The 230,686-nt window shown below is 52.4% G+C and carries 208 protein-coding genes, 1 tRNA gene, 1 other RNA gene and 5 pseudogenes (1 of these 215 cut by a window edge); 113 read left to right on the top strand and 102 right to left on the bottom strand.

Translation table 11 applies throughout. The annotated features are described in order from the left end of the window. From HC248_RS03370 to HC248_RS03380, 4 genes are all read right to left on the bottom strand, one after another. Positions 1-1,562, bottom strand: the 5' portion of a protein-coding gene (locus HC248_RS03370; protein WP_168921271.1) for a SpoIIE family protein phosphatase. It extends 781 nt beyond the left edge of the window; 1,562 of the gene's 2,343 nt are visible here — the first part of the coding sequence; its start codon is at positions 1,560-1,562; its stop codon lies beyond the left edge, outside the window. A 7-nt stretch (positions 1,563-1,569) separates the two neighbouring features. Beyond that, on the bottom strand, positions 1,570-1,971 hold the full coding sequence (locus tag HC248_RS03375) for a PAS domain-containing protein (protein ID WP_168921272.1): 402 nt from the start codon (positions 1,969-1,971) through the stop codon (positions 1,570-1,572). A 232-nt stretch (positions 1,972-2,203) separates the two neighbouring features. After that, entirely contained in the window at positions 2,204-2,335 is a 132-nt protein-coding gene (locus tag HC248_RS17785) for a hypothetical protein (RefSeq protein WP_272953634.1), read from the bottom strand. Positions 2,336-2,610: 275 nt separating this feature from the next. Further along, positions 2,611-3,516, bottom strand: coding sequence for a LysR family transcriptional regulator (locus HC248_RS03380; protein ID WP_168921273.1), 906 nt, complete (start codon positions 3,514-3,516; stop codon positions 2,611-2,613). Between the two features lie 104 nt (positions 3,517-3,620). On the opposite strand from HC248_RS03380, the gene HC248_RS03385 reads away from it, so the two are divergent. From HC248_RS03385 to HC248_RS03440, 12 genes are all read left to right on the top strand, one after another. Next, entirely contained in the window at positions 3,621-4,748 is a 1,128-nt protein-coding gene (locus HC248_RS03385) for a 4-oxalomesaconate tautomerase (RefSeq protein ID WP_168921274.1), read from the top strand. A gap of 76 nt (positions 4,749-4,824) precedes the next feature. Beyond that, entirely contained in the window at positions 4,825-5,880 is a 1,056-nt protein-coding gene (locus tag HC248_RS03390) for an amidohydrolase family protein (RefSeq protein ID WP_168921275.1), read from the top strand. A gap of 16 nt (positions 5,881-5,896) precedes the next feature. Then, on the top strand, positions 5,897-6,586 hold the full coding sequence (gene ligK, locus HC248_RS03395) for a 4-carboxy-4-hydroxy-2-oxoadipate aldolase/oxaloacetate decarboxylase (RefSeq protein WP_272953635.1): 690 nt from the start codon (positions 5,897-5,899) through the stop codon (positions 6,584-6,586). Positions 6,587-6,753: 167 nt separating this feature from the next. Then, entirely contained in the window at positions 6,754-7,662 is a 909-nt protein-coding gene (locus HC248_RS03400) for an amidohydrolase family protein (protein ID WP_168921276.1), read from the top strand. 1 nt (position 7,663) lies between these two features. Further along, positions 7,664-8,107 carry a protocatechuate 4,5-dioxygenase subunit alpha gene (ligA, locus tag HC248_RS03405; protein ID WP_168923644.1) on the top strand — a complete coding sequence of 148 codons (444 nt, stop codon included), beginning with the start codon at positions 7,664-7,666 and terminating at the stop codon, positions 8,105-8,107. A 1-nt stretch (position 8,108) separates the two neighbouring features. Next, the gene (locus HC248_RS03410; RefSeq protein WP_168921277.1) at positions 8,109-8,990 is read left to right on the top strand and encodes a class III extradiol dioxygenase subunit beta; all 882 of its coding nucleotides are present in this window, start codon (positions 8,109-8,111) and stop codon (positions 8,988-8,990) included. After that, positions 8,991-9,947 (top strand): Gfo/Idh/MocA family oxidoreductase, encoded by a 957-nt coding sequence (locus HC248_RS03415; RefSeq protein WP_168921278.1) that lies wholly within the window; start codon positions 8,991-8,993, stop codon positions 9,945-9,947. Positions 9,948-10,179: 232 nt separating this feature from the next. After that, positions 10,180-11,352 (top strand): ABC transporter substrate-binding protein, encoded by a 1,173-nt coding sequence (locus tag HC248_RS03420; RefSeq protein WP_168921279.1) that lies wholly within the window; start codon positions 10,180-10,182, stop codon positions 11,350-11,352. 104 nt (positions 11,353-11,456) lie between these two features. Continuing rightward, positions 11,457-12,329 carry a branched-chain amino acid ABC transporter permease gene (locus HC248_RS03425; RefSeq protein WP_168921280.1) on the top strand — a complete coding sequence of 291 codons (873 nt, stop codon included), beginning with the start codon at positions 11,457-11,459 and terminating at the stop codon, positions 12,327-12,329. Then, positions 12,329-13,306, top strand: coding sequence for a branched-chain amino acid ABC transporter permease (locus HC248_RS03430; RefSeq protein ID WP_168921281.1), 978 nt, complete (start codon positions 12,329-12,331; stop codon positions 13,304-13,306). Before HC248_RS03425 ends, HC248_RS03430 begins: the two co-directional genes overlap by 1 nt. After that, positions 13,303-14,154: an ABC transporter ATP-binding protein gene (locus tag HC248_RS03435; protein WP_168921282.1), complete on the top strand. Its 852-nt coding sequence runs from the start codon at positions 13,303-13,305 to the stop codon at positions 14,152-14,154. The genes HC248_RS03430 and HC248_RS03435 overlap by 4 nt, the downstream gene beginning before the upstream one ends. Beyond that, the gene (locus tag HC248_RS03440; protein WP_168921283.1) at positions 14,151-14,876 is read left to right on the top strand and encodes an ABC transporter ATP-binding protein; all 726 of its coding nucleotides are present in this window, start codon (positions 14,151-14,153) and stop codon (positions 14,874-14,876) included. The genes HC248_RS03435 and HC248_RS03440 overlap by 4 nt, the downstream gene beginning before the upstream one ends. A 156-nt stretch (positions 14,877-15,032) precedes the next feature. Here HC248_RS03440 and HC248_RS03445 read toward each other — a convergent pair whose 3' ends face one another. After that, complete coding sequence (locus HC248_RS03445; RefSeq protein ID WP_168921284.1) at positions 15,033-15,818, bottom strand: IclR family transcriptional regulator domain-containing protein; 786 nt, start codon at positions 15,816-15,818, stop codon at positions 15,033-15,035. Between the two features lie 147 nt (positions 15,819-15,965). Here HC248_RS03445 and pobA point away from each other — a divergent pair, with 147 nt between their 5' ends. The 3 genes and pseudogenes from pobA to HC248_RS17595 all read left to right on the top strand — a co-directional run. Further along, the gene (gene pobA / locus HC248_RS03450) at positions 15,966-17,153 is read left to right on the top strand and encodes a 4-hydroxybenzoate 3-monooxygenase (protein WP_168921285.1); all 1,188 of its coding nucleotides are present in this window, start codon (positions 15,966-15,968) and stop codon (positions 17,151-17,153) included. Positions 17,154-17,209: 56 nt separating this feature from the next. Further along, positions 17,210-17,362: a hypothetical protein gene (locus HC248_RS03455; protein WP_168920678.1), complete on the top strand. Its 153-nt coding sequence runs from the start codon at positions 17,210-17,212 to the stop codon at positions 17,360-17,362. 7 nt (positions 17,363-17,369) lie between these two features. Beyond that, a pseudogene (locus HC248_RS17595) lies at positions 17,370-17,480 on the top strand (aromatic ring-hydroxylating dioxygenase subunit alpha); the annotation flags it as partial. A gap of 66 nt (positions 17,481-17,546) precedes the next feature. On the opposite strand, the gene HC248_RS03465 reads toward HC248_RS17595, so the two are convergent. The 3 genes from HC248_RS03465 to HC248_RS03475 form a co-directional block, all read right to left on the bottom strand. After that, complete coding sequence (locus HC248_RS03465; RefSeq protein ID WP_168921286.1) at positions 17,547-18,047, bottom strand: DUF1499 domain-containing protein; 501 nt, start codon at positions 18,045-18,047, stop codon at positions 17,547-17,549. 136 nt (positions 18,048-18,183) lie between these two features. Then, positions 18,184-19,560, bottom strand: coding sequence for a DUF1501 domain-containing protein (locus tag HC248_RS03470; protein WP_168921287.1), 1,377 nt, complete (start codon positions 19,558-19,560; stop codon positions 18,184-18,186). Positions 19,561-19,633: 73 nt separating this feature from the next. After that, positions 19,634-21,229 (bottom strand): DUF1800 domain-containing protein, encoded by a 1,596-nt coding sequence (locus HC248_RS03475; RefSeq protein ID WP_168921288.1) that lies wholly within the window; start codon positions 21,227-21,229, stop codon positions 19,634-19,636. A 1,613-nt stretch (positions 21,230-22,842) separates the two neighbouring features. Between HC248_RS03475 and HC248_RS03480 the strand changes: the two genes are divergently transcribed. Beyond that, positions 22,843-23,604: a cyclic nucleotide-binding domain-containing protein gene (locus HC248_RS03480; protein WP_168921289.1), complete on the top strand. Its 762-nt coding sequence runs from the start codon at positions 22,843-22,845 to the stop codon at positions 23,602-23,604. A 1,200-nt stretch (positions 23,605-24,804) separates the two neighbouring features. Here the strand turns inward: HC248_RS03480 and HC248_RS03485 are convergent. From HC248_RS03485 to HC248_RS03520, 8 genes are all read right to left on the bottom strand, one after another. Continuing rightward, positions 24,805-24,894, bottom strand: a tRNA-Ser gene (locus tag HC248_RS03485). An 81-nt stretch (positions 24,895-24,975) separates the two neighbouring features. Further along, positions 24,976-26,175, bottom strand: a complete 1,200-nt coding sequence (locus HC248_RS03490) for a multidrug effflux MFS transporter (RefSeq protein WP_168921290.1) — start codon at positions 26,173-26,175, stop codon at positions 24,976-24,978. Between the two features lie 226 nt (positions 26,176-26,401). Beyond that, positions 26,402-27,055, bottom strand: a complete 654-nt coding sequence (gene ureG, locus HC248_RS03495; RefSeq protein ID WP_202882413.1) for an urease accessory protein UreG — start codon at positions 27,053-27,055, stop codon at positions 26,402-26,404. Further along, entirely contained in the window at positions 27,052-27,711 is a 660-nt protein-coding gene (locus tag HC248_RS03500; RefSeq protein ID WP_168923646.1) for an urease accessory protein UreF, read from the bottom strand. The genes ureG and HC248_RS03500 overlap by 4 nt, the downstream gene beginning before the upstream one ends. A 48-nt stretch (positions 27,712-27,759) precedes the next feature. Then, positions 27,760-28,458: an urease accessory protein UreE gene (ureE, locus tag HC248_RS03505; protein ID WP_168921291.1), complete on the bottom strand. Its 699-nt coding sequence runs from the start codon at positions 28,456-28,458 to the stop codon at positions 27,760-27,762. Between the two features lie 36 nt (positions 28,459-28,494). Then, positions 28,495-30,213: an urease subunit alpha gene (gene ureC / locus HC248_RS03510; RefSeq protein WP_168921292.1), complete on the bottom strand. Its 1,719-nt coding sequence runs from the start codon at positions 30,211-30,213 to the stop codon at positions 28,495-28,497. Beyond that, on the bottom strand, positions 30,213-30,551 hold the full coding sequence (locus HC248_RS03515) for an urease subunit beta (RefSeq protein WP_168921293.1): 339 nt from the start codon (positions 30,549-30,551) through the stop codon (positions 30,213-30,215). The genes ureC and HC248_RS03515 overlap by 1 nt, the downstream gene beginning before the upstream one ends. Positions 30,552-30,657: 106 nt before the next feature. Then, a complete protein-coding gene (locus HC248_RS03520) occupies positions 30,658-30,960 on the bottom strand; it encodes an urease subunit gamma (protein WP_168921294.1) in 303 nt (100 codons plus the stop codon). A gap of 708 nt (positions 30,961-31,668) precedes the next feature. On the opposite strand from HC248_RS03520, the gene HC248_RS03525 reads away from it, so the two are divergent. Both HC248_RS03525 and infA read left to right on the top strand, forming a co-directional pair. Further along, positions 31,669-31,914 carry a hypothetical protein gene (locus HC248_RS03525; RefSeq protein ID WP_168921295.1) on the top strand — a complete coding sequence of 82 codons (246 nt, stop codon included), beginning with the start codon at positions 31,669-31,671 and terminating at the stop codon, positions 31,912-31,914. 66 nt (positions 31,915-31,980) lie between these two features. Further along, on the top strand, positions 31,981-32,238 hold the full coding sequence (infA, locus tag HC248_RS03530; RefSeq protein WP_168921296.1) for a translation initiation factor IF-1: 258 nt from the start codon (positions 31,981-31,983) through the stop codon (positions 32,236-32,238). Between the two features lie 77 nt (positions 32,239-32,315). Here the strand turns inward: infA and HC248_RS03535 are convergent, their stop codons facing one another. Further along, positions 32,316-33,338: a hypothetical protein gene (locus HC248_RS03535; RefSeq protein WP_168921297.1), complete on the bottom strand. Its 1,023-nt coding sequence runs from the start codon at positions 33,336-33,338 to the stop codon at positions 32,316-32,318. A gap of 387 nt (positions 33,339-33,725) precedes the next feature. Between HC248_RS03535 and HC248_RS03540 the strand changes: the two genes are divergently transcribed. The 4 genes from HC248_RS03540 to HC248_RS03555 are packed head-to-tail and all read left to right on the top strand — an operon-like array spanning position 33,726 to position 42,978. Then, the gene (locus HC248_RS03540) at positions 33,726-35,105 is read left to right on the top strand and encodes an efflux RND transporter periplasmic adaptor subunit (RefSeq protein ID WP_168921298.1); all 1,380 of its coding nucleotides are present in this window, start codon (positions 33,726-33,728) and stop codon (positions 35,103-35,105) included. Positions 35,106-35,136: 31 nt separating this feature from the next. Further along, positions 35,137-38,211: an efflux RND transporter permease subunit gene (locus HC248_RS03545; RefSeq protein ID WP_168921299.1), complete on the top strand. Its 3,075-nt coding sequence runs from the start codon at positions 35,137-35,139 to the stop codon at positions 38,209-38,211. Further along, positions 38,208-41,480 (top strand): efflux RND transporter permease subunit, encoded by a 3,273-nt coding sequence (locus HC248_RS03550; protein WP_168921300.1) that lies wholly within the window; start codon positions 38,208-38,210, stop codon positions 41,478-41,480. Before HC248_RS03545 ends, HC248_RS03550 begins: the two co-directional genes overlap by 4 nt. A gap of 16 nt (positions 41,481-41,496) precedes the next feature. After that, positions 41,497-42,978 (top strand): efflux transporter outer membrane subunit, encoded by a 1,482-nt coding sequence (locus tag HC248_RS03555; protein WP_168923647.1) that lies wholly within the window; start codon positions 41,497-41,499, stop codon positions 42,976-42,978. A gap of 47 nt (positions 42,979-43,025) precedes the next feature. Here HC248_RS03555 and HC248_RS03560 read toward each other — a convergent pair whose 3' ends face one another. After that, positions 43,026-43,484, bottom strand: a complete 459-nt coding sequence (locus HC248_RS03560; protein ID WP_168921301.1) for an FKBP-type peptidyl-prolyl cis-trans isomerase — start codon at positions 43,482-43,484, stop codon at positions 43,026-43,028. A 176-nt stretch (positions 43,485-43,660) separates the two neighbouring features. On the opposite strand from HC248_RS03560, the gene HC248_RS03565 reads away from it, so the two are divergent. Next, the gene (locus HC248_RS03565; protein WP_168921302.1) at positions 43,661-44,047 is read left to right on the top strand and encodes a response regulator; all 387 of its coding nucleotides are present in this window, start codon (positions 43,661-43,663) and stop codon (positions 44,045-44,047) included. Positions 44,048-44,075: 28 nt separating this feature from the next. Here HC248_RS03565 and HC248_RS03570 read toward each other — a convergent pair whose 3' ends face one another. After that, a complete protein-coding gene (locus HC248_RS03570) occupies positions 44,076-44,597 on the bottom strand; it encodes a hypothetical protein (RefSeq protein ID WP_168921303.1) in 522 nt (173 codons plus the stop codon). 29 nt (positions 44,598-44,626) lie between these two features. Continuing rightward, complete coding sequence (locus HC248_RS03575; protein ID WP_168921304.1) at positions 44,627-46,960, bottom strand: ATP-dependent DNA helicase; 2,334 nt, start codon at positions 46,958-46,960, stop codon at positions 44,627-44,629. A gap of 152 nt (positions 46,961-47,112) precedes the next feature. On the opposite strand from HC248_RS03575, the gene HC248_RS03580 reads away from it, so the two are divergent. Continuing rightward, a complete protein-coding gene (locus HC248_RS03580; RefSeq protein ID WP_168921305.1) occupies positions 47,113-47,688 on the top strand; it encodes a cytochrome b in 576 nt (191 codons plus the stop codon). A 65-nt stretch (positions 47,689-47,753) separates the two neighbouring features. On the opposite strand, the gene HC248_RS03585 is transcribed toward HC248_RS03580, so the two are convergent. Next, a complete protein-coding gene (locus HC248_RS03585; RefSeq protein ID WP_238342705.1) occupies positions 47,754-48,143 on the bottom strand; it encodes an EF-hand domain-containing protein in 390 nt (129 codons plus the stop codon). 68 nt (positions 48,144-48,211) lie between these two features. Further along, the gene (locus tag HC248_RS03590; protein WP_168921306.1) at positions 48,212-49,267 is read right to left on the bottom strand and encodes an NAD(P)-dependent alcohol dehydrogenase; all 1,056 of its coding nucleotides are present in this window, start codon (positions 49,265-49,267) and stop codon (positions 48,212-48,214) included. A 347-nt stretch (positions 49,268-49,614) separates the two neighbouring features. On the opposite strand from HC248_RS03590, the gene HC248_RS03595 reads away from it, so the two are divergent. From HC248_RS03595 to HC248_RS03605, 3 genes are all read left to right on the top strand, one after another. Next, positions 49,615-50,742: a zinc-dependent alcohol dehydrogenase family protein gene (locus HC248_RS03595; protein WP_168921307.1), complete on the top strand. Its 1,128-nt coding sequence runs from the start codon at positions 49,615-49,617 to the stop codon at positions 50,740-50,742. Between the two features lie 168 nt (positions 50,743-50,910). Continuing rightward, a complete protein-coding gene (locus HC248_RS03600; protein WP_168921308.1) occupies positions 50,911-51,330 on the top strand; it encodes a CesT family type III secretion system chaperone in 420 nt (139 codons plus the stop codon). A gap of 291 nt (positions 51,331-51,621) precedes the next feature. Beyond that, complete coding sequence (locus tag HC248_RS03605; protein WP_168921309.1) at positions 51,622-52,329, top strand: GNAT family N-acetyltransferase; 708 nt, start codon at positions 51,622-51,624, stop codon at positions 52,327-52,329. Between the two features lie 37 nt (positions 52,330-52,366). On the opposite strand, the gene HC248_RS03610 is transcribed toward HC248_RS03605, so the two are convergent. From HC248_RS03610 to puuE, 4 genes are all read right to left on the bottom strand, one after another. Further along, entirely contained in the window at positions 52,367-52,810 is a 444-nt protein-coding gene (locus tag HC248_RS03610) for a hypothetical protein (protein ID WP_168921310.1), read from the bottom strand. Positions 52,811-53,036: 226 nt separating this feature from the next. Next, positions 53,037-53,867 carry an urease accessory protein UreD gene (locus HC248_RS03615; RefSeq protein ID WP_168921311.1) on the bottom strand — a complete coding sequence of 277 codons (831 nt, stop codon included), beginning with the start codon at positions 53,865-53,867 and terminating at the stop codon, positions 53,037-53,039. A 334-nt stretch (positions 53,868-54,201) separates the two neighbouring features. Then, entirely contained in the window at positions 54,202-55,971 is a 1,770-nt protein-coding gene (gene uraD / locus HC248_RS03620; RefSeq protein WP_168921312.1) for a 2-oxo-4-hydroxy-4-carboxy-5-ureidoimidazoline decarboxylase, read from the bottom strand. A 76-nt stretch (positions 55,972-56,047) separates the two neighbouring features. Beyond that, the gene (puuE, locus tag HC248_RS03625; RefSeq protein WP_168921313.1) at positions 56,048-56,968 is read right to left on the bottom strand and encodes an allantoinase PuuE; all 921 of its coding nucleotides are present in this window, start codon (positions 56,966-56,968) and stop codon (positions 56,048-56,050) included. 160 nt (positions 56,969-57,128) lie between these two features. On the opposite strand from puuE, the gene uraH reads away from it, so the two are divergent. Then, complete coding sequence (gene uraH / locus HC248_RS03630; protein ID WP_168923649.1) at positions 57,129-57,482, top strand: hydroxyisourate hydrolase; 354 nt, start codon at positions 57,129-57,131, stop codon at positions 57,480-57,482. A 144-nt stretch (positions 57,483-57,626) separates the two neighbouring features. Here uraH and HC248_RS03635 read toward each other — a convergent pair whose 3' ends face one another. Beyond that, positions 57,627-58,151, bottom strand: a complete 525-nt coding sequence (locus HC248_RS03635) for a hypothetical protein (protein WP_168921314.1) — start codon at positions 58,149-58,151, stop codon at positions 57,627-57,629. 372 nt (positions 58,152-58,523) lie between these two features. On the opposite strand from HC248_RS03635, the gene HC248_RS03640 reads away from it, so the two are divergent. Together HC248_RS03640 and xdhC are read left to right on the top strand one after the other, a co-directional pair. Next, entirely contained in the window at positions 58,524-60,032 is a 1,509-nt protein-coding gene (locus tag HC248_RS03640; protein WP_168921315.1) for an ATP-binding protein, read from the top strand. A gap of 97 nt (positions 60,033-60,129) precedes the next feature. Further along, positions 60,130-60,966, top strand: a complete 837-nt coding sequence (gene xdhC, locus HC248_RS03645; RefSeq protein ID WP_168921316.1) for a xanthine dehydrogenase accessory protein XdhC — start codon at positions 60,130-60,132, stop codon at positions 60,964-60,966. A 45-nt stretch (positions 60,967-61,011) separates the two neighbouring features. On the opposite strand, the gene HC248_RS03650 is transcribed toward xdhC, so the two are convergent. Continuing rightward, positions 61,012-61,992: an IS30 family transposase gene (locus tag HC248_RS03650; protein ID WP_168921224.1), complete on the bottom strand. Its 981-nt coding sequence runs from the start codon at positions 61,990-61,992 to the stop codon at positions 61,012-61,014. A 211-nt stretch (positions 61,993-62,203) separates the two neighbouring features. Continuing rightward, on the bottom strand, positions 62,204-62,758 hold the full coding sequence (locus HC248_RS03655; RefSeq protein WP_168921317.1) for a cysteine hydrolase family protein: 555 nt from the start codon (positions 62,756-62,758) through the stop codon (positions 62,204-62,206). A gap of 252 nt (positions 62,759-63,010) precedes the next feature. On the opposite strand from HC248_RS03655, the gene HC248_RS03660 reads away from it, so the two are divergent. Next, entirely contained in the window at positions 63,011-64,216 is a 1,206-nt protein-coding gene (locus HC248_RS03660) for a urate hydroxylase PuuD (protein WP_168921318.1), read from the top strand. Between the two features lie 34 nt (positions 64,217-64,250). Here the strand turns inward: HC248_RS03660 and HC248_RS03665 are convergent, their stop codons facing one another. Further along, on the bottom strand, positions 64,251-65,180 hold the full coding sequence (locus tag HC248_RS03665) for a LysR substrate-binding domain-containing protein (protein ID WP_168921319.1): 930 nt from the start codon (positions 65,178-65,180) through the stop codon (positions 64,251-64,253). A gap of 98 nt (positions 65,181-65,278) precedes the next feature. On the opposite strand from HC248_RS03665, the gene HC248_RS03670 reads away from it, so the two are divergent. Continuing rightward, positions 65,279-66,346, top strand: coding sequence for a tartrate dehydrogenase (locus HC248_RS03670; RefSeq protein WP_168921320.1), 1,068 nt, complete (start codon positions 65,279-65,281; stop codon positions 66,344-66,346). Positions 66,347-66,379: 33 nt separating this feature from the next. Then, positions 66,380-67,375: a Bug family tripartite tricarboxylate transporter substrate binding protein gene (locus HC248_RS03675; RefSeq protein WP_168921321.1), complete on the top strand. Its 996-nt coding sequence runs from the start codon at positions 66,380-66,382 to the stop codon at positions 67,373-67,375. Between the two features lie 12 nt (positions 67,376-67,387). Here the strand turns inward: HC248_RS03675 and HC248_RS03680 are convergent, their stop codons facing one another. Beyond that, complete coding sequence (locus tag HC248_RS03680; RefSeq protein WP_168921322.1) at positions 67,388-67,723, bottom strand: DMT family transporter; 336 nt, start codon at positions 67,721-67,723, stop codon at positions 67,388-67,390. 225 nt (positions 67,724-67,948) lie between these two features. Between HC248_RS03680 and HC248_RS03685 the strand changes: the two genes are divergently transcribed. Further along, a complete protein-coding gene (locus HC248_RS03685; protein WP_168921323.1) occupies positions 67,949-69,313 on the top strand; it encodes a glycerate kinase type-2 family protein in 1,365 nt (454 codons plus the stop codon). A 5-nt stretch (positions 69,314-69,318) separates the two neighbouring features. Here the strand turns inward: HC248_RS03685 and xdhB are convergent, their stop codons facing one another. Both xdhB and xdhA read right to left on the bottom strand, forming a co-directional pair. Further along, positions 69,319-71,697 carry a xanthine dehydrogenase molybdopterin binding subunit gene (gene xdhB / locus HC248_RS03690; protein ID WP_168921324.1) on the bottom strand — a complete coding sequence of 793 codons (2,379 nt, stop codon included), beginning with the start codon at positions 71,695-71,697 and terminating at the stop codon, positions 69,319-69,321. Beyond that, on the bottom strand, positions 71,691-73,217 hold the full coding sequence (gene xdhA, locus HC248_RS03695) for a xanthine dehydrogenase small subunit (RefSeq protein WP_168921325.1): 1,527 nt from the start codon (positions 73,215-73,217) through the stop codon (positions 71,691-71,693). The genes xdhB and xdhA overlap by 7 nt, the downstream gene beginning before the upstream one ends. Positions 73,218-73,298: 81 nt before the next feature. Between xdhA and HC248_RS03700 the strand changes: the two genes are divergently transcribed. The 6 genes from HC248_RS03700 to HC248_RS03725 all read left to right on the top strand — a co-directional run bounded on the left by HC248_RS03700 (position 73,299) and on the right by HC248_RS03725 (position 80,332). Further along, entirely contained in the window at positions 73,299-74,228 is a 930-nt protein-coding gene (locus HC248_RS03700) for a LysR family transcriptional regulator (protein WP_168921326.1), read from the top strand. Positions 74,229-74,328: 100 nt separating this feature from the next. Then, positions 74,329-75,906 carry an ABC transporter ATP-binding protein gene (locus tag HC248_RS03705; protein ID WP_168921327.1) on the top strand — a complete coding sequence of 526 codons (1,578 nt, stop codon included), beginning with the start codon at positions 74,329-74,331 and terminating at the stop codon, positions 75,904-75,906. Further along, a complete protein-coding gene (locus tag HC248_RS03710; RefSeq protein ID WP_168923650.1) occupies positions 75,906-77,009 on the top strand; it encodes an ABC transporter permease in 1,104 nt (367 codons plus the stop codon). Before HC248_RS03705 ends, HC248_RS03710 begins: the two co-directional genes overlap by 1 nt. Before the next feature lies 1 nt (position 77,010). Continuing rightward, positions 77,011-77,931: an ABC transporter permease gene (locus tag HC248_RS03715; RefSeq protein WP_168921328.1), complete on the top strand. Its 921-nt coding sequence runs from the start codon at positions 77,011-77,013 to the stop codon at positions 77,929-77,931. A gap of 72 nt (positions 77,932-78,003) precedes the next feature. Then, a complete protein-coding gene (locus HC248_RS03720) occupies positions 78,004-79,164 on the top strand; it encodes a BMP family ABC transporter substrate-binding protein (protein WP_168921329.1) in 1,161 nt (386 codons plus the stop codon). Positions 79,165-79,261: 97 nt separating this feature from the next. Further along, positions 79,262-80,332, top strand: a complete 1,071-nt coding sequence (locus HC248_RS03725; protein WP_168921330.1) for an adenosine deaminase — start codon at positions 79,262-79,264, stop codon at positions 80,330-80,332. Between the two features lie 26 nt (positions 80,333-80,358). Here the strand turns inward: HC248_RS03725 and HC248_RS03730 are convergent, their stop codons facing one another. The 11 genes from HC248_RS03730 to HC248_RS03780 all read right to left on the bottom strand — a co-directional run bounded on the left by HC248_RS03730 (position 80,359) and on the right by HC248_RS03780 (position 93,870). Beyond that, the gene (locus tag HC248_RS03730) at positions 80,359-81,696 is read right to left on the bottom strand and encodes a TolC family outer membrane protein (protein WP_168921331.1); all 1,338 of its coding nucleotides are present in this window, start codon (positions 81,694-81,696) and stop codon (positions 80,359-80,361) included. A 53-nt stretch (positions 81,697-81,749) separates the two neighbouring features. Further along, positions 81,750-82,127, bottom strand: a complete 378-nt coding sequence (locus HC248_RS03735; RefSeq protein WP_168921332.1) for a rhodanese-like domain-containing protein — start codon at positions 82,125-82,127, stop codon at positions 81,750-81,752. 20 nt (positions 82,128-82,147) lie between these two features. Further along, positions 82,148-82,843, bottom strand: coding sequence for a protein-L-isoaspartate O-methyltransferase family protein (locus HC248_RS03740; protein WP_168921333.1), 696 nt, complete (start codon positions 82,841-82,843; stop codon positions 82,148-82,150). Between the two features lie 128 nt (positions 82,844-82,971). Then, on the bottom strand, positions 82,972-86,157 hold the full coding sequence (locus HC248_RS03745) for an efflux RND transporter permease subunit (protein ID WP_168921334.1): 3,186 nt from the start codon (positions 86,155-86,157) through the stop codon (positions 82,972-82,974). Positions 86,158-86,216: 59 nt separating this feature from the next. Next, positions 86,217-87,392, bottom strand: a complete 1,176-nt coding sequence (locus HC248_RS03750) for an efflux RND transporter periplasmic adaptor subunit (RefSeq protein WP_168921335.1) — start codon at positions 87,390-87,392, stop codon at positions 86,217-86,219. Positions 87,393-87,505: 113 nt separating this feature from the next. Then, complete coding sequence (locus HC248_RS03755) at positions 87,506-88,708, bottom strand: Y-family DNA polymerase (RefSeq protein WP_168923651.1); 1,203 nt, start codon at positions 88,706-88,708, stop codon at positions 87,506-87,508. A 125-nt stretch (positions 88,709-88,833) separates the two neighbouring features. Continuing rightward, positions 88,834-89,988 (bottom strand): alpha-hydroxy acid oxidase, encoded by a 1,155-nt coding sequence (locus tag HC248_RS03760; RefSeq protein WP_168921336.1) that lies wholly within the window; start codon positions 89,986-89,988, stop codon positions 88,834-88,836. A 130-nt stretch (positions 89,989-90,118) separates the two neighbouring features. Further along, positions 90,119-90,463, bottom strand: a complete 345-nt coding sequence (locus tag HC248_RS03765; protein ID WP_168921337.1) for a hypothetical protein — start codon at positions 90,461-90,463, stop codon at positions 90,119-90,121. A gap of 215 nt (positions 90,464-90,678) precedes the next feature. Continuing rightward, on the bottom strand, positions 90,679-91,902 hold the full coding sequence (locus HC248_RS03770) for an AI-2E family transporter (protein WP_238342706.1): 1,224 nt from the start codon (positions 91,900-91,902) through the stop codon (positions 90,679-90,681). 154 nt (positions 91,903-92,056) lie between these two features. Next, positions 92,057-92,809 carry a LytR/AlgR family response regulator transcription factor gene (locus HC248_RS03775; protein WP_168921338.1) on the bottom strand — a complete coding sequence of 251 codons (753 nt, stop codon included), beginning with the start codon at positions 92,807-92,809 and terminating at the stop codon, positions 92,057-92,059. Beyond that, entirely contained in the window at positions 92,806-93,870 is a 1,065-nt protein-coding gene (locus tag HC248_RS03780; protein ID WP_337778959.1) for a sensor histidine kinase, read from the bottom strand. The genes HC248_RS03775 and HC248_RS03780 overlap by 4 nt, the downstream gene beginning before the upstream one ends. A gap of 171 nt (positions 93,871-94,041) precedes the next feature. On the opposite strand from HC248_RS03780, the gene argH reads away from it, so the two are divergent. Then, positions 94,042-95,487 (top strand): argininosuccinate lyase, encoded by a 1,446-nt coding sequence (gene argH / locus HC248_RS03785; RefSeq protein ID WP_168921339.1) that lies wholly within the window; start codon positions 94,042-94,044, stop codon positions 95,485-95,487. Between the two features lie 37 nt (positions 95,488-95,524). Here the strand turns inward: argH and HC248_RS03790 are convergent, their stop codons facing one another. Both HC248_RS03790 and HC248_RS03795 read right to left on the bottom strand, forming a co-directional pair. Beyond that, a complete protein-coding gene (locus HC248_RS03790; protein WP_168921340.1) occupies positions 95,525-95,932 on the bottom strand; it encodes a hypothetical protein in 408 nt (135 codons plus the stop codon). A 621-nt stretch (positions 95,933-96,553) separates the two neighbouring features. Beyond that, positions 96,554-96,766 carry a SlyX family protein gene (locus HC248_RS03795; RefSeq protein ID WP_168921341.1) on the bottom strand — a complete coding sequence of 71 codons (213 nt, stop codon included), beginning with the start codon at positions 96,764-96,766 and terminating at the stop codon, positions 96,554-96,556. A 96-nt stretch (positions 96,767-96,862) separates the two neighbouring features. On the opposite strand from HC248_RS03795, the gene HC248_RS03800 reads away from it, so the two are divergent. Together HC248_RS03800 and HC248_RS03805 are read left to right on the top strand one after the other, a co-directional pair. Next, positions 96,863-98,005, top strand: a complete 1,143-nt coding sequence (locus tag HC248_RS03800; protein ID WP_168921342.1) for a trans-sulfuration enzyme family protein — start codon at positions 96,863-96,865, stop codon at positions 98,003-98,005. 14 nt (positions 98,006-98,019) lie between these two features. Then, a complete protein-coding gene (locus HC248_RS03805) occupies positions 98,020-99,225 on the top strand; it encodes an MFS transporter (RefSeq protein WP_168921343.1) in 1,206 nt (401 codons plus the stop codon). Positions 99,226-99,326: 101 nt separating this feature from the next. On the opposite strand, the gene ppc is transcribed toward HC248_RS03805, so the two are convergent. Next, entirely contained in the window at positions 99,327-102,239 is a 2,913-nt protein-coding gene (ppc, locus tag HC248_RS03810; protein WP_168921344.1) for a phosphoenolpyruvate carboxylase, read from the bottom strand. 178 nt (positions 102,240-102,417) lie between these two features. On the opposite strand from ppc, the gene hemC reads away from it, so the two are divergent. From hemC to HC248_RS03830, 4 genes are read left to right on the top strand one after another with little or no spacing between them, the layout of a single operon-like run. Next, positions 102,418-103,383 carry a hydroxymethylbilane synthase gene (hemC, locus tag HC248_RS03815; protein ID WP_168921345.1) on the top strand — a complete coding sequence of 322 codons (966 nt, stop codon included), beginning with the start codon at positions 102,418-102,420 and terminating at the stop codon, positions 103,381-103,383. Next, positions 103,380-104,216: a uroporphyrinogen-III synthase gene (locus tag HC248_RS03820; protein ID WP_168921346.1), complete on the top strand. Its 837-nt coding sequence runs from the start codon at positions 103,380-103,382 to the stop codon at positions 104,214-104,216. Before hemC ends, HC248_RS03820 begins: the two co-directional genes overlap by 4 nt. Then, positions 104,209-105,342 (top strand): uroporphyrinogen-III C-methyltransferase, encoded by a 1,134-nt coding sequence (locus tag HC248_RS03825; RefSeq protein ID WP_168921347.1) that lies wholly within the window; start codon positions 104,209-104,211, stop codon positions 105,340-105,342. The genes HC248_RS03820 and HC248_RS03825 overlap by 8 nt, the downstream gene beginning before the upstream one ends. Before the next feature lie 18 nt (positions 105,343-105,360). Further along, positions 105,361-106,659: a heme biosynthesis HemY N-terminal domain-containing protein gene (locus HC248_RS03830; protein WP_168921348.1), complete on the top strand. Its 1,299-nt coding sequence runs from the start codon at positions 105,361-105,363 to the stop codon at positions 106,657-106,659. 39 nt (positions 106,660-106,698) lie between these two features. Here the strand turns inward: HC248_RS03830 and HC248_RS03835 are convergent, their stop codons facing one another. The 3 genes from HC248_RS03835 to HC248_RS03845 form a co-directional block, all read right to left on the bottom strand. After that, positions 106,699-108,033: a hypothetical protein gene (locus HC248_RS03835; RefSeq protein ID WP_168921349.1), complete on the bottom strand. Its 1,335-nt coding sequence runs from the start codon at positions 108,031-108,033 to the stop codon at positions 106,699-106,701. Then, positions 108,030-109,016, bottom strand: coding sequence for an ABC transporter ATP-binding protein (locus HC248_RS03840; protein ID WP_238342707.1), 987 nt, complete (start codon positions 109,014-109,016; stop codon positions 108,030-108,032). Before HC248_RS03840 ends, HC248_RS03835 begins: the two co-directional genes overlap by 4 nt. Positions 109,017-109,361: 345 nt before the next feature. Then, positions 109,362-112,565: an Rne/Rng family ribonuclease gene (locus tag HC248_RS03845; protein ID WP_168921350.1), complete on the bottom strand. Its 3,204-nt coding sequence runs from the start codon at positions 112,563-112,565 to the stop codon at positions 109,362-109,364. A 629-nt stretch (positions 112,566-113,194) separates the two neighbouring features. Here HC248_RS03845 and HC248_RS03850 point away from each other — a divergent pair. Genes HC248_RS03850 through HC248_RS03865 form a run of 4 tightly spaced genes read left to right on the top strand, consistent with a single transcriptional unit; the run spans position 113,195 to position 116,419 of the window. Continuing rightward, a complete protein-coding gene (locus tag HC248_RS03850) occupies positions 113,195-114,310 on the top strand; it encodes an RluA family pseudouridine synthase (RefSeq protein ID WP_168921351.1) in 1,116 nt (371 codons plus the stop codon). Positions 114,311-114,361: 51 nt separating this feature from the next. Continuing rightward, positions 114,362-115,021: an HAD family hydrolase gene (locus tag HC248_RS03855; RefSeq protein ID WP_168921352.1), complete on the top strand. Its 660-nt coding sequence runs from the start codon at positions 114,362-114,364 to the stop codon at positions 115,019-115,021. A gap of 12 nt (positions 115,022-115,033) precedes the next feature. Beyond that, positions 115,034-115,399 (top strand): Rieske (2Fe-2S) protein, encoded by a 366-nt coding sequence (locus HC248_RS03860; RefSeq protein WP_168921353.1) that lies wholly within the window; start codon positions 115,034-115,036, stop codon positions 115,397-115,399. Between the two features lie 39 nt (positions 115,400-115,438). Beyond that, entirely contained in the window at positions 115,439-116,419 is a 981-nt protein-coding gene (locus HC248_RS03865; RefSeq protein WP_168921354.1) for a S49 family peptidase, read from the top strand. A gap of 129 nt (positions 116,420-116,548) precedes the next feature. On the opposite strand, the gene HC248_RS03870 is transcribed toward HC248_RS03865, so the two are convergent. Both HC248_RS03870 and HC248_RS03875 read right to left on the bottom strand, forming a co-directional pair. Next, positions 116,549-117,325, bottom strand: a complete 777-nt coding sequence (locus tag HC248_RS03870; RefSeq protein ID WP_168921355.1) for an SAM-dependent methyltransferase — start codon at positions 117,323-117,325, stop codon at positions 116,549-116,551. Then, positions 117,322-117,996, bottom strand: coding sequence for a Maf family nucleotide pyrophosphatase (locus HC248_RS03875; RefSeq protein WP_168921356.1), 675 nt, complete (start codon positions 117,994-117,996; stop codon positions 117,322-117,324). Before HC248_RS03875 ends, HC248_RS03870 begins: the two co-directional genes overlap by 4 nt. 26 nt (positions 117,997-118,022) lie before the next feature. Here HC248_RS03875 and HC248_RS03880 point away from each other — a divergent pair, with 26 nt between their 5' ends. From HC248_RS03880 to HC248_RS04000, 25 genes are all read left to right on the top strand, one after another. Next, positions 118,023-118,574: a YceD family protein gene (locus HC248_RS03880; protein ID WP_168921357.1), complete on the top strand. Its 552-nt coding sequence runs from the start codon at positions 118,023-118,025 to the stop codon at positions 118,572-118,574. Between the two features lie 267 nt (positions 118,575-118,841). Next, on the top strand, positions 118,842-119,021 hold the full coding sequence (gene rpmF, locus HC248_RS03885; protein WP_168921358.1) for a 50S ribosomal protein L32: 180 nt from the start codon (positions 118,842-118,844) through the stop codon (positions 119,019-119,021). An 88-nt stretch (positions 119,022-119,109) separates the two neighbouring features. Further along, positions 119,110-120,216 carry a phosphate acyltransferase PlsX gene (gene plsX / locus HC248_RS03890; RefSeq protein WP_168921359.1) on the top strand — a complete coding sequence of 369 codons (1,107 nt, stop codon included), beginning with the start codon at positions 119,110-119,112 and terminating at the stop codon, positions 120,214-120,216. A gap of 22 nt (positions 120,217-120,238) precedes the next feature. Beyond that, positions 120,239-121,216 carry a beta-ketoacyl-ACP synthase III gene (locus HC248_RS03895; protein WP_168923655.1) on the top strand — a complete coding sequence of 326 codons (978 nt, stop codon included), beginning with the start codon at positions 120,239-120,241 and terminating at the stop codon, positions 121,214-121,216. Between the two features lie 38 nt (positions 121,217-121,254). Beyond that, the gene (locus HC248_RS03900) at positions 121,255-122,601 is read left to right on the top strand and encodes a sialidase family protein (RefSeq protein WP_238342708.1); all 1,347 of its coding nucleotides are present in this window, start codon (positions 121,255-121,257) and stop codon (positions 122,599-122,601) included. Next, positions 122,582-123,190: a hypothetical protein gene (locus tag HC248_RS03905; protein WP_168921360.1), complete on the top strand. Its 609-nt coding sequence runs from the start codon at positions 122,582-122,584 to the stop codon at positions 123,188-123,190. The genes HC248_RS03900 and HC248_RS03905 overlap by 20 nt, the downstream gene beginning before the upstream one ends. After that, positions 123,187-124,137: an ACP S-malonyltransferase gene (gene fabD, locus HC248_RS03910; RefSeq protein ID WP_168921361.1), complete on the top strand. Its 951-nt coding sequence runs from the start codon at positions 123,187-123,189 to the stop codon at positions 124,135-124,137. The genes HC248_RS03905 and fabD overlap by 4 nt, the downstream gene beginning before the upstream one ends. Then, a complete protein-coding gene (gene fabG, locus HC248_RS03915; protein WP_168921362.1) occupies positions 124,134-124,883 on the top strand; it encodes a 3-oxoacyl-ACP reductase FabG in 750 nt (249 codons plus the stop codon). The genes fabD and fabG overlap by 4 nt, the downstream gene beginning before the upstream one ends. A gap of 165 nt (positions 124,884-125,048) precedes the next feature. Continuing rightward, positions 125,049-125,288 carry an acyl carrier protein gene (gene acpP, locus HC248_RS03920; protein ID WP_011484542.1) on the top strand — a complete coding sequence of 80 codons (240 nt, stop codon included), beginning with the start codon at positions 125,049-125,051 and terminating at the stop codon, positions 125,286-125,288. Between the two features lie 109 nt (positions 125,289-125,397). Then, positions 125,398-126,642: a beta-ketoacyl-ACP synthase II gene (gene fabF / locus HC248_RS03925; RefSeq protein ID WP_168921363.1), complete on the top strand. Its 1,245-nt coding sequence runs from the start codon at positions 125,398-125,400 to the stop codon at positions 126,640-126,642. A 55-nt stretch (positions 126,643-126,697) separates the two neighbouring features. Beyond that, a complete protein-coding gene (locus HC248_RS03930; protein WP_168921364.1) occupies positions 126,698-127,225 on the top strand; it encodes a hypothetical protein in 528 nt (175 codons plus the stop codon). Beyond that, positions 127,222-127,857, top strand: a complete 636-nt coding sequence (gene rpoE, locus HC248_RS03935; protein ID WP_168921365.1) for an RNA polymerase sigma factor RpoE — start codon at positions 127,222-127,224, stop codon at positions 127,855-127,857. Before HC248_RS03930 ends, rpoE begins: the two co-directional genes overlap by 4 nt. Positions 127,858-127,998: 141 nt before the next feature. Further along, positions 127,999-128,634, top strand: a complete 636-nt coding sequence (locus tag HC248_RS03940; protein WP_168921366.1) for a sigma-E factor negative regulatory protein — start codon at positions 127,999-128,001, stop codon at positions 128,632-128,634. Positions 128,635-128,816: 182 nt separating this feature from the next. Next, positions 128,817-129,701, top strand: a complete 885-nt coding sequence (locus HC248_RS03945) for a MucB/RseB C-terminal domain-containing protein (RefSeq protein WP_238342709.1) — start codon at positions 128,817-128,819, stop codon at positions 129,699-129,701. Positions 129,702-129,790: 89 nt separating this feature from the next. Next, complete coding sequence (locus HC248_RS03950) at positions 129,791-131,266, top strand: DegQ family serine endoprotease (RefSeq protein ID WP_168921368.1); 1,476 nt, start codon at positions 129,791-129,793, stop codon at positions 131,264-131,266. 492 nt (positions 131,267-131,758) lie between these two features. Then, positions 131,759-133,570, top strand: coding sequence for a translation elongation factor 4 (gene lepA / locus HC248_RS03955; RefSeq protein WP_168921369.1), 1,812 nt, complete (start codon positions 131,759-131,761; stop codon positions 133,568-133,570). Next, the gene (lepB, locus tag HC248_RS03960; protein WP_168921370.1) at positions 133,570-134,547 is read left to right on the top strand and encodes a signal peptidase I; all 978 of its coding nucleotides are present in this window, start codon (positions 133,570-133,572) and stop codon (positions 134,545-134,547) included. The genes lepA and lepB overlap by 1 nt, the downstream gene beginning before the upstream one ends. 41 nt (positions 134,548-134,588) lie before the next feature. Then, positions 134,589-134,909, top strand: coding sequence for a DUF4845 domain-containing protein (locus HC248_RS03965; RefSeq protein WP_238342710.1), 321 nt, complete (start codon positions 134,589-134,591; stop codon positions 134,907-134,909). Between the two features lie 18 nt (positions 134,910-134,927). Beyond that, on the top strand, positions 134,928-135,605 hold the full coding sequence (rnc, locus tag HC248_RS03970; RefSeq protein ID WP_168923657.1) for a ribonuclease III: 678 nt from the start codon (positions 134,928-134,930) through the stop codon (positions 135,603-135,605). Positions 135,606-135,895: 290 nt separating this feature from the next. After that, positions 135,896-136,834 (top strand): GTPase Era, encoded by a 939-nt coding sequence (gene era, locus HC248_RS03975; protein ID WP_420372011.1) that lies wholly within the window; start codon positions 135,896-135,898, stop codon positions 136,832-136,834. Positions 136,835-136,866: 32 nt separating this feature from the next. Next, entirely contained in the window at positions 136,867-137,616 is a 750-nt protein-coding gene (gene recO / locus HC248_RS03980; protein WP_168921373.1) for a DNA repair protein RecO, read from the top strand. 34 nt (positions 137,617-137,650) lie between these two features. After that, entirely contained in the window at positions 137,651-138,520 is an 870-nt protein-coding gene (locus tag HC248_RS03985) for a pyridoxine 5'-phosphate synthase (RefSeq protein ID WP_168921374.1), read from the top strand. Beyond that, positions 138,517-138,909, top strand: a complete 393-nt coding sequence (gene acpS, locus HC248_RS03990) for a holo-ACP synthase (protein ID WP_168921375.1) — start codon at positions 138,517-138,519, stop codon at positions 138,907-138,909. The genes HC248_RS03985 and acpS overlap by 4 nt, the downstream gene beginning before the upstream one ends. Before the next feature lie 29 nt (positions 138,910-138,938). Then, positions 138,939-139,997 (top strand): beta-N-acetylhexosaminidase, encoded by a 1,059-nt coding sequence (gene nagZ, locus HC248_RS03995; protein WP_168921376.1) that lies wholly within the window; start codon positions 138,939-138,941, stop codon positions 139,995-139,997. A 74-nt stretch (positions 139,998-140,071) separates the two neighbouring features. Beyond that, entirely contained in the window at positions 140,072-141,370 is a 1,299-nt protein-coding gene (locus tag HC248_RS04000) for an SUMF1/EgtB/PvdO family nonheme iron enzyme (protein ID WP_337778960.1), read from the top strand. On the opposite strand, the gene HC248_RS04005 is transcribed toward HC248_RS04000, so the two are convergent. Next, positions 141,367-142,536 (bottom strand): substrate-binding domain-containing protein, encoded by a 1,170-nt coding sequence (locus HC248_RS04005; protein WP_168921377.1) that lies wholly within the window; start codon positions 142,534-142,536, stop codon positions 141,367-141,369. The two genes, HC248_RS04000 and HC248_RS04005, sit on opposite strands and share 4 nt — an antisense overlap. Before the next feature lie 141 nt (positions 142,537-142,677). Between HC248_RS04005 and HC248_RS04010 the strand changes: the two genes are divergently transcribed. The 4 genes from HC248_RS04010 (at position 142,678) to HC248_RS04025 (ending at position 145,594) form a co-directional block, all read left to right on the top strand. Beyond that, positions 142,678-143,421: an ABC transporter permease gene (locus HC248_RS04010; protein ID WP_168921378.1), complete on the top strand. Its 744-nt coding sequence runs from the start codon at positions 142,678-142,680 to the stop codon at positions 143,419-143,421. Then, entirely contained in the window at positions 143,418-144,107 is a 690-nt protein-coding gene (locus HC248_RS04015) for an ATP-binding cassette domain-containing protein (protein WP_168921379.1), read from the top strand. The genes HC248_RS04010 and HC248_RS04015 overlap by 4 nt, the downstream gene beginning before the upstream one ends. Further along, on the top strand, positions 144,104-144,952 hold the full coding sequence (locus HC248_RS04020) for an ABC transporter substrate-binding protein (RefSeq protein ID WP_168921380.1): 849 nt from the start codon (positions 144,104-144,106) through the stop codon (positions 144,950-144,952). Before HC248_RS04015 ends, HC248_RS04020 begins: the two co-directional genes overlap by 4 nt. 96 nt (positions 144,953-145,048) lie before the next feature. Continuing rightward, complete coding sequence (locus tag HC248_RS04025) at positions 145,049-145,594, top strand: copper chaperone PCu(A)C (RefSeq protein WP_168921381.1); 546 nt, start codon at positions 145,049-145,051, stop codon at positions 145,592-145,594. A gap of 184 nt (positions 145,595-145,778) precedes the next feature. Here the strand turns inward: HC248_RS04025 and HC248_RS04030 are convergent, their stop codons facing one another. The 21 genes from HC248_RS04030 to gyrA form a co-directional block, all read right to left on the bottom strand. After that, on the bottom strand, positions 145,779-147,017 hold the full coding sequence (locus HC248_RS04030; protein ID WP_238342711.1) for a helix-turn-helix domain-containing protein: 1,239 nt from the start codon (positions 147,015-147,017) through the stop codon (positions 145,779-145,781). Between the two features lie 491 nt (positions 147,018-147,508). Continuing rightward, complete coding sequence (locus HC248_RS04035; protein WP_168921382.1) at positions 147,509-148,288, bottom strand: enoyl-CoA hydratase/isomerase family protein; 780 nt, start codon at positions 148,286-148,288, stop codon at positions 147,509-147,511. Between the two features lie 14 nt (positions 148,289-148,302). Then, complete coding sequence (locus HC248_RS04040) at positions 148,303-149,997, bottom strand: class I adenylate-forming enzyme family protein (protein WP_202882414.1); 1,695 nt, start codon at positions 149,995-149,997, stop codon at positions 148,303-148,305. After that, positions 149,994-150,689 carry an ABC transporter ATP-binding protein gene (locus tag HC248_RS04045; RefSeq protein ID WP_168921383.1) on the bottom strand — a complete coding sequence of 232 codons (696 nt, stop codon included), beginning with the start codon at positions 150,687-150,689 and terminating at the stop codon, positions 149,994-149,996. The genes HC248_RS04040 and HC248_RS04045 overlap by 4 nt, the downstream gene beginning before the upstream one ends. Further along, entirely contained in the window at positions 150,689-151,435 is a 747-nt protein-coding gene (locus HC248_RS04050) for an ABC transporter ATP-binding protein (RefSeq protein ID WP_168921384.1), read from the bottom strand. The genes HC248_RS04045 and HC248_RS04050 overlap by 1 nt, the downstream gene beginning before the upstream one ends. Beyond that, positions 151,432-152,376: a branched-chain amino acid ABC transporter permease gene (locus HC248_RS04055; protein ID WP_168921385.1), complete on the bottom strand. Its 945-nt coding sequence runs from the start codon at positions 152,374-152,376 to the stop codon at positions 151,432-151,434. The genes HC248_RS04050 and HC248_RS04055 overlap by 4 nt, the downstream gene beginning before the upstream one ends. Further along, the gene (locus HC248_RS04060; RefSeq protein WP_168921386.1) at positions 152,376-153,272 is read right to left on the bottom strand and encodes a branched-chain amino acid ABC transporter permease; all 897 of its coding nucleotides are present in this window, start codon (positions 153,270-153,272) and stop codon (positions 152,376-152,378) included. Before HC248_RS04060 ends, HC248_RS04055 begins: the two co-directional genes overlap by 1 nt. A gap of 135 nt (positions 153,273-153,407) precedes the next feature. Further along, a complete protein-coding gene (locus tag HC248_RS04065; protein ID WP_168921387.1) occupies positions 153,408-154,724 on the bottom strand; it encodes an ABC transporter substrate-binding protein in 1,317 nt (438 codons plus the stop codon). Positions 154,725-155,199: 475 nt separating this feature from the next. Further along, positions 155,200-155,640: a ComEA family DNA-binding protein gene (locus tag HC248_RS04070; protein ID WP_168921388.1), complete on the bottom strand. Its 441-nt coding sequence runs from the start codon at positions 155,638-155,640 to the stop codon at positions 155,200-155,202. A gap of 167 nt (positions 155,641-155,807) precedes the next feature. Next, positions 155,808-156,815 carry an ADP-glyceromanno-heptose 6-epimerase gene (rfaD, locus tag HC248_RS04075; protein WP_168921389.1) on the bottom strand — a complete coding sequence of 336 codons (1,008 nt, stop codon included), beginning with the start codon at positions 156,813-156,815 and terminating at the stop codon, positions 155,808-155,810. A gap of 22 nt (positions 156,816-156,837) precedes the next feature. Beyond that, entirely contained in the window at positions 156,838-157,785 is a 948-nt protein-coding gene (gene rfaE1, locus HC248_RS04080) for a D-glycero-beta-D-manno-heptose-7-phosphate kinase (RefSeq protein WP_168921390.1), read from the bottom strand. Positions 157,786-157,803: 18 nt separating this feature from the next. Next, positions 157,804-158,955, bottom strand: a complete 1,152-nt coding sequence (gene lapB, locus HC248_RS04085) for a lipopolysaccharide assembly protein LapB (RefSeq protein ID WP_168921391.1) — start codon at positions 158,953-158,955, stop codon at positions 157,804-157,806. Continuing rightward, on the bottom strand, positions 158,945-159,283 hold the full coding sequence (locus HC248_RS04090) for a LapA family protein (protein ID WP_168921392.1): 339 nt from the start codon (positions 159,281-159,283) through the stop codon (positions 158,945-158,947). The genes lapB and HC248_RS04090 overlap by 11 nt, the downstream gene beginning before the upstream one ends. A gap of 48 nt (positions 159,284-159,331) precedes the next feature. Next, positions 159,332-159,664 carry an integration host factor subunit beta gene (locus HC248_RS04095; protein ID WP_168921393.1) on the bottom strand — a complete coding sequence of 111 codons (333 nt, stop codon included), beginning with the start codon at positions 159,662-159,664 and terminating at the stop codon, positions 159,332-159,334. A 97-nt stretch (positions 159,665-159,761) separates the two neighbouring features. Then, positions 159,762-161,447, bottom strand: coding sequence for a 30S ribosomal protein S1 (rpsA, locus tag HC248_RS04100; protein WP_168921394.1), 1,686 nt, complete (start codon positions 161,445-161,447; stop codon positions 159,762-159,764). Positions 161,448-161,606: 159 nt separating this feature from the next. Beyond that, positions 161,607-163,601, bottom strand: a complete 1,995-nt coding sequence (locus HC248_RS04105; RefSeq protein WP_168921395.1) for a bifunctional 3-phosphoshikimate 1-carboxyvinyltransferase/cytidylate kinase — start codon at positions 163,599-163,601, stop codon at positions 161,607-161,609. Between the two features lie 88 nt (positions 163,602-163,689). Continuing rightward, a complete protein-coding gene (locus tag HC248_RS04110; RefSeq protein ID WP_168921396.1) occupies positions 163,690-164,556 on the bottom strand; it encodes a prephenate dehydrogenase in 867 nt (288 codons plus the stop codon). A gap of 2 nt (positions 164,557-164,558) precedes the next feature. Then, positions 164,559-165,641 (bottom strand): prephenate dehydratase, encoded by a 1,083-nt coding sequence (gene pheA, locus HC248_RS04115; protein ID WP_168921397.1) that lies wholly within the window; start codon positions 165,639-165,641, stop codon positions 164,559-164,561. A 54-nt stretch (positions 165,642-165,695) separates the two neighbouring features. Then, on the bottom strand, positions 165,696-166,787 hold the full coding sequence (gene serC / locus HC248_RS04120) for a 3-phosphoserine/phosphohydroxythreonine transaminase (protein ID WP_168921398.1): 1,092 nt from the start codon (positions 166,785-166,787) through the stop codon (positions 165,696-165,698). After that, complete coding sequence (locus tag HC248_RS04125) at positions 166,784-167,368, bottom strand: DUF2059 domain-containing protein (RefSeq protein ID WP_168921399.1); 585 nt, start codon at positions 167,366-167,368, stop codon at positions 166,784-166,786. The genes serC and HC248_RS04125 overlap by 4 nt, the downstream gene beginning before the upstream one ends. Further along, positions 167,365-170,043: a DNA gyrase subunit A gene (gene gyrA / locus HC248_RS04130; RefSeq protein WP_168921400.1), complete on the bottom strand. Its 2,679-nt coding sequence runs from the start codon at positions 170,041-170,043 to the stop codon at positions 167,365-167,367. Before gyrA ends, HC248_RS04125 begins: the two co-directional genes overlap by 4 nt. Before the next feature lie 257 nt (positions 170,044-170,300). On the opposite strand from gyrA, the gene ompA reads away from it, so the two are divergent. The 7 genes from ompA (at position 170,301) to HC248_RS04165 (ending at position 175,734) form a co-directional block, all read left to right on the top strand. Then, on the top strand, positions 170,301-170,942 hold the full coding sequence (ompA, locus tag HC248_RS04135; protein WP_168921401.1) for an outer membrane protein OmpA: 642 nt from the start codon (positions 170,301-170,303) through the stop codon (positions 170,940-170,942). A 69-nt stretch (positions 170,943-171,011) separates the two neighbouring features. Next, a complete protein-coding gene (gene ubiG / locus HC248_RS04140; protein WP_168921402.1) occupies positions 171,012-171,725 on the top strand; it encodes a bifunctional 2-polyprenyl-6-hydroxyphenol methylase/3-demethylubiquinol 3-O-methyltransferase UbiG in 714 nt (237 codons plus the stop codon). Between the two features lie 23 nt (positions 171,726-171,748). After that, the gene (locus tag HC248_RS04145) at positions 171,749-172,414 is read left to right on the top strand and encodes an HAD-IA family hydrolase (RefSeq protein ID WP_168921403.1); all 666 of its coding nucleotides are present in this window, start codon (positions 171,749-171,751) and stop codon (positions 172,412-172,414) included. A gap of 12 nt (positions 172,415-172,426) precedes the next feature. After that, positions 172,427-172,813, top strand: a transfer-messenger RNA (tmRNA) gene (gene ssrA, locus HC248_RS04150). 532 nt (positions 172,814-173,345) lie between these two features. After that, positions 173,346-173,963, top strand: coding sequence for a type IV toxin-antitoxin system AbiEi family antitoxin domain-containing protein (locus HC248_RS04155; RefSeq protein ID WP_168921404.1), 618 nt, complete (start codon positions 173,346-173,348; stop codon positions 173,961-173,963). Between the two features lie 213 nt (positions 173,964-174,176). Further along, entirely contained in the window at positions 174,177-174,437 is a 261-nt protein-coding gene (locus HC248_RS04160; protein WP_168921405.1) for a helix-turn-helix transcriptional regulator, read from the top strand. Then, a complete protein-coding gene (locus tag HC248_RS04165; protein WP_168921406.1) occupies positions 174,427-175,734 on the top strand; it encodes a type II toxin-antitoxin system HipA family toxin in 1,308 nt (435 codons plus the stop codon). Before HC248_RS04160 ends, HC248_RS04165 begins: the two co-directional genes overlap by 11 nt. A gap of 7 nt (positions 175,735-175,741) precedes the next feature. Here the strand turns inward: HC248_RS04165 and HC248_RS04170 are convergent, their stop codons facing one another. The 8 genes and pseudogenes from HC248_RS04170 to HC248_RS04200 form a co-directional block, all read right to left on the bottom strand. Next, positions 175,742-175,999 carry a hypothetical protein gene (locus HC248_RS04170; RefSeq protein ID WP_168921407.1) on the bottom strand — a complete coding sequence of 86 codons (258 nt, stop codon included), beginning with the start codon at positions 175,997-175,999 and terminating at the stop codon, positions 175,742-175,744. 243 nt (positions 176,000-176,242) lie between these two features. Further along, a pseudogene (locus HC248_RS17605) lies at positions 176,243-176,896 on the bottom strand (Fic family protein); the annotation flags it as partial. 36 nt (positions 176,897-176,932) lie between these two features. Then, on the bottom strand, positions 176,933-177,163 hold the full coding sequence (locus tag HC248_RS17610) for a Fic family protein (protein WP_238342713.1): 231 nt from the start codon (positions 177,161-177,163) through the stop codon (positions 176,933-176,935). Between the two features lie 415 nt (positions 177,164-177,578). Continuing rightward, positions 177,579-179,627 (bottom strand): AAA domain-containing protein, encoded by a 2,049-nt coding sequence (locus tag HC248_RS04180; protein ID WP_238342714.1) that lies wholly within the window; start codon positions 179,625-179,627, stop codon positions 177,579-177,581. A gap of 750 nt (positions 179,628-180,377) precedes the next feature. Continuing rightward, complete coding sequence (locus HC248_RS04185) at positions 180,378-180,641, bottom strand: hypothetical protein (protein WP_168921408.1); 264 nt, start codon at positions 180,639-180,641, stop codon at positions 180,378-180,380. Next, a complete protein-coding gene (locus HC248_RS04190; protein WP_238342716.1) occupies positions 180,638-181,561 on the bottom strand; it encodes a DMT family transporter in 924 nt (307 codons plus the stop codon). Before HC248_RS04190 ends, HC248_RS04185 begins: the two co-directional genes overlap by 4 nt. Positions 181,562-182,117: 556 nt before the next feature. After that, positions 182,118-182,729 carry a hypothetical protein gene (locus HC248_RS04195; protein ID WP_168921409.1) on the bottom strand — a complete coding sequence of 204 codons (612 nt, stop codon included), beginning with the start codon at positions 182,727-182,729 and terminating at the stop codon, positions 182,118-182,120. Between the two features lie 89 nt (positions 182,730-182,818). Beyond that, positions 182,819-183,571 carry a hypothetical protein gene (locus HC248_RS04200; protein ID WP_168921410.1) on the bottom strand — a complete coding sequence of 251 codons (753 nt, stop codon included), beginning with the start codon at positions 183,569-183,571 and terminating at the stop codon, positions 182,819-182,821. Between the two features lie 687 nt (positions 183,572-184,258). On the opposite strand from HC248_RS04200, the gene HC248_RS04205 reads away from it, so the two are divergent. Both HC248_RS04205 and HC248_RS04210 read left to right on the top strand, forming a co-directional pair. Then, positions 184,259-184,834: a DUF1003 domain-containing protein gene (locus HC248_RS04205; RefSeq protein WP_168921411.1), complete on the top strand. Its 576-nt coding sequence runs from the start codon at positions 184,259-184,261 to the stop codon at positions 184,832-184,834. Positions 184,835-185,278: 444 nt separating this feature from the next. Next, positions 185,279-186,901 (top strand): site-specific DNA-methyltransferase, encoded by a 1,623-nt coding sequence (locus tag HC248_RS04210; RefSeq protein ID WP_168921412.1) that lies wholly within the window; start codon positions 185,279-185,281, stop codon positions 186,899-186,901. A 123-nt stretch (positions 186,902-187,024) separates the two neighbouring features. Here HC248_RS04210 and HC248_RS04215 read toward each other — a convergent pair whose 3' ends face one another. The 4 genes and pseudogenes from HC248_RS04215 to HC248_RS04230 form a co-directional block, all read right to left on the bottom strand. Further along, positions 187,025-187,267, bottom strand: coding sequence for a TIGR02450 family Trp-rich protein (locus tag HC248_RS04215; protein WP_168921413.1), 243 nt, complete (start codon positions 187,265-187,267; stop codon positions 187,025-187,027). Positions 187,268-187,466: 199 nt separating this feature from the next. Continuing rightward, positions 187,467-187,658 carry a hypothetical protein gene (locus tag HC248_RS04220; RefSeq protein ID WP_168921414.1) on the bottom strand — a complete coding sequence of 64 codons (192 nt, stop codon included), beginning with the start codon at positions 187,656-187,658 and terminating at the stop codon, positions 187,467-187,469. A gap of 55 nt (positions 187,659-187,713) precedes the next feature. Next, positions 187,714-188,112: pseudogene (locus HC248_RS04225) on the bottom strand (EAL domain-containing protein); the annotation flags it as partial. Positions 188,113-188,119: 7 nt separating this feature from the next. After that, positions 188,120-189,294 (bottom strand): annotated as a pseudogene (locus HC248_RS04230) (IS4 family transposase). A 618-nt stretch (positions 189,295-189,912) separates the two neighbouring features. On the opposite strand from HC248_RS04230, the gene HC248_RS04235 reads away from it, so the two are divergent. From HC248_RS04235 to nadA, 3 genes are all read left to right on the top strand, one after another. Further along, the gene (locus HC248_RS04235) at positions 189,913-190,596 is read left to right on the top strand and encodes a type 1 glutamine amidotransferase domain-containing protein (protein ID WP_168921415.1); all 684 of its coding nucleotides are present in this window, start codon (positions 189,913-189,915) and stop codon (positions 190,594-190,596) included. Positions 190,597-190,716: 120 nt separating this feature from the next. Further along, a complete protein-coding gene (gene nadC / locus HC248_RS04240; RefSeq protein WP_168921416.1) occupies positions 190,717-191,607 on the top strand; it encodes a carboxylating nicotinate-nucleotide diphosphorylase in 891 nt (296 codons plus the stop codon). 11 nt (positions 191,608-191,618) lie between these two features. Continuing rightward, positions 191,619-192,746: a quinolinate synthase NadA gene (gene nadA, locus HC248_RS04245; RefSeq protein ID WP_168921417.1), complete on the top strand. Its 1,128-nt coding sequence runs from the start codon at positions 191,619-191,621 to the stop codon at positions 192,744-192,746. Positions 192,747-192,896: 150 nt separating this feature from the next. Here nadA and nadB read toward each other — a convergent pair whose 3' ends face one another. Both nadB and HC248_RS04255 read right to left on the bottom strand, forming a co-directional pair. Beyond that, complete coding sequence (nadB, locus tag HC248_RS04250; protein ID WP_168921418.1) at positions 192,897-194,522, bottom strand: L-aspartate oxidase; 1,626 nt, start codon at positions 194,520-194,522, stop codon at positions 192,897-192,899. 163 nt (positions 194,523-194,685) lie between these two features. After that, positions 194,686-196,194, bottom strand: coding sequence for a glycosyltransferase family 2 protein (locus HC248_RS04255; RefSeq protein ID WP_202882415.1), 1,509 nt, complete (start codon positions 196,192-196,194; stop codon positions 194,686-194,688). Positions 196,195-196,495: 301 nt separating this feature from the next. On the opposite strand from HC248_RS04255, the gene HC248_RS04260 reads away from it, so the two are divergent. Further along, entirely contained in the window at positions 196,496-197,074 is a 579-nt protein-coding gene (locus HC248_RS04260; protein WP_168923665.1) for a cytochrome b, read from the top strand. Between the two features lie 220 nt (positions 197,075-197,294). Here HC248_RS04260 and HC248_RS04265 read toward each other — a convergent pair whose 3' ends face one another. After that, complete coding sequence (locus HC248_RS04265; protein WP_168921419.1) at positions 197,295-197,876, bottom strand: porin family protein; 582 nt, start codon at positions 197,874-197,876, stop codon at positions 197,295-197,297. Positions 197,877-198,296: 420 nt separating this feature from the next. Here HC248_RS04265 and HC248_RS04270 point away from each other — a divergent pair, with 420 nt between their 5' ends. From HC248_RS04270 to HC248_RS04280, 3 genes are read left to right on the top strand one after another with little or no spacing between them, the layout of a single operon-like run. Next, positions 198,297-198,926 (top strand): RNA polymerase factor sigma-70, encoded by a 630-nt coding sequence (locus HC248_RS04270; protein ID WP_168921420.1) that lies wholly within the window; start codon positions 198,297-198,299, stop codon positions 198,924-198,926. After that, positions 198,920-199,162, top strand: a complete 243-nt coding sequence (locus tag HC248_RS17450) for a zf-HC2 domain-containing protein (RefSeq protein ID WP_202882416.1) — start codon at positions 198,920-198,922, stop codon at positions 199,160-199,162. The genes HC248_RS04270 and HC248_RS17450 overlap by 7 nt, the downstream gene beginning before the upstream one ends. Before the next feature lie 34 nt (positions 199,163-199,196). Then, positions 199,197-199,802 (top strand): CDP-alcohol phosphatidyltransferase family protein, encoded by a 606-nt coding sequence (locus HC248_RS04280; RefSeq protein WP_168921421.1) that lies wholly within the window; start codon positions 199,197-199,199, stop codon positions 199,800-199,802. 29 nt (positions 199,803-199,831) lie between these two features. Here HC248_RS04280 and HC248_RS04285 read toward each other — a convergent pair whose 3' ends face one another. From HC248_RS04285 to HC248_RS04300, 4 genes are read right to left on the bottom strand one after another with little or no spacing between them, the layout of a single operon-like run. Next, on the bottom strand, positions 199,832-200,338 hold the full coding sequence (locus HC248_RS04285; protein ID WP_168921422.1) for a DoxX family protein: 507 nt from the start codon (positions 200,336-200,338) through the stop codon (positions 199,832-199,834). Further along, the gene (locus tag HC248_RS04290; protein ID WP_168921423.1) at positions 200,335-201,108 is read right to left on the bottom strand and encodes an HvfC/BufC N-terminal domain-containing protein; all 774 of its coding nucleotides are present in this window, start codon (positions 201,106-201,108) and stop codon (positions 200,335-200,337) included. Before HC248_RS04290 ends, HC248_RS04285 begins: the two co-directional genes overlap by 4 nt. Continuing rightward, positions 201,105-201,977, bottom strand: coding sequence for an MNIO family bufferin maturase (bufB, locus tag HC248_RS04295; protein WP_168921424.1), 873 nt, complete (start codon positions 201,975-201,977; stop codon positions 201,105-201,107). The genes HC248_RS04290 and bufB overlap by 4 nt, the downstream gene beginning before the upstream one ends. A gap of 56 nt (positions 201,978-202,033) precedes the next feature. After that, positions 202,034-202,342: a BufA1 family periplasmic bufferin-type metallophore gene (locus HC248_RS04300; RefSeq protein ID WP_168921425.1), complete on the bottom strand. Its 309-nt coding sequence runs from the start codon at positions 202,340-202,342 to the stop codon at positions 202,034-202,036. 493 nt (positions 202,343-202,835) lie between these two features. Between HC248_RS04300 and HC248_RS04305 the strand changes: the two genes are divergently transcribed. The 10 genes from HC248_RS04305 to HC248_RS04350 all read left to right on the top strand — a co-directional run bounded on the left by HC248_RS04305 (position 202,836) and on the right by HC248_RS04350 (position 213,020). Continuing rightward, positions 202,836-203,702, top strand: a complete 867-nt coding sequence (locus HC248_RS04305) for a phosphate/phosphite/phosphonate ABC transporter substrate-binding protein (protein ID WP_168921426.1) — start codon at positions 202,836-202,838, stop codon at positions 203,700-203,702. Positions 203,703-203,710: 8 nt separating this feature from the next. Continuing rightward, on the top strand, positions 203,711-204,589 hold the full coding sequence (phnE, locus tag HC248_RS04310; RefSeq protein WP_168921427.1) for a phosphonate ABC transporter, permease protein PhnE: 879 nt from the start codon (positions 203,711-203,713) through the stop codon (positions 204,587-204,589). Then, positions 204,586-205,407: a phosphonate ABC transporter ATP-binding protein gene (locus HC248_RS04315; protein ID WP_168921428.1), complete on the top strand. Its 822-nt coding sequence runs from the start codon at positions 204,586-204,588 to the stop codon at positions 205,405-205,407. The genes phnE and HC248_RS04315 overlap by 4 nt, the downstream gene beginning before the upstream one ends. Then, positions 205,404-206,354: a hypothetical protein gene (locus HC248_RS04320; RefSeq protein ID WP_168921429.1), complete on the top strand. Its 951-nt coding sequence runs from the start codon at positions 205,404-205,406 to the stop codon at positions 206,352-206,354. The genes HC248_RS04315 and HC248_RS04320 overlap by 4 nt, the downstream gene beginning before the upstream one ends. Positions 206,355-206,500: 146 nt before the next feature. Next, positions 206,501-207,382 (top strand): AraC family transcriptional regulator, encoded by an 882-nt coding sequence (locus HC248_RS04325; protein ID WP_168921430.1) that lies wholly within the window; start codon positions 206,501-206,503, stop codon positions 207,380-207,382. Between the two features lie 322 nt (positions 207,383-207,704). Continuing rightward, on the top strand, positions 207,705-208,748 hold the full coding sequence (locus HC248_RS04330) for a phosphotransferase (protein ID WP_168921431.1): 1,044 nt from the start codon (positions 207,705-207,707) through the stop codon (positions 208,746-208,748). A 100-nt stretch (positions 208,749-208,848) separates the two neighbouring features. Then, the gene (locus HC248_RS04335; protein WP_168921432.1) at positions 208,849-210,039 is read left to right on the top strand and encodes an ABC transporter substrate-binding protein; all 1,191 of its coding nucleotides are present in this window, start codon (positions 208,849-208,851) and stop codon (positions 210,037-210,039) included. Positions 210,040-210,059: 20 nt separating this feature from the next. Then, positions 210,060-211,673 carry an ABC transporter permease gene (locus HC248_RS04340; protein WP_168921433.1) on the top strand — a complete coding sequence of 538 codons (1,614 nt, stop codon included), beginning with the start codon at positions 210,060-210,062 and terminating at the stop codon, positions 211,671-211,673. 1 nt (position 211,674) lies between these two features. Next, positions 211,675-212,319, top strand: a complete 645-nt coding sequence (locus HC248_RS04345) for an ATP-binding cassette domain-containing protein (RefSeq protein ID WP_168921434.1) — start codon at positions 211,675-211,677, stop codon at positions 212,317-212,319. A gap of 131 nt (positions 212,320-212,450) precedes the next feature. Next, a complete protein-coding gene (locus HC248_RS04350; protein WP_168921435.1) occupies positions 212,451-213,020 on the top strand; it encodes a carboxymuconolactone decarboxylase family protein in 570 nt (189 codons plus the stop codon). 134 nt (positions 213,021-213,154) lie between these two features. Here the strand turns inward: HC248_RS04350 and merR are convergent, their stop codons facing one another. Next, a complete protein-coding gene (merR, locus tag HC248_RS04355; protein ID WP_168921436.1) occupies positions 213,155-213,553 on the bottom strand; it encodes an Hg(II)-responsive transcriptional regulator in 399 nt (132 codons plus the stop codon). A gap of 87 nt (positions 213,554-213,640) precedes the next feature. Between merR and merT the strand changes: the two genes are divergently transcribed. The 7 genes and pseudogenes from merT to HC248_RS04390 all read left to right on the top strand — a co-directional run bounded on the left by merT (position 213,641) and on the right by HC248_RS04390 (position 222,834). Continuing rightward, positions 213,641-213,991: a mercuric ion transporter MerT gene (gene merT, locus HC248_RS04360; protein WP_168921437.1), complete on the top strand. Its 351-nt coding sequence runs from the start codon at positions 213,641-213,643 to the stop codon at positions 213,989-213,991. Positions 213,992-214,004: 13 nt separating this feature from the next. Further along, entirely contained in the window at positions 214,005-214,286 is a 282-nt protein-coding gene (merP, locus tag HC248_RS04365; RefSeq protein ID WP_168921438.1) for a mercury resistance system periplasmic binding protein MerP, read from the top strand. A 68-nt stretch (positions 214,287-214,354) separates the two neighbouring features. Beyond that, positions 214,355-215,758 (top strand): annotated as a pseudogene (gene merA / locus HC248_RS04370) (mercury(II) reductase); the annotation flags it as partial. Between the two features lie 284 nt (positions 215,759-216,042). Beyond that, positions 216,043-217,023: an IS30 family transposase gene (locus tag HC248_RS04375; protein WP_168920864.1), complete on the top strand. Its 981-nt coding sequence runs from the start codon at positions 216,043-216,045 to the stop codon at positions 217,021-217,023. A 61-nt stretch (positions 217,024-217,084) separates the two neighbouring features. Further along, positions 217,085-219,247 (top strand): FAD-dependent oxidoreductase, encoded by a 2,163-nt coding sequence (locus tag HC248_RS04380; protein WP_168921440.1) that lies wholly within the window; start codon positions 217,085-217,087, stop codon positions 219,245-219,247. A gap of 5 nt (positions 219,248-219,252) precedes the next feature. Then, the gene (locus HC248_RS04385; protein ID WP_168921441.1) at positions 219,253-220,056 is read left to right on the top strand and encodes a DUF547 domain-containing protein; all 804 of its coding nucleotides are present in this window, start codon (positions 219,253-219,255) and stop codon (positions 220,054-220,056) included. A 972-nt stretch (positions 220,057-221,028) separates the two neighbouring features. Next, a complete protein-coding gene (locus HC248_RS04390; RefSeq protein WP_168921442.1) occupies positions 221,029-222,834 on the top strand; it encodes an NYN domain-containing protein in 1,806 nt (601 codons plus the stop codon). A gap of 193 nt (positions 222,835-223,027) precedes the next feature. Here the strand turns inward: HC248_RS04390 and HC248_RS04395 are convergent, their stop codons facing one another. From HC248_RS04395 to phnG, 8 genes are all read right to left on the bottom strand, one after another. Then, positions 223,028-224,506: an alpha/beta hydrolase family protein gene (locus HC248_RS04395; protein WP_168921443.1), complete on the bottom strand. Its 1,479-nt coding sequence runs from the start codon at positions 224,504-224,506 to the stop codon at positions 223,028-223,030. A 358-nt stretch (positions 224,507-224,864) separates the two neighbouring features. Beyond that, positions 224,865-226,004 (bottom strand): alpha-D-ribose 1-methylphosphonate 5-triphosphate diphosphatase, encoded by a 1,140-nt coding sequence (locus HC248_RS04400; protein WP_168921444.1) that lies wholly within the window; start codon positions 226,002-226,004, stop codon positions 224,865-224,867. Positions 226,005-226,011: 7 nt separating this feature from the next. After that, positions 226,012-226,722 carry a phosphonate C-P lyase system protein PhnL gene (phnL, locus tag HC248_RS04405; protein ID WP_168921445.1) on the bottom strand — a complete coding sequence of 237 codons (711 nt, stop codon included), beginning with the start codon at positions 226,720-226,722 and terminating at the stop codon, positions 226,012-226,014. Between the two features lie 8 nt (positions 226,723-226,730). Beyond that, a complete protein-coding gene (phnK, locus tag HC248_RS04410; protein ID WP_168921446.1) occupies positions 226,731-227,543 on the bottom strand; it encodes a phosphonate C-P lyase system protein PhnK in 813 nt (270 codons plus the stop codon). Next, positions 227,540-228,439 carry an alpha-D-ribose 1-methylphosphonate 5-phosphate C-P-lyase PhnJ gene (locus tag HC248_RS04415; RefSeq protein ID WP_168921447.1) on the bottom strand — a complete coding sequence of 300 codons (900 nt, stop codon included), beginning with the start codon at positions 228,437-228,439 and terminating at the stop codon, positions 227,540-227,542. Before HC248_RS04415 ends, phnK begins: the two co-directional genes overlap by 4 nt. After that, positions 228,436-229,560 carry a carbon-phosphorus lyase complex subunit gene (locus HC248_RS04420; protein ID WP_168921448.1) on the bottom strand — a complete coding sequence of 375 codons (1,125 nt, stop codon included), beginning with the start codon at positions 229,558-229,560 and terminating at the stop codon, positions 228,436-228,438. The genes HC248_RS04415 and HC248_RS04420 overlap by 4 nt, the downstream gene beginning before the upstream one ends. Continuing rightward, positions 229,561-230,160 carry a phosphonate C-P lyase system protein PhnH gene (gene phnH / locus HC248_RS04425; RefSeq protein ID WP_168921449.1) on the bottom strand — a complete coding sequence of 200 codons (600 nt, stop codon included), beginning with the start codon at positions 230,158-230,160 and terminating at the stop codon, positions 229,561-229,563. Beyond that, positions 230,157-230,630, bottom strand: coding sequence for a phosphonate C-P lyase system protein PhnG (phnG, locus tag HC248_RS04430; RefSeq protein WP_168921450.1), 474 nt, complete (start codon positions 230,628-230,630; stop codon positions 230,157-230,159). Before phnG ends, phnH begins: the two co-directional genes overlap by 4 nt. Positions 230,631-230,686: the final 56 nt, after the last annotated feature.

Below are 230,686 nucleotides of genomic sequence, written 5' to 3' on the forward strand. Positions count from 1 at the left end.
ATGCGCAGATAAACCAAAGTGACAAAGGCTTCTAGCGACTGCAAATGTTGCGTCATGGCGCTATTGACGGCGGACACAATTTCCATAGGTTCAGGCAGATCGTCAATCCCCACGCGCGCTAAAAGTATGTCAGCCAGTGAACGGCTAAATTGCAGTTTAGTGGCCGCACCAATCAGTGCCGCCGGCACACCCTTGCCCATCACGTCTCCCACAATCACATCGACGGTATTTTTGCCGACCCGAAAGAGGTCAAAAAAGTCTCCATCTATGCCGCGTGAAGCTTGGTTAAAAGATGACATCCACAAGCCTGCATGTTGGCGCGATGGTGGAGCCAGTAACAAAGTTTGTTGAATCCGGTTGGCGGTTTCAAACTCCAGGTCTTGCGCTCTAGCTAATGCCAGTTCGCTCTTGCGTTGCTGTGTGATGTCTATGATGGAGCCCACCGCGCGCAGCGCACGACCATCAGCGTCGCGAACCACAACCTTGCCTTTGCAGAGTATCCATTTCCAACTGCCGTCCCCAGCCTTCATACGGCATTTTATTTCCAGACTGGTGCCGGGGTTACGCAAGAACGCCATAAGCTGTGAGCGGCTTTCCACGGCGTCCTGCGGGTAAATTATTTTCTTCCATTGCAAAGAGGGCACTATAAAAGCGTCGGACGCATAACTCAAAAGCCTGAAGTAGCCGGGGCTGCAATAGCATGTGTTGTTACTAATATTCCAGTCCCACAGACCATCGCTACTGGCTTCCATAGCAATACGAAAACGCTCCTCACTTCGCGCCAAAATATCTTGCATCGCACGCTGATCGGTGATGTCTTGCATGACTGCGTTGCATTCGCTGCCATCTAACGAGAGTGTGCCTTCTATGAGAAGATTTCTTCCTTGGGTCTCCCCGTTAGCGAGTCTTATCTCGCAGCTGAACTTTTGATCTTTGGCGAAGTGCGTTCGCAAATGGGATAAAAAGTTGTCCCTGTCGGTTGGCAAAAGTAAGGTGTCAAAGTGCTTACCCGCTAAAAGGCCGCGCTCCTGGGCCAACATTTTTGCGCCGACTAAATTGATTTTGAGAATTACGCCGTCCCGGTCAATACTGATAAAGCCGACCGGTGAAAAATCGTAGAAATTACTGTAAAGTAAGGCTTGTGCTTTGATCTGGGCTTGCGAGTTGCGTAAGTTCTCCACATGCAGGGCCAGCACGTTCTCCATGTGCCTAGTACTTTCTGTCACGTCGGCAATGGTGGTGAGAAACTTATCCTCGCCAAGCCGATGCAGGTTAAGCGACATGACGCGTGGTGCGGTTTGCCAAGGCACTTCAAATTGCAGTCCATCGCAGACTACGTCATTGCTGCTGTGCGCAATGTAGCCGGCCAATTCTGGCAGCCAAGGTTTGAGCACTTCAAATAAATTATCTAAACGGCCGTTTCGTGTCAGTGGCATCAACATCTGCGCGGCGACTGGCGTCATCAATTCAATCGCACCGAGATGGTCGCAAACGATGAGTCGCAGTTGAGATTGGTAGATGTACTCCAGCAAAGAGCTCTCGCTCAAATATTGCGTGTTCATTACTGTTTCAGGAAATGCGGTGCAGCACGAGAAAGCCGGAGCGACTAGCGTGTGGACTCCACAATATACGCAGCAAAACCGGCGTTGGCCGCATGCGCCAAGTCAGCACATAGTCAATTGCCGCGTCTAGCGGCGTATTGGTCGCGATGGCGTCTTCAAAACGCTGCGCAACCATGAAGTTGTTCATGCATTGCGCGAGTTGGGTAAAGACATGTCGGCCGATGACTCTTTCTGCATTCAACCCGGTGTTGAGTGCTTCGCAGCGGTTGTAGCGCTGTACTAAAAACTGTTCACTGAACTGAATCACGCCAAACGGCAGGGCATCGAGTTCAGCGTCAGTCATAGCCTCCAGCACGCCGAGCAAACCACCAACGGTCTCGTTCTTCGCAGTCGTGATTGTTGCCAGCATCGTGAAGTCCATAAATGTCGCTTTAGTGTTGGCTTGCATTGCCCATGTAAACAGTCGGTAGGCACTTTTGCATAAGCTCAATAAGCCAAAATCTGTGCCAGACCTTAAATGAATTTAGTTCATTACAACTGCAAGCGCTGAAAATATATGACGTAGTTGTAAATTGAAAGCGCTGGCATGGCTTTGACAATTGAGCAGCACTAATGGGTGAAAAAAATCAAAAAAAATCCAGTTAGGTCAGCGCAACTGCAGCGACGCTTAAGTCCCTAAACTTTCGCACTCCGCTGCATAGGCTTTCGCGCTTAGCTTCGCTGCGGTCCACAAACTTTTTAGCCGTAGCAGCGACTTCAATTTGGGTCTGCATATTGCACGACATGAGCGCTTGTTAGAGTTCAGGTCGATTAGGAAATCCACTCACTTCAATCGCCGGCCGGCTGTTGGATAAGCAGTTGTCAGTAGACATATTTTTTTAAATTTTTAGCCTAATTGGTACCCACTTGCAGAGCAACTTTAACGCCGCATAACTCTTTTTTCGTTTTAGGTTTTACTGGGTTATCTTTGGTGACTCATGATGAGTGCGCCTGCGCTGGCATTAGGCACTACACCAGTAGTCGCCCAAGGTTTACCTGAACTAAGCGTTCACAAACCAATTTTTTTCGAGGTCTCTCGAATCAATACCAAAGTCGCTTGCTGAGTGAGCGTAGTGGGACGCAAGGCACTGGTCACCAATGCAGATTTAATTTTCAACACGGGGTCTTTGATAGCACGCACACAAAAAGCCGAGGGTTTGACCGAGTTGGCCACGGCATTGCGCGATAACACTGCGCAGCCTGCGCCATCGGCTACCAAGTCGAGAATCGCTGCGACTCCGTCTATCTCAAGGGCGATGTTTAGACGACCGCCTGCGTTAACAATCTCAGACTCCACATGCATGCGGATGGCGTTGGGGCGACTCGGAATGACTAGCGGCAGTTGCGCCGCGGCCAGCAAGCTAATGGGGCCTGGCGGCGGATCTTCTTCAAGCCCCGGTGGGCGGGCTTGCACCAGCACCAAGTCTTCTTCGGTAAAAGGCTCGATTTCTAAGTCACTGTTGGGTTGGGCGTTGTACAAGATGGCTATATCAAGCCGGCCATTGATTAAGGAGTCTTGTATGCCTGCGGTCAGCCCTTCGCTGATGGAAATCGTTGCATCCGGCATTTGCGCCCGAAAAGCGCGTGTCAGTGGCACGGTTAACACGCGTGCCAAGCTAGTCGGTATGCCAACGGCGACGCGGCCGGCCAAGGAGCCGCGCACCCGCCCCAATTCCTCGCGCGCCCTGGCCATTTGATGCAAAATGCCGCGCCCGTGCGCCAGCAGCAGTTTGCCGGCTTCTGTTGGTAGCGCGCCGCGGCCGTTGCGGGTTAACAGCGTCAGGCTTAACTCAACTTCTAACAGGCGAACTTGGCGGCTCAGTGCGGGTTGCGCAATGTCCAAAGCGATAGAGGCGCGGGTAAAACTGCCGAGTTCGGCAACGCGCACAAAGTATTCAAGTTGTTTAAGGTCCATGACTCATTTGGCTAATAGCTGTTTGCGTATTATGCCGATTTGAGATAACTGATAGACGTCAGTTAGCCTATTTAAACCAACACTAGATAGCCAGAATGGGGACTATGCAAATTGCCATCCCTTCCCTGTTTATGCGTGGCGGTAGCTCGCGCGGCTGTTTCTTTTTGGCCTCGGATTTGCCGTCAGACCGCGCCGCACGCGACCGTGTGCTGCTGACTGTCATGGGCTCGCCCGATAAGCGCCAGATTGATGGCATGGGTGGTGCACATCCGCTCACTAGCAAGGTTGGCATTGTCAGTCTGAGTCAAACGCCGGGTGTGGCTTTAGATTTTTTATTCGCCCAATTGCAACCGAATAACGACAACGTAGACACGACACCGAATTGCGGCAATATGCTGGCTGCCGTCGTGCCTTTCGCTTTGGAACGCGGTTTGATTCAAGCCCAAGGTGACAGCACAACCGTGCGTGTGCTCACCCTCAACACAGACATGCAGTGCGATGTGACGGTTCAGACCCCAATGACCGCACACGGCCGTCAGGTCGAGTACGAGGGGGTCGCCAAAATCGACGGCGTGCCCGGCAGCGCCGCACCGATTACGATTAATTTTCTCGATACCGCTGGCTCGGTCTGCACTGGTTTACTGCCGACTGGTCAAGTTTTAGAGCGCGTCTTTGTGTCGGGCGAAGGTTTTGCCACATTTATTTTGCCTGTGACCTGCATTGACAACGGTATGCCGCTGGTGTTGTTTAAAGCGACTGACGTGGGGCGCACCGGCTATGAAACGGTGGCGGAGTTAAATGCCGATACTGAGCTGAGAACACGCGTCGAGGCAATGCGGCTTCAAACCGGCCACCTCATGGGCTTGGGCGATGTGACGGCTAAAAACTATCCCAAGATGACCATGATTGCGCCCCCTCGGGACGGCGGTAGTTTGTGCACGCGAAGCTTTATTCCCCATGTTTGCCATGATGCAATTGGCGTGCTGGCCGCTGTGACTGTGGCCACGGCCTGCGTGCTCAAAGGCACGGTGTGTGAGGGCGTTGCGGTGATGCCAGACGGTTTAAGCCAGGTGGTGTCGGTTGAACACCCGACCGGAGAATTCAGTGTCGAGCTTGGCCTAGACCCCGAAGACCCGCAAAAAGTCATTCGCGCCGCATTGCTGCGTACCGCGCGTTTGTTGATGCGTGGTGAGGTGATGGTGGCTAGTGCAGTAGTGCAGCCAAAAGCCTAGACCAATCGTTTAAAGCTTTACTTTAACAATCGGCATATGCCCGATTAAATTTATACAACGGATAGCGGAGACCACTATGAGCCAAGCCAAGCCTCTCATCATCGATTGCCACGGGCACTACACCACAGCGCCCAAGTCGCTGGAGAACTGGCGCAATCAGCAAATTGCCGGCATTAAAGACCCAAGCATGAAGCCCAAAGTGTCCGACTTAAAAATCAGCGACGACGAACTCATAGAAACCATAGAACAAAACCAGTTGCGCTTGATGAAAGAGCGCGGCAGCGACTTGACTATTTTTTCGCCCCGCGCCAGTTTCATGGCCCATCATATTGGCGACTTCAATGTCTCTAGCACCTGGGCGGCGATTTGCAACGAACTCTGCTACCGCGTGAGCCAGCTGTTCCCAGACCACTTTATTCCCGCTGCCATGTTGCCGCAAAGCCCCGGCGTGGACCCGGCTAGCTGCATTCCAGAACTAGAAAAATGTGTGAAGCAATACGGCAACGTTGGTATTAATCTCAACCCAGACCCAAGCGGCGGTCACTGGACTTCACCACCCCTGAGTGACAAGTCTTGGTATCCGATTTACGAGAAGATGGTGGAGTTTGATATCCCCGCCATGATCCATGTCAGCACCAGCTGCAACAGCTGCTTTCACACCACAGGCGCGCATTACCTCAATGCCGACACCACGGCGTTTATGCAGTGTTTAACCAGTGACTTATTCAAAGAATTTCCAACGCTCAAGTTTTTGATTCCCCACGGCGGCGGCGCAGTGCCCTACCACTGGGGACGTTTTAGGGGCTTGGCACAAGAGCTGAAAAAGCCCTTGCTGGAAGAGCATTTACTGAAAAATATTTTCTTTGATACCTGTGTCTACCATCAGCCGGGTATTGATTTGCTCAACACCGTCATCCCGGTCAAAAACGTTTTATTCGCCAGTGAAATGATAGGCGCGGTGCGCGGTATTGATCCGCAAACCGGCCACTATTTTGATGACACCAAGCGCTATATAGAAGCCTCAAAAATTCTCAGCGCAGACGACCGTTACCAAATCTACGAAGGCAATGCGCGCCACGTTTTCCCGCGCTTGGACGCTGTGCTCAAGGCCAAAGAAGCCAACACAATTTAAATCGGAAAAAATCACCATGAGCTTGAACCAACTCGGCGTAGTCAAACGCAACATCAGCCGCGCTGATAAGGCCGCTGTCGAAAAACTCTCCCGCTTTGGCGTGGCCACGATTCACGAGGCCATGGGCCGCGTCGGTTTGATGAAGCCGTATATGCGCCCAATTTATCCGGGCGCGGCAATGTGCGGCACGGCGGTGACCGTGCTGCTGCAACCGGGCGACAACTGGATGATGCATGTCGCGGCTGAGCAAATCCAAGTCGGCGATGTGGTGGTCGCCGCTTGCACCACAGACAACCAAGACGGGTTTTTTGGCGACTTGCTAGCCACTTCTTTTCAGGCCAGAGGCGCAAAGGGTTTGATTATTGAAGGCGGCGTGCGCGATGTGAAAGACTTGACCGAGATGAATTTCCCGGTTTTTAGTAAAGCCATACACGCCAAAGGTACGATCAAAGCCACCTTGGGTTCGGTCAACGTGGCTGTTGTTTGTGCCGGTGTCTTGGTCAACCCGGGCGACGTGGTGATTGCTGATATGGACGGCGTTGTCGTCGTACCGGCGGCTATTGCCCAGCAAGTGGCCGATGCGGCTGAGGCACGCGAGGCCAATGAAGGCGAGAAACGGGCAATTTTTGCATCCGGCATTTTGGGCTTGGATTACTACAAAATGCGTGAAGGTTTGGAAAAAGCGGGCCTTAAATACATAGACTAAAAAATACCTGCTGGCGCTTAAAAATTAGTGCTGGTTGGGATTGAATTTACGCTCATGTGCAGCAGAGTTCTGCGCTTTATCAATTGCTATTTTTAGTTGCTTATTTTGCAGCGTGCATCTCGCTTTTTTTACCACTCATGCGCTAACTTTTAGCCAACAGGAACTCCATGGAATTTACCAAAACCCCCGGCTGGCTAGATTGGTACGCCGGCCCGGCCAAACCCCGTTTTAAACTGCCTGCCGGCGCGGTCGACGCGCACTGCCATGTGTTCGGTCCCGGCGCAGAATTTGCTTTTGCAGTCGAGCGTAAATACACGCCTTGCGACGCGTCTAAAGATCAGCTTTTTGCACTCCGCGATCAGCTTGGGTTTGACAAAAATGTAGTCGTTCAAGCCACCTGCCATGGTGCGGATAACACTGCCATGGTCGACGCCTTGCTGCACAGCCAAGGAAAGGCCCGCGGCGTGGCTACCGTTAAGCGCAGCATCACCGATCAAGAGTTGCAAACCTTGCATGACGCCGGCGTGCGCGGTGTGCGTTTTAACTTCGTCAAACGCTTGGTCGATTTCACTCCCAAGGACGAGTTGCTGGAAATTGCCAACCGCATCAAACCACTGGGCTGGCATGTGGTGATTTATTTTGAGGCGGTCGACTTGCCCGAGTTGTGGGATTTTTTCACCCGCTTGCCCACCACCGTAGTGGTTGATCACATGGGACGCCCGGATGTGAGTCAGCCAGTGGACGGACCAGAGTTTGAATTGTTCGTCAAATTCATGCAGCAACACCCGAATGTGTGGAGCAAAGTTAGCTGCCCTGAGCGGCTCTCGGTGACTGGCCCTAAGGCGCGCAATGGCGAGCAAAATGCGTATGCCGATGTGATTCCTTTTGCTAGGCGAATAGTGGAAACTTTTCCTGACCGCGTGCTGTGGGGAACCGACTGGCCGCATCCGAATTTAAAAGACCACATGCCGGATGATGGTCTACTGGTCGACTTTATCCCGCACATCGCCAGCACGCCCGAGCTGCAACAAAAACTACTGGTTGACAACCCAACCCGCCTTTACTGGGGAGACTGAAATTTCACTTCATAAAGACTACCTCGACGTGCCCGGCACCATCATTTTTGATGCCGAACAGTCACGCAAGGGCTACCACTTAAACCAGTTTTGCATGTCGCTGATGAAGGCCGAAAACCGTGAGCGTTTCAAGGCCGATGAAATGGCCTATCTGAACGAGTGGCCTATGACGCAAGAGCAAAAAAATGCCGTGTTAGCGCGCGACTTAAACCGCTGCATGGCTACCGGTGGGAACATTTATTTTTTAGCCAAAATTGGCGCGACTGATGGTAAGAGCTTTCAGCAAATGGCCGGCAGCATGACCGGTATGACAGAAGATGAATACCGCGCCATGATGCTCGCTGGCGGGCGCTCAGTCGAAGGCAACCGCTTTGTCGGCGAAGACGGCGATGCCCAAGCCCAGCATCAACCCCAAGGCCAATCCAGCCAAAAAGGAAAGCGCTGATATGGCAAAAATTACCGCCTCTGTTTTTACCTCACATGTACCCGCCATCGGTGCGGCGATAGATTTAGGCAAGACGACCGAACCGTATTGGCAACCGCTTTTCAAGGGCTATGAATGGTCTAAGCAGTGGCTTAAAGATAACCCGCCCGATGTAGTGATTTTGGTGTTTAACGATCACGCCACGGCCTTTAGTTTGGACATGATTCCTACCTTTGCAATTGGCACGGCCGAGGCTTACCAACCCGCTGACGAGGGCTGGGGACCGCGCCCCGTGCCCGTCGTACAAGGCCATGCAGAGCTGGCCGCGCACATCGCGCATTCGGTCATACAGCAAGACTTTGATCTGACGATTGTCAACAAAATGGACGTCGATCACGGTCTAACCGTGCCCTTGAGTTTGATGTGCGGCCAACCCGAGGCTTGGCCTTGCCCGGTGATTCCTTTTGCTGTGAATGTGGTGCAGTACCCGGTGCCCAGTGGTCAGCGCTGTTTTAATCTTGGCAAGGCGATTCGCAAAGCAGTCGAGAGCTACGACGAAAATTTAAACGTGCAGATCTGGGGCACAGGCGGTATGAGCCACCAATTGCAAGGCCCGCGCGCTGGCTTGATTAACCCAGTTTTTGACAACGCTTTTTTAGACCAGTTGATCTCTGACCCAGCAGCACTCGCCGCCAAGCCGCACATCGACTATGTGCGCGAAGCCGGCTCTGAAGGCATTGAGTTGGTGATGTGGCTAATCGCCCGGGGGGCAATGTCAGATGTCGCTTACGATGCGGCAGACCTAGATGCGGCCAAGGCCCACTCGGTCAAAGTCAAGCACCGTTTCTATCATGTCCCGGCGTCCAACACTGCCGTGGGCCACTTAATTTTGGAGAATAGCTGAATGCAAAAAATCATCAAAGTTGCGCTCGCTGGTGCGGGCGCGTTTGGTATCAAACATCTCGACGGGATTAAAAATATTGACGGTGTAGAAGTGGTTTCCTTGATCGGTCGAGATTTAGAAAAAACCAAACAAACCGCCGCCTTGTATGGGATTGGCCATGTCACAACTGATTTAAACGCAGCGCTTGCCTTGCGCGAAGTCGATGCCGTGATTTTGTGCACGCCGACTCAAATGCATGCTGCGCAAAGCCTGGCTTGCTTGCAAGCCGGCAAGCATGTGCAGGTAGAAATTCCCTTGGCCGATTCCCTACAAGGCGCAGAGCAAGTAGTCGCCTTACAAAAAGCCACTGGACTGGTCGCCATGTGTGGTCATACCCGGCGCTTTAATCCCAGCCATCAATTCGTGCATCAAAAAATCAAAGCCGGCCAGTTCAACCTTCAGCAGCTCGATGTGCAAACTTATTTTTTTCGCCGCAGCAATATGAATGCACTCGGCCAAGCCCGCAGTTGGTCCGATCATTTGCTGTGGCACCACGCCGCACACACGATTGATTTGTTTGCCTACCAATGCGGCAGCCCGATTGTTAAAGCCAATGCGCTGCAAGGCCCGATTCATCCAACTTTGGGTATTGCGATGGATATGTCTATCCAACTCAAAGCCGCCAATGGCGCGATTTGCAGTTTGTCGCTGAGCTTTAATAACGACGGCCCTTTGGGTACTTTTTTCCGCTACATCGGCGACAGCGCAACCTATGTGGCGCGTTATGACGACTTGTTTAACGGTAAGGAAGAAAAAATTGATGTCAGCCAAGTGGCAGTGTCTATGAATGGCATAGAGCTGCAAGACCGCGAATTTTTTGCCGCCATCCGGGAAGGCCGTGAGCCCAATAGCAGTGTGGCCAGCGTCATGCCTTGCTATGCGGTGTTGCAGGATTTAGAGCGGCAGTTGATGAATTGAGTTGGCTAATAGTATTTTGCTTTGCCTAAAAGTATTTGATTCGTCCCAAACCGTGCTAGCTGCGTTTCATACCATTGTCTGATTTATATTCTTAGGCTTTGTTAAAGGACAACACGCTAGATGGATATGCTGGTTTGCTATAACTGAGAGTCGACTATTCGAATGGCGACTGACTAAATTTAATGTCACACTCGACCAAAATAAATTTACCCTGCAACTTTAGAGGCAAGATATGAAAAAAAGACAATTTCTTAATGCTACTGCTCTGGCTGTGTTGACGCTCACGGCAGTCAGCGCTTTTGCGCAAGACAGCGCTTTTAAGATAGGGCTGGTTCTGCCTATGACCGGCCAGCAAGCCTCGACTGGTCGCCAAATTGAAGCCGCAGCACGTCTTTATATGGCGCAAAACGGTGACACCGTAGCGGGCCGCAAGATTGAGCTGATTGTGAAAGACGACACCACCATTCCGGATGTCACCAAAAGACTCTCGCAAGAATTAATCGTCAACGACAAGGTCAATGTATTGGCCGGCTTTGGCATCACGCCATCAGCCTTTGCCACCGCGCCCTTGGCGACACAATCTAAAACACCCATGGTGGTGATGGCCGCAGCTACCTCCAGCATTACGCAGGCTTCACCCTACATCGTGCGCACCAGCTTTACGCTGGCGCAGGCCGCAGTGGCGATGGGCGATTGGGCACCTAAAAATGGCATCAAGAAAGTTGTGACTTTGGTCAGCGATTACGGCCCGGGTATTGATGCTGAAAAGTATTTCAAAGAACGTTTGGTTTTTAATGGCGGCCAAGTGATTGACTCGCTCAGAGTGCCACTGCGCGGCCCTGACTTTGCACCGTTTTTGCAAAAAGTACGTGACCTCAAGCCGGATGCGTTATTTGTATTTGTGCCCTCAGGCGCAGGTGCTGCCGTGATGAAGCAATTTTTAGAGCGCGGCATGGACAAGGCCGGTATCAAACTGATTGGCACTGGCGATATCACCGATGACGATCAAATCAATGACATGGGCGACGGCGCTTTGGGGGTTGTGACCTCACACCACTACTCCGCCGCACACCCATCCGCCGTCAACAAAAAGTTTGTCCAAGCGTTTGAAAAAGCCAACCCCGGCATGCGCCCCAACTTTATGGCCGTGGGCGGCTACGACGGTATGCGCGTGATTTATGAAGCGCTCAAAGCCACCAAAGGCAAGGGCGATGGCCCGGCCTTGCTCGCGGCCATGAAAGGCCAGATTTTTGAGAGCCCGCGCGGCCCAATGTTTATAGATGCACAAACCCGCGACGTGGTGCAAAACATTTATTTGCGCAAGGTGGAAAAAGTCAACGGACAGCTTTTTAACGTCGAGTTCGATGTGATTAAAGACGTCAAAGATCCGGGTAAAACCAAGTAATTCATGCGTTAAGTTGACGGGCTGCTTAGCTCGTTTTTCGACAATATGCTGGCGCCACGTCTTTCAAGATTGGGCGCCAGTATTGATATCAGCGATCAATCATTATGTTGACCATTCTTTTTGACGGCGTTGCCTACGGCATGCTGTTATTTATTCTCGCCGTGGGTTTAGCCGTGACCATGGGGTTGATGAATTTCATTAACCTCGCGCACGGCGCTTTCGCCATGGTGGGCGGCTACATCACCGTGCTGTTGATGCAGAAATACGATGTGCCTTTTTTGCTTTGCTTGCCGGTGGCGTTTTTTGCATCAGCCCTTTTAGGCGCAGTGCTAGAGCGCACTTTGTACCGGCCGCTTTATCGCAAGCCACACTTAGATCAGGTATTGTTTTCGATTGGTTTGACCTTTATGGCGGTCGCCAGCGTGGACTACTTTATTGGCTCCGGTCAGCAAATTATTCAGTTACCAGTCTGGCTCAAAGGGCGCACTGAGTTGGGCCAAGGGAGTTGGATGCTAGGCATGGGCCACTACCGCTTATTCATCATCGCCGTGTGTGCGGCGCTGGCAGTTGCGCTGCAATACATACTGACCAAAACACAATTTGGTAGCCGCTTGCGTGCCTCAGTAGACGACCAGCGCGTGGCCGCTGGTTTGGGTATTAATGTGAATTTGGTTTTCCTCAGCACCTTTGCCGTTGGCTCGGGGCTGGCCGGTCTAGGCGGCGCTTTGGGTGCTGAAGTGCTAGGGCTTGACCCGAGTTTTCCGCTGAAATTTATGATTTACTTTTTGATCGTGGTTGCCGTGGGCGGCACCTCCAGCATTACCGGCCCGTTGCTGGCGGCTTTGCTGTTGGGCGTTGCCGATGTGGCGGGCAAATACTACATTCCAAACTTTGGTGCTTTCATCGTCTATGGCTTGATGATTGTGATTTTGGTCTGGCGCCCGCAAGGCCTGTTTGTGCGTAAGGGAGGTAAATAATGACCAAGCCAAATAATTCTCTGCTCAGCAGTGGCCGCTGGAAACCTTGGGAATACGCACTTTGGCTATTGGCACTGGCTGCGCCGTTTGCACTGCCCGGTCACGCCTTAATCATTAATGAAATTGCCATCGTCGCGCTGTTTGCTGTGTCTTTAGATCTGATTTTGGGCTACACCGGCATCGTGTCTTTAGGCCATGCTGCGTTCTTTGGCATGGGTGCTTACTCTGCCGCTTTGTTTGCAAAATTGGTCATGCCAGACCCCTTGGTGGGTTTAGCTGTTGGCATGTTGTCAGCTGGTTTGTTGGGTGCGCTGTGCAGCGTGACTATTTTGCGCGGCACTGATTTAACACGTTTAATGGTCACGTTAGGCGTTGGTCTAATCATGCTGGAGTTGGCCAACAAAATGTCTTGGTTGACCGGCGGTGCTGACGGTCTGCAAGGCGTGGTGATGGGGCCTTTGCTGGGGAAATTTGAGTTTGATCTTTATGGTCAAACTTCGGCAGCTTATTCGATTAGCGTGCTGTTGCTGGTGTTTGTGTTGGCGCGGCGCTTTGTCAATTCACCTTTTGGCGCCACGCTTAAAGCGATACGCGACAACCGTTTGCGCGCCATGGCAATTGGTATTCCAGTCTCCAACCGATTAGTCGTGGTCTACACCGTCGCTGCAACAGTCGCCGGCGCAGCGGGTGCGCTGTTGGCCCAGACCAGCAGTTTTGCGTCGCTGGATTTATTTGAATTCCACCGCTCAGCCGACGTCATGCTGCTGCTAGTCGTCGGCGGTGTCGGTTGGCTATACGGCGGGGTCGTGGGGGCGATTGTGTTTAAGTTAATGCAAGACGTGATCTCCAGCATCACGCCGCAGTATTGGACTTTTTGGATGGGATTATTTTTGGTGGTGCTGGTGCTGGTCGGTCGTGAACGCCTGATTCGGCCATGGACTTGGTTTAAACCGAGCGCCGGAGAGCCTAAGTCATGAGCGGTAAAAATGCGTTACCTGTGGATGCAGAAACTGTTTTGTCCGCACAAGGCTTGGTGCTCAAATTTGGCGGGATCACGGCTACCGATAACGTGACTTTAAATCTCAAAAAAGGCGCCCGTCATGCCTTGATTGGTCCCAATGGTGCGGGTAAAACCACGCTGATTAATTTACTCACTGGCGTGTTGCAACCGAGTGCCGGCCGCATCGTATTGGAGGGCCAAGACATCACCGAGTTGCCTCCCTATCAGCGCGTGCACCGCGGCATGGTTCGCACGTTTCAGATCAATCAGTTGTTTGACACTTTAACGCCGCTGGAAACGTTGGCCCTGACCGTGTCTGTGCACCAAGGCTTGGGCGCGAAATGGTGGCAAGCGTTGGGATCACAAAAACCGGTGCAGCAGCGCTGTGCGCAATTGCTTGAGCAATTTCACCTGACTGAAGTCATGCACCAAGAAACCCGTGTGTTGGCATACGGCAAACGGCGCTTGCTAGAAATTGCGATTGCACTGGCGTGTCAGCCCCGGGTGTTGTTGCTCGACGAGCCGGTCGCCGGTGTGCCCGCCGGTGAGCGCGAAGAGTTGTTGCAGACCGTCGCGGCTTTGCCGGGTGACGTTTCTATTTTGTTAATTGAGCACGATATGGATTTGGTGTTTAGCTTTGCCAACCGAATGACGGTGCTGGTCAACGGCGCGGTGTTGACTGAAGGAGACCCAGAAAAAATTGCTAATGACCCGCAGGTCAAAGCCGTCTACTTAGGCCACTCTGAAGATGCTGACGCCAAGAGTAAACATGACACAGACAACAACGCCGGTGCACAGTCCGGCAGGAAAAGCGTGGCGCTATGACAGAGCTATTAAAAGTAGAGCACCTAAGCGCTGGTTACGGCGAAGCCGTGGTGTTAAACGCGATCAGTTTGTCGCTAGCCCAAGGTCAGACACTCGCCTTGTTGGGACGTAACGGTACCGGTAAAACCACCTTAATCAACACCTTGGCAGGAGCGACGCGCCAACATGCAGGCGAAATTTATTTGGGCGGTATCAAGCTGCATAAGCTCGCGTCTCACGAGCGGGCAGCAGCGGGTATTGGTTGGGTGCCGCAAGAGCGCAATATTTTTAAATCCTTGTCGGTACACGAGAACCTCACCGCAGTGCAGCGACCCGCCCGCGCCGGTCGTGCCTCTAGTCCTTGGACACCGAACCGTGTCTATGAGTTGTTCCCCCGCCTAGCTGAGCGCAAAACCAATCTAGGTACCCAGCTTTCAGGCGGCGAGCAGCAAATGCTGGCCTTGGGGCGCGCATTGGTTTTAAACCCCACCTTGCTATTACTAGACGAGCCCTGTGAAGGTTTGGCGCCCATCATCGTGCAGGAATTGCTGCGCGCCATTCGGCGCATCACGCGGGAGGAAGGCTTGTCCGCCATTCTTGTAGAGCAACACCCCCAAGCCATTTTGGCCATTTCAGATACCGCTGCCGTGTTAGAGAGGGGCACTGTGGTTTATCAAGGCACGGCCACTAGCCTGCAAGAGCAGCCTGAATTGTTGGATAAGTTGTTGGGCGTGGCGCGATAAATTTGCTGCGCTAGATTTAGCGCGTTAAATTTTCGAGCTAAGTCGATCAATAGGTTTATCAAAAATTAATTTTGAGAGAGTCAATTAAAGAGGCGCTTTTTACGTATCGCACTATGCATCGTCGCATCAGGCTTAGTTAAACCCTAACTGCGAGGGTCAAAGCAGAGGTCTAAGTTCCCGCGCTGCATCAAATAAAACGGGCAGTAAATCTCTCACCATGGCGGCTGGCGACACGCGGCTTTGCGAGGTCACCACATTGAGTGCGGCAACTGTTTGGCCTTGTGCGTTGCGCAAGGGCACAGCCAAGGCGTGGACACCGATTTCATGGGTTTGACTGGCCAGGCAAAAGTCGTCTTTTCTAATTTGTTTGATCAGCGCGCGAAAGGCTGCTGGTTCGGTGACAGTGCCGGGCGTTAAGCGCGACAGATGTCGCCCTTGCATCCAAGTTCTGAACACTTGCACAGGTTGGGCAGCCAGCAACACTTGTCCGGTCGACGTGGCATGCGCGGGTAGGCGTGCGCCTAGGTGTAAGCCGTAGGCAATGACACGCCCGGCACCACTGGGATTGGTGTGTTTGTCGTTGCCGCTGCGTGCGACTATGACGACCTCGTCAGCATCTAGCACCACAGCCGAGAAAGATTCTTGTACCTGTATTGCCAACCGGTTCAAGGTGGGTTGAATAGCGCGTGGAATGCGCGATGAGGCAAGGTAGCTGCCAGAAAAGCGCAATACTTTGCTAGACAACCAGAAATAACTGCCGTCGGTTTCTAAGTAACCTAGATGCGCCAAGGTCAGCAAATGGCGGCGTGCAGCGGCGCGGGTAATACCTGCTCTGTCAGCCGCCAGTGTTGCGTTCAGGCGTTGTCTTTCAGTGTCAAAACTTTCTAACACCGCCATGCCCTTGGCCATGCCTTCTATGAAATCTGCTTTGGCAATCGTCATGGCTTGGCTTTCAATTTTTTGTATTTAATGCAGGATAAATGCGCGATGAATGCACAGATTGTGCGATTGTCGCGCAATTAATAGTGGCTTGATTCCGCACTAACAGTACTTAGTCATACGCTAGACTTTTTTATCAAAGATACTTTTATGCGAACACAAGTAGCCATTGTTGGCGGCGGTCCCGCCGGTTTGCTATTGGGGCAATTGCTGCACAAGGCTGGAATAGACGCCGTCATCATAGAGCGCCAAACACCAGACTATGTTTTGAGCCGCATACGCGCTGGCGTGTTGGAACAAGTCAGCATGGACTTGCTCGACGAGGCCGGCGTTGGCGTGCGCATGCATCAAGAAGGCTTGCGGCACACTGGCTTTGAAATGCTTTATGCCGGGGCGCGGCACCGAGTCGATTTAAACCATTTGACGGGCGGCAAAAGCGTGATGGTTTACGGGCAAACCGAATTGACGCGCGACTTAATGGACGCCCGCACCAAAGCTGGTTTGCCCACGGTGTATGCGGCCAGTGATGTAGCGGTCCATGACTACGACAGCAAAAATCCCCGTGTGACCTACCGCAAAGACGGTAAAACGCACGAAATAAGCTGCGACTTTATTGCCGGCTGTGATGGCTTTCACGGCGTCTGCCGTGCCAGCATTCCACGCAGCGCCATCACCGAGTTTGAAAAGGTTTATCCGTTCGGTTGGTTGGGCATGCTCTCTGACACACCACCGGTTCACGACGAGCTAATTTACGTCAACAGCGCACGCGGTTTTGCTTTGTGTTCGCAGCGCAGCCAAACCCGCAGTCGCTATTATTTGCAAGTACCCATGACCGATAAAGTAGAGGCTTGGAGCGATGCTGCGTTTTGGCAAGAGCTGCGCCTGCGTTTAGATCAACAAGGCCAAGAGCAATTGGTGACTGGCCCATCGATCGAAAAAAGCATCGCGCCGCTGCGCAGCTTTGTGACTGAGCCGATGCGTTTTGGTCGGCTATTTTTAGCCGGAGACGCAGCGCACATCGTGCCGCCCACAGGTGCTAAAGGTTTAAACCTTGCCGCAACTGATGTGAAATATTTGTCGACTGCTTTGATTGAGTATTACCAAGAAAAGTCAGCTGCCGGAATAGATGATTACTCGGTACGCTGCCTCAAAAGGGTTTGGAAAGGTGAGCGCTTTGCTTGGTGGTTTACCCAATTAATGCACAATTTTCCAGATGCTGGCGAGATGGGCGTGCGGCTTCAAGAAGCCGAGTTGGACTACCTGATGCACTCAGAAGCCGGTGCCGAAACGCTGGCGGAAAACTATGTTGGTTTGCCGCTAGACTTTGCTTCGCATTAAGTTGAGCAGGCGAGGATAGGCGAAGGTCGGGATTGATAAATTCGGCTGTCAGGCCTATGTCTGGCCTTTATACTTTGCCCACTATGCGCCTGCCTTCTGAGAACCTGTCGTCTGAAAATTTGCTTGAGATTGCACTGGTTACCTTCACAACCGCAGGCATTGCAGCGTGGCTCGAAATTAAAGGCTTAATTGCGCAATTGCATTTCTAAAAAATTTCTGTCCTTGGGTTTTGTTTGCGAAGGCCAATTAGTCTGTGGCTACCGTGGTCTGAAAATGGGTTGTGATGGCAAAGCCATCGTTATGCCCGGTCAACGTGTCAGAGGCTTTCGCGCTCAAATCAAACACATATTTAAATTCAAAATAATCTAGCTAATTGTCTGCCTGCTTGATTAATTACTTTGCACCTGCTGCTGCAGCGACTTCTGCAAAGCGCGTGCTAACGGCTTGCATGCGTGAGCGATTTTTACCGAAATCGTAAAGACCAAAACCGGAGTGTGATTGAAAATCGATTTGCTGTTGCTGCACATCGATTAAGAAAATGACATCGTCTTTAAAACCTATGGGCGTTGAAAAAATGGTCTTGACCGTGCTGTCGTCTTCTTGCTTTATACGCGCTTCTGGAAAACTGGCTAATGTTGTTTTAAGCATGGCTAAACCTTGCGCGGCAGTGCCGACAAAGCGTAGCGGCGCTAAACCGCTACTGGTTCGTGAGTTGACGCAATTGCTCGGTAGTGAGCAGTTTAAAAGCGGGTTGATAGCCATATTGGTCGCTGTTTTTGTAGCTGTATTGTCAGCAGCGAATGCTGGCTGCGCAGTCATCATCAAAGCGCTGATAGTTGTGGTCAGTAGTACGGCGATTTTTAATGGCATTTTGCTTGCGTGTCTTTGGTGCATGGTTTAGTCCTTTAGAAAATGCGCAGTGTCATCGGTGCTGTGTCTTGCGCCTGCTTTAAAGATATTAGTCTTAAAGTGCTAGCCATGAAAAGCAACGGTTAAGCCGGCTGCCAACGACTAGGCATAAAAAATATGCTCACGTCCGCAGCATGCTATCCAGCGATTTGTCCCACGCAAAGCCGGGAAACAGTTTGTCAATGTTCGCGTTGCTAAGGCCTTGCGTGCTGCGCAGTAACTGCGCGAATACGCTGCGAAAGTCGTTGTGAATTGGTAGGTCGCGATTTTCATGCAAGTTGCCTATGCCAAGACCAGTCCAGCCGCCGTGCACTCGTCCACCGTTGACCCGATTGCCCATGATCCACATAGTATTGCCGTGGCCGTGGTCGGTGCCGCGCGTGCCGTTTTCAGCGCTGGTACGGCCGAACTCACTGGCCACCACGACCACGTCATTGGTCTGTGAAAACTCGCGCCGCAGTTGCACCAGTGTGTTGGCTAAATTGCCGAGATTGTTGGCTAGCGCACCTAACGCATTGCCTTGGTTGGCGTGTGTGTCCCAGCCACCGGCGGATAAAAAGCCCAACCGCAAGCGCCGGTCTTGGCGCATCAAAGTGTTCAAATGTTGGGCGTCTAACAACAGGCCTTGCGCGTTGCCCGCGCCATTGTTAGCCAGTTGCATTTCGCGGCTTATGTCTTTATTCATGTCATTACTGCCCATGCCACTCGTAGTCGACTCGCTCATCGCATTGCTCAAGGTCTTAGCGGTTTGCCTGCGGCTGTCAGCGCCGGCGCGAAAGGCTTTGGATATTTCATCCTGTCCGCTGTACAGGCGCATGACTGCATCCCGGGTACGCTCGTCACCGACTGCGCCCTGGCGCGTAGCGGCTTGTCCTTTTGCGACCAATTGCACCGCTGCACTGCCGGCGAGTATTTGTGGATTTGCTTCACCCACACCGACTGCTTGGGGTTTGTTTTCTGCACCTTCAATACTCTGAGCAGAGATGGCTCTGACATCTGCTGAAGTGCCGGCTAAAGAGCCCGCCAAGGTGTTCATCCAGCCGGCGGCATTACCGCTTTTTCCTGGTGTGCCAATTTCCCATTGGTGCTGCGCATCAAAGTGTGAGCGTGTGGGGTCGGGCGAACCTGTTGCTGGCAAGGCGGTCAGCACGCCTTGCCGCCACAGTGGCATGAGTGGCGCGAGAGCTGGGTGCAGGCCGAAGGTGTTGTCTAGCCGCAAAGTAGTTTGCGCTGTGCCGTCCGGCTTAGCCAGAGCAATAGACGGGCGTAACGCGTAGTAATTGGCGTCGCCATGCGGCACCAGCGCAGACAGGCCGTCGTATGCGCCGCGTAGAAAAACCACGACTAGTCGCCCCTCAGATTGACCTGGGCGCGCACTTTGTGCCCAAGCCATAGGTGCGGCCCAAGCGCTGCAAGCGGTAGCGACGCCGAGCAAAGTTTGCAGTGCCTGACGGCGGTCTATGGCTTTTGGATGGGGCTTTAAAATATTGCTCGGCATGAAGATTTCCTAGCGTAAATTTTTTGCTGTTTTAGTGCGGCACTGATGAGAATTTGGCCCAAAGAATCTAACTTTATTTGTATTGAAAGTCTGGGCTCGCCAACGCCAAGCCGGCTCGCAGCGCCGGCTTTTCTTGCGCAATCGCCGCACGCGTTGTGGCACTCAGATAGGGCTGCAAAAAGTCTAGATCGCTGACTTGCCGCGTAATGGCTAGCGCAAAATCGGCTCGCCGCGTCAGCGCCTCAGGTACTAGCCAAGTGGCCGCATCAAACTTGTAGCCGTCGGGTGTTTGCCAGTCGTGTAGTGGCTGACCGGCTTCGGATAAATAATTTTCTGTCAGGATTAAACGGCGTCTGTCCGTGCTGTCAGCCAGCTTGTCTGTGCTGCTGACGGTGGTCAGTGCGGAACACGCAAAGTCCATGGGAGTTTTGAATAATTTGTTCTCTGGATGCCAAAATTCATTGGACTCTAGCAAGGCGCGCAGCACCACCCGTATATCGCCCTGACTGTTTTGAAAGGTCTGCGCAAGCGCTGACACTAACGCAGGCGCAGGTGAGTCACTGACAAAAAACTGTGCCAAACGCAGGCTGATGCGCGCGGCTGTTTTTGGGTGCCGCGCCAGTCTGCGTATGGCTTGCTCACCTTCGCGCTCGCCGCTGTTCAAAGAGCCATCAGGATAGTACTGGCCCATCAACACTTTGCGGCCAGTGTCGTGAAGGCGCTGCGCAAAGCGAAAGCCATTCGCCTCGTTAGGCCCGACTGTCCAACCCGTCAATATGCGGGCCGTTTCGTGCACGTCGTTTTGGCTATAGCCACCGGCCACGCCTAGGGTGTGCAGTTCCATTAACTCGCGCGCATAGTTTTCGTTTAGTCCGCGCAGCCGACCTTGGCCAGCAGGCGAGCCATCGGCCACGCTTTGAAACTGGTCTAAGTAATACAGCATGGCTGGATGGCGGGCGCTGGCAAGTAATAAGTCCTCAAACTTACCCAGCGCATGGGCGCGCGCAACGTTCACCACATAGTGGCCTATAAAGGGCCGCACCGCGCCCTTGCCTGAGTACACGTTGAGATGGTTAAACCAGAACTCTGTCATGCGTGCCAGCAGTGGGTTTTCGTCATTCGGCTGGCTACAAGCACCTAAACGCCACGCCGCCGCTTTTTGTACCATGCTGCGGTTGAAATAAAGTGGGTCAGCAGGTTCAGAAAAATCCATGCGCCGGTTATTGCGGTTATTGAGCAGCTCATTTGTATTGGTATTGCCAGCACTATCAGCCGTCACCGCTTTGATGGCAGCCCGCGCCTGTCGCTCGCGCTGGGCAGCGTCAAAAATGTCAGGCAGCGGTGCGTTCAAGCTGCTCAAATCACTGGCCATGAGCGGTGCGACTTGGCTCGCGGCATAAGCCAAATCTATCTGCTGAACCGTCCAAACCTTGGGGCTACTGGCCGTTTGCAAAGCGCGCACCAACTGCGGTGTGGGCCCGTAACCCACTCGGGACATGGCACGCCATTGCTCGAACAACTGAGTGGACTGGGTTTTTTCAAACGGGTTTGAGGCTTGTGCGTAAGCGTTTAACGATCCCGCAAGTCCCGGAGACATTGCGCAAACAGCGATTACCTTGAGCGCATTTCTGCGGGGCAGGGCGGCAGCGGTTGTCTGGTTTGGGTACATGTGCAGGCTCTTTGGGTTTTGGTGAGTTTATGTCTCAACGAAACACACGGCTAATTCAGCTACATGCATACCCTTGCTTTACGCAGTTTTACAGCCAGCTTTATGTGCCGTTAAGGTAAGGATCTAAAACAAAGAAAATCTTTAGGTGTTGTCGACATTCTCGTTTGCAGACTTCCACACGTTCAGATTGAATTTATCCATCGCGGCGTCATTGTTTACGCCTCCGTGCGTGCGGCTATCGCTTTTTCCCGTGTTGTGCCGGGCTTGTTTTCCTTGCCATCGGGATTGGTTACCTCGTGGTGTTTGTCATGTGCGCAAGCTTTTAAATAGATGTTTGTTTAAGGGCTTTAGTTTTAACAACAACGCGTTATCAAAATCGACGCGTAATCAACGTATAGCAACACCAAAAATGTTGCGCTCTCGATGCCTAACCACAGGCGCACCACGTACACACGATGCGATTGCTTCTGTCTTTCAAAGCTCGTCTGTACCGTACCAAGAGGGTTGTGTGAAAACCTCACCTCATGCTTGTGATTAATGGAAGGGAGGATCTTTTTCTCTTAATAAGATGCGGGGTTCAAACTTCTTTGCTGCCAGCCTAATGTGTTTTTATTTGTCGATGGTTGCTCGAAAGCAACTGGTGGCAAGTCACACCTTTTAAATGTCGACTTTTGAGTCGTTGATGATTTTTACTACGACATCAGTTGTGTAAACGAGGATCGTAAACTTAAGTAAGTGCATGCCCATGCACTAACTTAAGCTATGTCAAATAGATATTCGACAACAGGCCACAGTGCTGGCTTTAGGCGTACACCCACCATCACTCAAGGGGTTCAAACTTTTTTGTGCGCTGCGATTGAACTGGTTAAATTAAGCTAAAAGTATTAAAATAAGTTTTCCTTGTTTTGGTGACGGATATAGCCTTTTTCATCACACTACAAATGAAAGCATTGTTTATTTGAGTCCTTGAGCTATGAATACCCATGCTTTTTTAATATGACGGTATTTATTAGTGATGGTTATTTTTTATTATTAAGCTAACGAATGTGCAGGTAGTTTTCATTTGCAATATTGTCAATATAGCTGTGTCCTATTTACATTTTTTTGAACTGAACTAGCTAAGACCAGATAGCTGTTTTACTACCGATTAATTTTTTTATCGAATATATTTTCTATTAACTTTAGCGTCTAAAGGTTTTATTTATTTTTGTTTATCGATTGCATATCTTTCATTGTTAAGCCGAAAAGCATTGGTAATAATTGCGCTAGGAATTTACGTAAATTGTTTAAAATTTAGAGTGTTGTCTAGTTTTTTCTGATTAAAAATAATGCAATTTTTTCAAAATACTTTCAAAAAAATTCGTTGCTGCATATTTTCATGAATTAATTTAAATTTCCCAGTTATTTTTTTATTGAATTCGTATTGTTTTAAGTTGAAATACTTTAAAAGATTGTGAATAGAAGGTACCTCATATTCATTGATTCAATTTAGGCTTAAAAAAAACAATTTTTTAGGTTGAAATGATAAAAAATAGTAATTTAAATTAGTTAAAAATTAAAATTTGTTCGAATTATTTGTAGCATGCAATCAATTATTTATTTAAAAAATCACTTTGAAGATTTATATGTCGTTGATTCAGTCTGAAAAGTTACTTTTCCCACACTTTAGTTTTTTTCCAAATGTAAGCGCTGATGTCGTTTTAAATGCTTTTCGTGTTGATTCGAAATTTATCAATAAGGAATCACAACACCCTCAAGAGGTGCTTCTTAAGCAACGCAAATTAAAATCTGGTGAGTCCTTATTTAATTCTGGTGACAAACTTGACTGCATTTATATTGTCAAAAGCGGAACGTTTAAGACATTAATCTCAATACCAGATGGACGATTTCAGATAGTTGGTTTTCATATGTCTGGAGAACTATTAGGCCTCAGTGGTATAGCCAACAGGTTGCATGTTGGTAGCTGTGTCGCGTTGGAGAAATCTGTTGCTTATGAACTCCCTTGGCAATTTACTGATATATCCACGCGTAGTTCACTGATTAGTCTGGATAATATATGTCGCTTACTAAGTCTTCAAATCATTAACGACTATAAGTTAATGTTGTTATTAGGAGTCATGAATTCTGAGGAGCGTTTAATAATATTTTTGTTAAATTTGTCTGAACGTTTATTATTTAATGGTTTTTCGGCATCTGATATAAACCTTAGTATGTCCAGGGCCGAAATAGGTGAATACCTCGGCATAAAGGTAGTAAATGTGAGTCGAATTTTTGGTGTGCTTACCAAAAGAGGTCTTATTGAAGTTAGCGGTAGACGAGTTCGAATAATTGATATTACTAAACTATTTGAAGCGGCTTATTCTGAAGTAGAATAATTTTATATATTTCAATTAATTAAAAAATTTATCTTATTAAATTATTTAATAAGTGCTAATTTATAATTTATTTTATTTTTAGTAAATTATATTAATGTGCAACTTAAATTTAATATCAAATAATTTCATATTAGTAGTTTATTGAGTCGCATTGAAAAAAATAGTTTTATGTGGTGATGTTTGCGCAGAACTTATTCTGGTCTTATAAGAAAATATAAAACGATAGGTTGACAAAAAAGCTATGGCGACTTCAAAGAAAAATAATCTCTCTAGAAGTGTCTTTGACTCAAGCTTTGAATCGCAAGTCGTCTAAATTATCAAACGAGTATTCAAGTCTGAATTGTTGTGAACATTAGTAAAGGCGTGATCTTAGGTACCACTGCGCTCAAGCGTTGGCTCGCTCATATGTGGCTGGAACAGTCAGGGCAAAGCGATATTGCGAAGCCTTTGACACTAGAGTACTAACGAATACGGTCGCTCGAAAATGAGACCCGCCATTTGCGTGGCCATGTTGGTATCTTAAAAAACGTTTGCCTTCTTGGCCTTAGAAATCAAATGAATTAAAGCTCATTTGAGACTTAAAGAGAAAGGCCATCTCCATCAGTCAAGCCCGTCGTGTTCTCGATTCAAGCTGCTCTGACAGCTACAGCCCCGCCAATTGAGTCTTAGTAGTGCTAAAAATTAGCGCGGCAAGCTTGGCATTAAAACGTCATCTTTGCGGCCACTGGTTACACCTAAAGTGGTGGTGCTCTGTGTTCAGCATTGCCGTGCCAAATTTTGGCTAGCCGCTGCTGCAAGCGCTGCCAACTAAACAGTGGGCATTTAAAACGATGAACATTTGCATTTAAAACCGGACAACGCTCTTGAGCTTTACTCACGAGTTTTAATCGATAAATATAAAATTCATCGGTTTGCCCGAGAAGATTTGGCAAGCGCAGTTGTCTGCTTGACCCGCTTTAAACATGCTTGATAAGTCGATTTACAGGACTATTTGATATCAACTTATATGTAATAAGCGATGCAAAAGCACAATCCAAAGGTATTAGCCAAAGGTGTTAATTGGCTTAGTTGGGCGGTTGATAAAAATGTTCAGACACTGTAAGTTTTTTTAAGTTGATGGGCCTATGTTTTTGGCATAACTAGGTAAATAAGTTCTTGTTTTTCAAGACCTTATTTACGAATCAACGACTTATGTGAATTTGGTGGAAGCGGTGAGATTCGAACTCACGGAGGACTCGCATCCTCGGCAGTTTTCAAGACTGCTGCATTCAACCGCTCTGCCACGCTTCCAAGCCTCATAGTCTAACCGCAGAGCTGGCCGGAGTTGGGCTGGCATGAAAAAAAATAACTGACTATGAGGAATTGCTCAGATTAAGCCGCAACCGATACTGGTTTTACTCGAATTAAGGTGAACCAGACCAGTGTTAAGGCGGTTAAAGCGCAGGCCGTGATACCGATCAGCATGGGTCTGGCTGTGCCGTCTACAAACTGGCCGACTATGCCCATGACTATTGCGCCTATGACGAATTGTGCGGTTCCCATCATGGCCGATGCGGTGCCGGCAATCTTGCCGTGGGAGTCTAGCGCCAGTACTGCGGTGGTGGGAATGACTAGGCCTAAAAATCCAAAACCAATAAACAACATTCCCAGCATCAGGCTGAGCTGATCAAAACCCATTAGGTTTAGTACCAACGTAGCGCTCATCATGAGCGTAAAACCGCTAACGGCGAACTGCACAATACGGCTTTGGCCAAAGCGCTTACCCAAGTAAGCCGTGAGTTGTGCCGTGCCTATAAAAGATGCTGCGTTGACTGAAAACGCAATGCTGTATTGGCGCGGTGTCAAACCATAGTGGTTGATCATCACGAAAGATGAGTTAGCTAAATAGACAAAAAAGCCGGAAAGACTAAAGGCGCCGATCAATACTAATCCCATGAAGTGGGTGTCGCTTAGCAGCAAGCGGTAGGATTTCAGGGCGCTGCCTACGCTGCTGCCAATTCGTTTGGCGGGTGGGCGTGTTTCGGGTAGTTTTGTGGCGACCAAGGTCAAGCCCAGTGCTGCGGCCAAAGTAACGGCCCAAAAAACGCTGCGCCAGCCTGACAGTTCAATCAGCAAGCTGCCGACCAGTGGCGCGAGTATCGGTGAGACGCTAAACACCAGCATGAGTAGCGACATCAAGCGCGCTGCGTCATGGCCGGTATGCAAGTCGCGCACGATGGCGCGCGGAATCACCATGCCAGCGCTGGCGCCTAGGCCTTGGATGAAACGCAGAACTACTAATGATTCAATATTCGGTGCCAAGGCGCAGCCAATGCTGCCTAAGCCAAACAACGTCAGACCAAAATAAAGCGGAATTTTGCGACCAAACATGTCCGATAGCGGACCGTATACCAACTGGCCTATGCCCAATGAGATGAAAAAAGCCATCAGGCTTAGTTGCACCGCGCCCATCGAAGTATTTAGGCTCTGACCTATGGAGGGCAGGGCGGGCAGGTACATGTCTACTGCAAACGGGCCAATCGCCGAGAGCAGACCCAGCACTAGGGCGTTTTTAAAAAAGGAGGCGTTCATGGGGTCTGGATAGCAATCGAAAATTCGCAAAATCGCGAAATGGGTGAAGCAGCTAAGCCGGACTTGCCGCTAGGGCTTGATTAATGCTATGTGTACTTAGCATCTTGCGCTAGGAGTGCCAGCTTCAACTGCTGTAACTGACCGGATATTGTATGTGCGCGTAGCTTTTTTGGCATGCGCTTTAACTTTGACCTTGGGCTATGAACGCGACCTTAGTCATTTGTTATTACGTCTGCAACATGCCCTTGCGCTCAATAAAGGCCACTACCTCGTCCAATCCAGCTAGGGTTTTAAGGTTGGTCATCACAAACGGTTTGAGTCCATTCGGGCCGCCTCGCATGCGCACGGTGTCAGATCGCATCACTTCCAAATCTGCGCCCACATAGGGTGCTAAGTCGGTTTTATTGATGACAAATAAATCGCTTTTAGTAATGCCCGGTCCGCCTTTGCGCGGTATTTTTTCACCCGCAGCGACGTCAATCACATAGATAGTTAAGTCACTCAATTCTGGGCTGAAAGTGGCGGCTAAATTATCGCCACCGGACTCAATGAAAACCACGTCGGCATTTGGAAAATCCACCAACATGCGGTCTATGGCTTCCAAATTGATAGAGGCGTCTTCGCGGATTGCGGTATGCGGACAGCCGCCGGTCTCAACGCCCATGATGCGCTCTGCGTCCAAGGCGCCGCTAACCGTCAAAATGCGCTGGTCTTCCTTGGTGTAGATGTCGTTGGTGATGGCCACTAAGTCATATTTTTGATTCATCGCTTTGCACAGCATCTCTAACAAAGTCGTTTTCCCCGAGCCCACTGGTCCGCCTATGCCGACTCTGAGTGGCGGGAGTTTTTTGCTGCGGTTGGCGATGTGGTGAAGTGTCATGATCTAAACAGTCTTGAGTATTGGGTTTCGTGTTGTGACGACAAAATCGCCAGCATGGGTGAGAAAGTTTGGCGCTGCTCATCGCGCATGCTGATGGCGGTTTGCACCGCCGGTGGAATGGCCGCGGCTAGGCGACTGAGTATTCTTTGTCCAGCGCTTTGGCCTAGCGGTATAGATTTAATCGCCGCTTGGGTCATGTTTTCTGCCCAACCGAAAGCGTAGCTTAGCAAGCAGTCGCTTAGCCCTGCTTGGGTTTTTGAGGCGGCCAATGCAAAGGCAATCGGGTAGGTAGGCGCTAAGCTGGCACAAAAAGAAATTTGCGCTGCATCTGCATCCTCGTGATTGCGCAGCCACTCCAATAATGAGCGGCCCATTTGCTCGCTTTGCGCGCGTAGCTCGCTGGTTTCTCGGGTTTGTAGCAGCCAGTCATTTAATTGGCGCAGGCGCGGCTGGCCTTGCTCTTTGGCTTGCCGCCAAGCGGGAATGGCTTGTGCGATCACTGGCAGCTCGCAACGCGTTAGCGTTAGGCCTAGCTGGTCTTGCAGCCAATTGGCAGCGCTCGCTTCACCGTCAACTCGGCCTGAATCCACCGCCATTTCAAAACCTTCTGAATAGGCAAAGCCGCCTACCGGCAGGGCCGGTGATGCCAGCCACATGAGTTGTAGCAAGCTGGCGGCTGGCAATGATTCAGCGGCGGGCACAGCTTAATGCGGCTTGTGTTTGTGAATTTGAATCGCGACTGGCTTGATCTGCGCGTGATCGTCATGGCCGTGATTGCAATCCGGTCCATGCACGTGTGGCGCGGCTTTGACGGGCTCAGTGACTGGCGCAGCGGCAGCTGGCGCGTGATCGTCATGGCCGTGGTTGCAGTTTGGTCCATGCACATGTGGTGCTGGTTTGGCCGCTGCATGTGCTGAATGGGATGCGTGCGATGCGTGGGAGTTGGCCTCTTGGCTGTAAGCGCCGGCTTCTGGCTCGAACGCTTCACTCACTTCGTTGACGATTAAATGCATGGCTTGGAGCATCTCGGCCAGCACATGGTCGACCTCGATTTTGAGGTGATCGGCTTTCAGCTCAATCGCCACATGCCGGTTGCCCAAATGGTAGGCGGCGCGCATCAAATCCAAGCTTGAGCCGTGCTCGCTGCAATGCGTGATGCGCAGCACGGTTTGGGCTGCGGCAATTACTTTGACCATGGAGCCGTCCTCGGCCAGCATCACATCGCCGCCGCGCACGACAGTGCCGCGCGGTAAAAATACGCCAAGCTGCCGGCCTGTGGAATCGGTCGCATCAAAGCGGCTTTTTTGGCGCACATCCCAATCGAGTTCTACCGTGCTGGCGCGTTTGACCAACACTGGCGCTAGACCTTTGCCTTGGGCGATGATTTTTGAGACTTGGAGCATGGGTATGTAAAAAAGAAGTGCAGGCTAAAAAGAAATTCAAAACAGAAAGTAGCGCTGCGCCATAGGCAGGCTGGTGGCGGGCTCGCAAGTGAGCAATTGGCCGTCGGCGCGCACTGCGTAGGTTTGCGCGTCTATCTCCATTTTGGGCAAATAAGCATTGTGAACCATGTGCTGTTTACGCACGTTGCGCACGTTCTTTATGGCGCTCAAGGTTTTTTGCAGACCATAATTTTGCGCAATGCCAGCGTCAAGTGAGGCTTGCGAGACAAAGCTTAACGAGCCCTTGGTAAGTGCTGCGCCAAAGCTGCCAAACATAGGCCGGTAATGCACTGGCTGCGGCGTAGGGATGGATGCATTCGGGTCGCCCATGGCGGCTAGTGCGATGAAACCGCCTTTTAAAATCAGTGACGGTTTGACGCCAAAAAATGCCGGGCGCCAGATCACCAAATCGGCCCATTTACCGACTGCAATGGAGCCGACCTCGTGCGAGATTCCGTGGGCTATTGCCGGGTTGATGGTGTATTTGCTGATGTAGCGCTTGATGCGGAAATTGTCGTGGCGCTCGCTGTCGCCTTCGAGTTTGCCGCGCTGCTGTTTCATTTTGTGCGCAGTCTGCCAGCAACGGATGATGACTTCACCGACCCGGCCCATGGCTTGGCTGTCAGAGCTAATCATGCTGATAGCGCCCATGTCATGCAGAACGTCTTCGGCGGCAATGGTTTCTTTGCGAATACGGCTTTCGGCAAAGGCTAAATCCTCAGCTATTGAGGCATCAAGGTGGTGGCACACCATGAGCATGTCTACATGCTCGTCAAGCGTGTTGACGGTGTAAGGCATGGTCGGGTTGGTCGATGAAGGCAGAAAGTTTTCTTCGCCAACCACACGCAAAATATCCGGTGCATGACCGCCGCCTGCACCCTCGGTATGAAAAGCGCACAGCGTGCGGCCCTGGGTGGCGGCAATAGTATTTTCTACAAAGCCGGATTCGTTCAAGGTGTCACTGTGAATCGCCACTTGTATGTCGGCCTCGTCAGCCACGTCTAGGCAGTTGCTAATCGCCGCCGGTGTCGTGCCCCAGTCTTCGTGAAGTTTTAGGCCAATCGCGCCGGCTTGAATTTGCTCGTGCAGCGGTGCGGGCTCACTAGCGTTGCCTTTGCCCATAAAGCCCAAGTTCATGGCAAAGCCTTCGGCCGATTGCAGCATGCGTTCTATATTCCACGGCCCCGGCGTGCAAGTCGTTGCAAAGGTGCCGGTGGCAGGACCAGTGCCGCCGCCTAGCATGGTGGTCACGCCAGAAGTTAGGGCTTCTTCAATTTGCTGCGGGCAGATGAAGTGAATGTGGCAGTCAATGCCGCCGGCGGTCACCAGCATGCCTTCGCAGCTAATGATCTCTGTGCCGGGGCCAATAATGATGTCTACACCCGGCTGCACATCTGGATTGCCGGCTTTGCCGATGGCGGCGATGCGGCCATCTTTAAGACCAATGTCGGCTTTGACTATGCCCCAGTGGTCAACGATTAAGGCATTCGTCAGCATCGTATCGACGGCGCCTTGAGCCCGAGTTTTTTGCGATTGGGCCATGCCGTCGCGTATGGTTTTGCCACCGCCGAATTTAACTTCTTCGCCGTAGCTGCCGGCGCGTAATGTGTAGTCGGCCTCAACTTCTAAGAGTAAATCGGTATCTGTTAGCCGCAGTCTGTCGCCCACTGTCGGGCCAAACATTTCAGCGTACGCGCGTCGGTTTTGGGTTGCCATTAGTTGGCCTTTTCTGCGGTTGTGTCTAGCGTATCCAGTGGGCCGTTGACCAAGCCGCGAAAGCCAAAGACTTCGCGCGTTCCGGCGTAATCAACCAGTTCTATGCTGCGCTGCTGGCCGGGCTCAAAACGCACGGCCATGCCAGAGGCGATGTTTAAACGCATGCCGCGCGCAGCTGCGCGCTCAAAGCTAAGGGCGGCGTTGGTTTCTGCAAAATGGTAGTGAGAGCCGACCTGTATCGGCCGGTCCGAGGTATTGAGCACGACGACTTTTATTGTGCGCCTACCGGTGTTCAGGGCATGGTCTGGCCCGTCGGTAATTAGCTCGCCCGGAATCATGATGTCTGCGTCTTTATGCCCGCTTGAATGGCGCGGTAAGTGGGTGTGCAGCCAGGGTTGTCAAAGTGCGCAAAAGGATTAAAAAATCGCATGTTTGAGTCCAGGTTTAAATAATCGGTTGGTGCACGGTGACCAGTTTGGTGCCATCGGCAAAGGTGGCTTCGACTTGAATGTCTGGAATCATTTCTGCAATGCCGTCCATGACATCGGCGCGGCTTAAAATTTTGCGGCCTTCGCTCATCAGTTCGGCCACACTTTTGCCGTCGCGCGCACCTTCCATGACGGCGGCGCTAATCATGGCCACCGCTTCTGGGTAGTTGAGCTTGAGGCCACGAGCGCGCCGGCGTTCAGCGAGAAGGCTGGCGGTAAAAATCAGTAGCTTGTCTTTTTCTCTGGGGGTTAATTCCATAGGTGTTTTCGGTGGTGTTAGGTCGCTTGTTGAGGTGCTTGACTTGGCGTTTTCAATGTAATGCAGTTGGCAAGAACAATGCCACTGGACTGAGCTGATTTGCACCCCTATGGTGCTGCATTCGCACTTGAGTGATTTAAAGACATTAAATTTGTCAGCAAAGCGATGCGTCTAGCGACATACCGATGCGAAGGGTGTACGGCGTAGAGATATCTAATGCGTATGGATTTCTTTTACACGCAACTGCTTGAGAAGCCCTAGACGGCGCATTCTCCGGCACACTGCGCGGGTATGCCCTGACGCTCAAAAGCTATTGAACAGGTACAATCTGGCCTTCGGTAACGCAAATGCTTTTTTCATCGACGCCTCTCCAGCAGTGGTATCAGTCTCAAACGCGGCGTAAACCAGAGCCCAAACCCTCTAGTGCAGAGCCTAAACTCCCAGTCCTGAACTAATTGAGTAAACAGCTTGTCCACGGTTCTCTCAGCACCCACACAGTGCTGGCCCCTAACGCACTGACTTGTTTTACAGACAGCACCTCCCCCAACGGTGCCTACTGAAGGCTCAACCCATCTTTATTCCCTGCAAGGGATGATTGAGTGGGTTAAACCGAATCCCGTTGGCCTGCTAGCAGGTTGTTTACTTTCTTTTTGTTATCACGGTTCCCGACTGAGGACAGCCAAAATTGGCGACTCGGCACAGATTTTTATGAATATTGCGCAACAACAAACCCGCCTTTTAGTGGGAAAATACCAAGTCTCTTCTCTGGCCAAGCCACAAGGCGAAGGTCGCTTCGAGGCATCCGTTTCCATACGCTCCGGCAAGGGCAGTGCAACGCATGATCGCGTTTTACGCTTTAGTCATATTTTTGACAGCGCCGGCGCTGCATTACATTACGCTACCGAGCATGCACTTGGCTGGATTCAGGAACGCTCTGCACCCGCTCACGCTTGATCTGGCGTTTTGCCAGAGCAAAGCTCAACCGAACAACAGTTTTTTAGATATCTAGGAGTTTTCACCATGGCTAAAGAAGAATTGATTGAAATGCACGGACTGGTCGATGAAGTCTTACCTGACTCACGCTTTCGTGTGACGTTAGATAACGGCCACAAGCTGGTCGCTTACACCTCGGGCAAGATGCGTAAAAACCATATTCGCATACTCGCTGGCGATCAAGTCTCGTTAGAGTTGTCCCCGTATGACCTGAGCAAAGGCCGTATCACTTTCCGCCATATTGCCGGACGTGGACCGGGACCGGCTCAGCGCAATTCGCACTAAGCTAAACCGCTAGTTGCAACGCAAAAAAGGCCTGCCCGCACTTTCAATAGTGCGGGCAGGCCTTTGTCACGTCTGTACTAGCCAGCTTTGCTAGGGCTTGGATACAGGTTTGTCTGGTTTGTCGCGTTGAGTGCATGCTCGCCGCGGGTTAAAAGTTGAGCTAAAAAATCCTCGAAATTTGCTGTATTTTTTGCCCCAGTAATTGCGTTTTTGGCGGTGTTCACTGACTGCATTAATTTAATTTTATCTTCCGCTGACTTGACGCCGTTATTGATAATGGGCATGGCCGTTAGGCAAAAAATATCTATAAAAGATTGTTTAACCAGTTGCAAGCATTGATCGGGTGAAAGCTTAGCTTGCTGCGCGGATTGTTTGACCTGCGCCAGTAGCATGCAAAGTTTGTCTGGGATGTTTCCTGGCGCTTTATACATGAGTTCAAGTATTGGCTTGGGTTGGGTGCTTTTTTTGAACAGGCTGGTCTGACGTCCACTGACCTCGTTGTAAAGCGCTTTTATGTAAGTGCCACCTTGCTGCTCAATAAATTTGACCCAAATTTTGCGGTTGTCACCGTTACGAAAAAACGTTTTCAAGTCAGCTTGAGGGACTGCAATCGACGCTAGCTCCTTCGTTATGGCGTTGTTAACGTCCGCAATGGGATGAGGGCGAGTTAAATGTTTGCTTTCGGTGCCGAGGGAAATAGAAGAAAAATCGAGTTGAGTGACCGGGCTGGAACTGTGGCTGGAACTGGAACTGGCGCGGGAACTGATGTTTTGATGTTTGCTCTCGCCCGTAGCGCTAACTGTCTCTGGTGTTATGTGAAATTGAACTGGCGCATCTAAATGAGTTGACGTGCTGACATTGCTACTTTGGCTCGTTTGGCTAGGCGTTGGCGTCTGGCTGACCCTGTAACAACTTAGTGCTCTAGTCAATCCCACCGCAAAGCGCGAGGCAAGGCTGCTGACGTTGCTGCCAAATGAGCGCGCGCGTACGCTACAAGCCGCGCCAAACTGGCTCAATTTTTGAGACACGCGGTTATTAAAACTTTGTTGGCTGGGCGCGTGACTGGGTCTATTTGATCCTGCTGATGGTGGGGTTTGCATATAAGTCCTTTAGTGTTGATTAAAGCGGTTAAACAAGCAGTCGCGCACTGCGATATTTACTGTTTGCTTACGACTTACGTAACCCCCACGGCCTTAAGAATCCCAAAGTAATTAATTTAGCTGTTTTTTTGCAGTTGACTGACGTCATCAAAAAAACTATCTGAATAATGAAATGACCGGTATTTGCTTACATTTACCTCTGGTTTTCAAGCGCTATACCTAAGGTGATGAGGCTTACAGACATAATCGCGTGACCAATTTTTCGGCAGCTGCGCCCAAAGACTGTCGCGCAGTTCAGATCAAGCCAGAACTGGCGAACTCACAAGCCAGCGGCAATTGAAGGTCGTTGAAGATTGATTCCAACTGACCGGACTCTAAGGACTCTTGATGACCCTGCAAAACCAGACGCCCGAAGCTAAACCCCACGCTTCTGAGCCAGTCCCATCAGGCCAGCCGCCGAGTCGGCGCAGCGCTATCACCGGCACGGTGGTGGCCTTGCTGCTGTTGCTCGGGCTGAGCGGATTAACTTGGTATTTGCTTAAACCTGATGCCACGCCTGCCGCCGCTGGCGGCTTTAGAGGCGCACCCGCCAGTACGGTTGGCGTTGCCACTGCCGAACTCGCGAGTATTCCAATAGTTATAGATGCGCTGGGCACCGTCACACCGCAGGCCAGTGTCAAGGTCAGACCGCAAGTTTCGGGCACCTTGACGAAAATCTTGTTCCAAGAAGGCCAGATGGTTAAAGCTGGCCAGCTGCTAGCGACCATAGACCCGCGCCAATTTGAGTTGGCCTTAATGCAAGCTAGCGGCCAACGCCAACGCGATCAAGCCCAGCTTGACAGCGCCAAAGTAACCCTCAAGCGCTTTACCACCTTGCTAGCCCAAGACTCGATTGCGCGCCAAGAAACCGACACCCAAGCGGCGCTGGTCAAACAACTTGAAGGAACGGTGGCCATAGATATGGCTGCGGAAGGGTTGGCAAAACTCAATCTTGACTACACCCGTGTCGTCGCCCCCGTCAGCGGCAGAGTGGGTCTGCGTTTGGTTGATGTGGGTAATTTGGTCAGCAGCAGTGATACCAACGGATTAGTTTTAATCACTCAACTCAGTCCAATTAGCGTGGTGTTTTCTGTGCCGCAAGACCGGGTCGCTGAGTTGCAGCAAAACATCAGTGCCAAGCAGCGCATGTCGGCCAGTGCTTTAGACCGCAGCCGCGCCACTGTATTGGAAGTCGGTAGCTTCGCCACGCTAGACAACCAAGTTGATGTCACCACAGGAACCGTCAAAGCCAAGGCCTTGTTTGCAAATGACAAGCAAGCTTTGTTTCCGAATCAGTTTGTCAATATCAAGCTTTTGGTCAGCACTTTGACCGATGCGGTAGTGGTGCCGGTGACTGCGCTGCGTCAGGGCGCAAATGGTGATTTTGTTTATGTACTTAATGCGGAGAGTCGAACCGTCTCGATCAGACCGGTTAAACGCGGTCAAGCCACGGTTGAGAAAATTGCGATTACCGAAGGCTTAAAGGCCGGCGAGCGCGTGATTACCGAAGGTGCTGACCGCCTCAAGGAAGGCGCACGCGTAGTTTTGCCCGGTGATGCACCACGAACTGGTGGCGCCGGTGCGGGCGGTGATAAATCCAAGCGCGCTAATCGCGATAAAGCAAGTGCCAACCCGGCCAGTGCACCAGTTGGTACGGCTGATGGCTACGCTGATACTGCCTCAGCCCCAGGGCGCAAGCGTCCAGCGTCCCAAGCCGCTGGATCATGATGCGGATTTTTTTGCCTGAGGGCTGGCAGCCATGAGTCCCTCACGTCCGTTTATCCAGCGCCCGGTCGCCACCGCGCTGCTGATGCTGGCCATTGTGCTGGCTGGTTTGCTTGGCTTTAAGCTGCTGCCGCTGTCAGCCCTGCCGCAAGTGGACTACCCCACGATTCAGGTGCAAACGCTATACCCTGGCGCCAGTCCTGATGTGATGGCCCAGACTGTGAGTGCGCCGCTAGAGCGCCAGTTCGGCCAGATGTCTGGCTTGGAGCGCATGAGTTCAACCAGTTCAGCCGGCGTCTCCTTGGTCACGCTGCAGTTTGGACTAGGCATCGCGCTAGATGTGGCCGAGCAAGAAGTGCAGGCCGCGATTAACGCCGGCGGCTCCTTGCTTCCAGCCGACTTGCCCGCACCACCGGTTTACGCCAAGGTCAACCCAGCGGATGCGCCGGTGTTGACGCTAGCCATTACCTCGGACAGTCTGCCGCTGACCGAGGTGCAAAACTTGGTTAATACGCGCTTGGCGCTCAAAATCAGTCAAGTTTCTGGCGTCGGTTTGGTCACTCTCAGCGGTGGCCAGCGTCCTGCCGTGCGAATACAGGTTGATACCCGTGCATTGGCTTCCTTCGGGCTGGCACTGGACTCTTTGCGCACTGCCATCTCGGCCGCCAACGCGAATGGTGCAAAAGGCAGTATTGACGGGCCTACCCGCGCTTACAGCATCAATTCAAACGACCAACTGCTCACCGCCCAAGACTATAAAAGCCTGATTATTTCTTACCGCAACGGCGCGCCGGTGCGGCTTGGCGATGTGGCCAAGGTAATTGACAGCGCGGAAAATAATTTACTCGGCGCTTGGAGCGGCAACACGCCCGCCATTATTTTGAATGTGCAGCGCCAACCCGGTGCGAATGTGATCGCCACGGTGGATGCCATCAAAGCGCGCCTGCCCGAGTTGCAAGCCGGCTTGCCAGCGAGCCTAAAAGTCGAAGTCCTTAGCGACCGCACCAAAGGCATACGCGCTTCTGTTTTGCATGTTGAGTTTGAATTAATGCTGGCCGTGCTGCTGGTAGTGCTGGTGATTTTTGCTTTTTTGCATAGCCTGCGCGCCACCATCATCGCCAGTTTAGCCGTGCCGATTTCGCTGATTGGCGCTTGCGGCGTGATGTATTTATTGGGCTACAGCTTAAATAATCTAAGCCTGATGGCGCTGACGATTGCCACTGGTTTTGTGGTCGATGACGCCATCGTGATGATTGAGAACATCTCCCGCTATATCGAAGAAGGCGAAGCGCCCATGGCCGCCGCGCTCAAAGGCGCGAGTCAAATTGGTTTTACGATTATTTCCCTGACCGTGTCTTTGCTCGCCGTGCTGATACCGCTGGTGTTTATGGGCGATGTGGTGGGCCGGTTGTTTCGTGAGTTCGCCATCACGCTAGGCATCACGATTTTGATTTCTGCACTGGTGTCTTTAACGCTAGTGCCCATGATGTCGGCGCGCTGGCTTAAAGCGACAGCGCCCAAAACAGCGGCGCAAAAAGGCCGTGCGCAGAAATTTTTTGACGCCGTGATGATTCGCTACGACTCGGCTTTGGTCTGGGTTTTTAAGCGCCAAGCACTAACCCTGCTGGTGGCTTTATCGACTTTGCTGCTGACGGTTCTGCTTTATGTGCTCATTCCCAAGGGCTTGTTTCCAACCCAAGACACGGGTCAGTTGCAAGCTAGGCTTGAGGCCGCGCAATCAGTCTCTTTTGCGCGCATGGCTGAACTTCAACAAGCCGCTGGCCGGCTGATTTTGCAAGACCCGGATGTTGCGTCGCTTAGCTCTTTTGTCGGCGTAGATGCAGCGAACAACACCATGCTGAACAACGGCCGAATGTTGATAAATCTCAAATCTGACCGAGTCGGCACGCAGCAAGAAACCATGGATAGATTGCGGCGCAGCGTGCAGACGGTTGCTGGCATCACTTTGTATTTGCAGCCCACCCAAGACTTGACCATAGACGCGGAAACCGGCCCGACTCAGTTTCGGGTTTCAGTAGAAGGCGCGAACAATAATTTAGTCGTGTTGTGGGCTAACAAACTAGCCCAACGCATGCGCGAGTTACCCGAGTTGCGCAACGTAGCATCTAGCGCTGGTGCGACCAGCGCCTCGGCTTTCATCACGGTTGACCGTGACACGGCAGCGCGCTTAGGCATTTCTACTGCGTCGATTGATGATGCGTTTTACAGCGCTTTTGGCCAACGCATTGTGTCTACTATTTTTACTGAGACGAATCAGTACCGGGTCATCTTGGAAGCCATGCCGGGTCAGCACAACACGCCCGAATCGTTGGGCAGTTTGCAGCTTAAAACCGGCGCTGGTGGCACCACGCCGTTGTCGGCCATAGCCAGTATTGATGAGCGTCAAGCGCCGCTGCAAATCACGCGTGTCGCTCAGTTCCCCGCCACCACACTGGGTTTTGATACCGCGCCCGGTGTTGCGCTGGGTCAAGCGGTTGAGAAAGTTCGACAAGCCAGCTTAGACATCAAAATGCCGGCCAGCGTCAGCGTGACTTTCTTGGGTGCAGCTGGTGCTTACCAAAACTCGCTGGCGAACCAGCTCTGGCTGATTTTGGCCGCAGTCGTATGCGTCTACATCGTGCTGGGTGTGCTGTATGAAAGTTATATCCACCCGCTGACGATTCTCTCTACTTTGCCGTCAGCTGGTGTGGGTGCTTTGTTGGCGCTGATGATTAGCGGCTCTGACTTAGGCGTGATTGGCATCATCGGCATTATTTTGCTGATTGGCATAGTCAAGAAAAACGCCATCATGATGATTGACTTTGCCATAGACGCCGAGCGCACCCAAGGCAAGTCAGCGCAAGAGGCGATTCACCAAGCGGCTTTGCTGCGCTTTAGACCGATTCTCATGACCACGCTGGCAGCGCTGTTCGCTGCCTTGCCCTTGATGCTGGGCTGGGGCGAGGGCGCAGAACTACGCCGACCGCTGGGGCTGGCGATTTTTGGCGGCTTGATTTTGAGCCAGATACTCACGCTGTTCACCACACCGGTTATTTATCTGGGCTTTGATCGTTTGGCCAAGCGCTTTAAATCCAAGGACAGTGCGTGAATCTCTCCGCACCATTTGTCCGCCGCCCGGTCGCCACCATACTGCTGACGGTTGGTATGGCGCTGGCCGGCATAGGTGGTTTCTTTTTGCTGCCTGTCGCACCCTTGCCGCAGGTGGATTTTCCGGTGATCTCGGTTAGCGCTTCGCTGCCCGGCGCGAGTCCGCAAACCATGGCCACGAGTGTGGCCACGCCGCTAGAGCGCCGGCTTGGTGTGATCTCCGGTGTCAATGAGATGACGTCTTCGAGCAGCAATGGCTCGACCCGCATCAGTTTGCAGTTTGACCTGAACCGCAAGATAGACGCTGCTGCGCGCGAGGTGCAGGCGGCGATTAACGCCTCCCGCGTTGATCTACCCGCTTCGCTGCGCAGCAATCCGACTTACCGCAAGATCAATCCGGCTGATGCGCCCGTCATTATTTTGGCGCTGACCTCTAAAACCCTCTCGCCCGGCCAACTCTACGATCAAGTCTCCAACCTTTTGCAGCAAAAAATTGCGCAGGTCGAAGGTGTTGGCGATGTGGAATTGGGCGGCGCATCGCTGCCTGCTGTGCGGGTTGAATTATTGCCGTTTGCACTGAATCAATATGGCGTGAGCACGGAAGATGTTCGTGCCGCGCTGCAAGCTTCAAACGCCAATCGCCCCAAGGGCGCAATTGAAGGCCAAGGCCGGCGTCTACAAATCTACTCGGGCGCAAATATCGCCAATGGCGGCCTGAAAGCGGCAGATTATAAAAATTTAATCGTCGCTTGGCGCAATGGCGCCGCCGTGCGTTTGTCCGATGTAGCCAGCGTGATTGACGGGGTAGAAAACACCAACGCACTAGGCCTTTTTAATGGCCAGCCCGCTGTTATCGTGCTGGTCACGCGCCAGCCGGGTGCAAATGTGATTCAAACCGTGGACGGCGTGCGTGCCTTGCTGCCGGAATTGCGCTCGCAACTGCCTGACGGTGTGAATCTTGATGTCGCCACCGACAGCACTAATTCGATACGCGCTTCGCTGCATGAGATTGAAGTCACGCTGCTAATTTCCATCGCTTTAGTGGTGCTAGTTGTTGGTGTTTTCCTGCGCAACTGGCGCGCCACTTTGATACCGGCAGTCGCCACAGTGGTCTCATTGCTAGGCACTTTTGCGGTGATGTATTTACTCGGTTTTAGCCTGAATAATTTAAGCCTGATGGCGCTAACGGTGGCGACTGGTTTTGTCGTCGACGATGCCATCGTGGTGTTGGAAAACACTACTCGCCATATTGAAGCGGGTATGGACCGTTTTAAAGCCGCACTGTTGGGCGCGCGCGAGGTTGGCTTTACCGTGTTGTCGATCAGTTTGTCGCTGGTGGCGGTTTTTATTCCGCTGCTGTTTATGTCCGGTCAGATCGGACGACTGTTTCGCGAGTTCGCCGTCACGCTCTCGGTTGCGGTAATGATTTCGCTGCTGATCTCGCTCACCACCACGCCCATGATGTGCGCTTGGCTGCTCAAAAATAAAGACCAAACCGATGCCGACCAAGGCGTAAAAAAAGCCGGCTTTTTGGCCTTTGTGCCGCGCTATTTAGAAACCGGTTTTACGCGTTTGCAGCGCAGCTATGAAGTCAGTTTGGACTGGGCATTGCACAGCCGAAAAATCGTTATGTTGTGCTTAGTCGCGGTGATTGGTTTGAATGTTTATTTGTATACAGCCGTGCCCAAGGGATTTTTTCCGCAGCAAGACAGCGGCCGAATTACGGGCGGCATACGCGCTGATCAAAGTATTTCGTTCCAAGCCATGCAGGGCAAGCTCAAGCAATTGGTAGACATTATTCGGGTTGATCCTGCTGTTGCTACCGTGGTTGGTTTTACCGGCGGCGGGCGTGCTGGCGGCGGCTTTATGTTTATTACTTTATTGCCAGCCGATCAGCGCACCGAGTCTGGTCAAGCCGTGATTGCGCGGCTACGCCCATTGCTGGCCAAGGTAACGGGCGTAACCTTGTTTTTAAATCCGGTGCAAGATTTACGCGGTGGTGGGCGCTCCAGTAATTCGACTTACCAATACACGCTCAAAAGCGACAGCGCAGCAGACCTCAAACTCTGGTCCAACCGCCTAGCCGATCAGATGAAGCGCCAACCCGCATTGATTGATGTTGACAGTGACCAGCAAGAAAACGGCGTTGAAACGATGGTCACGGTGGACAAGGACAGTGCTGCGCGATTGGGCGTGACCTCTCGCGATGTAGACAACGCGCTTTACAACGCCTTTGGCCAGCGCCAAGTCGCGACGATTTACAGCGATATCAATCAATACCATGTGGTGATGGAAGTCGCGCCTGGCTTTATCCGTAGCCCAGAGTCGCTGCGCGATATTTATGTGCCGTCACGGCCGGTTGCTAACAGCAACACAACTTCCAGCGCAGCGCCTAACAACATCGTCAACCCTGCGCTGCGCGATCAGTCTACTGGTCAAGCATTGGGTGCTTCGCCCAACATCATGGTGCCGCTCTCGGCGATAGCGACTTTTTCAGAAAGCGCCAAGCCTTCTTCAGTCAGCCATCAAGATGGCGAGCTGGCCACTACCGTGTCTTACAACTTAGTCGAAGGTTTTACCCTCAACGATGGCCAAGCCGCAGTCGCCCAAGCCGAGGCCGAGATCGCCATGCCGAGCAATGTGCGCGGCAGTTTTCAAGGCTCAGCCCGCACTGCAGAGCAATCGCAAAGTCAGCAGCCGCTGTTAATCCTTGCCGCGCTGATAGTGATTTATTTGGTGTTGGGTGTTTTGTATGAAAGTCTTATCCACCCCATCACAGTCATTTCGACCTTGCCATCGGCGGGTATTGGCGCGCTGTTAGCGCTATTGATCTTCAAACTTGATTTCTCAGTCATAGCCTTGATTGGCGTTTTTCTCTTAATTGGCATCGTTAAGAAAAATGCTATTTTGATTATTGATTTTGCGATTGAGGCACAGCGTGCGCGTGGTTTGTCGGCCATGGAAGCGGTGCGCGAAGCGTGTTTGCTGCGCTTTCGTCCGATACTCATGACAACGCTTGCCGCCGCCTTAGGCGCGCTGCCGTTAGCGATTGGTTTTGGTGAGGGCGCAGAGTTACGCCGGCCACTCGGCATTGCGATTATTGGCGGGCTGATTGCTAGTCAATTGCTCACGCTGCTGACCACGCCGGTGGTCTATGTGTTAATGGACAAGCTGCGCCGCCCGGGCCAGTCCGAGCATGATTTAAGTCGCCAGTCTCAAGATGCCGATCAGTCCTTAAGCATGTCGAGCGAACCTTCGCCAACGCCATGAACCTGTGAGTAATTCCATGCGCCCGTTCCCGTTTTTATCTTTCTTTCGCGCCACACCGCTGGCATTGGCCAGCTTGGCTTGGCTAGCTGGTTGTGCTGTTGGTCCCGACTACCAGCGGCCCAACGCGCCAGAGCAAGCCAGTTTTAAGCAGGCCGAGGGCTGGACCAGCGCCGCACCAGCCGATGCGCTGTCGCGTGGCCCGTGGTGGGAGCTGTTTGGCGACCCGGTGCTGAATCAGCTGGCCGCTCAGGTTCAAGTCTCCAATCAAAACGTCGCCGCAGCCGTGGCCGCCTATGCGCAAGCCCGAGCACTGGTGCAGGTGCAGCGATCGACGATTTTTCCGGCCGTCACGCTCAGCGGTGGTGCGACGCGTTCGGGCAGTGGCGGCAACACCATCGTCAACAGCAATGGCACGGTTTCCAGCGGTGGGCGTGTGGCGAATAACTTCCAAGCCAGTCTAGGCGCTAGTTGGGAGCCTGATGTGTGGGGCCGACTCGGTCGAGCGGTGAATGGTGCTGGCGCCACCGCCTCAGCCAGTGCGGCTGACTTGGTCACTGCAACGCTATCGGCCCAAGGCGAGTTAGTGGTTAACTACTTATCGCTGCGCCAGTCCGATGTGCAAAAAGCCTTGTTATCCCAAAGTATTGCGGCTTACGAGCGGGCTTTGCAGGTCACACAAAACCGCTACGCCGCCGCCATAGTTTCCAAGACCGATGTGCTGCAAGCGCAAACCCAACTGGCCAATTCACGTGCTGATGCGGCAGGTCTGGACAGACAGCGTGAGCAGTTTGAACACGCTATTGCGGTGCTGCTCGGCCAAGCGCCCGGCAACTTTAGCCTTGCACCTTTAAGTCTTTTAGCCATGCAAGTTAACGCACCAGTCGTGCCGGAGATACCGCTAGGTTTGCCCTCGACCTTGCTGCAGCGCCGACCGGATATCGCTGCCGCCGAGCGCCGCGTGGCGGTTGCCAATGAACAAATCGGGATTGCCAAAAGCGCGTACTACCCAAGTTTTACGCTCAATGCCTCAACCGGCTCTGGCGCTAGCCGCGTGGCCGATTTGTTTAGCGCGCCCAGCAGCTTGTGGTCGCTGGGCTTGTCAACAGCGCAAAGCGTTTTTAATGCCGGTGCTACCAGCGCCAGAGTGGACGCCGCACAAGCCGCACAAGCCCAAGCTGTCGCGCGATATCGGCAGACTGTGCTGAGCGCTTTTCAAGGCGTTGAAGACCAGCTTTCTGCCAGCCGAGTATTGGCTGAGCAGCAGCTGCTGCGCCGTGAGGCAGCAACTTCTGCCGACCAAGTAGAGCAACAGATTTTGAACCGCTACACCAGCGGCACGATTGCTTATACCGAAGTGATCACGGCACAGATCACCGCACTGAGTGCACGCCGCGCATTGGCCCAAGCCACGGCCGACCGGCAGACGACCGCGGTGGCGTTGATACAGGCTTTGGGTGGCGGCTGGGGCGGTTTGGCTTCGATGCAAACCGCGCCCTGAAAAATCTGCTGCTGTGGTCAGTTTGTTTTCAAACCGCAGACTGCAGATTATTTACCGTTGATGGCCAGCAACTCAATTTCAAACACCAAGGTCGCGTCTGGCGGTATCGTGCCGCCAGCGCCGCGCTTGCCGTAGGCAATGCTTGATGGGCAGGTCAGCTTGGCTTTGCCGCCAATCTTCATCAGCTGCACGCCCTCAGTCCAGCAAGGGATGACGCGGTTAAGTGGGAACTCGGTGGGTTCGTTGCGTTTGTAAGAGCTGTCAAATTCGCGGCCGTCCGGAAAGCTGCCGCGGTAATGTACCTTGACCGTATCGGTCGCTTTTGGGCTAGCACCAGTGCCGTCTTTGAGTGATCGAAAAACCAAGCCGCTATTGGTGACCATGGCATTGGCTTCTTTGGCCGAGGCGGTCAGAGCCGCATCCGTTTGTGCCCAAGCGGCGGGAAGTAGCGCAATGCTAGAAGCGGCCAAAAGGCCTAAGGCTGCAAGGCGTGGCAGTAAACGCATGAAAAATCCTTTGTGTGGAGTGTCTCGGGCAGGCTTGCCCTAAGCTGGCTTTGAGTTTACCTGTGGACGCAGTCAGGTGTTTATCCTACGAGCGAGTCGGCCCCTAACTACCGGAGTATTTTTCGCTGCGTGATACTTTAAAAGGCTGCACTGTTTTTTGAAAGTACCAGCACGCCATGCCACTCATTACCTACGTCGTTGAAGACAATCCCGTGATCCGCGAAAGCTTGATCTCTACGCTTGAAAAGATAACGCCGGTCAATGTTGTTGGCTTTGCGGATACTGAAAGCCAAGCCAATAACTGGCTCTCTTCGCATCCCGGTGAGTGGCAGCTGGCGATAGTCGATTTATTCCTCAAGCAAGGTACGGGGCTGGGTGTTCTCAAGAGTTGTCAGCAGCGCAAGAAACATCAAAAAGTGGTGGTGCTGAGCAACTACGCGACTGGCGAAGTGCGCCGCCGCTGCGCCGAGCTAGGCTCGGACGCGGTGTTTGACAGCGCCAGCGAATTGAATCTTTTATATGACTATTGCGCCAGCGTTAATCGGGCGAATACTAAAAGTTAATGCCGCAATAACAACTGTCAAGGTCTAGCTACCAATTTTCTCCTGGCTCTTTTGTCAAAGGTCCAAAGCAGGCATTAAGAGACTCCGCACTGCACACCAAGAGTAAATTTCCCGCCGGACTCAGTTGTATAAAACGGCTTCGGGTTCGGTCTTGTGTAGTCGCCTCTTGATTTCCTTTAGCGCTCGTCGTTAGAGTTTTGTCAGCAAGTAAATTGCCAGCGCAATCGGGTTTTCCGTTATCGCTTATCAGTGTTTCCAGCACACGGTAAAAACCCGCTGCACTGGGCGACTGACTGATTTGATAAGTCCACTTACTGATAGATTTTTCGCTAATGTCCAGCAGTTCTCCATCACGTTGGTAACGCAAGGTCTCGTTGCAACTGCCGTCAAACTGTTTCCAACTCCATTGACCTCTGAGTGGATTGGCTGATCTAGGTTTAATAACGGGTGTTGATGGTTGGGTTGGCGTTTGGGCATTGGCTTGTGACAAAGACACTGCAAACAGCAACGCGCTGACAAAAATGCCAAATGTAAAAGTTGGATATTTCATATTTTCAAAATCTTTTCCTAGGTTGAGATTCAAGGCGCATGCAGTCGCTCAACTTTCCACCAAGCTGGCAGTAATGCCCGTACTTCGGCCTTATTAAAGCGGTCATCCATCAGGTAGATCACACCCATGTCTGACGGTGTGCGTATCACCCGTCCGGCGGCTTGCACGACTTTTTGCAGGCCCGGGTATAGATAGGTGTAGTTGTAGGCCAGTATGGAATGCGTGGCTTGACCCGATTGATTCATATAACTGGCCAAGCGATTTTTCATTTCTTCATTGATGGCGTTGACTTGCGGCATGCCTAAGGTGGCGATGAAAGCGCCGATCAAACGACGACCCGGCAGATCCACGCCTTCAGCAAATGCGCCGCCCAATACTGCAAAACCTATGCCTTGAGATTGCGCGCTAAAACGGGCTAAAAACTGATCCCGACCGGCCTCGTCCATCTGCCGTGTTTGTGACCAACAGCTAATGAAGGGGTAGCGCTGTTTAAACAGTTTTTCGAGTTTTTCCAGGTAGTCGTAGCTACTGGTAAAGGCCAAATAATTGCCCGGCTCTGTTTGGTATTGGCGCGCCATCAGGTCGGCAATGCGCTCAAGCGATGCGTCCCGATGTTGAAAGCGCGTCGATATATTGCTCACCGCTGCGACTTTTAATTGTGCCGCTGTGAATGGCGAGTTGACGTCTATCCAAGCGCTGTCATCAGGCAGGCCTAGCGTCGTGCGGTAGAAAATACGTGGACTCAAAGTCGCAGAAAAAAGCGTCACCGTTCGGGCCAATAAAAAGCGCGGTGCTAAAAATGGCGCGGGCAGTATGTTGCGTATGTTTAGCACTGCGCAGCCTTGGGCAAGCGCGAGTGGCTGATCGGGCTTATCCAGCAAACTGATGTCAAACAGAGAGTGCGGACCAAACGCATCAGCCATGCGCGAGAAATGCAAAGCCTCAAAATAAAAGTCTTGTAGCGCGCCGTCCATGCGGGTTGGATTGGCGAGCATGAAGTCGGTGATATTGCTCAGCGCTAGTTGCAGTGTTTTAAGAAAATCAATCGGTATTTCTGGATACACCTGCCAGACAGCAACTTGCGTTTTGTGCAACTCGCTCAAACTTTTATCTAACCGTTCTAATACTTTTTTAACCGCCTTGGGTGCGGTTGCATGCAGTGCGCGCAGCACACTCTGATCCATGCTGGCCGAGTACATTTTGCGGCCGCGTTCGAGCAGATTGTGAGCCTCGTCTACCAGTACGCTGACCCGCCATTGCCAGAGCTGGCTCATGGTGAAAAGCATGGCGCTGCTGTCAAAGTAGTAGTTGTAGTCGCCCACTACAACGTCGCTCCAGCGCACCAATTCTTGACTCAAATAATAGGGGCAGACTTGATGCGCCAAGGCCAATTCGCGCAGCCTAAATTTATCCAATATTGAGCCGCTTTGTGCGTGCAAAACAGCCGCACTGCGGGCGGCTGGCAAGCGATCGTAAAAGCCACGCGCCAGTGGGCAGGAGTCGCCATGACAAGCCTTGTCTGGGTGTTCACAAGACTTCTCGCGAGACACCAGCTCTAACGCTCTGAGCGGTAACGCGCTGGCTTGCTGGAGCAAGCCCAGCGCTTCTAATGCAAGTTGTCTGCCGGGGGTTTTAGCGGCCAGAAAAAATAGCTTGTCTTGGCGCTGCTTAGGCATGGATTTGAGCAGCGGAAACACCGTGCCTATCGTCTTACCAATGCCGGTAGTGGCTTGGGCTAGCAGGCAAACACCGGCGTGACTGGCTTTGTAGACGGCTTCGGCGAGTTCGCGTTGACCGGCTCTAAACGCTGGGTGGGGAAACTTCAAGTCAGTCAGCGCTACATCGCGTGCCAGACGGTGGGCTAATTCTTGTTCTGCCCAAGCTAAAAAGCGTTCACAGTGCAGCTCAAAAAAATGTCTCAAACTCAGTGCATCAATACATTCGGTGATCGGCGTTTCTTGCAGACTGGCGACATCAAAATAAACCAACGACAAATTAATCGCGTCCAAGCCTTTTTGCTGGCACAGCAACCAACCGTAAATCTTGAGTTGAGCCCAGTGCAGCGTGCGCCGATTCTCGGCCATGTTGTGAAGGTCACCTCGGAAGGTTTTGACTTCTTCCAGCAAATTGAGCGCCGGGTCATAGCCATCGGCGCGGCCACGCACTACAAGGCTTTTATAGTGGCCTTCTAGGCTGACTTCCGTCTCGTAACCTTCGGGTCGGCGCGAGGCCACCAACGCGTGACCGGCCATGCCTTCTTGTGCAGAAGGAGAGGGCGTAAAGCGCAGGTCTAAGTCACCGTGTTTGGCGGTAAATTCGCAGAGTGCACGCACGGCGACGGTATAAATTGGACTTGAGGTCATGGGGTGCTAAGCGGTCGGCGTAATCTACGCCCTGGGCTATCGTAGCTTGCGAATAGTTTTGTTCGTCGCTCTGACTAAATGCCCCAGCATGGCGGTGTCATCAGCAAAGACCATAATTGTCTGTATTGAGTCTGAATCAAGTAAAAAATACTATGCTAAAAATAAACCCCGACCGTTACGGCGTTATTGCCCAGACTTTTCATTGGGCCACTGCGGTTTTAGTGCTGATTGCATTTATCTATGGATTGGGCGGCAATGAGATGCGGGTTTATGACGCTGCCCACGATTTTCAGCGCATGCTTCACGAGACATTGGGAATGAGTGTTTTGGCGCTGGTGGTGTTGCGTCTGCTTTGGCGTCTGCTGGATACGCGGCCAGCACCAGCGGCTGCACCGCGCTGGATGCGTTTGGCATCGACCGCAGTGCATGGACTTTTGTATGGGCTGCTGATGGCTTTGCCTCTGACTGCGATTTTTGGTGCTTGGCTAGAAGGCCATTCGTTGACGCTGCTCGCTGGCGTGAACATCACCTCGCCATTACCCCTAGCGCATGCGTTGGGTCAGAGTCTGGCGGAGTTTCATACGCTCTTGGGCGACGCCATCATGATCCTCGCTGGCTTACATGCAGCGGCGGCCATATATCACCACTTGGTGCTTCGAGACTGCGTACTTAAAGCTATGTTGCCGGTTTGGTTTAAAGTTTGGCAGCCAAAAAAGCGTTGGTTTTAGTTTTTAAAATTTGTCATCAATGCGTGCAATTTCGAAGGAAATTAGCATCCGTTTGAATAAAAATTTCAGGGCTTATTCATGGCCTTATTGAATTCTTCTAGCGATAAAAAACCGTCCTTGTTGGTATCGGCTTCGTCGAAATATTGGGTGACTTTACGAAACAGCTTGGCTTCATCGCGGCTGACTTTACCGTCACCGTTACTGTCCATGAAGCCAAACGCACGCTTAACTTCTTCTGCGCTGTAGCGGGGCGCTACTTGCTCTGCGTCGGGTTGGTTATCCGGAGTTTGTGCACGTACGTCGCCGGCGATAAAAAACAGTATTGCGCTGCCTATGACAAAGGCGGTCATCAGACTGCTTAAATAAAAATACAGTGCGGTAGATGTCGGTGCTGGTGCGGCCATGCAGATTGGGGTTTGATTGCAGCGCATTGAATTGAGGTTTTCTTGAATCATTTTTTATACAGGGCCAGCACTTTTTATCAGTCTGGCCCTTTTTATTTCAAATCTAACAGCTTAAAAAATTAAGCTTCTATTGTTGCCATGTCGATGACAAAACGGTATTTAACATCACCCTTGAGCATGCGTTCGTAGGCGGTGTTGATCTCACTGATTTTGATTTGCTCAATATCAGACAAGATTTTGTGCTTAGCGCAAAAGTCCAGCATTTCCTGTGTCTCTTTAATGCCGCCAATCAGCGAGCCAGCCAAGCGGCGGCGCTTTAGGATCAGGTTAAAAACAGTGGGTGATGGATGTGGTGTTGCAGGTGCGCCGACCAGTGTCATGGTGCCGTCGAGCTTGAGCAGGACTAAGAAAGCATCCAAGTCATGCGGTGCGGCAACACAGTTCAAGATGAAGTCAAAGCTGTTTAAGTGCTTGGCCATTTCATCTTCGTTTTTCGAGACCACGACTTCTTTGGCACCAAGACGCAACGCGTCCGCGCGCTTGCTTTCTGAGGTGGTGAACAGCACAACGTACGCGCCCATTGCCGCAGCAATCTTCACGCCCATGTGACCCAGACCACCCAGACCGACGATACCTACTTTGTGGCCTGGGCCAACTTTCCACTGATGCAGTGGCGAGAAGGTGGTGATGCCGGCGCACAGCAGAGGTGCTACAGCAGCCAAGTCAGCTTCTTTGTGCGAGATGCGCAGCACGAAAGATTCGCGCACCACGATGTGGTTGGAGTAACCACCGTAGGTATTTTCGCCAGTGCCTTGCGCTGGGCTGTTGTAGGTGCCGGTAAAGCCGTTTTCGCAGTATTGCTCTAGGCCATCGGCGCAAGTCGCGCAATGCTGGCAGCTGTCGACCATGCAGCCAACGCCGACCAAATCACCGACTTTAAATTTAGTCACCAAGTCGCCTACCGCAGAGACGCGGCCGACGATTTCATGGCCTGGCACGACTGGGTAATTGCTTGGTCCCCATTCGCTGCGTGCGGTGTGCAGATCTGAATGGCAAACGCCACAAAACAACACGTCCATTGCGACGTCTAATTGGCCGGGTTCGCGGCGTTCGAGTTTGTAGGGTGCCAGTGGTGATGTAGCGGTGGTGGCTGCGTAGGCTAGTGCTTGTGTCATGTGGGGTTTCCTAAGTTTGGAAAGAAATAAGACTTAAAAATTAGTCTTCTACTAAAAGACGAGTGTTTTTGATAAAAATCGAAAAACTAAGGGTTCATCCTAGGCTCTTTCTTTAATCTCTGTGTCTGCTTTAAGACTGGCCGCATGACATAGACTGATATTTTTTCAGTATTTCCACCGCTTTTTTTAAAACGATTAGGAACGCTACTAAAAGTGTTTTTCCCAGTGAAAGGCCGTCCCTGAAAAGGTAAAACCAAGCCTTGAAATAGTTTTATATTCATTAAAATTGCCAGTCTTGCACAATCAGGCAGACGACACTGTCCTACAAGCCATTGAGAAAGAGACCCATGAAAATCCGTGCCGCAGTATTAAAAGCCATTGGCTTGCCCGCTCCTTATGCCCAAAGTCGGCCTTTGCAGATTGAAGAAATCGAACTCGCACCGCTGCAGTTTGGTGAAGTTCTGGTGCGTATTCGCGCTGCTGGTCTGTGTCACTCTGACTTGTCCGTGATCTCCGGCGACCGACCTCGGCCCGTGCCCATGGTGCTTGGCCATGAGGGCGCTGGTGAAGTGGTGGAATGCGGGCCAGGTGTCACAGACCTCAAACCCGGCGAGCGTGTGGTCATGGTTTTTATGCCCAGTTGCGGTTGCTGCGTGCCCTGTGCTGAAGGCCGACCGGCTTTGTGCGAGCCTGGTGCTGCTGCCAACGGCGCCGGTACGCTGCTAGGCGGTGGTCGGCGTCTAAGCCTTGGCGGCGAAAGTGTTAACCATCATTTAGGCGTGTCTTGCTTTGCCGAGTACGCCGTGGTGTCGCGCCGCTCTTGCATTCGTATTGATGCGGATATCTCGCATGCAGAATCGGCCTTGTTTGGTTGCGCGGTGCTCACCGGCGTCGGTGCGGTGGTGAATACCGCGCGGGTCCAAGCTGGCACGACGGCTGCAGTGTTGGGGCTGGGTGGTGTTGGTTTCAGTGCGCTAATGGCGGCAGTCGCAAGCGGCGCGCGTGAGGTAGTGGCGATAGATTTGAGTGACGACAAACTCAAACTCGCCCGCGAGCTGGGTGCAACCGCCACTTTTAATCCCTCTAGCCAAGATTGTGCGGATGAGATTCGCGAGCTAACCCGCGGCGGTGTGGACTATGCGTTTGAAATGGCCGGCGCGATACCGGCTATGGAGTTAGCTTGGCGCATCACACGGCGCGGCGGCAGCACCATCTCGGCCGGTTTGCCGAATCCGGCGCTGCGCTTTCCCTTGTCGCCCGTCACACTGGTGGCAGAAGAGCGCACACTGCGCGGCAGCTATATCGGTTCGGCCGTGCCGGCACGCGATATTCCGCGCTATGTTGACATGTACCAGCGCGGCAAATTACCGGTCAATAAACTGATGGGCCAGCAGTTGGCACTAGACGATATCAATGCCGGGTTTGACCGCTTGGCCGGTGGCAATGCGCTGCGAGATGTATTGGTGTTTGATTGATTTTTTAATCGACTCAAGGCTAAAGCGCAAAGCGCAAAGCCGAAACGCAAGGCTAAAGTGCAAGGTCAAAGCTCAGGTACAAAGCCTTACAAATGAACTGCTTGATCACCGATGTTGCTTATGTTTGTCGCAACTTGTGCGACATGCTAAACAATAAAGGTGATGGTTATGGACAGCAGTGCATACGATAGGATTATTAAAAACCTGTGCTTGACTTGCGGCATCGACGACTGGCCTGCAGTAGCGCGTAGCGGTCATATTTTGTTAGGTGAGCGGGTGGTTGGACTAATCCATGACGCAGACAACACTGAGTCTTGCGAGTTGTCGGTGTACGTTCAACTCGATCCGGTCTACCCCAGTCAAACGCCAGATATGTACCGCCATTTACTCAGCGCAAACTTGACTCAGACGCAAAATTTAAAAGGCTATTTTGGTCTCCATCCTGATACCGGCAATGCGGTCTACTGCATGCGTTTAGAGATGGATTTGGCACAGCAAGAAACTGATTTGTCTGAGCTGCTCAGAGACCAGACCAACACAGCCGCGCGACTGCTGGAGGCGTTAAATTTCAGAGCCTTGGGAGGTTGAAAAATCATGCTTAATCGACTCAGTAGATTCGCCGTTAGTACGCCACTAGCAACCCCGCTATCTCGGCTGTCCCGGCTGCCTCAGCAAGCGCTCTCACCACATGTGTCGTCGAGTTTGAGCGTGCCGCTGCGTCTTACTTCAAATTGCTTGTTCAAGGGTTTGCAAGTCAAGCCTGAAAGTCATTTGTCCACTGGTTTGAGTGCAGTAATCAAGCCGCTCGCTAGCAGCAGCACACGACTTTTTTCAAGCGCGTTAAGCAATCCTCGCGATCTGCAACTGATAGCCACGGACGTGAAGACTCGCATGGAGCAGTTTAGATTTTGCGACAAACCTACGATAGATCAGAGCTCTTGCCTCAAGGACGGCCGTCAAGTGCAAGTGCGCAGGCTCAATGCCATGGATGCTGACTTAATCTGCGACTTTTATGCCAATGCTGGTCCTTGGAGTATGTTTGACTCTCTGGCCAGTCCTAAAAATAAAGTCAGTAATATTTGCGACATTATTTTGAATGCTGCAAATATTGGCAATGATGCTTTGGTCGCCATAGTCGGCGGAAAAATTGTTGGAGTGAGCGAGTACGAGGACAGAGTCGGTGATATGGAAGTGGCAATTAACAGCGATATGCTGTACGACTCAGGCTTGGATGCCAACGAAGTTTGTGTTGCGAAAACCATGGTCGTACAAAGCCTGCGTGATTTCGGTGTTGGCACTGCGCTCAAGCGAGAACAAATGCTCAGTGCTAGGAACGCTGGCTACGAAGCCATCGTGAGCCTAAGTCGGAACCCCGCCATGCTGCATATCGTGACAAAGATGGGTGGCTTTACAAGTCAGTATGATTTAGGCAGCGTATGGAGTCTGATTGATTTGCGCGCCAGCAAAGCACCAGTTGCATTGCCTGCGTTAGCCATATTGTCCAGACCCAACGTGGGGCTGATTTCAATGCCTCGAACAGAAAAATCTGACCAAGATGCACTGCTGAGTAAAGTTAAGAACGAGTAAAAATTAAAGTCGCCAATCGACGGTTGAGCGCAAAAAATTATTTCGGTAAGCGCACTACGCCCTTGGGTTTAGGCGGCACCACGGTTTCAACTTCTGTGATCACGCCACCAACGGCCACACTACCCGTGCTTTTGCCTTCGCCCATGACCCGGGCGCGACAGTCTTTTTTATCATCGCCAATCAGACGCTCACAGCGAATCAATGCGTTGGCTTTATAGCCCTGGTTATCTTTTCCCAGCAGCCCAGCTTTTTTATCTGCATTAGCATTTTTTGCTTCGAGCAAGCAGTCTGCGCGTGACTGCTGACTTGTGCCGTTGTTGCAAGCGGCTTTCTCGCTAACTACGCTACCGGTGTCGTCAATGCTAATTTCACCAGCGATAACGTGAACGCTGGCTGCCGCCATTGCCAGCACTACAGTCATGCCAAAAGCTGCCAAGCCCTTGGTGATGCGATTTTTTTTAATGCTGGTGTTATTTTTCATGGCGTATTTCTTGTGATGTGTTTTTGTGATGTGTATTTGTGACGTATTTTTTGTGGCGTATTTTTTTTGCTTGCGTTGACGGTCTTTCAAACCGTTAAACCTAGTATAAAAACAACATTGATTTTTTCATGCAGGCTCAGGTCTTGCGCCGCTGCTTGCTATACGCCCGAGTGCCTGTAGGACAGTCGCCGTGAGAATGCTTTTTGACTGTGTTGCCACCGCCGTTTTAGGTCGACCAGATACGTGGGTTGCTAGGCGCTAGTGCCCAAAAGTGGCTGCGCCAGACTAAGCGTATTTGCCGCAGCAAGTCCATCGCTGGCTCTACCATTGGCGAGAGTACTCTGAGCACTACGATTTGTGGGTCGGGGCTGCTAACACCAGACATTGCGCAAAGACTATGGTTTTTAATTACCTCGTGGGCAACTTCCAAAGCCTGTTGGCGCCGCTGTTTGCCTAGCTTGCTACCGGCGGCAAAGAACAAAGTTGCTATGCAGCGCTGGCCGGCTAAACCGAGCGGACTATTCATTAGCAGTTCATCCTTGGCATCGATTTGCGCGCGCTCTAGCCAAACACCGGGAAGCTCCAAGTGTTGGCAGAAACTTCCGGCGTCAAACGGTTTGCCCGCTGCTGGCAGACCCAGCGCAGTGATGTCCCAGGCCAGCAGTTCAGCACTGGGCGCGAGGCTGGCGCTTAAGCGGTTTTCGGCTAGGCAACCGCTGTAGCAAATCGCTTCTAGCGGCAGCCATTGAAGACGTGAATTTTCTGCTAATTGAAGGCTAGTCGTTTGCAGTGCGGGCTTGCCTTCAGTGCGATAAAAGCGGCTTGCGCCCGGAGTTGTTACTAGGCCGTGACTGCCTGCGGCCGCAGAAAAATTCAAGCTTAAACTGTCGCCGCCCACTAGTCCGCCGGGCGGGTGAACAATCACGTTGTGGCAAATAGCATCGCCTTCCGGGTAGAGACTTTGCAAAATTCGCAGCGGTCCTTGATGTTCAAAGCGGGCCACGCTTTTGCCGGCTTCTAAGCTGTAGTCAAGTTTTAAAGAGGCGTTCCATGTCATGCTAAAAGTGTAGTGCGGCCAATTGTCTTTTTCTGCAGTTTGCAAGCATTAGGAAAAGGCAGTGGTCTTAACGTTAAGTGAGTAAATCTATCAGCACCCGCGCCGATACTTTGGTCGCAGCGCTTAAATCTTTTAGTGCTAGAAGTTCCGCTGCGCGATTGGCATTTGACGCTAGTAAGCTGCGCGGTACAGCGCTGTAAATCACGCCACCTTTTAGCCGGGTGGGGTGTCGGTGGGTACTTTGATGCGCTACTGCTAAAAACTGGGTGGATCGTGAAAATTTGCATCTATCCATTTACCGACTGGTCGTAGATTGCGCTGGTCTGCGACGTGGTCACGATCTGTCCTGTGCCGTTTGGTGGATTAAGTTTGAGAAGGCTTCTATGGCCAGTTGTATGTCGTCGCTAGTGCTCGACTCCAACGGGTTGTGACTGATGCCGGCATTCTCGCCGCGCACAAACAGCATCGCTTGCGGCATGATTTTGTGCAGTTTCATGGCATCGTGACCGGCGCCACTATTCATAGCGTAAGGTGTGACGCCGATTGCCGTTACCGCGTTTTCCCAGCGCTGTTGCCAGTCGGGTGCGCTGGGCGCGGCGTCTACTTTGACGGTCATTTCAAACGTGTATTGCAAACCGCGGCGCGCGCAGATGGCTTTGAGTTCAGCCAACACGTCGTTTTCTAGAGCGTCGCGTTGTGCGTCTATTGGTGCGCGCAAGTCTAATGAGAATTGGCACCGGCCGGGGACCACGTTGATAGAGCCGTTGGGCACAGTAAGCATGCCTATTGTGGCGACGCAACCTAGGTTTTCTGCGGCGCGCTTTTCGACATACAGCAGTACTTCAGCGCTTGCGGCTGCGGCATCGCGTCGGCTTGCCATCGGCGTCGTGCCAGCATGACTTGCAAGGCCGGTGATCTCGCACAAATAGCGTACTTGGCCGTTAATCGATGTCACTATGCCCAAGGGTAAATCGAGCGCGTTAAGAACTGGGCCTTGCTCTACATGCACTTCCACAAAACCCAGATAATTTTTAGCGTCGCGTTGGATAGCAACGATCTCTTCGCTTTTTAGTCCGGCCTGCTGCATGGCTTGGTGCATGCTGATGCCGTCGCTGTCTTTTTGTTCTAGCCACTCAGGTTTGAAGTCACCCGTCAGTGCGCCCGAGCCCAAAAAAGTTGCCTTGTAACGCTGGCCTTCTTCTTCCGCAAAACCCACGACTTCTATGCCAAACGGCAAACGCACGCCGGCTAGGCTTAGCTGTCGTACGCAGGCCATGGGCACAAAAATTCCCAAACGACCATCGTATTTGCCGCCATTTCTGACGGTGTCGTAATGACTGCCGGTCAGTAAGCGTGGTGCTGATTCATCTGCGCCAAGATAGAGGCCCACAACATTGCCAACCGCATCAATATTGACCGAGTCAAAGCCGCAGTCATTCATGGTGGTGGCAATAAAGTTGGTACAAGCGCGGTGTGCATCGGTGAGGTAGGTAACAGTTAGCAGGCCTTGCTCGGCGTAACCTGGATCGCTGTACTGGGACATGGCTTCATGCCAATCCCAGACGTTATTGCCTAAGTTAGGCTGCATACCGAATTTGTCGTTTAGCCGCAGCTCGACGATGCGGTGAATATTGCGTAGATTTTCTTCAAACTCAAAATCTGGGTGGTTTTGCACTCTGCGTTTAAACGTCGCAATGATTTTTTCTTTGCTTTGACCACTGCCGCGTGGACCACGAACGGCGAGTATGAAGGGAAAGCTAAAGCGTTCTTGGTAGTCGGCATTGAGTTGCTGCAACTGCGCCAGTTCTTGCGGCGTGCACTGGGTTAAGCCGGCCGAGTATTGCTCGCTGCTGGACTCTGTGCTGAGTACTTGCGCGGCTTTGTCAGCCAGCAACGGATGGGCTTTTATCAAGGCCATTTTTTCGGCGTGACTGGCTTGTCTAAGAACCGCTGTCATGGCTAGTTTTAAAGCGCTAAGCGATTTAAAAGGTCGTGCTTTGAGGGCTTGCTCAGCAATCCACGGCGAATGTTCATACAGACCGGCGAGTAATTCGTGGGCTTGGTCTGGGCTGGCGTTGTTAATTTGTTCTAAAGAAATATTCATATCAGTCTTATGTTGAGTGCGCCATTTGCTGACGCATTACTGGGACATTTTTGACGCGCTTACAGCGTGTGCTTGCCTATGGCGCAGGGTGAAACTTCTGCCAATGCTGCGCAATCTCGACGCGCTGACAAACCCAGACCCTATCGTGTTTTTCAATATGGTCTAAGAAACGCTGCAACGCACGCATCCGTCCCGGGCGACCCAGCAACCGGCAATGCATGCCAATGCTGAGCATTTTTGGACTCTCCAAGCCTTCGGCATAAAGCACGTCAAAGCTGTCGCGCAGGTAGCAAAAAAAGTCATCTGACTGAGCAAAGCCTTGCGGCAGGGCAAAGCGCATATCGTTGGTGTCCAGCGTGTAGGGCACGACTAAGCGCGGTACTATGCTGGCATCGCTGCGCGTGACTGGCGTCCAAAACGGCAGATCGTCGCCGTAGTAGTCACTGTCATACAGCAGGCCGCCGTCGTCGGCCACTAGGCGGCGCGTATTCGGGCTGTCGCGGCCGGTATACCAGCCCAGTGGCCGGGTGCCAGTGAGGTGCTCGATAGCGTCAAGGCCAAGCCGCATGTGTTCGCGCTCGGTGTCAATATCAATGGTTTGATAGTTAATCCAACGCCAGCCGTGGCAAGCAATTTCGTGGCCTAGCTCGACAATCGCTTGCGTCACGTCCGGACTGCGCTGCAAGGCCATGCCAACACCAAAAACCGTTAGCGCAAGTCCGCGCTTTTCAAACTCGCGCAGCAGCCGCCAAACGCCTGCACGTGAGCCGTATTCGTAAATGCTCTCCATGCTCAAGTGGCGATCGGCAAAGCTGGGTGGATTGGTCATCTCAGACAAAAACTGCTCAGAGCCGGCGTCACCGTGCAGCACAGAGTTCTCTGAACCTTCCTCATAATTGAGCACAAACTGCACCGCGATACGCGCTTTGTTTGGCCACTGGGCATGCGGTGGGTAGCGGCCGTAGCCTGCCATGTCGCGGGGGTAGCTGCTACTCATGCTGGACTTGCCGTGAAGTAGGGAACAGTCGCTTTTGAATCTGAGAAGTTCATAAAATCATCATAGCCGCTGCGGCCTTGACGCATACACTTTGAGGTTTCGCATTGGATACGTTTGTGCGGCTAAAAATAGTGGTAAAAAAATTTAAAAGGATTTGATGATGGGCCTAAGCACACATGTACTAGACACCATGCACGGCACGCCGGCCGCTGGCATGAGAGTCTCCTTTTTTGCGACTGGCACGGCTGGCGACAGGCTCATCAAACGCTTGACGCTCAATCAAGACGGGCGCAACCCGGATGGTTTACTTTTCAGCAGCGAAGACCTTTTGGTCGGCAGCTACAAACTGGTGTTTGATGTGGCCGGCTATTTCCGTCAGCGCGGTGTGCTGTTGCCCGAGCCGGCATTTTTGAATTTGGTGAGTATTGACTTTGGCGTGGCCGACTTAAATAGCCACTACCATGTGCCGCTGTTGGTGAGCCCTTGGAGTTACTCGACTTACCGGGGAAGCTAAGGGCTAAAACAACCATCAAGCGCAAAAATCGTGTTTTGGATGCGGGTTTACATTGCGCAAGTTTTTCTCTGATGTTGCCGGATCGTATGGATTCGGCATTGATTCGGTATGGATTGCGTCGAAGTCAGTCCCGGCAAAGTCGTATTAGTTTTGTCCCTCGGTCAGCGTATCCAACTGAAATTTTCCGCTCGAATGCCAAAGCCAAGTATCGGTATAAATTACCCGGCCCATGCGGTCGGGTGCGGGAAAGGGTGACGCTTGCTCTATCAGGCTAATGATCTCGGCCATCACCTCAGGCGCTTGCGTGGGCGCGCGCCGCCATTCAATGTGGCTAACAATACCGCTGCGGTTGATGTGCACGTCAATCACGCCAATTGCATACAGCAGCGGCGGCAGCTTTCCTTTGTAGATACGCTCAGCATTAAGCCCATATAAATGACTGGCACCGTCTTGGCGGTAGTCGCGTGGGTTGCTGGCACTCGATTTGCGCGCCGAGCCCTTGGTGCCGATAACCGGTCCAGTGACAGCACCCGGAGCAGCAGTCACAGCCGGCTTGACAGCGTCAGATGTGTCGGTTTTAGGCGCCGATTTACAGGCCGAAATAATCGCCCCAACTATCGATGAGAGCAGAGCGCTTAACCAAAATCGTCGGGGAGATTTGTTTGACATTGCATGTCCTTAAGTAAAAGTTCAAGGTCGGCGGCGTGGCCCGGACGAAAAAAAATTAAACATTCGCGCCCAGTTGGCACTTTGTTGGAACTGCCTGGTAACGGCGCTTGGCGTCTGTCTTGCTTGCATTATCAGCTGGTGTTGCCTAGGTTTTTTTATGGTTGCTGGTTTGGGCTTTGGGTTTAGTCTAGGGCAGGCGGTGATCTGGTAGTGTTTTGGCGGCGTTTAAGGCAGTTTTGTCCAAGCTCCAGCGAAACACATTAACTTTTATAGCAGCAGAATTAAAAGCTAACGGTTAACAAATAATCGAATCAAATCAGTATGTTACATTGATTTTTAAAGTAACATACAAAAAAGTATGTAAGGTAATTTATGTCTGAATGGACGTTTTATGGGCGCGGACAATCGCTCGCCGAACTGCGAAAAATAGTGCAGGAACAGCGCTGGTTTTTCTGCCGGATTTCCGGTCGTCGGCGTATCGGTAAAACCACCTTGATAAGAGAGCTGGCGCTCGCTAACAACGAGCTAAGCGCACGCCTGCTTTATCTGCAGATTCCTGACTCAGACGAGCGTGACGTTGCAACTGCGTTTAGGCGAAAGCTTGAAGAATCGGATTACCCCGGGGCCGCCAAACTCGCGCCTGATGTGCGCGATTTCGCCTCAATGGCCCAGGCTATTGGACTGGCGTGTCGCGCCGGAATGCTAGTCGTTTTAGATGAATTTCAATACTTCACACGCGCCAAAATGGCGCCCTTTAACTCCTTCTTGCAAGCTGAGGTCGATGGCTTACGGTTTGATAATTTGAAGGTCGGAGGGCTATTCGTTCTGGGTTCTTTGCAGTCTGAAATGAATGCACTGCTGGAAGACAAAGGCGCACCTTTGTACGGCCGAATCACCCACAAACTAGATCTAGACCATTGGGATTTCGAAGACTTGCTTGACGTATTTTCTAGCCAGTCAGTCAACCACCCTATGCAGTGGTTGACGCTGTGGACGTTTTTTGAGGGCGTGCCAAAGTTCTACCACGACGCCTATGTGCAAGGCCTTTTTGATGTGCCCGCGAGTGCGTTTACTGATGAGCTTTTAAAGCGGATGTTTTTGAGCAGCTCTAGTCCTTTGGCTGACGAAGCCGATACCTGGTTTTTAAGAGAACTCAGAGGCAAATCGGTATCCATTCTTCACTACTTATCCGAGCACTCAGGTTGCTCTCACGGTGACTTGGTTGCGGCACTCAATGACACCGACGAGCCGAATGCCTTAGGCACAAGCCTTGTGCGACTGGTTAAAAATTACGCAATGGTTGACAAACTTCTTCCCATCTTCGCCGACGGTAAAAGCCGAAACGCAAAATACTATCTTTCAGATAATTTTTTACAAGCATGGCTGGCAGTAGGCCGGCCAGCGCGCGAAATTGCTCGCTTGAAGCCAGTAGAAAAAGCCTTGTCAATTTCAATTCCACGCCTCAACGTCTTGGAGGGATTTACTTTCAAAAAGCTCATTCGCAAGCTGCACCTGGAGTGCTCGCGTAAAGGCAAAGGAGATTTTGAACTGACACAGATGAGCCTCGGGTATTGGAATCGTGCAAAGACTTCAGAGCAAAATATAGAAATTGATTTAGTTGCCATTGACGCTGTCAACAAAAAAATTAGATTCGGTTCCTGTCAACGCAGCGAGCACGCGCATGAGGCCCACGTCCTCGCAAAATTCGAGCAGCATATCAGCGGATTTTTTGCGACCCGTGACTACAAGTATTTGGAATCTTGGGTTTGTGAGAAGGTGCTTTTCTCACCTGTTTTCTCGGCGACCTATCGTAGCGATCTGAAATCAAAGGGTTTTGGCTGCTACGACTTAAATGATTTTGCAAGACTTCTCAGAGCCTAAAAATTAGCCTGATTGCTACCAATAAGTGGCGGCTTCAAGTCAATGTTTAAGCTAATATTTTTTTCTAATTTTAAGCCGCTGGCCGATACGTTAATCCATGATTGAGCAACTTTTTCAAACCAACCACGACAGCTGCCAGTCTTTATTAACACGACTGGCACTAAGCCCAGCAGTGCTGGTGACAGTGGTCGCTACTGAAGGCTCAGTGCCGCGTGAAACCGACAGTTGGATGGCGGTGTTTGCCGATGCACTGGTGGGCAGCATTGGCGGCGGGCACTTAGAGCACCAAGCCATGGAACAAGCTTTGCGCTTGCTGCAATCGGGTTTGCGCACGCCGCAAAATTTGCGCATGGCTTTAGGTCCTTCGCTGGGTCAATGCTGCGGCGGCGTCGTTTATCTTTATCTTGAGCCGGTCAACGCTGCTGACTTGCCTGAAATAGAACTGCGCTTGCAACAAGCGCAAAGTTTGACGCCGATAGCCTTGTTTGGTGGTGGCCATGTCGGTCATGCGTTAGCGCGTTTGCTTTGCAGTCTTCCGTTTGCGCTGCGCTGGATAGACAGCCGCGAAGGCATATTCCCCCTGCATCTGCCAAGCCATGTGCGCTGCGAACATTCAGAACCGGTGCAGTCAGCCGTGCGCGATCTTGCAGCGCAGTCCCGCGTCCTCATCATGAGCTTTAGCCATGCGCAAGACTACGACGTATTGATGGCCTGCCTGCAACGTCAGCGCATGCAAGCGGATCTGCCGTATATAGGTTTAATCGGCAGCGCCACCAAATGGGCGACTTTTAAGCACAGGCTAGAAGTACGCGGTTTTACCCAGCAAGAACTCGCCCATGTGACGTGCCCGATTGGAGTCACTGGAATAAGTAGTAAATTACCAGAGGTGATTGCGGTGGCTGTGGCGGCGCAGTTGTTGCAGACTTTGGGATAGTTTTTTATTTACTGTTTGTTTGTTTTATTTTTTTGCTTGGCGGATTCAAGCTTGAAGTGCAACCGTATGCTGATAGGACTCTAACTGTTCCATAAAAACCTGATGCGGCGTTCGATACCCTAAACATTTTCTAGGACGATGATTGAGCCTGTGCATCGCTAAAGCAATGTCATCGTCGGTTATGCAATTAAAGCGCATCCCCTTTGGGAAAAACTGGCGAATCAAACCGTTCATATTCTCGTTCGCCCCACGCTCCCACGAGGCGTATGGATGGGCGAAAAAGAAATCTGCACTCAGCGCAGAAGCTATTCGTTCATGCTGGGCAAATTCCTTGCCGTTATCAGTCGTGAGAGTGTGCACGCAATGAGCGAACGGTTTGAGTAAAGTGATTAACGCGTCCCCTACGGCTTGCGCTGTTTTGAATGGCACGTGGAAAATTATTGAATAGCGAGAGACACGCTCATTAATCGTCACTAGTGCTTGCTTCTGCCCGGCACCAATCACCAGATCAGCCTCCCAGTCGCCAAAGCGCGCACGCTCAAGCACGATGTCGGGTCGCAGTTCTATTGAGACCTGGCGAGAGATGGTGCCGCGCCGTTCACGGCCACTGCTGCGTTTTTTTCGCGTCTTCTGGCAACGCAGTGTTTTATGCAAGGTGCCGCCCGCGCGTTTGTCAGCGTAGATGTACTGGTAAATGCTCTCATAGCTAACACCGGGTTGGTGGCTAGCTTCGAGGTGGCCGCTGATTTGCTCGGGGCTCCAAGCCTCAGCCAACTTTTCCTCCACTACAGCCCATGTCGAGTCAGCAACTCTAGGACTATTGGCGCAGGCAAGTCTACGTTCTTGGGCTTTGTCATTTGCCTGCTTAGGGCGATAGCCTCGTAGACCGCGGTTACGACGCAACTCACGGCTGATGCTCGATTTATCACGGTCCATCATTTTTGCAATTTCACTTTGATTGAAGTTTGCTTTGACGAGGATTGCAATCTGGTAACGTTCGTCACGGGTGAGGTGTGTGTAAATCATTCTGGGCAACTTTGACTTGGTAGTCGGGAAGCTTGGATGCTCTCACATCTCACCCACCCGTACGGTTAATTTCAAAGTTGCACTTCAGACTTGAATCCGCGCTTTAATGAGCAGCGCTGTTGTGAAAAAAATAAAAAACAGCTGCGCAGATTTAATTCTTAAAGCCCGGTTTTAGTTTTAGCGCAATGTGTTTTGATGCGCTTAAATATTTTTAAGATTTCAACACCGCATCCGTGCTGAGTACTTGTGCATATTCACCGTCCAGATTACTCAGCGACATGAGATGGATTTTTTCAGCGCTGCATATTTTTTTGTTTAAATCTAATCGCGCAAAAGTAAAGCACGCATCCGAGACCACAGTGGTGATAAAGCCCAGACAGCCCGCCGACCGTACGGTCGCTTCCACCGAATAATTTGTGCTTACACCTGCCACCACAAGTTCGCGGATTGATTGCGAGCGCAAATACGCTTCTAGGCCAGAGCCGCTAAATGCATCAGTGACATGTTTGTCGGCAACATGTTCATGCGGCAATGGATAAAAACGCGCTTGAAACTCAGCACCGGATTGGCCGGGGCGAAACCCCGACGCTGGGTCTGACGACAGGTGACGCACATGAATAACGGTTTGATTATTGGCGCGCCAAGCGGTTAACAATCTCGCCATGTTGTCCTCGGCCTCTGGGTTGTTGCGTGGCCAACTAGACGCTTGACTCATACAGCGCTGCATATCAATCAACACTAGAGCGCTTTGTTTGTACGATTGCATTAGGCCTATCCTTTGAAAAATGCGAAGCCATAAGCAAGGTGGTCGCAATTTAAAGTTATTTCGATTGTTGCGGCGAGCTCTTTAGAAATTAGTCACCCAAAAAAATAGCATAAACTAGAAAAACTTTTTTTGACAGTCGCAGCGGAGCCGGGAGACGCGGGGTTTTAAGTCCAGCGTTTCTTTTAGTTCGTGACCAATTTTTCTGCTTACAGCGCCCGCAGTGGTGAGCAGAGTTTCTTAACTAAAAAAATCATGGAAACTTATCTGCTCGAATGGGCCAACTTGCTGCTGCGTTGGACCCATGTCATCACTGCGATTGCTTGGATTGGCTCGTCTTTTTATTTTGTTTTTCTAGATTCCAGTTTGACCCCACCGGTAGACGAGGCGCTTAAACAGCAAGGCGTTAGCGGCGAGCTTTGGGCCGTCCATGGCGGGGGCTTTTATCACCCGGTTAAGTTCGCGGTCAAACCGCCGCAACTGCCAGACCATTTGCACTGGTTTTACTGGGAAAGCTATAGCACTTGGTTGACTGGCTTTGCGCTTTTTTCGGCCTCTTATCTTTGGAATGCGTCTACCTATCTGGTTGACCCGGCTTTGGTGCAGTGGTCGTCAGCGCAAGCGATTACTGCTGCGCTGTCATTTTTTGTGTTGTTTTGGCTGGCTTACGATGCGGTGTGTCGCTGGTTTGGTCAAGGCAAAAATGGCGACGCAATTGTGGGTGCTCTGGTTGCTTTATTGCTCGGCTTTGCGACATATCTGGCTTGCCACTTGTTTGCGGGTCGTGCGGCGTTTTTAATCATTGGTGCGATGCTGGGCACGGCGATGAGCGCCAACGTGTTTTTCTGCATTATTCCCGGTCAGCGCAAAATGGTGGCCAGTATTCGTGCAGGTTTGTCGGTCGATCCGATTCATGGCTGGCGCGGCAAGCAGCGCAGCGTGCACAACACTTATTTCACATTGCCGGTTTTATTCGCCATGCTGAGCAATCACTACAGCTTTACCTGGAGTCATCCGCAAAACTGGTTGGTGCTGATTGTGATGATGTTGGCGGGCGCGGCGATTCGCCAATTTTTTGTGCTGCGCCACGGCTATAAGCTTGGCCGTAACCGCCATCCTGCGGCTTATGCGCTGTTTGGTGTGGCACTAACCATTGGCGCGATTGTGTGGATGAAACCAGCGCCTAGGGCTACGGAGATTAGTGCTGCTCCAGCGGCTTTTGTTGGTTACCAACAAGTCGCGCAGGTTCTAGAGCAGCGCTGTTATGCCTGCCACGGCGCGCAACTGCAAATGAAAAATGTGCGCCTCGATTCACCCGCGGAATTAAAACGCCATGCGCTGCAGGTTTATCAGCAAGCCGTGGTTTTGCGTCAAATGCCTATGAATAATGCGACCCAAATAACAGAAGCAGAACGGCAATTAATTGGTCGTTGGTTTGAGTCTGGCGCAAAGGTGGAGTGATGCTAATTTATCGCGTTGGCTTTTAGCATTGGGTTTATGTTTTTTGAAACTGTCCCCGCAAATAATCTACAAACGCTTTGACTCGGCCTGAGAACTGATGGCGCTGCGGATAAACCGCATAAATATCAGCGGGCGGTAAGCGATAGTTCTCCAGCACTTGTACCAGTCGTCCGCTGCGTAAATATTTGGCGATATCCCACTCAGCCCGTAGCAAAATGCCATGGCCATCTAGCGCCCAGTTCACCGCGATTTCGCCATCGTTGGTACTGAGGTTGCCGCGCACTTTAATCGCTTCGCTGCGCTTGCCGCTGCTGAGCCGCCACAAGCCGTAAGCACCATCGCCTTGGCGAATACCAATGCAGTTGTGCCGCATCAAATCAATTGGCGTGCGCGGCGCAGCGTGTTTTAAAAGATAGTTGGGTGCGGCGCAGAGCAAACGTCGGTTAGCGGCCAGTTTGCAGGCAATCACCCGGCTATCTGGTGCTTCACCAAAACGGATACAAACATCAAAGGCGTCTTCGCTAAGCGCTGGCTGATCGACTGAGAGTTGCAATTGCACTTGAACCTCAGGGTTGGCTTTTGCAAATCGTGAAATCAAGGGCGCAATATGGCTTCGGCCAAAGCCTAGCGTGGCATTCACACGCAGCAAGCCCTTGGGCGCGCTGGTGGCCTTAGAGACCAGTTGCTCCATGTCGTCAATCTCGGCAAGTATGCGGCGCGCGTGGCTGAGATAGATTTCACCCTCGGCGGTTAAGCTGGCGCGGCGCGTGGTGCGGCTAAGTAGTTGCACGCCTAAGCGCATTTCCATTTGCGCCAAGCGCTTGCTGACGGCGGCGCTGCTCACACCCAGATCACGCGCCGTGGCGCTCAGGCTGGCGTGGCGCGCCAAGGTGCTGAAAAAAGTCATTTCAGAGGACGCAGCGCTGGATGCTGCCTGCGGCGCAGCAGTCGATTTAAGCGGCATTTTTACTCTCAACTTAAAGTTAATAATGCGCTAACTTTAACGCCATTAAATATTCTTTAAAGCGTTTAAAGTCAATTATCTCAACCGAAATAAATCTCATGAAAACCTACAAAATAGCTTGCATACCCGGCGACGGCATTGGTAAAGAAGTCGTGCCTGCTGGTCAAGCCGTGCTGGAAGCGCTGGCTGCCAGCGAATCCTTTAAGTTGGACTTTTCCAGCTTTGACTGGGGCGGCGACTACTACCGAGCTCACGGAAAAATGATGCCAGACAATGGCTTGGACGCGCTGCGCGGCATGGATGCGATTTTGTTTGGCTCAGCCGGTGACCCGCACATCCCAGATCACATCACGCTGTGGGGTTTGCGTTTAAAAATCTGCCAAGGGTTTGACCAATACGCCAACGTGCGGCCAACCCGCATACTGCCCGGCATTGATGGCCCACTCAAGCGCTGCAAGACCGAAGATTTAGATTGGGTCATAGTGCGCGAAAACTCCGAAGGCGAATACGCCGGTGTCGGCGGACGCGCGCACCAAGGTCATCCGATTGAGGTCGCGACCGACTTATCCGTCATGACCCGCGCCGGTGTCGAGCGCATCATGCGTTATGCCTTCAAACTGGCCCAGTCGCGGTCGCGCAAGCTGCTCACCGTGGTGACCAAATCGAATGCCCAACGCCATGCAATGGTGATGTGGGACGAAATCGCGCTGGAAATTAGCCGCGAGTTTCCCGATGTGACTTGGGATAAAGAATTGGTCGACGCCTGCACCGCCCGCATGGTGAACCGTCCAGCGACCTTAGACACGGTAGTCGCAACCAATTTGCATGCCGATATATTGAGCGATTTAGCCGCCGCTTTAGCCGGCAGTCTGGGCATAGCACCGACTGGCAATATCGATCCAGAACGCCGCTACCCGTCTATGTTTGAGCCGATTCACGGCTCGGCTTTTGACATCATGGGCAAGGGCTTGGCCAACCCAGTGGGCACGTTCTGGAGTTGCGTCATGCTGCTTGAACACTTAGGCGAGCATAGCGCCGCCAAGCGTTTGATGACGGCAATTGAGCAAGTCACTGCAGAGCCCACATTGCATACCCGCGATTTGGGTGGGACTTCAACTACGGCGCAGGTGACGGATGCGGTTTGCGCTAAGTTTGCGCGCGCATAAAAAACTTTTAAAAAAAATAAACGGAGACAAGACATGCCGGCCAAAAATAAATTTGCACTTAAAACCCTGTCCGCTTTTGCGCTAATTGGCCTCTTAAGTTTGGCCGTCAGTTCAGCTCAGGCTCAAGCGTGGCCGGCTAAGCCCATTACTCTGATCGTGCCGTTTCCTGCGGGCGGTACAACCGATGTGTTGGCCCGTGCACTGGGCAAATCGCTGAGCGAAAGCTTGGGTCAGCCGGTGGTGGTTGAGAGCCGTCCCTGTGCGGGAGCCACACTGGGCGCTGACTATGTGGTCAGAGCCAAGCCCGACGGCTACACCTTACTAATGGGCGCAGTGCATCACACGATTGCAACCAGCGTTTATAAAAAGCTTTCCTATGATTTTGAAAAAGATCTCAAACCCGTGACCATGGTGGCGCTGGTGCCTAATGTGCTGGTGGTCAATCCTTCCGTGCCAGCCGTTAACGTGGCGCAGTTGCTGGCGCTGGCAAAAGCGGCACCGGGAAAATACACCTTTGGCTCTAACGGTAATGGTACTGGCCAGCATTTGATAGGCGCGCAGTTCGAACTCATGGGCGGCGTTAAGTTGCTGCATGTGCCGTATAAAGGCAGCGGTCCGTTGACAGTCGATTTGCTCGGTGGCCAGATAGACATGTCGTTTGACACCATCACGCCCGTGCTGTCCCAGATCAAGTCTGGCAAGTTGCGCGCGCTGGCGATCACGACCGACAAACGCTCGCCATCTCTACCCGACGTGCCGACGCTGGACGAGGCCGGTCTAAAGGGCTTTAACCTAGGGACTTGGTTTGGCGTGCTGGCGCCGGTGGCAACACCGCCGGCCATCATTAGCCGACTCAACACGGAGATGGTCAAGATCATTCATTCGGCCGACTTCAAAAAACGCATGGAAGACTTGGGCGCTGTGGCACTGGGTGACACGCCAGAGCAGATGGCGCGGCAAATTCGCGATGACACTGAGCGCTTTGCCAAGCTCGTCAAACAAGCAGGTGTGAGTGTTGACGGTAGCTAAATACGGCGTTATTTAGCTATGTAGTTGAGTGTCGGAAAACAGGTTAATCACCGCCACGCCAGCAATAATCAAAGTCATTCCCAACATGCCGGCTAAGTCTATTTTTTGTCCGTGAATGAAGTAGCTGCTAATACTGATCAGCACAATCCCTAAGCCCGCCCAGATGGCATAGGTCAGGCCGGTGGGCAGTGTTTTCATGGTGATGGTTAAAAAGTAAAGTGCTAGGCCATAGCCGACTATTGTGATGAGGGACGGCACGAGACGGGTAAAACCGTCGCTAGACTTTAGTGCGGTGGTGGCGATAACTTCTGCTGTAATCGCTATACCCAGCGCGAGGTAGACGTTCATGAAATCCTTTGCTTTGTGCTGTTAATTCAAGCGAAATTCTACGCACAGCGGCATGGCCTTTAAATAAGTACACATATGATTGCGTGGTCAATTGAATATTTGATTCAAAGCATCTGCGCAAGGCCAAGGTGGTAGCACCTACGCATGCTATTGCGCTACTCAGTATTGGCTTTGGCCTTAGCCTTTGCTAAAAAGCACTGCACAATCGACATCAAAGAAATTTTCATGACCTCACTTAGCCAATCCAACCAAACCAAGCCAGCCAACCCGCATACCGAGCCGCGACAATTTCTTGAGCAATTGTTTTTAGCCGCCGTCAACCGCGCGCTGCCGCTGGCCAATACAGCTGCTTGTCTGCCAGTGCCGCCCACGCCGCAAAGCGGTGGCCGCACGTTGGTAATTGGTGCGGGCAAGGCAGCCGGTGCTATGGCGCATGCGCTTGAAGCGCTGTGGCCAGCAGATGCGCCGCTCTCGGGTTTAGTCGTCACGCGTTATGCGCACACACCGCCACGGCCTGCGGGTCTGGCAGAGCGTATAGAAATTGTTGAAGCTTCTCACCCTGTGCCCGATGCGGCTGGCGTGAAAGCCGCGCAGCGGATTTTGGCGCTGACTCAGGGTTTGACTGAAAACGATTTGGTGATTTGCTTAATCTCGGGCGGTGGCTCGGCGGTTTTAACGTTGCCTGCTGATGGTTTAACGCTAGAAGACAAGCAGCGCATCAACACCGCCTTGCTTGAATGCGGCGCGAATATTGGCGAGATGAACTGCGTGCGCAAACATCTGTCGGCGATTAAGGGGGGCCGATTGGCGGCAGCTTGTGCGCCAGCGCGCTTGGTGACGTTGACGATTAGCGATGTGCCCGGCGACGACCCCTCAACCATTGCCAGCGGGCCGACTGTGCCAGATGCAACCAGTTGCGCGCAAGCCCTCGCCATTCTTGAGCGCTACGCGATTGAACTGCCGCCCGCGGTATTGGCCGATCTTCAAAGCGGCGCATTAGAAACACCTAAGCCCGGTGACCTGCGTTTCGCCAAGCACCAATTGCACATGATGGCCACGCCGCAACAAAGTTTGGAGGCCGCTGCAAGCTTGGCACGCCAAGCCGGTTTGAAGGCTTATATATTGAGCGATGAGATGGAAGGTGAGTCGCGTGAAGTCGGCAAAGTGCATGCCGCATTGGCGCGCGGCGCGGCCAGCAAAACCGCAGACTTTAAAACTTTCGAGCGACCTTGCGTGATTTTGAGTGGCGGTGAAACCACTGTGACCATACGTCCGCGCCAGCTAGGCGCAGCCAAAGGCAGAGGCGGGCGCGCCGGGGAATTTTGCATGGGTTTGGCGTTGGCGCTACAAGGCCAAGCTGGTGTTTATGCGTTGGCGGCGGATACCGACGGCATAGACGGTGTGGAAGACAACGCGGGTGCTTTTGTCACGCCCGATAGCTTAGTGCGTGCTAGCGCCATGGACATGAAAATCGACAACTACTTAGACCGTAACGATGCTTACGGTTTTTTCTTAAAACTAGGCGACTTGTTGGTGACTGGGCCTACGCATACCAATGTCAATGATTTCAGAGCGCTGCTGATTTTGTAGGTTGGTTAATCGCCAAGCTTTGCATTGATGGCGAACAAAATATTCTCAGCTGTCGCAGGCGCTTTTAATACCACTTGTGCTGCCGCTTTTTTAGTTGCGGCAATCGCATGGCGCAAGGCTTCATAAACTGACACTGCCAACATCAAAGGCGGCTCGCCCGCGGCTTTGCTGCCGAACACATTGTCTTCACGGTTAGCCTCTGGCCAGAGCTCGACTTTGAAGTGTTCGGGAATGTCGCCGACAGTGGGTATTTTGTAAGTGCTAGGCGCGTGGGTGCTGAGCATGCCTTTGTCGTTCCAGACCAATTGCTCTGTGGTCAACCAGCCCATGCCTTGCACAAAGCCGCCTTCGATTTGGCCTCGGTCTATGGCCGGGTTAATGCTGTTTCCCACGTCATGCAAGATATCAACTTTAAGCACGCGAGACTCGCCCGTCAGCACATCTATCGCGACTTCGGTGCAAGCCGCGCCGTAAGCAAAATAATAAAACGGTCTGCCGGTTAAAGTGGTTTTGTCGTAATGGATTTTGGGGGTGCTGTAAAAGCCATCGCTCCACAGTTGTATGCGCTCGGCGTAGGCCAGTTGCACGACCTCGGTAAACGTTCGGCTGCAAACTGGCGAGGTGATGCTGCTGTTTGAAAACTTAACTGCATCGGCCTTGCAGCAATCTAATTTTCCAATTAATTCTGCCAACCGTTCGCGCACGGTGCGCGCAGCATTTTGCGCGGCTCGACCATTGAGGTCGGTGCCAGCCGAAGCAGCAGTGGCGGATGCGTTGGGGATTTTGCTGGTGTCGCTGGCAGTGACCAATACGTTTGAAAATTCCACGCCCAACTCGTCCGCCACAATTTGACCGACCTTGGTGTTCAGGCCTTGGCCCATTTCAGTGCCGCCGTGATTGACTTGCACACTGCCGTCGGTATACACATGCACTAGCGCGCCAGCTTGGTTAAACAGCGTGGCGGTAAACGAAATACCGAATTTAACCGGCGTGATGGCAATGCCGCGTTTGATAAAACAGTGGGCTAAATTCCAAGCTGAAACTTCTTTTAGGCGCTCTATGTAGTTGGCGTTTTCTTCTAGTTTTAGCAGCAGTGGCGCGAGTATGTTGTCCTCGACCTGCATACCGTAGTGGGTGGTGTTGCGTCTAAGTTCTGATGCACCTGTTGGGCTAATTTTTTCCTCACTATAGAGATTGTTTCTGCGCACGGCCAACGCATCTAATCCCAAATGTTGGGCGATATTGCCCATGATGCTTTCAATCACCATCACACCTTGCGGCCCACCAAATCCGCGAAAGGCGGTGTGGCTTTGGTGATGGGTTTTGCAGCGGTAAGAGGCGATGTCTACGTCTTGTAAAAAGTAGGCGTTGTCGCTGTGAAAAATAGCCCGATCTGCGACTGGGCCGGACAGGTCGGCGCTAAAACCGCAGTCCAGCGCCATATTGAGTTTTAAGCCAGTGACGCGGCCGCCGTTGTCAAAGCCGACGCTGTAGTCGCAGGCGATGGGGTGGCGCTTGCCGGTGATTAAAAAATCGTCATCGCGGTCTAGTCTGAGCTTGACTGGACGGCCGGTTTTTTTTGCCGCCAGCGCAGCCCAAACAGCAAGATGTCCGGCCTGTGTTTCCTTGCCGCCAAAGCCGCCGCCCATGCGTCTGCATTCAACCCGTACCGCGTGGTTTGCAATACCCAATGCATGCGCGACCCAGTGCTGGACTTCACCGGGGTGTTGGGTGCTGGACTGAATCAACCATTGGTTTTGCTCTTGCGGTAGCGCGCAGGCGATTTGGCCTTCGAGATAAAAATGCTCTTGGCCACCGACTTCAATCTTGCCGTGCAAAATGTTTTGCGCTGTGCTTAAAGCGGCGTCTGCATTGCCCCGGCTGACAAACACCGGCGGCAGCACATAAGACTTTTGCGCCAGCGCGTCTTCAATACTGAGTATGGCCGGCAGTGCTTCAATCGTGCAGACAACTTTGCGTGCGGCATGCCGGGCTTTTATGACACTGTCGGCCACCACAATACCGACGACTTGGCCGGCGTGCTCAACAAAGTCGAGCGCAAATATCGGCTCATCATGCGCAAAGCTCGCCAACAGTTTGTTGCCGTCGGCGTTGGCTGCTATATCTCGCGCAAAAATGGCGGCGTGCACGCCGGGCATTAGCAAGGCTTGGCTCGCATCTATATCGATTAACCGGCCGTGCGCTACGCCAGCCAATACCGGCGCTGCATAGAGCATGCCGCGCGGCTCGACGATGTCGTCTACATAGTGGGCCGTGCCGCAGACTTGGGCGCGCGCGCTTTCGTGAAATTTACTTTTGCCGGAGGCGCTGTGGTCTGTTGTTTGCGCCGACTCAGTGTGGTTTAACGCCGTCGGTTTTAGCATGTGTGTTCTCCTGGCTGCAGCGTTGCCAGACTGACGATTTGTTGGCCTTGGCTTTGTAGCCAATAGCGGGTGAGTAAATTACCCAATACCGTGACGCGGTAGTGGCTTGACGCGCGCATGTCGGAGATTGGCGTGAACTCTTGGCGCAGTACGTTTGCAGCCGCGTCAATACTGGCTTCGCACCATGTCTTGCCAATCAAAGCAGCTTCGGTTTTGACCGCCCGAACGGGGGTTGCTGCTACGCCGCCAACACCAATCGATGCGCTGCTAATCATGCCGTTTTCAATGTGTAGATTAATCGCCAAACATACGGCTGAAATATCGTCGTCTTGGCGTTTGGAGATTTTGTAGACCTGCAGATAGTCAATCGCTGCGGGCTTGGGCACCTTTATCGCGGCTAATATTTCGTCTTTTGCCATGCAGTTTTTGCGGTAGCCGGTGTAGAGGTTTTCTAGCGGCATTTCGCGCTGGCCACGCACGCTCATGAGGACGACGTTGGCGCGCAGTGCAATCAGTAGCGGCATGCTGTCGCCAATCGGTGAGCCATTGGCCACATTGCCGCCCAGTGTTCCTGAATTTCTCACCGGCAACCCGGCAAAGCGCACGGCAAATTCGTGCAGTTGAGGCCTCTGTTCAATCAAGGCGGCAAAGGCTTGTTCTAGCGGTACGGCTGCGCCTATGCATGTGTAGTTTTTCTCGTCTTGAATTTGCAAAAGTTCTGTGGCGCGGGTGACGTCCAACATGCGCGCAAACTGCTGATGGCCTTTCGTAATCCATAGACCTACATCGGTGGCGCCGGCTACCAGCTGGGCTTCTGGGTGCAGGCTTTTTTCGCGGAGTAGGGCGCTGAGTGTGCGCGGCGCTTGGTAGGCCGCATCAATTCGCTCGTCGTCGTTTTCTTCTACGTTTTTTACGTTCGCCAGTTGCGCGAGTTGCGCGAGTTGCGCCACTATTGCCGCTTCATTGAGCGGAGTCGATGGCAAACAGTGCATTTGCTGCGCCGCTTCAAGTATCGGTTTGTAGCCGGTGCAACGGCATAAATTGCCAGAGAGTTGCTGCTGCGCCAGCGCCCGAGAAATCGGCTCACCTTTGGCTTCATGGTGCATGGCATACAGACTCATGACAAAGCCCGGTGTGCAAAAGCCGCACTGGCTGGCGTGGCATTCCAGCATGGCTTGTTGAGCCGGGTGTAATTGTTCTGGGCTGGCCGCAATGTCCTCGACTGTCCACAGTGCCATGCCGTCAATCGAATGCGCCAAGCGTATGCAGCTGTTGATGGCGCGCAGTTTGAGCGTTCCGGTTTGCGGCTCTGCTTGGCCCAACACGACAGTGCAAGCGCCGCAGTCGCCTTCGCCGCAACCCTCCTTAGTGCCGCTGCACCCTAAGTCACCGCGCAGCAACTCTAGCAAGGTGGTTGTGGGTGGTACATTGCTTAAGACCACTACTTGGCCGCGATGGATAAACCGTATCGGGCTGGTGCAAGCGGGATGGGACGATTGACTTGAAGATTGGATTGGCATGCTGGACATAGTCAATAGATTAAATCACCCGTGCTGTGCGCGGCATATCAAACCGCGTATTTAATGCATGGATAAAAAAGTATGAAAGAGCAGGCGCTTTTCGACAAGATAGATCTTCATCTCATCAGGGTCTTAAATACCGTGCTCACAGAACGCAGCGTATCGCGCGCCGCCATCCGCCTTGGAATGTATCAACCAGCCGTTAGCGCTGCGCTCAAGCGCCTGCGTGCGCTGGCGGGTGACCCTATCTTGGTGCGCTCTGGCGCTGGCATGGTGGCCACCGATGCGGGACTGCGCATGATTGAGCCATCGGCGAGCATATTGCGCGCCGCCGGCATGTTGTTTAGCGACGCCAGAGGCTTTAACCCCGCAACCGCTAGCGCGACGTTTCGCCTGGCTGCCAGCGACTACATTGACCCACTGTTTTTGCCCCAGTTAGTTGCCAGTATCAAAACCCAAGCACCTAACTGTTTGATTGAAATTCATGCGCTGTCGGCTCAGGCTGATTACTACGCCCAACTCGCGCAGGGTGAGATTGATGTGGTGATTGGTAACTGGGCTGCACCGCCGCAGGATTTGCACTTGGGTCGTTTGTTCGGCGACGAGGTCGTGTGTTTGGTCAGTCAAGACCATCCGGCACTGCGCCGTGGCTGGGACGGCCAGAGCTGGCTGCAGTCTGAGCATATCGCGCCCACGCCCACCCATCCGGGTGCCAAAGGCGTCATCGATGAGCATCTGGCCAGTATCGGACTGGCGCGCAATATCACCGTGCGTTGCCCGCATTTTGGACTGATGCCTTCCATGGTGGCATCAAGCTTGCTGGTGATGACAACTGGTCGGCAGTATTGCGAGCGTTATGTCGATTTGCTGCCGCTTAAAATACTGCCCAGCCCGATAGAATTTCCCCGCATGATGTACTACCAACTTTGGCACGAACGCACACATGCCTCGAATGCCGCTAGGTGGTTGCGCGAACGAATCAAAAGCGTTGCGACTGGGCTGCGTAGTTAGTTCGTTGTCAATCTGCCTTGAATGCCTATTTAGTTGCCCCCCGTTAATTGCAAACCCAGACTTTTAAAATGAAGACCGATAAAAATTTCAGTACGGCGGCATGAGCTCTAGCGCCACACTACCGCGTCTAGCGCTTGCTGGCGTCAGCAAATCCTACCCAGGCGTTAAAGCCAATGCCGATATTGCCTTGAGCGTTTTGCCAGGCCAAATCCATGCGGTGCTGGGCGAGAACGGCGCCGGCAAATCCACGCTGATGAAAATTATTTATGGCGCTGTGCGTATGGACGCTGGCTCCATCGTCATGGATGGACAAGAAGTCCAAGTGCACAGCCCGCAGCAAGCGCGTGCGCTGGGCATTAGCATGGTGTTTCAGCACTTTAGTTTGTTTGAAACGTTGACCGTGGCCGAGAACGTTTGGTTGGGTCTGGATAAAAGCCAGTCGCTGGCCCAAGTCAGTGCGCGCATTTTGCAAACTGCAAAAGCCTATGGCCTAGCGCTTGAACCGCTGCGGCCGGTGCACACTTTAAGCGTTGGTGAGCGCCAGCGCGTCGAGATAGTACGTGCACTTATGACTGCACCCAAACTTTTGATTCTGGATGAACCGACTTCGGTGTTAACCCCGCAGGCAGTGGAAAAACTCTTTGTCACCCTGCGTCGTCTGGCCGCTGAAGGCTGCAGCATTCTCTACATCAGTCACAAGCTGCATGAGATTCGCGCGCTATGCAGTGCTTGCACCGTGCTGCGCGGCGGCCGGGTCAGCGGAGTTTGTGATCCACGCCAAGAAACCAATGCTTCACTAAGTCGCCTGATGACGGGCAGTGAGCCAACTGCCCTAGAGCGCCGCGAGTGTGTGCCCGGCGCGCTTGTCTTGGAGGTGCGTCAGCTCGACTTAAGCAGCACCGAGCAGTTTGGCTGCGACTTAGAGCAGATCGCGCTGACCGTGCGCGCCGGTGAGGTGGTGGGTATCGCGGGTGTTTCGGGCAATGGTCAAAAGGAATTGCTCTACGCCTTGTCCGGCGAAGATACGCGCGCTGCGACTCACTCTATCTCAATAAAAGGCCAAGCCGCTGCTCAGCTCAAGCCTGCGCAGCGCCGCGCACTAGGCCTGCATTTTGTGCCTGAAGAAAGACTAGGACGCGGCGCTGTTCCGGCTTTGTCCTTGGCGCGCAATTTGCTTCTCACGCGGAGTGAATCCGTGGGCAAGTCTGGCTGGCTTAACAGCGCCGCGCTCAAAGCCCAGGCCGCCTCCATCATTTCCCGTTATCAGGTCAAGGCTGGTGGGCCAGAGGCCGAGGCCAAGTCGCTTTCTGGCGGCAACTTGCAAAAATTCATCATGGGCCGCGAGATAGACGCTAAGCCAGAGCTGCTCATAGTCTCTCAGCCAACCTGGGGTGTGGATGTGGGTGCTTCTGCGCAGATACGCGGCGAGTTACTAAAACTCGCCTCCCAAGGCTGTGCGGTGTTGGTGGTCAGTGAAGAGCTCGATGAATTGTTTGAAGTGTGTGATCGCCTGTATGTGATGGCCAAGGGCCGGCTCTCGCCGTCTTTGCCGCGCCAGCAGGCCACGCTTGAATTGGTCGGTCAGTGGATGAGTGGACTTTGGGGTGAGGCCAACAACAACGACAACGGCAGCGACAACATTGATCAAAAAAATACTGAAACCGGAGCCGGCGCATGATGGCCCTGAAACTTGAGTCTCGGCCACAGCCGTCAAAATTTTGGACTTACGCCTCGCCAGTGCTGGCGCTGTTAGTCACTGTGCTGATTGGTGTTTTGCTTTTTATGGCGCTGGGTAAAGACCCCGTCAAAGGCTTGCAGGTATTTTTCTGGGCACCGATTTCTTCGGTTTATGCCTTGGGTGAGCTGCTGGTTAAGGCGACGCCACTGCTGATTATTGCTTTGGGGCTGGCGGTGTGCTTTCGTGCCAATGTCTGGAATATTGGTGCTGAGGGCCAGTTTGTCATGGGCGCGGTGGCCGCTGGTGGCGTGGCCTTGCTGGCGGATAAAACCACTGGCGTGTGGATAATTCCTGCGATTTTGCTCGCTGGCGTGCTGGGCGGTATGGCTTGGGCAGGCATCACGGCTTGGCTGCGCGACAGCTTTAATGCGAATGAAATTTTGGTCAGTTTGATGCTGGTGTACGTCGCCGACATGGTGTTGAGTTATTTGGTTTTTGGTCCTTGGAAAGACCCCAATGGCTACAACTTTCCGCAAAGTAAAACCTTTGAGGCCGTCACCCAGATGCCGCGTTTAATGCAAGGCTCACGCGTGACGATTGGTATTTTGCTGGCCTTAGTCGGCGTGGCTGCGCTGTGGTTTTATCTCTACCGCACCTTTGCCGGCTTTCGTCAAGAAGTCTCTGGTCAAGCACCGGCGGCGGCGCGCTATGCCGGCTTTTCATCGCGCCGTGCGCTTTGGGTGGCGCTGCTGGTATCCGGCGGTGCAGCTGGCCTAGCCGGTGCGCTAGAAGTCGCTGGCCCTATCGGTCAGCTCACCACCTATGTACCGGCGGGCTATGGTTTTGCCGCCATCATCGTGGCTTTTGTCGGCCGACTGCATCCGGTGGGAATTGTGTTTTCAGCGCTGCTCATGAGCATGTTTTATATCGGCGGCGAGCTGGCTCAGTCGCGGCTGGGTTTGCCCAAATCGCTCACTGGCGTGTTCCAAGGGCTGCTGCTTTTTAACCTGCTGGCTTGCGACACCTTAATGCTTTATCGCTTGCGCTTTGTACGTTCTGTGCGGCCAGTGCCGCCTGCAGCCGCTTTGCCGGGAGGACTTTGAGATGGATGCCATTGCATTGTTAATTGCCGCCACTTTAAGCGCCGGCACGATTTTGGCGATTGCCGCCTTAGGCCTTTTGATTAATGAAAAATCCGGCGTCGTCAACTTAGGCGCTGAGGGCATGATGCTGTGCGCCGCCATCGCTGGTTTTGCCACTGTTGTGCATACTGGCAATAGCTGGCTGGGCTTTGCAGCGGGCATGGCAGCCGGGGCTTTTTTAGCCGGTCTTTTTGGTTTGTTGGTGATTTGGCTCAACACCAATCAGTACGCGACGGGATTGGCGCTGAGTCTTTTTGGCGCTGGCTTTTCGGCCTTTGTGGGTGTTGGCTATGTGCAGGAAAAGCTGCCCGAGCAAACCCGCCACGCAATTCCGTTTTTGGCCGATATTCCTTTTGTCGGGCCAGCGCTGTTTCGCCAGCACCCCATGGTCTACATCGCCATAGGGCTGGCGCTGGGCTTGATTTGGTTCTTATACCGCACCCGCGCCGGTCTGGTGCTGCGCTCTGTGGGAGAGAATCCCGAAGCTGCGCATGCGCTGGGTTATCCGGTACGGCGCATCCGTTTAGCCGCCGTCATTGCCGGTGGCGCGCTGTGCGGACTGGCCGGCGCTTATGTGTCTGTGGTCTACACGCCGCTGTGGGTTGAAGGCATGATTGCGGGCAAGGGTTGGATTGCGTTGGCACTGACGACTTTTGCGACTTGGCGGCCGGCTCGCGTACTTTTCGGTGCCTATCTTTTTGGCGGTGTGACCATGTTGCAGTTTCACTTGCAAAGTTTGGGCGTGAATGTGGCGCCTCAATTTTTGAGCATGCTACCCTATCTCTCGACCATAGTGGTGCTGGCGTTAATATCGCGCAACCCGATGTGGATACGGGTGAATATGCCGGGCTCTATTGGCAAGCCTTTTTATCCTGGCGCCTAAGTATTTTTCCTCGTTGTTAATTGTTTTGATCCCTTGTTATCTTGTTTTTAAACCTTTCGAAAGCTAAAAAAAATGACTGACCTGAAAAAGCGTTTAATGCTGCAACTGGTGGCAATGTCCGCTATTGCCGGCACAGCCCTTGTGGGTTGCGGCAAAAAAGAAGAGCCTGTTGCTGCTGCACCTGCGCCGGTCGCCGCCGTTTCGGCGCCAGCACCGGCTAAGCCAGAGCCACTCAAAGTCGCTTTTGCCTATGTCGGCCCAGTCGGCGACGGCGGATGGACCTTCGCGCACGACAACGGCCGCAAAGCGGTTGAAGCCGCTTATGGCGATAAAGTTGTCACCAGCTTTGTCGAAAAAGTGCCAGAGTCAGCTGATGCCGAGCGGGTTATCCGCGACATGGCTGGCCAAGGCAACAAGCTAATTTTTGGGACGACCTTTGGCTATATGGAGCCCATGCTGAAGATTGCGGCCGATACCAAAGGCGTGATGTTTGAGCACGCGACCGGCTACAAGACTGCCGACAATATGCGTACTTACGATAGCCGCACTTACGAAGGTGCTTACATGGCTGGCGTGATCGCAGGCAAGATGAGTAAGACTGGCACGCTTGGCGTGGTCGGCTCAGTGCCGATTCCAGAAGTCGTGCGCAATATCAACAGCTTCACGCTGGGCGCGCAATCGGTTAACCCCAAAATTAAAACCCGCGTGGTTTGGGTCAATGAGTGGTTTAACCCACCAAAAGAGACGGAAGCCGCGACTGCTTTGATCAACGGCGGCGCCGATGTTTTATTCCAAAACACCGACTCATCCGCAGTTTTGCAGACCGCTGAAAAAATGGGCAAGCGCGCGTTTGGTTGGGATTCCGATATGACTGCTTACGGTCCTAAAGCCCACTTGGCATCGGCTGTGATTAACTGGGGTCCTTACTACGTCAAATCCGTTGGCGAAGCTTTAGACGGCAAGTGGAAGGGCGGCACCAGCGCTTGGTGGGGCGTGAAAGAAGGCGCGATCGATTTGGTATCTATCGCCGCTGACGTGCCGGACGACACGAAAAAGCGCATCGATGAAGTCAAAGCCGGCCTGAAAGATGGCAGCTTCGCTATCTGGAAAGGCCCCATCATGGACAACACCGGTAAAGTACTGATTGCTAAAGACACGGTTGCTGACGACAAATTCTTGGGCGGCTTAAAGAGCTACGTCAAAGGCGTTGAAGGCAAAGTGCCCGGTAACTGATAAGCCAACTGCACAAATCCCGGATGGGCATGAGCCCGTCCCCCGGCTGCTTCGCGATGACAAGATTGCGTGGCAGCCTTTTTTATTGAAGTGAAAAATGATTTTAAATACCCACCCAGCGGCAAAAAATATCTCGCAGCAACGCCTGCCAGAATTGCTAAAGACTATGCCAAAGGCTGAGTTGCATATTCACATCGAAGGCTCATTAGAGCCTGAGCTGATTTTTGCACTCGCCAAACGCAACGGCGTAGCACTGGCTTATGCAGATGTTGAGGCCTTGCGCCGCGCCTATGCGTTTACTGATTTGCAAAGCTTTTTAGATATCTACTATGCCGGCGCTAGCGTGCTGCTAAAAGAAGAAGATTTCTACGACATGGCCAGCGCTTATTTTGTCAAAGCGGCCGAAGACAACGTGGTTCATGCTGAATTATTTTTTGACCCGCAAACCCATACCGCGCGTGGCGTCGCTATGCAAACCGTGATTGATGGTCTGCACCGCGCCTGCGTTGATGCGCAGAAAATACATGGCATTAGCGCCTCGTTAATTCTGTGCTTTTTACGTCATTTGAGCGAGGAAGATGCACTGGTTTGTCTCGAGCAAGCCTTGCCGTTTAGGGATAAGTTAGTCGGCATAGGTCTGGATTCTGGCGAGCTAGGAAATCCACCCGAAAAATTTGAGCGCGTGTTTGCGCGCTGTGCGCAATTGGGTTTGCGTTTGGTAGCGCACGCTGGCGAAGAAGGCCCGCCTGCCTATATTTGGGCTGCCTTAGATGTGCTCAAAGTCGAACGCATAGACCACGGCGTACAAGCGATTAAAGACCCCGCGTTGATGCAGCGCTTAGCCGAGCAGCGTACCGCTTTGACGGTCTGCCCGCTATCGAACCTAAAGCTTTGCGTATTCCCAGATCTGGCCAGCCACAACCTGCGCGAATTGTTAGATACCGGTTTGATGGCCACTATCAATTCGGACGACCCGGCTTATTTCGGCGGCTATATGAACGACAACTTTGTGCAGACTTTCGCCGCTACCGGTATGCATGCCGGTCATGCGTATAGCTTGGCGCGCAATAGTTTCGAAGCTAGCTTTATTGATGACGCGGCGAAGTTGAAATTTGTGGCCAGCTTAGACCAATGCTTTGCCAACTTTGATACCGCTGGCGTGAATTGACAAAAGGTCTTGCCAATTCCTAGACTTTATTTAGCAACCAGTAGCGCTTGAACTGGTTGCAAATCGAGCTCAGTCAAACTGCCATTGGCTTGACGCAAACGCAAGCCGCCTAGCAGCACGTTATAGCGAGCCTGAGCCAAGTCGCGCTTGGTTTGAAACAGCTGGCTTTGCGAGTTGAGTACGTCGATATTGATGCGTACGCCGACTTGGTAACCAAGCTTGTTGGCGTCTAGTGCGCTTTGGCTAGAAAGCTCTGCTGCTTCTAGCGCTTTGACTTGGCCTAGGTTAGATACCACACCGTAAAACGCCGTGCGTGTGGCTTGGGCTACGCTGCGGCGTGCGCCTTCTAAATCGCTTTGTGATTTGTCTCTGAGGAACAAGGTTTCGCGAATCCGGTTTTCGACTGAAAAACCAGAAAAAATCGGCACGTTTAGCAACAAGCCTACTGTGCCGGTATTGGTGCGATACGCCAGCGCTGAGGTGGTGGCTGTGCCAGATGGGTTACGAGCAACGTTGTAACTCGCGTTCAAATCTAGCGTGGGTTTGTGACCGGCTTGGGCTTTTTGGATTTCAAGCTCGGCGACTTCAAGCCCATTTTTGGCTTGACGTATCAAGGGGTGTAAGGCTTCTGCTTGATCGACCAAACTGTTGGGATCGGCCGGCAGTATCGAAGGCAGTATGGTTGGCGTTGCCAGTGCCAAGGGTTGGGTTCCCGTTCGGCCTACGAGTTGATCGAGCGCGATTTTTTTAATCCGTAAATCATTGTCTGCGGCTATTTCTTGCGCCACGACCAAATCGAAGCGGGCTTGTGCTTCGCGGGTGTCGGTAATCGTGGCGGTGCCGACTTCGAAGTTACGTTTGGCTGAAGCCAGTTGCTCGGAGACGGCGCTTTTCTGGGCCAGCACAAAGGTCAAAGTGTCTTGCGCGGCGAGCACATCAAAGTAGCTTTGGCTGGCGCGCAGGATTAAATCTTGCTCTGCCGCATCGAGCTGCGCTCTGGCTTGCGCCACTTGCGGCTGGCTTTGCAAATAACTGGCCCAATTGGCTGGTCGGTAAAGCGGCTGGCTGGCGGTGAGGCCTAGACTTTGGTTGCTAAAGCTGCGCTCTATGACGGGTGCGCTATTTTCAAAACGGCTAGCGCTAGCACCCAGCGATAGACCGGCGCTGGGCAGCAAACCGGCCCTAGTCTGGTCGGCTTTTGCAACGGTGGCGTCGTACTGCAATCTAGCTGACTGGTAGCTGGCATCGAATGCACGCGCCGCCGTGTAAAGCTCACCCAAGCTTTGGGCCTTAGCCGTCAGACAGGAAACGAGTAGCAGGCCAGCAATAGCCAGTGGCATTGGTGATTTGTCTTGCAGGTTCATAGTCGTTGGCTTGGATGTTGCTGAGCGAGGAGTCAAAAATGATTAGGGCGCTATCAATAGTGCGGAACGCTGGTGTCAAGTTGGTTCGACCAAGCTTGTATTCCGCCCTGTAAATTGACCACCGCACTAAAACCGTTTTGGGCTAAAAAACTGGCGACGCGCTGACTGCGTATGCCGTGGTGGCAAAGGCAGGCTATTGGCTGATCGCCGTCGAGAGCATCTTGTAGCTCACTCAGGCGAGCCGATATCTGACCCATGGGAATGTGCAACAGCGTGAAACCGTCGGGCTGTACGGATGCGATTTGTAATTCCCAGTTTTCTCTAACATCGAGCACTATGGGCTGGATTTTCTCAGCAGTCGATTTTGCGTCGGCGCTGAGGGCAACGTCGCGCCAGGCTAGAAAATTTGCAGGGTTGAGTTGAAGTGTCATTAGGCTTTTTCAGGGACTGATTAAAAGCTAAAGCGCGATGGCTCGGGGAAGTTTTGCAAGCGCGGCGCGACAGTGTCCCAGGCTTGCGTGGTGCGCCAGGCTTTCTCGCCAACCCGGGTAATCAGTGAGTGGCGCATCATGGGCTCAAAGCCGACGATGGCGCTTAAGCGACCACCAATTTTCAGCATGGACAGCAAAGCATCGGGTACTTTGGCCACTGAGCCGCTCAGCACGATCACATCAAACGGGCCTTGTAGCGGGTCGGTGTTGGAGACGGCTTTGGCGATATTGGCAGCGCCATCGCCGGTGCGTACTTCGGCGTTGTGAACGCCAGCATTAAGCAGGTTCTCACGCGCTATTTCGGCTAAATCGGCATCAATTTCTAAGCTGATCACGCGCTGGCTGCGGTGCGCTAGCAAGGCCGCCATGTAACCAGTGCCGGTGCCGATTTCCAGCACTGATTCGTGTTTTTGAACGCTCAGATCTTGCAGTATGCGGGCTTCAACTTTGGGCAACAACATGCACTGGTCGGGATGCTTGGCGAGTGCTTCAGTCAGTGGAATTTCAAGGTCAGCAAAAGCCAGTGCACGGTGGGCTGCGGGTACAAAGTCTTCACGCTTGACAATTGCCAGCAGGGAAAGAATTTGGCTGTCAAGCACTTCCCAAGGACGGATTTGCTGCTCAATCATGTTGAATCGGGCTTGTTCGTAATTCATGTTCTACCTGTGTTTGGCATGGGGAAGGGAAAGCGCTTGCAGCGTGGATTAAACCGAAACCTAGCTAGAAAACCAAGCTTCAAACTGAGCTGGCTTAAAACGCTGAATTAATGTTGCTGTTTTTGATTTTAGTCACTGCCGGACGCTGCCTTGCCAAACCTGCGCTTGAGCCACTGTGCGAAGTCATCCAGATAGCAATACGTCACCGGCACAACCACCAGTGTTAGCAGCGAGGAGGTGATAACCCCGCCTATCACGGCCTGGCCCATGGGGGCGCGCTGCTCCGAGCCTTCGCTGAGTGCCAAGGCCAACGGCAGCATGCCAAAAATCATCGCCAAGGTGGTCATCAAAATTGGCCGCAACCTGACTTTAGCGGCCATTAGTAACGCTGCATTGCGTGCCATGCCGGGTTGATTCAGGCCGGCTTCATCGATGTGCGGCTGGCGCAGGCGGATGGCAAAGTCGATCAGCAAAATCGCATTTTTGGTCACCAAACCCATCAGCATGACCACGCCAATCACCGAGAACATGGACAGCGTAGAGCCAAACAGCAGCAATGACACGACCACGCCTATCAGCGTCAGCGGCAGCGAAGTCATCAGCGCCAAGGGCTGCAAAAAGCTCTTGAACTGGCTGGCCAGAATCATGTAGATAAACAGCATGGCCATAATCAGTGCCGAGATGGCGTAACCAAAAGACTCCGCCATATTTTTAGTCGAGCCATTAAAACGGTAACGGTAGCCGGGCGGGAACGACATGGTGTCCAACGCTTTTTTGATTTCGTCAGAGACCTCGCCGGCCGATCGGTTCTGGGTGTTGGCATTGACCGCCACTTCACGCGTGAGATCGCGTCGATTGATCTGATCTGGCCCGGTGGTCTCTTTAATATCGGCGATCTGACTGAGCTGTATGGTGCGGGCCGAGCCATCAGCGTTATTACCCAAGCTGCTGCTGGTAAAGGCCAACCCGGCCAGGTCTTGTGGCGAGTAGCGTGACTCGGGCGCTAGCCGCACGTTGACGTCATAGGTTTGGTCATCCGGCGCACGCCAATTGCCCACCGTCTGACCGGCCAACAAAATACGCAAGCTATTGCCGACCTGCGCCACAGATAAGCCTAAGTCACTGGCGACACCACGCCGCATATCAACTTGTATCACCGGCTTGTCGGCTTTGACGCTAGAGTCCAGATCGACCAGACCAGGAATTGTGCTGATGCGGTCCCTGACTTGACGACTCAGGCGCTCTAACTGCCTCAGGTCTGGGCCTTGTAATGAAAACTCTATGGTCTTGTTGCCGCCCACCGAATCGAGTAGGCCCACATGGGTAACGGTGATGCCGGCAACTTGTTTAAGGCGCTCGCGCAGCACGCTTGACATTTGGTCCACGCTGCGCTCGCGCGCTTTGCGATCGACTAAGCGCAGATAGACGCTGGTGTACATTTTCCCCACTGCATTGCCGGTGTTGATGGTGGCCAGTGAGTAGCTCACTTCGGGGAACTCGGCCACTATGGCTTGGACTTGACGCGCTTTGGCCTCGGTTGCCTCTAGCGATGAGCCGGCTGGTGTGTAGAAGTTAAGCGTGGTTTCGGAGTAATCCGCTTTCGGCACAAACTCTGTGCCCAGCAGCGGCAGCATGAAAATACTCAGCAGAAAAATGCCTACTGCTAGCGCCAAAGTGCTGAGTTTGTGCAGCAGTGCCAAGCTCAAAATGCTTTGATAGCTGCGGCTAATGCTGTCGGTGGCGCGCGCAAACCATCCCGTCACGCGGCCCAGCGTTTTGCCATACAGGGAATTGTCTTGGCCTTTGTGGCCTAGGCTGGGGTCGTGCCAGATGCTGGACAGCATGGGGTCTAGCGTAAAACTCACAAACATAGAGATCAGCACAGCAGAGACTATGGTGATGCCAAACTCGTGAAAGAATTTGCCTATGATGCCGCCCATAAAGCCAATCGGTAAAAACACCGCCACGATAGACAGCGTGGTGGCCAGCACCGCCAGACCGATTTCTTGTGTGCCGTCTAGTGAGGCTTGGTAAGGCGACTTGCCCATGTGCACATGGCGAACAATGTTTTCTCGCACCACGATGGCATCATCAATTAACAGCCCGACGCAAAGAGACAGCGCCATTAACGTAATCATGTTGATGGTGAAACCAAACATGTTCATAAACAAAAAAGTACCGATGATGGAGATCGGCAAGGTCAGCCCGGTGATCACCGTCGAGCGCCAGGAGTTGAGAAATAAAAACACAATCAGCACCGTGAGCAGTGCGCCTTCGACCAGCGTGCGGCCAACGTTGGCAACCGCCACGCGTATCGCGCGCGAGCTGTCGGTGACTAGCTCTAGGCGCACGCCGGGCGGTAGTTGTGGGGCCAACTCGCGCAGCGCAAGATTAAGTCCATCGACCACTGCAATAGTGTTTTCGTCCTGGGCTTTTTGTACTGTCAGCAGCAAGGTGCGCTGACCGTTGTAGAGCGCTAGGCTGTCGATTTCTTGTGATCCATCGCTGATACGTGCGACTTGCGCTAGCGTGATGGGCGCGCTGCTGCTGGCGGATGGCTTGCGTGTGATGATGATGTTGCCGAAGTCTTCTGGGCGCTTCATGCGGGCGTCTATCCGGACCGATCTTTCTTGCGTCAGTGAGCGTATCGCGCCTAGCGGCAGGTCTTGGTTTTCGCTGCGGACGGCGGCCACCACCTGGTCGGCGGTGATGCCTAGCGCCTGCATGGCTTGTGGCTTAAGGTAGAGGTTGATCTCGCGCTTGCTGCCGCCCACCAAGGTGACTGAGCCGGCACCGCGTACGTTTTCTAAACGCTTTTTCAGAACCTGATCGGCCCAATTGGTCAACTCGACTGCCGACATAGTCCCTTTGGCTGGATCGGGCAGTACGGCAACCGACCAGACGGCGCGGCTAGACGGATCAAAGCGCAGCACCCGTGGCTCTTTGACTTCATCCCGCAGGGTGGGGCGTATGGCGGCGATTTTCTCGCGCACATCTTCGGCGGCGCGGCGACCGTCTACATAGAGTTGGAATTCCAAAATGATGATGGCTTGGCCTTCATAGCTGCGCGAGCTGAGCGAGCTGATGCCGGCTATCGAGTTGACGCCTTCTTCGATTTTTTTCGTCACCTCACTCTCGACAATTTCCGGTGCGGCGCCCGGATAGTCGGCGGTGATCACCACTACTGGCAGATCAATATTCGGAAATTGGTCTACCTGCATGCGCTGGTAGGAGAAAAACCCCAACACCACAATAGCCAGCATGACCATGGTGGCGAAGACCGGATTTTTCAGACTAACTTTTGTGAACCACATGCTGGGCGAACTCGCTTGGTTGGGCTTTTTTAGACTTGATTAAACGCTTTGGCGATGCTTTAAGGCGCTGCTACTGCAGGGCTTGTTGGCGTCATGGCTGGTTGGGTAATGCGCAGCGGCAAGTCAACACTTAGCAGTCCTACGTTGCCGCGCAGCACGCTGTCTTGATCGTCAACGCCTTGCACCGCGACCACAGCTTGCCCGGCGTTCATGCCGCGTACGCCGAGTTGTACATTGCGATGCGCTATGCGCTGGTTGCTGTTAATTTGCACATAGGGTTGGGGCTTATCGGTGCGCACACTGCTGACTGGTAAAGCCAGCAGCCGCACACTGCTGGTCCCCAAGCTGCCTTGTGCATACATGCCTTGGCGCAAGCCTGGCACGCTTGGCAAGCTCAGGTAGACCAATACGCTGCGGCTACCGGCTTGTGCGCTAGGGTTAATCCGCACCACTTGGGCGGACAAAGTTTGGCTCAAACCCTCAACCCGTAACTCAGCCGTTTGACCGACTGCCACTTGGAGTGACTCTGCGGCGCTCAAAGACGCTTCTAGCTCTAAGCGACTGAGATCAATGATTTCTACGATTTTGCTGTCAATCGCTAAACGCTCGCCGGTTTGCGCTAGGCGCTGCGAGATTTGGCCGGCAATCGGTGCGCGTATCAGGCTGTCATCGAGCGTTTTGGCGCTGATGTCGCGGCCAGCCAGTGCGGCTTTGTAAGTTGATTGCGCCGCGCTTAGGCTAGAGAGCGAGGTCTCTAAGCTGTTTTTAGAGATAAAGCCTTGCTCAACCAGCGCTTGGTTGTTGGCGTATTGGCGCTGCGCGATGTCGAGTTGTGCTTTAGCGGATTCTGCCTGCTGCTGGGTCTGGCGCAAGCTTGCTTGGTATTGGCTGGCATCAATCTGGGCTAGAACTTGGCCGGCCTTGACGAAGTCACCTTCTCTGACCTTGAGGTTGAGCAGTTCGCCGGCGACCCGGGCTTTGACGACGGCACTGTTGACGGCTTTTATGCTGCCCGAAATAGCAACGCCCTGACTGATGTCAAGCACTTGTGCTCGAACTAGGTCACTTTGCGCCAGCTCGACAGTACTCAACGCTAATTGATGGGTCGTCATCGAAGCTACTGCTTGTCTTTGAGTCGCTCGCTTATCCAGCGCGCGCCAGACGCCGGCGCTCAGTATCAGCAGCAGCACCAAAGCCAAGGCCCATTTACCCCGGTTATTTTTAAAGCTATGCATAAGATAGAAAGTAAAAGAATTTCAAGAGCGTCGTCTTGTGCAAAAAATCAATTGCGTAAATGTAGCCTCTTCGATGCGCCCGTCCTAGCGCTTAGACGTTTATCCCTTGGCGACTAAAAAAGTTGATCACTAATGCCCAAGTTCAAGCCAAGGCCTTGCTCAGCCGCACTCGCTTGATCGCCGTTGCTAACTGCCGCTAGCTCGCTGCCAAGCTTGATCAGTGAGCCAGCCCGCACACCAATCAGTCGCAAGCGTTGCTCTAACGGTACGCGTTTGAGGCACTGACCGGCAGCACGTCGAATGGCGACGGCCTCACAAGTGTAGGCATCTAAGGTCAGGTCTCGGGTGGCGATTTTGAAGTCGTCATAGCGAAGCTTGATACCAATTGTCTTTGCTTGATAGCCTTTGTTTTGCAAATCCTGTGCGATGCGCTGGCACAGCGTGGTGAAAATTTCGCCCAGTTCGGCTTTGTCGCGTACCGCATGCAAGTCGCGCGAGAAGGTGGTTTCGCGGCTCATGCTGACAGGCTCGCTATGGGTCACCACTGGTCTGTCGTCACGGCCCCAAGCCACGGCGTGCAGCCAAGCGCCAGTCGCTTTGCCGAATTTTTCAATCAAGAGAGTTGGCGCTTGCGCTGCCAGCTCACCTATGGTTTTTACACCGATAGCCGCGAGTTTTTCATCCGCTTTGGGTCCTATGCCATTGACCTTGCGGCAGGGTAGGGGCCAGATTAAGTCTTGTAAATCGGCGGTGTGAATGATGGAAATGCCATTCGGCTTATTGAATTCACTGGCCATTTTTGCCAGCAACTTGTTCGGCGCCACGCCTATCGAGCAGGTCAGCCCAGTGGCTTCTTGTATGGCTTTTTGAATCAAGCGGGCCAGCACCCGTCCGCCTTCTCTTTGGCCACCGGCTACCTCGGTAAAGTCTATGTAGACCTCGTCTACGCCGCCTTCTTGAACCTCCGGTGCGATGTCTCGAATAATGCGTTTAAAAAGCCGAGAGTAGTGCCTGACTTCCTCAAAGTCCACTGGCAGCAAGATAGCTTGCGGGCAAAGTTTGGCGGCCTTCATCAAACCCATCGCCGAGCCAACTCCAAACTGCCTGGCCGCATAGCTGGCGGTGGTGATGACGCCGCGGCCAACATAGCCCTCTAGCAGAGGGAAGTTGGCAATCGGTATAAAGCGCGGCTCGCGTTCACCGTGTGCTTCTAGCAAATCCAAGTCGGCTTGGCGTTTGCCGCCGCCTATGACCACCGGCAGGCCTTTGAGTTGTGGGAAACGAAGTAACGCGACTGACGCGAAAAACGCGTCCATGTCTAGGTGGGCGATGCGGCGGATAGGAGGTGTCACTGGGTAAGCATAGCTTGCATAGCGGTGACTTCTATCTACCTACCTACTGACACCATTTCGCAGGCTGAGGTCGACCTTTTTCGTTTGGCCTATACCGGGTAAGAGCCCGGCAGCAATATGCCTTTGTCCACTTTGTTGATATCCGTGCGGCCGCAAAAAGCCATGCTCAGATCGAGTTCTTTGTGAATGATCTCCAAGGCCTTGGTGACGCCGCTTTCACCCATAGCGCCCAGCGCATACAACATGGCCCGGCCAATATAAGTGCCTTTAGCGCCCAAGGCGGTGGCCTTGAGTACGTCTTGGCCCGAGCGTATGCCGCCGTCCATATGCACTTCTATTTTGTCGCCCACCGCGTCAACAATCGCTGGCAGTGCATGGATGGAGGATGGCGCCCCGTCTAGCTGACGCCCGCCATGGTTGGAGACGATGATGGCATCAGCGCCGGTTTTAACCGCGATTACCGCATCTTCTGCATCTTGCAAACCTTTGAGAATGAGTTTGCCACCCCAACGGTTTCTGACCCATTCAATGTCGGCCCAACTGAGTCGGGGGTCGAACTGGCTGGCGGTCCATTCGGACAACGAACCCATGTTTTCAATCCCTTTGACATGACCAAAGATATTGCCAAATTGACGCCGCTGCGTGCCCAACATGCCTAGGCACCAGCGCGGCTTGGTCATCAGATTAATGATGTTGGCCAGTGTTGGCTTGGGCGGTGTGGACAGTCCGTTGCGCAAGTCTTTGTGGCGCTGACCTAGGATTTGCAAATCTAAAGTGAGCACTAACGCAGAGCAACCCGCAGCTTTGGCGCGGTCTATCAAACGGCCAGAAAAGTCTCGATCGCGCATCAGGTAGAGCTGAAACCAAAACGGGTGGTTACCGGTTTCTTTGGCCACGTCTTCGATAGAGCAAATGCTCATGGTCGAGAGGGTAAAAGGAATACCGAATTTTTTCGCCGCACGTGCCGCCAGAATCTCGCCATCCGCATGCTGCATGCCAGTCATGCCGGTGGGTGCAATCGCTACAGGCATGGCGACTTTTTGGCCAATCATCTCGGTCGCTGTAGAGCGGCCATCCATGTTGATACCAACCCGTTGGCGCAGCAGTATTTTTTGGAAGTCGCTCTCGTTGGCGCGGTAAGTGCCTTCGGTCCACGAGCCTGAATCGGCGTAGTCGTAAAACATGCGCGGTACGCGTTTTTCTGCCAACACGCGCAGGTCTTCAATGTGGGTAATGACGGTCATGGGGTCTCCTGTTGACCCATGTTAATAGCTGGGACAGGAAACTAGCGTGAATACAACTTTGAGCTGATTGAATTTATTTCCATGCCGCGTCGGCGCTCGGTAGGCTCGGCGCGGCTGGAGTGTTGGCGCGTTAGGCTGCGTCAGGAATCGCCGCATTGCGCCGCGGATCATGTTTTTCTAGCACGGTGGCGACTGCGCGCTTGAGTTTTCCAGTCGCACCGGTGATGGCTTGGTGAGCGGTGGCTGCGCGGTCTTTCACGACGACCGGCTCCAAGCCAACTAGTCGAGCTTCAAGGGTGCATTGAATCTCATCAGGCGTGCTTTTGGCATGGCTGTTTTCGTCGGCCAGATGAGCCTCCACGCGTGTGATCTGCTCACCAAATCGACCCAGCGCGTCTTTGACAACGCTGCTCAGGTGATCGGCCATGGGTTGGCCGCCATCAACATGGGGATCGGTATGGAGTAAAACTTGCATTGAGCTTCTTTCTTTGATGGCTGTATGCGGCGGGTAAGTGCCGCCTTGTAGCCGGATGGTGGCGGGCGCCTCGCCTTGGCCTAATGTTCTTTGGGAACATCTCCATGCTAACGCGGGAAACCTGACATCACAAGTTTGCGGGTAAGGCGTTGAGGCTATTGCGTGTAGGCCAAGGCCTTGGCCCAATAAACAAGGGCTAAATTTATCGCACCCATTTAGGCGCCTAGGAACTCACCGACTGGCTTGAGTTCGTCGACCCGGTCGCAAATCGCTTTAACTATCATCAGTATCGGTATGCCTAACAGCAGCCCCCACACGCCCCACAGCCAACCCCAAGACAGCAGGCCAACAAACACCGCCACTGGGTTCATACGACTGGCGCGACTGGTTAGCCAAGGCGTGATCAAGTTACCAATAATGGCATGTATAAACAGCGAAGCGCCGCCCACCAGTAAGGCCATGTTGATGCTGCCAAACTGCAAAAATCCAATTAGTGAAGAGGCTGCAGCCATCGCCAGTGAGCCTATATACGGCACCAAATTGAGCACAGCCGCCACCACGCCCCATACAACCGCGTTTTCCAATCCTATTAAGGCCAGTGCAAGACCCGTGAGCAGACCGACCAAAGCGCTGGTGAACAGTTGCACTTGCAAATAGCGCTGAATTTGGCCAGTGATTTCGTCAAGCACTTGGAGTGTGATTTTTTTCCGCGCTCGGCTAGTGCCCGTTAACTTGATGAGCTTGCGCCTAAAGGTGTCGCCCGAGACCATTAAAAAATAAGTCAGAAACACCACCACGGTGAACTGTCCGGCAAATTGTGCAAAACCCAGTGTGCTGGTCCAGAGGTAGTCGGTAATTTTAAAGCGCGGCGACTCGACCACCACCCGCATCGCACCCTTGCTGGTGGTGATGGGGCTGGCATCTTGGGTCGCCTGTTCGAGTTGAGTGGCGGCTTTTTGCATGGTCGCTAGCGTGCCTTCAGACTTATTTGGTCTGTCTTTCAGTGCATGGGTAAATTTCTGCGTTGCCGCAGGTATTGCATTGATCAGACTGCCGGCCTCGTCGCTAAGGACGTAAGCGCTGCTGCCGATGGAGCAAAAAATAGTCAGCAGCAGCAACGCCGCACTCAGCCAGCGCGGCATGCGGCGTTGCTCTAACCAGTTAATCACGGGTGACAGCGCGTAGCTAAGAATTAGGCCCAACATCAGTGGTATGAAAACCGCTCTCGCCCATTGCAATACCCACAAGCTGGCGAACAAGGCCATGACGAGTAGCGACAAGCTGCGCACGTGCATGGGCAGCTGAATCAGGGGCTCGGTTTCTTGGACGGGTAGTTTTTCTTTGGCCGACATGCTGCCGGTACTGTCCTCTGTGGATGCCGGGATACGGGCCGGTTGGTTGTCGGGTTGTACGTCGGACATTTTGTCGGCTAGGGTCATGCAGTTTCCTCTGTCGCGGAGTTGGATGTCTGTTCAAGCTTGCCGGTTGGCCTCAAGATTTTCATTTGCTGCTATTGGCGTTATTAGCGCTGTTTGGATTAGACCTGTGCTGCACCCGGCAAGCTGTAGGACGTTCGCCTCAAGGTCTCTAGGCCTAAACTGAAAGCGCTTGGCGCAACGTAACCAGCTGGCGTCGCGAAACAATCAAGGCTTCGTCCTTTAAGCCATGCAGATGAATAGTCCAAATTTCACCATCCACCGGGTCTACCTGCTTTTCAAGTACGCGCATAGCTCGCCTAGCGACTAATGCATTGCGGTGTATGCGCACAAATTGCGCGGAATATTTCTCCTTTAATTCACTCAGCGAGCCCTCCCAGATAAAGCTGCGTGCAAGTGTGCGAACCGTGATGTATTTGAGTTCAGCTTTGAGGTAGATCACGCTGGACAGCGGCACGCGTTCAGTGCGGCCTCGGTCTTGAATGATGAGCATGTCTGAAGCGGCGCTGCCTTCTTGCGCCAGAGACAATGACAGTTGATGCTCGACTTTTTGCAGCGCTTGCTGCAGTCGCTCTTGGCGTACCGGCTTGGTCAGGTAGTCCGCAGCACTTAAGTCGAAAGCGGCTAACGCATGCTCTGCATGCGCGGTCACAAACACCACCGCAGGCGGTTGGTTTAAACCTTGAGAGGTGCGTATGGCATGGGCCAGCGTCAAGCCGTTAATACCGGGCATGCCAATGTCCAGTAGCACTAAATCAAAGTGCCTGGTTTGCAGAGCCGCCATGGCTTGGCTGGCATTGGCCGCTTCGGCCAGCACCTGTGCGCCGGGTGCATTGCAATTGGCAAGCAGACTTTTTAGGCGCGAACGCGCCAAGGCTTCGTCATCGACCAATAAGGTTTTAAGCATCATGCGGGAATCTCCAAACAGACCTGAAAAATACCGTCTCTGTAGACGCTTTGAAAGTGCGCCTGCACATCGTGCAGCAGCGCCAAGCGCTCGCGCAGATTAGCCAAGGCGAGACCGTTACCGCGCTCACCACTGCCCGCTGGCATGGTGTTGCTGACTTTTATGAGCACCACAGAGCCACGTCTGAGGCTGGTGATTTTGAGCTCTGCACCATCTGCGCTGGGCTCGACGCCGTGGCGTATCGCGTTTTCAACCAGCGGTTGCAGCAGCAGCGGCGGCACTCTGGCTTGATCAGCCCTAGGGTCAATCTGCCATGTCACGCGAAGACGTGCGCCAAAACGAATTTCTTCGATCGCAAGATAACGCCGTGCCAAAGCGACTTCTTGTGCCAACGTGTCGGATTCAGCTGGGTTTGCCAGCGCGCTTCGAAATAATTCGCTGAGATCTTCCAATACGGCTTCGGCCTTAAGCGGCTGCTCGCTGACCAAAGCGATAGCGGTATTTAAGGTGTTAAATAAAAAATGCGGGCGTATGCAAGATTGCAACTCACTTAGCCGGGCCGTCGTTGCCGCTGGCATGCGCGCCTTAGCGCGCCAAAACAGCCAGCTCAGCAAAACGGCCGAGAGCAGCAATCCGGCCGCCATGCTGGCCAGCCAAGGCGGTGAGGTCAGCAGATTCACTAATGCCAACATGGCGCAGCCATAAAGGCCGGCTGCAGCGCCCAAGCTCAAGCCGCTTAACCAGCGCAGGCGTGGTGAGCGATTTTGCAGATATTTTTCAACGCCGCAGGCGGCAATCAGCCAAGCCAGTGTTGCCGGTAGCATGCCGACGCTGAGCAGGGAAAAGTGTTGTATCCAGTCTTGTGGACCAGCACTTTCAAACCCGGCGGCAACGCCGGCGATAGTGCTGGTAAACAACACGGCTCTGAGTGCTACGCCGATATGGCAGGGAGTGAGCGAGGGGTGGGTCATGGCGCTGGGTAGCAACAAAGTTATGTATTGGTCGGTACGGAGAAATGTGACTGCAAACGTTTTACCGGCTGGCCTTGCTTTAAAGGTGTGCAAAGAGTCAACGAGGGCACTTTTTTTGGCTTGTTGTGGCGTACAGATAAAATCAAACTGTGTTTAGCGCGCTTTGCACTAAAAAAAGCCGACATTCTTTAAACCTAAGCCTGCGGATTTGTTTTTTTAAAACCGGCAGCCCCGGCCTCAGGTCGTCCTCCCAGAAAGTTTCCCTTGAACCAATTTGATAAAAAATCCCAAGCTTGGTCGGCTCTGTTTTCCGAACCCATGAGCGATTTGGTCAAGCGCTACACCTCCAGTGTTTTTTTCGATAAACGCCTCTGGCAAGCCGATATTGAAGGTTCGCTGGCGCATGCGGAGATGCTCGCCGCGCAAGGCATTATTGGTCAAGCCGACCACGCTTTGATTGCCCAAGGTCTGGCCCAAATCACGCAAGAAATCGAGACCGGCGCATTCGAGTGGAAGCTCGATTTAGAGGATGTGCACTTAAACATAGAAGCGCGCCTGACCCAGTTGGTCGGCGACGCCGGTAAACGCCTGCACACCGGTCGCAGCCGCAACGACCAAGTCGCTACCGATGTGCGGCTCTGGCTGCGCGGTGAGATTGATCAAATCACAAACTTGATGACTGACTTGCAGCTTGCGCTGATAGGCTTGGCTGAGAAAAATGTCGATGTCATCATGCCCGGTTTTACCCATTTGCAAGTCGCTCAGCCGGTCAGTTTTGGTCACCATATGTTGGCCTATGTTGAGATGTTCTCGCGCGATGCTGAGCGCATGCAAGAGATCCGTCGGCGTGTAAACCGTTTGCCGCTGGGCGCTGCAGCGTTGGCCGGCACTAGCTACCCGCTGGACCGCGAGCGAGTGGCCATCACGCTCGGAATGCTCGATGCGCAAGGTCAGCCAGCTGTGTGTCAAAACAGTCTTGACGCGGTCAGTGATCGGGATTTTGCGATTGAATTTACCGCTGCCGCTAGTTTGGCCATGGTTCACATCAGCCGCATGAGTGAGGAGCTTATTTTGTGGATGAGCCAGAACTTTGGCTTTATTCAGATTGCTGACCGTTTTACAACCGGAAGCTCCATCATGCCGCAAAAGAAAAATCCTGACGTGCCAGAACTCGCGCGTGGAAAGACTGGCCGCGTAGTTGGTCATTTGATGGGTTTGATCACTTTGATGAAAGGTCAACCATTGGCCTACAACAAAGATAATCAAGAAGATAAAGAGCCCTTGTTCGATACCGTAGATACGCTCAAAGATACGTTGCGAATTTTCGCTGAAATGGTGGGCGGTCAACTTGACGCGCAAACCGGTTTGCGTACCGGCGGCATCAGTGTCAAACCCGAAGCCATGGAGCGCGCTGCACTGCGCGGCTATGCCACGGCGACTGATTTGGCCGACTATTTGGTTAAAAAAGGTCAGCCATTTCGCGATGCGCATGAGACCGTCGCACATGCCGTTAAAGCGGCAATCGATCATGGCGTGGATTTGTCTGAATTGCCGCTGGCTGTGCTGCAGTCGTTCAGCGCGGCAATTGAAAAAGATGTCTATGAATGTTTGAGTCTGCGCGGCTCTTTGAATGCCCGCAATGTGCTGGGCGGCACGGCACCGGTTCAAGTCAGGGCGCAAATTGCGCGGCATAAAATTCGGCTGGCTTGATAAGCATTTTCAGTAGCAGGACTGGGCTGCAAACCTCTCAAAATACAAACTGTATGAGATGTTTGTTGTCCTTTTGAACATCTTTGCTTTTGTAGACATTCAACGCTTTTTTAAGATCAACGACGATTTCGTTTTTAGCCCATTCAAGCCGGTGCGGCAGCCAGATTTTTTTATTCGTCTTCCCACTCATGACGCAAAAACTGGCGAAGATGGTGCCGCCTTTTATGCCGCAACCAGTTCTTCTTAAGCGTAGATGCAGCAAATGTCCGTGCCAGTAAAAACACAAGGCTTGTTGTTCGGGAAGTGGCTTACCGAGTGCGCGAAGATAGACTTTTTTGTCCCGGTCTATAGTCCATTCCGCCGGCAAATCGTCAATTAAAAAATGTTTATTAATTTTGATAAGTCCATACTTTTCAACATCAGTGTCTGAAATTTTTTCGTTCACGAAAGCCATTTTTTTCTCCCTTTTGCTTTTGTGCAAATCTAATTAGTCGAGGCCTAAGTAGTGGATGTAAATAGTAAACACTCGATATGACTCATACCTTGGGAATACAGCTGTGCGCTGTACGATTAAAGTTAAAAATGCGACCCATAAAAAAGATTTAAACCTAATTTTTCGGTGCAATAGTTAGCTAATTGCAAACACGTTACAAGATTGTGTTTTTTATTTAGTGTAACTTTTTGAGACGTTTTAATGTATCACGTAAATACTTTTAAAATGAAAATATAAGCCGGTTAGATATATAAAGTTTCTAAGTCTTATTCCGGTTTAAGTACAACATTCAAATAAGATTTTTTTATGTTTTTATAAAAATTAAATTGAAATTTACGCGTGACTAGGCGTGGCTCTGCTGAGCAGCGAAGAGCTTAAAAATGCATCTAGGGTGAGTAAGGTTGAGAAATGTGGCCGACGATTTTTTTAAAAAAGTGACCATAAAGATGTCACAAAGTAATCAAGAATTACGTTGCTTATTGCTTTGCGACTTTTCGTCAATGGCGACGAAAAAAGCTTTGTAGCCCATGCGCATACGGCTTGATATCAGCGCGGCAAGGGCGTGAAAAAAGATTAAAAATGCGGTGGTAAATCGTCTCTTAAACTGCGTGCGCTGCCAGAATCTGAGGGAGCTTGCCGCAAGGCGGTGACTTCGCGCATTAGCAAATCTATTTGCTGCTGCTGGCGGGTAATGATTTTGTCAAGCTGATCGATTAAATCTTCGGCAAAACTGGCCTTGATTTCTAGCTCAGTCAGGCGTGTATTTGTAGTTTGTGAATTTTCCATGCTTGTATTGGACCTCATCTGGGTGAGCGTCGGCAAACAGCTTGCGGTGCGATACTGATATCCAGCCAATATCTAAACCTAGGGAAAATCTTCGCCATGCTACCGAAAAAAAAACTCAGAATCGAAACCTTGGCTGTGCATGCCGGCCACTCGGTAGACGTGGGCACTGGCGCAGTAACCGAAGCCATACATCTCTCAACCACCTTTGAGCGTGATGCTGATGGCGGCTATTCACGCGGCTTTTTGTACTCCCGCAATCACAACCCCAACCGTAATTCGTTAGAAGCGGCCCTCGCGGCGCTTGAAGGCGGTGCTGCCGGCGCAGCGTTTGGCTCAGGCCTGGCCGCTGTGACGGCTATTTTTCAAGGCCTCAAACCCGGCGACCATGTGCTTGCCCCCAGCGATATTTATCACGGCACAGCCAATGTGCTCAAACACCTGTTTGCCAAATGGAATGTCACGGCGTCTTTTGTCGACATGACTGACCTCGATGTGGTGCGCCAATCCTTGCTGCCGCAAACTGCAATCGTTTGGATGGAAACACCGTCCAACCCGCTGCTGCAATGCGTCGACATAGCTGCTATTGCCGAGATTGCCCATAGCCACGGCGCACGGGCGATTGCTGATAACACCTTTGCTAGCCCCATACTGCAACAGCCGCTGGCACTGGGCTGCGACATGGTCATGCATGCCACTACTAAATATTTAGGTGGGCGTAGCGATGTGTTGGGCGGCGCTGTTGTCTCGCGGCTAGATGACGAGCACTTTGCGCAATTGCGCACTGCGCAACTTTTTGGCGGTGCCGTGCCTTCGCCGTTTGATTGCTGGCTGGTGATGCGTAGCCTGCCTACGCTGCCTTACCGCATGCAGGCGCATTGCGCTAATGCTGGCAAGATAGCAGCGTTTTTGCAGTCTCACGCAAAGGTCAGTGCGGTGCATTACCCAGGTCTTGCTGAGAATGCTTTTCATGCAATTGCTAGTCGGCAAATGTCTGGCTTTGGCGGCATGCTGTCCTTTGAAGTCAAAGGCGGTAAAGACGCTGCCATGGCACTGGCGGCGAATGTCGAGATCTTCACCCGCGCCACTAGCTTGGGCGGCGTTGAAAGCCTGATCGAGCACCGCGCCTCGATAGAAGGCCCGACCAGCAAAACGCCGCAGGGCTTGCTGCGTGTGTCAGTGGGATTAGAGCATGCTGACGACTTGATTGACGATTTAACCGCGGCATTAAGCCACGCTTGAGGCATTTGCTGACTATGAACAAACGCTGGGCTGTTGGCCTAATCGTGCTGGCCCAGTGGATGGGTACATCCCTGTGGTTTAGTCCAAACAGCGCGGCCGATGACTTAATGTCTACGCTGCAAATTGGTAATACGCAGTTCGCTTGGTTGCTGGCGGCTACTCAATTAGGTTTTATCTCCGGCACTTTGTGGCTGGCTTATTCCGGTTGGGCGGATAAATATTCGAGTAGCCGCATGTTTGCGCTGTCTTGTGTGGCGGGCGCTCTGGCTAATGCTATTTTTTCCAGCCCGTGGTCTGGTTATGAGTCTGGTCTGGTCATACGCTTTGCGGTCGGCTTGTCGTTAGCCGGCATTTATCCCTTGGGCATGAAGATGATAGTGGGCTGGGTGGGCAATAAATCTGGCGCTGCGCTTGGCCTGTTGGTGGGCATGCTCACGCTAGGCACAGCTTTGCCGCACGGCGTCAAAGCCTTGGGTGCAACGTTGCCATGGCAAAGCGTTATGCAGGTCTCATCAGTACTGGCAGTTTTGGGTGCAGGCTTGGTTTACTTTCTGGGTGATGGTCCGTATTTGAAAAAAGCGGTTGTCAGCGGTCGTGCTTTAGGCGAAGCATTCAGTGTTTTTAAAATAGCTGATTTTCGCGCCAGCGCATTTGGTTACTTCGGCCATATGTGGGAGCTTTACGCGTTTTGGGCCGTACTGCCGTGGCTGGCCGCGCAGTGGCTTAGTGATGCCCGACTGGTTTACCCAAACCTAGGTTTATCGGTCGCAGCGCTTAGCTTTGGCGCTATCGCGATTGGTTTTTTGGGTTGTGTGTTGGGTGGACGTTTGAGTTTGAAGTTCGATAGCGTTCACATAGCCGCAGGGGCATTGCTCGCGTCTGGTTTGATGTGTCTGCTCTATCCGCTGCTAGGGCCTGACTGGTTAATTTTGCGTTTGGCTGTGCTTTTGGCGTGGGGATTTTTTGTCGTCGCCGACTCGCCGCAATTTTCTGCCGTTGCCGCGCGCAGCTGTCCAGCGCAATTAGTCGGTGGTGCGTTAGCTCTGCAAAATAGCATTGGTTTTTTAATCACCATCGTCAGTCTCACTCTGCTGTTGTCCATGATTGAGCGTGTTGGCAGTCAAGCCTTGTGGTTGTTGCTTCCCGGTCCTGTGCTGGGCTTGCTGGGGCTTTGGCCGTTACTGAAAAAAACTCGGCTGACTGTGGCTGGTGGCGGCTGAGGTCAGTGGTTAACGGCACAAATACTTTGCTTAAATGCAATTTTCTTCATATGAGAACAGTGTGAAAACTATGGACAGACATGGCTTTCACACTCAACCTATCAACCCGTATTTCTCAGCCCCGCTGCGATCCCATTAATGGATATGTGAATGCCGCGCTGAACTCGCTCATCAGCCTGACCATCACGGTAACGCCGCACCAGTTCGACCTGTAAGTGATGCAGTGGATCGATGTAAGGAAAGCGGTGGCGAATCGAGCGCTGCATGCTGGCGTTGCCGGCTAAGCGCTGCTTTTCACCGGTGATTTTCTCTAGTGCGTCGACAGTGCTTTGCCACTCGGCTTGAATCATGCCAAAGATGCGTTTGCGCATTCGCGCGTCGCCCACCAATTCTGAATAGCGTGAGGCCAAGGCTAAATCACTTTTTGCCAGCACCATGTCAATATTGCTCAGCAAGGTGTTGAAAAAAGGCCATTGCTTATTCATTTTTTGTAGCAAAGCCAATGCATCTTTGCGCTCAGCTGCGGTTTTTCCTTGTTCGAGAAAATGCGCAATCGCAGAGCCAAAGCCGTACCATCCCGGCAGTGTGAGCCGGCATTGACCCCAACTAAAGCCCCAGGGAATAGCGCGCAAATCTTCGATTTTTTGCGTTGCTTTGCGGGAGGCTGGACGCGAGCCTATGTTGAGCTCGGCAATTTCGCGAATCGGTGTGGCGCTAAAAAAGTAGTCGGTAAAGCCCGGCGTTTCAAACACCAGTGCGCGGTAGGCGGCCATGCTGGACTTTGATAACTTATCGGCGGCTTGTAAAAAGTCTGGACTTGCGGGTTTGGTCGGTTGCAGTAGCGTCGCCTCCAGTACAGCGGCGACAAGTGTTTCTAAATTGCGTCTGCCGATTTCTGGGTTTGCGTATTTCGAGCCAATCACTTCGCCTTGCTCGGTCAAGCGTATCTGGCCGCGCACTGTGCCTGGCGGCTGCGCCAGTATGGCTTGGTAGCTAGGGCCACCGCCGCGCCCGACAGTGCCGCCGCGGCCATGAAACATGCGCAGTTGAATTTTGTACGAGGCTGCTAGCTGATCAAACAATTCGACCAAAGCAATCTCGGCGCGGTATAGCTCCCAGTTGCTGGTGAAAATGCCGCCGTCTTTGTTGCTGTCTGAGTAGCCCAGCATGATGTCTTGTTCGCTGCCGCTGTTTTGAATCATTCGCGCAATGCCGGGCAGCGCGTAGTACTCGCGCATGATGGGCGCTGCGTTGCGAAGGTCTTCTATGGTCTCAAACAAAGGGACGACGATAAGATCATTGCGCGCTTTGCTGGTTAGACTGTTATCAAGAATGCCCTGCATCAAGCCGACTTCTTTTTGCAGTAACAACACTTCTAACAAGTCGCTCACGGTCTCGGTGTGACTGATGATGTAGTGGCGTATGGCCTCTTTGCCATAGCGCTTTCGGGCTTCTAGCGCGGCTTGAAAAATAGCCAATTCACTTTGCGTGTGCGCCGAATATTCAGCACCTGTCACGCGCAGGCTTCTCGCATCATTGAGCAGGCCTAGCAGCAGTTTGCGCTTGGCCGCTTCATTCAGTGCGCTGTAGTTTTGCTCCAAGCGTGCGCTGGCCAGAAGTTCGGCAATCACTTCTTCGTGCTTGTCTGAGCTTTGGCGCAAGTCGACGGTGGCCAAATGAAAACCGAATACATCAACCGCACGTATCAGCGGCTTAAGGCGCTGAGCTGCCAGTGCTTGACCGTGGTTGGCTGCTAGCGAGGCTTCAATAGTGCGCAAGTCGGCGAGAAATTCTTCTGCTTTTGCATAAGGGTTTTGCGGTGCGATGGCATGCCGCGCAGCTTCCCGGCCAGTCAAGTCCTTGAGCGTCGCGGCCAGCCGTGCGTAGACCCCAGTCAGAGCGCGGCGATAGGGTTCATCTTGGCGGTGTGCGTTGGTGTCCGGCGAGCGTTCGGCTAAGCGCTGCATCTCTGGGCTGATTCGGGTAAGCATGGCTGACAGTGAGAGTTCTGCACCTAGAAAATGCACCTCGGTTAAATAGTGGCGCAGCGCGACATCGGCTTGACGGCTGAGTGCGTGGTTGAGTGTTTCTGCGCTGACGTTTGGGTTGCCATCTCGGTCGCCGCCTATCCACTGGCCCATGCGCAAAAAGCTGTGCACATGTTCTTTGCCCAACTCGGTTTCTAAGCTGGCGTAAAGCTTGGGGATTTCGCGTAAAAAAGTCGATTCGTAATACGTCAGCGAGTTCTCAATCTCGTCTGCTACGGTGAGTTTGGTAAAACGCAGCAGCCGGGTTTGCCACAACTGCATTACACGGGCACGCAACTGGGCCTCGTTGGCCGCGAGTTCGCGTGGAGTTAGTGCGTCTTTTGCAGCTTGTGCCGGGCTAACAGCCAGCACGGCCAGCCCGAGTGCTTTGATGCTGTCGCGTGCGGTCAGCAATTGGGCGATAAAGCGCTCGGCGTCCAATATGCTTTTGCGTTGTACCTCAGTCGGATGGGCGGTGAGTACTGGCGAGACAAAACTTTGTGCCAAGGTGGCGGCAATGGTTTTGCTCGATATACCCGACCAGCGCAGCCTAGCTAAGGCCACTTCAAGACTGCCTTCGCGGCTTTCACCGGCGCGTTCATGGATGGCGCGGCGGCGATTCTGGTGCCGGTCTTCAGCCAGATTGGCCAGATGACTAAAGTAGGTGAAGGCTCGAATCACGCTGACAGTCTGGTCGCCGGATAGGCTTTTCAGTAGTTTTTTCAGGATTTTGTCGGTCTGAGGATCGGCGTCGCGTCTAAAGGCCACTGACAGCGTACGTACTTGTTCGATTAACTCGTAAGCGGCCACGCCTTCTTGTTCGCGGATTACATCACCTAGCAGTCGGCCCAATAGACGTATGTCCTCAACCAATGGGCGCTCGTTAGCGCGGGTGCGGGCATTGCTGCTGGTGATGTTGCCAGCGACTTTTTTCGCCTTGACAGATTTGACGGATTGCTCGTGGCTAGTGTTGGCGCGTGAAGGCATCTTGGCTTTCTTAAGAGTCAAAGTTCAGGACAAAGTACGGATCAAACTATGTGTTTATCGCCATGCTAGCATCGACCAAACCTCATTTATGCAGCACTCGAGCTGCATTTTCCTATTCTCGGTGCCGACAGCACCCCAGCGCATTGACACCTATGCGCCTGAAATAAGCACAACACTCATGGTCAAAAAAGTAATCATCGCTACCCGCGAAAGCCGCTTAGCTTTATGGCAAGCCGAGCATGTCAAAGCCTTGTTAGAAGCCCGTATGGGCTGGCAGGTCGAGCTCTTGGGCATGACCACCATGGGCGATCAAATACAAGACAGATCGCTGAGCAAGGTTGGTGGCAAAGGCTTGTTTGTTAAGGAGCTTGAGGTTGCTATTGAAGAGGGTAGGGCTGATATGGCCGTGCACTCGCTCAAAGATGTGCCCATGGATTTACCCGATGGCTTCGCGCTGGCCTGTGTGCTTGAACGAGGCGATCCGCACGATGCTTTTGTGTCCAATAATTTCGATTCGCTGGCCGCGCTGCCTTTGGGCGCGGTAGTCGGCACGTCTAGTTTGCGCCGGTTAGTGCTGCTCAAAGCGATACGCCCAGACTTGCTGGTTAAGCCACTGCGCGGCAATCTCGATACTCGACTGCGCAAGCTTGATGAGGGCCAATACGACGCCATTGTTTTGGCCGCTGCCGGCTTGCAGCGCTTAGGCATGCAAGCGCGAATTAAAAGCATTTTTAGCAGCCAAGACATGCTGCCCGCAGCTGGTCAGGGTGCTTTAGGCATCGAGGTTGCTGCTAGCCGAAGTGATTTGATTCAAGACCTCGCCACGCTGGCTGATATGCCGACTTGGCTGGCGGTCACAGCCGAGCGTACGGTCTCGCGCGCCATGGGCGGGAGTTGCTCTATGCCTTTGGCAGCTTTCACCACTGGCAATGCCGCTGAAGGACTGCTGCTGCGCGCCGCCTGGGGCGATCCGGCCAGCGATCAGCTTGCATCGACGCCACTCAAACCCATGGTTTATGCGAGTGATACCGCGTCAGTTTCAAACTTTGCCCAGGCCGAGGCTTTGGGCGACAAGGTCGCTAGCGCACTGCGCGCCGGTGGTGCTGTCTGGACTAACAATGCGGGACTGGTCCAAGGCCAATGAACGCAAGGTCAGCGCCCAAGGTCTTGGTGACAAGGCCTGCGCATGATGCGGTTAGCTGGGTTAGCGCGCTACAGCAGGCCGGCTTCGTCGCCGAGGCTTTGCCGTTGATCTCTATTGCTGCGCTTAGCGGCGCTGAGCATGATCTAGCGTTGCAGCAGGCGTGGGCTAATTTGGCGGATTACTCGGCCTGCATGTTTGTCAGCGGTAACGCTGTAGAGGCTTTTTTTCGGCCTCAAAACGCAACCCGTCCCATGCTCCCGCCAAAGCTTCGCTTTATGGCGCCTGGCCCGGGCACCGTCGCTGCTTTGCTGGCCGCTGGTGTTGCGCTTTCGCAGATAGATGCGCCGCCAGAGGATGCTGCGCAGTTCGATTCCGAGTCTTTATGGCGCGTGGTTGGCAAGCGCAACTGGCAAGGCTTGCGCGTCTTGCTGCTGCGCGGCGTAACTGTTGCTGCTCACTCAGATTCAAACCAAGCCGCGCCAGGGCGCGACTGGTTGGTGCGGCAGTTGCTTGACGTGGGTGCTAGCGTTGATCAGTTGCTGGTGTATGCGCGCCGAGCGCCAGTTCTCAACGCGCTAGAACTCCAACGTGTGCGCATTGCTGCGCAAGATGGTTCTGTATGGCTCATGAGTAGCTCTGAGGCTTTGGCTAATTTGCTGGCGCTTGACGGCTTGCAAGACCTCAATTGGCAAGGCGCAAGGGCGATAGCCACGCATGAACGGATTGCTGCGGCGTTGCGCGCAGCCGGCTGGGGTGTTGTTGTGGCGTCACGTCCGGCACTCATTGACATTGTTGATGCGCTGGGCTGGCTAGAATCACCTCCTAATGAGTGAAAGCAAACCAGCCCCTAATTCCCAGATCGAGCTTGATGAAAAAGCCCGCTTAGCTACGCCAGTGATAGAGGCGGATATTCCGTTTTGGCGCTTATCGCGGTTTTGGCTGCTGCTCATGTTGGCACTTGCCGCTGCTGGGTTGATTGCCAGCATATTGCTGTGGCAAAAGCTCTACAGCATCCAAGAGGAGTTGGCACGCCGCAGCCTAGACTCTGGTACGCAGTCGATAGAGGCGCGCGCTTTGGCGCGTCAGGCGCAAGACAGTAGCCGTGAGTTGGCCGTCAGGCTTGGTTTGCTGGAGACGCGAATAGGCGAGGTCAGCTTGCAACGCAGTCAGCTCGAAGAATTGATGCAAAGTTTGTCCCGCTCGCGTGATGAAAATCTGGTGATAGACATAGAGTCCACCATACGCTTGGCGCAGCAGCAGTCTCAACTCACCGGTAGCTCTGAGCCCCTGATTGCAGCGCTAACCAGTGCAAGCCAGCGCTTGGCGCGCGCTGCCCAGCCGCGCTTATACCCTTTGCAGCGTGCTGTGGCTAAGGACACCGAGCGGATTAAATCAGCCAGTCTTACCGACGTGCCGGCGCTCATGCTCAAACTCGATGAATTGGTTCGCTTGGCCGACGACTTGTCTATGGCCAATGCGATGCGCGCCTCAGTCTCTAGCCGTCCTCAAACGGCGACCGCTGAGTCTGCTCCGCTTAGCGCCGCTTCGACTTCAGGAATAACCGGTCTGGCTTTCTTTGACAAAATGACTTTGCCGGTTTGGGTTGGCGGAGCGCTGACTAGTTTGCGCGATAGTGTGGGTCAATTGTTGCGTTTGAGCCGCATAGACCAACCAGAAGGTGTGTTGCTCTCGCCAGAACAGTCTTTTTTCCTGCGTGAGAACTTCAAACTCAAACTTCTTAACGCCCGGCTAGCACTGCTTTCGCGTCAAACCGACGGCGCTCGGGGTGACTTGCAAAATGCATCGGCGTGGTTGAATAAATATTTTGACCCTAACTCGCGCAAGACCCAATTGGCCGCGCAAATGCTGCAGCAAGCGCAGGCTCAGCTCAAGACCAGCGACTTGCCACGTCTCGATGACACCATGACTGCTCTGGCCACGGCCACGGCAGGCCACTAAGTAAAGGTCGAGAAAAAGATGCGCGCTGCATTCTGGTTATTGGCTTTGTTCGCTGTGGCGACTGCTTCTGCTTTGTTCGCTGGTAACAACCAAGCGATGGTTACGCTGTTCTGGCCACCTCACCGTATAGATATTTCTTTTAATTTTGCGGTGCTTCTGCTGGTCAGTCTATTTTTATTGCTTTACGTCGCCATTCGTGCAATGTCGGCAGTTGTGTCGCTGCCGACCGAAGCTAGACGCTGGCGTGCGCAGCAAAAAGAGCGCGCCATGTATGGCGAGCTAATGGATGCGCTGGCGCATTTACTAGCTGGGCGCTATATACGCGCGGCTAAGTCGGCTAAAAACGCGTTGGCACAAGAAAGTGGCCTGATGTATTTGGTCGACCATGGCGACTTGATCGGGCCAGCCATAGGCCACAAGCTTGGCCGCTCCAATCAGCTGCGCGCTCTGGCTCATTTGCTGCTCGCTGAGAGCGCCCAATCGCTGCAAAACAGTGCTCTGCGCGATCAACATTTGAGCTTGGCACTCAGCAGCTCTGCGCCGCGCAATGCGCAAGATGTGCGCGAAGGTGTGCAGTTACGCGCCGCCCGTTGGGCGCTGGATGACCAAGATGCTGACGCGGCCCTGGACATGTTGTCCCAGTTGCCGCAGGGCGTGGCCAGGCGCACCTTATCGCTGCGCCTGAAGTTGCGCGCAGCACGCCTAGCCAGGCAAACCGCGCAGGCGCTAGAGACGGCGCGTCTACTGTCTAAACACCGGGCTTTTTCTGCGGCTGCAGCGCAAAGTTTGGTGCGCGGTTTAGCGCTTGAATTGCTTAACGAGGCACACGACCCAGCACAACTCAAGCAAGCTTGGGCAAGCCTTGATGACAGCGAGCGCGCCATGCCTGAGCTGGCCGTTCATGCCGCGCTGCGCCTGATGGCACTGCACGGCGATGCCCGTACAGCACTGGTTTGGCTGCTGCAAATTTGGGATAGGCTGGTGCAACCGCGCTCGGCGATCAGTGAAGTCGTTCGTGTCAAGGCCATCACCGTGTTGGAGCAATGCTTTGAATCTCTGGATGCAGCCTGGCTTGCGCGCATAGAGTCGGCACAACGTGCGCTGCCTAATGATGGCAATCTTCAGTATCTGGCTGGCATGACTTTTCTCAGTCGCCAGCTCTGGGGTAAGGCGAAACAGTTGCTTCAACAGTCAAGCTCGAACCTGCAAGATAAAGGTTTGCAGCGCAAAGCTTGGCTCGCCCTCGCCACTTTGGCAGAGCAGCGGGAAGACTTGGCGGCGGCGGCTGAGGCTTACAAACGGGCGGCGCTGATTTAATAGCTGGCTACTTTTCACACCGTCAAACGGCCGTATTTTTTAAACATTCACTCGTGTGAAAGCCCAGCGGTCGCGGATTCGTCGGCTGGCTAGTGACCATGCAATGACTACCTGAAGTAGGGCTGTGAGCGACTGCATAGTTTTGCCTTCAGCGTACAGGGGTAGAACCAGGCCCGCAGCAAACTCCGCGCCTAGTGCGTGCAGTGCTCCAGGCAGCACCAAGTTTAGTATCACTAGGTAGACTAATAGTGAGCCAACTAAGCGTCGCGGCTTGGCTGCTGCAGCGAAGAACATGAATATACCGGCGTCGCGCACTAGCAAGAGCACTACTGGCAGAGGTTCGAGTATAAATTTCGGCAGAAATGTAGACATCTCACCAATGGGGCGCAATGCAATCAAGATCAAGGCGCAAAAAAGAGCACAAGCGACACTGACGGGCCAACACGGTAGTTCCTCCGCAGCACGTCGCCATTGCCTAAGTTTGATACGGCACAGTATCCGCCGCACCACTATTGGACCGCTGGGTTCGAAGCACAGCATGAAGTAGCTAAGCACAATCGACAACGTCCATACACACCAAGCGACTGTCTGAATATGGGGTAAGCCTGCCGTTTTAAAGCCAGTCCAGTACAGCGCAGCAGTGGCTATAAATCCAAGTAATACGATGGGCACCGTGCGCACTGTAAGCGCTTGACATAGCGTGCGGTATGCGCCCACTAATGCCCACCCCGCAAAGAAGACAACCGTCGCTAAGACAAAGTTGGCGTTATTCATAATCCAACCGTACCAATAAATCGGTGCTTCAAAAGTTGGATTGACGACTAACCGAATCGATCTAAAGCTCAGCATTCCAGAAGTAATTAGGAGGGCGAAAAAAATGATTAAGGGACTGCTTTTTTTCAGCGGGTCTTGGCGCGTAAGCTGTACAGCTAATGCCAGTGCGCAGGCGTGGGCTGTGATAGCCAAAAAAACGACAGTCAAAGCAGTTTGGATTGGGTCGGTAAATGGTTTGGCGGGCGCATAAATTAAAAATACCGATAAGCAGAGAAAGCCGCCATACCAGGTAAATGCGGTCGCACCCAACAGCTTGCCCCAAGTAATAGTCCAAGGACCCATTGCGGACAAACGCTGCCAATCCCAAGTGCGCTCCGCCAGTTCGTCACTAAACGCCTTAGCGGCTAACTGCGTGCCCCAGCCAAAACTGATCAGCATAAAGCCGCCTAGCCCAGCCGCGGCTAGGTATTCATTTACCTTGTTCGGATCTGTCAGCATGCCGACCATCACAAATACCAAGCCAAGCAGCAGCGGCATGAGCAGCATGCGGTGCGGTGTTATCTCAAGCCACAGATTGCGGCGTAGTTCTGGGTTGTTCATTGCTGATCTCCCTTTTGATTTGCCGATTGCATGATGCGTAAATACGATTGGTGTAAATTTTCTTGTTTCGGCTCAAAGGCGCTAACAGGCAAACCTCCTAGGACTAAGGCGCTGAGCAGTGCTTGGCGCGCGCAAGGCTCGGGTGGCACTAAAAAGAGCGCTTCATGCGCACTTGTCTGAACCAGCTCGACGCCGCCAAGCGGCGCAATCAACTGCGCCACTAAGCGGCTCTCTACCGGTTGCGCCCATTGCACGCTAACGTGTATGCGTTCAGCCCTGGCGCTGTCTGAGTTCAGAGCGCGGTTCTCGACAATGCAGCCTTGGCGAATGACTAGCAGGTGGGTGGAGTATTCATCTAGCTCAGCCAAGATGTGAGAAGACACGATCAAGGTCATGCCGGCTGCACGCAGCTGAGAAAACAAGGTGGCCAATTCATGCCTTGCCTCGGGATCTAAACCCGAGGCAGGCTCATCGAGTATGAGTAGCGCTGGCGTATGGATTAAGGCCTGACCTATCGCTAGGCGCTGGCGCTGGCCGCGGGAGAGTGTTTTACTGATGGTGTCTAGTTTGAGGCTGAGATTGAGTTGTTGCGCGGTTTGCTCAACCGCGCTGGACACCGCATTTTTTAACAGACCCTGAGACAGTGCGGCATAAGTTAGGCATTGCCTGACGGATAGCGAATCGTACAAACCATAAAAGTCAGATAAATAGCCTATGCGCCGGTGGCATTCGCGCGCTTGCTCTCCTACATCAATGCCGTCGACTGATATGTCGCCATCGAATGCTTGCTCTAAAGCTGCCATGCAGCGCAGTAGAGTAGATTTTCCAGCCCCGTTGGGGCCAACCAGCGCTGTCACACTGCCACGGGCCACGTTAAAGCTGAGATTGTTAAGAGCGCGTACGCCTGGGTCCTCGTAACTTAGGTTGCGAATCTGGACGATGTCCGATGCGGCGCTAAAAGGGTAATGGGTAGCAGAAACCATGACAGTACTTTCACTGAGTTCACTTTTTGTGCGCGAATCTTAGTGTCTGTCTGAGCTGGCTGACAAGCGGTTATTCGTATTAATGCAGCGTATTAATGCGGTATGCCAACTTGAGTCTGCTGGCTATGTTGAGCAACGACTGCAACGTTTTTGTGTGTTCGTTCGCACTAGTAATAGCATTTTTTCTGCTGCTAATTAAACCAAGCTGCTTTGACCGAATAGCCGCGCAATTGATTCTCCATTAGCCTGAGTGATTTAATTTTTACCAGCGTAAAAAAACCCGCCGAAACGGTTAAGTTAGGGCGGGTTTTGTCTGAGCTTAATCGCTCAGGCTAGGGCTGCTTTTTATGCCGCTGGCTTGTCTTCTGAAGGCAAAGCCATGGCGCTCAGGTCGCGCTTGGTTTCAACCAAAACTAACGGACCTTCGCCACTGACGACGGCCACTGGACGCATACGCGGTACATGCACAGGCTTGGCTTCAGCTGCAATCGCTGCGGCGACCTGGGCAATTTTTGCCGTGTTGGAATTGACCCACTGCAAACCCGAAGACTGGGCGACGTCGGCTAAGTCTTGCATTGGCAAGGCGTAGCTGTCAATTTGCGGCAAGGCTTGTCCGGCGGCTGGGGCGGTGGCTATGGTGGCTGGTGCCACTACAACGGGTGCTTCGACAGGCTTGGCTTGTGCTGCCGGTGCTGGAGTCGCAACTGGCGTTGGAGTCACAGCTGCTACAGGTGCAACAGCGGCTACAGGAGGTGCGGTCAACGCAGGCGCCTGTGCAGCTGCTGTGTTGGCTACAAACTCAGGCGCAAACTCGGCAGCATTAGTCTCGGCATAGGCCGGTGGTTGGCTAGGCTGAAAGTCGTTGCTTGCAGCTTGCGGCGCGCGGCTTTCGCGGTTGTCAGCATCACCGCGTTCGCGGCGTTCGCGGCCATAACGGTCGCGGCTGCGGCGTGGTGGGCGCTGATCGGCGCCTACTTCTGCGTCTGGACCGTTTCCTTCACTGCGATCGGCAAGGGGTGCGTTATCGAGCTGAGCCGAAACGTCACGGGCTTGTGGCGCTGCTTGCGCATCAAGTGCCAAGTTTTGCTGAGCACTGTCTTCTTCAACACGGCGCTCGTTGCGACGACCGCCACGCTCACCACCGCGTTCCGCACCACGTTCACGGCGACCATCGCCGCGCTCGGCACGTTGGCCTTGAACGGCTTCTTGGTTGGAGCGATCTTGAGGTGCACGTTCTTGGCGCTGCTCTTCCGAGTTACCGGCAGCGGCCATGGCGGCTTGATTGGCCAGTGCCAAGTCCTGCTCTACTGGATCGCGAGCAATGCGGTCTGTGCGCTCTGGCCGTTCGCGGCGACCACGACTGCCTTCTGCGCGGGGTTCACGTGGCTCACGGCCACCTTCTGCGCGGGGCTCGCGTGGTTCACGCGGTTCGCGGCCACCTTCGGCGCGCGGTTCACGTGGCTCACGAGTCTCTTGGTTGCGCGGTGATTCTGCGCGGCCTTCACCGGTTGGGCGTTCAGTGCGACCTTCTGGATTGCGTTCGCGGCGCTCACCGCCACGGCCTTCAGAACGACCGCCTTCAGCACGCTCACCGCGGGCTTCGTTGCGACCATCGGCTGGGCGGCCATCTGTTCGGCCTTCTGCTCGACCTTCTGAGACTGGACGACCATCAGCGCGTCCATCAGCTTTACCTTCGGTGCGAGCGTCATTGCGGTTGCGTCCACCACGGCGACCATCTCTGCCACCTTCGCGGCCACCGCGGCCGTCACGGCGTGCGGTGTCGCGCTCTTCTTTTTTCACTTCTGGTGCGGGTGTTGCTGGCTCTGCGACTGCCGGTTCGGCAGAAAACAAATCCTTGATCCAACCAAAAAAGCCTTTTTCCGCTGGTACAGCAACCGGAATCGGTGCTGCTGCGGTGGCTTGCGGCTTAGGTGGAACCATGGGCGCCGGTGCATCGGGCAACACGCCTTTGATGATGGGCTCTTGACGGTTTTGCTTTTCTTGGCTGCGGCGCGTCACGGCTGTTGTGTCGTCCATCTCGACGGCCATTTTGTAGCTCGCTTCGATGTTGTCAAGGCGCGGGTCGTCGTGCTTGAGGCGCTCTAGGCGGTAGTTGGGAGTCTCCAGCGTTTTGTTGGGTACTAGCAGCACGTTGATGCGTTGCTTGAGTTCAATTTTGCTGATTTCTGAACGCTTTTCATTGAGCAGGAAAGACGCCACGTCGACGGGTACCTGGCACAGCACGGAGGCGGTGCTGTCTTTGAGCGACTCTTCTTGGATGATGCGCAAAATTTGCAATGCCGAGCTCTCGGTGTCGCGAATATGGCCTGAACCGCCGCAACGTGGGCAAGGAATCGAGGCACCTTCTGAGAGGGCTGGACGCAGGCGCTGGCGGCTCATCTCCATCAGGCCGAATTTGCTGATGGTGCCGAACTGCACACGGGCGCGGTCTTGGCGCAGCGCGTCGCGCAGGCGGTTTTCCACATCACGGCGGTTGCGTGACTCTTCCATGTCGATAAAGTCGATCACGATCAGGCCACCCAAATCGCGTAAGCGCATCTGGCGTGCGACTTCGTCGGCGGCTTCTAAGTTGGTGCGGGTTGCGGTCTCTTCGATGTCCCCGCCCTTGATGGCGCGGGCCGAGTTGACGTCAACAGAAACCAAGGCTTCGGTATGGTCAATCACGATAGCGCCGCCGGATGGCAGTTGTACCGTGCGGGCATAGGCCGATTCGATTTGGTGCTCGATCTGGAAACGCGAGAACAAAGGCGCGTCGTCACGGTAGCGCTTAACGCGGTGCTCATGCTCAGGCATTACGTGGGCCATGAATTGGCGCGCTTGCTCGTAGACGTCGTCGGTGTCGAACAAAATGTCGCCGATGTCGCTGTTGAAATAGTCGCGGATGGCGCGAATGACTAGGCTAGATTCCTGATAAATCAGGAAAGCGCCCTTGCCCTTGCTGGCGCCGTCAATGGCGGTCCAGAGCTTGAGCAGGTAGTTCAAGTCCCACTGCAACTCTGGCGCGCTGCGGCCAATGCCGGCGGTGCGCGCGATGATGCTCATGCCGCCCGGGTATTCGAGCTGGTCCATGGCTTCTTTGAGCTCGGCCCGGTCGTCGCCCTCAATGCGGCGGCTAACACCGCCACCACGTGGGTTGTTCGGCATCAGTACAACGTAGCGTCCAGCTAGCGAGACAAAAGTTGTTAGCGCCGCACCTTTGTTACCGCGCTCTTCTTTTTCGACTTGGACCAGCATTTCCTGGCCTTCGCGGATCACGTCGCTAATACGTGCCTGATTGACTGGCACGCCTTGGGCGAAGTATTGACGCGAGATTTCTTTGAAAGGCAAAAAGCCGTGACGGTCTTCGCCGTAGTCGACGAAGCAGGCTTCCAAGGATGGCTCTACGCGTGTGACGACGGCTTTATAGATGTTGCCTTTGCGTTGTTCGCGGCCTTCGATTTCGATTTCGTAGTCTAAGAGTTTTTGTCCGTCAACTATCGCCAGACGGCGTTCTTCTGATTGTGTGGCGTTTACCAGCATCCGTTTCATAGTGCTCAACCTTTTTCGTTCTATTCGTTTCAAACCCAAAATGGGTAATTGACGCCGAAAGCTGACGCAGTGCGAACGTGGGGAATTGCCGGAGAGCTTTTGACGGCGCCTAGTGCTTACTATTGATTAGTCAGCTTAGCGGTCTGGGCGTGGGCGCGTGGATGGAGTGAGCAGGGGTCTGACAGGTACGTGCTACAAAAAAAATAGCTTCAAGCGCACTCTGAGCAAGAGCTGTAGGCTGATGCATGCCCAAAAGCAGGGCCATGAGGCGCCGCAGGCATGTATCTATCAGACTAATCAGTGTTGTTCTCAAGGGGCGACCTGTTTAAAAGACTTGATCTCATTGATCCGCCTGCAGCCGGTTGTGTATGACTAGGGCTGCGGGCATGGTATTCCGTAGTTGTATTCGCAAAACGTCGACTTTTTACTGCCAAACAGCGGCAAGACAGGTGCTTGGCACGCATGGCTTGGGGGCGTTGACAGTCTTGGGCGTCGACCTTCCAGCGCGGCTGTGCATGGTTTGTACCGGCCGGTTCTCCCGACTCAGAGCTTGTGTAGATTAAAATCTAGACAAATCAACTACTTACAGCGCATCGCTAGTGAAACATATTATAGGGGTAGCCAAGACCATGGCCACAGATTTAGCCAATCGGCGCAGCCCTCAGGTTGCAGCCAAGTCAGACAAGGCGCTGTCGAGCGCGTCACCGCAACCGACAGCCCAGGCCACACTGGTCACGGTGGATGAAGATTACGCCGGTCAGCGGCTGGATAATTTTTTAATACGCCAACTCAAAGGCGTACCAAAAACCCATGTCTACCGCATTATTCGCAGCGGCGAAGTGCGTATTAACAAGGGCAGGGCGCAGGCCGAGACCCGCGTGCAGACCGGTGACGTGGTGCGCCTGCCACCGGTTCGCACTTCAGACCGAGCGCTGGAAAAAGCCGAGGTTATGGCGCAGCTGGTGGCCAATCATGGTGCGACTTCAAGCGTAGGCGGTTTCGCGCCAGCGGCTGAATTTCCGGTGCTGTTTGAAGACGACTTTTTGCTCGCCATCGATAAGCCCGCTGGCGTTGCCGTGCATGGCGGCAGCGGCGTGAGTTTTGGAGTGATAGAGCAACTGCGTATGGCCAGACCAGAGGCGGACTTTTTAGAACTGGTGCACAGGCTAGACCGCGAAACCAGCGGTATCTTGCTAATCGCCAAGCGCCGCATGGCGCTCAAACTGCTGCAAGAGCAGTTCCGTGAGCGTGAAACGGACAAGGTCTACCTCGCATTAGTCAGTGGCGAGTGGTCACCTAGTCGGCGCGTGATTGACAAGGCCTTGCATAAATATCTGCTCCCTAATGGTGAGCGGCGCGTGAAAATTGTGCCTAACGAGCATCCCGATGGCATGCGTTCTATCACATTGGTCAAGCCCCGGGCTGTAATAGCACCTCGGCGATCCTCTACACCAAACACCGCTTTTAGCTTGCTTGAGGTAACGATTAAGACCGGTCGTACGCATCAGATTCGCGTGCACTTGGCCGGCGAAGGTCATCCGATAGCAGGCGATGATAAATACGGTGACTTTGAACTGAATAAAGCCTTGCAAAAAATAGTAGCCGGTGCGCCGGCGCTCAAGCGCATGTTTTTGCATGCCTGGACGCTTAAGTTCAACCATCCCAAGACCCGAAAAACCATACAGTTGCAGTCTGAGCTACCGCCAGAGCTGCAGCAGTTTTTACCGCTCCCCACGCTAGACTGAGTCAACAACCCCAAAGCGGCAGCGTACTAGCTGCCGGGTCACAATAACAGCATGCAAACTAGACAATTTGACTTGATCGCCTTCGACTGGGACGGCACCTTGTATGACTCGACGGCCAGCATCATCCGCTGCATCCAAGCGGCTGTGGCTGATGTTGGAGGTACGGTGCCTAGTGACGAAGCCGCTGGCTACGTGATAGGCCTTGGCCTGATGCAGGCGTTGGCTCATGCCGCGCCAGATGTACCTCAGGATAAATACCCAGCGTTGGGTGAGCGTTATCGCCACCACTACGCCAAACACATTGATGATTTGAGCTTGTTCGATGGCGTGCTGCCTTTATTGGTAAGCCTCAAAGAGCGCGGCTATTTGCTCGCTGTTGCTACCGGAAAATCGCGTCTTGGCCTTGATGAGGCGCTGCGCAATGTGGCGCTCAAGGGCATGTTTGACGGCTCGCGTACGGCTGATGAAACGGCTGGCAAACCCAATCCCCGAATGCTGCATGAGCTTGCTACTGAGTTCGGTGTGCCAGCCAGTCGCCTGCTCATGATCGGAGACACCACACATGATTTGCAAATGGCGATCAATGCCGGCTGCCCCAGTGTTGCGGTGAGTTATGGCGCGCATGGCAGCGAAGCCTTGACAGCGCTAGGTCCACGCCATCTGGCGCACTCGGTACGCTCGCTGCACGACTGGTTGCTGCTGCAGGACTAAGGCGCTAATTCCATGGATGATTTGCAAACGCTTTGCTCCAGCTCTCAGCTACAAGATCGCGGTCTGGCCATGCCATTCGATGTGGTTTATGCCGGCCAGACATGCCGCGCTTTTGCTGTGCGTTTTGACGGCCATGTTCAGGCCTATCTCAACCGTTGCACGCATGTTGCAATGGAGTTGGACTGGCAAGCGAATCAAGTTTTTGACGGCAGTGGCCAATGGTTGTTGTGTGCCAGTCATGGTGCGGCCTACCATCCTGCCAGTGGTGAATGTGCTGGTGGTCCTTGTCGTGGTGGTCTGGTCAAGATAATGCTGTCAGAATCCGACGGTATCGTTTATTGGCATGGCTCTTACAAGCTCAAGCCCTTGGCTTTTTGATTTATTTCTTTAATTTTTTAAGTAGCCCTTATTTCTCTCATGACTGAATCCAATCATCTTGAAAACAATCCAGCGCCGCAAAGCGCCTCTGCCGCGCCAGCTTGGGAGCGTGCAACGCTTGAAAAGTTAGCTTTTGCCGCTCTCGTCGAGCAAAAGTCCACGCGCCGTTGGAAGACCTTTGTGCGTCTTTCATGGCTGGCCTTTTTTGTAGCCTTGTTGTGGTTGGGTTTGCGGACCGCCGCACCGGTTGCCGATGTCTCATCACCGCATACTGCCGTGGTTGAAATCAAGGGTGAGATTGCTGCAGGCTCAGACGCCAGCGCTGAGTTTGTGAACGCTGCCTTGCGCGCTGCGTTTGAAGACAGTGGCTCCAAAGCCGTCGTGCTGCTGATCAACTCGCCCGGCGGCAGCCCGGTTCAGGCCGGCATGATGAATGATGAGATTTTGCGTTTAAAGGCCAAGTACAAAAAACCGGTTTACGCCGTGGTTGAAGAAACCTGTGCCTCAGCTGCTTATTACATTGCGGTTTCAGCCGACCAAATTTTTGTCGATAAAGCCAGTATTGTGGGCAGCATTGGCGTGTTGATGGATGGTTTTGGTTTTACCGGTTTGATGGACAAACTCGGCGTCGAGCGCCGCTTGCTGACTGCTGGCGAGAACAAAGGATTTTTAGATCCGTTTAGCATTCAGACCGAAAAGCAACGCGCTTTTGCGCAGACCATGCTCAACCAGATTCACCAGCAATTTATCGGTGTGGTCAAAGCCGGGCGCGGCCAACGACTGAAGGAAACACCAGAGATGTTCACAGGCCTGTTCTGGACTGGCCAGCAAGCCATAGAGCTCGGATTGGCCGATCATCTGGGTAGTCTTGACTATGTGGCGCGTGAAGTCGTCAAGACCGAGGACATAGTTGATTACACCAAGCGTGACAATGTTGCTGAACGTCTGGCTAAGAAGTTTGGTGCTGCCATAGGCGAGGGCGGCATGAAGGCGTTTAAATCTATTCCTTCAATTCACTAAACTGACTCAAACCCTTTTTAGAGGCGAGGCGCTGCCAAGGCATGTCGCTCTCGCCGCTGTGTAGGCGTTGAGATAAAAGGCTTTAAATGCAGCCTTTTCTGGCCTTGACTTTGATTTCTAGAGCAAGCCTTATCGCCCAATACAGAACACTGCTGGCAAATCTAGTGGCGGCGTGGGTTTGCTCTTTTTCCAACCCGAGGTCAAGGCGCTAAAAGACCAGCTTTTCTCCAGCGTCAAGCCACAACTAAGTGCTAGCCGTGTATTGCCGTGCAGTGTTTGCAGAAGTGCGCCTAAAAGCACGGTATTGCGGTAAGGCGTTTCAATAAAAATTTGCGTTTGACCGGTTTTTAGTGCCAACGACTCGAGTTCGCGAATGCGTTGTGCGCGCTCACCTGACTCTTGCGGCAGATAGCCGACAAAGGCAAAGCTCTGTCCATTCAGACCGCTAGACGCCAGCGCCAACATCAGTGACATAGGTCCACCCAATGCAACGACTGTTATGCCTAAGTCGTGCGCTGCTCGCACCACAGAAGAGCCTGGATCGGCAATCGCCGGCATACCGGCTTCGCTGACCAAGCCCATGTCGTGACCGGCTAGTGCAGCCGCTAGCAGCGGCCGTGCGTCGAAGTTGCCGTTGTGATCGCCTTTCTTATGCACCTCTCGCGGTAGTTCTTGAATTTTTTGCTCTTGCACCGTGCAAGCCAGTGGCTGCAACTCGCCCACGCGTTTGAGGTAAGCGCGCGTGCTCTTAGCGTTCTCGCAAACCCAGTGCGTTAACAGTGCGGCAGCGCGTACGGTTTCCATGGGCATGACTTCGGCTAGCGGAGTCTGGCTGTTGCAACCAAAGTCGAGTGGGGCGGGTACTAAATAGAGTTTGCCTTTTGGGGTCGAGTTGGCGGCGGTCATGCATTGGCCTTTGTGTTTTTCGTTAAGTGTTGTCCGCCTAGCAAATCAATGCCGGCGGCGCGCAGCATGGCGCAAGTGCGAATTAAAGGTAGACCGATTAATGCGGTTGGGTCATCGCTGTCAATGGCGTCGAGTAAAGCAATGCCAAGACCTTCGCTTTTGGCGCTGCCAGCACAGTCGTAGGGTTGTTCGGCGCGCAAGTAGTTTTCAATCTCGTCATCGCTCAAGTCGCGAAACTTAACCCGTACTGCTGCCAAGCGGCACTCTGAAAAACCGATTTCAAGGCAAACCACGGCGACCGCAGTTTGAAACACGACGGACTGGCCGCGCATACGGCGCAACTGGGTTACAGCGCGTTCGTGGTTGCCAGGTTTACCCAGCGACTCGCCTGCAAGATCAGCGACTTGATCGGAGCCAATCACAACCGCTTGTGGATTGGTTTTTGCCACTGTGTTGGCTTTTTCCAGCGCCAAGCGCATAGCGAGATCAGCGGGGGTTTCGCCAGCTTGAGCACTCTCGTCAAGTTCTGGTGAGACGCTATCGAACGGGATACGTAGGCGCTGGAGTAGCTCGCGCCTGTAAATTGAGCTTGAGCCGAGTATCAAGGGGCGAGACGGCTGGCTATAAGTGGGAGGGATTGCGGCTAAAGCGCCGGGCTTGTCAAAGTTCATGGCTTGATTCTCTTACACTGCTTGCTATGACCAGAATGATTCAAGCCAACCAACTCAATATACAGGCCTTTGCTCAAGAGGCTGTGTCGTACGCAGAGACCACGCCACTGCAACAATTTTCGCGCCTCGCGCATGAAACCAGCCTTAAGCAAGACGATGCAACCGTTGTCTGGCAAGCCAGCGCGGAGCTGCGTAAGGGCTCTACTCCAGAAGACGATATTTGGCTGCACTTGCAAGCCACGACGAAGCTGGCATTAACTTGCCAACGCTGCATGACGGCGCTGAGCATGCCTCTTGAGGTCAACCAGTGGTACCGTTTTGTCGCCAGCGAGGAAGTTGCCATGCTGCAAGACGACGAGTCCGAGGAAGACCTGTTGGTGATGGAGCCGCAATTTGACCTGCTCGCAGTACTGGAAGATGAGCTGCTAATGGCCTTGCCACTGGTGCCTATGCATGAGCAATGTCCCGTGCCACCGGTTATGCAAAGCGCTCAAAGCGGTGCCGAGGAAGAAGCGCTGACTTTGGCCGAAAAGCCTAATCCTTTCGCGGTGTTGGCTCAGTTAAAAGGCAAGAAATAAGGCTAATACAGGCAAGAAAGAAGCTGAAAATAGCAGGGGATAATTCTTCACTAGAGTGCTGTTCTTTGGTGACTGTCTCCCAACTTTTGGGGCGATAAGATTCCCAGCTATAATCAAAGGCTTCGCGTACTAAACATTGATTGTTAAGCTGCGGCAAGATTTTGAAGTTCTATTTTTTAAGACGACAAAATCTCCCGCTTGTGACTTTGAGTCTGGTGCGCAATTTACCAACCCTACACCCCACCAGTGTTGTAACAGGAGCGGATTATGGCCGTCCAGCAGAACAAAAAGTCACCTTCGAAGCGCGGTATGCACCGCTCGCACAATGCACTTAACGTGCCAGGCATCGCAGTGGAATCCACCACTGGTGAGATCCATTTGCGTCACCACATCAGCCCAACCGGTTTTTACCGCGGCCGTAAGGTGCTCAAAACTAAATCTGATTAATTCAGAGCGCTAAGCACTAGCCCGCACTCATACTGCGGGCTTTTCTTTTGGCGCAGCATTTTATTTTTATGACTGTAGTGGCCGTTTCATGATCAGAATTGCTGTAGATGCTATGGGTGGAGATTTCGGCCCGCGTGTCACGGTCGCTGCCAGTCTTGCCTTTTTGCAAGGTCATGCCGATGCAAGCTTGATTTTGGTTGGTCAGCCTGAAGTGCTGTCTCGTCACCCCCATTACGCACAACTCATAGCCAGTGGTCGCTGTGAAGTTATTTCAGCCAGTGACGTGGTGAGCATGGACGACAGCATTGAAGTGGCCCTTAGGCGCAAGAAAAATTCTTCCATGCGTCTTGCCATCAACCAAGTAAAGCTTGGTGCTGCACAGGCTGCTGTTTCGGCCGGCAATACCGGCGCGTTAATGGCGATTGCCCGCTATGTCCTCAAAACAATGGATGGTATTGATAGGCCAGCGATTGCTACGCAGTTGCCGAATGCTGCCGGCGGTGCCACTACCGTGCTGGATTTAGGCGCCAATGTAGATTGCAGTGCCGATCACTTGCTCCAGTTCGCAGTCATGGGTTCGGCTCTGGTCGCCGCTATTGGCGGCAATGACTCGCCTAGCGTTGGTTTACTCAATATTGGTGAAGAGGCCATTAAAGGCAGCGAAGTGATCAAAAAAGCCGGCGAATTACTGCGTTCAGCAGCCAGTTCTGGCGACCTCAATTTTTACGGTAATGTTGAAGGTAATGATATTTTTAAGGGCACTACCGACATAGTTGTTTGTGACGGTTTCGTGGGTAATGTGGCGCTAAAGGCCAGTGAAGGTCTGGCCAGCATGATTGGTGCTTTCATGAAGGCTGAGTTTTCACGCAATATCTTTACCAAAGCTGCAGCTATCGTGGCCTATCCGGTTTTAAATGCGTTTAAAAAACGTGTTGATCACAGGCGTTACAACGGTGCAGCGTTGCTTGGTTTGCAAGGTTTGGTGTTTAAAAGTCATGGTTCTGCAGATGCATTTGCTTTCGAGCGCGCTCTGAATCGGGCTTATGATGCGGCTCGGAACAATCTTTTAGAGCGAGTTCGTGAACGCATAGCGCATGCAGCGCCATTGCTGCTCGCGGCACAGGCTGCACCTATTGCTGATGTAGCCACCTTATCGACGCCAGAGCCGGTTGTTCTCACAGTCAATCCGGCTTGACCAACATAGATCAATGACCCTCATGACCCGCTACTCTCGCATCACCGGAACCGGAAGTTTTCTGCCCCCCAAACGATTGACCAATGCCGACCTAGTTGCCGAATTGGCTGCCAAGGGCATTGAAAGCTCAGACCAATGGATAGTCGAGCGCACTGGCATACATGCACGTCACTTTGCTGAGCCTGATGTGTGCAGCAGTGATTTAGCGGTTGAAGCTGGAAGACGTGCAATTGAAGCGGCTGGTCTAAAGCCTGAAGACATAGACTTGATTATTGTGGCGACATCTACGCCCGACATGGTGTTTCCTTCAACCGCCTGTATCTTGCAAGCCAAGCTTGGCATTCATGGTTGCCCCGCGTTTGATGTTCAGGCTGTTTGCAGCGGTTTTATTTTCGCGCTGACCATGGCCGACTCCTTGATCAAAACTGGCACGGCTAATAAAGCGCTGGTCATAGGCGCCGAAGTATTTTCGCGACTTCTTGACTTTACCGATCGCGGCACTTGCGTGCTGTTTGGCGATGGCGCCGGCGCAGTCGTGTTGGAAGCTTCCAGTACGCCAGGTATTTTATCTAGCGACTTGCATGCCGATGGCAAATACGCTGGCATTTTGTGCGTCCCTGGCAACGTCTATGGCGGCAAAATTTTGGGTGATCCCTTACTTAAGATGGACGGCCAAGCCGTATTCAAACTCGCCGTTGGCGTGCTTGAGAAAACTGCACATGCCGCGCTTGAGAAAGCTGGCTTGAGTGCGACTGACGTTGACTGGCTGATTCCGCATCAGGCAAATATTCGCATCATGCAAAGCACCGCTAAGCGGCTCAAGTTGCCGTTGGAAAAAGTCATTGTCACGGTCGATCAGCATGGTAATACTTCGGCTGCCTCTATACCTTTGGCGCTAGATGTTTCTGTGCGTGATGGACGTATTAAAAAGGGTGACACCTTGTTGCTAGAAGGCGTAGGCGGTGGTTTCACTTGGGGTGCAGTGGTTCTTAACTACTGAGATGCCCAGTCCTGTGTTGATAATTTTTGACTGGCGGCATGCGGCGCGCTGACCAGTTACTCGCTTTTGTACTGGCCTTGGCTTTCGTGGCTGCTGGCGCGAAGACGCTGCTGCGTGCGCCGCCTGCGGACTATGCTTTCCAACCAACGGCGTATAAATCCTTTCCGCTCAGCGACGTCGTTGCAGCGCCTGCAGCGGCTATGCCTGTGTCGACTCCGGCCCTTAGTAGCCCCAGCCTTCAATACGATGCCCACTTTGTTTCGGCCCTACCCGGCCAATCCGTGCATGCAGCCACACTGGTCGAGCTAAACAATGGCAATTTGCGCGCCGTCTGGTTTTCTGGCTCGCGTGAGGGTGCGGGCGATGTCACTATTCAAACAGCGGTGCTCGACACTACTGCCATGCAATGGGGCGCGGAAAAAACGCTGCTAGAGCGCCACCAGATAGAGCGCGATCTTTGGCGCTACGTCAAAAAAATTGGCAATCCCGTCATTGGCCGTGCGCCCGACGGCTCGCTTTATCTGTGGATGGTCACTGTCTCACTGGGCGGTTGGGCCGGTAGTTCGATTAGCTATATGCGCTCAGTTGACGACGGCCTCAGCTGGAGCCCAATGCGCCGATTAGTGACCTCGCCGTTTCTCAATATCAGCACGCTGGTCAAAGGTAATCCAGTGGCACTGGAGAATGGGCAGATTGCATTGCCGGTTTATCACGAGTTCGCAACCAAGTTTGCTGAGGTGTTGCGTCTGGATGCAAACGGGCAGGTGCTCGATAAGCTTCGCATACCGAATAGTCAGACTGATTTACAGCCGGTCTTACTGCCCGCTGATGAGCAAAATGCGCAGATATTTATGCGCTCGGGACAGGCTCAGTCGGTAATGCGTTCAGCTACGGTGGATGGTGGCAAACACTGGTCGCCAGCCGAGCCCATAGCATGGCATAACCCAGACTCTGCGTTAGCCGGTGTCACTGCGCGTGATGGCACGAGCTGGCTGGCACTCAACACCCAGCAAAACACCCGTCAAGTGCTGGATTTAATCAGTGCTGGCAAGGGCGCGAGTTTTGACGCTGCTAGACCTATGACGGTAGAGACTTCTCCCACGCCAGGCCAGTTGCTCAGCATTGAGGCCTACGAAAATTTACTCAGCAAAGAACTGCTAGCTGCTGGCGCCAATGCAGCACAAACGGCTGAATATGTGGCTAGCGCTAGACGTCAGCTGTGTGGTGTCAAGGCTTGCTCGCTTGAGTATTCCTACCCTTATTTGCTGCAAAGCCGCGACGGTTATATGCATTTGATTTACACCTGGCACCGCAGCCGCATTAAATACCTGCGTTTTGATCCGCTCAAGCCTTTGGCTGATACCCATGTTCCCACCGCTCACTGATTTTGTGGCCCTGCTAGGCGTGAACCTAGCGCTGTGTGCTGGACTGCTGTGCCTGCCGCTTAGTCGTCGCCTGCCACAGCCGGCCGCGCGCTGGTTGGTGCTGCTGTTGCTGATAAGTCTGTGGTGGCCTGTGGGTTTGAGCGCTATTCCTATGGCGGGCTATCTGCGCGGCATAGTCTCAGACCTGAGCATCACACTCGTGGCTTTGAGCTGCTTGTCATTACAAACGCGACTTTTTGGGACGGCAAGACTGCCTGAGCGTGAGCGACTCAGCCTTTATGCTGTGTTAGCCGTGAGCGCCATAGTGCTCTACCCGACAGCCTTGGGTTGGGGTAACTGGGATGCTTACCGACTCGGTTGGGGTTCGCTGTCTATGCAGCTAGGGCTGCTGCTGGTTTGTCTGGCCAGCTGGTTTGTCGGTTTACGATTACTACCCGGCTTGACCGCGTTGGCCCTGTTGGCTTGGTCCGCTGGGCTGATGGAATCGAATAACCTTTGGGACTACCTGCTGGACCCTTGGTTGGCGGTTTTCTCGCTTGCTTACTGCATCAAGTACGCTATCAAACGATTATTGGAGAAACTGACTTGAAACCTTTTGCATTTGTTTTTCCCGGCCAGGGCTCCCAGTCCGTGGCCATGCTAGATGGCTGGGCCGACCATGCGGTGCTGCGCCAAACACTGGCTGAAGCCTCTGATGCTTTGGACCTTGATATCGGCCTGCTGATCAGCCAAGGACCTAAAGAGCTGCTGGCTCTGACCACCAATACCCAGCCAGTCATGCTAGTTGCCGGGGTTGCGGCTTACCGCATCTGGATGGCCGAGACCGGCATGGCGCCTGCGGTGTTGGCTGGCCACTCGCTGGGGGAGTATTCCGCTTTGGTTGCAGCCGGTGTGTTGACGCTGACGCAGGCAGCGCCCTTGGTGCGTTTTAGGGCTCAGGCTATGCAAGACGCAGTGCCGGTAGGTATGGGTGCTATGGCCGCCATTCTTGGCCTTGACGCGGCCAAGGTGATTGCCGGCTGTGCCGAAGCAATGGCAAGTTTTACGATGGATAGCCGCGAGGTTGTAGAGGCCGTGAACTTTAACGATCCTATGCAGACGGTTATCGCCGGAAGCAAGGCTGCCGTCGATAAAGCCTGCGAAGTGCTTAAGGCGGCAGGCGCTAAGCGCGCGCTGCTGCTGTCGGTGTCCGCACCATTTCATTCAAGTTTAATGCGGCCGGCGGCAGACAAGTTGCTGCAAAAGCTGCAAGAAACTGCATTTGCTGCACCGAGTATTCCCGTCATCAACAACATTGACGTGAGTGTAGAGACTGATGTTGACGCGATTCGTGCCGCGCTATTTCGCCAAGCATTTGGCCCAGTTCGTTGGGTCGAGTGTGTGCAGGCAATAAAGGCCAGAGGCGTTTCCTGCATAGTCGAATGCGGCCCGGGTAAAGTATTGGCAGGTTTGGCTAAGAGAATTGACCCGGAGTTGAACGGTATGCCCTTGTTCGACCCGGCCAGCATGGCCCAGGTAAAGGAATCAATCAAATGAGCGACGTTAAATTTGCCGGACAAATTGCACTGGTCACAGGCGCATCGCGCGGCATAGGTGCTGCTATTGCGCTAGAACTGGCGCAAAAAGGTCTCAAAGTGATTGGCACGGCCACCACGGAGGAAGGCGCAAGCAAAATCAGCCAGACGCTGTCGGCCTTTGACGGTTGTTCTGGGCGCAAGCTAGACGTCAATGATGTCAGTGCTGCTGAGGCGTTGATAGACGCACTGGTCAAGGAACACGGTGGTTTGCAGGTGCTGGTTAACAATGCCGGCATCACCCGGGATATGCTGGCTATGCGCTTAAAAGATGACGACTGGGACGCGGTGTTAGATACCAATCTCAAAGCTGTTTTTCGTATGAGCCGGGCCGTGATGCGCACCATGATGAAACAACGCTATGGGCGCATCATCAGCATTACTTCGGTGGTAGGCACCTCCGGTAATGCGGGTCAAGCCAATTACGCTGCGGCTAAGGCCGGTGTCGCTGGTATGACTCGCGCTTTGGCGCGGGAATTGGGCTCACGTAACATCACTGTCAATTGCATAGCGCCGGGTTTTATCGAGACGGATATGACGGCGGGCTTGAGTCTTGAGCAACAAAAATCCCTGCTTGGCCAGATTCCACTGGGACACTTGGGTAAGCCTCAAGATATTGCGCACGCGGTCGTATTTGTCGCCAGCCCAGAGGCGGCGTACATTACGGGTCAGGAAATTCACGTCAATGGCGGCATGCACATGGCTTAATTGCCGTGCCATACGCGCAGACTTTTTTGTCATTTAGTACACGTTTGACAGTGGTAAAACACTGATCAAACTGAAGCCGGTTATTATCCGTCCGGCCCGGCGCTTAGGAGGACAACTCCTAACGCGGTAAAATTACGGATTAATTTACAACCCTCAGAGGGATTTATGAGCGATATCGAAGCACGCGTTAAGAAAATCATTGCCGAACAGCTTGGCGTAGAAGAAGGTCAAGTTACCAGCGAGAAAGCCTTTGTGGCCGATCTTGGCGCTGACTCTCTTGACACCGTAGAACTGGTGATGGCTCTGGAAGACGAGTTTGGAATTGAAATTCCAGACGAGGACGCCGAGAAAATCACCACCGTCCAGAACGCCATTGATTACGCCAATACCCATCAAAAGGCTTGATGCCAACTAGAAAGCCTTCACCGGCTTTCTTTTCTTTACCTGCGGCCTAGCCGCCATCAAACCTGAAAAACCGTTGATGGTTATTCAGGTTTTTTTCCAGGATTTATGAATGAGTCGTCGTCGTGTCGTAGTGACAGGTCTCGGATGTGTCAGCCCAGTCGGCAACACCGTGGCCGAGTCCTGGTCAAACCTGCTTGCCGGAAATTCCGGCATCGATTTAATAACCCACTTTGATGCGAGCAACTTTTCTTGCAAGTTCGCTGGCGAAGCCAAAGGCTTCAAAATTACGGATTACATCCCTGAAAAAGAAGCGCGTCATATGGACCGCTTTATCCATCTAGGTCTTGCCGCCGCATGTCAAGCAATTGTCGACAGCGGCCTGCCGACCGGTGATGCTTTAGATCACGAATTAGCCACCCGCATAGGCTGCAACATAGGCTCTGGCATTGGCGGTCTGCCAATGATCGAACAAACCCATGGTGAATTAACCGAGCGCGGTCCGCGTCGGATTTCTCCTTTCTTCGTACCCGCTTCCATCATCAACATGATTTCAGGTCATGTGGCGATCAAGTTTGGCTTTAAAGGCCCGAATTTGGCGGTTGCAACGGCTTGCACTTCTGGCTTGCATGCCATAGGCATGTCAGCCCGCATGATTGAGTACGGTGACTGCGATGTGATGATTGCTGGCGGCGCCGAAGCGACTGTCTCGCCACTAGGTGTTGGCGGCTTTTGCGCAGCACGCGCACTGTCAACCCGTAATGAAGATCCCAAAACTGCTTCGCGGCCTTGGGACAAAGACAGAGATGGCTTTGTGCTAGGTGAAGGCGGCGGCGTGATGGTGCTCGAAGAGTACGAGCATGCTAAAGCGCGCGGCGCAAAAATCTACGCTGAAATCACCGGTTTTGGTATGAGTGCCGACGCTTTTCACATGACTGCTCCAGACAGCGATGGCCCGAGTCGTGCCATGTTGATGGCGTTGAAAAACGCTGCTGTGAATATCGATGAGGTTGATTACATCAACGCCCACGGTACATCCACGCCGATTGGAGATTTGAACGAGACTAAAGCGATTAAGGCGACTTTTGGCGATCACGCCAAAAAGCTCATGGTCAGCTCGACCAAATCCATGACCGGCCATTTGCTTGGCGGTGCTGGCGGCGTAGAGTCGGTGTTTACCGTGTTAGCACTGCATCACCAAAAAATTCCACCAACGATTAATATTTTTAACCAAGACCCAGAGTGCGACTTGGACTTTTGCGCCAACATAGCGCGAGACGTCAAGATGGAAACTGTGGTTAAAAATAATTTTGGCTTTGGCGGCACCAACGGCACGCTGGTGTTTAAGCGCGTTTGACGCGTCTTGGCACGCACTCTTACTGCCTGTGTTCGGCCTGACTACCAGGTGCTTTGTGAATCGCTATAACGCCCCCCCGGTTATTTATCCTTCGGGGCGTTCTTTGCTTGAAGCGTATGGCTTAGTACTGGCTTGGACTTGTGGCTTGCTAACGCTGTCTGGTTGGCTGCTAACAGCGGGCGGTTCTGCATTTATCTTTGCAGCAGTTGCGGCCGTCTTGTTGGTAGTCGGTGTGACCGCGCTCAGGTGTTGGCGCAGCGCAGATCATGGCCAACTGCACTGGGACGGTAAATGCTGGCGTTGGGAAAGCCAAGCGGGTCACACGCTAGCGCAAAAACATAAGCAAGAGCAAGAGCAAGAGCAAGAGCAATCCATCTGTGTCATCGTGGATTTTCAAAGCTGGCTGCTAATTCGAATGGAAAATCAGTCCCACGCTTGCCAGTGGCTTTGGCTTGAACGTAAAAACGCGCCCCATCGTTGGCTGGATTTGCGTCGTGCAATTTACGCACCGCATAGGGATATTGGCCTTGAACACGGCCTTGAGTTGCATGGCAATTCTGATCGAACGAATTTCCAGCTATGAGCGCAGAAGATATCTCCAAAGCCGTAGTGCCGGCTGAGAACACCGACATGATGCTGGTCGAACGCACTGTTGCGGGCGACCAAAAAGCCTTTGAGCTGTTGGTGATTAAATATGAAAAGCGTATTCAGCGGCTAATTGGCCGCATGGTGCGTGACGTCGATTTAGTCGAAGACATCGCCCAAGACACTTTCATTCGCGCCTACCGTGCGTTGGCACAGTTCCGGGGCGAAGCGCAGTTCTACACCTGGCTATACCGTATTGCCGTCAATACCGCCAAAAAAGCATTGATGGATTTAAAGCGTAACCCGACAGTTTCTGAAAATTTCTTTAAATCTAGCGATGACGATGAAACTTCTCGGATCGAGAACGAACAAACAAGTTCTGAGACACCCGAAGCAGTACTTGCCAGCAAAGAAATTGCCGAAATGGTCAATGCTGCAATGGACGCCTTACCCGAGGAACTTAGGCAAGCCATCACCTTGCGTGAAATAGAAGGACTGAGTTATGAAGAGATATCGCTGGCTATGAATTGTCCGATAGGCACCATACGCTCACGTATTTTTAGGGCGCGTGAAGCTATCTCACAAAAAATCAAACCATTGCTTGAGAACCAATCCGGAAAGCGTTGGTAAAAAGTAAAAGTTTCCGCTGTATTTTTTTATCTGCGCGTACTTATTTAACGAATTGTTTTAGAACTCGAATTACGACAACAACTGACCCCTCCCGCTGCTGCAAATTTGTGCTGTCAGCGGCCGGCCAAAAGTAGCAAAGCCATGAATACCAAACCAACGTCAATAGCCTCACGCGAACTCCTGTCAGCCTTGGCCGATGGCGAATTAATGCAAGATGAATTGACGCTGGCTTTAGCCTCCTGTAGCCAAGACAGTAATGCCCTGGAAAGTTGGAATAGCTACCAGATCATTGGCAACGTGCTGCGCAATCCTGCTGGAGCTTTTGACCAAGTCTCACAAGGCGCAAGCCCAATTTTTCTGGATAAATTGAAGTTGCGCCTAGCTCAAGAGCCGGCGCTGCAAGTTCAACCATTGGCTTTATTTTCTGCGTTGCAGATTCCGACCTCGCCAACTTTAGTGCCAACTCCGGCGGCTAACGACAGCCTGTTTCGCTGGAAGATGGTTGCAGGTTTTGCATCACTCGCTGCAGTGTCGGTGATTGCATTGAATAGTTTTTCCACGCTCTCAACTGCTCCTGAAACCCAACTGGCACAGTCAACGCAAGTGCCAAGCGAGCAAGTATTAATCGCTTCGCCCCAAGGCAATATAGTTCGTGATGCTCGATTTCAAGAGTTGCTCGCAGCACACCGTCAAATGGGCGGCACCTCGGCGCTTCAAGTGCCTTCGGGGTTTCTCCGTAACGCAACATTTGAGGCTCAACAAAATGGTTCGCGATAAGTATTTTCTGATCACGCGGTGTTAAATCAAATATGAAATACAAGTTTTTTTGTAAACCTTTTTTGATCGCAGTGCTTGCCGTAATCGGTACTGTGCAAGCAAAGTCGCAGACGCCCCCGAGCCCGCAAGCACCGCCTAGTGTTGAGTCCTCTTTCCACTCTAAAAACATAAATGACTGGCTGATGCGTATGCATGAGGCCTCTAAGAGCCGTACTTATGTGGGCACTTTTGTAGTCTCGGCTGGCGCTAATATGTCTAGCGCCAAAATCTGGCATGTCTGCGAAGGTGAGCAACTAGTCGAACGCGTTGAAAGCCTGACAGGTGCGCCGCGTTCGGTTTTTCGACACAACGATTTGGTCATGACTTTTGTGCCCGAGCAAAAAATATTGTTGAAAGAAAAGCGCGAATCACTGGGCATGTTTCCGGATTTACTCAAGTCCGCTGACAGTCGTATCGCAGACTTTTATGAAGTCAAACCTGATGGAGTAGGGCGTGTCGCAGGCGTTGACGCCGACGTTGTGCGGCTGATACCGAAAGACAATTTGCGCTTTGGCTACCGTATCTGGGTCGAGAAAAAAAATGGCCTGGTTGTTAAATTGCAAACGCTCAATACCAAGGCTCAAGTGCTAGAGCAAGCAGCGTTTTCTGAATTGCAGCTAGGCGCTCCTGTGAAGATGGATCATTTATTACAAATGATGAATAAGGTTGAAGGCTATCGGGTCGAGCAGCCAATGCTAATTAAAACCAAAGCAAGTAGCGAAGGCTGGCAATTGATATCGCCGATTCCCGGCTTTATGCCAATGAGTTGTTATAAGCGCCCGCCTTCTGGTGCCAACACAGCCAATGCGAGCGATCCGTTGCAGTGCACGTTTTCTGACGGTCTGGCATCTGTTTCCCTGTTTGTCGAACCCTATGACGCTCAGCGCCAAGACCGCGAGTCCAGCATGGCTTTGGGTGCAACACAAAGCATGACACGCAAGCTTGGGGCCCACTTGATTACTGTTGTGGGTGAAGTACCCATGAGTACGCTACAGCTTTTTGCCAACGCACTTGAAAGTAAGAAATAGATTGAGATTGCTGGTATCAATATTTTCCAGCTCAGTATTCGGTTTTTTTAATTTTCTAATTTTCAACATTGATAAAGAGGTGCATTGACATGCGTACATTGAAGTTAAAACCCCTGCGCTTTTGGCTCACCGCCGGCATGATGGTCATTGCGGCCAGCACCACAGTACTGCCGACGCAATCCGTCTGGGCGCAGGTTCGTACCTTGCCAGACTTCACTGATTTGGTTGAGCAAGTTGGCCCGTCGGTTGTGAATATTCGCACGTCCGAATTGGTTAAAGCCAGTGCTGCTGCTACCGATGGCGCACCTGACGAGCAGATGCTTGAATTTTTCAAACGTTTTGGTATTCCGGTTCCACCGGGCATGCGCGCACCGCGTCCAGACCGTGGCCAAGTCAAGCCTCAGCCAGATGAAGAGCAGCCACGTGGCATTGGCTCCGGATTTATTCTCACGGCTGATGGCTTTGTCATGACCAATGCCCACGTCGTAGAAGGCGCTGATGAAGTGATAGTGACCTTGACCGATAAACGCGAGTTCAAGGCCAAGGTCATAGGCTCTGATAAACGCAGTGACGTCGCTGTATTGAAGATAGAAGCCACTGGTTTACCAGCGGTCAAGATTGGTGATATTTCACGCTTGAAGGTCGGCGAATGGGTGATGGCCATAGGCTCACCGTTTGGTTTGGAGAATACGGTGACTTCCGGCATCGTCAGCGCCAAACAGCGCGATACCGGCGACTACATACCGCTGATACAGACCGACGTGGCGATTAATCCCGGCAATTCCGGTGGTCCTTTGATTAATATGCGCGGTGAGGTAGTTGGCATTAACAGCCAGATCTATTCACGCTCGGGTGGCTTTCAAGGTATCTCTTTTGCAATTCCCATCGATGAAGCCACGCGTGTTGCTGAGCAATTACGCGCCACTGGCAAGGTCACTCGCGGCCGTATCGGTGTGCAGATAGACCAAGTCGGAAAAGATATTGCTGAATCTTTGGGATTAGCCAGCCCACAAGGCGCGTTGGTGCGCGGTGTTGAATCCGGTGGTCCAGCTGAAAAAGCCGGCATAGAAGCGGGCGACATCATCATCAAGTTTGATGGCAAAGCGATTGAACGCTTTAGCGAATTGCCTCTCATGGTGGGCAAGATCAAGCCCGGCAGCAAATCGGTTGTGACGGTCTTTCGACGTGGTGCGACCAAAGATTTGACGGTCACTATCGCTGAAGTCGAGTCCGAAAAACCAGTGGTTAAAACTTCCGCACCGAAACCTAAAGCCCCAGTCGCTGGTCCGGCTCAAGTCATTGGATTGGTGATTAGCAATCTGACAGACGTGCAAATGAAAGAGAGCAAACTCACTGGCGGCGTAAAAGTCGACAGTGCAACGGGTCCTGCAGCACGTGCTGGCTTGCGTGAAGGCGATGTGATCGTGTCTTTAGGCAATGCCGAGATCAATAATGTTAAAGATTTTGATAACGCTTTGTCCAAGGCGGATAAGGCAAAACCCGTTAATGTGTTGTTCCGGCGCGGTGAGTTGGCTCAATATGCGTTAATTAAATCGGCTCGTTAAGTCTTATAGATTAGAAAAAGACCTCTAAAACTCAATGGGTATTAGAGGCTTTTGCTAAATTTGATGACTTTTTTTGACTTTTAAAAAATATTTTTTAAGCCTTACTTGAACTTTGTTAGTGATTGCCAACTTTAAAAAAAGATGGTGAAACTGATTTGGTTAGAATATGACTTCTCCATTGCCGGATCTGTCCGCTCTTACTGCTATTTATCTGTGATCTACATATTACCCACAACCTTTGCAAAGTCATAAATTTGCTATGTTGATAACATGTGTATAAGTTTTTCGTTGCTAGCTTGCAACGACAAAGATATGACAATTTCAGGGCTATGGCGATCTGGCTTTTTGCCTACAATGAACTTCCAACTATCGCAGTTGCCATAGATTGTTGGTTCAGGGCGCGTCGCTTGTAGACGCGCCTTTTTTTATGGTCTGTTGCGAATGCAGCCTTCCTTCTTCGTAATACTCACAAGTACTTAGGCGTTTTCGTTGATGAATCACATCAGAAATTTCTCTATCATCGCGCACATCGACCACGGCAAATCGACGCTGGCCGATAGATTAATCCAACGTTGCGGCGGCCTCCAAGACCGTCAAATGAGCGCTCAGGTGCTTGACTCGATGGATATCGAAAAAGAGCGTGGAATAACCATCAAAGCCCAGACTGCATCGCTGAAATACACAGCACAAGACGGGCAGGTCTACAACCTCAATTTAATCGACACACCAGGTCACGTAGACTTTTCCTACGAAGTCAGTCGCTCACTTTCCGCTTGCGAAGGTGCATTGCTGGTGGTCGATGCCAGTCAGGGTGTTGAAGCGCAGACGGTGGCTAATTGCTATACCGCGCTCGACCTAGGTGTTGAAGTCGTGCCAGTGCTAAACAAGATGGATTTGCCGCAAGCCGATCCGGATAACGCACGCAAAGAAATTGAAGAAGTCATAGGCATTGACGCGACCGACGCTATCGCTTGCAGCGCCAAAACTGGTATGGGTATTGACGAAATTCTCGAAGCCGTCATTGCGCGCATTCCTTGCCCGAAAGGCAATGCCAGTGGTCCTTTGCGCGCCATGATTATTGACAGCTGGTATGACGCTTATGTTGGCGTCGTGATGCTGGTGCGCGTGGTTGACGGTCGTTTGGCTAAAGGCGATCGCATCAAACTCATGGCCAGCGAGGCTATGTATAACGCCGAGCAGCTTGGCGTATTTACTCCGCATACCGAGGCGCGTCCGTCGCTAGAAGCCGGCGAGGTTGGTTTCATCATTGCGGGCATCAAAGAATTGCAAGCGGCCCGAGTGGGTGACACCGTGACTCAGGTTAAAGCCGGCTCAGGCGGTGCCGCCTTTACGGCGACCGAACCTCTACCTGGTTTTAAAGAAATTCAACCACAGGTGTTTGCCGGCCTTTACCCCTCGGAAGCGAGTGAGTACGAGTCTCTGCGCGATGCGCTGGAAAAGCTCAAGCTCAACGACGCTTCCTTGCACTACGAACCAGAGGTCAGCGAAGCGCTGGGTTTTGGTTTTCGCTGCGGTTTCCTCGGTCTGCTGCACATGGAAATCGTACAAGAGCGCTTAGAGCGTGAATTCGATCAGGACTTAATTACTACCGCGCCAAGCGTTGTCTACGAAGTGCTCAGCGCAAGTGGCGAGGTGTTGCGGGTCGAAAATCCATCCAAAATTCCAGACGCTGGTCGCGTCAGCGAAATCCGTGAGCCTATCGTCACAGTTCACCTCTACATGCCGCAAGACTATGTGGGCGCTGTCATGACGCTGGCCAATCAAAAGCGCGGTGTGCAGCTCAATATGGCCTACCACGGTAAGCAAGTCATGCTGACTTATGAAATGCCGCTAGGCGAGATAGTGTTGGACTTTTTTGACAAGCTCAAATCGGTCTCGCGCGGCTACGCTTCTATGGACTATGTGTTTAAAGAATTCCGTCCGTCTGATGTAGTGAAGGTCGATATATTGCTCAACGGTGAGCGCGTCGATGCACTGTCCATCATTGTTCACCGCAGTCAGTCGGCCTACCGCGGTCGTGCGGTAGTGGCCAAAATGCGTGAAATAATTTCGCGCCAGCAGTTTGACGTCGCCATTCAGGCGGCCATCGGTGCTAACGTGATTGCGCGTGAGACGATCAAAGCCTTGCGTAAAAACGTGATTGCTAAGTGCTATGGTGGCGATATCTCGCGCAAGAAAAAACTGCTTGAAAAACAAAAAGCAGGCAAAAAACGAATGAAACAAATCGGTTCAGTCGAAGTGCCTCAAGAAGCCTTCCTAGCCATATTGCAGGTGGAAGATTAATGCGCAATCTAATGAGCTCAATCACGGCCTTAATACTGGCGGCTTTTGTTGGTTACGGTGCTGCTTGGTACGTCGGACAAGTCGAGGGCAACTTTGCGCTGCTACTGTTTCTCGCCACACTGATTACTGGCTTGTATTGGTTCGCTGAGCGCCTTTACTTTTTGCCCGAGCGTCGCAAGGCCTTGCTTGCTCTGGAAGAAAACACCGCTAAGCGTCGCACTGAGTTGGCCAAAATGGGCATAGACAAAGTCGATGACAACACCAGCGAAGCCAAAAGTCGCATCATCATGCAGCCTTGGTGGTTGGACTGGACAGCGGGATTGTTTCCAGTCATTTTGGTGGTATTTTTGCTGCGCTCGTTTTTATTTGAGCCGTTTAAAATTCCTTCCGGCTCCATGATTCCAACGCTGTTGGTCAACGACTTGATACTGGTTAATAAATTTCATTACGGCGTTCGCCTGCCAGTTCTCAATCTCAAAGTCTTAGACAACAACAGTCCCCAACGCGGCGATGTGATGGTGTTTCGCTACCCACCAAAACCTAGTTTGGATTACATCAAGCGTGTAGTTGGCTTGCCGGGTGATGAGGTCTCTTACCTGAATAAAAAGCTCAGCATCAATGGTGTGCCATTAAACAAATCGGCACTGCCTGACTTTTTTGAAGAAGACGCGATGCGCTACGCCAAGCAGTTTGAGGAAGTCACCGGCACCAAACATTACCGAATTCTTAATGACGACGATCGTCCAGCGTTTATTCCTGGCGTGGATGATTTTGCCTTCAAACAAAATTGCCGCTACAGTAGTGAAGGCGTTGTCTGCAAGGTCCCTGAAGGTCAGTATTTCATGATGGGCGATAACCGCGACAACTCGCTGGACTCACGCTACTGGGGTTTTGTGCCAGAGAAAAACATTGTTGGCAAAGCCTTTTTTGTTTGGATGAATTTCGGTAATTTAAAGCGCATCGGCTCGATTCATTAATGCCTTCACTGGAGATACATATGAAATATAAGCAGCTTGGAATGTCTCTAATCAGTTTGGTATTTTTTTTGGCTGTACTCGGTTTTGCCGGCGTGATGATTGCGCAGGTTTTTCCAACTTTGATTGAAAAGCAGGCCATCACCAAGGCCGCAAGCAAGGCCGCTGATGGCCAGACTGTTTCCGATGTGCGTGCTATTTTTGACCGTGCAGCACTAGTCGATGACATTCACTCTGTTGCTGGCAAGGATTTGGATATTCGTAAGGAAGATGACAAAACAATAGTTTTGTTTGCCTACAACCGTGAAATTCACATAGCGGGTCCAGCGTATTTGCTGCTCAAATACTCCGGACGCTCCCAATAAGTGGCGTCAACTAAGGCTTTGTCCCCCCAGTTGCAAGCCTTGCAAAAGCGCTTACAGCACGAGTTTGCTAATCCCAATTTGCTGCTTCAAGCGCTCACCCATAGAAGTTTTTCTAGCGACCATTACGAGCGCACTGAATTCTTGGGCGACTCAGTGCTGAACTTGGCTGTCTCGGGACTTTTGTATGAGCGTCTCAAAGATCAACCTGAAGGTGAACTCTCACGCGCCCGCGCCAACTTGGTGAAACAAGAAACCTTGTACCAGTTAGCGCTGTCACTAGGCCTGCCAGAACTGCTGCGCTTAGGCGAGGGCGAGGCCAAGTCTGGCGGCCAAAAGCGTCCTTCTATCTTGGCCGATGCTTTAGAGGCTGTGCTGGGTGCGGTGTATCTCGATGCCGGCTTTGAGCCTGCGAATGCTTTGGTGCGGCGCCTGTTTGCGGATGTTGAGATCAACGCCCAAATGCAGGCGATCGGCAAAGATCCCAAAACCGAGTTGCAAGAGTGGCTGCAGGGCCGAAAAATGAAGCTGCCGCTTTACCGCGTGGTTGGCACTCAAGGGGCCGAGCACAAGCAAACTTTTGATGTCGAATGCGAGATTGCCGAATACCGCCGCTCTGAACGCGGCATAGGCGGCTCGCGCCGTGCCGGTGAGCAAGCCGCCGCCAGCGCTATGCTGCTGTTTATCAAGACGCTTTAAAGGCAATGCCCATTCGTTTTTAAAAAATATTTCCCGCTGTGCGGCACCAGCTTTGTAAAACCTGTGCCGCTGCAAATTTTCGACCACCTTTTTGGCCACTTTATTGGCCACTTTATTGGCCACAATTTCGACCACCTTCAGATCCGACACACCACATGACTACCGGCAAACGCAAACCCACCTCCAGCCTAGACGCAACCCAGTCCAGCCCATCCGCCTCCGAGGTGCTCGCACCCCAAGACGCTTCGCTGGAAGCCATGCTGTCCAAGGCCATGTCAGCGCGTACCAATATGGATGCAGCTTCCGACGCACCGGACGCGCCGCCAGCCAAACCGATTCCACCTGAGAGCGAGCAGCGCTGCGGCTTGATCGCGATTGTGGGCAAACCCAACGTCGGCAAATCAACTTTGCTCAATGCTTTGGTGGGTCAGAAAATCAGTATCACTTCGCGTAAAGCGCAGACCACACGTCACCGCATCACTGGCATGCGCACGGTCGAGGCAACGCAGTTCGTATTTGTTGACACGCCCGGTTTCCAAACCCGTCACGGCAATGCGCTCAATCGCTCGCTCAACCGCACGGTTGTCGGCGCGGTTAACGACGTAGATCTGATTGTGTTCGTCGTCGAAGCTGGCCAGTTCAACATGGCCGACGCCAAGGTTTTGTCATTACTCCCGGCTAAAACACCAGCCATTTTGCTGGCGAATAAGTTCGATTTGATTCACCGCCGCGCCGAAATCGCGCCTTGGCTGCGCGCCATGCAAGAGCGCCATGACTTTGCCGAGTTTGTGCCTATGTCGGCTAACAACGCCAAAGACATCGAGCGCTTGTTTGGCATTTGTGAGAAATACCTGCCCCAGCAACCTTGGATGTATGGCGCAGAAGAGCTCACAGACCGCAGCGATCGCTTTATGGCCGCTGAGATCATTCGTGAAAAACTGTTCCGATTGACTGGCGACGAGTTGCCTTACACCTCGACTGTCATCATCGACAAATACGAAGAAGAAGGCGCTTTGCGTCGGGTTGCCGCCACTATTGTGGTCGAGCGCGATGGCCACAAAGGCATGATCATTGGCGAGAAGGGCGAAAAGCTCAAGCGCATTGGCACGGAAGCGCGCCATGAATTAGAGCGTTTGACCGGCGGCAAAGTGTTTCTTGAAATCTGGGTCAAGGTTCGTTCCGGTTGGGCTGACGACGAAGCCCGGGTCAAGACCTTTGGCTACGAGTAAAAATTCTTTGCACGTTATTTTCGGATTCGCTTGTGGCCACCCAACGCATCACCGATGAGCCGGCTTACGTATTGCATCGTTATGACTGGAGCGAGTCCAGTCTGATACTCGAAGTGTTCAGTCGCAGCTATGGACGCATCGCCTTGATAGCGCGCGGTGCGAAAAAGCCAAGTTCTAACTTTCGCCCCATATTGCTGCCGCTGCAGCCACTGCATATTGCTTTTGGCGGGGATGCCGAGATTCGCAACCTCAGGGGCGCGGAGTGGCAGGGCGGTCATGTGATGCCGACTGGCGACGCATTGCTCTCGGGTTATTACCTCAATGAGTTGTTGATGCGGCTGCTCGCGCGGGATGACCCGCATCCGGTCTTGTTCGACGCCTATGCCAAAGCAGTCCAGCTACTAGCCAACCAAAGCATAGATACGCTGCAAGTTGCGCTGCGTGCTTTTGAGTTGCGCTTGCTGCGCGACATTGGCTTGCTACCCATGCTTGATATTCAAACTGGCACGTTAAGTGCGCTCGATCCTGATACGGAGTATGTATTGCTAGCCGAAGCCGGCCTGCGTGAAGCGCACGAGGACGACCGCTACAGCATGAGCGGCAGGCAATGGTTGACGCTACAGCAAGCGCTGCACGGCGACTCGCCTTTTTCTGACACGATGCACGCTTGCGTCAATAGTCTGCCGGCCCTACGCTCTCAATTGCGCACCTTACTACACTACCATTGCGATGTAAAAGTTCTCAAGACTCGGCAAATGATGCTGGACTTGCAGTCGCTTTAATTTTTAAACCGCTAATCCAATCGAGCCCTTAGCCATGAACTCTTTAGGCATACACAAGACTGCGCTGTCGGTCAATATCAACAAGATAGCGTTGTTGCGCAATACCCGGCACCTAGATGTTCCCAATGTGCTGCGTGCTGCCGAGCTAAGTTTGCAAGCCGGTGCGCGCGGTATTACCGTTCACCCCCGTCCTGATGAGCGGCATATACGCGGCAGCGATGTGTTTGAAATCGCAGCGCTGATGAAAGACTGGCCGGACCGTGAGTTCAATGTCGAAGGCAATCCATTGCAAAACTTGATGGACTTTGTGCGCGATCTCAGTGCCCGTGGTTTGCCGATTCACCAATGCACTTTTGTGCCTGACAGCCATGACCAATTTACCAGCGATCACGGTTGGAGTTTTCCGCATGATTTGCTGCAACTGCAACCCTTGATCGCGCAGGCGCATGCGCGAGGTGTGCGGGTAAGCCTTTTCATGGACCCTGTTCCTGCCGCCATGGCTGCGGCTAAGCAGGCAGGCGCAGACCGGGTTGAGCTCTATACCGAGTCCTTTGCCAGCGCTTTTAACAGCGCCCATGCGATCGCACGTGTTGGCACACACGCTCACGCTCGCGCGCAGCTTCAGACCGTTCTAGCCCGATTTGTTGAAACAGCGCAGGCGGCTATTGACGTGGGTTTGGGTATTAATGCGGGCCATGATCTCAATCGCGCCAACTTGACTGAGTTTTTAATCGCTGTGCCTGGCGTGCAGGAAGTCTCTATTGGCCATGCATTAATTGCCGATGCGCTTGCGATGGGACTGGACGCTAGCGTCAAGGCTTATCAAGCGTGCATTGATAGCGCCGAAATATCCGTCAAGGCCAAAGCTGAAAATACAGTAAATCTCAGCGTCACGAGCGCATGATTTACGGCACAGGCACAGACATCTGTGACATACGCCGTATACGCGCCAGTCTAGAGCGCAACGGCGAGCGCTTGGCGCGCAGAGTACTCAGTGCTGCTGAGTTTGCCGTCTGGCAGGCCAGAAGCGGGCGCTGCACCCAGCGCGGCGTGAGCTATCTGGCCAGTCGCTTTTCGGCTAAGGAGGCGTTTAGCAAGGCAATTGGTTTGGGCATGCGCATGCCTATGACTTGGCGCGACTGTGAGATTGCCAATGCCGAAAGCGGCAAACCAGTTGTAGTGTTGCACGGCGCTTTGCGCGATTGGTTTGACGCCCGTGGCTTGACGGCTCACATCAGTGTGACTGACGAGACCGATTACGCCGCTAGCTTTTGCGTCGTCGAAAAAAATTAAATTTCAAATTAAATACGAGCCGCCCATTCATGACCCAGCATTCCCCCTTAATTATTGATATCCCCGGCCTGAGCCTGAGTAAAACCGACCGTCAACGGCTCAAGCATCCACTGACAGGCGGCATCACCTTGTTCGCGCGTAATTGGCAGAACCGCGAGCAGCTCACCGAGCTCTGCGCGGAGATCAAAAGCTTGCGCCAAGACATACTCATTTGCGTAGACCACGAAGGCGGTCGGGTACAGCGTTTTCGCACTGATGGCTTTACCCATTTGCCGCCCATGCATGCCCTGGGCGATCTGTGGATTAAAGACCAAATGGCGGCCACCAATGCGGCTACTGCTTGCGGCTATGTGCTGGCCAGCGAGTTGCGCGCCTGCGGTGTGGACTTGAGCTTTACGCCAGTATTAGACCTTGACTATGGCGGCAGCAGCGTCATCGGCGACCGCGCTTTAGGGCGTGACCCGCGCGTCGTCAGCATGCTCGCCAAGGGTTTGATGCACGGTCTGTTGCAGGCCGGTATGAGTAACTGCGGCAAGCATTTTCCCGGTCACGGTTTTGTTAAAGCCGATTCGCACTTCGACATGCCGATTGACAAACGCAACCTCAAAGCCATTCTTGCTGACGACGCTGCGCCTTACGAATGGCTCAACACAACGCTGACCAGCGTGATGCCGGCGCATGTTATTTATCCCAAGGTCGATGCTAGACCGGCTGGTTTTTCCAGTCGCTGGCTGAACTTTGTGCTGCGCAGTCAGCTTGGCTTTGGTGGCGCCATCATTAGCGACGATTTGAATATGGTCGGCGCTCGAATGTTGGACGGCAAGGCAGTGACTTATACCGAGGCCGCAGTAGAGGCGCTTAACGCTGGTTGTGACATGGTGTTGCTGTGCAATCAGTCTGTCGACAAAGGCACGCCGGTGGACGAATTACTCGCTGGCATGACTCAGGCACTGGTCAAAAACCAATGGGAGGCGATGGAGTCTAGCGAGCTGCGCCGCTTGGCTCTGCTGCCGCAAATGCCGGCGCTGGACTGGGACGACTTGATGCTGCATCCGGCTTATGTGCATGCTTTAGGTCTTATTCCCTGAGTCACGCCATTGGCGTGTCAGTCGTGCTACTGTGGGACTTATGTTTTTTTAAGGCCTAGCCATAGGAAATCACTTTGACTTCAGACGCTTCTTTGCCGATATCGGCTACCGCCGTCACCCAGATTATTGACTCGCCTTTGATGCGCAGCGCAGGCGCCGATGTGTTGTCACTGGCTTTGATGGACGCACGCAACCACAGCCTAAACTTATTCGCTCAATGTCAGAGCGCGCTTGAGTCAGCGCCGGGCGGTGCTCGCAGCCTGGCTAAGCCGTTGCAGCTAATAGGCCATATTGGTTGGTTTCAAGAGCGCTGGGCAGGCCGCAACGTGCAGCGTGGCTTGGGCCTACTGTGCGACCCCACACGGGTCAAGTTAGCCTCTATTGAGCCTCTCGCTGATGTTTGGTGGAGCGTCGCTGGATCACAAGCCAGCGATGCCCCTCTACCCGATGCGGCCCATACTCGGGCCTATTTGCTTGAGACACTGGAAAGCACGCTGGAGTTACTGGAGAAAACCCGTCTCGCTGCCACTGAACCTGATCAAGCGCTGTATTTTTATCGACTCAGTTTATTCCACGAAGACATGCAGTCTGAGGCTTTGGTGTGTATGGCACAGGCTTTGGGTTTGACGCTTGAGCCGACTTGGCAGCGAGTTTTTACAGCGCCAGTCATGCAAATGCGTGAAGCGCTTTTGATTCCTGCTACGCGCTGCAACATAGGCGGCGCGCAGCTTGGTGGATTTTCTTTTGACAATGAGTTGGCCGGCTATGCACTGGATGTGCCCGAGTTTGAGATAGACGCGCAGCCGGTGAGTTGGTCTCAGTATGTAGAGTTTGTCGCCGATGGCGGCTATGACAGACCAGAACTTTGGCATAGCGCCGGTTGGGACTGGCTGCAAGGCTCGCATGCAGATCAAGATGAAGCGCTTAGCCCAGGCCGGCGCGGACCACGCTATGTCGACCAAATTAGCGCGCTCAGCGGCGCAGTGCTGCAAACCCGCTTCGGCCGTAGCGTGCGCATGGCGGGTAATCAGCCGGCCATGCACATGACTTGGTGGGAGGCCGATGCTTGGTGTCGCTGGGCCGGTCGTCGATTGCCTTTGGAATGCGAGTGGGAATCAGCCGCGCATAGCGCATCCAGGCGTGGCTTTCGTTGGGGCGATGTGTGGGAGTGGACCGCCAGCAGTTTTCAGCCTTATCCGGGCTTTGTGGCTGGCCCACAGGCAGACTATTCTCAGCCCTTTTTTGGCACTCACAAAGTGTTGCGTGGTGCTTCTTTTGCGACCCGTGCACGCATGAAAAGCCTGCGGTTTCGGCGTTTTGAGCTGCCTTCCAGCGACAGCTTGTTTTGCGGCTTTCGCTCTTGCGCGGTCTAAGTTGGGTCTAAGTCTTGGGGCTGGCTTTGGCTTAGCTTGAGGTTGGTTTTCTTAACCCGATAATTCCACCACGGCAGCGTGGCCCGCAGCGACAGCACCTTGCCGCTTTGGGTGTTAATGTCCGCGTTGCTCTGCGAAGGTTTGCCGCCATAACCGGGTAGTGCTTGCAACGTGTCTTGCCAAGCCTGACTTTGCAGCTCGCTTAGCAAGGCTTGAACCGGTTTAGAGTCCAACTCGGACTTTAGACAAACCAAGTGGTAACGCTCCTGTGTCAAGGCGATAAACCCCAGTCCTTTTTCATATGCTGCCGCTTGAATACCCAAACCGACATCGGCCGCGCCGCTGGCCACCGCTTGGGCTACTGCGCTGTGTGAAGGCTCTTGGCTGGCATAGCCGTTAATATCTTGCGCTGCAATACCGGCTTGGCGCAGCAAGTCGTCTAGCAGCACTCTGGTGCCTGTGCCCAGCGCGCGGTTGACGTAACGCAGTTGGCTAGAGGGGATATCTGCCAAGCCTGTGATGCGCAGAGGGTTGTTTTTTGCCACTATCAAACCTTGGCTGCGCTGCGCAAAACTAATTAACTTGTGCAGACCTGGTTTGAGTAGTTTGCGGTAGGCCGCTGCTGACAGTGAATGCCGGCTTGGTAAGTCTTGGGTGTGAAAGCCCGCCATCATGCAGCGCCCGGCATTGAGCGCTGCGATAGCGTCTACGCTGCCCATAAAGCGAATGTCCAGGTGCAGGCCATGTTGGCTGGTTTGATCGCGCAGCGCAGACAGAGCCGCATCGTGGCTGGCGAAAAGGGTTAGCACGTGGGTGTTGTCGTCAAACGCGCTGGCAAAGGCGCGCTCTATATCGCCGCGCAAGGTCTCAATCTGCGGTGCTAGTCGGGCTTGGGCTTGGCGTTCTGACCAAAGCAGTTTTTCACCAAACTCGGTCAAGCGTGCACGCTGGCCTTTGTCCCACACGATTAAGCCGCGGCCCAGTGTTTGCTCCCATTCGCGCAGTGCGCCCCAGACATGACGGTAAGACAGCTGCATGGCAGAGGCGGCTTTTGAAATTGAGCCTTGTTCGCGCACTGCATGTAGTAAATCCATTAAGGGATTGCGGATTAGCGCGTCTTTACCGCGCTGGGCGGTAAGTAGGTAGGAGAGTTCGACTTTGTGCATGGTGTGAATCGATTATCCGTGTTGGCTGTTGGCTGTTGGTCTTGGCTGCCAAGTGTTCGCTATGCACGAAACTGCATAACTTAGGAAACCGCAGATAGTTAAAGGCTATAGCTCTAGGCTACAGTGCATCAATTCAAATCTATGAACACTTTTTATGCCAGCGTCCAGGCCGCCATTGATCTGATATTTTCTTTTGATCCTTTGCTGGCGAGTATTGTTTTGCGCTCGCTAGCGGTCAGCGCCTGCGCTTGTTTGATCGCTTGCAGTGCGGGTCTTTTAATCGGCGGCTGGTTGGGTGTGGCGCGCTTTCGCGGCCGCAGCTTTGTGCTGGTATTACTCAACACCGCATTAGCGCTACCTTCTGTCGTCGTAGGCTTGGTGGTTTATTTACTACTTTCTCGCAGTGGGCCATTGGGCTTTTTGGGTTGGCTGTTTTCTTTTAAGGCGATGGTGCTGGCTCAGGCCGTGTTGGTGTTGCCGGTGGTCGCGGCGCTGGTGCGGCAAAGCGTAGAAGACGCTGACAAAAGCCACGGCGGGCAGTATGCCTCTTTAGGGGCTGGCGGCTTTGTGCGCAGCTTGATTTTGCTTTGGGATGAACGTTTTGCTTTGCTTACTGTGCTCATTACTGCTTTTGGTAGAGCTATCTCCGAAGTTGGTGCTGTGATGGTGGTGGGCGGCAATATTGATGGCTTTACCCGTGTCATGACTACCGCTATTGCGCTGGAGACCAGCAAGGGTGACTTGCCGTTGGCGCTGGCCTTGGGCATGTTGTTGCTGGGAGTGGTGCTACTGCTCAATCTCGCCATTGCGCTGCTCAGAAGCTGGCGTGAACGCCGCGACTATCCAACAGGCAGCCCACACATCAGCTTGCGTACGGCCAGATGACAGCGCTATTTCATCTCGACAACATCAGCCTGCGCTACGGCAACGTAGCGGCACTGACGGACTGCAGCTTGCACGTTAAGGCCGGTGAAAAGCTGGCCGTGGTTGGTGCCAACGGCAGCGGTAAAAGTAGCTTGTTGAGTGTTCTACACGGTCAGCTTGTGCCGACAAAAGGCATTCGGCAGGGACCTGATCAGCTACGCCAAGCCATGCTGTTTCAACGCCCGCACATGTTGCGCGCTAGCGTGCAAAACAATGTAGCGCTTGGGCTATGGCTGCGCGGAGTGCCTTGGCGCCAGGCCCGGCGTGATGCACTCGCCGCCCTTGACTGGGTCGGGCTGGCCGATCTGGCGCAGCGCAATGCCCGTGCGCTTTCGGGCGGTCAACAGCAGCGCGCAGCACTGGCGCGCGCATGGTGTCTTAAGCCGCAGGTGATGTTGCTGGACGAGCCGACAGCCAATCTTGACCCGGGCGCTAAACGCGAGGTCGAAGCCTTGATGGCGGACTTTTGTGCCGCCGGTACGACCTTGATATTCAGCAGTCACAACCTAGGCCAAGTCAAACGCTTGGCCAGCCGTGTGATCTACATGGAGCACGGCCGGCTGATCGCCGACTTGCCCGTGCATGAATTTTTTAACGGATCGCTGCCGGCTGCAGCGGCCAGTTTTTTAAAAGGAGAACTCGCATGAGAAAAGTTTTATTCACCCCAAGCCGTTTGAGAAAAGTCGGCACATTAGCCGTGCTGTCGGTTTGCCTGTCGGCTTCGCTGACGTGGGCACAAACCAAAACCATGGTGATGGCATCGACTACCTCTACCGAGCAGTCTGGTTTGTTTTCTTTCCTGTTGCCTGAGTTTAAAAAATTCAGTGGCATAGACATCAAAGTCGTGGCTGTGGGCACAGGCCAAGCCATAGACATGGGCCGCCGTGGTGACGCTGATTTACTGTTTGTGCATGACCAAGTGGCAGAAGAAAAAGTCGTCGCTGAGGGCCATGTGCTCAAGCGTTTCCCGGTTATGTATAACGACTTTGTACTCGCCGGACCCACCAAAGATCCGGCACAGGTCAAGGGTAAAGACGTGCTGCAAGCGTTTAAAAAACTCAATGCAATGAATGCTGATTTTGTCTCTCGCGGCGACAAGAGCGGCACCAATGCAGCGGAACTGCGTTACTGGAAAAACGCTGATGTTGAGACCCCAGCGGGCAAACCCGGTTTTGTTAATTACAAAGCTTGCGGCTGCGGCATGGGCCAGGCGCTAAACATGGCTGCGAGTACCGGCAGCTATGTGTTGGTCGACCGCGGCAGCTGGCTGGCATTTAAAAACCGCGCTGATCTGACGATCTTGGTTGAGGGCGATAAGCGTTTGTTTAACCAGTACGGCGTGATGGCGGTCAATCCGGCCATGCACCCACAAGCCAAGCTGGCTTTAGCGCAGCAATTTGTTGATTGGATTACTTCACCGGTCGGGCAAGACGTTATCGCTAGCTATAAAATTAATGGTCAGCAGTTGTTTTTTCCTAATGCTGCACCTTAATGTGAACTTGAATCTGCTGTTTAATAAAAGATCAGAACCAAGCTGGCAATTTTTTCTCTTGCCGCCAACCTGCTGGCGAAACACTTTGATTGACGTATGAAATTTTCTAAACTCTTATTTGTCGCGCTAGCTTGCAGCGTATTGACTACCGGCCTATCTGCCCATGTTCTCAAGCAGTCGGCAGAACCAGCTGGTGCTCAGGCAAAAGTGCAATTCAAAGATGCGTGGGTACGCGCTACGGTGCCAGGGCAAACTGGTAGCGGCGCCTTCATGAAAATCACTGCGCCTAACGCCAGCCGCTTAGTTTCCATCAGCACGCCAGTCGCAGGTGTGGCCCAAGTCCATGAAATGAAAATGGATGGCGACGTTATGCAGATGCGCGCTTTGACTGATGGTTTAGAACTACCGGCCGGCAAGACTGTCGAGCTAAAGTCCGGCGGCTTCCACGTGATGCTGATGGATTTAAAACAGACCTTGGTCGCCGGCAAAAAAGTACCATTAACACTGGTGTTTAAAGATGCGAATGGTGTTGAAAGCCAGCAAACTTTGAATCTGCCAATAGCCAAAGTTGCACCAATCGGTGCTAAGGATGCTATGGGTGTAATCAGTAATATGGGTGACGTGACCAATCACCGGCATTGAGCTGATGGGCTAATTTCAAGGCCTTTTGATGGCCGCAACTTTAGCCCAGATTTAAAGCTTTTGGATTAGGATTAAATCGGTCTGGGCGGCACAAACCCAGACCGATTAAAACTATGGCTTGCCGTGTATTGCCGCCTAACGTTGCTTGGTGACGTTATTGACGCTTTGTGGCGCTTTGTGACGTTTAGCGGCGTTTGACGCTAACCCCAAGTCGGCGGTAAACCGTCGCCCGACTGATACCTAAATTGCGTGCGGCTTTCATCACATTACCTCTGGCTTCATCGACCGCCTTGCGAATAAGCGCAGTTTCAAGGTCTTTAAGCTGAGGGCTGGCGTTGGCTGCTGCATCAGTCACACCACTTATCGTTGGAGTGGATAAAAACGGTGACACAGGCGAGAACTGGGCACTGGCTGGCACATATGCAAAACTCACGGTGTGGCCCATGCGCAGCGGCAAGGCATGTAGTCGCACTCCACTCCACAACGGTACTTCAAGCACGTCTTCTTGACTGCTTCTTGGGCGCATAGCCGCGTCGAACAAAGACTCAAAAGACATAGAGAAAATCTCGCTGCAATGAATCGCTTGCACGTTGGTCTGGTCAGGCTGCGGAATGAGTTGCGGCAGCATTTTGCGAGCCGCCGGGTTGGCGCTCACGATTAAGCCGTCGGAGTCCACGCAGACCAAACCATCATCGTCACCGCCCAAACGGTGGCCTGGCCAGTTCAGGCGTAGCAATAATTCGTGCGCTATGCCGAGGGTGAGTTGGTTTTCGATATTGCGCGCAGCTCTGGCCACAAGGTGCATGAGTTCAGGACGCTCTGCGGCTTCAATACCGGTCAAATCCACCATGCCTACGCAGTGTCCGTCGTGGCCGAAAATGGGCGCGCCAGTACAACTGTAGACCGAGTTCGAGTCATAAAAATGTTCACCGCGGTGCAACCAAACGGGCCGCTGCTCTCGAAGTGCTGCGCCAATAGCACTCGTACCAATCGCTTGCTCTGACAAATTAGTACCTACGCGTGTGATCAGATCCGCTCGGCGATCGCTGCGATTAATTTTTCCAAGCGCATCAATCACCACACCATTGTGATTGGTCAGTATGGCGAAGTAGGGCGTGTCGCCTATGGCGCGCATTAACTTTGCAAGCACTGGCGCTGCGGCAATTATCAAGGCCCGGTTTGCTTCAACCGATCGGCGTCGCGCCGGCGCGCTAACCAAGTCGAAGGACAGAACATCTCCTGGTCGGTTCCCATTTGTCAGGCAGCGTTGCCAAGAGTTTGCAATCCAGCTTTCCAGTCCCGGCATTGCAATAGTTGCAACTTCTCCAGAGTAAAGCAGCGATTGACGCGCATTGTGAATGGAAGTTAAACGGTCATGATTATTCAAGGCCGGCATTAATGTGGTGTACGAATTTGCGAGCATTGACCATTGTGGCTAATTTCGAGACATCGTGTTGAGATGATTTGAGAAATGGATGCATATTTACGCTGTTTGCTGCACAGATTTTGACTTCAAATGTTCAAAAATTGAGCTTATTAAATTTTTATAAATCTATAAAAGAGAGAGAAAAAAGTTCTCGGCCGCCCAATTTTTAGCTCACAAAACGGGATCTAAAAGGCTGTAAATTTTCAACGTTTTCATTGGTAAAAACAGTTAATGCTAGATAAAAATTATTTTTTAGATAAAGTTTTGAAAAAGGTTTTAATGCGTTTTTAAAAACCTTAAAAAAAACTGTTTGGCTCGCCTAGTAATTTTTTTAAAAATAAATCGTAACTATACGTATTAATTTTCGCTGTAACATTTTAAAGTGTCGTCTAATTCAAATTCTGACGCTAGACTGACGAAAATTGGGAGAGTTTTTGTTCACCCTAAAAATTTTATAAAAGCCTGTGCTGAGGCGTTGATTTAGTTAATCACAAACCTTTGTACTGAGCTGGGCGTTTTTCAAAAAATGCGGCAACACCTTCTTTAAAGTCAGCGCTTTGCACACAGGCCTGAAAGGCTTTTTTCTCAGCATTGAGCTGGCTTTCGTAATCAGTTTCAAAAGACTGCCGCAGCAGGCGACGCATTTGTCCCATGGCGAACGTTGGGCCATTGGCAATTTTTTGCGCTAGTGCCATGCTTTCTGCTTGCAGTGCTGCGGCTGGCACTATGTGATTAATTAAACTTAGTCGCTTGGCGTCATCTGCCTCTAGGCTCTGGCCAAGCAGCGCTATTTCTAATGCGTGGCGCAGGCCTACGACTCGGGGTAGTAAAAAAGAGGCACCGCAGTCGCAGCTAGTGCCAATGTTTACGTAGGCAAGATTAAATCGCGTGCCTTGCGCCGCCATCACGAAGTCGGCATTGAGCATCAGGCTCACGCCTGCGCCCGCCACTCTTGAATGCACGCTGGCAATGATGGGCGCGTCCTGCGCGGTCAGTAGCAGCATGGCTTGATGCAGCGGATCAATGATGTTTTTACCTATGCCTTCTGGGTTGGCCTGCATAGCGTTCAGGTCGCCACCAGCCATAAATGCCTTGCCTTGGCCGGAAATTAAAAGCGCGCGCACTGAGCGGTCGCTGGCAATATCTTGGCAGGCTGCCAGCAGGCTTTTCGCCATGTCGGCATTGATGGCATTGAGAAAATCGGGTCGGTTTAAGCGCAGTTCAAGCACCGCCTTATCGCGGCTCAAGATGATGGATTTTTCCTGCATGACTTTCCTATTTACTATTCGCTAAGGGGTTGATCAACGGATTTACGGATTGATTCACGTAACTGCTTTTTCATCAGCTTGCCATTGGCATTACGCGCCAAGGGTTGAGTGCTTAGCGTGAAGCTTTCGGGTACTTTGTAGTCAGACAGCTGTGCGGCGCAAAACAGTTTTAAAGCCTCAGCGTCGGTGTCATTGCCAGGCCGGTTCTCAGCTTCCTTAAGCACCACAAAAGCATGCACTCGCTCGCCCAAAACTTGGCAAGCCAGGCCGACTACGGCCGCCTCTACAACCTGTGGATGGGCGGCAAGAATGGCTTCTACTTCGCTGGAGAAAACCTTGTAACCGCCGCGATTAATCACATCTTTGATGCGGTCTTGCACATACAAATGACCGCTTTCACCGAGCTTGCCAATGTCGCCTGAATGCCAGTAACCGTGGCTGAACTCCTGCGTGCTGGCGATAGGATTATTCCAGTAGCCCTTGACCACCATAGGCCCGCGTATCCAGATCTCGCCGCTCACGCCTGAGGGCACTGGGTAGCCGTCGAGGTCAACAATGATAATGTCCGCACAGGGCACGCTACGGCCTACAGAGTCACCCCATTTTTCGCTGTTTACGCTGTCACTAGGCGGCATGATGGTGGCCGGTGAGCTGGTCTCAGTTGCGCCGTAGGCATTCATTAGTAGTAGACCTGGTAGCTGCTTTGCGAGTGCTGCGATGGATGCTGGCGGCATAGGTGCGCCGCCATAAGCGCCTATGCGCCAGTTGCTTAAATCCCAAGCGCTGAAGTCAGCTCGTAGCAGACAGAGCTGGTACATGGCCGGCACCATGATGGTGTAAGTCATGCGCTCTCGCTCGGCGAGTTGCAAAAAATGTTCAACCCTAAACGCCGGCATGATGACTAAGGCACCGGCGCAGCGAACCATGGCTAGCATTTGTGCGACCAAGCCTGTGACATGGCTCATGGGTACGGCAATGATGCTGACATCGCTTGGTCCAAGACCCATGCAGAACTCGAAATGCATGACCGAGTGGATTAGGTTTAAATGCGTAAGCATCGCCCCCTTGGGTTTTCCTGTGGTGCCAGAGGTGTAGAGAAGGATGGCGGTATCTTCTTCATCTCCTGCATGCGGTAGTGTGTTTTGCCCAGTGTTTTTTATAGTCTGAGCATTGCCTGCTGCTGCTATCTCAGCGTAAGTCACAAAGCCCGGCTGCTGGCCCATGCTCACGCGCAGACGTAGCGTTTGGTTTTCGGCTGGCAATCGGGTGACTAAATCCTCGTCGGAAAATACCGCGCAAGCGCCGGCGTCTGCTAGCGCATACGCGATTTCTGGTGCTTGTGAACGCGTGCCTATGGGCACGCAAATAACGCCAAGACGCGCCAACGCAAAAACCAGTAATACAAACTCCAGCCGATTGCCCAGCAACAAGCCGACGCGTTCACCGGGACTAATGCCTTGCAGGGTAAGGCCGTGGGCTAAGGCATCGGTGCGGATTTTTACCTCGCGCCAGCTAAGTCGCAACGGGCCATCGATTAACGCATCACCTTCAGGTTTTTTTTTGACTGCGTTTTCTAGCAAAGCGTAGAGGCTGTGCTCTCGCTGACTAAAGCAACGCAGTTCACGGTCATCAAAATGCGTTTCTTGACGCATCTCGGGAAGCGTGAAAATCCAATCTGGAAGGGTTGGCGTTTCCCTGGGTGAGCTCATGCCTGGACCCTCACACGCTCTGCTAAAACTGCGTTTGTCGGGAATAAATTTTCACCTCTGTCGATGACAAACTGGTGATCAAAAAGATCGCCGCTGTGATTCACGTCAGACTGTGAAATCAGCACCGCAATCGAACTTCCCTTGAGGCTGTGTATGACTTCTGAGAGCCGCTGCGACAGCGCTGGCGCAACGCCTTCAAAAGGCTCGTCTAGTAGTAAGAGCTTGGTGCCCACGACTAATGCACGGCACAGGGCAACTAATTTTTGCTGGCCACCAGAAAGTAGTAGAGCACGTCGCTCGCGCATGTTGGCGACTTCTGGCATTAGGCTGTAGACAAAGTCTAGGCGCTCTTTTTCTTGCAGTGTTTTGCTGACCCACAGCGGCAGCAAAATATTTTCTTCCACCGTGAGCTGCGGCACCAGACCGCGGTCTTCTGGCATGTAGCCTATTCCCAATCCAGCGCGCTCGTGTTTGTCGCTGCCATTTAAGTTTTCACCCATAAAAGTAATCTGACCCGAGTGCAGCGGCAAATGACCCATGACGCTGCGCATAAAAGTTGTTTTACCTGCACCGTTGCGACCGAGCAGACCGACTAACTGGCCTTGTTTGACCTGCAAGCTCAGGTCGCGCAGCGCTGGCATGGCTTGAATATTGACCGCCAGATGGGCGGCAGAAAGCACCGTATGCGGCATTACTTTTCTCCCGTGATGTAGCGTCTAACTTCAAGATTGGCCATGACCTCAGCGGGCGGCCCGTCGGCAATCACACGGCCACTGTAAAACGCAATCACGCGCTCGGAAAAGCGCGCCACTATGTCCATGTCATGTTCGACAAACAGTATGGTGGCAGCCTCGCCCTGCAGCGCTTCCATGACACGCTCCATGGCGGGGAATTTCTCGTCTGCACTGACACCCGACGTCGGCTCATCTAACAGCAATAAGCGCGGTGCGCGGGCTAAAGCCATAGCGATATCTAGCAGCTTGCGCACGCCGCCAGCCAGCTCTAACACTTGGCGATTGGCGTCGGCTTGCAGTGCAAACTTTTCTAACAAGACTTGAGCGCGTTCACGCCACAATTTATTTCCTGCTGGTCGCCAAAGTGAGAGGCGACCATCGGCTGCGCCGACTGCGACGAGCAAGTTCTCCAGCACCGTCAGCTCCAGGCAAAGTTGCGGTATCTGAAACGATCGACAAATACCCATGCCTGCAATCCGTTGGTGCGACAGTTGAGTGATGTCTTGGCCGTCAAGTTCAATGCAGCCCTCGTCAGGCTTTAAGTAGCCGGTCACCATATTCACAAATGTGGTTTTTCCTGCACCGTTGCTGCCAATAATACTTAAGCGTTGGCCAGCGGCAATGTCTATGCAGAGATCGTCGGCGGCCACTACAGCGCCAAACTTTTTACCCAGTCCTCGGGCGGAAAGAAGGGGTGTGCTCATGCTTTCGCCTTAGGTTTAATTGGGCTGGGCCAGAAAGAGCCTATGCCATCGGGCCGGAAAGTAATCACCAATAACAAGAAGGCGCCCAAGGCTAACTGCCAGGTGTGAGGAAAGTAGAGATTAGAGAAAGAGCGTACTATCTCCAACAGTAAAGAAGCTACAAACACCGCTGATAAACGCTTATAGCCAGCGAGCACTGCGACAAATACAAATTCGCCTGAGGTCGTCCAGTTGGTTAGATTGGGCTCTACATGGCCCAGTGTTTGCGCCACGATTGCGCCGCCTGCGCCGCCCAGCAAAGCGCACAAAATAAAGCTAATGCCCAGCGAACGGCGCGCCGAGGCACCCAAGTATTCAACCCGCAGTGGATTGGCGCGAACGGCTATGGCCATCAATCCTGCTGCAGATTGTGAGTAGACCGAAACCGACCAGCCGAGTAACACGGCAATTGCTACGGTCAGGCTGTAAAGGGCGTACTCGATGTTGCCGCTAATATCTTTCCCCAGCAGCGTTGGCGTGAGCACAGTAATACCATCGGAGCCACCCAACGAAGTAGCTTTTGACAACAGACCAAAAAGCACCATGGATAGCGCCAACGTCAACATGGCGAAAAATATGCCGCGGTAGCGCACCAGTAAAGGCGCAATAAGCGCACCAAAAAAGCCGGCCACCAAAGTGCCAATCAGTGTGCGCAGCAACGCATCGTTAATGCCCAATAGGGATGGCGTGAATGCTGCAGCATAAGCGCCAAACGCAAAAAACATACCTTGCCCAAACGTTGCACCACCGCCGCGCGTGAGCACCACAATGCCTAAAACAGCAAGCCCGTTAGCGGCGGCCAACGTGACCAAAAATAGCAGCCAAGCCGGTAGCATCAGGCCCACGCCTAACAAACCGATAGTGGCCACTAGAGCGAGTAAAAATGAATGTTTTGCGCGCATTAAATAAGCCTTGCTTTGACACTTTGAAACAAGCCTTCAGGGCGAAAAATCAGCACGCCAGCCATCACCAGATAAATGCTGAAAGTTTCTATCTCAGGCATGAGGTGAACCGACATTGAACGCGCCAAGCCAACCACTAGCGCGCCGACTGCCGCGCCCTGTATGCTGCCCAGACCACCAATGATGACAACCGCAAAACTGATCACAATCACGCTAACCGATAAGCCCGGCTGCACCGAAATCATGGGTGCGGTGAAGGCGCCGCCTAGCGCGGCGAGAAACACGCCCAACGTAAACGCCCAGCAGTAAACCCGCTGCACGTTGACACCCATGCTGGCGCTAATTTCAGGGTTGTGAATCACCGCTAAAACAATCTTGCCGCTAATCGTACGGTTCAAGCCGAACCAAGTTAGGAGGCCGCAAACCAAAGCCAGCGTCATTAGAAATAAGTCGTAACCAGCTAACCGCATGCCGGCAAATGCGAAGTTGCCAAAGAGTTGCGCCGGCTCGGATACGTAATAGGGATTCACCCCCCAAATTAATTTGGTCAGGTCTTCGAGTACTAAAAATAGTGCGTAGGTAATGAGCAGCAAGACCACCTCGTCGCGGCCATAAAACCGTGACAAAAGATAGCGCTCTAAAAACGGCCCGACGACAACGGCGACAGCCACAGAGGACAGCAGCATTGCCACCAGCGAAAACGCGGGCGGCAGGCCAAGTGCAGCAGCTAAAGCCACAGCGCTGGCCGCTGCGTAAGCACCCACTGCATAAAGACTGCCGTGGGCGATATTAAGGATTTTAAGAATCCCAAAAACCAAGGTCAGTCCTAGCGAGACAATAAATAGCCACGAGGCATACGCGACGGCATCGACGAGTATGGGAATAATGCTTTGCATGGGCGGCAATCCTAGACTTGGCAGTGCCGTATTTCAGGGAAATTTCAACAGTCTGTTTTAGAGAATTTATTAGAAATTTATGGACTAGGCACGGCTGTTAAATAAGTATTTTTTCTCTCGAAAATCACTAGTCAATTACTGACATTTCGCACCCGGAAAGCCGGCCTTTATCCAATCGATAGACTTCATGTTATTGGGCGGATTGACGCACTCAGGGCTAAAGGTTTGCACATCAACTGCGCGCACAACTTTGGCCACCGCATCATATTTGGTGCGGCCAATGGCTGTTCCTTGAACCGCTTGCTGACCACCGCTCAAAGACATAGCGATCTTGCCGCCAGGTGAGTCAAAGCTTGAGTTGCGCATGGCGTCTGCAATTTGCTCGGGCGTGGGTTTTTTTCCGCCGTTTTTTGCCATCGCACTTTCAACCGCTAGTTTGACGCCCATAAAACCCTGTGTCATCCGGTAGCTGGCCTGCACTGGTAGCACCTTGTTGGCGCTGAGGTAACCGGCCTGGAACCAGTCATTGAGCGGCGACTTAGCCGATAAAATACCATAAGCGCCGCGCGCACCGAGTATGGTGCCGTCGGGCACTTTATTGAGTAAGCCAGGCAAGACATGGTCGGCGGCGCTCAGCGCTAGCGTGGTGTCTTTAAATAGTCCGCGTGCGCTGCCTTGCAGTAAAAAACTCTGCAGATCTCCGCCCCACAAACTTGAGTAAGTAATGCTGGCTGGTTTGCCTGATAGTACTGAGACCTCAGTGCCATATTGACCCGCACCGAATTTAGGCAACAAGTCTGCACCTATGTTGGCTTTGGGGTAGAGCAGACCCATGCTGGCGACAAAGTCACTGCGCGAATCCTGACCCCAAGCGTAGTCTTGGTTGATCAAATTCATGGTCTCAACTTTGACATTGTGGGCTTTGAGGTAGAGCGCCAAAGAGACGTTGTCCATGGCGGCGTGAGAGGCGCTGCGAAATACGTATTTAAAACTCGACTCTTCAAAAATACGTGGTGAACCGCAGTCAAATAGGTTGAGAAATTTCTTCAGTTCCTCGGCTACTGGCGCTACCGCCAAGCAGTCGCCCGAGCTTATGTAGCCAATGACTGCGTCGACGTTTTCGCGTTGGTACAGATTACGCAATTCCTGCACCTGCTTTATGCCGCCACCGTTTTCATCAACCAACACCATCTCAATTTTCATACCGCCAAAGCCGGGCTTGTTATACGGCGCTGGCGCATTGCCCTTGTTAAATTGCTCGACCATCAGCTTGGCGGCATTCGCCGCTGGGACGCCAAAGCTTTCAGCTGCTGGACCGGATAAAAAAGTGACCACACCAAGTTTGAAAGTTTCCTCTGCCTGTGCAGTGCCCGCCGCAGTAAGCGCTGCAGCTATGACGATGCTACTGGTGCAAACGCGTATGAATTTATTTGATGGCAGATGAAAAGTCATTTTGTCTCCGGGTTTTTTTATTTATAAATATTTTGATATGTATTCTTATTAATACGATGGCATCAAAATATGTATGCTTATTATTAAGCGCCGCAAAAATTCATTGGAATACTAGGGCCTACCCTCGGTGAATGAATAAATCTGAAATCAAATTCCAGTCGAATTTGAGAAAAATAAACCTATTTTTCTTATTTCTCGTTTTAGTAGTTAATCCTAGAGCCGTTGCTTCTTATTGCGATTTAGTCTTCAGGCTTGCACTAGTCAGGAGTTCTGATTGGAAGTTTCAGAAAAGCACTTTCTGCGGCTTAGCTCTCTATCTTGAAATAAATAAAAAAAAGGTAAGAGTTAATTTGTGTCGCTAGCCGACCAAGCTGAGGCAATAAAAAATCCCGTTTTAAGCGCTGGGCTTAAAACGGGGTTTTTATGGTGTTTACTGTTTTGTCGGTATGGTGCGAATACCTAAACTAGAAAGATTTTATTTTTTGCTGGCGCTCGCTGCGGGCTTGGCTGGTTCAACTTTTGCAGTGGCTTTGACGTCAGCTTTAACATCGGCTTTGACTTCGGCTTTGTTGTCGACCTTAGCTTTAAGGGCAGGGGCAGCGATTGGGTTGGTTGAAATCACAGGTTTGTCTTTGCTTGTAGCTGCTTCAGTCTTGAAGGCCGTACCGCCAACTGTCAGGCCCTGGTTAGAGAACTTCTCTGCATTGACTTGGCCAATACCTTTGACGCGGGTGATGAAGTCCGACCAGCTTTTAAAGTTGCCTTGTTTGCGCTCGGTGAGTATCTTGCCTGACATGACCGGCCCAATGCCTTTGATGCCGTCGAGCTCGACTGCGGTGGCATTGTTGACATCTACCGCAGCAAAAGCGGCCGACAAAGCCATAGCGAGAAAAAAGGCGAGGAATTTTTTGAACATGGAATTTCCTTAAGAAATATTTAAAACCGGGTTGAATCACAGATTGCAGATTTTGGACTTTTACAGCCACTCATCTTGTCAACACTGCAACTACCTAACGCAAAGCCAGCAGTCGGGTTGACTGGGCTAGTTTTAAACATGCAATTTTCTTAAAATTTGTTCTGAACTCAGCTCTTTTTAGCGGCAAGCCACTGCATGTATGCAGCTACGCCGGTTTGCACATCGGCAAACTGATGCTCACAGCCGGCTGCGCGCAGCGCACTAAGGTCTGCCTGGGTGTAACTTTGGTATTTGCCCACCAACGCTGGCGGAAAAGCGATGTAGTTAATCAGTCCACCGTGCGCGGCTTCTTCTAGGCTGAGTTGATCGACTTTTTGTTGACTGCGCAAAGCATTGATCACGGTGATAGCGACATCGTTAAAAGGCTGGGCTTTGCCGCTGCCTAGGTTAAAGATACCGCGTGCTTGTGGATTGTCCAAAAACCAGAGGTTGACGGCGACTACATCGTCAATATAGACAAAGTCGCGCATTTGCGCGCCCGAGCTGTAACCACCATATTCACCAAACAGCTTGACTTTGCCGTCAGCCAAGTACTGGTGGTATTGGTGAAAAGCCACGCTGGCCATGCGGCCCTTATGCTGCTCACGTGGTCCGTAGACGTTGAAGTAACGAAAGCCAGCGACTTGGCTGGCGGCATTCTCAAAGCGTGCACCGACTTCGCGGCGTAGACGTTGGTCGAACAGCAACTTGGAGTAGCCGTAGACGTTGAGCGGTTTTTCAAATTCTGGCATTTCGCTAAAAGTGTCTGCGCCGCCATAAGTTGCGGCTGAAGAGGCGTAAAGCAAACGCGTGTTTTGCTGTTGGCAGGCATGAAACAAATCACAAGACAAGCTGTAGTTGTTGGCCATCATGAACTTGCCGTCAAGCTCCATGGTGTCGCTGCAAGCGCCTTCGTGAAAGACCACTTCGACCCGGCCATAAGTACCGTCAGCAAAGCGTTTGTAGAAGTCGCCAGCGTCCACATAGTCGGCGATTTGTAGATCAGCCAGATTGCGAAATTTATCGCCTTCGCTCATGTCGTCAACGGCGATGATGTCGTTGATGCCGCGGGCATTCAGCCCTTTGATGATGTTGCTGCCGATAAAGCCAGCTGCTCCTGTGACTACGATTTTCATTTTTTTTATCCTTGATTTCTTTTTATGCTGCGCTGGCGTTGTCGCCAAACAGCTCGCTGTAACTGACAGTGGCGGTACCGAATTTACCGACCACTATGCCGCCGGCGCGGTTGGCAATCGGCACCGCGTCGCGCAGGCTGAGGCCAGCAGCGCAGAGGGCTGCGAGCGTGGCGATGACGGTGTCGCCGGCGCCAGTGACATCGAATACTTCGCGCGCCAATGCCGCAACATGCAGCTGACCTTGGTCGTCAAACAAAGTCATGCCTTCTTCGCTGCGGGTTAACAGCAGGGCTTGAAGATTTAGCGATGAACGCAGGTTATGCGCTTTGACCTCTAGGTCGGCGTCATCGCGCCAGCTGCCTATGACATGCTCTAGTTCGACGCGATTCGGTGTGATGACTGTGGCGTTTTTATAACGTGCGTAGTCATTGCCTTTGGGGTCGACGAGTACGACTTTGCTAGACGCTCTAGCCTGCTCAATCATGCGCACAATGTGGGCTAAACCGCCTTTGCCGTAGTCGGAAAACAGAACGGCGTCGTGCTCGGTGTGCAGTTTTTCAAAGGTCGCTGATTGTGAGTCCAGCACTTCATGTTCGGGCGTGTTCTCGAAGTCTAGTCGCAGCAGTTGTTGTTGCCGACCAATGACGCGCAGCTTGACTGTGGTTTTAAGTTTTTCATCGCGCCCAAAATACGGAGTAATGCCAGTTTTGGCAACCAGTGCTTCAAGTTTGTGGCTGTCGTCGTCGTTGCCGACTACTGTCAGCAAAGACGCTTTAGCGCCTAGCGTGACGATGTTGTAGGCCACGTTGGCGGCAGCGCCAATACGCTCTTCAGTGCGGGTGACGCGAACCACCGGTACGGGTGCTTCGGGCGAAATACGCTCTACCGAGCCGTACCAATAGCGATCCAACATGGCGTCGCCCACCACGAGCACGCGGGCTGCGGCTATTTTTTCTTGTGTCAGTGTCATGTGTTTGGAGATTAGTGCTTAAAGTTCTTCAATGCGACTGGCTGGATAGCTGTCCCATGCTTGGCAGCCTGGGCAATGCCAGAAGTGTTGGGTGGCCTCAAATCCACAGGCCGCGCAGCGGTAGCGCATCAGGGGAACGGTGGCTTTGTCCAAGGCTTGCTGGACTAACTTGTAGCGATCCGGATCATTCCACTCCTCGCCGGCAATCCATTTTGTCGCGGCCACTAAGGAGGGTTCTTGTTCGAGATGCGTGAGGTAGCACTGCTGTCCAGTGGCCTTATCCGGTGAAAGCCGTGCGATGGCTTGCATCACGTCCACCGATGGCCGGCGCGCATAGTGGGCCTTGAGCAGCGTTTGCACAGGCATCAGCAATTCTGGTTTTTGTGCAATGTTCACTAATAACTCGGCGGCTAATGGCAAGGCCTGAGGCGCGAATTTATCCAATGCCAGCAAGCTCTCGAATGCGGCTTGTGATTGCCCGGATTGCTGTAGCAGCTTGGCCTGCTCAATCAACGGGCGTGGTGATGCTGGTGCCAAAGCGCTTGCTAGGCGCAGTGATTGCATGGCTTTATCCGTGTCGCCGGCGGCCAGCATCACGCTGGACTGCTCGCACAAATAGTGGGCTTGGCGCGTACTAAAGCTGCCGCTGTTATTGTTGTCGCTGCCGAGTTTGACGGCAATTTCACTGGCATGCGCCCAGTCGCTTGAGCGCTCGTAAATCGCAAGCAGTGAGAGTCTTGCCTCTTCCTCGTAGTGCGTGCCTTCAAGTTTGCGTAAGGCCGCTTCTGCGCGGTCGAGTAAGCCGGCTTTTAAAAAGTCCAAGGCCAATGCATGTTGGGCTCGGTCGCGCTCGGGTTTGTCTAAGTCACCGCGCGCCAGCAAGTGCTCATGGACACGAACAGCGCGCTCGTATTCGCCACGACGGCGAAATAAGTTGCCCAATGCAAAGTGCAGCTCGGAGGTGTCGGGATCGTTTTGTACGGCTTCTATGAAGGCGTCTATGGCTTGGTCTTGTTGCTCGTTGAGCAGAAAATTCAGCCCGCGAAAATAAGCCTTGGGCGCTTGGCGGTTTTCAATCTTGAGCTGGCGCAGATCTAGCCTAGAGGCCAGCCAACCCAGCGCAAAGGCGATCGGTAGGCCAAGCAGCATCCATGTGATGTCAAAGTCCATAATGCGGCGGTTTGGCGTTGCTTGAGCTGGACTCGGTGTTTGACGTTGAATTAGTCTGTGGGTCGGCGTCTGAATTGCCTCGACTACCGGGGTTCACGCTGGGCTCTGAGTGCTTGAGCGCACGGCGTTTTTTCCACCAGCGCGGCATCATGAGAAGTATGCCTAACGCGACGCCTGCAGCGAAAGTGGCGAGTACGACAATCACTAAAGGCGCTTGCCAGAGTGTGCCGAAAAAGAAATTGACGGACACGATTTGCTGATTATTCAGCGCAAAAGCAAACAGGGTAAAAAAAATAGCTGCCTTTAGCAGCCACAGCAGGTATTTCATACAGGTATGTCTCCAGACAGGATTGTAGTCATCGCTAAAGCCTTTATTTCAAGCCAGTGGCGTTGGTATTTTCTTCGCTTCTAGACGTAAAAACTCCTCGGTGCGGGACTCAACGCTTTCGCGTAAGGCTTTACCCGGTTTGAAGTGGGGGACGCGTTTTTCGGGAATGGCGACACTCTCACCGGAGCGCGGATTACGGCCCATGCGGGGCGGACGGTGGTTGATTGAAAAACTGCCAAAACCGCGAATCTCTACCCTGTTGCCGCGCACCATTGCCTCGCTCATGGCCTCAAGAATGCACTTGACAGCAAATTCCGCATCGCGGTGGGTCAGCTGGTCAAATCGGGCAGCCAGTTCTTCTACAAGATCGCTTCGGGTCATGGTTTAAAACTTTTAGGGCAATAAAAAAGCGTGCAACAGTCGCTGATCAGAACGACTGTGCACGCCATGTAGCGGGAGCTAAATCGGGAAACCCGGTTTACTTCTCGTTGTTGTCCAACTTAGCGCGCAGCAATGCGCCCAAGCTGGTCAGGCCAGCGCTTTCGCGCGAGGACTGCTGGCTCAGGGTAGACATGGCTTCTTGCTGGTCAGCGTTGTCCTTGGCTTTAACCGACAACTGGATGTTGCGGGTCTTGCGATCCACATTGACCACCACGGCTGAAACTTCATCGCCTTCTTTGAGCACGTTACGTGCGTCTTCAACGCGGTCACGGCTGATTTCGCTGGCGCGCAGGTAACCGATGATGTCTTCGCCGAGATCGATCTCAGCGCCTTTGGCATCAACTGTCTTGACCTTACCGGTCACAACAGCGCCCTTGTCGTTGATAGACACGAAGGTTGTGAATGGATCGGAATCGAGCTGTTTGATACCCAAGGAGATGCGTTCGCGGTCGACATCAACTGCCAACACAATCGCTTCGACTTCTTGACCCTTTTTGTAGTTACGAACAGCGGCTTCGCCAGCTTCGTTCCACGACAAATCAGACAAGTGAACCAAACCGTCGATGCCGGCTGCAAGGCCAACAAACACACCAAAGTCGGTGATCGATTTGATAGGACCTTTAACGCGGTCGCCGCGCTTGGTGTCCTGAGCAAACTCTTGCCATGGGTTGGCTTTGCACTGCTTCATGCCCAAGCTGATGCGGCGCTTGTCTTCGTCGATCTCGAGGACCATGACTTCGACTTCGTCGCCCAGAGCCACGAGCTTGCTCGGTGCTACGTTCTTGTTAGTCCAGTCCATTTCTGACACGTGGACCAAGCCTTCGATACCTGGCTCGAGTTCAACAAATGCGCCGTAGTCAGCGATGTTGGTGATCTTGCCAAACAGACGTGTGCTCTGTGGGTAGCGGCGGTTCACGCCCATCCATGGATCATCACCCATTTGCTTCAGACCGAGTGACACGCGATTTTTCTCGGTGTCAAACTTCAAGATCTTGGCGACGATCTCTTGACCTGCAGTCACCACTTCACTTGGATGACGGACGCGGCGCCATGCCATGTCGGTGATGTGCAGCAAGCCATCAATGCCGCCGAGGTCAACGAATGCACCGTATTCGGTGATGTTCTTGACGATGCCTTTGACAGCAGTGCCTTCTTTCAGGGTTTCCATCAGCTTGGCGCGTTCTTCGCCCATGCTGGCTTCGACCACAGCGCGGCGGCTGAGCACAACGTTGTTGCGCTTGCGATCGAGCTTGATGACCTTGAATTCCATGGTCTTGTTCTCGTACGGAGACAAGTCTTTGATGGGACGTGTGTCGATCAGCGAACCTGGCAAGAATGCACGGATGCCGTTGACCAGAACGGTCAGGCCGCCCTTGACTTTGCCGCTGGTTTGACCGGTGACGAATTCGCCGGATTCCAGGGCTTTTTCCAAGCTCATCCACGATGCCAGGCGCTTGGCCTTGTCGCGGGACAGCAGGGTGTCACCGTAGCCGTTTTCGACTGAGTCGATGGCCACCGACACAAAGTCGCCGACCTGGACTTCGAGCTCGCCCTGGTCGTTTTTGAATTCTTCGAGAGGCACGTAGGCTTCGGATTTGAGACCTGCGTTCACAACCACGTGGTTGTGATCAATGCGCACTACTTCTGCGGTGATGACTTCACCGGTACGCATTTCGGAGCGCAGTAGGGATTCGTTAAATAGATCGGCAAATGATTCAGACATTGATTTTCCTAGTCCACAACACAGGGTTCAGTCAGCACAATTGCTGAAAGTTTTTGGTTCTGTTTGTAGCTTGTTTTAGCTTGGGTTATGCGGTCCGGGGACTGCAGCTTGGGTTACTTTTCCTGCTGAGTGGTTTGGCTGCGCGGCAGTCAAATGTGATCAGAAGGGCCTTTTGTCCTGCCACCAAACGAGTACTTGTTGAACCGATTTTTTAATCGATAAAAAAGAGTTGTCCAGTAGTAGGGCGTCATCAGCAGGATGCAAGGGTGAAGCTTTGCGTGATTGGTCACGCGCGTCTCGCGCCAGCAGGTCTTGCTCAATACTCTCCAGTGTAGTCGAAATCCCTTTTGCAACCATTTGTTTATGCCTGCGCTCCGCGCGGTGCTCAGCGCTAGCGGTGAGGAAAACTTTCAGTTCTGCATCTGGAAAGATAGTGCTGCCCATATCGCGTCCATCGGCGACAAGGCCGGGAAGGCGTCTAAAGCTGTGTTGCAACTCGAGCAGGGCTTCCCGTACTTCGGGATGGGCCGAGACTTTTGAGGCCGCCATGCCGGCGCTTTCGCTGCGAATGGCGGCGCTCAAGTCTTGGCCGTCGAGCAAAATTGTGTCATTTTTAAAACTCACACTGAGCTTACGCGTCACGCCTGCAACCGCTGCGCCGTCGTCTAGCGAAAGACCAGCTTGACTGGCTGCGTGGGCGCTCAAGCGATAAAGCACACCTGAGTCCAAAAAGTGGTAGCCCAGCTCCGCCGCCAGCTTGGCTGCTAATGTGCCTTTGCCTGACGCGGTCGGGCCATCGATGCAGATCACGGGAATAGATTTAGATTCGGTACCGGCTAGTTCAAACAGGGCTTCGAAATAATCAGGAAAAGTTTTGGCTACGCATTTCGGGTCAAGTATCCGAACCGGTAAATTGGCGGGGTTAAAGGCCGCCAGCGAAAAACACATGGCCATTCGGTGATCGTCATAAGTAGCTATCGCACCAGTGCACCATTTAGTGGGCGGGGTGATTTTGATCCAGTCTTGACCTTCTTCTACCGTCGCGCCTAATTTTTGTAATTCGCACGTCATGGCGGCGATGCGGTCGGTTTCTTTCACGCGCCAGCTGGCAATATTGCGCAGCGTTGTGCTGCCGTTGGCATATAGCGCCAGCATGGCCAGCGTCATGGCGGCGTCTGGGATGTGGTTGCAGTCCATGTCTATGGCTTTGAGCGGCCAAGCGCCACGTTTGATTTTGAGCGAGTGGGCGGTGCTGGTGATGTTTGCGCCCATGGCTTGTGCGGCTTCTACAAAACGAATGTCGCCTTGTATCGAGTCTGCGCCTACACCCAAAATTTCTATGCCATCAAGACCTTCCACTGGTTCAGCAATCGCGCCCAGTGCGATGAAGTAGCTGGCCGAGGAGGCATCGCCCTCGACATAAATCTCGCCGGGTGAGACGTATTGGCTGCCAGCTGGGATGATAAAACGTTGCCAGTGCTCGGCGCCTTCAGGTTGCCGCACTTGCACGCCAAAGCGCGCCAGTAAATTCAATGTGATGGCGATATATGGCTGGGAAATGAGCTCACCGACGACTTCGATGTGAATGTCTTGCTTGGCCACCAGCGGCAGCGCCATTAAAAGGGCGGTGAGAAATTGGCTAGAAACGTCGCCGCGCACACGAATCGGCTGGTCTAGTTTGAATGCGCCAGTGCGAATGCGTAGCGGCGGAAAGCCTGGGTTACCAAGATAGTCAATATCGCAGCCGAGTTGGCGCAGCGCATCGACTAGGTCGCCAATCGGCCGCTCGTGCATGCGCGGCACGCCGGACAGTTCAAACTCACCGCCCAGCAAAGCCAACGCCGCGGTCAGGGGCCGCATGGCAGTTCCGGCATTACCCATGAAGAGCTGGGCTTGCTGAACCTTGGCTTGACCGCCCAATCCGATGATGACTGCGCTATTGCCGGTTTGCTCGACGCTGCAACCGAGTTGGCGCAGCGCGTTAAGCATGACAGCGGTGTCGTCGGAGGCGAGCAAGTCGTGCACAGTGGTTTTGCCGTTACTCAGGGCAGCAAGTAGCAGCACGCGGTTGGAAATACTTTTGGAGCCGGGTAGGCGGATTTGGCCAGCGGCAGTTTTGAGGGACGGAACGTCAAGAAACTCTAGGTCAAACATTATTAAAGACTACTCAAAATAACTGTAAATAACAAGTAGTAGTCTTAAATGACTAAAAACTACCAAAGACTAAAAATCAAGATCAACCTTATTTGGTACTGATCTGCCAGTTGATGCGTGCGGTGCTGGCTTGGTTAATGTCAGCTTGCAACTGCTCGCTGTCGCCAGCAGCGATGAGTTTTTCCATCGCCAGCAATGTTTGCCGAAACAGTTTTGACTGGGCCAACAGTTCAGAATGGTTGGCCAGCAAAATATCGCACCACATTTGTGGGTCGCTGGCCGCAATTCGACTGAAGTCGCGAAAACCAGAGCCAGCCAAACTTAGGTATGCGTTACCTTCTGGCTGGGCGGCAATACTGTTCATCAGTGCATACGCAATCAGATGCGGCAGATGACTGACAGCTGCGTACGCCGCATCGTGTGCTTGTGGTGACATCTGCGTGACTTTGCAGCCCAGTGCTGTCCAGAGCTCTGTCGCCTGCGCCAGTTGAGCTGTGTAAGTGAGCTCTGTTGGTGTGAGTATGAGTTGCTTGCCGAAGTAAAGATTAACGTCAGCATGCTCAATGCCAGAGACTTCTTTACCTGCAATCGGGTGCGCGGGTACAAAGCAACCAACATGGTCACGCAGTGAGCGCTGTGCCGCTTCGACAACATCGCCTTTGGTTGAACCCACGTCCATGATTAGCGTGCTGGGCGTGATCATGTGGCGAATCGCTTTGAGCGTCGCTTCGGTAGCCGATACCGGCACTGCCAGCAACACGATGTCAGCGCCGGACACGGCGAGCAGGGCGGAAGGTGCGGCGATATCAATCACACCCATTTGGCGTGCCATCTCAGTTGTGGAAGGCGATTTGCTATAACCGACTATGCGTTTGACCAGCCCGGCGCGCTTGAGTGCTAGTGCAAAAGAGCCGCCCATCAGGCCGCAGCCGATCAGGCCGAGTTGTTCAAACATGTTCAGTCGCCGACTGGGTAGCTGCCCAGTACTTTATAAAAAGCACACAGTTTTTGTAAATCAGCTAGCGCGGCGCTGACATGCGGCTCGGACGGATGGCCTTGCAAGTCAATGTAGAAGTAATACTCCCATTGGCCAGATCTTGCCGGTCGCGACTCAAACCGCGTCATTGACACACCGTGGGTTTTTAAAGGTACCAACAAATCGTGCACAGCGCCAGGGCGGTTGGTGACTGACACCACTAAGCTGATGCAATCTTTGCCGCTGGCTTGTGGCATGGGCAGGGTTTGCGGTAGGCACAGCACGGCAAAGCGGGTGCGGTTAAAGGCATCGTCTTGTATGCCGTGGGCAAGGTTGTGCAGGCCGAACTGGGTGCCGGCGCGCTCGCTGGCGATGGCGGCCCAAGCTGGATTGGTACTAGCTAGGCGTGCGCCCTCGGCATTGCTGGCGGCCGGATGGCGCTCGGCATTAGGTAAGTTGGCTGTTAGCCAGCCTTGACATTGGGCTAGCGCTTGCGGGTGGGCGTAGACAGCTTGTATGCCGTCCATGCCGCCGGTCACGCGCAGCAAGTTGTGCCGCACCAGCAGACTGGTCTCGCCGATGATGTGTAGGGGTGATTGCAAAAACAAGTCTTTTGAGCGGGACACCACGCCTTCAGTCGAATTTTCTACCGGCACCACGCCGTAACTTGCGCTGCCAGAAGCTGTGGCACGAAACACCTCGTCAATGCTGGCGCAAGCTATGTGCTCAATGCTGGAGCCGAAAAAAAGCAACGCGGCTTGTTCGCTAAAAGTACCGGCAGGGCCTAGATAGGCCACACGAATCGGCGACTCAAGCGCTAGGCAGGCAGACATGATTTCACGCCAGACTGCGGCGACATGTTCGCCCTTGAGCGGGCCGGTGTTGCTCGCCTGTATGTGCTCTATCACCTTGGCTACCCGGTCTGGCCGGAAGAAGGGCGTGCCATCGCGTTTTTTAATCTCGCCTACATGCTCGGCCACACGTGCGCGTTTGTTTAGCAGGCTAAGCAGTTCTTGATCCAGCGCGTCGATTTGAACGCGTAGCTCGGCGAGGGTCTGTGTCATTTTTCAGCGGTCTCCAGCAATCTTTTGGTCATAGTCACAATTTTCATTGCGCTTTTATGCCTGGTTTTTTTCGAAGTCTCGCATGTAGTCAATCAAGGCTTGTACACCAGCGACAGGCATGGCGTTATACAAGCTCGCCCGCATGCCACCCATAGTTTTATAGCCTTTGAGTTGTAGCAAGCCAGCCGCTTTTGCGCCGGATAAAAAGGCTGCGTCGAGTTTTTCGTCGCGCATGAAAAACGGAATGTTCATGCGTGAGCGACAGTCTTTCTCAACCCGACTCTGGTACAGGCTAGAGGCATCAATAAAGTCATAAAGCAGCGCTGCTTTGCTGATGTTGCGCTGCTCGATGGCGGCAATACCACCTTGCTTTTTAAGCCATTTGAATGTCAGGCCAGCAACGTAAATTGCCCAAGTGGGCGGTGTGTTGTACATGGACTCACTGTCAGCCACGATCTTGTAATCGAAAGCACTAGGGCAATGCGGCAAGGCGTGTCCCAGCAACTCATTGCGAATAAAAACAATCGTTAGCCCAGCCGGGCCGACGTTTTTTTGCGCGCCGCCATAAGCCATGTCAACGCGTGTCCAGTCAATGCTTCTGGACGCCATGTGCGATGAAATATCCAATACCAGCGGGACTTTGCTACCCAGTGATTTGAGGTCAGGCAAAGTGTGCATTTCAACCCCGTGCACGGTCTCATTCGAGCAGGCGTGCACGTACTGGGCTGATTCGCTTAGCTGCCAGCTCGCTGGCTTAGGCAGGCTGGTGTAGTTGCTCTCTACGTTACTCGCTGCGATGGAAACGCTGCAGTATTTACGCGCTTCTTTTTGCGAGCGCTCGCTCCAGTTGCCGGTCACCACATAGTCGGTCTGTTGGCCGCGCGAAAGGTTGAGCGGCAAAATAGCGTTTTCAGCAATCGCGCCGCCCTGCATGAACAAAATACTGAACTCTGGCGGCACGGCTAGTAATTCGCGCAAGTCGCTTTGGGTTTGCTCGTAAATTGAGATGAACTCTTTACCTCGGTGGCTCATTTCCATCACACCCATGCCGCTGCCTTGCCAGTCCAGCATTTCTGCAGCGGCTTGGCTTAATACTTCTTCGGGTAAAACGGCTGGGCCGGCGGAGAAATTAAAGGGTCTGGTCATTTCTTCGCGGCTGGCTTGGCCGCTGGTGCGGCTTTTGCTGTTGGCGTGCCAATAAGTTTGGCGGCGACTACGTCAAATTGTGCGGCACGCGCGGCGATGTCGTTACGTGTGATCTCAACCAGTCGCTGAATAAAGCTGTTGCCCAGTTGTGGCGCAGCAGTTTGGTATTTTTTGACGACGGGTGACTCAAAGAAGGTGGCTAGTTGTTGCAGCTCTTCGGCGCTAAAGCTTGCCATATAGGCTGGTACTAAGGCGTCATTGCTGGCTTGGGTTATCTTGCTGCCAATGATGACGGCGGCATCATCAAAATATTTTTTAAGTTCAATGTTGAGCGCATCACCGACTTCTTTTCGTTTGGCTTCAGCCACATTGGCTTGCAGTTTGGGTGCCCAGTTTTGTAGCAAGTCGTTGGCTGTGCCATCGGCCAACTGACCGATCAGGCGCTGCAGCTCGGGTCCTTGCTGCAAGGCAACTACCTTAGCTGCCAAGGCTTGCTTAGGATCGGCTGCTTGAGCCATGACCAGGCCTGGCAAAGCCAGAGTTGCGATGGCTAGGGCCAAGGTGCTGAGTATTTTTTTCATTCTTCTGTTCCCGGGTTGGTTTGATCTGGTGTGCTGGTTTGTTCGTCTGGGACGGCATCAGCTGGTGTTAGCGTTTCTTCTGTCGATAGTGTCGCGTCATTTTCAACAATACGCTGCAATCCGCTCAATTTAGAGCCCTCATCTAGTGCCATCAATGTGACGCCCTGTGTAGCGCGGCCCATCTCGCGAATTTCACTCACGCGGGTACGTACCAACACGCCCTTATCTGTAATGAGCATGATTTCATCTTCGCTACGCACCAGCGTAGCGGCTACGACTTTGCCGTTGCGCTCGCTTTGTTGGATGGCAATCATGCCCTTGGTGCCGCGGCCATGGCGGGTGTATTCGGTAATCGAGGTGCGCTTACCGAAGCCGTTATGGGTGGCGGTTAAAACGCTTTGCTGCTCGTCTTCTGCCACCAACATGGCGATGACGCTTTGGCTGACATCGAGTGCCATGCCGCGCACGCCACGTGCTGTTCGGCCTAGCGGGCGTACGTCTTCTTCGTCAAAGCGCACGGCTTTACCACCGTCGCTAAACAGCATGACGTCGTGTTTGCCATCGGTCAGTGCAGCACCTATTAGGAAGTCGCCCTCGTCCAGGTTGATGGCGATAATGCCGCCTTTGCGTGGGTTGTTAAAGTCGTCTAATGCGGTTTTCTTGACGGTTCCCATGGATGTTGCCATGAATACATATTGGTCCGCAGGGAAGGTCCGCTTGTCGCCGGTGAGTGCCAGCACCACATTGATTTTTTCACCCTCTTGCAACGGAAACATGTTGACGATGGGGCGACCGCGTGAGCCGCGCGAACCAGCAGGTACTTCCCAGACCTTGAGCCAGTAAAGCCGGCCACGGTTGGAAAAGCACAATATGTAGTCGTGAGTATTGGCGATAAAGAGCTGGTCTACCCAGTCGTCTTCTTTGGTGGCTGTAGCCTGTTTGCCGCGTCCACCGCGTTTTTGCGCACGATATTCGGATAAAGGCTGGCTCTTGATGTAGCCGGTGTGGGATAGCGTGACCACCATGTCGGTGGGCGTGATTAAGTCCTCGGTACTTAAATCAAAAGAGCTGTGCTCAATATGACTGCGGCGTGCGCCCAGCTTGGTTTGACCGAACTCATTGCGAATCGCGGTGAGCTCTTCGCTGATGATGGTGGAGACACGCTCCGAGCGTGCCAAGATGTCAAGCAGGTCGTCGATTTCGGCCATGACGCCTTTGTATTCGGCCACTATCTTGTCTTGCTCCAAGCCAGTTAGGCGTTGCAGGCGCATCTGCAAAATTTCCTGAGCCTGTGTTTCCGAGAGTCGATACAAGCCGTCGTCCCCCATGCCTAGCAGCGGCTCTAAGCCGTCGGGGCGATAGCTGTCGGCGTTGATTACTCCACCGTCGGCGCGCGCACGGGTGAGCATTTCACGCACCAGCTTACTGTCCCAAGGCTTGAGCATGAGCTCGGCTTTGGCCACCGGCGGCGTTGGTGCGTTGCGGATGATGGCAATGAATTCATCAATGTTGGCTAACGCTACTGCTAGGCCTTCTAATACATGACCGCGTTCGCGTGCTTTTCGCAACGTGAAAACGGTGCGGCGCGTAACCACTTCTCTGCGGTGATACAGAAAGACTTGAATTAAGTCTTTTAGGTTGCATAGCTTCGGTTGGCCATTGACCAGCGCAACCATGTTGATGCCAAAGGTGTCTTGGAGCTGGGTTTGCTTGTATAAGTTGTTCAGTACAACTTCTGGCACTGCCCCACGCTTGAGTTCAATGACTAAGCGCATGCCGGACTTGTCGCTCTCGTCTTGGATGTGGCTGATGTCTTCTATTTTCTTTTCATGGACCAATTCGGCCATGCGCTCTTGTAGCGTCTTTTTGTTCACTTGGTAGGGCAGCTCGTCAACAATGATGGACTGACGCTGGCCCTTGTCTATATCTTCAAAATGGCACTTGGCGCGCATAACCACCCGGCCACGGCCGGTACGGTAACCGTCCTTCACGCCGTTGATGCCGTAAATAATGCCGGCAGTCGGGAAGTCCGGTGCAGGAATGATCTCCATCAGCTCATCAATCGTCGCTTCTGGTTTACCTAGTAAATACAAGCAGGCATCGACCACTTCATTCAGATTGTGCGGCGGTATATTCGTCGCCATGCCGACGGCAATGCCGCCTGAGCCGTTTACTAATAAGTTGGGTAAGCGGGTTGGCATGACCAAAGGTTCTTGCTCACTGCCGTCGTAGTTAGGGCCAAAGTCGACGGTTTCTTTGTCTAAGTCAGCCAGTAATTCATGGGCGATTTTGGCCAAGCGGATTTCGGTGTAACGCATCGCTGCTGCGTTGTCACCATCTACAGAGCCGAAGTTACCTTGACCGTCAACCAAGAGGTGGCGCATGGAAAAATCTTGCGCCATACGAACAATCGTATCGTAAACCGACTGATCGCCGTGTGGATGGTATTTACCAATCACATCGCCAACGATACGCGCTGACTTTTTATACGGTCGGTTCCAATCGTTGTTGAGTTCATGCATGGCGAACAGAACACGCCTGTGAACGGGCTTGAGGCCATCACGTGCGTCAGGGAGTGCGCGACCGACTATGACGCTCATTGCATAGTCTAGGTAGCTGCGCCGCATTTCCTCTTCAAGGCTAATGGGCAAGGTTTCTTTTGCAAACTGGGTCATAGTAGGCCTGGGTAGAGAATTGAACTTGGTCTTATTACCAGATGAATCATTTTAATGCTTGAGTTTAATGGCTAGTAATTGTTGCCTGCTAGCAACAAAAAGCCGAGTTTCTCTACTACGTGTAAGAGGAAGTCGATACCAATCTTATAGTGTTAAGAGCCTGTGGCACAATTACTGTAACGCTTCGAATGATGGTCATTCGGAGGGTATAAATCAATAAACGCAGCCAGTCTGCGCCTTTTCTCTAGAGGAGAATCATGAACAAACTCAACAAATTTGCAATGTTGTTTGCTTCCGCAGCGCTCGTTACGGCTGCTGGTGCACAAACAGTCGATAACTGGAAAAGCGGTAACGGCGAGTTGAACTGGAAAAACGGTACTAACGAGCTGTGCTGGCGCGATGCCAATTGGACGCCTGCTACGGCGTCTCCTGATTGCGACGGTGCTATCAAGCCTGTCGTTGCTGCGGCCCCTGTTGCGGCCGCTCCTGCTGCTAAACCAGCACCTGCACCAGTTGTGGTGCCAGTTGCGCCTCCAGCAGCAACCAAAGTTACTTACGCAGCCGATGCGTTCTTTGACTTTGACCGCTCTGTTATCAAGCCAGCAGGTAAAGCCAAGCTTGACGACCTGATCAGCAAGATCAAAGGCATCAACCTTGAAGTCATCATCGCCGTGGGTCACACTGACTCCGTCGGTAGCGACAAGTACAACCAGAAGCTGTCGGTTAATCGTTCGGAAGCCGTCAAGGCATACTTGGTGTCTAAGGGCGTCGAGAAAAACCGCGTCTACACCGAAGGTAAAGGCGAGAAGCAGCCAGTTGCAGACAACAAGACTGCAGAAGGCCGCGCTAAAAACCGTCGCGTTGAGATCGAAGTTGTTGGAACACGTTCTAGCAAGTAAACCCTAAGGTTTGCTCTTAAAAAACCGCGCTTAGGCGCGGTTTTTTTGTGGGCGAGTCATAATCGTTAAATGTCTACCAACTCTAATTTTGACCCCGCCGAACTAGCTAAATTTTCTGATCTCGCTCATCGCTGGTGGGATAAAGAAAGCGAATTTCGCCCCTTGCATCAAATCAACCCTTTGCGCTTGACTTGGATTGACAAAATTATTCCTCTTAAAGGTCTGAGTGTTCTTGACGTAGGTTGTGGTGGTGGTATTTTGGCTGATGCCATGGCGCGCAAAGGCGCGAAAGTCATGGGTATTGATTTAGCCGAAAAAGCACTTAAGGTTGCCCAGCTTCATGCCCTGGAAGCACAAACTGAAGGCGTTCAATACCAAAAGATCAGCGCAGAAGCCTTGGCGGCAGAGCAGCCTGGCACTTTTGACGTAGTGACCTGTATGGAAATGCTTGAGCATGTTCCAGACCCAGCTGCCGTCGTAAAAGCTTGTTATGCACTGGTTAAACCCGGAGGCCATGTTTTCTTCTCCACCATTAACCGCAACGCTAAGTCGTTTTTATTCGCGATTGTTGGCGCAGAGTATGTTCTCAACATATTGCCGCGCGGCACGCACGAATACGCCAAATTGATAAAGCCTAGTGAATTAGCTGCTTACTGCCGCGCCGCTGGTTTTGATTTACAGAAAACCAGTGGCATGCAATACAACCCGCTAACACGCCACTATTGGCTAGACGACAACACCAGCGTGAACTATATGTTTGCGACTACTAAACCAGCAGCCTAACGGTTTAAGCAGACTCGCATCATATGTTTAATGACATTAAAGCCGTGCTATTTGATCTAGATGGCACTTTGGTTGATAGTGCGCCAGACCTTGGCGCGGCGGCAGACAAAATGCGCACGGATAGAGGCATGGCTTCGTTGCCTTTGTCGCACTACAGACCTCTGGCTGGCGCTGGCGCACGCGGTATGTTGAGCGTGGCTTTTGGGATGCAGTCGCAAGACGCAGACTTTGAGCAGTTCAAGGAAGAATTCTTTCTTAACTACACCGCCTGCATGACTCAGCGCACCTGTAGTTTCGATGGCGTCGATGCGTTAATTGCAAGACTGGACGACGCAGGCATGAAGTGGGGTGTGGTGACAAATAAGTCTGAGCGCTTCTCGTTGCCCCTGACACGTGCCATGCCGCTTTTTAAAACGGCTCAAACTATCATCAGCGGTGACACCACGCCACATGCCAAGCCGCATCCTGAGCCCTTGCTAGAAGCATCGCGTCGCCTCATGTTGGAGCCACAGCAATGCGTCTACGTCGGTGACGATGAGCGCGACATAGTCGCCGGCCGCGCCGCAGGTATGGTTACCGTGGCTGCCGCCTACGGTTATTTAGGTGCGATTGAAGACACGACGCACTGGAATGCAGACGCAACAATTTTTTCTCCAGAGGCCCTCTTGAAGTTGCTGCGAATGGCTTAAAATAGTGTTTCTGGGGCTGCATTGGTTTCGACGTGGGTTCGGACGCGGTGTGGTGCATGTCGAGCTTAGTGTGCTCGTAAAATTGACTAAAACAAACTAACTGCAAACGACGAACGTTTCGCACTCGCGGCTTAATTGCCCGTGAGCTTTACAACAGCAGGCCGATGGGCTGGGCAAGGGGTTTTTAACGCAAGTTAGAGACTCCCGGCTGTAAAGATAATTTTATCGGCTGGCTCTGGGCTGGGTACCTTAACCCGGGGCAAGACAATAGGGTACTGGCGTCTTGTATAGCGTGCGACTGCGCGATGCAAGTGGCGAGACTTAAATCAGACCGCTAAACATGTAGATCTGCCCGAAAAAGGCTTGCGGACGGGGGTTCAAATCCCCCCAGCTCCACCATATTACGAAGTCCCAACTCTTATCAGTTGGGATTTTTTTTTGCCTGTTTCCCCCAGTGAAAAGGCCATTACCCTCGCGAGCGTCGACCACCACCGGTGCCTGGTTTTGGGGGTATTTATGCCCATTTTCTCTCTCTGTTCTCAGCTACCCTCGCGAGCGCTCGCGAGGCTGTTTCTATATAAATCAATGACTTACGCGGGGCCAGTTAGTGTTGGTTATTGGTAGGCAGCGGCGACAAGTGCAGAAAAGTTCATTTCTAGTCCAGATCCAGCTAAATGCTTTGGGCAGTCACCAGGCTTGGCATCTACAGTGACTCCCAGTTGGCACTGCACAGGCTCGAAGTTCTGGGCGGGGAGGGCGGTGTTTCTGACTATGCAGAGCTTTGAGCGCAGCGGGTATGGCGCATGAACATGAGTCCGTGTGGCTTTCTGTGCTTAGGTGATTTGCAAGGGTTTGACGAAATAGCTGTTTGTCTGTTGTTATTGCATGTAGTTTATTGACAAATGCAAATATTTTGCAACATACTGCCACCATGAACCCACGTTCCCATTCAACACAAGAGCAGGCCGTTCTCGAACTGGTTAAGGCGCGTTCGCTTGTGCGTGCCCGGGATCTTGCGCAGCAGGCGCTGCCCACCGTTGTGCTGAGCCGACTGGTTGCTGCAGGTAAGCTCGAAAGAGTCGCCCGAGGGGTGTACGGCCTACCAGGTCAGGCAATCAGCGAACACCGCTCACTGGCAGAAGTTGCGCTGAGAGCGCCGCAGGGCGTTATTTGCCTGCTGTCGGCACTGCGCGTGCATGGCATTGGCACCCAAGCACCCTTCGAGGTCTGGCTCGCCATCGCCCATCGCGCATCGATTCCACGTCTTGGCCAACCGGAAATTCGTGTCGTGCGCATGTCGGGTGCCGCGCTGACTGATGGCATAGAACATCTAACGATAGACGGTGTAGAGGTAGCCGTGTTTAATGCCGCAAAGACTGTGGCTGACTGCTTTAAGTACCGCAATAAAATCGGCCTTGACCCTGCTCTGGAAGCACTGCGCGATGGCTGGGCTCAACGCAAATTTACGATGGATGCGATCTGGCACTACGCAACCATAGACCGCGTGGCAAACGTCATGCGACCTTACCTTGAAAGCGTGACAACATGAGCCGACATTTGGCCGCTTCTGTCCGTGCCCGTCTATTCACCGCATTTTGCAGAAATGGTGACTGCCATTCTTCGCAAGCACACAATATTTCCCGAACGGGAAGTTAAGATAAGAATCTGGCCTGACATCCTAAGTAATTCCCGATCGGGACATATTTCTTGCATACAGCCCAGTTGTGGTTAATAATTTTCCGAACGGGAAACTGAGCAAACCATGACATCCATTCGATCATCTCAACAACTCGGCGGCGCACTGCGTACCGCTCGCAAGCAGCTCGGGCTGACACAACCCCAATTGGCTCTGGCTGCCGGGGTGGGTGTGCGCTTCATCGTCGACCTTGAAGCTGGCAAGCCCACCGTGCGACTGGAAAACGTGCTTCTGGTCATTGATGCCTTGGGTGGCGAGATCCAGTTAAGCGGATTGCCAACTATTGCGGCCGACGATCAACGTGAAGGTGGTGACCATGGCGCATGAACTGGAAGTCTGGCTTTTCGCCGATCGTGTTGGCACGCTGGCGCTGGTCGATGGTCGGCTGAATTTTTGCTACGCATCTGCTTGGTTGTCGCAACCAGCCGCCGTTGCCTTGTCCGTCTCGCTGCCCCTGCAAACGCAGCCATTTGACGATCGTCGAACGCGTCCCTTCTTTGCGGGCCTGCTGCCAGAGGGTCAGATGCGCCGCCTGATTGCACAGCAGTTTCAAGTGTCTAGCCAGAACGACTTTGCGCTGCTGGACCATATCGGCGGCGAATGCGCCGGGGCAGTGACCTTTATTGCGCAGGGGCAGGCCTTAGCTGTGCCTGCCTGCAACAATGACGTTCAGTGGCTCAGTGACGACGAGGTCGTTGCCATACTGGATGAATTGCCGCGTCGCCCCATGCTGGCAGGCAAAGACGGCTTGCGACTTTCTTTGGCGGGCGCTCAAGACAAACTACCGGTGGTTTTCGATGGCAGCCGTATGGGTCTGCCCAAAAACGGCACGCCGAGTTCGCATATTTTGAAGCCGGCCATCCACGCTGTTGAAGACAGCGTAATCAACGAGGGGTTCTGCCTGGCGCTGGCTGAAGCGATGCAACTCAAGCCAGCAAAATCGAAAGTCCACTTTGTGCTGGACCGATCGTTTCTGCTGGTCGAGCGCTACGACCGACTGATCGATGCACAGGGATACAGACATCGCCTGCATCAAGAGGATTTCTGCCAGGCGCTTGGCGTGGTCCCAGAAATGAAATACCAAAACGAAGGTGGGCCAGATTTAGCGCAATGCTTCGAATTACTTCGTCGTGTTACACGCCCAAGTGCACCGCAGGTATTGCGCCTGCTCGACTGTATGATCTTCAATGCGCTGATCGGCAATCACGATGCGCACGCCAAGAACTTTTCGCTGCTTTATTTGGGTGAAAAGTCAGGCAAAACTCCCGTCCTATCACCGTTCTACGACACGCTGTCGACGGCGGTGTATCCAACGCTATCGCAAAAGATGGCCATGAAAATTGGCAGCAAATATAAGTTCAGCGAAGTTCGGGTAGGGCATTGGGAACAGTTTGCAGAAAGCGCCGGCCTGACCAAGTCGCAGGCTAAGAGACGCATCTTGGCGTTGGCAAAGTCACTGCCGGCCACGGCGCGCAAGCTCCAGTCTGATCCCGGGTACAGTTTTTCCGGCAATGCCGTGGTTGAGAAAATCAATGTCTTGATTGAACAGCGCTGCGCTCTGACGAGTCGGCGGCTCACCAATCCCGCCGCGGAAAATGACGCTACCGCAGAACCCTCCGACTGAGCCAGCGCTATGCTGTTAGCAGTGCGCTCTGCGCATGCCAGTCATCCGGCATCACCCGACGCAGTACAAACTCCAAATTGATAGAACTCAGAGTTGCCTTAGCTACAATCGCTTCCAGCAATTCGGGAGCCAGCAAAGTCAGGCGCAGCAAGCGCCGCACCTGCGTCACATCCATCTCCTCCCGTTGGGCGATCTCTCTTACGTTTTGCACCTTGCCATCATCGAGCAAGCCCTGCCAGTAATGCGCCAATCCCAAAGCGCGCATCAACGGTGTGTCCTGATGGGTTTTGCTTGCTCGCTGTGGGCCTATCCAAATTAATGGACAGCAGAGTCCTCTAAAGATTGGTAATACAGATTTTCAAAGTTAAGTGGGCTTAGCCAGCCAACGGTTGAATGCCTGCGAATACGATTGTAATAAGCCTCCACCTACTCACCTCAGGATTTGCTAAGCAACGGCGACTATTAACGTGAATGTCTGATGTCTCTTTTCTTCCGTCTGAAGTGAAGATCAGCGCAGCTCGTACCAGACGCCCCGACCACTGCCGTGCTGGTTCAGGTGTCCGCGCTCGACTAGCGAGCGAAAGTGCTGCTTGAGCGTGTTCCGGCTGGTGCTGGTTAACTTGATCGCCTCGCCAATCGTGACACGGCCATGTTCGCGGGCAAACTCGACAATCTGTAACGACAGCTCAGGCAGCGCGGCCAGTACCAGTTTTTCACGCTCGACTTTCTTCTCCAAGCGCCGCACCTGCTCTGCCAATGCGCGTAGGAAAAACACCAGCCAAGGCTGCCAGTTCGGCGCATCCGTACGAATCGTGCCTTGGGTTTGTCGCAGGGCAAGGTAGTAGGCTTCCTTATTCATCTCGATCACGCTTTCCAGCGAGCTGTAGGGTACGTAGGCGTATCCAGCCTGCAAAAGCATCAGCGTAGTCAGCGCCCGGCTGATTCGGCCGTTACCGTCCTGAAACGGGTGAATTTCAAGGAATACGACCACAAAGACCGCTGTAATCAGCAGTGGGTGACACAGTTTCAACTCACGTTGCTCAGACACCCAACGGATTAGCTCGGATATCAAACGCGGGGTATCAAACGGCGAAGCAGTCTGGAACACGATGCCGACCTGCTCGCCGTGTTCGTTGAAAGCGGCCACGCTGTTGGTGTTCGTTTTGTACTGTCCGCGATGCCAGGCATCTTTCTTGCTTTAGCGCAGCAATACCTGATGCAGCTGCTTGACGTAGTTCTCGGTAAACGGGATATCGTGCCAAGCGCTAAAGATCAAATCCATTACCTCGGCGTAACCCGCCACCTCTTGCTCGTCCCGAGTGTCGAAGGACTTGATCTCCAGATTTGCCAGCAGTTGCTCGACCTCGCGGTCTGAGAGTTTGCTGCCCTCAATGCGGGTCGATGATCCGATGCTCTCGATGGTGGCCACGCGGCGCAACGCCGATAAGCGCTCAGGTGCGAGCGTCCCTAGGGCACGCCAGGCTCCCTTGAACTCGTCAGTTTTGGTGACGAGGCTCAGGATTTCTTGGGTGATCTGGAGGGTTTCAGTGCGGAGCATTAACCAATACTAAACCCATTTACACCCAATTAAACCCAATTTCAAGCCGCCAACCCGCAACATACCTATTTACACCCAACAAAGGACGAAGGGATATCCACGTTTAGCGCTCCTACCGTTAGAGCTGCGCAACTGATACCCAAGGAATTTTCTCGGTATCAGCGACTATTGGATGTCTCTTTTGTCCTCACGCCAAATCAAACTATCAGGAGACGCCGCCATGTCACGAAATTTTGGCCTACCCCGTCAAATTGGCACTGGCAATAACAACCCGCCGAACAATAGGTCAACTAGGCTCTTCGTCATCAGCGACTTCTGAAGCCGCGCAATAGCCACCGATTTGCTTCACGTAGGCCAGCAAATCCTTGTAAAACGCATTAGCGCTGAGCGTGGACGAGTCGCCGACCAGTAGCAGCTTGCGCCTGGCGCGGGTCATACCCACGTTCATGCGGCGGATGTCTGAAAGAAAGCCGATATCGCCGTGTTGGTTGCTTCGCGTCAGCGAAATCGCGATGACGTCACGCTCCTGGCCTTGAAATGAATCAACGGTGCCCACGCTAAGCGTGCGGTCTTGCAGCAAGCTGTTGAGCGCAGAGGACTCTTCAATGGCGTCCTTCAAATAGTTGATTTGGGCGCGGTAGGGGGCGATTACGCCGATAGTGAGCGGTTTTTGTGCGTGCTCGTGCTCGGTCGACTCGCGAGGTTCTAAACGCGCAAGGAGCTGAGACAGGCGCTTGAGCAGCAAATCCGCTTCTTCGGGATTGGCCGTAGAACGGCTTTCGTGGATGGTTGTTTCGAGGAAGCCCAAACCCGCTGTGTCCAGAAATTCCACCGGCAGGTCGGGCGCGAAGCGCTGGTCGTAGGCGGCTAGGCCAGCGTGCTTCACGCTTTGATGCGCTTCTAATTGGCCGCTATAGAACTGCTGAGAGCTAAACGCCATGATGTGCTCGTGCATGCGGTACTGCACGGTGAGTGTGCGGGCCGTGGTGGGTTGCCGCTTGATGCACTTTTCGAACAGTGTTTCGCGCAGGCCTTCGCGGGCCGCTTTCTCGCTTTTAACGGTGGGCGGCAGCTGGTGGTGATCGCCCACCAAAACGACGCGCTCGCCCTTGGTAATCGGAATCCAGCAGCCTGGCTCCAAAGCCTGTGCGGCTTCGTCGATGAAAACGGTATCAAAAGTCAGGTGGCGGATGTCCCGGTTGTTTGCGCCCACCAGCGTGCCGGTGATGACCTGTACCGATTCGAGTACGTCCTCGGTGATGAAGCGCTCCAAATCGTTGGCGGCCTGAATGAGCATCCGGGCTTCTTCCTTCATCAGCTGGCGATGCTGCCGCTCCTCGAAGCCAAATTTGCGGATGCGGTCGCTGGCACGGTCGTTGGCTGTATTTCGCAGCTGCGTGGCAGTCTGGCGCATGGCGTGCATTTTGCTGTAGCTCGGGTGGGCCATTAACTGTGCATCAAGGGTGTGCTGGAGCAGCAGGTCCGACACACGGCTGGGATTGCCCATGCGGATGACCTTAACGCCGCGCTCAGCCAGTTTTTCGGTCAGAAGATCCACGGCCGTGTTCGAGGGTGCGCACACCAGCACGCGTCGCTCACGCCGGGTGGTTTCCAAGATGGCCTGCACCAGCGTGGTGGTTTTGCCGGTACCAGGCGGGCCGTGGATGATGGCGACGTCTTGGGCGGTAATCACATGGCGCACGGCCACCAGCTGCGACTCGTTGAGTGTGCTGGGGTAGAACAGGTCGTCGGCTTTAGGCTCACGAAAGCGAGCTTGCCGGGCCCCCAGCAGCACGTCGCGCAATTGGGCCAGCCGGTCGCCACGAGCGCGCATCACTTCCCTCAGGGCGTTGTCCATGCTGCGGTAGCTGACCTCGTCGAAGGTGAGGTCGATGCCGAGCTTGCCACCGCCCAGATTGCCGCCGTTAAGTACCCAGTCGGGAAGCTCTTCTTTGCTGGTGGTCAGCTGTAGCTTGTTGTGCTGCAAGCTGGTGATCACGCCATTGAGCGTGGGCGCCTCTAGGGAGGCGTGACCCGGCAGATTGACAAACAGTGAAGCATTGCGGCCCACCTGAAACAAGTGCAAACGCTGCTGGCCAGGAGCGCGTTCTAGTTCCAGTACCACTTTGCCGCCAAAACCGATGTCTTCTTTAGTGATGGTGATGGGGTACCAAGCCAGACCACGCCGCTGGCGCTCCTCAATGCTGGCTTTGGCGCTTTTGAGTTTGAACTGTGCGAGGTCTTCCTTTTGCTCAAGTTGCAACAAGGCTAGAACGTGGGCTAACTCTTTTTCAGCAGCGTAAGGATCGGTGGGGATAACGTCGAGGTCAGTCAAAAGAACAGAGATTTAGCCAGCTTAAATTTCTAACCGTCCGTTCGGATTGAGTTAGTTGAAAGCTACCGGGTGATTGAAAAATGTCAAATGGATTTTGCCCCCTAGCCTCGGCTGCAGGTCTTGGCGTCTGCCAATCCCCTGACACATCCAATGACTTGATATGAAAAAAAAATAGGCTATGACGCGGTAAGAAGCTGAGGCCACTTAACTTTGAAATCTGTATTTCCAATCTTTAGAGGACTCTGCTGTCCATTAATTTGACTAGGTCCAAACGTTCAATTGAATTCAGAGCGCAAGCACTAAATAAAGCCCGTTAGCTCGGTAAACAAACGCTAAAAACGGTAGCTGCCAAACTCAATATGTCTTTAGACACGCGCAAAGAAGTTCTGTCGTAGCAAGACTAAAATTAATTTTTTTGATTAATACGACTTGAAATCGCCCTCGGAGACTTTCGGAATGATGGAATGGATTCCTATCGTATTTATTACGTTCAAGGTTCTTGTGTTGAGCATAGGTATGTTCTTTGCTGTCAGGTGGCATTACAACCAAGGTGGCAGGAAGATGGATAAGCTTGCGGTACTGCGTGCGACTGGCAAAGTGGCCGCTCTCTTCGTTCTAGCGCTCTTGACTCTGGGACTCCTGTCTTACTTCGTTGTTAGGAAGCTCGGTTTAGAAATGTATTAATCTTTCCATGGCGGCAAAAAACAGTCGATTGGTTTCCAGTCATGCGACAACCACTTCCCGATACGGTCATAAAGTATTTGCGACAGGTGGGTGCAGGCGGTTAACTAGCGGTGTTGTTGCGCCAGCTTGTATTGTGCGGGTCTCCAAAAGTATGTCTACTTTTGCAAGCATTTTCTGCACAGCGGTCATCGCGCCTAAGGTCAAATGAAATATTGTCGAACCAAGAAAAAATCCTGAGTCAGCAAGATTATTGAGCTGTAGTTTTATTAATTCATTGTCAGTCGGGACATGTAGATGAGCATCTTTTTGCGCATCAAGAATCACTTTCAACGTTTGACCAAAGCACGCTTTGACACGACGACAAATGTGATAACCGCTATGCAAATAAATAGCGCGAGTGGGTCAAAAGTCTCGCCCATCAAAATAATCGAATAGCTGTAGGTAAAAAATGGCTGCAGGAATTGCAGCTGGCTAATGCGTTGAATACCGCCCAGAGCAAGGGCACGATTCCAAGAAAAAAATGCGAGCAGTGAGTTCACAAATGCAAGAAACGCCAAAGCACCCCACTGCACCGCACCAAAGCCGGAAAAATCCGCCACATTAAAGTTCAGCAACGCGAGTGGTAACAACACAGGTAAATTCAATACCAGCGCCCAGCACATGACTTCCCATCCTTTCATTTCCTTAGACAAGGCACCACCTTGGGCGTACCCGTAACCAGCCAACACCACTGCACCTAGCAATGCAAGATCGCCGAGATAGATACCACCACCCATGTCACTGCGTATTGCTGCAAACACCGCTACAGCTACGAAGCCTGCAATTGAAGCCAGCCAAAAAAGTAGAGGCGGGCGATCCTTGGTGATCAAAGTTCCGAAGATCGCAGTTGCTAACGGAAGAGCTGCCAATACTGCCCCGCCATGACCGACCGGCACGTGCTGCATGCCGACGGCAGTGAGGATAGGGAATCCATAAACGACGCCTAGCGACATGAGCAAGAGACGCTTAATTTGTGAGACGTTGGGACACGCTGAGCGGGTGAAGTACAAAATAGGCAGTGCAGCAAGTGCCGCCAACATGGACCGAAACAGTCCGATCTGCATCGCGCTCAAATGTCCTGCAAGAATCTTTGCGCAGGGCAACGTCAAAGCGAACGCAGCAACAGACATCGCACCTAAGAGGTAAGCTTCCACTTCAACAGAGGCCGCTGGACGTAGCTGCAATTGAGAAACAGGCTTCATTTGGCTCATGGTGTTTGTCTTGATAATAATTAATAGTGATTTGACTAACGACCCTAACCCGGAGCGTTAAATGTCAGAGCTGATTGTGATCAAAAAAGATAAAAAAAGGGACAGCTACGTTAGCGATCTCAGTTGCGCAGCGCTAAATGTGGATGTCTATGGATGTCCGAGGACTCTAATGTCCATTAAGTTGGCAATGTCCAGTATGACGCAGAGCCGAAACTGAATTTAGGGTTAGGCGCGTGAGATTCACGCCGAAGTTTGCGCGGCCGAAAACGTCACAAGGCTGGCTTGTCGTTCGCCCTAGCAACGGTTCGGGATGCACTGACGTCTTGCTTCTCGGGGGTACTTCAGCAGCGACTGCGATGACTGGAATTTTCTTTTTCGACATAAGACTCGCAACAGAAATTACTATTGGCTAACCCTTATGTCAAGCCGCAGGCCATAGTTTCTTGCTGTCGGTCGGCTCAAACCGCTGGTAATACATCAGCTCCAAGGCTCAATAGAAAAGTGATGCTTTGGCGGCCGGATTCTTAAAGTTTTGCCGTCCGAGGTTATGCATTTCTTACTCGCATATCTTAAAAATCGGTAATCGGACGTTATCACCAACCGTGGCGATATCGATATGTCTATAGCGGCCAGAACCGTGTTCTTCAGCAAACAATGAGTCGTGTGATTTTGGTAGCACTAATTTGCGATTGTCAAAGGTGAGAACAACATTGAAACGGTTGAGAGTGTTCTTTTTTACTTTCCCAAAGTGGAAGTGATATCCGTAGCTGTGGTTTTCAGCTTTGTCTACTCCGTAGGTTGAACTGGCTACGGAAATGAACTTAAGGATATTTTGCACCTCCATCGAATCCACCAATTTTCTGTGGTGCATCAGGGCTAAGGCATCATCGTAGACGGGAATAATTTTACATTCCTCTAGGTACGTTAGCCACTCCCAGCGGGAGGAGTCACTCTCATCATATATAGGTTGTCCTTCCAGCTCAAGTTCCGCCAAAATTCTGTCGAAGCGGAGTAGGCGTGCATGAATAGTTTCGATTTCTCTCGTTCGCGCTTCTAATCCGGAGCTCAATCGTTGCCTTCGCTTGAGCCTACTGAAGATAATCGGATGGACTGTTTCTTCCAGATAGTCAAGAACGGCCAGCGTTTCCATATTAGCAATCTCGCGCATAAATCTCCTTGTGTCTAACGTAGAGGTGAGGGGGCGGCCAGAGCGTGAAGCGCAGAGGGTAGCTAGCAGGTTCCCTTTAGAGCGCCATGTTAAACCTTGGTTGCATTGGCGATGGCATTGGCTTCTGATATTGCAGCAAGCAACTGCGGTTGGTGCTGGAACTTTGTAAGGATGCCTTCGTTGTATGAGCTTACTTGCTTTTGCAAGAGTGTAGAAGCTTCTGCTGGGGTGGCTGCGCCAGTCGACAGTAAAGCTGAGCGGAGAATTTTTGCGTGCTCAAAGAACTTAGTTACAGAAAGCCACTGGTCATGAATGCTCTCAGGAGTTACCCATGTTGCAGTCTTCTCCTCGAAGACGATTGTCCACAGGAATACAACACCGTGGAGGTGCGAGAGATATTTAAGAAATAGCGAGTATGTTGGAACCGTCTCTCTGGGAAGCTTTGAAAGTTGTTCGGCGGACAACTTCGACTCGCTCAACGCTTCCAATTGAGATTTCAGGAACATCGGAACTATTGATAGCCCCGGTACTTCCTCAACCTTTTCTGGGGTCAGCTTCTGAATTTCCTTTGCGAGGATGACGCTTATCTTGTGCGATGGCTCAAATGTACCGTCTTTTGCAGCGAGTTCTTTCACCATGTCTTCAGTCACGTAGACCTTAATGAAGGAGCGAAGGACAACATCAATGGCTACCAATTCTGAGATGCGGACAAAATGAACGTATGCCAATCGCTTTTCGGCATCTCTAAGGTTGCGACGATCCAGACTGGCGCGAATCCAATAGCTTAGGCCCGCCGAGATTAGCGCGCCGATAAGACCGGAGGTAAGCGCAATGTTTTGCATAGAGGTCTAAGGTAATTCGCACCGCAAGACTTGCGAATTAATCTGGCGGTTACTGTTCAATCTGGTCATAACTTCCTGATGAATGTGATTTGTCTATTAGGTTTGACTTGAATATGCTGTATTTAAATGCAGTTATGAATAAGTCATGAGATCCGGTATTCAATCTTGTCGCTTTATCCGCCTTATGTATCAGATTCGCGAAAATGTACTTTTTTTACTATAGCATCAGTACCGAGAAGATGCACCTGTACTGGGTGCGTTTTATATTATCTGGCACGTAAAAAGTAGGCAAATGCGATATCTGCGCGACATGGGACTACCTGAGGTAGAAGCCTTTCTGACGATGCTAGCTACCGAGCTCTAGGTTTACACCTCCGCCCACAATCAAGCCTTAAGCGCATTGTTGTTCGTGGATCAAAATCAGGAATAGAAAGAGACATCCACGTTCAGCACTGCACAACTATTTCCTCAGAATTTGCTCAGTAACGGCGACCATGAACGTGGAGGTGCCTTTTTAGACCGATAGACACGGCGACAGCTGCGATTAAGTTTCTTTGCAAACTGTAATCGCGCAAAATCTGCGTTCTGAATTCATCGCTATGACTATTAACGTGGATGCCCTTTTTGTCCATAATTTTGTCCATACAGGCCGTCATAATCGATGAAACGTTTTGAGAGGCATATTCCATGGCGCAAGATACCCCAGACAGCCGACCTCCTGTGAGCGCAACGCTTGGCGAGGTAGATCACTGGCGCTTTCACCGACCTCATGCGCATCTCTTTTCCACATTCGGCAACGACACACTTGCGCTCAAAGCTGAGGCTTTTGCAAGATTTTTTGGCACACCATTATTTTTGGGTGCGCAGACGCTAATAGTTGTCGCATGGATTGGCATCAACGCCTTGGGATTCACGACCTTTGACGTTTACCCATTCATACTACTGAATCTGGCGTTCAGCTTGCAGGCTGCGTACGCTGCTCCTCTGATATTGTTGGCACAGACAAGACAGGCTGCACGTGACAAAGTTCACTCAGAAGCTGATGCGCAACATCGGGAGGCACTGGCAATTGCCAACGAGCAGAGGCAGTCTGAGGCGGCGAAGAACACTGATCAGATATTGCAGTTGCTTGAACAAAATACCCGTCTTACAGAGGCAACGAAGCAACTGACAGAGCGAATTGAAGTCTTGACGGTAGAGATGCACAAGCACTTTTCCAACACGTTGACAGGGGCTGCTCCAGCGGTGGATTCAGTTGGATAGCGTGTTTCGACTATTTGCGCTGGCCTAAAAGAGGGGAAGCTTTGCATGCGCCGCTTAACCTTTCTGAGCGGGTGCCAGTGATGGCATTCAGCCCGCGTAACAGTGGGCTTTTTTTCGACTGGACTTCAAGGCGATCTAGCCCAGCCTCACGGTTCAGGATCTCGTGCGTATGGACATTTTTTGGCCGACTTAGACATTCAAGGAATGCAAGGAATAAAAGGAACATCAGGAATATCGGAATAAAAAATAAAAAGAGACATCTACGTTTAGCAATGCGCAACTATTGCCTCAGCATTTGCTAAGTAACGGCGACTATTAACGTGGATTTCCCTTTTATTTTTCTACTTTATATGTGGCACTTAAGCTACGCCGTGAACCATTTTTTTATTTTGTTGACCGGGAGGCTAGCGGCCACCGACAGCGTATCAAAAAGAAGATCAAGCAATGCCATTTTTAGATTGGACGAGCAAGAATCAGGCGAAGGAGACCGTCTGGAAGGTTTCTTATCACTTGCTAAAACAGGAGTCAGTCCACGGTGACGTGAGTGGCGTCAATGCCGATAACCTGCTGATTCAGGGTGATAACTTGCTGGTGCTCAAAGCCCTGATCCCGTTTTATGCGGGTCAGGTTAAGTGCATTTTCATTGATCCGCCATACAACACCCAGAGCGAGTTTGAGCACTACGACGACAAGCTGGGACACAACCAATGGCTGTCAATGATGTATCCCCGGCTGGTGTTGCTTAGAGAGTTATTGAGCAAAGATGGGTTCATCATTTTTCACATCGACGACGCTGAGAGCCATTACGCCAAAGTTTTAATGGACGAAGTGTTTGGACGCTCAAATTATCAAACTTCGATTTATGTCCAGGTGCGATACACAGCCAAGACATTAAAGTCCGATATGGCGTATCACAAGCAAATTGAACAAGCGCTGGTTTATCGCCGTTCTTGTGGAGCGAGGCCTCACAAACCTGCTATTCAAACGGAGGGATTTGAAAAGTTCAACTTTGACATCACCGAACTTGCGACTGGTCGAAAAACAGTCTTGGGTGGTAAGACTGTTTTTATATTTCAGCCTGGCGAGTATGTAATTGAGAAAGTTCCGGGTCATGTTGACGGCTTGAAACGAATATGGGCGACCGGCTCAATTCTTGATGGCAATTCGTCAGGAAGATTTTTTCGAGATTATTTGGCGGGAAGGTTTGGCGTGGATGGCGCAGGCGCACTTTACAAAGTTGCCGGTATCGGCGACGACGGACTGGGCCATCGCTATTTGACAGGTCCAAAAAAGGTGTCTGCAACAAAGGGAAAGTATTTCCAAGGTGTGCCGGTTGAGAAACGTTGCTTGAACGTTCAAGATGCAGAGCTACCCATCGAAAACTTTTATGACTTTTCCTCTCAATTTGGTAATTGCCGTAGTGAAGGCGGTGTAGATTTCCGATCCGGTAAAAAGCCTGAGGCCTACATCAAGAAAATGCTCGACCTTTTCTCCCAGCCGGGTGAACTAGTAATGGACTCATTTTTAGGCTCTGGTTCGACTGCGGCTGTGGCTCACAAAACCGGGCGTGCATACATCGGAATTGAACAAGGAGAGCAGGCGCGAACGCACTGCATGCCACGCCTAAATACGGTTATTGGTGGCGACAGGTCTGGTGTGGCAATCGATGCCGGATGGGTCGGTGGTGGTGGTTTTCGTTTCTGCACTTTGGGCGAGCCTGTTTTTGACTGCAATGGCCGCATTAGCGCAGATGTGAAGTTCGCCACGCTGGCAGCCTACCTCTGGCACTTTGAGACTGGCGAACCTGGCCAGCAGGCTTTCGACAAGCCGTTGCTAGGCTTTCACGACGGCACTGCTTACTACCTGCTTTACAACGGCATTCTGGGCGATCGCCGCCACGCTGAAGGCAATGTGTTGACCCACGCTGAGATGCAAGCCATCAAAGAGATATTTCTGCACGTTGGACCAAAGGTGGTTTATGCAGAAATGTCGCGTTTGGACGCGTTGCGCTTAGGTGCGGAAGGCCTCACCTTCAAGCAGATTCCCTATGAAGTGAAGATGCGATGACTTTGACCTATGTGGACCTAGCCAAATTAATGGGCAGCAGAGTTCTCTAAAGATTGGTAATATAAATTTTCAAAGTTGAGTGGGTTTAGCCAGCCAACGGTTGAGTGCCGTCTGTGTAGATAATCAAACCCAGCCGCGCAGCCATTGATTTTTGTCCCGTAATTCTTGCCATTTCATACGGTGTGTTGAGTTGGAATGCACGGCCTCCAACTCAATCCATTCAATTTTCTCGCCCTCTCGCTCAGGCGCTTCAACCTTTGAGACAAGAAAGTGTTTCTGCTTTGCGACTGGTACGACAGCAGTCCACTTTGAAAGCATTAACTTATTCGATTGCAATATGTTTATTTTGTCGTTGGTAGTTGTCATGTCTCGATTGTGAACTCACCACCGTCTCCAAGTATTTTTAAGTGAATCGGTTAGCGACAGTTCTCGTCAGCGGATGTGGTTTAGATATTGGACTTTTCCCAACTCGTATGGGCTTGCGGTAATAACGCAAATTAGGCGAAAAATTTATGCAAAATGATTCTGCAGCCAATAGCGCTTCTAGCCTGATACAGACAGGGCGCTATTCGAAGTCGATGGCCGCATCTTCGGCGTACAAATCTGCGTTATCCACCACAACACCGAAGGTGATGGTGCGGTCCAGATTGATTTTTGCTACGCCCGCTACAACAGCTGTTGTAGCGTAAAAAATTGCGATGAAAACCAGCGTTAGCCAGTGGAAGATAATTCTGCAAACTGCTGATGATTTGCGCAAACTAGGCGTAATTAGCGTTTCAGTTAGGGTTAAGTTTTTTCTCTATCTTAGATAGTTAGCGCTTGGCCGCAGCGAGCAGTGCCTCGAATTCTTGAGCAGGTATTGCTTTGGAATAAAACCAGCCTTGTGCATAGTCACAACCGTAACCGGCCAGTAAATCACGCTGCTGTTCAGTCTCTACGCCTTCTGCGATGACTTTTAAACCTAATTTATGCGCCATAACAATAATGGCTTCGCACAATGCCTTATCGTCTGAACCTTCGACTAGGTTGCGCACAAAGGATTGATCAATTTTGAGGTAATCAAGTTCGAACTTTTTCAGATAAGCCAGAGATGAATAGCCGGTACCGAAATCATCCATCGCAATTGCAATTCCAGCGTCACGAAATGTACGGAGTGTGTCAGTAACATTGACCTCCGCATTGAGTAATAAACCTTCTGTTATCTCCACTACTGTCCGGTTAAAAGTCGAATAAATTCAACTGGTTAGCAAAGAGGGGTGGTTCTGTGGCCACCAAATCAGTCTGCAAGGCGCATGAAATATGGGTTTTCTCGAATACAGAGACGGAAAGAATCTGTAGCAACGTGTACAGGGATGCATTGAGTTGAAGTTCCTTCTTAACAATGGCGATGAGCACGTAGGTGGAGACGGCGCACCAGATTTGCGTCTTCACCGCGTTCTCGCTTGTGCCCAAGAATTTCTTGATTCGTAAGTGCTGCTTGATCCATTTAAAGAACAACTCCACCTGCCAACGGTTCTTTTCTTGTATAGCGCCGCGATGATCAGAGCCGGCAGGGTTGTGTTGTTGGTCAGAAAGATGAGTGTCTTGTCTGTTTCGGGGTCCTTGAATCGAATGCGCCGTAGGTGCTCAGGATAATGTTGGGAGCCGTAAAAATCGTTGAGTGCGATGGCTTGATCGCACACCACTCCTGTTGTTCTGTCCGTGTTGGCCGAGTACATGCGCCTAGCGTTCATGTTGGTCTTGGCACGCGTTACAAAGAAAGCTCCTAACTGATGCATCCGATACAGACGCGCAAAGTCCAAGTAGCCACGATCCATCACGTAAAAAGCACCCACCTCAACGCTCAGGATATCGAGCACATTAACGTCGTGCATCTTGCCGTCACTGATGTGAATGAAAGCGGGAATCGCGCCGCGAAGATCCAGCAACGTGTGCAATTTGATGGCCGCCTTGGACGAGCGAAATGGTGCCCACTCGAACAGACTCAAGCACAGATCAATGGCTGTTGAATCCAACGCATAGACCGTGTTTGTCAGACCCAACCCGAGGCCCTCGTCGCAGTAAAGCTTGCGCGCCCGGCAAAACAGCAAGGCTGCCAAATCGGACCAAATTCGCCAATCCCGAGCATCGTTGGCGTCGGCCAGTGTGGAGCGATGAACGGCATGGCGCAGGCCCATCGAATAGAGCTTGCTGGCGTTGGCGCCCAACGTCACCTCGATATCACGCAGACTCTCACGCCACGTTAACTGAGCAAACGCCATGACTCGAAATTGCTCGGCACAGCTCAGCCGACGCACGCCGGAATTGCCGCTGTAGCTATCCACGATGCGCGTAAAACTCGTCCAAGGCACGAACTCCATGAGTTGTGCAAACAGCGTCTTGCCGACATTCATCGCGAACCTTTCGGAGTATTAACTCCAGAAAGGTAGCTAAAAGTGAAGAAACAAGATTCAAATCGGCACCAAACAAAATCGAACGCTAGGCCGCACCAGCATTGGGTTTCGGTGATTTCACCATGCGTTTAACCGGACAGCAGTGAATTTATTCAATAATTGAAACATTTTTTGAGTATTGCTGTTTTAGGATTATTTAAATCAGACCCTATGCAGACGGTCAGAGGCTTTCTACATAGAGTCTGAATAATTACTTTTTTGTACAAAAAAAAATTACAGTGCCCCAACGCGTAAATATTGAGGTTTTCACTAACCCATTACACGGCGCTTATGCATGCTGTGAGCGGTTTATATTGCGCTACTAAAGCGCTGAAAAACAGGTTTCGGCCACCATGCATTGTTTTTTGATTTTTGCGCACCATGTACTTTTAATTCCCATGCGCAGTCAGGATGAATTTGACACTCTTAGTGGCCGTCGTCTCTTGGTGCAATATTGCGCTTGCTTAGTCGGTGCTTGAAATGTGCCGTATGCAAGTACCGCATCGAATTAACTTCGCTGAGACTCACGCCGCAACCCACCCACTGCCAATTTACTCACTCACTACAGAAAGAATCACCATGAAAAAAATCCTAATGCTATTGACCTCGCATGACCAACTCGGCAACACAGGCGCGAAAACTGGTTTCTGGCTGGAAGAGTTTGCCGCCCCGTATTACGCCTTTAAGGATGCAGGCGCTGCCATCACACTGGCTTCTCCATTAGGCGGTCAACCACCGCTAGACCCCAAGAGCGACGACGCCGCTTCGCAGACCGATGCCACGCGCCGTTTCAAAGCCGATGCGGATGCCCAAGCACTGCTTGCCAGTACGCATAAATTGAGCGACATGAGTGCTGGCGCTTTTGATGCGGTGTTCTACCCCGGTGGTCACGGCCCACTGTGGGACTTGGCGGAAGACAAAAACTCTATCGCCCTAATTGAAGCCATGTTGACGGCGGGTAAACCGGTAGCAACTGTGTGCCATGCGCCCGGCGTTTTGCGGCACCCCAAAATCGGCGGTAAATCCGTCGTGAACGGCAAGACTGTGACAGGTTTCACCAATACAGAAGAAGCCGCTGTCGGCCTAACCGACGTCGTTCCTTTTCTGGTCGAAGACATGCTTAAAAGCAATGGCGGCAGTTACTCCAAAGGTGCGGATTGGCAACCCTATGTGTTGACCGACGGCTTGCTGATTACCGGACAAAATCCGGCCTCATCAGAGCCAGCCGCACATGCCTTGCTGGACTTGCTGAAAAAGCTCTGAGCTAAAGCGTTAGCTGCGCATTAAGGTCAGCTGCCCTGGGCCGTATCAATAGCCTGCTGCGGCGCTATGTTGACAAGATTGCAATGCGCTTATCGGCGCTTGCGCCGCTATGCTTGTCAAATGATCAATTTTGACTTTACCCCAGCAGAAATTGCTGTACTGGCCCAAGCTGACGTCGCCCGCGCACTGGCTGAAGATGTCGGAGCAGGGGACTTGACAGCCTCTTTGATAGACCCCAGCCGGCGCGTCCGTGCCAGGGTTTTAGCGCGTGAATCGGCTGTGATTTGCGGCGCACCTTGGGTAATTGCTACTGTGAAAGCGCTAGACGCCAGCGCCAGCATAGTCTGGCATGTGAGTGAGGGCCAACGCTGTCACTCTGAACAAGTAGTTTTAGACATTGAGGGCAATGCCCAAGCCTTGCTAACGGCAGAGCGCACAGCGCTTAACTTTATGCAGCTACTCAGTGCCGTGGCCAGCAAAACAGCTAGTTTTGTCGAAGTCGTTAACCGCGTTGCAGGCAACCGTGCGCAGATTGTTGACACGCGTAAAACTATTCCGGGCTTGCGCTTGGCGCAGAAATACGCGGTAAGAATAGGCGGTGGAACCAATCACCGTATCGGCTTATACGACGCCATCTTGATTAAAGAAAACCATATCGCCGCGGCCGGCGGCATCACCGCCGCATTAAGACAGGTGCAAGCTTCGCTTGACTCTAGCGGGCAAAAGCCTAAGTTTGTCGAAGTGGAAGTTGAAACGCTGGCTCAGCTCGAAGAAGCTTTGGCAGCCGGCGCTCGCATGGTGTTACTTGACAACATGTCTTTAGAGCAACTGCGCCAAGCTGTCGCCATCAACGCAGCAGCTGCTATGCCGGCCGTACTAGAGGTGTCTGGCGGTGTGAATATGGACAGCGTTCAAGCCATTGCAGCTTGCGGCGTAGACCGCATTTCTATCGGTGCCCTGACCAAAGATGTGAAAGCGACCGACTTTTCAATGCGCTTTGACAATCTATAAATACAAACGCCATGAACACCAACGCTACAAACACCAACCCAATACACACTCTGATCGATGTGGAATACGAGCAGCCCGCCTGCTCTACAAAACTCAGCTGGGCGCGTGTGCCGCAAGAACCCAGTCAGAGCGAGCGTGCAGCGCTAAAAGACAAAATCACGCGCCTTTTAAAAGAGAAAAATGCGGTCATGGTGTCGCACTACTACGTGCATCCAGACTTACAAGATTTGGCTGAACAAACCGGTGGCATGGTCAGTGATTCGCTTGAAATGGCTCGCTTTGGGCGCGACCATGGCGCGCAAACGCTGCTGGTGTCGGGTGTCAAATTCATGGGTGAAACGGCTAAGATTTTGTCGCCCCACAAAACCATTTTGATGCCTGATTTGGACGCCACCTGTTCGCTAGACTTGGGCTGTCCGATCGCTGAATTCAATGCCTTTTGTGACGCGCATCCCGACCGCACGGTAGTGGTTTACGCCAATACCAGCGCCGCGGTTAAAGCACGTGCAGATTGGGTCGTCACCAGTAGTTGCGCGCTGGATATCGTGCGCGCTTTGAAAGACAGCGGCCAGAAAATTCTTTGGGCCCCGGATAAACACTTGGGCGGCTACATTCAGCGTGAAACCGGTGCCGATATGGTTTTTTGGCAAGGCGCCTGCATAGTCCACGACGAGTTCAAAGCGTTTGAGCTGCAAGCCCTGATGAAGGAACACCCGAAGGCCAAAGTGTTGGTGCACCCCGAGTCGCCCAAAGACGTGGTGGCGTTGGCAGATGCGGTGGGTTCTACCAGCGCAATTCTCAAGGCCGCGCAAACTTTTGAAGCGAGCGAATTCATAGTCGCCACCGACATGGGCATGCTACACAAACTGCGCACGCTCAACCCCAGCAAGACCTTTATCGAAGCGCCCACTGCTGGCAATAGCGCGACTTGTAAGAGCTGCGCGCAGTGCCCTTGGATGGCCATGAATGGTTTGGCCGGTGTGGCGCAGGTGCTGGAATACGCTAGCCAGCAAATTGTTATAGACCCTGCCCTTAGCGCGCGTGCGCGTTTGCCGATTGATAGGATGCTAGCCTTTACCGCGGGCTTAAAAAACGGCTATGCAGCCGGTAGCTTGGTGCGCGATATTGGCGCGGCTTGATGGGCGTTTTTTCGTGTCAGAGCAGGTAGTGGCGATTGGCAAAAAAGGTGGTTAAAAAACGTTCTTTGTGCAGCTGCTAGAAGGCGTCAAACCATGCGCGTTTGAACTCAAGCAAGGCACGCATCCGCCCAGTGTTAGCGACAGATGATTTTATTTTTCGGGAAATAAAGTCGTGGCAATAGCGGCCTCTAATGTGTGGGGATAATCCCGGCTGTAGTGCAGGCCGCGACTTTCGCGGCGGGACTTCGCGCTTTGGATGATGAGGTCAGCAACCTGCACCAAGTTGCGTAGTTCCAGCAGATCGCGCGAGACATGAAAATTGGCATAAAACTCGTGAATCTCCGCCTGCAACAAAGCCACGCGGTGAGCCGCGCGCTCTAAGCGTTTGTTGGTTCGCACTATGCCAACGTAGTCCCACATGAAGCGGCGTAATTCATCCCAGTTGTGCGAGATCACTACCGACTCATCAGCGTCGGTCACGCGGCTGTCGTCCCATGCGGGCAGGCTCAAATTCGTCGCCGCTTGTCCCGCTTGGCTTACCAGTTCAGCGGCAATAAAGTCTGCGGCTGCGCGTGCAAACACCATGCATTCGACGAGTGAATTTGATGCTAATCGGTTCGCACCATGCAGGCCGGTACAAGCGGCTTCGCCGACTGCATAAAGCCCAGCTATATCGGTACGGCTGGATAAATCCGTGCGCACGCCGCCGCAGGTGTAGTGGGCGGCTGGCACGACCGGAATCGGTTGCTTTGACATGTCTATGCCGAGCGCTAAACAGTTGGCGTAAATATTGGGGAAATGCTCTTTTATAAACGCCAGTGGCTGGTGCGATATGTCTAGGTAGACGCAATCAAAGCCGCCTTTTTTCATTTCAAAATCTATCGCGCGGGCCACGATATCGCGGGGCGCTAGTTCAGCGCGGCTGTCGTGCGCCGGCATAAAGCGCGTGTCGTCTGGTAGCAACAAGCGCCCACCTTCTCCGCGAACCGCTTCGCTGATTAAAAAAGACTTGGCATGCGGGTGAAACAAACAGGTGGGGTGAAACTGTATGAACTCCATATTTTGCACACTGCAACCGGCTCGCCAAGCCGCAGCAATGCCGTCGCCGGTGGCGGTGTCGGGGTTTGAGGTGTAGAGGTAAACCTTGCCAGCGCCGCCTGTCGCCAAAATCGTGTGCGGCGCTTGAAAGGTCAGGACTTCGTCAGTGTCGTTGTCTAGCGCGTAAAGACCGACGCAGTGGTTGATGCTAGGCGGCGCAGAGTTTTGAGCCAGTTTGGCGCTGGTGATTAAGTCCACCAATGTGTGGTTTTCAAACAGCGTCACGTTTGGGCTTTGCTTGACTTTTTCTATTAGCGTTTGCTGCACAGCGGCCCCGGTGGCATCGGTCACATGCACTATGCGTCTGGCGCTATGACCGCCTTCGCGCGTCAGGTGTAGCTGACCGGCTTCTTGTGAAAAAGGCACACCTAATTTTTGCAACCAAGCAATGCTGCTAGGCGCTTGTTCGACCACAAATTGCGTGGCCTTTAAGTCGCACAAACCTGCGCCTGCAACCAAGGTGTCGTCCACATGGGCGGCAAAGCTGTCTTCTTTGTCCCAGACCGCAGCAATACCGCCTTGGGCCCAGCCACTAGAGCCTTCGCTTACCGCGCGTTTGGTGAGAATGGCGACTTTGTATTTTGGCGACAAGAGTAGGGCGGCGCTTAGACCGGCCAAGCCACTGCCGACAATGAGTACGTCAAACTGAAGTGTTGAGCTGCTTGAAGTTGCCGTCATGAGATGAACTTTAAAAGTTGAAAAATTAACGTTGCCGTTTGCGGCAGTTACAGTGCGCGGTCAGCCCAAGTCTGTTGAACGTCAACACGGCAACACCAAGCTATTCGTCGCTAAAGACTTGATAACAAGCGTGAGTTTTTATAAATCCTAGCGCAAACGTGAATCACTTTGGGGTAAGCAAACCGCCTCGGCTTTGTTTGCCCCAAGTTTGCGTGCCGGTTAAAAAATAAAACCATCCCCAAGCTGCGCCTAGGTGACGTAAAAGCTGAAAACTAAACGGTTCAATCAACGCCGCTAGTAGCGCCAAGCCAAAACTGAGGCGATGAGTAGTGTGCGCTAGCTCGCCTTTATTGGCCTCGGTTTGAGCCCAACGCTGGTACAAATAAACCGACCATAAGTGAAACACCAGATCAATCGCAATCTTGCTGCCTATCACCCAGCCGACCGGGGCCAACACACCTAGCGAGCCTTTGAGCAAAAAGTAAATGAGTAAAAAGAAAGCCGTTAATCCATACAAGGGTTGCAACGTATCCACCGCTTTGACCGGTAGCATGGCCAAGCCCAGCCAGCCGTGGCGGCGGTCGCCCACCATATCGCGATACCAAAATTGAGTTTGCAAAAAGCCGCCAAACCAACGCCTGCGTTGACGTAAAAACGCACCTATAGTGCTGGGTGCCTCAGTACGGGCGCGGGCTGTGCCCAACACGCGAGTGGTCCAGCCGCGCCCAGCAAGCATGCCAAAGCGTCGCAAACGGTGAATCAACTCGTAATCTTCGACCAAACAGTCCGGGTCAAAGCCGCCAACTTCTATCACAGCGCTACGCCTAAAGCCGGCAAACGCGCCGGATATAAGCAACAAGCTGTTGACCTGCATCCAGGCATAGCGGGATAAAAAGTTACGTATGTATTCGTAGGTTTGAAACCATTGAAACAAACGTCCACTGAGCGAGGCATCGCACACGGGAGTGAGCACCCCGGTAGCGGCGACTAAATTAGGCTCGTTTGAGAATGCGTCGCGCACTGAGCCAATGGCTTGGGCTTCCAGCAAGGTGTCGCCGTCTACCGTGAGGACTATGTCTGTGTGCATCTGCACAATAGATGCGTTCAGCGCAACGGCTTTGCCGCCATGCGGCAGACGCAGCCAGCTAATCGTTGGATGGGTTGGGCTAGCTGCGCTCATCAATCCCATATCCGGCGGCGTCAAGCCGTAGAGTTCGAGCATGACGCTGGCAGTCGCGTCGCTAGAGCCATCATCAGCCACTACGATTTGGTCGGGCGGGTCGATTTGCGCCAACAGCGCAGCAAGCGTTATGGGCAGCACAAGCGCTTCGTTGTGGGCAGCCACAATGACGCCCAAACTAGCTCGGTTGGCTGGCTTAGTTAGATTTGTTGGGGCGAGACTTTGATCGTTGTCGGTAAAGGCAAAGGGCAGGCTGCCGCCAGCCAAGTCAAAGGTTTTCCAAAACACAAACACCAGTAGCAGAGTGTCGTAAGTCACATACGCAATGCCGGTAGACCAAGCGAGCGCACCGCTGTAGCGAAAAGCCATGGCAAACAAAAACACCCATAACAAGACAATGCTTAGGTGAATAATTACCGCACGCAGCGGCGTTGGCGGAGGGCTGTAGCGCGGCGACGCAGCCTTAAGAGACAACGAAAGTGATGACAGCAAAACACAGCCCTAGCCAAAAATGAAAGTGAAATGGAAAGATTCGAAATGCAATAAGCGCTTAGCTAAATTGCAGTGCTAATGGTTTTTGTCGTTGGTAGTTGTTTGTCAACTGCAAACGCTTAGCACGACTACCGCATCTTTGTGAGGCTGATCTGCTGTTCGATAAAAGTGGGTCTCGTATTCGATCGTTATCAAACACTTAAGACACCAAGCTGTTATCTTCAGCAATTGTTGTACTTGTTGTGTTTGTAAATGTAAGTGTATGACGAGCAATCTTCACTACACACTTTTAATCACCCTTATGGCGTCTATCTCTACTGTCTCCACCAACACTCGGTACACCCGCACCGCCATGGTTTTTCATTGGTTAGTCGCATTGCTAATCAGTGCAAATATTCTTTTGATTTGGATCGTGGACTTGCTGCCCGACGAGCGTCAGCGCTTGGCTATTGACACGCATAAGTCACTGGGTATCACCGTGTTGGGGCTGGCTGTTTTACGATTGTTGTGGCGCTTTGCACATCAACCTCCTGAGTTGCCGGGCAGCTACGCTCGCTGGGAACGCCGTGCCTCTAAAGTCGCCCACGGACTGCTTTACGCCTTGATTTTTTTAATGCCCTTGTCTGGCTGGCTACATGACTCAGCCTGGAAGGACGCGGCCACTCACCCTATGCAATTGTTTGGTTTGGTGCCGTGGCCGCGCATTAGTCTGATCATGAACTTAGAGCCCGCCACCAAAGAAATGCTGCACGACGCATTTGGTGCACTGCACGAATGGGCTGGCTTTACGCTATATGCCTTGTTTGCCTTGCATGTTGCTGGCGCGCTAAAACATCAATGGCGCGACAAACATAAAGAGTTGCAGCGGATGTGGTCTTAAATAAAACTGTTGTGAGTCAACGGCAAGATTTTTTTAGCCTCGATATTTCGTGACTTTTAAAGCCAGTCATAGTGACGTATGCAATGCGCAACCTTTAAATAAAAACGCCAGTAGATAAGTTTGACTGCTTGGTAGGCGTTGAATGTTTATTTTTAGGTAAATTAAAAGCCACTCTAAGGTGGCCATTTATTTTTTTAGAATTTTTAATTTAATTTAAAAATCAGAATTTATAGCCAACGCCAAAATTAAAGCCGTTGACCGTTTCCTTATCTTTGTTCAGATATTGCATGTAGTCTGCATTCAATGAAATCTTAGGCGTGATTGCGTAGCTAACACCTGCACCATATGAAAAACTACTCCAGCTGCCGGTGCTAGTGTCGGCGGTATCAGAGACGGTAGATTTCGTACTTGCAAAACCTACGCGACCAAAAATTTCTATTTCGTTATTGAGCTTAATCTTAGGTTTTAGATATAAGCCGAGCGCATTGTTTATTTTAAAATTTGCATTCGCAACGCTTTGACCGTTAGCGGTGATTGAGGAGGTACCAACGCCAAAAGCGACCATGCCTTCGACGGCTAGATTGGGATTGAATTCGTAACCCACAATACCGCGCAGTGCAGAAGGCTTTGTCTCAATGTTAAAGCCCCTCCGGTCTATTTCAACCGTGGTTGCGGTGTACGCGAGTTCAACATAAGTTTGAGCTTGTGCTGCTGCACATGCCAATAGGGTTGCTGAGACGAGAATGATTTTTTCATGAATAAATTCAAATTGAAGTTGATAAGGGTTTGAATTCTGAATCAATTCTTACTAATTGATCAATAACAAAACACTTAGATTGTCTTGTTTGGACAACAACAAAGTATTCATTTAGAAAATTTCGGCATGAATAACCGTGAATAAACAGTCTTGATGATTGGTTTTTTTAACTTGTTGAAGCTGCAATTTAGATTGCAACATGCGGTCATAAATGAGTGAAATATTCATCAGTTTTCTCGCGATACACCTAAATTTTTTTTCGTCGCACTCTCATCAAGGTCGTACACATCACGGCTGATATTTAAACGGCGTTTAAAAATGCAAAACGGCTTTATTTTTTTGGTCTAAAAAAAAGAATATCTTGCTTCTAGATAACCGGGAATTTCATCTGCTTCAAACCTTAGCAAGTTAAGATGTTTATCAAGATGCCGCCCAAAAGCTGACGAAAAACCAGGACGACAAAGAATGAAGCAAGAGTTAAATAATGAGAAAAATAGCGTTGCGGGTGAGACATCCTTGCTGATAGATGCCCAATTTCTTGAACTGCTGCGCCAGCAAATGCATAAATTTGCAACACAACAACTATCCGACAGCGACTTGGCTGAAGATGCGGTGCAAGAAGCTTTAGTGGGTGCGCTTAAAAACGCCAAATCTTTCACCGGTCGCGCGTCGCTTAAAACTTGGGTCTTTGCTATTTTAAAAAATAAAGTTGCCGATGTATTGCGGCAAAAGCAGCGCTTGGTCTACACCGGCAGCCTAATACGTGAGGACGATGACAACGAAGATTTATCCGAGCTTTTTAATGCCAAGGGATTTTGGCAAATCGACGAGCGACCTTCGACTTGGGGGAATCCGCAAGAATTACTGCATCAGGGGCAGTTTTGGAAGGTGTTTGAACTTTGCCTAGAAAATCTGCCGGGCATGCAAGGTCGTGTTTTTATGATGAAAGAATTCATCGAACTAAATTCGAATGAAATTTGTACTGAAGCCAACATTACAGTGAGTAACCTCAACGTGTTGCTATACCGTGCCCGTTTGCGCTTGCGCGAATGCTTGGAAGACCGCTGGTTTAAGTCCGAAAGTGCTGCATGTTAAATTGTAAAAATGCGACGCGATTAATTTCTGAATCGCAAGAAAGAGAGTTAATGCTGCGGGAGAAAATGCCGCTAAAAGTCCATCTCATGATGTGTTCGGCTTGCAATAACTTCAAATTACAAATGCCATTTTTAAGTCAGGCCATGCGTTCTTTCTCTCAATGGGAAGGTGTTGACGCCGATGACAATATTTTTAAGACCGTCAAGCCATCTAGGCAAGACAATCTAGATAAGTAAACCCAATGTTCAAACTTCAAAGTCGGGTCTGAATATGTTGGATCGCCAGGCGACTGCCTTGATAAAACCCGCTGTTTTGTATCTGGCGAAACTGGTTAAACGCGCAGGTATTACGGCGAATCAAATTAGCCTGATGGGTTTTTTGATTGGTATGGCAGCTGCTTTTTTGATTGCAAACAGTGCTTATTTAACTGGCGCTGTAGTGATACTTTTGTCTCGAAGTTTGGACGCATTAGACGGCGCTGTCGCCCGCTTGAGCAAACCTACTGATGTGGGCGGGTTTCTCGATATTGCTTTTGACTTTTTGTTCTACGCCAGTATTCCCTTGGCTTTTGCGTTGAGCGATCCAGAGCGCAATGCGTTGCCTGCTGCTGTAATTTTGGCGGCATTTATAGGTACGGGTTCTAGTTTTTTAGCCTTTTCCGTTATTGCTACAAAGCGCGGCATGACTAGTCTTGACTACCCTGATAAGTCTTTTTTCTTTTTGGGCGGTCTAACTGAGGCGACGGAAACTTTAATCTGTTTTATCGCCATGTGTGTTTATCCAGAATTTTTTATCGAACTGGCTTACGGCTTTTCCGCCTTGTGCGCCATCACCACTGTCACACGCATTTGGTGGGGCTATAAGGCGTTTTCATAAATCTTATTTTTTTTGAACGATTAGCCGTTTCAAATTTTATGTCGGGCAATCCAATGGTCAATAGACAATTTTCCCGGGCCATAAACCATTAAGAACAGTAGCACAGCAGCCCAGGTGCCGTGGGTAGGGTAGGCGCCGGGATACACCAGTAGCTGTATCGTCATGGTCATACCTAGCAAGGCTAATGCCGACAAGCGCGTGGCCAATCCCAACAAGATGAGTGCGGGAAACAAATGCTCCGCAAAAGCCGCTATTGGAGCGGCTATTTCGGGTGAGATGAACGGCAGTTGATATTCACTTTCAAACAAAAATTTCGCCGAATCAGACAGTCGTGGCCAACCCAAACTTATATTGCCACTAACGATATTGAGCACAAAGCCTTCGACCTTGGTTTGGCCTGATTGCCAAAACACAGCAGCAATCGAAAAGCGTGCAATAAAAGCGATCAAGGTGTGCGGTATACGGCTGCAAAGATGCACAAATGTTTGCGTCAAATTAACGAGAAGATTGCGGCTTGTGGTGGCGTTAGGCTTCATGGTTTTATGTCTTTGTTAGAAATATTAGTGATGAGTTTTAGCCTAATCAAGCTCGCTAATAGGGTGCCCAAATCAAAGTCTTGATCGTGTTCTGTAGCGTTATCTGCCGCTAGTGCTAGACCTTCGCCCGTCATCAGTTGCGCAATAAATATGCCGTCAGCGCGGCTTAAATGTTGCAGGTCAACCTGCAGCTCTTGCCTGTAGATCAGCACTGTTTGCGCCACTGTGGGGTCTACTGTTTCCATCGCCAGTATGTCTTGATGTGCGGCCCATAGCGACCACACGGCATGCGAAGACTGCAGTAATTGCACCGAGGGGTGAAGCACGATTTTCAGTTCTGCCAGTGCCTCTGGATTGGCCAGTGCTTGGCCTAACATTTGCTGCGTCACTGGTTCTGCATCAGCGGCGTGATAGGCACTAAGCCTATGCATTTCTAGCCTTGCCACGTCAGGCAGATACGCCAGTGAGCGCGCCGGTGGGAAGGTCTGAATAAAATCTGCGAAACTTAAACCCAGCCACGTGAGTACTCGGGTTTTGACTGGATTGGTTTGTATGAAGACGCGTGCCATAGCCCGAAAAAATTCCTCACCTACCAGCGCCTTGGTAACTGGAAATGTGTCGGCCAGTGCATCAACTAATGAGACCACCACGTTGTTGCGATAGACCGCAAATCTGACGGCGGGATCAGATCCATTCCAGCAATATAAATCGTTGGGTACGGCTAATTGAGCATCGAGCAAGGCGCGAGAAAAGTAGGCTTGATCGCTCATGGTGCGGGATAAAGCAAAGCTAGCTGCTGATCCGCAAGCGCGACTTCTGCCACCAGCATGGACAGTGGCGGGACATCGTTATCGCGCTCTATCAATGTGGCAACCGGCCCTGTTAACTCAAGTGCGTGCGCATATAAATCCCACACAGCTCGGCTCACTGGGCTGCCGTGGCTGTCAATCAATAAGCGATCGCCCGCCGCATCGATTTGTTCGGCAAAGCCCGCTAGGTGAATCTCGCCCACTTGTGCCAACGGCAGGGCGCGCAAGCTAGCGACGGGGTCGCGGTGATGGTTGATACTTGAGACGTAAACGTTATTCACATCTAACAGCAAACCGCAACCCGTGCGCCGCACTACTTCTGTGATGAAGCTAGCCTCGTCCATGGTCGACGTTGAAAACTCCACATAAGTGGCTGGATTCTCCAGCAACATGCGCCGTTTTAAATGTGATTGCACTTGGTCTATATGTTCGCAAACCCGCTCTAGCGTGGCTTGTGTAAGGGGAAGCGGCAGTAAGTCGTTTAAATAAGTATCACCGTGGCTTGACCAAGCCAAATGTTCAGAAAAAGAATCGGGCTGATATCGCTCTAGCAAGAGCTTGAGCGCATTTAAATGTCCCTTATCTAAGGGCGTCTCAGCGCCAATCGATAGCGCAACGCCATGGATGGAGAGGGGATAGTTCTCGCGGATTCGGGTCAGGTAATGGTGAAAAGGACCACCTGCGACCATAAAATTTTCAGCATGTACTTCAAAAAAGCCAACCTCTAGTCGACTATCAAGTACATCCTGAAAATGCCCTGACTTCAAACTTGTACCCGCGCGCTTAGGCAAAGTAGTCAAGGGTGCAGCACTCGACTTGTTAAGATTCATTCGAGTATTCCTAAAAATTTCAGGTGCTGCGTTAGAGGCGGTAGTGGCTTAATTGCTTAAGCCTTCTTAGCGGTGAAAGCTTCCAGTTGACCCATGCCAGTGGCTGAAGTTGACGATGGTGTTTTCAGGCAAGTACCGGTAGGAACCATTTTCCATGCATTGGCTTGAAAGTCGACTTTTGAAGTGCCTGCACATGTGGTGCCCGGGCCTGCAGCGCAGTCATTTTTTGCTTTCAGTGCGACGCCAAAACATTTCTCACCATTGCCAGCAGCAAGCGCTGGGGCTGCGGCCATTGTCATCGCTGCACCAAACGCCATGCTCAAGACCGCAGCGCGCGCGCATGCTGAGTTAGAAATTTTATTCATTTTGAAATCCATCCATTTATAAAAAGTTAATGAGATCAGCAAGGCTAAAAATTTAGCCTTGCCATGACTGTAGTCGCACCAGAGTTTGATTTATTACACCGATTTAAGATGATTCTTTTTCATTTCATTTCCTTACAATTTATGTAGTACTTTATTATTAATTTGTATACATTTTTTATCTATCCTAATGTTGTTCGGAAAAAGCTTACACGTGTGGTCTTTGCGCTGTTTAGTGGGCGTTCAAGCCTAGCTTGGGATTGACCAAAGGGCAGACTTTGGCGTTGCTGTCTGATTTTTTGTAGATCCTAGTGAGTCAAAGCTCGACAGTTGTCGTCACCTGATTTTTTCACGATCTATCCCCGCAGCGGCGGGGAGATAAAAGCTATTAACCGACTCCGAAAGAAATATTGACTGTGATGTAACAATTGGCGTAATTCAAACGACTAAAAGCAACCGGTCTATTGCCAGCAGTCGACCTTAAAGGAAACCCCCGATGCCGTTTTTTAAGCCATTATTTGCAGTTTTTCTCGCCGCCGTGATGGCGTCTAGCAGCTTCGCCGCTGAGCCAGCGCTCAAGTTTGGCGTCGGCCTGTTTCAGCCCGACAAGGAAAAAAACGACGCTACTTATCGTCCTTTGGCGGATTATTTGGCCAAGAAGTTAGGTCGGGCGGTTGAACTGCGAACCGTCGACAGTTGGGAAGGTTTGGCCAAATCCTTATCCACGGGTGAGACGGATATTGCATTGCTAGGGCCGTGGGGTTATGTGCTGGCTAACAATCAAGCCAATGCCCAAGTTGTGTCGACCATTCTCTATGACGGCAAACCCGAATACTTTGCCATTATGGTCACCCATCCAAATTCAGGCATCAATAGTCCAAAGGACTTGAAAGGCAAGACTTTTGCATTCGGCGATAAAGGCTCTACCTCGGGTTATCTGATTCCTCTGCACTACTTTATGCAGCAAGGCATTGATCCCGAGACTTACTTCAGCAAAGTGCTCTACACCAAACACCAAGCCATTGAAGTGCAGGTCACACAGGGCGCTCTAGATGCTGGCGCTGACTACAACCGCAACCGCAACGCCATGATTGAGCTCGGGCTGATTAAGGCTGAACAATCAAAAATTTTCTGGCAGTCACCAGCGCTGCCCAATGATGCTTTTGCGGTTAGCGCAAGTTTGTACAAAAACAAAGCGCTGATCGAAAAAATTCAAGCGGCTTTGCTTGAAGTCGGTGCTGATCTTAAGTCGCAACCAAACTTGCTGCCTGCGCATTACACCGGGTTTGTGAGTCGTGACGATGGGTTTTATAAACCGATTCGGGATGCTGGACTCGCCACTGGAAAACTTCAGGTTAAGTAAACCCTCTTATGTTGCAAAGGCTAGTGGCGCATTTTTTTGGCCGTTTTGGTTTTTTGAGTCTGAGTTTGGTTTACGCCTGCCTTGTGGTTGTTTGCTTGTCGCAATTAATTAGCGATGGTGATTTATCGTTGGGCCGGCGTCCGCTACAAAACTTGATGCAGACTGCGACTGAATTTTCTTACCCCAGTTTTTTAGATGTTTGGTTTGGCAACCCGCGTCTGGAATATGTCAGCAGTGACGGCACTGTACTGCGTGTAGAAAACCGACGTGTTGTCGAGACTAACTACCTGCTAGGCCTAGCCCGCGCCACATGGACTACCTTTAGTATTGCAACTTTGGGCTCGTTGTTAGCCGCTGTTCTGGCCTTGCCACTCGGTGTGTTGACGGCGCGTAATCTGGCTGCGCCGCGGTCGCTGCGTTACATCGCCAAAGCGGTTTTGGATGTGGCTAGATCTATTCACACTTTAGTCTTTGGTTTGGTCTTAGTGGGTATTGTTGGGCTGGGGCCAACGGCTGGCATATTAGCGATAGCGCTGCACTCAATGGGTACTTATGGAAAGTTATTTTCTGAGTCGATTGAGACACTCGACATTGCCGCCATAGACGCTGTTCGTGCCGTCGGTGCTGGACCTATGCAGATTTTTTTCAACGTTATCTGGCCATCAGTTTTGCCGCAATTTGTCTCTAACCATTTGTATGTTTGGGAATTTAATATTCGCGATTCAACAATTCTGGGCGTGATTGGCGCGGGTGGATTGGGCCTATTAATCTCAGAAGCGACTTCGCTGTTTCAATGGGGACGCTTGTCGACGGTTTTGATTGTGATTGTGATTTTGGTGTCTAGCTTTGATGCTTTGAGCCGAAGAATTCGCAAGGCTCTTGCGTGAGCGCGAGTGCAGTTGTTTTTCTCGATTCAGTCAAATGCAAATCGGGCGCTGACTTTGAGCTCAGTATTGATTCGCTCACAATTGAAGCGGGTGAGCGGGTCGCTATCGTGGGGCATAACGGCGCTGGTAAGTCGACTCTGTTTCGCCTGCTCAGCGGCTTTATTGCACCCGACCAAGGGAGCGTTCAAATTTTGCAACGCGCGTTGCATACGCCGCTCAATGCCAAACAAATGCGAGGGCTTCGCTCTGAAGTCGGTCAAGTCATGCAAGGCCTGCATTTGGTGCAGCGTTTGAGCGTGATTGAAAACGTGTTGATTGGCTGCCTTGGACGCTTTCACGGCTGGCGCAGTTGGGCGCGTATTTATCCCGAGTCTGAAGTGACAGCAGCCTGTGATGCCTTGAATTCAGTCGGACTGCTGGCCTATCGCGATATGCGTACCGATAGCCTGTCTGGCGGTGAACGCCAAAAAGTCGCTATCGCGCGTTTGTTATTACAGCGCCCGCGTTTGATTTTGGCGGACGAACCGACCGCCGCCTTAGACCCGACTGCTGCGCGTGAGGTGTGTCAGCTCATGACGAAAGCGGCTGCCCAATCCACTTTAGTTTGCATAATCCACAACCCAGCTTTGCTGCCATTGCTAGCTGACAGAGTGATTGGTTTGAAAAATGGTTTTGTCGCTTTTGATTTACCGGTCTCTGCGGTAGATACGGCTTGCCTTGAGGCGCTTTACAGTTCCGACAACACGCTAACTTCTACGCTTTTAGCTGCTGAGCACAACATAGAAAACTCAAAAATTACAACCAGGGTTGCGGTATGAATGCGTCTAATGAAAATCCCGGCAGATCTTGCCCGCTGGCCTACCGCTATGGCGCTGCTGCGCTGGCGACAGCGCCCATCGTATCGGCGCAAACACTGTATGTAGTCGGCGGTTTGTACGGGAACGCCCAGGCGCTAGACGCAGTCGATATTCTGGCAGCGCAGGAAAAATCAAAACCGACGATTTGTTTTAACGGTGACTTCAACTGGTTTAACGTGGACGAGCCGGGGTTTGCGTCTATCAACCAACGCGTGTTGGCGCATCACGCGATTGCTGGCAATGTTGAGTTTGAATTGAGCACTGCCATGACGGACGCTGGTTGCGGCTGCGCTTATCCAGACAATGTTGATGACAGCCTGGTCGAACGATCCAACCGCATTCATACGCGCTTGAAGTTAACCGCTCAAATGTTTCCTGAAATTTTGCGTCGTTTATCTAGCTTGCCAATGTTCGCTAGATATTCTGTGGGCGATGCGCAAATCGCTGTGGTGCATGGCGATGCAAACTCTTTGTCCGGTTGGTCATTTGATGCGGCTGAGCTTGATAAGTCGGCTAATCGTGCGTCGATTGTTCAAGCATTTGCTGCGGCCAAGGTAGATATTTTTGCCAGTACGCACACTTGCTTGCCCTCTACCCGCCGCTTTGATTTGGCGCATGGCATGGGTATTGTGGCTAACAATGGCGCTGCGGGTATGCCAAATTTTCAAGGGCAACACGCTGGTCTACTCACCCGTATCAGCATTCATCCTTGCCCACATGCTCGGGTTTATGGCGTCAAGCAGGCAGAGGTCTACATAGACACTATTTCTATTGACTACGACACCAGTAGTTGGTCGGAGGCGTTTTTACGCAACTGGCCCCAAGGCTCTGACGCGCATGTTTCTTATTGGGCGAGAATTCAAGACGGACCCAGCTACCAAGTCAGCCAAGCTTTTAAGCCAGATTAATATTCCAGTGGTTTGAGTCACTGATTTTTAGTGGCTTAAAAATATTTTCTATTACCGCAATAAAAATACGTATCAACTGCGTGATGGCTGCGTGATGGCTGCGTGATTTATCGTCATTTCTATTCGTCTTTATCTTGGGTAAAAAAATGGACAAGCTTGCAAGCTTACTGACTTACTTTTCAATGAGTGCAGGTGTTTTTTATAGCGGCAATATCTGCGGCATCCATGACTTCGCACAAGACAAATTACGCGGCCATATTCACCTGATTAATAGTGGCGCGGTGCAAGTCATAGGCGTGCAGATTTTGGCACTTGAAATCACTGAGCCGACCTTGCTGTTTTTGCCCCGACCAGACAGACACAGGCTGGTGACCGATGACTTGGCTGGTGCGAATGTTGTTTGCGCAACGGTTCAGTTCGGGGGTGGTGGTGGCAATCCGATTACAGACTCTTTGCCGCCAGTAGTGCTGGTCAAGCTCTCTGAGTTGTCAGGTGTCGACTCACTTTTAGCGTTGATGTTTGACGAAGCATTCTCTGATCAGTCTGGCCGTCAAGCCATATTGGACCGCTTGTGCGAAGTATTGATGATTCGCTTGCTACGCCACTGCATTGAGAAAGGCTTGACCCAAGGCGGAACCTTGGCTGGTTTGGCAGACCCGCGTTTAGCCAAAGCCTTGATCGCTATGCAAGACCAACCTGCGTTTGAGTGGAGCTTGAAAAATATGGCCGATTTAGCCGGTATATCACGCGCCCGTTTTGCCGTCAATTTTCGGTTAGTCACGGGTGAAACGCCGGCTGACTATCTAGCCTCGTGGCGCATCATGACGGCACAAAGATTACTCAAGCGCGGCCAACCACTCAAAACCGTGGCCGGTAATGTGGGTTACGCCAGCGCCAGCGCTTTAGCCCGCGCCTTTTCTCGCAAGTTGGGCTGCACGCCTACTGAATGGATGAATCAACAACGCCATTCGTCTGACTTGCCTGAGCCTGCGCAACAGGCGATGAATCACAGCTTAGAGTCGGTTTAGTCAGTCAATTTTGTGTCTGTAAAGCTGGTAGGCGTACTTACTAGCCGATACAAATTCGATGAGATTCAAAGTCTGTCTAGGCCGATGAACTTCCGTGCTATGCGATATTCAAGGCTTGGCTGATGTTAGTTTTTACATCTGCACAGCTGCACGATTTTTTAGAAATCGCCCAAGTGCTTATTAATTAAGCGCAATGAGTGCACTAATCAAAATCTCCCATCTGCGACGCAACCAGCTAGCCAATTAACTGTATTTTTTTAATGACTTTCATGCCCTATCTAAAGCCAAGCCTTGCCTTACGTCACCTCGTTTTGGTCCTTTCATGACTCGCCAATTACTGGCCTTGCAAGCGCGTTTGACGGCGCAAACCGGACAAGCTCAGACGCTCACCCTAATGCTAGATAAGGGCTTGGCCCATTGGCATGCGCGCTGGATCGGTCATGGCTTGATTGCGCGTGTGCCAAAACAAAGCCAGATGGGTTTAGATCCGGTTCACAATTTGGCTTACGAAGCCGCCTGTTTTACGCACGCTGCAGCCAGTGAGCACACGCCCCAGCTACACCAAACCATAGCGCCAGACCATGACTTGCCGTGGGGTGCTTTGTTGGTGGAAGAAATTACCGGATCTGCTGCAACAGCCCAAGACACGGTTCAAGCGGTGATGCTCAGCCTAGCGGCGCTACACAAATTGCCCTTGCCGCCAGCCAATGCGCGTGCGCCCTTGCTAGATGCGCCAGAGCCGGCTCAAGATCTGATTGATTTAATCAATGTGCAAGCAGTCCATCTCAATCACGCTGGCATCGATGCCGACACTCGCCAACGCGTTAACGCGCGCCTGCAAGCCACACGCATTGAACTGCCTATTTGTTGCGCAGGTTTGCCCAAACGCTTAATTGCTTTTGATGCCCATCCGGGTAACTTTCTTATCCGTGATAACGGCCAAGCCATACTGGTCGACCTGGAAAAAATGCGCTACAGCTTTCCACCTTTGGACTTGGCGCATGCAACGCTCTACACCTCAACAACTTGGGACGTGCATAGCGCTTTTGAATTGACGACACACCAAGTCGCACAGGCTTATCAAGTCTGGTTAAGCGCTATGGGTGAGGCGGCTGCGCCGTATAAGAAAACCCTAGTGCCGCTGCGTGAAGCGATGTGGCTTTGGTCTATGACTTGGTGCGCCCAGTGGCTGAGCGAATCAGACCAAAACGCCAAGACAAAGCCGGGTGGTCAAGACTGGTCGACGCTGCACAGCGATGCTGCGCTGATTGCCCATGTGCGGGCCAGAGTGCAAGACTTTCTTGCACCTAGGAGCGTGCAGCGGGTGCAGCACGAGTTTGAACAATTGCGCCAAATCTTGGCTTAAGAATTTCTCTACTGCGTGATGAGTCTTAAATTTTTTGTACCATCAGTGTAAGAAAATAGTTCTGTTGCGCGACCAATTTTTACTCTTTGAAATATTGCGAATGAAAAAAATTCTGATCTTGTCTTTTCTGAGCTTTGCAATCCATGCGCAGGCTCAAACCCAAACGCCACTCTCGGTTGATTGGCAAAAAATTCAGGCGCAAGCGCGTGGTCAAACCGTTTACTTCAATGCGTGGGGCGGTAGCGAAGTCACCAACGCATATATTGACTGGGCGGCTAAAGAGGTCAAATCCCGCTACGGCGTAGCGCTACGCCACGTCAAAGTCACAGACACCGCGGATGTCGTCAAACGTGTGCAAACTGAAATGGCGGCCGGTAGAGTCAAGAATGGTTCGGTCGATTTAATCTGGCTTAATGGCGAGAATTTTGGCCATCTTAAAAATGCCAACTTACTCTACGGCCCTTGGGCTGAAACGCTGCCCAACTGGGGTGCGGTGGATTTAAATAAGCCGGTGCGCAGTGATTTTTCTGTGCCAACAGACGGACTTGAATCGCCTTGGGGTACGGCGCAACTGACTTTTATCGCGGATAAAAAAACCACGGTGATGCCGCCGCACTCGGCCAAAGAATGGTTGCAATTTGCAAAAGCCAACCCGGGCCGCACCAGCTACCCCAAGCCGCCAGACTTTCATGGCACGACTTTTTTAAAGCAGCTGTTGATCGAACTCACACCGAATCCCGTGCTGCTGCAGCAACCGGTGAATGCTGCGGTTTTTAAGACCGCGACAGCACCGCTATGGGACTTTCTCGATCAATTGCATCCCTTGCAATGGCGTGAGGGCAAGGCTTTTCCGGCCAGCGCTGCGGCCATGCACCGTATGCTGGCCGATGGTGTGCTGCGCTTATCACTGACTTTTAATCCCAACGAAGCGGCCAATCTGATTGCCAGTTTTCAGTTGCCAGCCAGTGCTTACAGCTTTGGCTTTACCGCTGGCACGCTGGGCAATGTGCACTTTGTGGCGATTCCTATTAACGCCAAGGCCAAGGCTGGCGCGCAGGTAGTGGCTAACTTTTTACTCTCGCCAGAGGCACAGGCGCGTAAAGCCGATATCAGTGTGTGGGGCGACGGCAGCGTGCTGGATGTCGCTAAATTACCAGCAGCCTTACAGGCCAGTTTTGCTAAAAAAGTACCCGGTGCATTACTCGTTAGCGTGCCCCTTCTCGCCGAGCCGCACGCCAGTTGGGTTGATGCTTTAGAGGCCGAATGGTTAAAGCGCTACGGCAGCAACTAAACTTTTCACGGCGCATACGTTTGACGGATAACCCACGCACGCTATGGCTGGCAATCTTGCCGGTGCTGCTCATCATCGCGCCGGTGTTGCCCGGTTTGTACTGGGCTTTATCACCCGCATGGGAAGCCCAAGTCTGGCAGCAATTGTGGTTAGACCCCCAGTTGCCGCAGGCGCTTGAGTCGACCTTGATCTCATCGCTATTAGGCAGTTTTTTAGCTGCACTGAGTGCCGCAACGCTGGCCATGCTGATCTACCCGAGTGCCTTGTGGATACGGCTGCAGCGGCATTTAGCGCTGCTGCTGTCAGTGCCGCATGCCGCTTTTGCTGTAGGTATGTTTTTTTTGCTCTCGCCTTCAGGTTGGCTGGCGCGTGCTATTGCGCCTGTGTTGGGCTGGGTCAGTCCACCGACTTGGATTAGTGTGCAAGACCCGTTCGGCCTGAGCTTAGCCTTGGCGCTGGCGATCAAGGAAAGCTGGTTTTTGTTATGGGTCTTGATGGCCTTATTGGGCGAGCAAGCGGTCAGCCGCCAAATGCTGGTGGCGCGTTCACTCGGTTACGGACGGCTACAAATTTGGCGTGCTGTGCTGTGGCCGCAACTCCTGCCGCGTCTGGCCTGGCCGATGGCGGCGGTGCTGGCGTATGGCTTATCCGTGGTCGATATGTCCTTGGTATTAGGCCCAGGCACACCGCCGACTTTGGCGGTGCTGGTGTGGCAGTGGTTGATTGATGCCAATCCTGATAAACAAGCTTTAGGTGCGGCTGCATCCCTGCTGCTTTTGGTATTGCTCTTGGCTGTGGGTGGGTTCGCACGTTTGGCATGGCTGGTTTATCGGCGACAAAAAAAGCAGCATTTACCCACTGGTAAGCGCCAACCAAGGGCTGCACCAGCTTGGCTAAAACTGCATATTCCGCTGCTGGGGATTGGCTATTTAGTGGTCGCCTTACTGCTGCTGTGGTCGCTGGCTGGGCCTTGGTTTTTTCCTGATTTTTGGCCGCAAAGTTTGACCTTGAGAAGTTGGCAAGGACTTAATTGGCAACCGTTTTGGACTACTTTGTGGTTGGCCACAGCGTCTAGTGTGCTGTGTGTGGCCACTACCTTGGTCTGGTTGGAGTGGGGGCCAAAGCGCTTTAACGGCATTATTTATTTGCCCTTAATCGTGCCGGTTTTACCCTTGGTTGCGGGCCAGTATGCAGCGCTGCTCAGGCTGCGACTCGACGGCCAAGCTCTAGGCGTTTTGTGGAGTCATTTGCTCATGGTCTTGCCCTATACCTTGCTGACCTTGGTGGGCGCTTATCGCGCTTTTGATGCGCGTTTAATGACCTGTGCGCGTGCTTTGGGTCACTCACGTTTGTCGGCTTGCTTGCAACTTAAGTGGCCGTTATTGCAACGCCCAATCGCCGCTTGTTTGGCCATCGGTTTTGCCATTAGCGTGGCCCAGTATTTACCCACATTATTTGCCGGCGGCGGCCGTTTTGCCACCGTCACTACCGAAGCCGTAGCCTTGAGTGCGGGCGGTAATCGCCGAGTGCTGGCGGTGCAAGCGCTGCTGCAAGTGGTTTTACCTTTGGCGGCTTTTGCGTTGGCTGCGCTTTGGCCGCGCTTTAATAGCCGTAACCGATTGGGATTGCGCTGACATGCTGCAGATTGAAAACCTCACACTGCGCCGTGCTGCACAGCCTTTATTTGAAAACTTGGAGTTGCGCATTGCGCCCGGTGAAGTGCTTACCTTGATGGGTGCTTCGGGTTCGGGTAAATCGACAGTGCTGAACTGGATGATTGGCGCACTCGATCCAGTCTTTAGCGCCAGCGGCAGCTTGTGGCTCAATGGCCAACGCGTAGAAGGTTTGCCGACAGAGCTGCGCCGCATCGGCATTTTGTTTCAAGACGATTTGCTGTTTGCGAATATGAGCGTGGGGCAAAACTTGGCGTTTGCTTTGCCGGCTACTATTCGCGGGGCCGCACGGCACGAACGAATTGCCCAAGTGCTGGCTGATGTGGGTCTGGCGGGTTTTGCAGAGCGTGATCCAGCGACCCTATCCGGCGGTCAGCGCGCGCGCATTAACTTGATGCGCGCTTTACTAGCCCAACCGCAGGCTTTGCTGCTTGATGAGCCCTTTTCAAAACTCGATGTGCTGCTGCGTGAACAGTTTCGCGCTTGGGTGTTTGAACATTTGCAGCGCGCTGGCATTGCCACTTTGCTGGTCACACATGACCCACAGGACGCGCCTGCGGGTGGTCGAGTCTTGAATGTGAGTAGCTGGCAAAAATCGCAACTCTGATACGTTGGGTGACATGAACGAGATGCAAAGTAGCCTTAAAACATAAGTCCGTCCTTAATATAGATGTTCTGGGGATGAATGATAAAACTGTCATTCGTCTCTATATCGCCACTATTTTTGGAGTTCAAATCATGACAACCGGCCCATTTATCAAATCCTTGCAACCTGTCGTTCATGCTGACGCACAAGGCGCGCAAAAAGAAGTTTTAGATATCGCGCTCAAGCAAGTTGGCTTTATCCCCAATATGTATGCCGGCATGGCCATAGTGCCGGGTGTACTGAGTACTTATTTACATGGTTATGAAATTTTCCGTAAGCAATCCGGTTTGACCTCGGCCGAGCAAGAAGTCGTATTTCTTGCCATCAGTCAGTACAACGGTTGCGATTACTGCACCGCCGCGCACAGTATGCTCGCCGAGAAAATGTCCGGCGTGCCGGCAGAAGTATTAGCAGCCATTCGCGCACGCACTCCGATTCCTGATGCCAAGTTGGCCGCTGTCGCCGCCATGGCAGTCGAGATAGTGTCTAAGCACGGTCAGCCAGACCACGCTGTGGTCAAAGCCTTTATGGATGCGGGCTACACAGAAACCCATGTGCTTTTTATCGTCATGGCCGCTTCAGTCAAAGTGCTGAGCAATTACACCAACCAAGCCTTTGGCACACCGCTTGATGCCATGTTTGCAGCTTATAAAGTCGCGTAAAAACGCTTTTTCGTGTTGCCTGACGCCTGCAAACGTGTCGCTTTCGCGAACGCTTTTGCAGGCGTCTTTTTTTGATGGGTGGCTCGATAAAAGTAACTTTTAGAGGAACAAAAAAATCCAATACTGTGGCCGCTTCAGGTTTGAAGATTTTCAATCAAAGGGCAAGTCAGTGCGCCAGAATTGCTATGGCATGACGATACCAATGACGCCAGCACTGACTCCATACGCTGCAAATCGTGTAGTTTTTCGCGCACATCTTGCAGTTTGCGTTCGGCTAGGCTGCTGACTTCTTCGCAACGCGTGCCATCTTCTAAAAGCAGTAATTCAGCAATCTCATCCAAACTAAACCCCAGCCGCTGCGCTGACTTTACAAAACGCACGCGCCTGACATCCGCCAAACCATAGCGGCGAATGCTACCGTAGGGCTTGTTGGGTTCTGGTAGCAAGCCTTTGCGTTGATAAAACCGTATGGTTTCTACATTGACGCTGGCTTCTTTGGCGAAGTTGCCAATGGTCAGATTTCTTAAATTCATTTTTCGATTGTTTCCCAAAGCCCTTGACTCCGTACACAACTACGGAAGTAACCTTAGACCCTTAATAAATGCCGAAAGTTTTAGCAAATGTCTGATGAGAAAAATAGCCGTGGCGTTTTGTTTGCTGGCGGTCTTTCTGCCTTGCTGGCTTCTAGCTGTTGCTTGGGGCCGTTAGTGCTGGTCATGCTTGGCTTTAGTGGGGCATGGATTAGCAATTTGACGGCATTAGAGCCGTATCGACCTCTGTTCATTGGCGTGGCCATTGTTGCTATGTTTTTCGCCTATCGCCGAATTTATCGACCCGTGCAAGACTGCAAACCGGGCGAGGTCTGCGCCTTACCCCAAGTTCGCACTGGCTACAAAATTGTCTTCTCGCTGGTGGCAGTTCTGGTGCTGATTGCAGTTGGATTCCCCTACGTTCTTCCTTTGTTTTATTAATCTAAAGTGCATTATGAAAAAATTATTAGCTCTGGTTTCGTTGTTAACTTTAGCCGCCGCACCGACTGCCTACGCGGCCACTAAAACCGTGACACTGTTGGTGCCGGGCATGACTTGTGCTGCTTGTCCCTTTACTGTCAAGGCAGCGCTTTCCAAGGTCGAGGGCGTGAGCAAGATAAATGTAGTCTTCGATAAACGTGAAGCCACGGTAAGTTTTGATGACGCTAAGACCACGTCTATGGCCTTGACCACAGCAACGGCTAATGCGGGTTATCCGTCGACTGTTAAAAACTGATGTTGAGTTGCGCCTCCACGTCGATTTGTACAGACCTTGGTTTTACTGCAAAGCTTGCCACCGACACGAATCAGCGCCAACTACAAATTGCCATCATAGGCAGCGGTGGCGGCGCGATGGCGGCTGCGCTTAAAGCGGTTGAGCTTGGTGCCCAAGTCACGCTGATTGAGCGCAGCACCATAGGCGGCACTTGCGTCAATATCGGCTGCGTGCCTTCTAAGATCATGATTCGCGCGGCGCACATTGCCCATCAACGCCGTCACAGTCCATTTGACGCCGGTATTAGCGCTGCTCAGCCGGTGATTGATCGCAGCCAATTACTTGCCCAACAGCAGGCTCGCGTTGACGAACTGCGGCACGCCAAGTACGAGGGAATTTTGGAGAAAACGCCTGCCATTACCGTGCTGCGAGGCGAGGCACGTTTTACAGACAGTCAACACCTCATGGTGCGTCTCAATAGTGGCGGTGAGCAGGCGTTGGCCTTTGACCGCTGCCTAATCGCGACCGGTGCTCGCCCGGCTGTCCCGCCTATACCCGGCTTGCTGGGCACGCCTTTCTGGACTTCAACCGACGCTTTGGTGAGTCAAGACATTCCACCTCGACTAGCGGTGATAGGTTCTTCGGTCGTGGCCTTAGAGCTGGCACAAGCGTTTGCCAGATTGGGTAGCAAGGTCACTATTTTTGCACGCAGCACACTATTTTCCCGCGAAGATCCGGCCATTGGTGAGGCGCTGACTGCTGCGTTTCGCGCCGAAGCGATTGACGTGCTGGAACACAGTCAGGCCAGTCACGTCGCATATGTGAGCGGTGAGTTTGTGCTGAGTACCGACCAAGGGGACAGGTGTTTTGATAAGTTGCTGGTGGCGACTGGACGGTCGCACAACACGGCTGGCTTGGCACTGGGTAGCGCCGGTATTGCCGTTAATTTACAAGGCGCTATCGTCATCGATAAGGCTATGCACACTAGCGCTACACACATTTATGCAGCCGGTGATTGCACAGATCAGCCGCAATTTGTTTATGTTGCAGCCGCGGCCGGTACACGCGCTGCGATCAATATGACTGGCGGCGAGGCGGCGCTAGACTTAAGCGCTATGCCAGCAGTGGTGTTCACCGACCCGCAGGTCGCAACCGTGGGTTTGTCTGAGCTTCACGCCCATCTTAATGGCATCGCAACCGACAGCCGCACACTAAGTTTGGACAATGTGCCGCGTGCGCTGGCTAACTTCGATACGCGTGGGTTTATCAAGCTGGTGGCTGACGCTGAGAGTGGTCAACTGATAGGCGTGCAAATAGTGGCGCCAGACGCAGGTGAGATGATTCAAACGGCGGTGATGGCGATTCGGGCACAAATCACAGTCAAAGAGCTTGCCAATACTTTGTTCCCCTACCTGACCATGGTCGAAGGCTTAAAGCTGTGCGCGCAAACCTTTACCAAGGATGTGTCGCAACTGTCTTGCTGTGCGGGGTAAGCGTTAGACCACTGTGAGCGGGTGCGTCAAGACTAAGTAGTCAATGCTGCTTACTCAATAGCCATGACTTGGGCTTGTTGCTTAGACCCGTTTTTTAGACTACTTTTTAAGCTTGCTTTCATTGCTGACGGTTGCGCTTTTAGTCTGCAGCATTTCTTTGCGTATCTGCATATTTTTAATGTGCGCGGATTCAAGTCTGAAGTGCAACTTTGAAATTAACCGTACGGGTGGGTGAGATGTGAGAGCATCCAAGCTTCCCGACTACCAAGTCAAAGTTGCCCAGAATGATTTACACACACCTCACCCGTGACGAACGTTACCAGATTGCAATCCTCGTCAAAGCAAACTTCAATCAAAGTGAAATTGCAAAAATGATGGACCGTGATAAATCGAGCATCAGCCGTGAGTTGCGTCGTAACCGCGGTCTACGAGGCTATCGCCCTAAGCAGGCAAATGACAAAGCCCAAGAACGTAGACTTGCCTGCGCCAATAGTCCTAGAGTTGCTGACTCGACATGGGCTGTAGTGGAGGAAAAGTTGGCTGAGGCTTGGAGCCCCGAGCAAATCAGCGGCCACCTCGAAGCTAGCCACCAACCCGGTGTTAGCTATGAGAGCATTTACCAGTACATCTACGCTGACAAACGCGCGGGCGGCACCTTGCATAAAACACTGCGTTGCCAGAAGACGCGAAAAAAACGCAGCAGTGGCCGTGAACGGCGCGGCACCATCTCTCACCAGGTCTCAATAGAACTGCGACCCGACATCGTGCTTGAGCGTGCGCGCTTTGGCGACTGGGAGGCTGATCTGGTGATTGGTGCCGGGCAGAAGCAAGCACTAGTGACGATTAATGAGCGTGTCTCTCGCTATTCAATAATTTTCCACGTGCCATTCAAAACAGCGCAAGCCGTAGGGGACGCGTTAATCACTTTACTCAAACCGTTCGCTCATTGCGTGCACACTCTCACGACTGATAACGGCAAGGAATTTGCCCAGCATGAACGAATAGCTTCTGCGCTGAGTGCAGATTTCTTTTTCGCCCATCCATACGCCTCGTGGGAGCGTGGGGCGAACGAGAATATGAACGGTTTGATTCGCCAGTTTTTCCCAAAGGGGATGCGCTTTAATTGCATCACCGACGATGACATTGCTTTAGCGATGCACAGGCTCAATCATCGTCCTAGAAAATGTTTAGGGTATCGAACGCCGCATCAGGTTTTTATGGAACAGTTAGAGTCCTATCAGCATACGGTTGCACTTCAAGCTTGAATCCGCCGTGTAATGAAAATGCGGCCAACACGACTAAACACTGTAACTACTCGGATTTTTAATGAATAAAAAAAAGCTCCTAATCATTCTCACCTTGGCAGCTTTGTTGGTTGCTTATTTTGTGTTTGACTTGGGCAACTACTTTAGTTTGGACTATCTCAAGCAAAGCCAAACGACTTTCACCGCTGCATTTGCAGAAAATCCAGTTCAGGCTGTGGCCATATTTTTTCTGGTTTATGTCCTCGTGACCGCTATTTCTTTGCCTGGAGCAACGATTTTGACTCTGGCTGCGGGCGCTTTGTTTGGCGCATTGCTAGGCACGGTTGTCGTGTCTTTCGCTTCAAGTTTGGGCGCCACTCTGGCCATGCTGGCGTCTCGTTATGTGCTGCGCGACAGCGTACAAAAACGCTTTGGTGCGCGCCTGTCAGGTCTTAACCAAGGGCTAGAAAAAGACGGTGCCTTTTATTTGTTTAGCCTGCGTTTGATTCCCTTAGTGCCATTTTTTATGCTCAATTTATTGATGGGCCTGACTAATATCAAGACGCGCACTTTTTACTGGGTCAGTCAGTTGGGCATGTTCGCTGCAACTCTGGTCTACGTTAATGCGGGTACCCAGTTAGCGGCGATTAATTCGCTCAATGACATAGCGTCGCCCGGTTTACTGCTCTCGTTTGTGGCGCTCGGACTGTTTCCATTAGTGGCCAAAAAAGTAGTTAGCGTGTTTCAAAACAAAAAAGTCTATGCCCAATGGGCGGGCCAAAAACCTAAGAAGTTCGACCGTAACCTGATTGTTATTGGTGCAGGCGCAGCAGGATTGGTGACGTCCTATATCGCCGCGGTGGTTAACGCTAAGGTGACATTGGTCGAAGCCCACAAAATGGGCGGCGATTGCCTGAACTACGGCTGCGTGCCGAGCAAAGCCTTGATTAAAAGTGCCAAGCTGGCGACTCAAATGCGTCATGCTGAGCATTATGGTTTGGACGCGACAGAGCCGACCTTTAGTTTTAAACGCGTGATGGCACGCATCCATGAAGTGATTAAAACGATTGCGCCGCACGACAGCGTGGAGCGTTACACCGGGCTGGGTGTTGAGGTGTTATCAGGCTATGCCCGCATCACTAATCCTTGGACGGTAGAGATCACGCTCAACACCGGTGAGACCCAGACGCTGACGTCGCGCAGCATAGTCATTAGCGCGGGTGCCAAGCCGGTCGTGCCGCCACTGCCGGGGCTAGATGCGGTTGGCTATGTGACCAGCGACACGCTGTGGGACGAATTTGCCAAGCTCGATGCAGCCCCAGCGCGGCTAGTCGTGTTGGGCGGTGGCCCGATTGGTTGTGAGCTGGCACAGAGCTTTGCCCGTTTGGGCTCCAAGGTGACGCAGGTCGAGATGGCCCCGCGCATCATGATGCGCGAGGACCAAGAGGTTTCTGACTTGGCCCGCAATGCTTTGACGCGTGACGGCGTTGACGTCTTGACCGGCCACAAAGCGCTGCGCTGCGAACGCGACGGTGAGCGTAAATTTATTGTGATTGCGCATGAAGGCCTAGAGCAGCGAGTTGAATTCGATGCCCTTTTATGCGCTGTTGGACGTGTTGCACGTCTGAGCGGATATGGCTTGGAGGCGCTGGGTATTGCGACTGAGCGAACGGTCATCACCAACGACTATTTGGAAACTATTTATCCGAATATTTTTGCCGCTGGCGATGTCGCAGGCCCGTATCAGTTCACCCATGTCGCTGCGCATCAAGCTTGGTTTGCCGCTGTGAACGCATTGTTTGGCGACTTCAAGCGCTTTAAGGTGGATTACTCTGTGATTCCCTGGGCGACGTTTATTGACCCAGAGGTCGCTAGAGTGGGTTTAAACGAGCAAGAGGCGCGCGAAAAAGGGATTGCCTACGAAGTCACTCAATACGCTATTGAAGACCTAGACCGCGCGATTGCTGACGGCACAGCCTACGGCTTTGTGAAAGTGCTGACAGTGCCGGGCAAAGACCGTATTTTGGGTGTGACGATTGTGGGCGAGCACGCCAGCGACTTGTTAACCGAATTTGTTTTGGCGATGAAACACGGCTTGGGCTTGAATAAAATTCTTGGCACCATACATACTTATCCTACGCTCTCAGAAGCGAACAAATACGCGGCTGGTGAGTGGAAACGCGCACACGCGCCCAAGCGAGTATTGGCCTGGTTGGGTAAATTTCACACTTGGCGCAGAGGGTAAGAAAAATGATTAAATACTTTTTAGCAGCGTTGCTGGCGCTGCAATGCTTGGTCGTGCAGGCGGCCGGTTTTGACCATTCTGTCTGGGATGGTTTGCTTAAAAAACATGTGATTACGCTACGCGCTGGTCAAGCGACGCAAGTCGACTACAAAGGCATGAGTGCTGATCACAGTCAACTCAATGGCTATTTAACTAAGCTTTCAGCCGTGACGCGCGCCGATTTTGACCAATGGGATAAAGCCACGCAACTGGCGTATCTGATTAATGCTTACAACGCCTACACGGTTGAGCTGGTGTTAACGGCTTACCCAAAATTAGAGTCCATCAAAGACTTGGGTAACTTTTTTCAGTCCCCGTGGAAAAAAGAGTTTTTTCAACTGCTTGAAAAAAAACGCTCTCTCGACGCTGTAGAGCATGAATTGATTCGTGGGTCCGGTCGTTATAACGAGCCACGCATTCATTTTGCAGTCAATTGCGCCAGCATTGGTTGCCCCGCGCTGCGGGCGCAGGCCTATGTGGGTGAGCAAATAGATGCGCAGCTAGAAGATGCCACAAAAAGTTTTTTATCTGACCGCACGCGTAATCGCTTGGAGGGTGATAGCTTGAAAATATCTAACATTTTCAAGTGGTACGCTGGCGACTTTGAAAAGGGCTGGCGCGGGGCTAAGCAGCTCAATAGTTTTTTACTGCTTTATCGCCAACCGCTGGGTCTGACGAATGCGGCCGCAGCTGCTTTGGCTTCGGGTAGTTTAAATATTGACTATCTAGAGTACGACTGGCGCTTAAATTCAACAGTCGCAAGTCAGTAAGTGTTAGCACTTAATTGCTATGCAACAGCGCAGACTTTGCGTTGTAGGCATTGAACGAATAGTACTTTTGCGCTGCTCGACGATTTTTTTGCAACCGACATTTCATAGCCTGCATTTGTATAGCGTGAAAAAATTTAAGAAGTATTAAATACTGCCTTTATTGACTAATTTTTAAGCGAACTTATTGGGTTCGCGGCGTTCTACAAGCGGCATAAATTTTCACCTGATTTTTGGTTAATTAATTAGTATGTACAAATACTAATTTCAGAAAATATCATCTTTAAACCTCAAGCTTGAGCCTAAGTTTTTTTGATTTTTAAGTTAGTATTTCTTTGTCAAAAATTGTTGTTCTTGTAGGCTAACTTCGCCAATTTTTTCATATGCTCGGTAGCACACAGACCTAGCGTAATGTCGCTTGTAGCCTCAACCTCAAAGATTGTTTTTAAGTAAATAAAGGGAGGAAAACATGTCACAACATAAATACTATTTTTTTAATTGCAGTTTCACCGCCGTTCTTAGGCGGCATGAAACATTTGGATTTAAGACGCGACGACCCGCTCTTAATGCGCTGGCCTCCAATAAAAATAGTCGTAATCTCCACAGCATGCGCTGGCTTTATTTAGGGCGTTGACGATTTCGAAAACTTAGTTTCTTCATCTAGCCGCTCAGGCGCCAGCTGCCTGATTCGGCTGTCAAGCTGGTGACTTCGCTATCAGTAGTTCCGTATTGATTCAGAATCCAGAGCGCGGTATGACAGTGCTCAGCTTCGCTACATGAATCGCATTGGAAACTTTTTCACTCTTAGGCCCTCTTAAAATACAGGGTAGATTTAAAAATCCACGCAACGCACACAGTTTTTAACCGGCCAAGCAACGGCGCGCGCGGATTTTCCACAAACTAAGAAGGAACACCAATGTCAGTCGATAGCAGCAGCACGGTCTCAAGGCCATGCTTAAAAGTGAACCTTCGCGCATGAAAATAGATAGCATTTTGGTTCCCACAAATGTTTTAGATCTGTGGAAGACAGCTTTGTCCAGTCTTGATACTGTTGGAATAAAAGAAATACTTCAGGCCTATCCGCACTTGGGCGCCGGCTTTCGACCTGGCCATGTCAATCCTGCAATTGCTACGACCCGTATCAAAGCGGCGTTACTCACTTTCCCGGAACTGCCCAAAGAATACCGCGCCTTCTTGCAGTCGGCATCGTCCGTCGCTAGCGTGTTGGAGTACTTAGCCGATGCGGTGGTGGTGCGCGACGCAGCCATGCTAGGCCAATGTTTTGGTATGGCTGAGACATTTTCTGCAATGTTGCTCGATGAACGCTTAACGGTACGGACTCAAGGTTTTGCGCTGCTAGCCGACTGGGATGGCACAGAGCCAGACTCAGCCCAGCGCAGCATTTCTGCCCTCGCTCTGGGCGCGAAGTGGACTGTTTTTGTAGACAAAATTAATTCTCTGCGCCTGCAGTCACCGCCAGAATTAAAGGCACTGGATTCGGCTGTGGCAGCAGGTCTTTTGCCATCAATTTTGCCTCTGTCACTGCGATCAGAACGCACGCCGCAAGATGGTAGGCAGTTGCTAGAACTGAGAGAAAAACGCAAAGAAGTCAGGTTGCTGCAGCGCGCATTGCAGGCCTCTAGCTTCGAGCGCGATAGCGCGCTGTCTGCAAAACTGGCCGAATGCAGGGCTGGGGATAAGTCTGCGGCTCTGGCAAAGGACTTAGCCTTGCAGTTGTCTCAGTTGCAAGGCCAGTTTGATGCCAACGTCAATGAACAAGTCAACGCACGCTTGAGTCACCGTCTGCTGCCCTGGCTCAGGCCGGCAGAGACTTTTGCCAGTGCTGTAGCGCAAAGCGCCGACACCAATCTTTTGGGGCGCGCAGATTTGTTATTGAAAAAGCAAGCCGACACGGATCGCTTGTTCGGTCTGCGTTCGCAGTTGCAGGACGAACTCATTCGCAGCGAGGCGATGCGCGAAAAACTCAAGGCGGCGCAGCTCGATTCGCTGCACCCGTTGGCTGAGCTGGAAGTGCTGTCTGGCGAGTTGGCGATGCGAATTACAGCGATCAAGTCCTTGCTTGGACTGACACCCGTGATGCCAGTCGCTATTAGTAGCGCGGTTGATCAGTTTGTGCTCAGGCTGAGCACCAGCATTTCGCTGGACGAAATAGCCAACCTACGCCAAGCGCTGCAAGCGAGCGAGAGCGCCGGTCTGCTGTTAGACCACGAACTGCATTCGGCTTACGCCATGATGGGTGCAGCGACTTCCCGGGTCTATGCGCAAAGCAGTCTTGCGGGGGATAAGCCGCAGCTCAATCCTGCCCTCAAGGGTCTACCGCTTTATGCCCTGGAAGAGGCGTTAGCGCATGATTTACCCTGCACCTTGGTGGTGGATGGTCACAACGTGCTGCATAAATTGGGCTGGCTGTTTCGCTCGGATTACGAGCAAGGTTTCCCTGGAAAACGCGCGCGTCAAGCTTTGGTGCAGCGCTTGCAAACACTGAGTTTGCAACGCTCTGGTTTGATGATTCATTTGTGGTTTGACGGCCCCCAGCAGGGCGAGAGCTGCGCTAGCGAGAATTTGCAGATTCATTTCTCAGGTGGTTGCGGTGAGAACCGAGCGGACAAGCAAATCGTGGCTTACCTACACCATTTGCAATTGTCTCAACCGACACTACTTCGCGCAGTCGTGACAGATGACAGAGATGAAGCAGGGCAGGCATTGGTGACCGGTGCATTGGCCATGGCGGTGCAAGAGTTAGCGCTTTGGATTGCTTGATGTCGGGGCTCAATCCGATTTGGTAAGTAGACTTACTATGACGGTTGTTTTTTTTCAGACAAACAGCATCAAAAAAATACCTGCCAAAAAAACAGCCGCTAGACAAATTGTCTAACGGCTGTTTTTTTAATAGCAGGCTAAGGATTTAACTACGCGTTGGCTTAGTCGCTAAGTGCGGCGTGCAATTTTCACGTCAATACTGCGCAGCGGTCAGGGCGAACGAGCCGGAACAAGCCGGCGTGGTTTGTGCAATGCCTGCGCGCAGCTGGGTGGTGGTGGCGGTGTCATCCGGCCCTATGGTGTTTTTGGTGAACTTGCAGCCGTAGCTGGTTGCGGCCACCACGGCTGGCGTGACTACGTCATCGCCTAGCGGCTTGATGCCGTCGCGCTCCCACTTAATCATGTCGTCAAAAGCGGTTTCCGATTCAGCCACGGTGAAATCACAGTGACTGGCGCCGCGAATCGCGCGCTGCACTAACCAAGCGCTGTTGCCCTTGGCAGCGACTCGCTTTTGGTAGACCTGCTCCATGTTGAACGGCACAAACAAATCGCCCAAGGTATGAATCGTGACGACCGGAATTTTGAATTCACCATTGACCTTGGGAATCCAACGTAGGCCGTCGGTGCGCAGACGGTTGGCGTCTGGCGTCGCCGTCAGCTTCTGGACCGTCGCGTTGATGCTTGCTGAACCCGCTGCGTCACCGTCTATGACGTAGGTATAGCGATTGGTGTCCAGAACATTCTTATTCAGTATGCCTGTCACCGTGCCGTCACTGCCGAAAGTGCCGTAGGCAAAAGCAAAACTGCCACCAAAAGCCAGACCTTGCGCAAACAGCGGACGTGGACCGCCAGTGAGGTTTTGGAGTATGGATACGTACTTGGTGCCGAGTGTTGTTGGCGTTGACGGGAAGGTTGTGAAAAGCGCGTTAGTGACCTGATCTTGAATGTCTGACCATTTAGTCACTGGGTTGTTAGCTACGCCAGCGACGGCTTGAGCCGACACCTGCATCGCGGCAAAAGTATCGAACAATTCAGTGTCACCGACTACGCCGCACATAGGTACGGCGCCGCTGTATTTCACTTTGTGTATAGCGGTGGCCGCTGTTTCTGCCTCAATCGCTGCTGCGGTAATGTGTCCACCCATAGACACGCCGGTGATGTAGATTTTGGAAGGTGCTGCGAGCGTTCTGCCTCTAGCGTTTGCAATCTTATTGAATTCGAGTGCTAACGCATTGGTGTCCTCTACGCCAGCGCGCACATCGTAGTAATTTTTGGTGTAACTGGACGCGGCCCAAGCGTAGCCGTTTTGAATCAGATAGCGGCGAATTTGCGGGTTATTAACTGACAACACATTGCCATTGCCAGCAAAGCCGTGTGCATACATGACCAGCTTGCCGTTCCAATTAGCCGGCACTTCTATACGATAACCTGCGCCGCCCAAGACGCCGACCCAGCGGCTAGTCGTGCTGACGTCGACCGTATCCGTGCTCTGTGTCGAGATAGCTGCGAAGGTGGTGGCTTGCGCATCGGCAGCAGTCACGGCAAAGTCTATGCGACTGTCTTGCAAACGAGTTTCTTCGGGAACGACAGCTGTGTCTGAACCACCACCGCAGGCGCTCAGTAATGTGGCGACACTAATTAAGCTCAGTCGTAAGATTGAATTTGAACGCATGTGTTTTTTCCTAAAAGAATGAAATTATTTAAATGCTTATTTGTAAAGTTTCAGTAATTTGAGATAAGCATAGGCAGATTCAGCCAAAGCATTTTGCGGGTTTACCCGCCGTCGGTCACTGGCGGGACACCACACTGCGCAGTCTTTAGTAACAACGTAGCCATCATTGCTAGCGCCATAACCAGAGACTTAAACCACTGCGCTGTAGCCGGTTAACAGACGTGTTTGCACATCAATAGGTTTGGCTTTTAGCGCTGTGAATAGATGAGTCATCTGTGCGCTGTCGGGTCGAGATACAACGTGAGATAGGCGTGTTGGTAAGTCGCTACACGGGTGGATAAAGCTTGCGTTTAAGCGCTTAAAACGCCCGCTCGCCTAGGCTCCACGCACCGCGCACAATTGCCATTTCCTTACTCATTCGTACACGCAGAAAATCGGCACGCAAGCCGACAGCGATCTCACCGCGGTCATGCATACCAATCGCGTGGGCTGGATTGCGGCTTACAGTGTTAATTGCTTTTGGCAACGACCAACCGGCTTGGTTGCGCAGCATAAACGCCGACTGCAACAAACTCGCCGGTACGTAGTCGGACGAGAAAATATCCAGCAAATCTAAACTGGCTAACTCGCTCGCCGATACATTGCCTGAATGCGATCCGCCTTGCACCAAGTTTGGCCCGCCCATGACTATGGACATGCCGGCCGCGCGCGCCGCCTTGGCTGCCGCTACGGTGGTGGGGAACTCTGAAATCGCAATGCCTTCTGCGCTGGCTTCTTCGATGTGCTCAACCAAGGTGTCGTCATGGCTGGCTAGCGGCAGATTGCGCGTATGGCTGGCGGCAATAATGGCGGCGCGGTTGGGAATCGCGTAGCGCTGTTGGTGTTCTATCCTTTCTGCCACGATGTCGGCGTATTCGGCATCACTAAAGCTGCCGTAGCGCTCGCTGTAGCGCCGGTATTTGCTCAAGTCACGCCATTGGCGCTGACCGGGTGTGTGGTCCATCACACTGACCAATTCCAACAAGCTGTCGTCTGCGTATTGTTCAAACACTTCGACGATGTCGGGCGCTGAAACTTCGCAGCGCAAGTGCAGCAAATGTTCTACGCGCATCAGTCCTTCAGCGCGGCAAGCGTGCAGTGCGGCGATTGAGATGTGTTGGGTTTGACTGCGTGCGCCGCCTTGGTCCATGTCCCCAATCACGACCGAATCGAGCACCGTCAAAATGCCGGCGGCTGCGCACAGCGCGTCATGCATCACAGTGGCTGAATGCGCGTTCCAGACCACGCCGGGGCGGGGTATTAAATGCTTTTCGAGATTGTCGGTATGCACTTCCACAAGACCCGGAAGCAGCCATTCGCCGTTCCAGTCTTGTGCATTCGGCAGACTGGTATTGCCCTTGGCAATCGACTGGATTAAGCCATCTTCAAGCGTCATAGTGCCTATGAATTCTTCTGTGGCGGTGACGATTTTTGCGTTGGTGATGATGTGTTGTGTCATGCTGGCTTTAGGCTAGGTTGGTGGCGGTGTTACGGTATTGCTCTACATCTAGGCTGTGGCTGGACACAGCTTGTCGGACTTCGTCGTCATGAAAAATACCCACTATGGCGGTTCCGCGTGTGCGCGCTTCGTGAATAAGTTCCACCACCACGCGGCGGTTATCCGCATCGAGTGAGGCGGTGGGCTCGTCGAGGAGCAGCACCGCATGGTTGGCAATCAGGCCGTGGGCGATATTGACGCGTTGCTGCTCTCCACCCGAGAACGTTGCTGGCGGCAAGTGCCAAAGTCTTTCGCTAAGGTTTAGGCGGGCCAACCACTTGCCAGCTTGCTCGCGTGCGGTTGCCGCATCAACGCCTTGGCGCCGCAGCGGCTCGGCAACTATCTCCAAGGTCGTCACGCGCGGAATTACACGCAAAAATTGCGAAACATAGCCTAGCGTCTGGCGCCTGATTTCTAAGATTTTGCGCGGCTCGGCGTGGGTCATGCTGACCCATTCTTGGTTGTGGCGGATATTGACCTCGCCAGCGCTACTGCCGTAGTTGCCATACAAGCAGCGTAGCAGCGAACTTTTGCCGCTGCCAGAGTGACCCGTAAGCGCCAGACACTGGCCCGGGTTGACGGTTAAATCAATGCCATTAAAGACCGGCAGTTCAATTCCGCCACGGCCGTGCAGTGTGAAAGTTTTAGTTAAATTTTTGGCTTGAAGGGATGCAGTCATGTGGGCAATCAGTTGGTCAGCACAGAAGAAACCAGCAACTGGGTATAGGCATGTTGCGGGTCGTCCAACACCCGGTCTGTCAGGCCTTGCTCGACGACTGCGCCATCTTTCATGACTAATATTCGGTGCGCCAATAGGCGTGCAACGGCTAAGTCGTGGGTGACGATAACGGCGGCTAAATTGAGCTGCTCAACCAATTCACGCATCAAGTCTAACAGCCGCGCTTGTACCGACACATCCAAGCCCGTGGTCGGCTCATCCATAAAAACCAAGCGCGGATGGGTGACTAAATTGCGTGCAATTTGCAAGCGCTGCTGCATGCCGCCAGAGTAGGTCGCGGGTAGATCGTCTATGCGGCTGGTATCAAGTTCAACCCGCTCCATCCAAGACAAAGCTTGACTGCGCAGCTGGCCGTAATGGCGCGCACCTAAGGCCATTAAACGCTCGCCGATATTCGCGCCGCCAGACACATTCATGCGCAGTCCGTCGCGTGCATGTTGCTCGACAAAACCCCAGTCGGTGCGGGCCAACCAACGCAGTCGCGCTTGGGATAAATCGGCAAGATTAATTAATTCACTGGCGTGATTTTCTTCACTGCTGATCTCGCTTCTGACGCGGTAATTTACGTTGCCCTCATCGCAGGCTAAACGGCCGGCTAATAAGCGCAGCAACGTGGATTTCCCAGAGCCCGATTCGCCCACTACGGCCAGCACTTCGCCGGGATAGAGATCAAAATTCACATCCCGGCAAGCCCAGCGTGAAGTGCTGCCTTGGCTAAAGTTTTTTCCGGCGCCGCGCACCGATAGCAATACGTCGTTCATGCTGCACCGCCTTGGCTGCTCAGCGTGTTGTCCATTTTTACCGCCTGCTGCGCGCCGACGTGACCGGCCGCCACGCGTTCGCCGCAATAGTCGCTGTCGGAGCAAACAAACAAGCGGCTGCCGGCATCATCGACAATCATCTCATCAAGAAAACTAGTGCCTGAGCCGCACAGCGCGCAAGCGTGATCCCAGCGCTGAACTTCAAACGGATAGTCTTCAAAATCAAGACTGCGCACGCTGGTGTAAGGCGGTATGGCGTAAATGCGTTTCTCGCGGCCTGCGCCAAACAGTTGCAAGGCTGGGTTCATGTGCATTTTGGGATTGTCGAATTTTGGAATCGGGGAGGGTGACGCGAGGTAGCGCTGATTGACTAACACTGGGTAGTCGTAGGTTCTGTCTACCGCGCCTAGTTGGGCGATGTCCTCATAGAGTTTGACGTTCATCAAGCCGTATTCTGCGAGTGAGTGCATGGTGATGGTTTCGCGCCGGCGCGGCTCTAAGCGAAACATAGGCTCTGGCATAGGCACTTGATAGACGATGGTTTGCCCTTCGCACAGCGCTGTCTCGGGTATGCGGTGACGGGTTTGTATGATGCTGGCGTCGCGTGTTTTTTGGGTTGTTGCCACGCCGGTTGTGCGCGCAAAAAAGCGCCGAATATTGACTGCATTTGTTGTGTCGTCAGCGCCTTGGTCTATGACTTTGAGCACGTCTTTGCGGCCAATAATACTCGCCGTCACCTGTACGCCGCCGGTGCCCCAGCCATAGGCAAACGGCATTTCACGCGAGCCAAACGGCACTTGGTAGCCGGGTATGGCAACCGCTTTTAGCAAGGCGCGGCGGATCATTTTTTTACTCCGCTCGTCAAGAAAGCCAAAGTTGTAGTTGCTGTCCATCATGCTGATTTTTCCTTTTTTTCCAGCGCTGGGCTGGCGCTGTCCAGGTGGTTTTTTGCATGCGCTGCACGTAGCTTTCGCACCAGCTCTAACTCGGATTGAAAGTCTACGTAATGCGGCAGTTTGAGGTGCTGCAAAAAGCCCGAGGACTCAAGGGAGTCGGCATGTGACAGCACAAACTCTTCGTCTTGTGCTGGCGCGGTGAGCGACTCGCCAAGTTCCGCCGCACGCAGCGAACGGTCAACCATTGCCATGGCGATGGACTTTCTCTCGGACCCACCAAACGCCAAGCCATAGCCTTGGGTGAACTGCGGCGGTGCTTCGCGGCTACCGGCGAACTGGTTAATCATCTGGCATTCGGTCAATTCAATCTCACCTATGTCGATAGAAAAACCCAACTCATCGGGCGTGATTTCAACTGCCGCCATGCCGCGTCTTATCTCGCCGGCAAAGGGGTGTGAGTTGGCGTAACCGCGCTGGGTTGAGTAGCCCAGTGCCAGCAACCAACCCTCGTCACCACGGGCCAAGGCTTGTAGGCGCTGAGTGCGGTTGCAGGGAAACATCAAGGGTTCTCGTGTGAGGTCACCGGGCTCAGTTTGCGTTAAAGGCTGGGGTGTTTCCATCAAGCCTTCGCGTGCCATCAAGTCATTCACACGCGGCATATTCGCCTGCATGGGCGCATCTGCAAGCGGCATAGTCTGGTCGGAGTTGACGCTTTCTGCGAGCAGTGAAAAGTCAAGCAAGCGCTGGGTGTAGTCATGGGTTGCGCCCAGAATTTGGCCGCCGGGTACGTCTTTGAAAGTCGCTGAAATTCTGCGTTGCAGCCGCATATTGGCCGTGTCTAAGGGCAAGCTGTAACCGAAGCGGGGCAGGGTGGTGCGATAGGCGCGCAGCAAGAAAATCGCTTCTATCAAGTCGCCGCTAGATTGTTTAATGGCTAAGGCGGCTAACTCGCGGTCGTATAAAGAGCCCTCAGTCATGACGCGGTCAACCGCCAGTGAGAGTTGCGATTGGATTTGCGCCACGCTCAGTTCTGGCAAGTCTGTGTCGCCTCTGCGCTGCTCGGCGAGTAAGCGCCAAGAGCTTTCAATCGCGGCTTCGCCGCCTTTAACGGTGACGTACATTTAAATTTCCTCCAAACGCCGTGCGCGTGTGCTACGCGGCAAACCCAGTGCTTGGCAGCCGCTGGTAAAAATAATGTCCACGCCTTGCGGAAAGCTCGCGTGGTTGATGCTCCACTGCGACCAAAAGTCATCCGGCAAACCCGCAATGCGCACAGTTTGAGTCGTCTCAATTCCGGGGCCGTAAAGCGTTATGGCGGGGCCGGTGTCAAACGCTGGCACTTCAATTAGCAAGGTGCAAGATTGCTCGGGAGATTCGCTGCTGCCACTAGAAAAACAGATTAATGCGGGCGCTAAAGCCGCATCTGTGATGACGGCAAAACTCGCTTCTTCGGCCTCTTCTGCTTTTGCTGCACCGGTATGAAAGCGCAGCCAGTTGGCCTCGCTAACTGGGCTGGATTGCCACCAAACTGGCGTTTCGTCGTCGCTCAGTGCAAGCAGTAGTTGCGCCATGGCTGGCCCTAAACTCAAACCATTAATTTGTTGGCCTAATGCAAGGCTGCGTCCTGGCATGGACAGCGCGTCAAGTGCTTGCTTAAAAGCGTGTTGTGCATCGTGAACGGGGTCGCTAAACCCGACGCTTAAATTTTTCAATTCGCTCATGCAGCACCTCGTACAAAAGTAAAAAATTCAACTTTGGAAGTCGCCACCGATAGACTTTGCGCAGTGTTTGCGGCGGCCTGCACTTTCGCCATTGGCTCGACTACACGTTGCATGATGTGAGCGGTTCGGGCGCTGTTTTGCAACATGGCATCAAAAGCTGCGATGAGCTCTGCCTTTTGTTTGTCGCGCCCCAGCGTATAGCCTACACCGAGTGGGCCGTTGCCTAAGCGCAGTGCACAACGCGTCACGCTAGCTTCACCCAGATTAAATGCGTCGCCAGTGCCGCCGACTCGACCGCGCAGCATCACCATGCCAGTTTCTGCGGCGCGCAAATACGTAATGCTGACGATGTCTGCGCTGCTCGCGCTGTCACTCCATGCAGTCTTCAACTCGGTGCTGCTAGCGCGGGCCAGAATTGCTAACCAGCGCTTTCGCGCCTTGGTCTGCGGATTCAAATCGTCAGTGGTCATAGAGTTGTCTAATTCGGTTGCTAAAGTGGAGATAATAGATATTTACAAGCACTTAG

Origin of the sequence: Polaromonas vacuolata (assembly GCF_012584515.1) — a bacterium.
Classification (GTDB): Bacteria; Pseudomonadota; Gammaproteobacteria; order Burkholderiales; family Burkholderiaceae_C; genus Polaromonas; species Polaromonas vacuolata.

What these genes read in the sequence shown, in the direction of transcription:
- HC248_RS03375 (WP_168921272.1), bottom strand. Translation starts at nt 1,971, where the DNA reads ATGCTGGCAACAATCACGACTGCGAAGAACGAGACCGTTGGTGGTTTG.
- HC248_RS17785 (WP_272953634.1), bottom strand. Translation starts at nt 2,335, where the DNA reads ATGCAGACCCAAATTGAAGTCGCTGCTACGGCTAAAAAGTTTGTGGAC.
- HC248_RS03380 (WP_168921273.1), bottom strand. Translation starts at nt 3,516, where the DNA reads ATGGACCTTAAACAACTTGAATACTTTGTGCGCGTTGCCGAACTCGGC.
- HC248_RS03385 (WP_168921274.1), top strand. Translation starts at nt 3,621, where the DNA reads ATGCAAATTGCCATCCCTTCCCTGTTTATGCGTGGCGGTAGCTCGCGC.
- HC248_RS03390 (WP_168921275.1), top strand. Translation starts at nt 4,825, where the DNA reads ATGAGCCAAGCCAAGCCTCTCATCATCGATTGCCACGGGCACTACACC.
- ligK (WP_272953635.1), top strand. Translation starts at nt 5,897, where the DNA reads ATGAGCTTGAACCAACTCGGCGTAGTCAAACGCAACATCAGCCGCGCT.
- HC248_RS03400 (WP_168921276.1), top strand. Translation starts at nt 6,754, where the DNA reads ATGGAATTTACCAAAACCCCCGGCTGGCTAGATTGGTACGCCGGCCCG.
- HC248_RS03410 (WP_168921277.1), top strand. Translation starts at nt 8,109, where the DNA reads ATGGCAAAAATTACCGCCTCTGTTTTTACCTCACATGTACCCGCCATC.
- HC248_RS03415 (WP_168921278.1), top strand. Translation starts at nt 8,991, where the DNA reads ATGCAAAAAATCATCAAAGTTGCGCTCGCTGGTGCGGGCGCGTTTGGT.
- HC248_RS03420 (WP_168921279.1), top strand. Translation starts at nt 10,180, where the DNA reads ATGAAAAAAAGACAATTTCTTAATGCTACTGCTCTGGCTGTGTTGACG.
- HC248_RS03425 (WP_168921280.1), top strand. Translation starts at nt 11,457, where the DNA reads ATGTTGACCATTCTTTTTGACGGCGTTGCCTACGGCATGCTGTTATTT.
- HC248_RS03430 (WP_168921281.1), top strand. Translation starts at nt 12,329, where the DNA reads ATGACCAAGCCAAATAATTCTCTGCTCAGCAGTGGCCGCTGGAAACCT.
- HC248_RS03435 (WP_168921282.1), top strand. Translation starts at nt 13,303, where the DNA reads ATGAGCGGTAAAAATGCGTTACCTGTGGATGCAGAAACTGTTTTGTCC.
- HC248_RS03440 (WP_168921283.1), top strand. Translation starts at nt 14,151, where the DNA reads ATGACAGAGCTATTAAAAGTAGAGCACCTAAGCGCTGGTTACGGCGAA.
- HC248_RS03445 (WP_168921284.1), bottom strand. Translation starts at nt 15,818, where the DNA reads ATGACGATTGCCAAAGCAGATTTCATAGAAGGCATGGCCAAGGGCATG.
- pobA (WP_168921285.1), top strand. Translation starts at nt 15,966, where the DNA reads ATGCGAACACAAGTAGCCATTGTTGGCGGCGGTCCCGCCGGTTTGCTA.
- HC248_RS03455 (WP_168920678.1), top strand. Translation starts at nt 17,210, where the DNA reads ATGTCTGGCCTTTATACTTTGCCCACTATGCGCCTGCCTTCTGAGAAC.
- HC248_RS03465 (WP_168921286.1), bottom strand. Translation starts at nt 18,047, where the DNA reads ATGCACCAAAGACACGCAAGCAAAATGCCATTAAAAATCGCCGTACTA.
- HC248_RS03470 (WP_168921287.1), bottom strand. Translation starts at nt 19,560, where the DNA reads ATGCCGAGCAATATTTTAAAGCCCCATCCAAAAGCCATAGACCGCCGT.
- HC248_RS03475 (WP_168921288.1), bottom strand. Translation starts at nt 21,229, where the DNA reads ATGTACCCAAACCAGACAACCGCTGCCGCCCTGCCCCGCAGAAATGCG.
- HC248_RS03490 (WP_168921290.1), bottom strand. Translation starts at nt 26,175, where the DNA reads ATGAACGCCTCCTTTTTTAAAAACGCCCTAGTGCTGGGTCTGCTCTCG.
- ureG (WP_202882413.1), bottom strand. Translation starts at nt 27,055, where the DNA reads ATGACACTTCACCACATCGCCAACCGCAGCAAAAAACTCCCGCCACTC.
- HC248_RS03500 (WP_168923646.1), bottom strand. Translation starts at nt 27,711, where the DNA reads ATGTGGCTGGCATCACCGGCCCTGCCGGTAGGCGGCTTTGCCTATTCA.
- ureE (WP_168921291.1), bottom strand. Translation starts at nt 28,458, where the DNA reads ATGCTCCAAGTCTCAAAAATCATCGCCCAAGGCAAAGGTCTAGCGCCA.
- ureC (WP_168921292.1), bottom strand. Translation starts at nt 30,213, where the DNA reads ATGGCAACCCAAAACCGACGCGCGTACGCTGAAATGTTTGGCCCGACA.
- HC248_RS03515 (WP_168921293.1), bottom strand. Translation starts at nt 30,551, where the DNA reads ATGATTCCGGGCGAGCTAATTACCGACGGGCCAGACCATGCCCTGAAC.
- HC248_RS03520 (WP_168921294.1), bottom strand. Translation starts at nt 30,960, where the DNA reads ATGGAATTAACCCCCAGAGAAAAAGACAAGCTACTGATTTTTACCGCC.
- HC248_RS03525 (WP_168921295.1), top strand. Translation starts at nt 31,669, where the DNA reads ATGAATATTGCGCAACAACAAACCCGCCTTTTAGTGGGAAAATACCAA.
- infA (WP_168921296.1), top strand. Translation starts at nt 31,981, where the DNA reads ATGGCTAAAGAAGAATTGATTGAAATGCACGGACTGGTCGATGAAGTC.
- HC248_RS03535 (WP_168921297.1), bottom strand. Translation starts at nt 33,338, where the DNA reads ATGCAAACCCCACCATCAGCAGGATCAAATAGACCCAGTCACGCGCCC.
- HC248_RS03540 (WP_168921298.1), top strand. Translation starts at nt 33,726, where the DNA reads ATGACCCTGCAAAACCAGACGCCCGAAGCTAAACCCCACGCTTCTGAG.
- HC248_RS03545 (WP_168921299.1), top strand. Translation starts at nt 35,137, where the DNA reads ATGAGTCCCTCACGTCCGTTTATCCAGCGCCCGGTCGCCACCGCGCTG.
- HC248_RS03555 (WP_168923647.1), top strand. Translation starts at nt 41,497, where the DNA reads ATGCGCCCGTTCCCGTTTTTATCTTTCTTTCGCGCCACACCGCTGGCA.
- HC248_RS03560 (WP_168921301.1), bottom strand. Translation starts at nt 43,484, where the DNA reads ATGCGTTTACTGCCACGCCTTGCAGCCTTAGGCCTTTTGGCCGCTTCT.
- HC248_RS03565 (WP_168921302.1), top strand. Translation starts at nt 43,661, where the DNA reads ATGCCACTCATTACCTACGTCGTTGAAGACAATCCCGTGATCCGCGAA.
- HC248_RS03570 (WP_168921303.1), bottom strand. Translation starts at nt 44,597, where the DNA reads ATGAAATATCCAACTTTTACATTTGGCATTTTTGTCAGCGCGTTGCTG.
- HC248_RS03575 (WP_168921304.1), bottom strand. Translation starts at nt 46,960, where the DNA reads ATGACCTCAAGTCCAATTTATACCGTCGCCGTGCGTGCACTCTGCGAA.
- HC248_RS03580 (WP_168921305.1), top strand. Translation starts at nt 47,113, where the DNA reads ATGCTAAAAATAAACCCCGACCGTTACGGCGTTATTGCCCAGACTTTT.
- HC248_RS03585 (WP_238342705.1), bottom strand. Translation starts at nt 48,143, where the DNA reads ATGATTCAAGAAAACCTCAATTCAATGCGCTGCAATCAAACCCCAATC.
- HC248_RS03590 (WP_168921306.1), bottom strand. Translation starts at nt 49,267, where the DNA reads ATGACACAAGCACTAGCCTACGCAGCCACCACCGCTACATCACCACTG.
- HC248_RS03595 (WP_168921307.1), top strand. Translation starts at nt 49,615, where the DNA reads ATGAAAATCCGTGCCGCAGTATTAAAAGCCATTGGCTTGCCCGCTCCT.
- HC248_RS03600 (WP_168921308.1), top strand. Translation starts at nt 50,911, where the DNA reads ATGGACAGCAGTGCATACGATAGGATTATTAAAAACCTGTGCTTGACT.
- HC248_RS03610 (WP_168921310.1), bottom strand. Translation starts at nt 52,810, where the DNA reads ATGAAAAATAACACCAGCATTAAAAAAAATCGCATCACCAAGGGCTTG.
- HC248_RS03615 (WP_168921311.1), bottom strand. Translation starts at nt 53,867, where the DNA reads ATGACATGGAACGCCTCTTTAAAACTTGACTACAGCTTAGAAGCCGGC.
- uraD (WP_168921312.1), bottom strand. Translation starts at nt 55,971, where the DNA reads ATGAATATTTCTTTAGAACAAATTAACAACGCCAGCCCAGACCAAGCC.
- puuE (WP_168921313.1), bottom strand. Translation starts at nt 56,968, where the DNA reads ATGAGTAGCAGCTACCCCCGCGACATGGCAGGCTACGGCCGCTACCCA.
- uraH (WP_168923649.1), top strand. Translation starts at nt 57,129, where the DNA reads ATGGGCCTAAGCACACATGTACTAGACACCATGCACGGCACGCCGGCC.
- HC248_RS03635 (WP_168921314.1), bottom strand. Translation starts at nt 58,151, where the DNA reads ATGTCAAACAAATCTCCCCGACGATTTTGGTTAAGCGCTCTGCTCTCA.
- HC248_RS03640 (WP_168921315.1), top strand. Translation starts at nt 58,524, where the DNA reads ATGTCTGAATGGACGTTTTATGGGCGCGGACAATCGCTCGCCGAACTG.
- xdhC (WP_168921316.1), top strand. Translation starts at nt 60,130, where the DNA reads ATGATTGAGCAACTTTTTCAAACCAACCACGACAGCTGCCAGTCTTTA.
- HC248_RS03650 (WP_168921224.1), bottom strand. Translation starts at nt 61,992, where the DNA reads ATGATTTACACACACCTCACCCGTGACGAACGTTACCAGATTGCAATC.
- HC248_RS03655 (WP_168921317.1), bottom strand. Translation starts at nt 62,758, where the DNA reads ATGCAATCGTACAAACAAAGCGCTCTAGTGTTGATTGATATGCAGCGC.
- HC248_RS03660 (WP_168921318.1), top strand. Translation starts at nt 63,011, where the DNA reads ATGGAAACTTATCTGCTCGAATGGGCCAACTTGCTGCTGCGTTGGACC.
- HC248_RS03665 (WP_168921319.1), bottom strand. Translation starts at nt 65,180, where the DNA reads ATGCCGCTTAAATCGACTGCTGCGCCGCAGGCAGCATCCAGCGCTGCG.
- HC248_RS03670 (WP_168921320.1), top strand. Translation starts at nt 65,279, where the DNA reads ATGAAAACCTACAAAATAGCTTGCATACCCGGCGACGGCATTGGTAAA.
- HC248_RS03675 (WP_168921321.1), top strand. Translation starts at nt 66,380, where the DNA reads ATGCCGGCCAAAAATAAATTTGCACTTAAAACCCTGTCCGCTTTTGCG.
- HC248_RS03680 (WP_168921322.1), bottom strand. Translation starts at nt 67,723, where the DNA reads ATGAACGTCTACCTCGCGCTGGGTATAGCGATTACAGCAGAAGTTATC.
- HC248_RS03685 (WP_168921323.1), top strand. Translation starts at nt 67,949, where the DNA reads ATGACCTCACTTAGCCAATCCAACCAAACCAAGCCAGCCAACCCGCAT.
- xdhB (WP_168921324.1), bottom strand. Translation starts at nt 71,697, where the DNA reads ATGCTAAAACCGACGGCGTTAAACCACACTGAGTCGGCGCAAACAACA.
- xdhA (WP_168921325.1), bottom strand. Translation starts at nt 73,217, where the DNA reads ATGCCAATCCAATCTTCAAGTCAATCGTCCCATCCCGCTTGCACCAGC.
- HC248_RS03700 (WP_168921326.1), top strand. Translation starts at nt 73,299, where the DNA reads ATGAAAGAGCAGGCGCTTTTCGACAAGATAGATCTTCATCTCATCAGG.
- HC248_RS03705 (WP_168921327.1), top strand. Translation starts at nt 74,329, where the DNA reads ATGAGCTCTAGCGCCACACTACCGCGTCTAGCGCTTGCTGGCGTCAGC.
- HC248_RS03710 (WP_168923650.1), top strand. Translation starts at nt 75,906, where the DNA reads ATGGCCCTGAAACTTGAGTCTCGGCCACAGCCGTCAAAATTTTGGACT.
- HC248_RS03715 (WP_168921328.1), top strand. Translation starts at nt 77,011, where the DNA reads ATGGATGCCATTGCATTGTTAATTGCCGCCACTTTAAGCGCCGGCACG.
- HC248_RS03720 (WP_168921329.1), top strand. Translation starts at nt 78,004, where the DNA reads ATGACTGACCTGAAAAAGCGTTTAATGCTGCAACTGGTGGCAATGTCC.
- HC248_RS03725 (WP_168921330.1), top strand. Translation starts at nt 79,262, where the DNA reads ATGATTTTAAATACCCACCCAGCGGCAAAAAATATCTCGCAGCAACGC.
- HC248_RS03730 (WP_168921331.1), bottom strand. Translation starts at nt 81,696, where the DNA reads ATGAACCTGCAAGACAAATCACCAATGCCACTGGCTATTGCTGGCCTG.
- HC248_RS03735 (WP_168921332.1), bottom strand. Translation starts at nt 82,127, where the DNA reads ATGACACTTCAACTCAACCCTGCAAATTTTCTAGCCTGGCGCGACGTT.
- HC248_RS03740 (WP_168921333.1), bottom strand. Translation starts at nt 82,843, where the DNA reads ATGAATTACGAACAAGCCCGATTCAACATGATTGAGCAGCAAATCCGT.
- HC248_RS03745 (WP_168921334.1), bottom strand. Translation starts at nt 86,157, where the DNA reads ATGTGGTTCACAAAAGTTAGTCTGAAAAATCCGGTCTTCGCCACCATG.
- HC248_RS03750 (WP_168921335.1), bottom strand. Translation starts at nt 87,392, where the DNA reads ATGCATAGCTTTAAAAATAACCGGGGTAAATGGGCCTTGGCTTTGGTG.
- HC248_RS03755 (WP_168923651.1), bottom strand. Translation starts at nt 88,708, where the DNA reads ATGGACGCGTTTTTCGCGTCAGTCGCGTTACTTCGTTTCCCACAACTC.
- HC248_RS03760 (WP_168921336.1), bottom strand. Translation starts at nt 89,988, where the DNA reads ATGACCGTCATTACCCACATTGAAGACCTGCGCGTGTTGGCAGAAAAA.
- HC248_RS03765 (WP_168921337.1), bottom strand. Translation starts at nt 90,463, where the DNA reads ATGCAAGTTTTACTCCATACCGATCCCCATGTTGATGGCGGCCAACCC.
- HC248_RS03770 (WP_238342706.1), bottom strand. Translation starts at nt 91,902, where the DNA reads ATGACCCTAGCCGACAAAATGTCCGACGTACAACCCGACAACCAACCG.
- HC248_RS03775 (WP_168921338.1), bottom strand. Translation starts at nt 92,809, where the DNA reads ATGATGCTTAAAACCTTATTGGTCGATGACGAAGCCTTGGCGCGTTCG.
- HC248_RS03795 (WP_168921341.1), bottom strand. Translation starts at nt 96,766, where the DNA reads ATGGAAAATTCACAAACTACAAATACACGCCTGACTGAGCTAGAAATC.
- HC248_RS03800 (WP_168921342.1), top strand. Translation starts at nt 96,863, where the DNA reads ATGCTACCGAAAAAAAAACTCAGAATCGAAACCTTGGCTGTGCATGCC.
- HC248_RS03805 (WP_168921343.1), top strand. Translation starts at nt 98,020, where the DNA reads ATGAACAAACGCTGGGCTGTTGGCCTAATCGTGCTGGCCCAGTGGATG.
- ppc (WP_168921344.1), bottom strand. Translation starts at nt 102,239, where the DNA reads ATGCCTTCACGCGCCAACACTAGCCACGAGCAATCCGTCAAATCTGTC.
- hemC (WP_168921345.1), top strand. Translation starts at nt 102,418, where the DNA reads ATGGTCAAAAAAGTAATCATCGCTACCCGCGAAAGCCGCTTAGCTTTA.
- HC248_RS03820 (WP_168921346.1), top strand. Translation starts at nt 103,380, where the DNA reads ATGAACGCAAGGTCAGCGCCCAAGGTCTTGGTGACAAGGCCTGCGCAT.
- HC248_RS03825 (WP_168921347.1), top strand. Translation starts at nt 104,209, where the DNA reads ATGAGTGAAAGCAAACCAGCCCCTAATTCCCAGATCGAGCTTGATGAA.
- HC248_RS03830 (WP_168921348.1), top strand. Translation starts at nt 105,361, where the DNA reads ATGCGCGCTGCATTCTGGTTATTGGCTTTGTTCGCTGTGGCGACTGCT.
- HC248_RS03835 (WP_168921349.1), bottom strand. Translation starts at nt 108,033, where the DNA reads ATGAACAACCCAGAACTACGCCGCAATCTGTGGCTTGAGATAACACCG.
- HC248_RS03840 (WP_238342707.1), bottom strand. Translation starts at nt 109,016, where the DNA reads ATGGTTTCTGCTACCCATTACCCTTTTAGCGCCGCATCGGACATCGTC.
- HC248_RS03845 (WP_168921350.1), bottom strand. Translation starts at nt 112,565, where the DNA reads ATGAAACGGATGCTGGTAAACGCCACACAATCAGAAGAACGCCGTCTG.
- HC248_RS03850 (WP_168921351.1), top strand. Translation starts at nt 113,195, where the DNA reads ATGGCCACAGATTTAGCCAATCGGCGCAGCCCTCAGGTTGCAGCCAAG.
- HC248_RS03855 (WP_168921352.1), top strand. Translation starts at nt 114,362, where the DNA reads ATGCAAACTAGACAATTTGACTTGATCGCCTTCGACTGGGACGGCACC.
- HC248_RS03860 (WP_168921353.1), top strand. Translation starts at nt 115,034, where the DNA reads ATGGATGATTTGCAAACGCTTTGCTCCAGCTCTCAGCTACAAGATCGC.
- HC248_RS03865 (WP_168921354.1), top strand. Translation starts at nt 115,439, where the DNA reads ATGACTGAATCCAATCATCTTGAAAACAATCCAGCGCCGCAAAGCGCC.
- HC248_RS03870 (WP_168921355.1), bottom strand. Translation starts at nt 117,325, where the DNA reads ATGACCGCCGCCAACTCGACCCCAAAAGGCAAACTCTATTTAGTACCC.
- HC248_RS03875 (WP_168921356.1), bottom strand. Translation starts at nt 117,996, where the DNA reads ATGAACTTTGACAAGCCCGGCGCTTTAGCCGCAATCCCTCCCACTTAT.
- HC248_RS03880 (WP_168921357.1), top strand. Translation starts at nt 118,023, where the DNA reads ATGACCAGAATGATTCAAGCCAACCAACTCAATATACAGGCCTTTGCT.
- rpmF (WP_168921358.1), top strand. Translation starts at nt 118,842, where the DNA reads ATGGCCGTCCAGCAGAACAAAAAGTCACCTTCGAAGCGCGGTATGCAC.
- plsX (WP_168921359.1), top strand. Translation starts at nt 119,110, where the DNA reads ATGATCAGAATTGCTGTAGATGCTATGGGTGGAGATTTCGGCCCGCGT.
- HC248_RS03895 (WP_168923655.1), top strand. Translation starts at nt 120,239, where the DNA reads ATGACCCGCTACTCTCGCATCACCGGAACCGGAAGTTTTCTGCCCCCC.
- HC248_RS03900 (WP_238342708.1), top strand. Translation starts at nt 121,255, where the DNA reads ATGCGGCGCGCTGACCAGTTACTCGCTTTTGTACTGGCCTTGGCTTTC.
- HC248_RS03905 (WP_168921360.1), top strand. Translation starts at nt 122,582, where the DNA reads ATGTTCCCACCGCTCACTGATTTTGTGGCCCTGCTAGGCGTGAACCTA.
- fabG (WP_168921362.1), top strand. Translation starts at nt 124,134, where the DNA reads ATGAGCGACGTTAAATTTGCCGGACAAATTGCACTGGTCACAGGCGCA.
- acpP (WP_011484542.1), top strand. Translation starts at nt 125,049, where the DNA reads ATGAGCGATATCGAAGCACGCGTTAAGAAAATCATTGCCGAACAGCTT.
- fabF (WP_168921363.1), top strand. Translation starts at nt 125,398, where the DNA reads ATGAGTCGTCGTCGTGTCGTAGTGACAGGTCTCGGATGTGTCAGCCCA.
- rpoE (WP_168921365.1), top strand. Translation starts at nt 127,222, where the DNA reads ATGAGCGCAGAAGATATCTCCAAAGCCGTAGTGCCGGCTGAGAACACC.
- HC248_RS03940 (WP_168921366.1), top strand. Translation starts at nt 127,999, where the DNA reads ATGAATACCAAACCAACGTCAATAGCCTCACGCGAACTCCTGTCAGCC.
- HC248_RS03945 (WP_238342709.1), top strand. Translation starts at nt 128,817, where the DNA reads ATGCGTATGCATGAGGCCTCTAAGAGCCGTACTTATGTGGGCACTTTT.
- HC248_RS03950 (WP_168921368.1), top strand. Translation starts at nt 129,791, where the DNA reads ATGCGTACATTGAAGTTAAAACCCCTGCGCTTTTGGCTCACCGCCGGC.
- lepA (WP_168921369.1), top strand. Translation starts at nt 131,759, where the DNA reads ATGAATCACATCAGAAATTTCTCTATCATCGCGCACATCGACCACGGC.
- lepB (WP_168921370.1), top strand. Translation starts at nt 133,570, where the DNA reads ATGCGCAATCTAATGAGCTCAATCACGGCCTTAATACTGGCGGCTTTT.
- HC248_RS03965 (WP_238342710.1), top strand. Translation starts at nt 134,589, where the DNA reads ATGTCTCTAATCAGTTTGGTATTTTTTTTGGCTGTACTCGGTTTTGCC.
- era (WP_420372011.1), top strand. Translation starts at nt 135,896, where the DNA reads ATGGATGCAGCTTCCGACGCACCGGACGCGCCGCCAGCCAAACCGATT.
- HC248_RS03985 (WP_168921374.1), top strand. Translation starts at nt 137,651, where the DNA reads ATGAACTCTTTAGGCATACACAAGACTGCGCTGTCGGTCAATATCAAC.
- acpS (WP_168921375.1), top strand. Translation starts at nt 138,517, where the DNA reads ATGATTTACGGCACAGGCACAGACATCTGTGACATACGCCGTATACGC.
- nagZ (WP_168921376.1), top strand. Translation starts at nt 138,939, where the DNA reads ATGACCCAGCATTCCCCCTTAATTATTGATATCCCCGGCCTGAGCCTG.
- HC248_RS04005 (WP_168921377.1), bottom strand. Translation starts at nt 142,536, where the DNA reads ATGCACAAAGTCGAACTCTCCTACCTACTTACCGCCCAGCGCGGTAAA.
- HC248_RS04010 (WP_168921378.1), top strand. Translation starts at nt 142,678, where the DNA reads ATGAACACTTTTTATGCCAGCGTCCAGGCCGCCATTGATCTGATATTT.
- HC248_RS04015 (WP_168921379.1), top strand. Translation starts at nt 143,418, where the DNA reads ATGACAGCGCTATTTCATCTCGACAACATCAGCCTGCGCTACGGCAAC.
- HC248_RS04020 (WP_168921380.1), top strand. Translation starts at nt 144,104, where the DNA reads ATGAGAAAAGTTTTATTCACCCCAAGCCGTTTGAGAAAAGTCGGCACA.
- HC248_RS04025 (WP_168921381.1), top strand. Translation starts at nt 145,049, where the DNA reads ATGAAATTTTCTAAACTCTTATTTGTCGCGCTAGCTTGCAGCGTATTG.
- HC248_RS04030 (WP_238342711.1), bottom strand. Translation starts at nt 147,017, where the DNA reads ATGCTCGCAAATTCGTACACCACATTAATGCCGGCCTTGAATAATCAT.
- HC248_RS04035 (WP_168921382.1), bottom strand. Translation starts at nt 148,288, where the DNA reads ATGCAGGAAAAATCCATCATCTTGAGCCGCGATAAGGCGGTGCTTGAA.
- HC248_RS04040 (WP_202882414.1), bottom strand. Translation starts at nt 149,997, where the DNA reads ATGAGCTCACCCAGGGAAACGCCAACCCTTCCAGATTGGATTTTCACG.
- HC248_RS04045 (WP_168921383.1), bottom strand. Translation starts at nt 150,689, where the DNA reads ATGCCGCATACGGTGCTTTCTGCCGCCCATCTGGCGGTCAATATTCAA.
- HC248_RS04050 (WP_168921384.1), bottom strand. Translation starts at nt 151,435, where the DNA reads ATGAGCACACCCCTTCTTTCCGCCCGAGGACTGGGTAAAAAGTTTGGC.
- HC248_RS04055 (WP_168921385.1), bottom strand. Translation starts at nt 152,376, where the DNA reads ATGCGCGCAAAACATTCATTTTTACTCGCTCTAGTGGCCACTATCGGT.
- HC248_RS04060 (WP_168921386.1), bottom strand. Translation starts at nt 153,272, where the DNA reads ATGCAAAGCATTATTCCCATACTCGTCGATGCCGTCGCGTATGCCTCG.
- HC248_RS04065 (WP_168921387.1), bottom strand. Translation starts at nt 154,724, where the DNA reads ATGACTTTTCATCTGCCATCAAATAAATTCATACGCGTTTGCACCAGT.
- HC248_RS04070 (WP_168921388.1), bottom strand. Translation starts at nt 155,640, where the DNA reads ATGTTCAAAAAATTCCTCGCCTTTTTTCTCGCTATGGCTTTGTCGGCC.
- rfaD (WP_168921389.1), bottom strand. Translation starts at nt 156,815, where the DNA reads ATGAAAATCGTAGTCACAGGAGCAGCTGGCTTTATCGGCAGCAACATC.
- rfaE1 (WP_168921390.1), bottom strand. Translation starts at nt 157,785, where the DNA reads ATGACACTGACACAAGAAAAAATAGCCGCAGCCCGCGTGCTCGTGGTG.
- lapB (WP_168921391.1), bottom strand. Translation starts at nt 158,955, where the DNA reads ATGGACTTTGACATCACATGGATGCTGCTTGGCCTACCGATCGCCTTT.
- HC248_RS04090 (WP_168921392.1), bottom strand. Translation starts at nt 159,283, where the DNA reads ATGAAATACCTGCTGTGGCTGCTAAAGGCAGCTATTTTTTTTACCCTG.
- HC248_RS04095 (WP_168921393.1), bottom strand. Translation starts at nt 159,664, where the DNA reads ATGACCCGAAGCGATCTTGTAGAAGAACTGGCTGCCCGATTTGACCAG.
- rpsA (WP_168921394.1), bottom strand. Translation starts at nt 161,447, where the DNA reads ATGTCTGAATCATTTGCCGATCTATTTAACGAATCCCTACTGCGCTCC.
- HC248_RS04105 (WP_168921395.1), bottom strand. Translation starts at nt 163,601, where the DNA reads ATGTTTGACCTAGAGTTTCTTGACGTTCCGTCCCTCAAAACTGCCGCT.
- HC248_RS04110 (WP_168921396.1), bottom strand. Translation starts at nt 164,556, where the DNA reads ATGTTTGAACAACTCGGCCTGATCGGCTGCGGCCTGATGGGCGGCTCT.
- pheA (WP_168921397.1), bottom strand. Translation starts at nt 165,641, where the DNA reads ATGACACAGACCCTCGCCGAGCTACGCGTTCAAATCGACGCGCTGGAT.
- serC (WP_168921398.1), bottom strand. Translation starts at nt 166,787, where the DNA reads ATGACCAGACCCTTTAATTTCTCCGCCGGCCCAGCCGTTTTACCCGAA.
- HC248_RS04125 (WP_168921399.1), bottom strand. Translation starts at nt 167,368, where the DNA reads ATGAAAAAAATACTCAGCACCTTGGCCCTAGCCATCGCAACTCTGGCT.
- gyrA (WP_168921400.1), bottom strand. Translation starts at nt 170,043, where the DNA reads ATGACCCAGTTTGCAAAAGAAACCTTGCCCATTAGCCTTGAAGAGGAA.
- ompA (WP_168921401.1), top strand. Translation starts at nt 170,301, where the DNA reads ATGAACAAACTCAACAAATTTGCAATGTTGTTTGCTTCCGCAGCGCTC.
- ubiG (WP_168921402.1), top strand. Translation starts at nt 171,012, where the DNA reads ATGTCTACCAACTCTAATTTTGACCCCGCCGAACTAGCTAAATTTTCT.
- HC248_RS04145 (WP_168921403.1), top strand. Translation starts at nt 171,749, where the DNA reads ATGTTTAATGACATTAAAGCCGTGCTATTTGATCTAGATGGCACTTTG.
- HC248_RS04155 (WP_168921404.1), top strand. Translation starts at nt 173,346, where the DNA reads ATGAACCCACGTTCCCATTCAACACAAGAGCAGGCCGTTCTCGAACTG.
- HC248_RS04160 (WP_168921405.1), top strand. Translation starts at nt 174,177, where the DNA reads ATGACATCCATTCGATCATCTCAACAACTCGGCGGCGCACTGCGTACC.
- HC248_RS04165 (WP_168921406.1), top strand. Translation starts at nt 174,427, where the DNA reads ATGGCGCATGAACTGGAAGTCTGGCTTTTCGCCGATCGTGTTGGCACG.
- HC248_RS04170 (WP_168921407.1), bottom strand. Translation starts at nt 175,999, where the DNA reads ATGCGCGCTTTGGGATTGGCGCATTACTGGCAGGGCTTGCTCGATGAT.
- HC248_RS04190 (WP_238342716.1), bottom strand. Translation starts at nt 181,561, where the DNA reads ATGAGCCAAATGAAGCCTGTTTCTCAATTGCAGCTACGTCCAGCGGCC.
- HC248_RS04195 (WP_168921409.1), bottom strand. Translation starts at nt 182,729, where the DNA reads ATGCGCGAGATTGCTAATATGGAAACGCTGGCCGTTCTTGACTATCTG.
- HC248_RS04200 (WP_168921410.1), bottom strand. Translation starts at nt 183,571, where the DNA reads ATGCAAAACATTGCGCTTACCTCCGGTCTTATCGGCGCGCTAATCTCG.
- HC248_RS04205 (WP_168921411.1), top strand. Translation starts at nt 184,259, where the DNA reads ATGGCGCAAGATACCCCAGACAGCCGACCTCCTGTGAGCGCAACGCTT.
- HC248_RS04210 (WP_168921412.1), top strand. Translation starts at nt 185,279, where the DNA reads ATGCCATTTTTAGATTGGACGAGCAAGAATCAGGCGAAGGAGACCGTC.
- HC248_RS04215 (WP_168921413.1), bottom strand. Translation starts at nt 187,267, where the DNA reads ATGACAACTACCAACGACAAAATAAACATATTGCAATCGAATAAGTTA.
- HC248_RS04235 (WP_168921415.1), top strand. Translation starts at nt 189,913, where the DNA reads ATGAAAAAAATCCTAATGCTATTGACCTCGCATGACCAACTCGGCAAC.
- nadC (WP_168921416.1), top strand. Translation starts at nt 190,717, where the DNA reads ATGATCAATTTTGACTTTACCCCAGCAGAAATTGCTGTACTGGCCCAA.
- nadA (WP_168921417.1), top strand. Translation starts at nt 191,619, where the DNA reads ATGAACACCAACGCTACAAACACCAACCCAATACACACTCTGATCGAT.
- nadB (WP_168921418.1), bottom strand. Translation starts at nt 194,522, where the DNA reads ATGACGGCAACTTCAAGCAGCTCAACACTTCAGTTTGACGTACTCATT.
- HC248_RS04260 (WP_168923665.1), top strand. Translation starts at nt 196,496, where the DNA reads ATGGCGTCTATCTCTACTGTCTCCACCAACACTCGGTACACCCGCACC.
- HC248_RS04270 (WP_168921420.1), top strand. Translation starts at nt 198,297, where the DNA reads ATGAAGCAAGAGTTAAATAATGAGAAAAATAGCGTTGCGGGTGAGACA.
- HC248_RS17450 (WP_202882416.1), top strand. Translation starts at nt 198,920, where the DNA reads ATGTTAAATTGTAAAAATGCGACGCGATTAATTTCTGAATCGCAAGAA.
- HC248_RS04280 (WP_168921421.1), top strand. Translation starts at nt 199,197, where the DNA reads ATGTTGGATCGCCAGGCGACTGCCTTGATAAAACCCGCTGTTTTGTAT.
- HC248_RS04285 (WP_168921422.1), bottom strand. Translation starts at nt 200,338, where the DNA reads ATGAAGCCTAACGCCACCACAAGCCGCAATCTTCTCGTTAATTTGACG.
- HC248_RS04290 (WP_168921423.1), bottom strand. Translation starts at nt 201,108, where the DNA reads ATGAGCGATCAAGCCTACTTTTCTCGCGCCTTGCTCGATGCTCAATTA.
- bufB (WP_168921424.1), bottom strand. Translation starts at nt 201,977, where the DNA reads ATGAATCTTAACAAGTCGAGTGCTGCACCCTTGACTACTTTGCCTAAG.
- HC248_RS04300 (WP_168921425.1), bottom strand. Translation starts at nt 202,342, where the DNA reads ATGAATAAAATTTCTAACTCAGCATGCGCGCGCGCTGCGGTCTTGAGC.
- HC248_RS04305 (WP_168921426.1), top strand. Translation starts at nt 202,836, where the DNA reads ATGCCGTTTTTTAAGCCATTATTTGCAGTTTTTCTCGCCGCCGTGATG.
- phnE (WP_168921427.1), top strand. Translation starts at nt 203,711, where the DNA reads ATGTTGCAAAGGCTAGTGGCGCATTTTTTTGGCCGTTTTGGTTTTTTG.
- HC248_RS04320 (WP_168921429.1), top strand. Translation starts at nt 205,404, where the DNA reads ATGAATGCGTCTAATGAAAATCCCGGCAGATCTTGCCCGCTGGCCTAC.
- HC248_RS04325 (WP_168921430.1), top strand. Translation starts at nt 206,501, where the DNA reads ATGGACAAGCTTGCAAGCTTACTGACTTACTTTTCAATGAGTGCAGGT.
- HC248_RS04330 (WP_168921431.1), top strand. Translation starts at nt 207,705, where the DNA reads ATGACTCGCCAATTACTGGCCTTGCAAGCGCGTTTGACGGCGCAAACC.
- HC248_RS04335 (WP_168921432.1), top strand. Translation starts at nt 208,849, where the DNA reads ATGAAAAAAATTCTGATCTTGTCTTTTCTGAGCTTTGCAATCCATGCG.
- HC248_RS04345 (WP_168921434.1), top strand. Translation starts at nt 211,675, where the DNA reads ATGCTGCAGATTGAAAACCTCACACTGCGCCGTGCTGCACAGCCTTTA.
- HC248_RS04350 (WP_168921435.1), top strand. Translation starts at nt 212,451, where the DNA reads ATGACAACCGGCCCATTTATCAAATCCTTGCAACCTGTCGTTCATGCT.
- merR (WP_168921436.1), bottom strand. Translation starts at nt 213,553, where the DNA reads ATGAATTTAAGAAATCTGACCATTGGCAACTTCGCCAAAGAAGCCAGC.
- merT (WP_168921437.1), top strand. Translation starts at nt 213,641, where the DNA reads ATGTCTGATGAGAAAAATAGCCGTGGCGTTTTGTTTGCTGGCGGTCTT.
- merP (WP_168921438.1), top strand. Translation starts at nt 214,005, where the DNA reads ATGAAAAAATTATTAGCTCTGGTTTCGTTGTTAACTTTAGCCGCCGCA.
- HC248_RS04375 (WP_168920864.1), top strand. Translation starts at nt 216,043, where the DNA reads ATGATTTACACACACCTCACCCGTGACGAACGTTACCAGATTGCAATC.
- HC248_RS04380 (WP_168921440.1), top strand. Translation starts at nt 217,085, where the DNA reads ATGAATAAAAAAAAGCTCCTAATCATTCTCACCTTGGCAGCTTTGTTG.
- HC248_RS04385 (WP_168921441.1), top strand. Translation starts at nt 219,253, where the DNA reads ATGATTAAATACTTTTTAGCAGCGTTGCTGGCGCTGCAATGCTTGGTC.
- HC248_RS04390 (WP_168921442.1), top strand. Translation starts at nt 221,029, where the DNA reads ATGAAAATAGATAGCATTTTGGTTCCCACAAATGTTTTAGATCTGTGG.
- HC248_RS04395 (WP_168921443.1), bottom strand. Translation starts at nt 224,506, where the DNA reads ATGCGTTCAAATTCAATCTTACGACTGAGCTTAATTAGTGTCGCCACA.
- HC248_RS04400 (WP_168921444.1), bottom strand. Translation starts at nt 226,004, where the DNA reads ATGACACAACACATCATCACCAACGCAAAAATCGTCACCGCCACAGAA.
- phnL (WP_168921445.1), bottom strand. Translation starts at nt 226,722, where the DNA reads ATGACTGCATCCCTTCAAGCCAAAAATTTAACTAAAACTTTCACACTG.
- phnK (WP_168921446.1), bottom strand. Translation starts at nt 227,543, where the DNA reads ATGAACGACGTATTGCTATCGGTGCGCGGCGCCGGAAAAAACTTTAGC.
- HC248_RS04415 (WP_168921447.1), bottom strand. Translation starts at nt 228,439, where the DNA reads ATGATGGACAGCAACTACAACTTTGGCTTTCTTGACGAGCGGAGTAAA.
- HC248_RS04420 (WP_168921448.1), bottom strand. Translation starts at nt 229,560, where the DNA reads ATGTACGTCACCGTTAAAGGCGGCGAAGCCGCGATTGAAAGCTCTTGG.
- phnH (WP_168921449.1), bottom strand. Translation starts at nt 230,160, where the DNA reads ATGAGCGAATTGAAAAATTTAAGCGTCGGGTTTAGCGACCCCGTTCAC.
- phnG (WP_168921450.1), bottom strand. Translation starts at nt 230,630, where the DNA reads ATGACCACTGACGATTTGAATCCGCAGACCAAGGCGCGAAAGCGCTGG.